General features: G+C 68.8%; 190 protein-coding genes, 27 pseudogenes and 1 riboswitch (2 of these 218 running past the window's edge). Of the genes and pseudogenes, 128 read left to right on the top strand and 89 right to left on the bottom strand.

The window, feature by feature from the left end:
- The 5 genes and pseudogenes from KIV56_RS06970 to KIV56_RS19575 all read left to right on the top strand — a co-directional run.
- A protein-coding gene (locus tag KIV56_RS06970) for an NAD(P)-dependent alcohol dehydrogenase (RefSeq protein WP_281535676.1) crosses the window boundary here: on the top strand, positions 1–436 show its end. 605 nt of this gene lie to the left of the window's left edge; 436 of the gene's 1,041 nt are visible here — the last part of the coding sequence; its start codon lies beyond the left edge, outside the window; its stop codon occupies positions 434–436.
- A 169-nt stretch (positions 437–605) separates the two neighbouring features.
- Positions 606–1,085 carry a hypothetical protein gene (locus tag KIV56_RS06965; RefSeq protein WP_281535675.1) on the top strand — a complete coding sequence of 160 codons (480 nt, stop codon included), beginning with the start codon at positions 606–608 and terminating at the stop codon, positions 1,083–1,085.
- Positions 1,082–2,647 carry a GMC family oxidoreductase gene (locus KIV56_RS06960; protein WP_281535674.1) on the top strand — a complete coding sequence of 522 codons (1,566 nt, stop codon included), beginning with the start codon at positions 1,082–1,084 and terminating at the stop codon, positions 2,645–2,647. Before KIV56_RS06965 ends, KIV56_RS06960 begins: the two co-directional genes overlap by 4 nt.
- A 52-nt stretch (positions 2,648–2,699) precedes the next feature.
- A pseudogene (locus tag KIV56_RS19580) lies at positions 2,700–2,984 on the top strand (YbhB/YbcL family Raf kinase inhibitor-like protein); the annotation flags it as partial.
- A gap of 121 nt (positions 2,985–3,105) precedes the next feature.
- Positions 3,106–3,246 (top strand): annotated as a pseudogene (locus tag KIV56_RS19575) (YbhB/YbcL family Raf kinase inhibitor-like protein); the annotation flags it as partial.
- 115 nt (positions 3,247–3,361) lie between these two features.
- On the opposite strand, the gene KIV56_RS06950 reads toward KIV56_RS19575, so the two are convergent.
- Entirely contained in the window at positions 3,362–4,231 is an 870-nt protein-coding gene (locus KIV56_RS06950; protein WP_281535673.1) for an IclR family transcriptional regulator, read from the bottom strand.
- A gap of 162 nt (positions 4,232–4,393) precedes the next feature.
- On the opposite strand from KIV56_RS06950, the gene KIV56_RS20285 reads away from it, so the two are divergent.
- Positions 4,394–5,650: a glycerol dehydrogenase gene (locus KIV56_RS20285; RefSeq protein ID WP_432432614.1), complete on the top strand. Its 1,257-nt coding sequence runs from the start codon at positions 4,394–4,396 to the stop codon at positions 5,648–5,650.
- Positions 5,651–5,786: 136 nt separating this feature from the next.
- Here the strand turns inward: KIV56_RS20285 and KIV56_RS06940 are convergent.
- Positions 5,787–6,994 (bottom strand): annotated as a pseudogene (locus KIV56_RS06940) (MFS transporter).
- 247 nt (positions 6,995–7,241) lie between these two features.
- Here KIV56_RS06940 and KIV56_RS06935 point away from each other — a divergent pair.
- From KIV56_RS06935 to KIV56_RS06895, 9 genes and pseudogenes are all read left to right on the top strand, one after another.
- Positions 7,242–8,136: pseudogene (locus tag KIV56_RS06935) on the top strand (sulfurtransferase).
- A 102-nt stretch (positions 8,137–8,238) separates the two neighbouring features.
- Complete coding sequence (locus KIV56_RS06930) at positions 8,239–9,237, top strand: siderophore-interacting protein (protein WP_281535672.1); 999 nt, start codon at positions 8,239–8,241, stop codon at positions 9,235–9,237.
- A 188-nt stretch (positions 9,238–9,425) separates the two neighbouring features.
- Positions 9,426–10,385 carry a FecCD family ABC transporter permease gene (locus KIV56_RS06925; protein WP_281535671.1) on the top strand — a complete coding sequence of 320 codons (960 nt, stop codon included), beginning with the start codon at positions 9,426–9,428 and terminating at the stop codon, positions 10,383–10,385.
- A complete protein-coding gene (locus KIV56_RS06920) occupies positions 10,382–11,548 on the top strand; it encodes a FecCD family ABC transporter permease (protein ID WP_281535670.1) in 1,167 nt (388 codons plus the stop codon). Before KIV56_RS06925 ends, KIV56_RS06920 begins: the two co-directional genes overlap by 4 nt.
- Before the next feature lie 162 nt (positions 11,549–11,710).
- The gene (locus KIV56_RS06915) at positions 11,711–12,565 is read left to right on the top strand and encodes an ABC transporter ATP-binding protein (protein ID WP_281535669.1); all 855 of its coding nucleotides are present in this window, start codon (positions 11,711–11,713) and stop codon (positions 12,563–12,565) included.
- Positions 12,566–12,632: 67 nt separating this feature from the next.
- A complete protein-coding gene (locus KIV56_RS06910; RefSeq protein ID WP_281535668.1) occupies positions 12,633–13,655 on the top strand; it encodes an iron-siderophore ABC transporter substrate-binding protein in 1,023 nt (340 codons plus the stop codon).
- Between the two features lie 297 nt (positions 13,656–13,952).
- Positions 13,953–14,762 (top strand): transporter substrate-binding domain-containing protein, encoded by an 810-nt coding sequence (locus KIV56_RS06905; RefSeq protein ID WP_281535667.1) that lies wholly within the window; start codon positions 13,953–13,955, stop codon positions 14,760–14,762.
- 198 nt (positions 14,763–14,960) lie between these two features.
- Positions 14,961–15,881 carry an amino acid ABC transporter permease gene (locus KIV56_RS06900; RefSeq protein ID WP_281536096.1) on the top strand — a complete coding sequence of 307 codons (921 nt, stop codon included), beginning with the start codon at positions 14,961–14,963 and terminating at the stop codon, positions 15,879–15,881.
- A gap of 50 nt (positions 15,882–15,931) precedes the next feature.
- Positions 15,932–16,684: an amino acid ABC transporter ATP-binding protein gene (locus KIV56_RS06895; RefSeq protein ID WP_134449397.1), complete on the top strand. Its 753-nt coding sequence runs from the start codon at positions 15,932–15,934 to the stop codon at positions 16,682–16,684.
- Between the two features lie 29 nt (positions 16,685–16,713).
- Here KIV56_RS06895 and hrpA read toward each other — a convergent pair.
- Positions 16,714–20,657, bottom strand: a pseudogene (hrpA, locus tag KIV56_RS06890) (ATP-dependent RNA helicase HrpA).
- Between the two features lie 86 nt (positions 20,658–20,743).
- Between hrpA and KIV56_RS06885 the strand changes: the two are divergent.
- From KIV56_RS06885 to KIV56_RS06875, 3 genes are read left to right on the top strand one after another with little or no spacing between them, the layout of a single operon-like run.
- Positions 20,744–21,496, top strand: a complete 753-nt coding sequence (locus KIV56_RS06885; protein ID WP_281535666.1) for a helix-turn-helix transcriptional regulator — start codon at positions 20,744–20,746, stop codon at positions 21,494–21,496.
- Between the two features lie 28 nt (positions 21,497–21,524).
- Positions 21,525–21,854, top strand: coding sequence for a DUF2249 domain-containing protein (locus KIV56_RS06880; RefSeq protein WP_348648492.1), 330 nt, complete (start codon positions 21,525–21,527; stop codon positions 21,852–21,854).
- Between the two features lie 48 nt (positions 21,855–21,902).
- Complete coding sequence (locus KIV56_RS06875) at positions 21,903–22,736, top strand: aldo/keto reductase (RefSeq protein WP_281535665.1); 834 nt, start codon at positions 21,903–21,905, stop codon at positions 22,734–22,736.
- Positions 22,737–22,743: 7 nt separating this feature from the next.
- Here KIV56_RS06875 and KIV56_RS06870 read toward each other — a convergent pair whose 3' ends face one another.
- Genes KIV56_RS06870 through KIV56_RS06860 form a run of 3 tightly spaced genes read right to left on the bottom strand, consistent with a single transcriptional unit; the run spans position 22,744 to position 26,383 of the window.
- A complete protein-coding gene (locus KIV56_RS06870; protein ID WP_281535664.1) occupies positions 22,744–24,237 on the bottom strand; it encodes an aldehyde dehydrogenase family protein in 1,494 nt (497 codons plus the stop codon).
- A 49-nt stretch (positions 24,238–24,286) separates the two neighbouring features.
- Positions 24,287–25,270, bottom strand: a complete 984-nt coding sequence (locus KIV56_RS06865; protein WP_281535663.1) for a PDR/VanB family oxidoreductase — start codon at positions 25,268–25,270, stop codon at positions 24,287–24,289.
- 15 nt (positions 25,271–25,285) lie between these two features.
- A complete protein-coding gene (locus tag KIV56_RS06860) occupies positions 25,286–26,383 on the bottom strand; it encodes an aromatic ring-hydroxylating oxygenase subunit alpha (RefSeq protein ID WP_281535662.1) in 1,098 nt (365 codons plus the stop codon).
- A 118-nt stretch (positions 26,384–26,501) separates the two neighbouring features.
- On the opposite strand from KIV56_RS06860, the gene KIV56_RS06855 reads away from it, so the two are divergent.
- Both KIV56_RS06855 and pnuC read left to right on the top strand, forming a co-directional pair.
- Positions 26,502–27,164: a PadR family transcriptional regulator gene (locus KIV56_RS06855; RefSeq protein ID WP_281535661.1), complete on the top strand. Its 663-nt coding sequence runs from the start codon at positions 26,502–26,504 to the stop codon at positions 27,162–27,164.
- Positions 27,161–27,841: a nicotinamide riboside transporter PnuC gene (pnuC, locus tag KIV56_RS06850; RefSeq protein WP_281535660.1), complete on the top strand. Its 681-nt coding sequence runs from the start codon at positions 27,161–27,163 to the stop codon at positions 27,839–27,841. Before KIV56_RS06855 ends, pnuC begins: the two co-directional genes overlap by 4 nt.
- A 115-nt stretch (positions 27,842–27,956) precedes the next feature.
- Here pnuC and KIV56_RS06845 read toward each other — a convergent pair whose 3' ends face one another.
- Positions 27,957–28,616, bottom strand: coding sequence for a hypothetical protein (locus KIV56_RS06845; protein ID WP_281535659.1), 660 nt, complete (start codon positions 28,614–28,616; stop codon positions 27,957–27,959).
- Between the two features lie 569 nt (positions 28,617–29,185).
- Positions 29,186–30,142, bottom strand: coding sequence for a hypothetical protein (locus KIV56_RS06840; protein WP_281535658.1), 957 nt, complete (start codon positions 30,140–30,142; stop codon positions 29,186–29,188).
- 105 nt (positions 30,143–30,247) lie between these two features.
- Between KIV56_RS06840 and KIV56_RS06835 the strand changes: the two genes are divergently transcribed.
- The 4 genes from KIV56_RS06835 (at position 30,248) to KIV56_RS06820 (ending at position 35,112) form a co-directional block, all read left to right on the top strand.
- On the top strand, positions 30,248–31,603 hold the full coding sequence (locus KIV56_RS06835; RefSeq protein ID WP_281535657.1) for a DUF255 domain-containing protein: 1,356 nt from the start codon (positions 30,248–30,250) through the stop codon (positions 31,601–31,603).
- Positions 31,567–32,115: a hypothetical protein gene (locus tag KIV56_RS06830; protein ID WP_281535656.1), complete on the top strand. Its 549-nt coding sequence runs from the start codon at positions 31,567–31,569 to the stop codon at positions 32,113–32,115. The genes KIV56_RS06835 and KIV56_RS06830 overlap by 37 nt, the downstream gene beginning before the upstream one ends.
- Positions 32,116–32,557: 442 nt before the next feature.
- Positions 32,558–32,986 carry a DUF1761 domain-containing protein gene (locus KIV56_RS06825; RefSeq protein WP_281536093.1) on the top strand — a complete coding sequence of 143 codons (429 nt, stop codon included), beginning with the start codon at positions 32,558–32,560 and terminating at the stop codon, positions 32,984–32,986.
- A gap of 341 nt (positions 32,987–33,327) precedes the next feature.
- Positions 33,328–35,112 carry a stealth family protein gene (locus KIV56_RS06820; protein ID WP_281535655.1) on the top strand — a complete coding sequence of 595 codons (1,785 nt, stop codon included), beginning with the start codon at positions 33,328–33,330 and terminating at the stop codon, positions 35,110–35,112.
- Here the strand turns inward: KIV56_RS06820 and KIV56_RS06815 are convergent.
- The gene (locus KIV56_RS06815) at positions 35,042–35,980 is read right to left on the bottom strand and encodes a phosphodiesterase (protein WP_281535654.1); all 939 of its coding nucleotides are present in this window, start codon (positions 35,978–35,980) and stop codon (positions 35,042–35,044) included. The genes KIV56_RS06820 and KIV56_RS06815 overlap by 71 nt on opposite strands.
- A gap of 174 nt (positions 35,981–36,154) precedes the next feature.
- Entirely contained in the window at positions 36,155–36,601 is a 447-nt protein-coding gene (locus KIV56_RS06810; RefSeq protein WP_281535653.1) for an Hsp20/alpha crystallin family protein, read from the bottom strand.
- 257 nt (positions 36,602–36,858) lie between these two features.
- Between KIV56_RS06810 and KIV56_RS06805 the strand changes: the two genes are divergently transcribed.
- Positions 36,859–37,776 (top strand): NADP-dependent oxidoreductase, encoded by a 918-nt coding sequence (locus KIV56_RS06805; protein WP_281535652.1) that lies wholly within the window; start codon positions 36,859–36,861, stop codon positions 37,774–37,776.
- A gap of 132 nt (positions 37,777–37,908) precedes the next feature.
- Here the strand turns inward: KIV56_RS06805 and KIV56_RS06800 are convergent, their stop codons facing one another.
- Complete coding sequence (locus tag KIV56_RS06800) at positions 37,909–38,145, bottom strand: hypothetical protein (protein WP_281535651.1); 237 nt, start codon at positions 38,143–38,145, stop codon at positions 37,909–37,911.
- 252 nt (positions 38,146–38,397) lie between these two features.
- On the opposite strand from KIV56_RS06800, the gene KIV56_RS06795 reads away from it, so the two are divergent.
- The gene (locus KIV56_RS06795) at positions 38,398–39,327 is read left to right on the top strand and encodes a phosphatase PAP2 family protein (RefSeq protein WP_281535650.1); all 930 of its coding nucleotides are present in this window, start codon (positions 38,398–38,400) and stop codon (positions 39,325–39,327) included.
- Between the two features lie 67 nt (positions 39,328–39,394).
- Here the strand turns inward: KIV56_RS06795 and KIV56_RS06790 are convergent, their stop codons facing one another.
- Entirely contained in the window at positions 39,395–39,589 is a 195-nt protein-coding gene (locus KIV56_RS06790; protein WP_281535649.1) for a hypothetical protein, read from the bottom strand.
- Between the two features lie 216 nt (positions 39,590–39,805).
- Entirely contained in the window at positions 39,806–41,551 is a 1,746-nt protein-coding gene (locus tag KIV56_RS06785) for a pyruvate dehydrogenase (protein ID WP_281535648.1), read from the bottom strand.
- Between the two features lie 221 nt (positions 41,552–41,772).
- On the opposite strand from KIV56_RS06785, the gene KIV56_RS06780 reads away from it, so the two are divergent.
- Both KIV56_RS06780 and KIV56_RS06775 read left to right on the top strand, forming a co-directional pair.
- On the top strand, positions 41,773–42,930 hold the full coding sequence (locus KIV56_RS06780) for a type III polyketide synthase (RefSeq protein WP_432432613.1): 1,158 nt from the start codon (positions 41,773–41,775) through the stop codon (positions 42,928–42,930).
- Positions 42,927–43,067 carry a hypothetical protein gene (locus KIV56_RS06775; protein ID WP_281535647.1) on the top strand — a complete coding sequence of 47 codons (141 nt, stop codon included), beginning with the start codon at positions 42,927–42,929 and terminating at the stop codon, positions 43,065–43,067. The genes KIV56_RS06780 and KIV56_RS06775 overlap by 4 nt, the downstream gene beginning before the upstream one ends.
- 130 nt (positions 43,068–43,197) lie before the next feature.
- Here KIV56_RS06775 and KIV56_RS19560 read toward each other — a convergent pair whose 3' ends face one another.
- Positions 43,198–43,362: a hypothetical protein gene (locus KIV56_RS19560; protein WP_348648491.1), complete on the bottom strand. Its 165-nt coding sequence runs from the start codon at positions 43,360–43,362 to the stop codon at positions 43,198–43,200.
- Between the two features lie 26 nt (positions 43,363–43,388).
- On the opposite strand from KIV56_RS19560, the gene KIV56_RS19555 reads away from it, so the two are divergent.
- Positions 43,389–43,940, top strand: coding sequence for a methyltransferase domain-containing protein (locus KIV56_RS19555; protein WP_348648490.1), 552 nt, complete (start codon positions 43,389–43,391; stop codon positions 43,938–43,940).
- Positions 43,903–45,222, top strand: coding sequence for an FAD-dependent oxidoreductase (locus KIV56_RS06765; RefSeq protein WP_281535646.1), 1,320 nt, complete (start codon positions 43,903–43,905; stop codon positions 45,220–45,222). The genes KIV56_RS19555 and KIV56_RS06765 overlap by 38 nt, the downstream gene beginning before the upstream one ends.
- Before the next feature lie 159 nt (positions 45,223–45,381).
- On the opposite strand, the gene KIV56_RS19550 is transcribed toward KIV56_RS06765, so the two are convergent.
- From KIV56_RS19550 to KIV56_RS06745, 6 genes and pseudogenes are all read right to left on the bottom strand, one after another.
- Positions 45,382–45,570, bottom strand: a complete 189-nt coding sequence (locus KIV56_RS19550; RefSeq protein WP_348648489.1) for a hypothetical protein — start codon at positions 45,568–45,570, stop codon at positions 45,382–45,384.
- Positions 45,571–45,685: 115 nt separating this feature from the next.
- Positions 45,686–46,087: pseudogene (locus KIV56_RS20280) on the bottom strand (amylo-alpha-1,6-glucosidase); the annotation flags it as partial.
- Positions 46,088–46,785: 698 nt separating this feature from the next.
- A pseudogene (locus KIV56_RS20275) lies at positions 46,786–47,499 on the bottom strand (glycogen debranching N-terminal domain-containing protein); the annotation flags it as partial.
- 73 nt (positions 47,500–47,572) lie between these two features.
- Positions 47,573–48,374: pseudogene (locus KIV56_RS06755) on the bottom strand (carbohydrate ABC transporter permease).
- 108 nt (positions 48,375–48,482) lie between these two features.
- Positions 48,483–49,678, bottom strand: a pseudogene (locus tag KIV56_RS06750) (carbohydrate ABC transporter permease).
- A 6-nt stretch (positions 49,679–49,684) separates the two neighbouring features.
- Positions 49,685–50,949 (bottom strand): annotated as a pseudogene (locus KIV56_RS06745) (sugar ABC transporter substrate-binding protein).
- Between the two features lie 187 nt (positions 50,950–51,136).
- Between KIV56_RS06745 and KIV56_RS19545 the strand changes: the two are divergent.
- From KIV56_RS19545 to KIV56_RS06720, 7 genes and pseudogenes are all read left to right on the top strand, one after another.
- Positions 51,137–51,226: pseudogene (locus KIV56_RS19545) on the top strand (LacI family DNA-binding transcriptional regulator); the annotation flags it as partial.
- A gap of 61 nt (positions 51,227–51,287) precedes the next feature.
- Positions 51,288–52,217: a substrate-binding domain-containing protein gene (locus tag KIV56_RS06740; protein WP_281535645.1), complete on the top strand. Its 930-nt coding sequence runs from the start codon at positions 51,288–51,290 to the stop codon at positions 52,215–52,217.
- Positions 52,218–52,329: 112 nt separating this feature from the next.
- The gene (locus KIV56_RS06735; RefSeq protein ID WP_281535644.1) at positions 52,330–53,163 is read left to right on the top strand and encodes an SDR family NAD(P)-dependent oxidoreductase; all 834 of its coding nucleotides are present in this window, start codon (positions 52,330–52,332) and stop codon (positions 53,161–53,163) included.
- Between the two features lie 79 nt (positions 53,164–53,242).
- Positions 53,243–54,706 carry a DUF7059 domain-containing protein gene (locus KIV56_RS06730; protein ID WP_432432612.1) on the top strand — a complete coding sequence of 488 codons (1,464 nt, stop codon included), beginning with the start codon at positions 53,243–53,245 and terminating at the stop codon, positions 54,704–54,706.
- Between the two features lie 121 nt (positions 54,707–54,827).
- A complete protein-coding gene (locus KIV56_RS20270) occupies positions 54,828–55,103 on the top strand; it encodes a hypothetical protein (protein ID WP_432432611.1) in 276 nt (91 codons plus the stop codon).
- Between the two features lie 95 nt (positions 55,104–55,198).
- On the top strand, positions 55,199–56,677 hold the full coding sequence (locus KIV56_RS06725; protein WP_348648487.1) for a flavin monoamine oxidase family protein: 1,479 nt from the start codon (positions 55,199–55,201) through the stop codon (positions 56,675–56,677).
- A 387-nt stretch (positions 56,678–57,064) separates the two neighbouring features.
- Positions 57,065–57,328, top strand: a complete 264-nt coding sequence (locus KIV56_RS06720) for a hypothetical protein (protein WP_281535642.1) — start codon at positions 57,065–57,067, stop codon at positions 57,326–57,328.
- 123 nt (positions 57,329–57,451) lie between these two features.
- Here KIV56_RS06720 and KIV56_RS06715 read toward each other — a convergent pair whose 3' ends face one another.
- The gene (locus KIV56_RS06715) at positions 57,452–58,249 is read right to left on the bottom strand and encodes a Pr6Pr family membrane protein (RefSeq protein WP_281535641.1); all 798 of its coding nucleotides are present in this window, start codon (positions 58,247–58,249) and stop codon (positions 57,452–57,454) included.
- Positions 58,250–58,275: 26 nt separating this feature from the next.
- Entirely contained in the window at positions 58,276–58,542 is a 267-nt protein-coding gene (locus KIV56_RS06710) for an acylphosphatase (RefSeq protein WP_281535640.1), read from the bottom strand.
- Positions 58,543–59,116: 574 nt separating this feature from the next.
- On the opposite strand from KIV56_RS06710, the gene KIV56_RS06705 reads away from it, so the two are divergent.
- The 3 genes from KIV56_RS06705 (at position 59,117) to KIV56_RS06695 (ending at position 61,417) form a co-directional block, all read left to right on the top strand.
- The gene (locus KIV56_RS06705; protein WP_281535639.1) at positions 59,117–59,320 is read left to right on the top strand and encodes a hypothetical protein; all 204 of its coding nucleotides are present in this window, start codon (positions 59,117–59,119) and stop codon (positions 59,318–59,320) included.
- Between the two features lie 297 nt (positions 59,321–59,617).
- On the top strand, positions 59,618–60,460 hold the full coding sequence (locus KIV56_RS06700) for an alpha/beta hydrolase (protein WP_281535638.1): 843 nt from the start codon (positions 59,618–59,620) through the stop codon (positions 60,458–60,460).
- A gap of 93 nt (positions 60,461–60,553) precedes the next feature.
- Complete coding sequence (locus tag KIV56_RS06695) at positions 60,554–61,417, top strand: nuclease-related domain-containing protein (RefSeq protein WP_281535637.1); 864 nt, start codon at positions 60,554–60,556, stop codon at positions 61,415–61,417.
- A 94-nt stretch (positions 61,418–61,511) separates the two neighbouring features.
- Here KIV56_RS06695 and KIV56_RS06690 read toward each other — a convergent pair whose 3' ends face one another.
- Positions 61,512–61,865: a hypothetical protein gene (locus KIV56_RS06690; protein WP_281535636.1), complete on the bottom strand. Its 354-nt coding sequence runs from the start codon at positions 61,863–61,865 to the stop codon at positions 61,512–61,514.
- Between the two features lie 27 nt (positions 61,866–61,892).
- A complete protein-coding gene (locus tag KIV56_RS06685) occupies positions 61,893–62,702 on the bottom strand; it encodes a hypothetical protein (RefSeq protein ID WP_281535635.1) in 810 nt (269 codons plus the stop codon).
- Positions 62,703–63,138: 436 nt separating this feature from the next.
- Here KIV56_RS06685 and KIV56_RS06680 point away from each other — a divergent pair, with 436 nt between their 5' ends.
- Entirely contained in the window at positions 63,139–63,618 is a 480-nt protein-coding gene (locus KIV56_RS06680; RefSeq protein ID WP_281535634.1) for a hypothetical protein, read from the top strand.
- Between the two features lie 143 nt (positions 63,619–63,761).
- Here KIV56_RS06680 and KIV56_RS06675 read toward each other — a convergent pair whose 3' ends face one another.
- Positions 63,762–65,225 (bottom strand): J domain-containing protein, encoded by a 1,464-nt coding sequence (locus KIV56_RS06675; protein ID WP_281535633.1) that lies wholly within the window; start codon positions 65,223–65,225, stop codon positions 63,762–63,764.
- Positions 65,222–65,734 carry a hypothetical protein gene (locus KIV56_RS06670; RefSeq protein ID WP_281535632.1) on the bottom strand — a complete coding sequence of 171 codons (513 nt, stop codon included), beginning with the start codon at positions 65,732–65,734 and terminating at the stop codon, positions 65,222–65,224. Before KIV56_RS06670 ends, KIV56_RS06675 begins: the two co-directional genes overlap by 4 nt.
- A gap of 158 nt (positions 65,735–65,892) precedes the next feature.
- On the opposite strand from KIV56_RS06670, the gene KIV56_RS06665 reads away from it, so the two are divergent.
- The gene (locus KIV56_RS06665) at positions 65,893–66,582 is read left to right on the top strand and encodes a hypothetical protein (protein WP_281535631.1); all 690 of its coding nucleotides are present in this window, start codon (positions 65,893–65,895) and stop codon (positions 66,580–66,582) included.
- Between the two features lie 134 nt (positions 66,583–66,716).
- Here KIV56_RS06665 and KIV56_RS06660 read toward each other — a convergent pair whose 3' ends face one another.
- A complete protein-coding gene (locus KIV56_RS06660; RefSeq protein WP_281535630.1) occupies positions 66,717–67,370 on the bottom strand; it encodes an ice-binding family protein in 654 nt (217 codons plus the stop codon).
- A 572-nt stretch (positions 67,371–67,942) separates the two neighbouring features.
- Here KIV56_RS06660 and ppsA point away from each other — a divergent pair.
- Positions 67,943–70,333 carry a phosphoenolpyruvate synthase gene (gene ppsA, locus KIV56_RS06655; protein ID WP_281535629.1) on the top strand — a complete coding sequence of 797 codons (2,391 nt, stop codon included), beginning with the start codon at positions 67,943–67,945 and terminating at the stop codon, positions 70,331–70,333.
- A gap of 24 nt (positions 70,334–70,357) precedes the next feature.
- Here the strand turns inward: ppsA and KIV56_RS06650 are convergent, their stop codons facing one another.
- The 3 genes from KIV56_RS06650 to KIV56_RS06640 form a co-directional block, all read right to left on the bottom strand.
- A complete protein-coding gene (locus KIV56_RS06650) occupies positions 70,358–70,705 on the bottom strand; it encodes a hypothetical protein (RefSeq protein ID WP_281535628.1) in 348 nt (115 codons plus the stop codon).
- A gap of 84 nt (positions 70,706–70,789) precedes the next feature.
- Positions 70,790–71,008, bottom strand: a complete 219-nt coding sequence (locus KIV56_RS06645; RefSeq protein ID WP_281535627.1) for a hypothetical protein — start codon at positions 71,006–71,008, stop codon at positions 70,790–70,792.
- A gap of 3 nt (positions 71,009–71,011) precedes the next feature.
- On the bottom strand, positions 71,012–71,293 hold the full coding sequence (locus tag KIV56_RS06640) for a glutaredoxin family protein (protein ID WP_281535626.1): 282 nt from the start codon (positions 71,291–71,293) through the stop codon (positions 71,012–71,014).
- A gap of 163 nt (positions 71,294–71,456) precedes the next feature.
- Between KIV56_RS06640 and KIV56_RS06635 the strand changes: the two genes are divergently transcribed.
- The gene (locus KIV56_RS06635; protein ID WP_281535625.1) at positions 71,457–72,794 is read left to right on the top strand and encodes a hypothetical protein; all 1,338 of its coding nucleotides are present in this window, start codon (positions 71,457–71,459) and stop codon (positions 72,792–72,794) included.
- Complete coding sequence (locus tag KIV56_RS06630; RefSeq protein WP_281536091.1) at positions 72,676–73,143, top strand: GGDEF domain-containing protein; 468 nt, start codon at positions 72,676–72,678, stop codon at positions 73,141–73,143. The genes KIV56_RS06635 and KIV56_RS06630 overlap by 119 nt, the downstream gene beginning before the upstream one ends.
- Before the next feature lie 139 nt (positions 73,144–73,282).
- On the opposite strand, the gene KIV56_RS06625 is transcribed toward KIV56_RS06630, so the two are convergent.
- Positions 73,283–77,671: a DUF3320 domain-containing protein gene (locus KIV56_RS06625; protein ID WP_281535624.1), complete on the bottom strand. Its 4,389-nt coding sequence runs from the start codon at positions 77,669–77,671 to the stop codon at positions 73,283–73,285.
- On the opposite strand from KIV56_RS06625, the gene KIV56_RS06620 reads away from it, so the two are divergent.
- Positions 77,670–77,831, top strand: coding sequence for a hypothetical protein (locus KIV56_RS06620; protein ID WP_281535623.1), 162 nt, complete (start codon positions 77,670–77,672; stop codon positions 77,829–77,831). The genes KIV56_RS06625 and KIV56_RS06620 overlap by 2 nt on opposite strands.
- A gap of 318 nt (positions 77,832–78,149) precedes the next feature.
- On the opposite strand, the pseudogene KIV56_RS20265 reads toward KIV56_RS06620, so the two are convergent.
- Positions 78,150–78,869 (bottom strand): annotated as a pseudogene (locus KIV56_RS20265) (DUF4011 domain-containing protein); the annotation flags it as partial.
- On the opposite strand from KIV56_RS20265, the gene KIV56_RS06605 reads away from it, so the two are divergent.
- The 8 genes from KIV56_RS06605 (at position 78,837) to KIV56_RS06570 (ending at position 91,687) form a co-directional block, all read left to right on the top strand.
- On the top strand, positions 78,837–79,706 hold the full coding sequence (locus tag KIV56_RS06605) for a hypothetical protein (RefSeq protein WP_281535620.1): 870 nt from the start codon (positions 78,837–78,839) through the stop codon (positions 79,704–79,706). The pseudogene KIV56_RS20265 and the gene KIV56_RS06605 sit on opposite strands and share 33 nt — an antisense overlap.
- Positions 79,707–81,026: 1,320 nt before the next feature.
- Positions 81,027–82,364, top strand: a complete 1,338-nt coding sequence (gene dcm, locus KIV56_RS06600; RefSeq protein WP_281535619.1) for a DNA (cytosine-5-)-methyltransferase — start codon at positions 81,027–81,029, stop codon at positions 82,362–82,364.
- An 832-nt stretch (positions 82,365–83,196) separates the two neighbouring features.
- Positions 83,197–85,059 carry a DUF262 domain-containing protein gene (locus tag KIV56_RS06595; RefSeq protein ID WP_281535618.1) on the top strand — a complete coding sequence of 621 codons (1,863 nt, stop codon included), beginning with the start codon at positions 83,197–83,199 and terminating at the stop codon, positions 85,057–85,059.
- A 314-nt stretch (positions 85,060–85,373) separates the two neighbouring features.
- Complete coding sequence (locus KIV56_RS06590; protein WP_281535617.1) at positions 85,374–86,918, top strand: Z1 domain-containing protein; 1,545 nt, start codon at positions 85,374–85,376, stop codon at positions 86,916–86,918.
- Between the two features lie 1,028 nt (positions 86,919–87,946).
- The gene (locus tag KIV56_RS06585) at positions 87,947–89,008 is read left to right on the top strand and encodes a PD-(D/E)XK motif protein (protein WP_281535616.1); all 1,062 of its coding nucleotides are present in this window, start codon (positions 87,947–87,949) and stop codon (positions 89,006–89,008) included.
- A gap of 289 nt (positions 89,009–89,297) precedes the next feature.
- The gene (locus tag KIV56_RS06580; protein ID WP_281535615.1) at positions 89,298–90,290 is read left to right on the top strand and encodes an HNH endonuclease; all 993 of its coding nucleotides are present in this window, start codon (positions 89,298–89,300) and stop codon (positions 90,288–90,290) included.
- A 120-nt stretch (positions 90,291–90,410) separates the two neighbouring features.
- Positions 90,411–91,160, top strand: coding sequence for a VWA domain-containing protein (locus KIV56_RS06575; protein WP_281535614.1), 750 nt, complete (start codon positions 90,411–90,413; stop codon positions 91,158–91,160).
- 17 nt (positions 91,161–91,177) lie between these two features.
- Positions 91,178–91,687, top strand: a complete 510-nt coding sequence (locus KIV56_RS06570) for a hypothetical protein (RefSeq protein ID WP_281535613.1) — start codon at positions 91,178–91,180, stop codon at positions 91,685–91,687.
- 19 nt (positions 91,688–91,706) lie between these two features.
- Here the strand turns inward: KIV56_RS06570 and KIV56_RS06565 are convergent, their stop codons facing one another.
- Entirely contained in the window at positions 91,707–92,081 is a 375-nt protein-coding gene (locus KIV56_RS06565; protein ID WP_281535612.1) for a YccF domain-containing protein, read from the bottom strand.
- 137 nt (positions 92,082–92,218) lie between these two features.
- On the opposite strand from KIV56_RS06565, the gene KIV56_RS06560 reads away from it, so the two are divergent.
- Together KIV56_RS06560 and KIV56_RS06555 are read left to right on the top strand one after the other, a co-directional pair.
- Positions 92,219–92,809 (top strand): hypothetical protein, encoded by a 591-nt coding sequence (locus KIV56_RS06560; protein ID WP_281535611.1) that lies wholly within the window; start codon positions 92,219–92,221, stop codon positions 92,807–92,809.
- A 72-nt stretch (positions 92,810–92,881) separates the two neighbouring features.
- The gene (locus KIV56_RS06555; protein ID WP_281535610.1) at positions 92,882–94,357 is read left to right on the top strand and encodes an MFS transporter; all 1,476 of its coding nucleotides are present in this window, start codon (positions 92,882–92,884) and stop codon (positions 94,355–94,357) included.
- Positions 94,358–94,467: 110 nt separating this feature from the next.
- On the opposite strand, the gene KIV56_RS06550 is transcribed toward KIV56_RS06555, so the two are convergent.
- Both KIV56_RS06550 and KIV56_RS06545 read right to left on the bottom strand, forming a co-directional pair.
- Positions 94,468–95,115, bottom strand: coding sequence for a hypothetical protein (locus KIV56_RS06550; RefSeq protein WP_281535609.1), 648 nt, complete (start codon positions 95,113–95,115; stop codon positions 94,468–94,470).
- A 26-nt stretch (positions 95,116–95,141) separates the two neighbouring features.
- Positions 95,142–95,257: riboswitch (SAM riboswitch) on the bottom strand.
- Positions 95,258–95,338: 81 nt separating this feature from the next.
- Entirely contained in the window at positions 95,339–95,821 is a 483-nt protein-coding gene (locus KIV56_RS06545) for a VOC family protein (RefSeq protein ID WP_281535608.1), read from the bottom strand.
- Between the two features lie 102 nt (positions 95,822–95,923).
- Here KIV56_RS06545 and KIV56_RS06540 point away from each other — a divergent pair, with 102 nt between their 5' ends.
- Positions 95,924–96,910 (top strand): helix-turn-helix transcriptional regulator, encoded by a 987-nt coding sequence (locus KIV56_RS06540; RefSeq protein ID WP_281535607.1) that lies wholly within the window; start codon positions 95,924–95,926, stop codon positions 96,908–96,910.
- Positions 96,911–96,958: 48 nt separating this feature from the next.
- Here KIV56_RS06540 and KIV56_RS06535 read toward each other — a convergent pair whose 3' ends face one another.
- Positions 96,959–97,129 carry a hypothetical protein gene (locus KIV56_RS06535; protein ID WP_281535606.1) on the bottom strand — a complete coding sequence of 57 codons (171 nt, stop codon included), beginning with the start codon at positions 97,127–97,129 and terminating at the stop codon, positions 96,959–96,961.
- A gap of 521 nt (positions 97,130–97,650) precedes the next feature.
- Between KIV56_RS06535 and KIV56_RS06530 the strand changes: the two genes are divergently transcribed.
- Both KIV56_RS06530 and KIV56_RS06525 read left to right on the top strand, forming a co-directional pair.
- A complete protein-coding gene (locus KIV56_RS06530) occupies positions 97,651–97,899 on the top strand; it encodes a type II toxin-antitoxin system Phd/YefM family antitoxin (protein WP_281535605.1) in 249 nt (82 codons plus the stop codon).
- Positions 97,896–98,153: a type II toxin-antitoxin system RelE family toxin gene (locus KIV56_RS06525; RefSeq protein WP_281535604.1), complete on the top strand. Its 258-nt coding sequence runs from the start codon at positions 97,896–97,898 to the stop codon at positions 98,151–98,153. The genes KIV56_RS06530 and KIV56_RS06525 overlap by 4 nt, the downstream gene beginning before the upstream one ends.
- A gap of 77 nt (positions 98,154–98,230) precedes the next feature.
- On the opposite strand, the gene KIV56_RS06520 is transcribed toward KIV56_RS06525, so the two are convergent.
- Positions 98,231–99,097, bottom strand: a complete 867-nt coding sequence (locus KIV56_RS06520; protein ID WP_281535603.1) for a DUF429 domain-containing protein — start codon at positions 99,095–99,097, stop codon at positions 98,231–98,233.
- A gap of 106 nt (positions 99,098–99,203) precedes the next feature.
- Here KIV56_RS06520 and KIV56_RS06515 point away from each other — a divergent pair, with 106 nt between their 5' ends.
- Entirely contained in the window at positions 99,204–99,614 is a 411-nt protein-coding gene (locus tag KIV56_RS06515; protein ID WP_281535602.1) for a DUF2256 and DUF3253 domain-containing protein, read from the top strand.
- A 52-nt stretch (positions 99,615–99,666) separates the two neighbouring features.
- On the opposite strand, the gene KIV56_RS06510 is transcribed toward KIV56_RS06515, so the two are convergent.
- Both KIV56_RS06510 and KIV56_RS06505 read right to left on the bottom strand, forming a co-directional pair.
- Positions 99,667–100,257 carry a TetR/AcrR family transcriptional regulator gene (locus tag KIV56_RS06510; RefSeq protein WP_281535601.1) on the bottom strand — a complete coding sequence of 197 codons (591 nt, stop codon included), beginning with the start codon at positions 100,255–100,257 and terminating at the stop codon, positions 99,667–99,669.
- Entirely contained in the window at positions 100,250–100,390 is a 141-nt protein-coding gene (locus tag KIV56_RS06505) for a hypothetical protein (RefSeq protein ID WP_281535600.1), read from the bottom strand. The genes KIV56_RS06510 and KIV56_RS06505 overlap by 8 nt, the downstream gene beginning before the upstream one ends.
- 212 nt (positions 100,391–100,602) lie before the next feature.
- On the opposite strand from KIV56_RS06505, the gene KIV56_RS06500 reads away from it, so the two are divergent.
- A complete protein-coding gene (locus KIV56_RS06500) occupies positions 100,603–101,367 on the top strand; it encodes an alpha/beta fold hydrolase (protein WP_281535599.1) in 765 nt (254 codons plus the stop codon).
- Here KIV56_RS06500 and KIV56_RS19540 read toward each other — a convergent pair.
- Complete coding sequence (locus KIV56_RS19540; RefSeq protein WP_348648486.1) at positions 101,364–101,939, bottom strand: DUF1801 domain-containing protein; 576 nt, start codon at positions 101,937–101,939, stop codon at positions 101,364–101,366. The two genes, KIV56_RS06500 and KIV56_RS19540, sit on opposite strands and share 4 nt — an antisense overlap.
- A 452-nt stretch (positions 101,940–102,391) precedes the next feature.
- Between KIV56_RS19540 and KIV56_RS06490 the strand changes: the two genes are divergently transcribed.
- Positions 102,392–102,607 (top strand): dodecin, encoded by a 216-nt coding sequence (locus KIV56_RS06490; protein WP_432432610.1) that lies wholly within the window; start codon positions 102,392–102,394, stop codon positions 102,605–102,607.
- A 12-nt stretch (positions 102,608–102,619) separates the two neighbouring features.
- A pseudogene (locus KIV56_RS06485) lies at positions 102,620–102,959 on the top strand (YciI family protein).
- Positions 102,960–103,082: 123 nt separating this feature from the next.
- On the opposite strand, the gene KIV56_RS06480 reads toward KIV56_RS06485, so the two are convergent.
- Together KIV56_RS06480 and KIV56_RS06475 are read right to left on the bottom strand one after the other, a co-directional pair.
- Positions 103,083–104,450 carry an MFS transporter gene (locus tag KIV56_RS06480; protein WP_281535598.1) on the bottom strand — a complete coding sequence of 456 codons (1,368 nt, stop codon included), beginning with the start codon at positions 104,448–104,450 and terminating at the stop codon, positions 103,083–103,085.
- 52 nt (positions 104,451–104,502) lie between these two features.
- A pseudogene (locus KIV56_RS06475) lies at positions 104,503–105,451 on the bottom strand (nucleoside hydrolase).
- Positions 105,452–105,655: 204 nt separating this feature from the next.
- Here KIV56_RS06475 and KIV56_RS06470 point away from each other — a divergent pair.
- Both KIV56_RS06470 and KIV56_RS06465 read left to right on the top strand, forming a co-directional pair.
- The gene (locus KIV56_RS06470) at positions 105,656–106,711 is read left to right on the top strand and encodes a LacI family DNA-binding transcriptional regulator (RefSeq protein WP_281535597.1); all 1,056 of its coding nucleotides are present in this window, start codon (positions 105,656–105,658) and stop codon (positions 106,709–106,711) included.
- A 352-nt stretch (positions 106,712–107,063) separates the two neighbouring features.
- Positions 107,064–107,414, top strand: a complete 351-nt coding sequence (locus KIV56_RS06465) for a PadR family transcriptional regulator (RefSeq protein ID WP_134445969.1) — start codon at positions 107,064–107,066, stop codon at positions 107,412–107,414.
- Between the two features lie 13 nt (positions 107,415–107,427).
- Here the strand turns inward: KIV56_RS06465 and KIV56_RS06460 are convergent, their stop codons facing one another.
- Entirely contained in the window at positions 107,428–107,736 is a 309-nt protein-coding gene (locus tag KIV56_RS06460) for a hypothetical protein (RefSeq protein WP_281535596.1), read from the bottom strand.
- 53 nt (positions 107,737–107,789) lie between these two features.
- On the opposite strand from KIV56_RS06460, the gene KIV56_RS06455 reads away from it, so the two are divergent.
- Genes KIV56_RS06455 through KIV56_RS06440 form a run of 4 tightly spaced genes read left to right on the top strand, consistent with a single transcriptional unit; the run spans position 107,790 to position 110,516 of the window.
- Positions 107,790–108,479: a DUF1648 domain-containing protein gene (locus tag KIV56_RS06455; RefSeq protein ID WP_281535595.1), complete on the top strand. Its 690-nt coding sequence runs from the start codon at positions 107,790–107,792 to the stop codon at positions 108,477–108,479.
- Positions 108,476–108,832 carry a PLD nuclease N-terminal domain-containing protein gene (locus KIV56_RS06450; RefSeq protein WP_281535594.1) on the top strand — a complete coding sequence of 119 codons (357 nt, stop codon included), beginning with the start codon at positions 108,476–108,478 and terminating at the stop codon, positions 108,830–108,832. The genes KIV56_RS06455 and KIV56_RS06450 overlap by 4 nt, the downstream gene beginning before the upstream one ends.
- Entirely contained in the window at positions 108,829–109,758 is a 930-nt protein-coding gene (locus KIV56_RS06445) for an ABC transporter ATP-binding protein (protein ID WP_281535593.1), read from the top strand. Before KIV56_RS06450 ends, KIV56_RS06445 begins: the two co-directional genes overlap by 4 nt.
- On the top strand, positions 109,755–110,516 hold the full coding sequence (locus KIV56_RS06440; protein ID WP_281535592.1) for an ABC transporter permease: 762 nt from the start codon (positions 109,755–109,757) through the stop codon (positions 110,514–110,516). The genes KIV56_RS06445 and KIV56_RS06440 overlap by 4 nt, the downstream gene beginning before the upstream one ends.
- A 589-nt stretch (positions 110,517–111,105) precedes the next feature.
- Here the strand turns inward: KIV56_RS06440 and KIV56_RS06435 are convergent.
- Positions 111,106–112,110 (bottom strand): DMT family transporter, encoded by a 1,005-nt coding sequence (locus tag KIV56_RS06435; RefSeq protein ID WP_281535591.1) that lies wholly within the window; start codon positions 112,108–112,110, stop codon positions 111,106–111,108.
- Positions 112,111–112,301: 191 nt separating this feature from the next.
- Here KIV56_RS06435 and KIV56_RS06430 point away from each other — a divergent pair, with 191 nt between their 5' ends.
- A complete protein-coding gene (locus tag KIV56_RS06430; protein ID WP_281535590.1) occupies positions 112,302–112,862 on the top strand; it encodes a CGNR zinc finger domain-containing protein in 561 nt (186 codons plus the stop codon).
- A 105-nt stretch (positions 112,863–112,967) separates the two neighbouring features.
- Here the strand turns inward: KIV56_RS06430 and KIV56_RS06425 are convergent, their stop codons facing one another.
- Positions 112,968–113,615 (bottom strand): RES domain-containing protein, encoded by a 648-nt coding sequence (locus tag KIV56_RS06425; protein ID WP_281535589.1) that lies wholly within the window; start codon positions 113,613–113,615, stop codon positions 112,968–112,970.
- Complete coding sequence (locus KIV56_RS06420) at positions 113,612–114,208, bottom strand: hypothetical protein (protein WP_281535588.1); 597 nt, start codon at positions 114,206–114,208, stop codon at positions 113,612–113,614. Before KIV56_RS06420 ends, KIV56_RS06425 begins: the two co-directional genes overlap by 4 nt.
- Before the next feature lie 183 nt (positions 114,209–114,391).
- Between KIV56_RS06420 and KIV56_RS06415 the strand changes: the two genes are divergently transcribed.
- The 16 genes and pseudogenes from KIV56_RS06415 (at position 114,392) to KIV56_RS06340 (ending at position 133,067) form a co-directional block, all read left to right on the top strand.
- A complete protein-coding gene (locus KIV56_RS06415) occupies positions 114,392–116,245 on the top strand; it encodes a TIGR02677 family protein (RefSeq protein ID WP_281535587.1) in 1,854 nt (617 codons plus the stop codon).
- A complete protein-coding gene (locus KIV56_RS06410) occupies positions 116,242–117,408 on the top strand; it encodes a TIGR02678 family protein (protein WP_281535586.1) in 1,167 nt (388 codons plus the stop codon). The genes KIV56_RS06415 and KIV56_RS06410 overlap by 4 nt, the downstream gene beginning before the upstream one ends.
- Positions 117,405–118,094: a hypothetical protein gene (locus KIV56_RS06405; RefSeq protein WP_281535585.1), complete on the top strand. Its 690-nt coding sequence runs from the start codon at positions 117,405–117,407 to the stop codon at positions 118,092–118,094. The genes KIV56_RS06410 and KIV56_RS06405 overlap by 4 nt, the downstream gene beginning before the upstream one ends.
- Positions 118,095–118,123: 29 nt before the next feature.
- The gene (locus KIV56_RS06400; protein WP_281535584.1) at positions 118,124–121,672 is read left to right on the top strand and encodes a TIGR02680 family protein; all 3,549 of its coding nucleotides are present in this window, start codon (positions 118,124–118,126) and stop codon (positions 121,670–121,672) included.
- Entirely contained in the window at positions 121,669–123,030 is a 1,362-nt protein-coding gene (locus KIV56_RS06395; protein ID WP_281535583.1) for a TIGR02679 family protein, read from the top strand. Before KIV56_RS06400 ends, KIV56_RS06395 begins: the two co-directional genes overlap by 4 nt.
- Positions 123,031–123,217: 187 nt before the next feature.
- Entirely contained in the window at positions 123,218–123,670 is a 453-nt protein-coding gene (locus KIV56_RS06390; RefSeq protein ID WP_281535582.1) for a helix-turn-helix domain-containing protein, read from the top strand.
- Between the two features lie 104 nt (positions 123,671–123,774).
- On the top strand, positions 123,775–124,119 hold the full coding sequence (locus KIV56_RS06385; RefSeq protein ID WP_281535581.1) for a HepT-like ribonuclease domain-containing protein: 345 nt from the start codon (positions 123,775–123,777) through the stop codon (positions 124,117–124,119).
- Positions 124,120–124,495: 376 nt separating this feature from the next.
- Positions 124,496–124,819, top strand: coding sequence for a hypothetical protein (locus KIV56_RS06380; RefSeq protein WP_281535580.1), 324 nt, complete (start codon positions 124,496–124,498; stop codon positions 124,817–124,819).
- Positions 124,820–125,044: 225 nt separating this feature from the next.
- Positions 125,045–126,586 carry an MDR family MFS transporter gene (locus tag KIV56_RS06375; RefSeq protein WP_281535579.1) on the top strand — a complete coding sequence of 514 codons (1,542 nt, stop codon included), beginning with the start codon at positions 125,045–125,047 and terminating at the stop codon, positions 126,584–126,586.
- A 144-nt stretch (positions 126,587–126,730) separates the two neighbouring features.
- Positions 126,731–127,675: pseudogene (locus tag KIV56_RS06370) on the top strand (ABC transporter ATP-binding protein).
- A 3-nt stretch (positions 127,676–127,678) separates the two neighbouring features.
- Positions 127,679–128,233 (top strand): hypothetical protein, encoded by a 555-nt coding sequence (locus KIV56_RS19535; RefSeq protein ID WP_348648485.1) that lies wholly within the window; start codon positions 127,679–127,681, stop codon positions 128,231–128,233.
- A gap of 20 nt (positions 128,234–128,253) precedes the next feature.
- Positions 128,254–128,901: an ABC transporter permease gene (locus tag KIV56_RS19530; RefSeq protein WP_348648547.1), complete on the top strand. Its 648-nt coding sequence runs from the start codon at positions 128,254–128,256 to the stop codon at positions 128,899–128,901.
- A 177-nt stretch (positions 128,902–129,078) separates the two neighbouring features.
- Positions 129,079–130,223, top strand: a pseudogene (locus KIV56_RS06360) (ABC transporter substrate-binding protein).
- Complete coding sequence (locus tag KIV56_RS06350) at positions 130,213–131,073, top strand: ABC transporter permease (RefSeq protein WP_281536090.1); 861 nt, start codon at positions 130,213–130,215, stop codon at positions 131,071–131,073. Before KIV56_RS06360 ends, KIV56_RS06350 begins: the two are co-directional and overlap by 11 nt.
- Positions 131,061–131,915 (top strand): ABC transporter permease, encoded by an 855-nt coding sequence (locus KIV56_RS06345; protein ID WP_281535576.1) that lies wholly within the window; start codon positions 131,061–131,063, stop codon positions 131,913–131,915. Before KIV56_RS06350 ends, KIV56_RS06345 begins: the two co-directional genes overlap by 13 nt.
- 83 nt (positions 131,916–131,998) lie before the next feature.
- Positions 131,999–133,067: pseudogene (locus KIV56_RS06340) on the top strand (ABC transporter ATP-binding protein).
- A 91-nt stretch (positions 133,068–133,158) separates the two neighbouring features.
- On the opposite strand, the gene KIV56_RS06335 reads toward KIV56_RS06340, so the two are convergent.
- Positions 133,159–133,410 carry a DUF4242 domain-containing protein gene (locus KIV56_RS06335; protein WP_281535575.1) on the bottom strand — a complete coding sequence of 84 codons (252 nt, stop codon included), beginning with the start codon at positions 133,408–133,410 and terminating at the stop codon, positions 133,159–133,161.
- 199 nt (positions 133,411–133,609) lie between these two features.
- On the opposite strand from KIV56_RS06335, the gene KIV56_RS06330 reads away from it, so the two are divergent.
- Together KIV56_RS06330 and KIV56_RS06325 are read left to right on the top strand one after the other, a co-directional pair.
- A complete protein-coding gene (locus tag KIV56_RS06330) occupies positions 133,610–135,319 on the top strand; it encodes an AfsR/SARP family transcriptional regulator (protein WP_281535574.1) in 1,710 nt (569 codons plus the stop codon).
- Between the two features lie 58 nt (positions 135,320–135,377).
- The gene (locus KIV56_RS06325) at positions 135,378–135,596 is read left to right on the top strand and encodes a hypothetical protein (RefSeq protein WP_281535573.1); all 219 of its coding nucleotides are present in this window, start codon (positions 135,378–135,380) and stop codon (positions 135,594–135,596) included.
- On the opposite strand, the gene KIV56_RS06320 is transcribed toward KIV56_RS06325, so the two are convergent.
- From KIV56_RS06320 to KIV56_RS06310, 3 genes are all read right to left on the bottom strand, one after another.
- Positions 135,597–136,502, bottom strand: a complete 906-nt coding sequence (locus tag KIV56_RS06320) for a diacylglycerol/lipid kinase family protein (protein ID WP_281535572.1) — start codon at positions 136,500–136,502, stop codon at positions 135,597–135,599.
- A 137-nt stretch (positions 136,503–136,639) separates the two neighbouring features.
- Positions 136,640–138,583 (bottom strand): DUF2207 family protein, encoded by a 1,944-nt coding sequence (locus KIV56_RS06315; RefSeq protein WP_281535571.1) that lies wholly within the window; start codon positions 138,581–138,583, stop codon positions 136,640–136,642.
- Positions 138,584–138,742: 159 nt separating this feature from the next.
- Positions 138,743–139,648, bottom strand: a complete 906-nt coding sequence (locus KIV56_RS06310) for a hypothetical protein (protein WP_281535570.1) — start codon at positions 139,646–139,648, stop codon at positions 138,743–138,745.
- A 369-nt stretch (positions 139,649–140,017) separates the two neighbouring features.
- Here KIV56_RS06310 and kduI point away from each other — a divergent pair, with 369 nt between their 5' ends.
- Genes kduI through KIV56_RS06295 form a run of 3 tightly spaced genes read left to right on the top strand, consistent with a single transcriptional unit; the run spans position 140,018 to position 142,550 of the window.
- A complete protein-coding gene (gene kduI / locus KIV56_RS06305) occupies positions 140,018–140,866 on the top strand; it encodes a 5-dehydro-4-deoxy-D-glucuronate isomerase (protein WP_281535569.1) in 849 nt (282 codons plus the stop codon).
- Positions 140,866–141,786, top strand: a complete 921-nt coding sequence (locus KIV56_RS06300) for an IclR family transcriptional regulator (protein WP_281535568.1) — start codon at positions 140,866–140,868, stop codon at positions 141,784–141,786. Before kduI ends, KIV56_RS06300 begins: the two co-directional genes overlap by 1 nt.
- Entirely contained in the window at positions 141,783–142,550 is a 768-nt protein-coding gene (locus tag KIV56_RS06295; protein WP_281535567.1) for an SDR family NAD(P)-dependent oxidoreductase, read from the top strand. The genes KIV56_RS06300 and KIV56_RS06295 overlap by 4 nt, the downstream gene beginning before the upstream one ends.
- A 155-nt stretch (positions 142,551–142,705) precedes the next feature.
- Here the strand turns inward: KIV56_RS06295 and KIV56_RS06290 are convergent, their stop codons facing one another.
- Entirely contained in the window at positions 142,706–143,728 is a 1,023-nt protein-coding gene (locus tag KIV56_RS06290; protein WP_281535566.1) for a LacI family DNA-binding transcriptional regulator, read from the bottom strand.
- Positions 143,729–143,895: 167 nt separating this feature from the next.
- On the opposite strand from KIV56_RS06290, the pseudogene KIV56_RS19525 reads away from it, so the two are divergent.
- The 7 genes and pseudogenes from KIV56_RS19525 to KIV56_RS19515 form a co-directional block, all read left to right on the top strand.
- Positions 143,896–144,558 (top strand): annotated as a pseudogene (locus KIV56_RS19525) (beta-galactosidase); the annotation flags it as partial.
- Between the two features lie 103 nt (positions 144,559–144,661).
- Positions 144,662–145,933: a beta-galactosidase gene (locus tag KIV56_RS19520; protein ID WP_348648484.1), complete on the top strand. Its 1,272-nt coding sequence runs from the start codon at positions 144,662–144,664 to the stop codon at positions 145,931–145,933.
- Between the two features lie 104 nt (positions 145,934–146,037).
- A pseudogene (locus KIV56_RS06280) lies at positions 146,038–146,899 on the top strand (carbohydrate ABC transporter permease).
- A 122-nt stretch (positions 146,900–147,021) separates the two neighbouring features.
- Positions 147,022–147,828, top strand: coding sequence for a carbohydrate ABC transporter permease (locus tag KIV56_RS06275; protein ID WP_134446013.1), 807 nt, complete (start codon positions 147,022–147,024; stop codon positions 147,826–147,828).
- 87 nt (positions 147,829–147,915) lie between these two features.
- The gene (locus KIV56_RS06270; RefSeq protein ID WP_432432609.1) at positions 147,916–149,244 is read left to right on the top strand and encodes an ABC transporter substrate-binding protein; all 1,329 of its coding nucleotides are present in this window, start codon (positions 147,916–147,918) and stop codon (positions 149,242–149,244) included.
- Positions 149,245–149,356: 112 nt separating this feature from the next.
- Positions 149,357–151,117, top strand: a pseudogene (locus KIV56_RS06265) (alpha-galactosidase); the annotation flags it as partial.
- A 76-nt stretch (positions 151,118–151,193) separates the two neighbouring features.
- The gene (locus KIV56_RS19515) at positions 151,194–151,571 is read left to right on the top strand and encodes a GH36 C-terminal domain-containing protein (RefSeq protein ID WP_348648546.1); all 378 of its coding nucleotides are present in this window, start codon (positions 151,194–151,196) and stop codon (positions 151,569–151,571) included.
- 123 nt (positions 151,572–151,694) lie between these two features.
- On the opposite strand, the gene KIV56_RS06260 is transcribed toward KIV56_RS19515, so the two are convergent.
- From KIV56_RS06260 to KIV56_RS06250, 3 genes are all read right to left on the bottom strand, one after another.
- Entirely contained in the window at positions 151,695–152,615 is a 921-nt protein-coding gene (locus KIV56_RS06260) for a GmrSD restriction endonuclease domain-containing protein (protein ID WP_281535564.1), read from the bottom strand.
- Between the two features lie 559 nt (positions 152,616–153,174).
- Positions 153,175–153,747, bottom strand: a complete 573-nt coding sequence (locus tag KIV56_RS06255) for a nucleoside/nucleotide kinase family protein (RefSeq protein ID WP_281535563.1) — start codon at positions 153,745–153,747, stop codon at positions 153,175–153,177.
- Positions 153,748–154,104: 357 nt separating this feature from the next.
- Positions 154,105–155,445: a transcriptional regulator gene (locus KIV56_RS06250; protein WP_281535562.1), complete on the bottom strand. Its 1,341-nt coding sequence runs from the start codon at positions 155,443–155,445 to the stop codon at positions 154,105–154,107.
- 168 nt (positions 155,446–155,613) lie between these two features.
- On the opposite strand from KIV56_RS06250, the pseudogene KIV56_RS06245 reads away from it, so the two are divergent.
- Positions 155,614–157,435, top strand: a pseudogene (locus KIV56_RS06245) (NAD(P)-binding domain-containing protein).
- A gap of 137 nt (positions 157,436–157,572) precedes the next feature.
- On the opposite strand, the gene KIV56_RS06240 reads toward KIV56_RS06245, so the two are convergent.
- The 11 genes and pseudogenes from KIV56_RS06240 to KIV56_RS20255 form a co-directional block, all read right to left on the bottom strand.
- Positions 157,573–157,803: a lipoyl domain-containing protein gene (locus tag KIV56_RS06240; RefSeq protein ID WP_281535561.1), complete on the bottom strand. Its 231-nt coding sequence runs from the start codon at positions 157,801–157,803 to the stop codon at positions 157,573–157,575.
- Positions 157,804–157,806: 3 nt separating this feature from the next.
- Positions 157,807–158,478 carry an alpha-ketoacid dehydrogenase subunit beta gene (locus KIV56_RS06235; RefSeq protein WP_348648483.1) on the bottom strand — a complete coding sequence of 224 codons (672 nt, stop codon included), beginning with the start codon at positions 158,476–158,478 and terminating at the stop codon, positions 157,807–157,809.
- Positions 158,469–158,870 (bottom strand): hypothetical protein, encoded by a 402-nt coding sequence (locus KIV56_RS06230; protein ID WP_348648482.1) that lies wholly within the window; start codon positions 158,868–158,870, stop codon positions 158,469–158,471. The genes KIV56_RS06235 and KIV56_RS06230 overlap by 10 nt, the downstream gene beginning before the upstream one ends.
- On the bottom strand, positions 158,867–159,874 hold the full coding sequence (locus KIV56_RS06225; RefSeq protein ID WP_281535560.1) for a thiamine pyrophosphate-dependent dehydrogenase E1 component subunit alpha: 1,008 nt from the start codon (positions 159,872–159,874) through the stop codon (positions 158,867–158,869). The genes KIV56_RS06230 and KIV56_RS06225 overlap by 4 nt, the downstream gene beginning before the upstream one ends.
- 103 nt (positions 159,875–159,977) lie before the next feature.
- Complete coding sequence (locus tag KIV56_RS06220; RefSeq protein WP_281535559.1) at positions 159,978–160,421, bottom strand: hypothetical protein; 444 nt, start codon at positions 160,419–160,421, stop codon at positions 159,978–159,980.
- Positions 160,357–160,722, bottom strand: coding sequence for a hypothetical protein (locus KIV56_RS06215; protein ID WP_281535558.1), 366 nt, complete (start codon positions 160,720–160,722; stop codon positions 160,357–160,359). The genes KIV56_RS06220 and KIV56_RS06215 overlap by 65 nt, the downstream gene beginning before the upstream one ends.
- Positions 160,723–160,810: 88 nt before the next feature.
- Positions 160,811–161,787, bottom strand: a pseudogene (locus KIV56_RS06210) (NAD(P)H-quinone oxidoreductase).
- Positions 161,788–161,836: 49 nt separating this feature from the next.
- Positions 161,837–162,262 (bottom strand): hypothetical protein, encoded by a 426-nt coding sequence (locus KIV56_RS06205; RefSeq protein ID WP_281535557.1) that lies wholly within the window; start codon positions 162,260–162,262, stop codon positions 161,837–161,839.
- A gap of 216 nt (positions 162,263–162,478) precedes the next feature.
- The gene (locus tag KIV56_RS06200; RefSeq protein WP_281535556.1) at positions 162,479–163,306 is read right to left on the bottom strand and encodes a DUF4190 domain-containing protein; all 828 of its coding nucleotides are present in this window, start codon (positions 163,304–163,306) and stop codon (positions 162,479–162,481) included.
- Positions 163,307–163,453: 147 nt separating this feature from the next.
- Positions 163,454–163,819: a neutral zinc metallopeptidase gene (locus tag KIV56_RS20260; RefSeq protein WP_432432633.1), complete on the bottom strand. Its 366-nt coding sequence runs from the start codon at positions 163,817–163,819 to the stop codon at positions 163,454–163,456.
- A pseudogene (locus KIV56_RS20255) lies at positions 163,761–164,303 on the bottom strand (neutral zinc metallopeptidase); the annotation flags it as partial. The gene KIV56_RS20260 and the pseudogene KIV56_RS20255, both read right to left, overlap by 59 nt.
- Before the next feature lie 300 nt (positions 164,304–164,603).
- Between KIV56_RS20255 and KIV56_RS06190 the strand changes: the two are divergent.
- Positions 164,604–169,459, top strand: a pseudogene (locus KIV56_RS06190) (NAD-glutamate dehydrogenase).
- Between the two features lie 98 nt (positions 169,460–169,557).
- Here the strand turns inward: KIV56_RS06190 and KIV56_RS06185 are convergent.
- A complete protein-coding gene (locus KIV56_RS06185) occupies positions 169,558–170,226 on the bottom strand; it encodes an IclR family transcriptional regulator (RefSeq protein ID WP_281535554.1) in 669 nt (222 codons plus the stop codon).
- A gap of 386 nt (positions 170,227–170,612) precedes the next feature.
- Between KIV56_RS06185 and KIV56_RS06180 the strand changes: the two genes are divergently transcribed.
- The 8 genes and pseudogenes from KIV56_RS06180 to KIV56_RS06145 all read left to right on the top strand — a co-directional run bounded on the left by KIV56_RS06180 (position 170,613) and on the right by KIV56_RS06145 (position 179,340).
- A complete protein-coding gene (locus KIV56_RS06180) occupies positions 170,613–172,931 on the top strand; it encodes a tagaturonate reductase (RefSeq protein WP_281535553.1) in 2,319 nt (772 codons plus the stop codon).
- A gap of 65 nt (positions 172,932–172,996) precedes the next feature.
- Entirely contained in the window at positions 172,997–174,394 is a 1,398-nt protein-coding gene (gene uxaC, locus KIV56_RS06175; protein ID WP_281535552.1) for a glucuronate isomerase, read from the top strand.
- 130 nt (positions 174,395–174,524) lie between these two features.
- The gene (locus KIV56_RS06170; RefSeq protein ID WP_281535551.1) at positions 174,525–174,980 is read left to right on the top strand and encodes an MFS transporter; all 456 of its coding nucleotides are present in this window, start codon (positions 174,525–174,527) and stop codon (positions 174,978–174,980) included.
- Between the two features lie 13 nt (positions 174,981–174,993).
- A pseudogene (locus KIV56_RS06165) lies at positions 174,994–175,986 on the top strand (glycoside-pentoside-hexuronide (GPH):cation symporter); the annotation flags it as partial.
- A gap of 51 nt (positions 175,987–176,037) precedes the next feature.
- Complete coding sequence (locus tag KIV56_RS06160; protein WP_281535550.1) at positions 176,038–177,585, top strand: UxaA family hydrolase; 1,548 nt, start codon at positions 176,038–176,040, stop codon at positions 177,583–177,585.
- Positions 177,585–178,478 (top strand): PfkB family carbohydrate kinase, encoded by an 894-nt coding sequence (locus KIV56_RS06155; RefSeq protein ID WP_281535549.1) that lies wholly within the window; start codon positions 177,585–177,587, stop codon positions 178,476–178,478. Before KIV56_RS06160 ends, KIV56_RS06155 begins: the two co-directional genes overlap by 1 nt.
- Entirely contained in the window at positions 178,367–178,684 is a 318-nt protein-coding gene (locus KIV56_RS06150; protein ID WP_281536088.1) for a PfkB family carbohydrate kinase, read from the top strand. The genes KIV56_RS06155 and KIV56_RS06150 overlap by 112 nt, the downstream gene beginning before the upstream one ends.
- Positions 178,681–179,340: a bifunctional 4-hydroxy-2-oxoglutarate aldolase/2-dehydro-3-deoxy-phosphogluconate aldolase gene (locus KIV56_RS06145; protein WP_281535548.1), complete on the top strand. Its 660-nt coding sequence runs from the start codon at positions 178,681–178,683 to the stop codon at positions 179,338–179,340. Before KIV56_RS06150 ends, KIV56_RS06145 begins: the two co-directional genes overlap by 4 nt.
- Positions 179,341–179,441: 101 nt before the next feature.
- Here KIV56_RS06145 and KIV56_RS06140 read toward each other — a convergent pair whose 3' ends face one another.
- Complete coding sequence (locus KIV56_RS06140; RefSeq protein ID WP_281535547.1) at positions 179,442–180,041, bottom strand: histidine phosphatase family protein; 600 nt, start codon at positions 180,039–180,041, stop codon at positions 179,442–179,444.
- 296 nt (positions 180,042–180,337) lie between these two features.
- Here KIV56_RS06140 and KIV56_RS06135 point away from each other — a divergent pair, with 296 nt between their 5' ends.
- The 5 genes from KIV56_RS06135 (at position 180,338) to KIV56_RS06115 (ending at position 186,671) form a co-directional block, all read left to right on the top strand.
- A complete protein-coding gene (locus KIV56_RS06135) occupies positions 180,338–181,150 on the top strand; it encodes a hypothetical protein (protein WP_281535546.1) in 813 nt (270 codons plus the stop codon).
- Positions 181,151–181,466: 316 nt separating this feature from the next.
- Positions 181,467–182,504, top strand: a complete 1,038-nt coding sequence (locus KIV56_RS06130) for a hypothetical protein (RefSeq protein ID WP_281535545.1) — start codon at positions 181,467–181,469, stop codon at positions 182,502–182,504.
- Positions 182,505–182,555: 51 nt separating this feature from the next.
- A complete protein-coding gene (locus KIV56_RS06125; protein WP_281535544.1) occupies positions 182,556–182,978 on the top strand; it encodes a DUF7715 family protein in 423 nt (140 codons plus the stop codon).
- Between the two features lie 115 nt (positions 182,979–183,093).
- A complete protein-coding gene (locus KIV56_RS06120) occupies positions 183,094–184,113 on the top strand; it encodes an LLM class flavin-dependent oxidoreductase (protein WP_281535543.1) in 1,020 nt (339 codons plus the stop codon).
- 137 nt (positions 184,114–184,250) lie between these two features.
- Complete coding sequence (locus KIV56_RS06115) at positions 184,251–186,671, top strand: HAD-IC family P-type ATPase (RefSeq protein ID WP_281535542.1); 2,421 nt, start codon at positions 184,251–184,253, stop codon at positions 186,669–186,671.
- On the opposite strand, the gene KIV56_RS06110 is transcribed toward KIV56_RS06115, so the two are convergent.
- Positions 186,653–187,051 (bottom strand): DUF7144 family membrane protein, encoded by a 399-nt coding sequence (locus KIV56_RS06110; RefSeq protein ID WP_281535541.1) that lies wholly within the window; start codon positions 187,049–187,051, stop codon positions 186,653–186,655. The genes KIV56_RS06115 and KIV56_RS06110 overlap by 19 nt on opposite strands.
- An 869-nt stretch (positions 187,052–187,920) precedes the next feature.
- Between KIV56_RS06110 and KIV56_RS06105 the strand changes: the two genes are divergently transcribed.
- Positions 187,921–188,736 carry an endonuclease/exonuclease/phosphatase family protein gene (locus tag KIV56_RS06105; protein ID WP_348648481.1) on the top strand — a complete coding sequence of 272 codons (816 nt, stop codon included), beginning with the start codon at positions 187,921–187,923 and terminating at the stop codon, positions 188,734–188,736.
- A 31-nt stretch (positions 188,737–188,767) separates the two neighbouring features.
- On the opposite strand, the gene KIV56_RS06100 is transcribed toward KIV56_RS06105, so the two are convergent.
- Together KIV56_RS06100 and KIV56_RS06095 are read right to left on the bottom strand one after the other, a co-directional pair.
- Positions 188,768–189,565: a potassium channel family protein gene (locus KIV56_RS06100; protein ID WP_281535540.1), complete on the bottom strand. Its 798-nt coding sequence runs from the start codon at positions 189,563–189,565 to the stop codon at positions 188,768–188,770.
- A gap of 47 nt (positions 189,566–189,612) precedes the next feature.
- On the bottom strand, positions 189,613–190,071 hold the full coding sequence (locus tag KIV56_RS06095) for a GyrI-like domain-containing protein (RefSeq protein WP_281535539.1): 459 nt from the start codon (positions 190,069–190,071) through the stop codon (positions 189,613–189,615).
- Between the two features lie 122 nt (positions 190,072–190,193).
- Here KIV56_RS06095 and KIV56_RS20250 point away from each other — a divergent pair, with 122 nt between their 5' ends.
- The 3 genes from KIV56_RS20250 to KIV56_RS06085 all read left to right on the top strand — a co-directional run bounded on the left by KIV56_RS20250 (position 190,194) and on the right by KIV56_RS06085 (position 191,680).
- Positions 190,194–190,415 (top strand): VOC family protein, encoded by a 222-nt coding sequence (locus KIV56_RS20250; protein ID WP_432432608.1) that lies wholly within the window; start codon positions 190,194–190,196, stop codon positions 190,413–190,415.
- Positions 190,315–190,623 (top strand): VOC family protein, encoded by a 309-nt coding sequence (locus tag KIV56_RS06090; RefSeq protein ID WP_281535538.1) that lies wholly within the window; start codon positions 190,315–190,317, stop codon positions 190,621–190,623. Before KIV56_RS20250 ends, KIV56_RS06090 begins: the two co-directional genes overlap by 101 nt.
- Before the next feature lie 121 nt (positions 190,624–190,744).
- A complete protein-coding gene (locus tag KIV56_RS06085; RefSeq protein ID WP_281535537.1) occupies positions 190,745–191,680 on the top strand; it encodes a DarT ssDNA thymidine ADP-ribosyltransferase family protein in 936 nt (311 codons plus the stop codon).
- A 4-nt stretch (positions 191,681–191,684) separates the two neighbouring features.
- Here the strand turns inward: KIV56_RS06085 and KIV56_RS06080 are convergent, their stop codons facing one another.
- The 4 genes from KIV56_RS06080 to KIV56_RS06065 all read right to left on the bottom strand — a co-directional run bounded on the left by KIV56_RS06080 (position 191,685) and on the right by KIV56_RS06065 (position 197,638).
- The gene (locus KIV56_RS06080; RefSeq protein WP_281535536.1) at positions 191,685–192,266 is read right to left on the bottom strand and encodes an MOSC domain-containing protein; all 582 of its coding nucleotides are present in this window, start codon (positions 192,264–192,266) and stop codon (positions 191,685–191,687) included.
- 24 nt (positions 192,267–192,290) lie between these two features.
- Entirely contained in the window at positions 192,291–193,067 is a 777-nt protein-coding gene (locus KIV56_RS06075; RefSeq protein WP_281535535.1) for an AMIN-like domain-containing (lipo)protein, read from the bottom strand.
- 23 nt (positions 193,068–193,090) lie between these two features.
- Entirely contained in the window at positions 193,091–194,944 is a 1,854-nt protein-coding gene (locus KIV56_RS06070; protein ID WP_281535534.1) for a putative bifunctional diguanylate cyclase/phosphodiesterase, read from the bottom strand.
- 426 nt (positions 194,945–195,370) lie between these two features.
- Complete coding sequence (locus tag KIV56_RS06065) at positions 195,371–197,638, bottom strand: putative bifunctional diguanylate cyclase/phosphodiesterase (RefSeq protein ID WP_281535533.1); 2,268 nt, start codon at positions 197,636–197,638, stop codon at positions 195,371–195,373.
- A gap of 349 nt (positions 197,639–197,987) precedes the next feature.
- Here KIV56_RS06065 and KIV56_RS06060 point away from each other — a divergent pair, with 349 nt between their 5' ends.
- Positions 197,988–198,332 carry a hypothetical protein gene (locus KIV56_RS06060; protein WP_281535532.1) on the top strand — a complete coding sequence of 115 codons (345 nt, stop codon included), beginning with the start codon at positions 197,988–197,990 and terminating at the stop codon, positions 198,330–198,332.
- A 36-nt stretch (positions 198,333–198,368) separates the two neighbouring features.
- On the opposite strand, the gene KIV56_RS06055 is transcribed toward KIV56_RS06060, so the two are convergent.
- Together KIV56_RS06055 and KIV56_RS06050 are read right to left on the bottom strand one after the other, a co-directional pair.
- The gene (locus KIV56_RS06055; RefSeq protein ID WP_281535531.1) at positions 198,369–201,584 is read right to left on the bottom strand and encodes a DEAD/DEAH box helicase; all 3,216 of its coding nucleotides are present in this window, start codon (positions 201,582–201,584) and stop codon (positions 198,369–198,371) included.
- Between the two features lie 151 nt (positions 201,585–201,735).
- On the bottom strand, positions 201,736–203,964 hold the full coding sequence (locus KIV56_RS06050) for a S9 family peptidase (protein WP_281535530.1): 2,229 nt from the start codon (positions 203,962–203,964) through the stop codon (positions 201,736–201,738).
- 87 nt (positions 203,965–204,051) lie between these two features.
- On the opposite strand from KIV56_RS06050, the pseudogene KIV56_RS06045 reads away from it, so the two are divergent.
- Positions 204,052–204,663 (top strand): annotated as a pseudogene (locus KIV56_RS06045) (HAD-IA family hydrolase); the annotation flags it as partial.
- A gap of 238 nt (positions 204,664–204,901) precedes the next feature.
- Here the strand turns inward: KIV56_RS06045 and KIV56_RS06040 are convergent.
- Positions 204,902–205,300, bottom strand: coding sequence for a VOC family protein (locus KIV56_RS06040; RefSeq protein WP_281535529.1), 399 nt, complete (start codon positions 205,298–205,300; stop codon positions 204,902–204,904).
- Positions 205,301–205,413: 113 nt separating this feature from the next.
- Here KIV56_RS06040 and KIV56_RS06035 point away from each other — a divergent pair, with 113 nt between their 5' ends.
- The 3 genes from KIV56_RS06035 (at position 205,414) to KIV56_RS06025 (ending at position 209,429) form a co-directional block, all read left to right on the top strand.
- On the top strand, positions 205,414–206,730 hold the full coding sequence (locus tag KIV56_RS06035; protein WP_281535528.1) for an LCP family protein: 1,317 nt from the start codon (positions 205,414–205,416) through the stop codon (positions 206,728–206,730).
- Between the two features lie 201 nt (positions 206,731–206,931).
- The gene (locus KIV56_RS06030) at positions 206,932–207,744 is read left to right on the top strand and encodes a TspO/MBR family protein (protein ID WP_281535527.1); all 813 of its coding nucleotides are present in this window, start codon (positions 206,932–206,934) and stop codon (positions 207,742–207,744) included.
- Positions 207,741–209,429, top strand: a complete 1,689-nt coding sequence (locus KIV56_RS06025; protein WP_281535526.1) for a DHA2 family efflux MFS transporter permease subunit — start codon at positions 207,741–207,743, stop codon at positions 209,427–209,429. The genes KIV56_RS06030 and KIV56_RS06025 overlap by 4 nt, the downstream gene beginning before the upstream one ends.
- A gap of 48 nt (positions 209,430–209,477) precedes the next feature.
- Here KIV56_RS06025 and KIV56_RS06020 read toward each other — a convergent pair whose 3' ends face one another.
- Positions 209,478–210,407, bottom strand: coding sequence for an FHA domain-containing protein (locus tag KIV56_RS06020; protein ID WP_281535525.1), 930 nt, complete (start codon positions 210,405–210,407; stop codon positions 209,478–209,480).
- A 2-nt stretch (positions 210,408–210,409) separates the two neighbouring features.
- On the bottom strand, positions 210,410–210,685 hold the full coding sequence (locus tag KIV56_RS06015) for a hypothetical protein (protein ID WP_416173000.1): 276 nt from the start codon (positions 210,683–210,685) through the stop codon (positions 210,410–210,412).
- 390 nt (positions 210,686–211,075) lie between these two features.
- Between KIV56_RS06015 and KIV56_RS06010 the strand changes: the two genes are divergently transcribed.
- The gene (locus KIV56_RS06010; protein WP_348648480.1) at positions 211,076–214,459 is read left to right on the top strand and encodes a TM0106 family RecB-like putative nuclease; all 3,384 of its coding nucleotides are present in this window, start codon (positions 211,076–211,078) and stop codon (positions 214,457–214,459) included.
- Positions 214,460–214,599: 140 nt separating this feature from the next.
- On the opposite strand, the gene KIV56_RS06005 is transcribed toward KIV56_RS06010, so the two are convergent.
- The 6 genes and pseudogenes from KIV56_RS06005 to KIV56_RS19505 all read right to left on the bottom strand — a co-directional run bounded on the left by KIV56_RS06005 (position 214,600) and on the right by KIV56_RS19505 (position 220,518).
- The gene (locus KIV56_RS06005; RefSeq protein WP_281535524.1) at positions 214,600–214,878 is read right to left on the bottom strand and encodes an HPr family phosphocarrier protein; all 279 of its coding nucleotides are present in this window, start codon (positions 214,876–214,878) and stop codon (positions 214,600–214,602) included.
- 90 nt (positions 214,879–214,968) lie between these two features.
- Positions 214,969–216,657, bottom strand: coding sequence for a phosphoenolpyruvate--protein phosphotransferase (gene ptsP, locus KIV56_RS06000; protein ID WP_281535523.1), 1,689 nt, complete (start codon positions 216,655–216,657; stop codon positions 214,969–214,971).
- A 119-nt stretch (positions 216,658–216,776) separates the two neighbouring features.
- A complete protein-coding gene (locus tag KIV56_RS05995) occupies positions 216,777–218,768 on the bottom strand; it encodes a PTS fructose transporter subunit IIABC (protein WP_281535522.1) in 1,992 nt (663 codons plus the stop codon).
- Positions 218,765–219,732 (bottom strand): annotated as a pseudogene (locus KIV56_RS05990) (1-phosphofructokinase family hexose kinase). The gene KIV56_RS05995 and the pseudogene KIV56_RS05990 overlap by 4 nt, the downstream one beginning before the upstream one ends.
- Positions 219,729–220,133, bottom strand: coding sequence for a DeoR/GlpR family DNA-binding transcription regulator (locus tag KIV56_RS19510; RefSeq protein ID WP_348648544.1), 405 nt, complete (start codon positions 220,131–220,133; stop codon positions 219,729–219,731). The pseudogene KIV56_RS05990 and the gene KIV56_RS19510 overlap by 4 nt, the downstream one beginning before the upstream one ends.
- On the bottom strand, positions 220,090–220,518 hold the full coding sequence (locus tag KIV56_RS19505; RefSeq protein WP_348648479.1) for a DeoR/GlpR family DNA-binding transcription regulator: 429 nt from the start codon (positions 220,516–220,518) through the stop codon (positions 220,090–220,092). Before KIV56_RS19505 ends, KIV56_RS19510 begins: the two co-directional genes overlap by 44 nt.
- Positions 220,519–220,698: 180 nt before the next feature.
- On the opposite strand from KIV56_RS19505, the gene KIV56_RS05980 reads away from it, so the two are divergent.
- From KIV56_RS05980 to KIV56_RS05965, 4 genes are all read left to right on the top strand, one after another.
- Complete coding sequence (locus KIV56_RS05980) at positions 220,699–221,892, top strand: exonuclease SbcCD subunit D (RefSeq protein ID WP_281536086.1); 1,194 nt, start codon at positions 220,699–220,701, stop codon at positions 221,890–221,892.
- 25 nt (positions 221,893–221,917) lie between these two features.
- Positions 221,918–224,959 (top strand): AAA family ATPase, encoded by a 3,042-nt coding sequence (locus KIV56_RS05975; RefSeq protein ID WP_281535521.1) that lies wholly within the window; start codon positions 221,918–221,920, stop codon positions 224,957–224,959.
- Between the two features lie 152 nt (positions 224,960–225,111).
- Positions 225,112–226,518: a S1C family serine protease gene (locus tag KIV56_RS05970; protein WP_281535520.1), complete on the top strand. Its 1,407-nt coding sequence runs from the start codon at positions 225,112–225,114 to the stop codon at positions 226,516–226,518.
- Positions 226,519–226,658: 140 nt separating this feature from the next.
- The gene (locus KIV56_RS05965) at positions 226,659–227,027 is read left to right on the top strand and encodes a DUF2834 domain-containing protein (protein WP_281535519.1); all 369 of its coding nucleotides are present in this window, start codon (positions 226,659–226,661) and stop codon (positions 227,025–227,027) included.
- Here the strand turns inward: KIV56_RS05965 and KIV56_RS05960 are convergent.
- Genes KIV56_RS05960 through KIV56_RS05945 form a run of 4 tightly spaced genes read right to left on the bottom strand, consistent with a single transcriptional unit; the run spans position 226,933 to position 230,095 of the window.
- Positions 226,933–227,670: a Pr6Pr family membrane protein gene (locus tag KIV56_RS05960; protein WP_281535518.1), complete on the bottom strand. Its 738-nt coding sequence runs from the start codon at positions 227,668–227,670 to the stop codon at positions 226,933–226,935. The two genes, KIV56_RS05965 and KIV56_RS05960, sit on opposite strands and share 95 nt — an antisense overlap.
- A 53-nt stretch (positions 227,671–227,723) precedes the next feature.
- Positions 227,724–228,605, bottom strand: coding sequence for an amino acid ABC transporter ATP-binding protein (locus KIV56_RS05955; RefSeq protein ID WP_281535517.1), 882 nt, complete (start codon positions 228,603–228,605; stop codon positions 227,724–227,726).
- Entirely contained in the window at positions 228,592–229,260 is a 669-nt protein-coding gene (locus KIV56_RS05950) for an amino acid ABC transporter permease (protein ID WP_281535516.1), read from the bottom strand. Before KIV56_RS05950 ends, KIV56_RS05955 begins: the two co-directional genes overlap by 14 nt.
- 7 nt (positions 229,261–229,267) lie before the next feature.
- Positions 229,268–230,095: an amino acid ABC transporter substrate-binding protein gene (locus tag KIV56_RS05945; protein ID WP_281535515.1), complete on the bottom strand. Its 828-nt coding sequence runs from the start codon at positions 230,093–230,095 to the stop codon at positions 229,268–229,270.
- A 301-nt stretch (positions 230,096–230,396) separates the two neighbouring features.
- Here KIV56_RS05945 and KIV56_RS05940 point away from each other — a divergent pair, with 301 nt between their 5' ends.
- A protein-coding gene (locus KIV56_RS05940) for a hypothetical protein (RefSeq protein WP_281535514.1) crosses the window boundary here: on the top strand, positions 230,397–230,686 show its 5' portion. It continues 583 nt past the right edge of the window; the window shows 290 of its 873 coding nt (coding positions 1–290); it begins with the start codon at positions 230,397–230,399; its stop codon lies beyond the right edge, outside the window.

Below are 230,686 nucleotides of genomic sequence, written 5' to 3'. Positions count from 1 at the left end.
CGAGGCGGCCCTCGAGCTCGCCGGTCAGATCGGCGCCCATCACACCGTGCTCGCGACGAGCGATGCGGCGGTGGAGAAGGCCGTCGCCGAGATCACCGGCGGTGGCGCGCACATCGTCTTCGACTTCGTCGGCGAACGCGGGGCGGAACTGCTCGCCCCGAAGCTGCTCCGGAACCGCGGTTCGCACTACGTGATCGGCTACGGCGGCACGGTCAGCCTGCCGACGATCGAGATCATCTCGCGCGAGATCAACGTGATCGGCAACCTTGTCGGCACGTACACCGACCTGGTCGAACTGATGACCCTCACCGCGCAGGGCAAGGTGACCCTGCATACCGCCGTCTACCCGCTCGAGGCCGCCAACGACGCGATCGCCGACCTCGAGAGCGGCCGCCTGGTCGGCCGCGGCATCCTCGTGCCCGGTCGCACCATGTGAGGCCCTCGCGCCGCCGTCGTGCGGTCGCGCGCTCCACTCACCCCGATCCCGACCCGCCCCGATCCATCCCGATCCATCCGAAGGAGACCACCAGTGACGTTCCTCGAAACCTCGGAAACCCCGAGCGCCTTCCTCGACTCCCCCGCGGGCACGCGTCTTGCTCGTGCGCGTGATCCGGGTCGCATTCCCGCACGCGCAGCTGCCGGATACCGCGTACGAGAAGACCGCAGACGCCCTGATCGCGCTCGCTGAGAAATCGCCCCGGCACTTCCTCGCCCTGTCGTCCGGCCTCGCGAGCCTCGACACCCTTCCGGCCGGCGCCTTCCTCGACCTCAATGCGATGGATGCCACGGCTCGCCTGCGCGCGATCGAGCACACCGAATTCTTCGCCTTCGTCCGCGCCAACACCGTGCTGACCCTGTACAACCTCCCGGAGGTCTGGGAGGCGCTCGGCTATGAGGGCGCGTCCTTCGACAAGGGCGGCTACCTCACCCGCGGCTTCAACGACCTCGACTGGCTCCCGGAGCCGCGGATCGAGGAATACACCGGCGAGCTGAACCACGTCGAGATCGGCCCGCTCACCCGGCAGGTCGGTGCGGCGAGTGGGCCGGCGGAATCCGCTTCGACCAGGGACGAGGTGACGAAATGACCGCCATCGATCACGACGAGGAGGCCGTCGTCATCATCGGCTCCGGCGCGGGCGGTGGCACCCTCGCCTATGAGCTCACCGCCCGGGGGATCAAGGTCGTCGTGCTCGAGGCCGGCCCGCACATCACGAATGACGAATACGTCAACGACGAGTGGGCCGCGTTCTCCCAGATGGCCTGGCTCGATCCGCGCACGACGAGCGGTTCCTGGCGCATCGCGCGTGACTTCCCGAACCTGCCGGCCTGGATCGTCAAGGCGGTCGGCGGCAGCACCACCCACTGGTCCGGCGCGACGCCGCGGTTCCTCGCCCACGAATTCCAGGCTCGGAGCACGTACGGGGCGATCGACGGCGCGAACCTGCTCGACTGGCCGCTCACCCTCGCCGAACTGGCTCCGTACTACGACCGCGCCGAGATCGCGATGGGCTCGACGCACCGGCACGGTCGCGCCGCGCTGCCCGCCAACAACAACTACAAGGTGTTCGCGAACGGCGCCGCCCGGGTCGGCTACAACTTCTACGCGACCGGTCCGTACGCGACGAACGCCGAGCCGTACGACGGGCGCCCGGCATCCGTGCAGGACGGCTTCAACTTCCAGGGCGACAAGTCCGGCGCGAAGTGGAGCACCCTCGTGCGCGAGATCCCCCGGGCGGGGGCGACCGGTCACCTCGACCTGCGCCCGCTCAGCCAGGCCGTGCAGATCACCCACGACCAGACCGGGCGCGCCGACGCCGTGCTCTACCTCGATGCGGCCGGCGGTCTGCACCGGCAGCGCGCACGGATCGTGTGCGTCGCCGGGAATTCGATCGAGACGCCGCGACTGCTGCTGCTCAGTGCGAGCTCGCTGTTCCCGGACGGTCTCGCCAACTCCTCCGGCCAGGTCGGCCGCAACTACATGCGGCACACCACCGGCTCCGTCTACGCCCAGTTCCCCGACCCGGTTCACTCCTATCGCGGCGAGACCATGGCCGGGATCATCGCGGACGAGGCGCGCCACGACGAGCGCCGCGGCTTCGCCGGCAGGTACTACCTCGAAACCCTCTCGCTCGGGCCTGCATTCCTCGCAGCCTTCGCGGACCCGGGTTCGTGGGGGCGCGACTTCACCTCGATCCTCGACGGCTACGCCCACACTGCCGGTCTCTGGATCGTCGGTGAGGACATGCCGCAGGAGACCAACCGGATCACCCTCAACGGCTCGGTCACGGATGCCGCAGGCCTGCCGGTCGCGAACGTGAACTTCGACGACCACCCGAACGACGTCGCCATGCGCGACCACGGCTACCGCCAGGCCGAGCTGCTCTACGACGCGGTCGGGTCGATCTCGGCGCACCGCACCCCGCCCTATCCGTCCACGCACAACCTCGGCACGAGCCGGATGAGTGCGCGACCGGAGGACGGCGTGGTGAACAAGTTCGGGCGTGCCCACGATGTGCCGAACCTGTTCGTGAGCGACGGTTCTGTCTTCACGACCGGCGCCGCGGCGAACCCCACCCTCACGATCGTGGCCCTCGCCATCCGGCAGGCCGACCACATCGCCGAACAGCTCGCCAACCGGTCCCTCTGACCGGCGCCTGCCACCGACCCGTCCCCACGCCCCGACAAGGAGAGTGCGCACCATGACCCACGACCAGATGATGAGAACCCCATACGACCAGATCGGCGAGGTGCCGACCTTCACCCTCGAATCCACCGACGTGAAGAACGGCGAGGAACTCGCCCCGCCGCAACGCAGCGGGATCTTCGGCGCCGGCGGAAGCGACACGTCCCCAGAACTGCACTGGAGCGGGTTCCCGGCAGGGACCAGGAGCTTCGCGGTCACGGTGTACGACCCGCTCGCCCCGACGGGGAGCGGATTCTGGCACTGGGCCGTCGCCGACATCCCCGCGACGACGACAAGCCTGCCCACCGGGGCGGGGGAGGAGAACAGCACGACCCTGCCGCCCGGCGCCTGGCAGGCTCACGAACGATGCCAGTCTCCGGCGCTACCTCGGTGCGGCCCCGCCGGCCGGCCACGGGCGGCACAACTACTACATCGCCGTGCACGCCCTCGACGTCGACACCATCGGCATTCCGGAGACGTCGACGCCCGCGTTCCTCACCTTCAACCTCGGCGGGCACACCCTCGCCCGCGCCGTGATCACCCCCTGGTGGGAGGCCCGCTAACCGCTCGCCCCGCCCTAACCAATTCGACGGAGTTTTCGAGTTTCTGGCGCGTGGGAGCCCGATCTAAGCGCTCTCCGGACAAAATCTCCGTCGAATTGGTTAGGTGAGCGGATGCTCAGCGCCGGACGCTGCCGGAGCGGAAGTACCGCGAGAGTCCGGCGGCGGTCCCGCGCAGCATCCGCTCGAGGTCGCGTTCGCGGGTCGCGATCGTGGCGGCCCTGGCCGAGATCGCGACCGAGCCGACGAGCAGGCCGGCGGAGTTGCGCACGCCGACGGCGGCGCACGTCATGCCAGGGACGAACTCCTCGTGTTCCCAGGCCACGTGCGACCGGGAGATCGACTCGAGCTGGCGCTCCAGTTCTCCGCGCTCGGTGATGGTCGCCGGGGTGAGCCGTAACAACCCATGAGCATCGAGGTACTGGTCGCGCTGCTCGCCGCTCATGCCGCTGAGCATGATCTTGCCGAACGCGGTCGCATGCGCGGCCTCGTGGAAACCGAAGCTCAACGGGGTGAGGCGCGGGGCGGCCGGGGAATCCACGATGTACGTGACGACGACATCCGCCCCCCGGTACACGGCGAAGTACGCGGCCGCCCGGGCGCTGCGGTGCAGGCGGGCGATCTCGGTGCGCACCTCGGTGGGCACCCCGATCTGGCGATGCAGCGAGACGCCGAGCTGGTGCAGTTTGTAGCCGAGTTCGAACTTGCGCTCCCGGCGGATGTGCACGAGGTAGTCGCTCTGCACGAGCGTCTGCATGAGCCGGTACACGGTCGGCAGCGGGTAGCCGAGGCTCGCCGAGACCTCCTTCGCCGTGGCCCCGCCGCGCTCGGCGACGATCTCGAGGATCGCGAGCGTCTTCTGGATCGAGGCGACCCCGCCGGGGGCGGGTGGCGCGGGCAGGGCCGTGACGTTGGAGGTCAGGGGCGGCTGCGCGAGCGTCCGGGGCGACGACGGCTGGGACAGGGGAAGAGCATCCGTGATCTTCATGCGGCCATTGTCGGTCGGGCGCGGTCCCGGCACAATCGCACGGCGCCTGAGAAGATCCCGGGTACGGCGAGCAGCTTCTCACATGGTGACAGGGCCCCTGACCGACCGTGACCGGCGAATTTAGGCTGGCGGCATCCGCATCGATTGAAAAAGGAGATCGCCATGGCCGCCTCCAGCGCCATTCGCACCATCATCAGCCCCGGCCGCTACGTCCAGGGGAAGGGGGCGCTGTCCCGGCTCGGCGAATTCCTCGCGCCGCTCGGGAAGACCCCGCTCCTCGTCTCAGACGACGTCGTCTGGGGGATCGTCGGACAGCGCGCCACGGACTCGCTCCGCGCCGCCCAGCTGCCCGTCACCCGGGAACGCTTCGGCGGCATCCCCACGGCCGCGGAGGTCACCCGCCTCGTCGGCGTGATCGACAGGACCGGCGCCGACGTCATCGTCGCCCTCGGCGGCGGCAGCACCATGGACGCCGTGAAGGCCGCGGGGTTCCTGGCCGGCATCCGCTGGGTCACGGTGCCCTCCGTCGCTTCGACGGATGCCCCCACCTCGGCCCTCTCCGTGATCTACACCGCGGACGGCGCGTTCGAGGAGTACCGCTTCTTCCCGAAGAACCCGGACCTCGTGCTGATGGACACCCAGCTCGTGGCGGATGCCCCCGCCGCGTTCCTGGCCGCGGGCGTCGGCGATGCCCTCGCGACCTGGCTCGAGGCCCGGGCCACGAGGCAGTCGCACGCGAACACGATGGCCGGCGGCCTGCCGACTCTCGCGGGCACCGCGCTCGCCGAGCTGTCCTGGGGCGTGATCTGGGACAACGCGCTCCCCGCCCTCGACGCCGTGCGCGACCATCAGGTCACCCCGGCCGTCGAGAAGCTCGTCGAGGCCAACACGTTGCTGTCGGGGCTCGGGTTCGAGTCCGGCGGGCTGGCCGCCGCCCACGCGATCCACAACGGCCTGACCGCGGCGCACCAGACCCATGGCCTCGCCCACGGGCAGAAGGTCAACATCGGCTCGGTCACGCAGGCTCGTGCTCGAGGGCGCCCCGACCCAGGAGATCCGCGACTTCATCGAGTTCACGACCCGGGTCGGGCTGCCGAACACCCTGACCGAGGTCGGCCTCAGCGTCGACGACGAGGACGACCTGCGCCGCGTCGCCGAAGCGGCGACGGTGCCAGGGGAGACCATCCACAACATGCCGTTCCCGATCACCCCCGACGAGCTGGTCAGCGCGCTCAAGTCGATCGAGCGGTTCTCCCGCACCGTGCGGAGCGAGGCGCACCTGCCCGCGCCTGTGCAGTACGTCGCCCACGAGGTCGACACGCACTAGTCCGCAGGTCTCCGGCAGCGGATGCCGCGGCATCCGCTGCCCGGACCCGCGCCCTCGATGTCGCCCGCGAGAGTACACTTTTGGCCCTTTAAACTGCGGGTTTAAAGGGCCAAGAGTGTACTCTCGCGGCACTCTGCCGGTACTCTGCCGGCACCATACCGGCACTCTTGCGACCCCTCGCGGGCGGGCGCCGGCGCGAGGGTCCTGGCGCAGTCGCGGCGGTGCGGGCTAGGAGACCTGGATCTGGATCGGCGCGGTGTCGGGGATCGGGCCGGCGTCGCGGCCGCGCAGGTCGGGGTGCCAGCGGCGTCCGAGCGCGGGAATCAGGGTGCCGAGCGCCGCGAAACCGGCGGCGACGAGGATGGCCGAACCGGCGCCGTTGTGGTCGATCATGAAGCCGGCCGTCGCCGACCCGAGCGCCGCGCCCATCAGCTGGCCGGTGCCGACCCAGCCGTACGCCTCGGCGGTGTCACTGAACTTGACGCTCGCGGAGACGATCCCGAACAGTACGGCGAAGGCCGGCGCGATGCCGATGCCCGCGAGGAGCAGGGTGGCGGCGAGCCACCAGAAGCTGAGTCCCAGGGTCGCGAGGGACAGGCCGATCGTGACGATCAGCATCCGCCCGGCGAGGGCCCACGGACCGATCGGCGCGTGGCCGAGCGCGAGGCCGCCCACGAGCGAGCCGATCGCGAAGATGCCGAGCACCCAGCCGGAGTCCGCGCTGCCGTGGCCGAAAGCCGCGACGACGCCGGCCTCGACGGCGGAGCACGCCGCGACGAGCATGAAGCCGACGACGGTGCTGAGGAGCACCGGGGGACGCTTGAGCACGGCGCCGAGCTTGCGGCGGCTGCGCGGGATCCGCACCCGGCCGACCTCCGGTAGCACGACGAACCAGATGCCGCCGCCGACCAGGAACGCGGCGGCGAGCAGGATGCCGGCGACCGAGCTGATCTGGATCGCGACGAACGTGGCGATGACCGGTCCGAGCACCCAGATGATCTCCTGGGCGGATGCGTCGAGCGAGAACAGGGGGTGAGCTGGCGGGAGTTGACGATCTTCGGGTAGATCGTGCGCACGGCCGGCTGGATCGGCGGTGTCGTCAACCCCGCGACGAGGCCGATCACCATCAGGCCCCAGATCGGCAGGACCAGCAGCGCCATCACGACGATGGCGCTCGCGCAGATCGCGATCGTGGCGATGATGACCGGGCGCATGCCCCACCGGCCCATGAGGCGGCTCGTGAGGGGACCTGCGATCGCCTGGCCGATGCTCATCGCACCGAGCACGAGGCCGGCGGAGCCGTAGGAGTCGTAGACGCGCTTGATGTGGATCAGGAACGCGAGCGAGAGCATCCCGAACGGGAAGCGGGCGGTCAGCTGCGCGGCGATCAGACGGGCAACCCCGGGCGTCTTCAGTAGGGTCCAGTAGCTGCTCACTCGTTCAAGTCTACGGGCGAGGCCCGGTGCGGGACGAGAGTCGGGCCGCCGCCACGCAATCCGTCGCCACCCCGCGCCGAATTGCATCGCGCGCGCGGCCGTTTTCGCAACGAACGTGTACGGGACGCAATTCCGTGCCGACGACGGTGCCACGGGGCGAGTCCCGGGCGGTGAGTGGCCCGCGCCCTGACCGAGGGCGTCGGCGGATGCGGGTGCCCGTGCCGCGCACACCCGGTACCGTGGTTTCGTGAACACTTTGATCTCCGCCGAAGACCTGGCCAGCCTGCTCGAGACGCGTGACGACATCCGTGTGCTCGACGTCCGGTGGGCGCTCCTCGGGCCGAGCGGACGCGACGAATACGCCGCCGGACACCTGCCGGGCGCGGTCTACGTCGACCTCGAGACCGAGCTCGCCCGGCCAGGGGCGCCAGAGGACGGGCGGCACCCGCTCCCCGCGATCGAGGACCTGCAGGCGGCCGTGCGCCGCTGGGGAATCCACGACGACGACACCGTCGTGGTCTACGACGACCTGAGCCTGATGTCCGCGGCGCGGGCATGGTGGCTGCTGTTGCGGCACGCCGGGCACCGAAACGTGCTCCTGCTCGACGGTGCGCTCGCCGCCTGGCGCAGGGCGGGCTTGCCGCTCGTCGCCGGGGAGCAGCCTGACCCGCCGATCGGCACCGCACACCTCAGCTACGGTTCGCTCGGCACGATCGACGCCGACACCGCCGCTGCCATCGCGCACACCGGCATCCTCCTTGACGCGCGTGCCGGCGCCCGGTACCGGGGTGAGACGGAGCCGGTCGACCCGCGCGCCGGCCACATCCCCGGAGCGGTGAGCGCCCCGACGACGGACACCCTCGCCGACGACGGCCGCTTCCTGCCCGCCGACCAGGCTCCGCGCGCAGTTCGAGTCCCTCGGCGTGCGACCGATGCGACCGATCGGGGTCTACTGCGGATCGGGCGTCACCGCCGCCCACGAGATCGCCGCGCTCACGATCGCCGGGTTTGTCCCCTACCTGTATCCCGGATCCTGGTCGCAGTGGTCAAACCTCCCGGACCGCCCCGTGGAAACCGGGGACGGCCCGCACGGCGGGTCCGGTGGGTCCGCAGGGGCCGGCGGGGCCAGCATCGGGCTGTAGCCGGCCGAGCCGGCTCGCGGCGGCATCCGCTCGTCGTCGTGACCGGTGTGCTCACACCGAATTCACACGGCACGCGGAGCCCGGGGATGCAATACTTAGGTAATGCTTACCTTACCCAGCACCGAGGTGACCGGCGAGGACCTGCTCCCTGACGCACGCCCCGGCTACCGGCCCTACCGGGCGACGGTCGCGGGTATCCGGCGCCTGAGCCCGCATTTCGTGCGGGTGACCTTCACCGGCCCCGAATTCGAGCACTTCGGCACGGCCGGACTTGACCAGCGGATCAAGCTCGTCCTGCCGATCCCCGGCGTCGGCCTGGCCGATTTCGGCGCGGACGAGCAGCATGACCCTGCCTCGACCGGCACGGGCTGGTACGACCGCTGGCGGGCCCTTCCCGAGGCGGAGCGCAACCCGTTCCGCAGCTACACCGTGCGCTCGGTGCGCCCGCACCTCCGCGAACTCGACGTCGACTTCGTCTCCCACGGTCCGGCGGATGCCGCCGGTTCCGGCCCCGGCCCGGCCTCGCGCTGGCTCGCCGCGGCCCAGATCGGCGAGCACGTCGTCATCGTCGGGCCGGACTCCCGCAGCCGTGACGCAGGCCTCGGCCTCGACTGGCGCCCCGGCGATGCCACCTACCTGCTCCTCGCGGGCGACGAGACCGCGGTCCCCGCGATCTGCGGGATCCTCGACAGCCTGCGGCCCGGGCGCACGGCGCACGCCTTCCTCGAGGTGCCGGATGCCGCGGACCAGCTCGACGTCCGGGTCCCGGACGGGTGCTCGGTCACCTGGCTTCCGCGCTGCGCCGCCCCGCACGGCGAACGCCTCGACGCCGCCGTGCGCACCTGGGCCACCGGTCACCGGGGACCAGAGGTCCCGACCGGAACCGGCGTGACCGCGGCAGAGCTCGAGATCGACGTCGACCGCGACACCCTGTGGGACACCCCGGACACACCCTCGGGCGCCGGCTTCTACGCCTGGCTCGCCGGAGAGGCCGGCGCGATCAAGCGCCTCCGCCGGTTCCTCGTGAGCGAGACCGGCGTCGACCGCCGCCGCGTCTCCTTCATGGGCTACTGGCGCCTCGGCAAAGCCGAGCCCCAGTGAGCCGTCTGGCACACTCCTCCGAGTTCCCGGCCGCGAACAGCCCGGCCCTGAACCGCCCTGCCCCGAACCAATTCGACGGAGTTTTTGCCCAAAACACACGGGAGAGCGCTCTTTCGGGCCCGAAACCCGAAAAACTCCGTCGAATCGGTTCGGGTCGGCGGTCGACGGCGGGGCTCCTCGCCGCGGCCGTGCTCCTCGCCCTCGTGATCATCGCCTCCCTCGTGGTCGGCGCGCGGGACGTGTCATTCGGCACCGTCCTCGACGCCCTGTTCCGGCCGGATCCCGCCGTGACCGACCAGCTCGTGGTGCTCGACCTGCGCATCCCGCGCACAGTCGTCGGCCTGCTCGCGGGCCTCGCTCTCGGTATCGCCGGCGCGCTCATGCAGGGCGTCACCCGCAATCCCCTCGCCGACCCCGGCCTGCTCGGCGTCAACGCGGGCGCCTCCCTCTTCGTCGTCGGCGGCATCGCCCTGTTCGGGGTCACCAGCGCGCTCGGCTACGTGTGGTTCGCCTTCGTCGGGGCCGCGGTCGCGGCATCCGTCGTCTACGTCATCGGTTCGCTCGGACGCGGGGGAGCGACGCCCGTCAAGCTGACCCTCGCCGGCACCGCGCTCACCGCGGCGCTCACCTCGCTGATCACCATCGTGCTGCTCAGCGACCCGGCGACCTTCGACCGCTACCGGTTCTGGTCGGCGGGCTCCCTCTCCGCCCGCGGCCTCGACACGGCCCTGCAGCTCGCGCCGTTCATCCTCGTCGGAGCCGTGCTGGCGGCAACGGCCGGGCGGATGCTCAACGCGCTCGCCCTCGGAGACGACCTCGCCCGCGGCCTCGGCCAGAACGTCGTGGCCGCACGAATCGTCTGCTTCGTGGCCGTCGTGCTGCTCTGCGGCTCGGCGACCGCGCTCGCCGGCCCGATCGTCTTCGTCGGCCTCGCGGTGCCGCACCTCGCCCGCTGGTTCGCCGGCCCCGACTACCGCTGGACCCTCGCTCTCTCCGCGCTGCGCTGCTCGGCCCTGCTCCTGCTCGCCGACGTGATCGGCCGTGTGATCGCCCGCCCCGGCGAGGTCGAGGCCGGCCTCGTCGTCGCGTTCCTCGGCGCCCCCGTGCTGATCGCGCTCGTGCGCGGCACCAAGGCGGTCGGACTGTGACCCCGCGCACACCGCACGCTGCACCGGCCGACCTCGCCGAGGGTCGCCGTTCCCGCCCGGAATCCCCGGTGCACCGGGTCGTCCCGGCAGAAGCGGCGACTCTCGCGGCGGCGCGGGGTGCACGGCGCCGCCGGGAGCGTCGGATCGCGATCGTCCTCGCCGCCGCGCTGCTCGTCGTCGCCGCGCTGAGCCTCTCCGTCGGCTCCTATTCCGTCGCGGTGCCCGACCTGCTCCGCACCCTCGCCGGCCAGGGCACGGGAGCCGAGAACTTCATCGTGCTGACGCTGCGCCTGCCCCGGCTCGTGCTCGGGCTCCTGACCGGCATCGCCTTCGCGCTCTCGGGCGCCCTGTTCCAGACCGTGCTGCGCAATCCGCTCGCGAGCCCCGACATCGTCGGCGTCACCGGCGGGGCGAGCGCCGCCGCGGTGCTCGGGATGCTCGTGCTCGGCTTCGGCAGTCTGGCCACCGCCTTCGCGGCCTTCGGCGGTGCGATCCTCGTCGCGACCATCATCTACCTGCTGGCCTGGCGCGGCCGCGGCGGAGGTACGAGCGGCGTCGCCGGCTACCGCTTCGTGCTCATCGGCGTCGGCGTCGCGTTCATGGTGCAGGGCCTGCTCGGCTACCTGCTCAGCCGTGCCGAGCTTCGCAACGCCCAGGATGCCCTCACCTGGCTCGTCGGCAGCGTGAGCGGTGCCGCGTGGCCAGAGATCGCCGTCGTCGCGGTCGGGCTCGCCGTGCTCCTGCCCATCGTGCGGATGCTCGCGCCGCGTCTCCGCGCGCTGCAACTCGGCGACGACCTGGCCACGAGCCTCGGTGTCGGCGCCGAGCGCAACCGGCTCGGACTCCTCGCCGTCGCCGTCGCCCTCGCCGCGCTCGCGACGGCCATGGTCGGCCCGCTCGCGTTCGTCGCGTTCGTGTCCGCGCCGATCGCCCGCCGCCTCGTCGGCACCGGCGGGCTCGGCCTCGTGCCGTCGGCCCTGGTCGGCGCCCTGATCGTCAGTGGCGCCGACTTCGCCGCCCAGCACCTGCTCCCGGGCGGACTCCAGCTCCCGGCCGGGGTCGTCACCGGCGCCATCGGGGCGCCCTACCTGCTCTGGCTGCTCGCGACCGGAGCCGCAGGCGGCAGCGGCAGCTCGCGCGACAGCACCGAAGGAACCCGATGACCCACTCCAACCCGAACACGCCCGACCCGCGGCCTAACCGATTCGACGGAGTTTTTCGGCTTTTTGGCCCGAAACGGCCCTCTCACGGACGTTTCGGGCAAAAACTCCGTCGAATTGGTTCAGGGCCGGAAGCTCGGACGGACGCAGCATCCGTCGACCCAGTTGACCGCGCCGACCGCACGCACCACGAGCCTGCGCACCGTCGCCCTCGGCCTCGGCTACGATGGCGTCCCAATCGTCACCGACCTCGACCTCGAGATCGCCGTCGGACGCATCACGGTCATCGTCGGCGCGAACGCCTCGGGCAAGTCCACGCTCCTCCGCGGACTCGCCCGCCTGCTCGCCCCGCAATCCGGCGTGGTTCTCCTCGACGGCATCGACATCACGAAGATTCCGGGCAAGCGGGTCGCGACCGCGCTCGGCCTCCTGCCGCAACAGCCGCTCGCGCCGGAGGGCATCACCGTCGGCGAACTCGTCGGTCGCGGCCGGCATCCGCACCAGGGCTGGTTCCGCGGCACCACGGCCGCGGACGACGCCATCGTCGCCGACGCCCTCGTGCGCACCGGAACCCTGGACCTCGCCGCGCGCCGGCTCGAGGAGCTCTCCGGCGGCCAGCGCCAGCGGGTCTGGATCGCGATGGCCCTCGCCCAGGACACCGACATCCTGTTGCTCGACGAACCGACGAGCTTCCTCGACGTCGCCCACCAGATCGAGGTCCTCGACCTTCTCCTCGAACTCAACCGCACCCGGGGCACCACGATCGTGATGGTCCTCCACGACCTCAACCTCGCGGCCCGGTACGCCGACGAGATGCTCGTGATGCGCTCAGGCGGCATCATCGCCGCCGGGCCGCCCGCGAAGACCCTGACCGTCGACGTCGTCCGCTCCGCCTTCGGGCTCGACGCCCTCGTCATCCCCGACCCCGTCTGCGGTTCACCGCTCGTCGTGCCGATCGGAAGATTCCATCCCGCACCGACCCCGGCATCCGCTATATTAGGTAAGGCTAACCTAAGCTAGTTGAAGTGAGCTAGACCGAACCGCGTCACACAGCACCTCATCGACAACTGAGAAACCGGAGTTTCCCGTGCACCGTCCCCCCATCCGCGCGCTCGTCGCTGTGGCCGCCCTCGTCGCCCTGACCCTGACCGGCTGTTCCGCGCCCGCGCCCCAGGCGACGGATGCCGCGGCGGGCGACTCCGCTGCCGCATCGTTCCCCGTCACGATCGAGAACGCCTTCGGGTCCACCGTGATCCCGAAGCAACCGACCCGGGTCGTGACCTGGGGCTTGGGGAGTGCGGATGATGCGATCGCCCTCGGCGTCATTCCCGTCGCGATGCCGTTCCAGGCCTACGCGGGTGACGCCCAGGGGGTGCTGCCCTGGATCTCCGAAGCGCTCACGAAGACCGGAACGCCCACGCCGACCGTGCTGCCGGACTCCACTGAGCCGCCGTACGAGGACATCGCCAAGGCCGCACCCGACGTGATCCTCGCCGCGTATTCCGGCATCACCGCCGAGCAGTACGCGCTGCTCAGCAAGATCGCCCCCGTGGTCGGCTACCCCGACCAGCCCTGGGCGACCGATTGGCGCGAGCTCATCACGATCACCGGAACCGCGCTCGGCAAGACCGCCGAAGCGACCACCCTTCTCGCAGACATCGACGGGAAGATCGCCGCGGCCGCGGCTGCCCACCCCGAATTCACGGGAAAGTCGATCTCCCTCACGAGTGACAGCGGCGGAACGTTCTACGTCTACAAGAAGGAAGACCCCCGGGTCGCCTTCACCCTCGACCTCGGCTTCGTGAACGCACCCGCCGTCGACGCCCTCGCGACCGACGAGGCGAGCTTCTACTACACGCTCAGCCACGAACAGCTCGACAAGCTCACGAGCGACGTGCTCGTGAACTTCGGGACGACGCAGGAGGAATCGGATGCGTTCCTCTCCGCCGGCTATGCCCGGGCCATGCCGCAGGTGCAGCGCGGCTCCGTCGCCTCCCCGGTCGGCGCGGCATTCATCTCGTCCGTCTCCCCGCCGACGGGACTCTCGCTGACCTGGGGCCTCGACGACTACGTGACCATGCTCTCGACCGCGGCCAAGGCCGTCGAATAACGTCCGTCGCCCCGCTGAGTTGCGGACAAAACACTTTCGGCGACACGGCGAGGGGCCGCAACTCGGTGCTGGGTCCGTGAGCGATGGCGCGGTCGCACCGGGCGAAATCTGCCCGAAACACGCCAACGGCCATACTTGATCGAGACACGTCCCCCTCACGCTCGCTTTAGCTAGTCCAAAACGTGACCTGCGCACAGAATCCGCGTGGGCATCCTGTTATATGCTCACCTCTGTCGCTCACCGTTTACGGACTCAATGACGAACCCCTGACACCGACAAACAAAGAAGGTTCCGCATATGCGCGCTCGATACCTACTCCCCGCCGTCGCCGCCGCGGCCGCACTGATGCTCACCGGCTGCGTCGACAACTCGACGCCTACCACGGGCTCGACCAGCAGCGCCTCGGCCGCAGCGATCACCAAGGACGACGCGGCCGCCGCACTCGTTCCCGCCAAGATCGCCTCCTCCGGCAAGCTCATCGTCGGCAGCGACCCGACATACGCCCCGAACGAGTTCAAGGACGAAGCAGGCAAGCCGATCGGCTGGGGAATCGAGATCGCGAGCGCGATCGCGACCAAGCTCGGGCTGACGGCCGAATTCCAGGTCGCCAAGTTCGACAACATCATCCCCTCCGTCGCCGGCGGCAAGGCCGACCTGGGCGAGTCCTCGTTCACGGACACCGCCGAGCGCGAGAAGCAGGTCGACTTCGTCAACTACTACACCGCCGGCATCCAGTGGGCCTCGGCCAAGGACAAGACCGTCGACCCGGACAACGCCTGCGGCATGAAGGTCGCCGTGCAGGCTACGACGTATGAAGACACCGACGAGGTTCCCGCCAAGAGCGACGCGTGTGTCGCGGCGGGCAAGCCGGCGATCGACAAACTCAAGTTCGACACCCAGGATGCCGCGACGAACGCGGTCGTGCTCGGCCAGGCCGACGCGCTCAGCGCCGACTCTCCCGTCACCCTCTACGCGATCGCCCAGACCAAGGGCAAGCTGCAGGCTCGCGGGCAAGACCTTCGACGTCGCACCGTACGGCATGGTCGTCGCCAAGGGCTCCGACCTCGGCAAGGCCGTCCAGGCCGCGCTGCAGTCCATGGTCGATGACGGCAGCTACAAGGCCATCCTCGACACGTGGGGAGTCGCCGACGGCGGCATCGACAAGATCACGATCAACGCAGCCGCGAACGGCTAGCCGATGAGCACGCCGAATCTGAACGGCCGGGGGCGCGGCTCGCCTCGTCCCCGGCCGATCCGGCCGCCCCGGTTCCGATCAAGGCCATCCGGCTGCGTCACCCGTGGCGGATGGTCTTCGCGATCATCCTGATCGTGGTGTTCGCCCTCGCCATCGTGGACGCGGCCTTCCGCCCCGCGTACGACTGGCCCACGGTCGCGAAGTACCTCTTCGACCGGCGCATCTCCCAGGCCGCGCTCGTGACCCTCGAACTCACCGTCTACTCGATGGTGATCGCGATCGTCCTCGGCGTGATCCTCGCGGTGATGCGGCTGTCGCCCAACCCGGTCGTGAAGAGCCTCGCGTGGTTCTATCTCTGGGTCTTCCGCGGCACTCCGGTCTACGTGCAGCTGACCATCTGGGGCCTGATCTCGCTGATCTACTCGAGCATCGACATCGGGATCCCGTTCATGCACCCGTGGGTGTCGTTCGAGACGAACGCCGCGCTCAGCACATTCGCCCTCGCGGTCATCGGCCTCTCGCTCAACGAAGCCGCGTACATGGCCGAGATCGTCCGCGCCGGACTCCTCGCCGTCGACCGCGGCCAGGAAGAGGCCGCGACGGCGCTCGGCATGAGCTGGTCGCAGACGATGACCCGGGTCATCCTGCCGCAGTCGATGCGGGTGATCATCCCGCCGACCGGCAACGAGGTCATCTCGATGCTCAAGACGACCTCGCTCGTCACGGCGGTGCCGTTCAGCTTCGACCTGTTCGCCCGCTCTCGGGACATCTCCGCCGAGACCTTCAATCCGATCCCGCTGCTCATCGTCGCGTCGATCTGGTACCTGTTCTTCACCTCGATCCTGATGGTGGGCCAGTACTTCCTCGAGAAGCGATTCGCCCGCGGCATCGGTGACCGTCAGCCGGACAAGAAGGGCGGCGGTTCCAACCCCGACCCGACCACGGGTGTCACGATCGTGCCCGGCTCCGAGCAGGCGCCGGCGACCCGCACGACCCGAGAACCCGGAACCGGCCAGGGAGGCCCCTCGTGAGCGACATGACCACGCCGGGCGCGGCATCCGCTGACCGCGGTTACGTGCCGATGGTGCTCGCCGAGCAGGTCTCGAAGAGCTTCGGCTCGCACGAGGTGCTCAAGAGTATCTCCCTCGAGGTCAAACGCGGCGAGGTGATGTGCCTCGTCGGGCCGAGCGGGTCGGGCAAGTCCACGTTCCTGCGCTGCATCAACCACCTCGAGGTGCTCTCCGCCGGGCGGCTGAGTGTCGACGGCGAGCTGATCGGCTACCGCGAGACCAACGGCAAGCTCTACGAGATGGCGCCCAAGGAAGCGGCGAAGCAGCGCAGGGACATCGGCATGGTGTTCCAGCGCTTCAACCTGTTCCCGCACATGACCGCGCTTCAGAACGTGATGGAGGCCCCGCTGCGGGTCAAGGGACTACCCAAGGCGCAGGCCGAGCGCACCGCGCGCGACCTGCTCGCCCGGGTGGGACTCGCCGAACGCGCGGACTATTACCCCGCGCACCTGTCCGGCGGCCAGCAGCAGCGGGTCGCGATCGCCCGTGCCCTTGCGATGGAGCCCAAGCTGATGCTCTTCGACGAGCCCACGAGCGCGCTCGACCCCGAACTCGTCGGAGAAGTGCTCGACGTGATGAAGGGCCTCGCTAAGGAGGGCATGACCATGATCGTGGTCACCCACGAGATGGGTTTCGCCCGCGAGGTCGGGGACTCGCTCGTGTTCATGGACGGCGGCGTCGTCGTCGAGTCCGGAGACCCCGAGCTCGTGCTCAGCAACCCTCAGCACCGCCGCACCCAGGCATTCCTGTCGAAGGTGCTGTAACCACCAGCTGACCCCGGCGGATGTCGGGGTCAGCTGGTCAGGACCTTGTGGATCCGCTGCAGCGACACCGACTCCGCGGCCTTGAGCTCCTGCGCGAACAGGCTGATCCGCAGGCTCCTCGATCATCCAGCGTGCGCGCACGAGGTTTGCCGCCATGCCGGGGGCCAGCGGAATCCGGCCGCCTGCTGCTTCGTAGCGGGCCGTAGCCGACTGGCTTTCGTTCATCCAGACCCGGTCGCGGCTGGGGTTGTCGCCGAGTTTCACGATCCGTGAGCTGATGCCGCCGAGGTAGCGGGGCAGGTGGCGCAACTGGGCGAGGCCCGTCGCACTCACGAAGCCGGGGTAGATCAGCCCGGCCAGCTGGGCGCGGGCATCCGTCAGCGCGGGCAGCAACGCCATGCTCGTCGAGGCCTTGAGCGCCTTGTCGGCCGCGCGCGACGCCGTGAGGATGCGGGCGACGAGCCCGACGGCCTCGAACATCGAGTCCATCAGCACCCCGGAGACCCGGTCCCGGATCGTGTCGAACTCGGCCTTCATGAAGACCTGCCCGGTCGGGTTCACCCGGAACAGCACCTCGTCGACGCACGCCGCGAGGCAGTCGTCGAACAGCGCCTGGGTGGTGCGGTACGGGCTCGTCGCGAGGCTGAGCTTCTCCGCCCCGGTCAGGTGCTGCTGCACATAGGCGACCGGCGACGGGGTGGCGAGCAGCAACAGCCGGCGCACCCCGCCGGGGAGCGTGCTCGCCTGCTCGGCGGCCGTGCTCATCATCCGGATCGCGACCGAGCTGCCCTCGTCGACGAGAGTCGGGTAGCCGCGAATGGTGTTGTCGCCCTGCTTGGTGTCGATGAACCGGGGAAGTTCGGCGAAATCCCAGGTCGTGAGCCCGCCGCGCTCGATCGCGTTGACGGGCGTGGCAGCGGATGCCGCGGCGACGCTCTCGCGGGCCCGGGAGCCGAGCCTGCGCTGCAGCTCGCCGAGGTCCTTGCCGGAGGCCATCGCCTGGCCGCGGTCGTCGACGACGCGGAACGTCATGCGGAGGTGGGCGGGGATCCGCGCGATCTCGAAGTCGCCCGCGTTCACCGGCACGTAGGTGAGCCGCTGGATCAGGCCCGCGAGGATCTCGGTGAACGGGGTGGCCTCGGGTTCGAAGCCCGCGCCGGAGCCGGCGCCGAAGCCCGAGCCGAGTCGGGCGCCGATGCTCGTGCCGGCTGCGCCGGCGATGTCGCTCGTGGTTCTGGCCTCTCCCGGCGCCGGCGGCAGCTCGGTGAGCAGCCGGGCCGCCCAGTCGGCGGCGGGCACGACGTTGCGGCGGATGCTCTTGGGCAGTGACTTGATCAGCGCGGTCACCAGGTCCGCGCGCAGGCCGGGCACCTGCCAGTCGAAGCCGGAGGGAGACAACCGGGCCAGGAGGGCGAGCGGGATCAGCACGGCGACACCATCGTCATCCGCCCCGGGCTCGAAGCGGTAACTGAGGTGGAAACGCTGGTCGCCCTGGTGCCAGGTCGGCGGGAACACGGCCTCGTCGATCTCCGGGGTGGCCTCGTCGGGAACGAGCGCCTCCGCGGTCATCGTCAGCAGGTCGGGGGTTTCGGCGCGCGCCTTGCGCCACCAGGTCTCGAAGGTGCGGGTCGAGCAGACCTCGGCAGGAATGCGCCGCTGGTAGAACTCGAAGACGGCCTCGTCGTCGAAGAGGATGTCGCGGCGCCGGGTGCGCTCCTCGAGCTCGGCGAGTTCCTTCCGCAGCTTCGTGTTCGCGCGGTCGAACGCGGTGACGCGCTGGTCGACGCGGTCGAGGTCCCACTCGCCGTCGACGAGGGCGTGCCGGATGAAGAGTTCGCGCGCGTAGGCCGGGTCGACCCGGGAGAACTGGATGCGGCGGCGCGGCACGATCGGCACCCCGTAGAGGGTGACCCGCTCGTAGGCGACGACGGAGCCCTGCTTCTTCTCCCAGTGCGGCTCGGAGAAGCTGCGCTTGCAGAGGTCGCCGGCGAGCGGTTCGGCCCAGGCCGGGTCGACGACGGCATTCATTCGGGCGAAGAGCCGGCTGGTCTCCACGAGTTCCGCGCTCATCACGGCGTTCGGCTGCTTCTTCGCGAGCGACGAGCCGGGGAAGATCACGAAGCGCTGCTGGCGGGCGCCGATGTAGTCCTTCTTCGCGACGTCCTTGAGGCCAATGTGCGAGAGCAGCCCGGCGAGCAGGGAGCGGTGGATGCCGTCGGGGTTCACGGCCGGGTCGCCGATGTGCAGGCCGAGTGGCTTGGCGAGCTGGCGGAGCCTGCTTGTAGACGTCCTGCCACTCGCGCACCCGCAGGTAGTTCAGGAACTCGTTCTTGCAGAGCCTGCGGAAGGCGCTCGAGCCGAGCTCCTTCTGCTTCGTCTCGAGGTAGTTCCACAGGTTCAGCAGGCCGAGGAAGTCGCTCGTCGGGTCCGCGAACCGGGCGTGCTGCTGGTCGGCCTGTGCGCGCCGCTCGAGCGGCCGCTCCCGCGGGTCCTGGATGGTGAGGCCGGCGACGATCGCCATCACCTCGCGGCTGGTGCCCTGGGTCTTCGACTCGATGACCATCCGCCCGAACCGGGGATCGATCGGCAGCTTCGCGAGCTGCTGGCCGATCCGGGTGAGCTTGGACACCCCGCCGCTCGCGTTGCTCACCCCACTGCCCGGCGCAACGGCGCCGAGCTCGGCGAGCAGGTCGAGGCCGTCCTTGATGCCGCGGGAATCGGGCGGGGTGAGGAACGGGAACGCGGCGATGTCGCCGAGGCCGAGGGAGATCATCTGCAGGATCACGGCGGCGAGGTTGGTGCGCAGCACCTCGGGCTCGGTGAACTCCGGGCGGCGACCGAAGTCCTCCTCCGAGTACAGCCGGATCGCGATGCCGTCGCTCGTGCGCCCGCTGCGGCCGGAACGCTGGTTCGCGGAGGCCTGGCTGATCGCCTCGATCGGCAGCCGCTGCACCTTCGAGCGCACGCTGTACCGGCTGATCCTCGCGGTGCCGGCGTCGATGACGTAGCGGATGCCCGGAACGGTCAGGCTGGTCTCGGCCACGTTCGTCGCGAGCACGATCCGGCGCCGCACCCCGGACACGGTCGAGGGCTGGAAGACCTTGTGCTGGTCGGCGGAGGAGAGCCGGCCGTAGAGGGGCAGCACCTCGGTCGGGCTCGTGCGGTCGCCGCTCGCGAACTTGCCCTGCAGGGCATCCGCTGCGTCGCGGATCTCGGTCTCGCCGCTCAGGAAGACGAGCACGTCGCCGTTCGACTCCCGCTCGAGCTCGTCGAGCGCCGCCGAGATCCCCTCGATGTAGTCGCGGTCGACGGGCGGCGTCGCCGAGGCCTGGTCTTCGTCGTCGTCATCGGCCATCGCCTCGGCGACGAGCGGGCGGTAGCGGATCTCGACCGGGTAGGTGCGGCCGGAGACCTCGATGATCGGGGCGGGGGTGCCGTCGGCGGCCGCGAAGTGCTCGGCGAAACTCTGCGGGTCGATCGTCGCGGAGGTGATGATGACCTTGAGGTCGGGGCGCTGCGGCAGCAGTTGGCGCAGGTAGCCGAGCAGGAAGTCGATGTTGAGGCTGCGCTCGTGGGCCTCGTCGATGATGATCGTGTCGTACTTGCGCAGCATCCGGTCGCGGTGCATCTCGTTGAGCAGGATGCCGTCGGTCATGAGCTTGATCTTGGTTTCCGGACCGACCTGGTCGGTGAAGCGCACCTGGTAGCCGACGACCTGGCCGACCTCCTGGCCGAGCTCCTCGGCGATGCGCTCGGCGATCGTGCGGGCGGCGAGCCTGCGCGGCTGGGTGTGGCCGATGCTCGTGCGCCCGAGTTCGAGGCAGATCTTGGGGATCTGAGTGGTCTTGCCGGAGCCGGTCGCGCCGGCGATGATGACGACCTGGTTGTCGCGGATGGCGCGCGAGATGTCCTCACGGCGTTGGCTGACGGGGAGTTCGGGCGGGAAGGTGATGACAAGGGGAATCATGAGCATTCCATCGTAAGACTTCCGGGTGACCGGTGCGCGCGGGCGGGTCCTCCCGGCCTGGCTCTTTAACCGGAGACTGTTACGCTCAAACCATGGTAGACGGACAGGGAATCGGCGACCGGCACGCGGCCCTCGCCTCGGATGCGCGCCGCCGGGTGCTCGAGTTGATCGCGGGTGCCCGCGAGCCCGTCGACGCCGCCGCCGTCGCCGCGAGCATCGGCCTGCACGTGACGACCGCGCGCTTCCATCTCGACCAGCTCGAGGGTGCCGGGCTGATCCGCCGTGCCGTCGACCGGACCGGTATCCGCGGGCGTCCGCGCATCCTCTTCACCGTGAATCCCGCCGTGCGCGAAGACGGCGTGCAGCGGCTGCTCAGCCATGCCCTCGTCGGCGCCCTCGCCGAGGACGACGACGGCGGCCGGGCACGGGCGATCCGCGCCGGCGAGCGCTGGTCGGCCGCCTTCGACCTCGAGGCGCGCGAGAGCGAACCGGGCACAGGGGCGGCCGGGGGAGCGAGCGACGTCGGGCCGCTCGTGCACATCCTCGACGGCCTCGGCTTCGACCCGATCGCCCAATCGCCTGATGCGTCACCCGACCAGCCGAAATCGTCGAGCGAGACGGATGCCCGCGACGGAATGGTCGTCGAGCTCCGGGCCTGCCCCTTCCGCGACGAAGCCAGGCACACGCCCGCGGTGGTGTGCTCGCTGCACCTCGGCCTGATCCGGGGCATCGCCCGCTCCGGCGGGCACGACCCGGACGACGTCGAGCCTGCGCCCCTTCGTCCGCCCCGAGCTGTGCGAGGTGCGCCTCCGCGGCGACTGGGCGCCCGTCGACCCGCTCGCTAATTAAAGCGGAATATATTAGGTTTAAATCATGGTTGACATGATCCCCCTTCTTCCCGCATCCGCATCCGCACCCCGGCCCGCGGCCCACGACGAGCCCGCCGGCCACACCTGCACCTGCGGGGCGGCCGAGGCCGCGGGGTACCCCGAACTGGACGCCCGGCAGCTGCCGCACGTGATCCGGCACGCCGCGATCTTCGGCGCGCTGGACGCTGTCCTCCCCGGCGGCGGCCTGGTCCTCGTCGCTCCCCACGACCCGTTGCCCCTCCTCGCCCAGCTCGAAGAGCGCCACCCGGGCCGGTTCACGGTGAGCTACCTCTCCCGCGAGCCCGAGGCGTGGAAGCTCCAGCTCACCCGCTGAAGTACCGCAGGTCAGGTTCCGTCCGGTTCCGGCGTTTAGGGTGGGCCCATGACGACTTCTGTGCCCACCCTGACCCTCAACGACGGCCACACCATTCCTCAACTCGGCTTCGGCGTGTTCAAGGTCGATCCGGACGAAACGACCCGCATCGTCTCCGACGCCCTCGAGGTCGGCTACCGCCACCTCGACACGGCCGCGATCTACGGGAACGAAGCCGGAGTCGGGGCCGCGATCGCGGCATCCGCCGTGCCTCGCTCCGAGCTCTTCGTCACGACGAAGCTGTGGAACAGCGAACAGGGCACCCAGAGTGCCTTCGACGCGTTCGAGGCCAGCCTCGAGAAGCTCGGCCTCGACTACGTCGACCTCTACCTGATCCACTGGCCGACGCCGGCGAAGGACCGCTACGTCGAGAGCTGGAAGGCGCTCGAGCAGATCCGCGCCTCCGGCCGGGCGCGCTCGATCGGCGTCTCGAACTTCCTCGTGCCGCACCTCGAACGCCTCCTCGCCGAGACGGATGTCGTTCCGGCGGTCAACCAGATCGAACTGCACCCCGCGCACCAGCAGTCCGAGGTCGCCGCGTTCGCGCGCGACCACGGGATTCAGATTGAGGCGTGGGGTCCCCTCGGCCAGGGCAAATACCCGCTCCTGGCGGAGCCCGTCGTCGTCGTCGCGGCCGAGGCGCACGGCAAGAGTCCGGCCCAGGTCGTCATCCGCTGGCACCTGCAGACCGGCAACATCCTGTTCCCGAAGTCGAACCGGCGCGCGCGGATGATCGAGAACCTCGACGTTTTCGACTTCGAGCTCAGCCACACCGAACTCGCCACGATCTCCGCGCTCGAGCGCTCCGGCCGGGTCGGCTCGCACCCCAACGACGTGAACTAGGCTCCACTCAGAACGGGTAGCTGCCCGGCGTGCGGCGCAGCGTTATCCAGCGCGTCTCCGTGAAGGCGTCGATGTTGGCCTCCGCACCGCCCTGCCGCGAACCCGTGCCGGACGAGCCGACTCCGCCGAACGGTGTGTTCGCCTCGTCGTTGACCGTCTGGTCGTTGATGTGCACGATGCCGGACGGGATCCGCTGGGCCAGTTCGAGGCCACGCATGGCGTCTGCGGTCACGATGCCGAGCGAGAGCCCGTATTCGGTCGCCGAAGCGATGCTCACGGCCTCGTCCTCAGTGCTGAACCGCGCCACGGATGCGACCGGGCCGAACACCTCCTCGCAGAAGGCGGGGGCATCCAGCGGCGAGTCCGCCAGCACGGTGGGCCGGTAGAACAGCCCGTCGTAGCTGCCGCCGGCCCTCAGTTTGGCGCCGGAATCGATCGAGCTCGTGACCAGGCGGTGGATGCGGTCGCGCTGGTTCTCGTCGATGATCGGGCCGAGGTGCACGTGCTCGGTGGCGGGGTTGCCCACGGCAAGGGAGTCAGCCTTCGCGGCGAGCTTCTCGACGTACTCGTCGAAGATGCTCTCGTGCACGATGTGCCGCCCGACCGTCATGCAGATCTGGCCCTGATGCAGGAACGATCCCCAGGCCGCGAGGTTGACGGCCTTGTCGACGTCGGCGTCGGCGAGTACCACGAACGCGGAATTTCCGCCCAGTTCGAGGTGTGCGCGCTTGAGATGCTTTCCCGCGAGCTCGCCGACGGCGCGACCGGCCCTGGTCGACCCCGTGAACGCGATCACCCGCACGTTCGGGTCGGTGACGATGGCCTCGCCGACATCGGCGCCGCCGGTCACCAGCTGCAGGAGTCCGGCGGGCAGGCCGGCCTCCTCGAAGATGCGCACCATCATCACGCCGCCGGTCACGGCGGTGCGCGGGTCCGGCTTGAGCACGACCGCATTGCCCAGCGCGAGCGCCGGCGCCACCGCGCGGATGCCGAGGATGATCGGCACGTTGAACGGCGAAACGACGCCGACGACGCCGACGGGCACCCTCTGGGCGATCGAGATCCTCGGCTCCTCGCTCGAGAGCACGTGTCCGAGCGGATGCGACGGCAACGACGCCGCCTCGTAGCATTCCTGCGCGCCGACGTGGAGGGCGAAGCCGGCAAGCCCGGGAACCGCGCCGACCTCCCGCACGTTCCAGTCCATGATCTCGTCGGCGTGTTCCTCCAGGAGCGCGGCGGCCCGGCGCAGCACGGCGGCGCGCACCGGGTGCGCGGTCGCGGCCCAGGCCTTCTGCGCCACGGCCGCGCCCGCGGCGGCCCTGGCCACGTCGGCGGGGGTGGCGATCCCGATCCGGCCGATCTCGTCGCCGGTCGCCGGCTCAATGACCGGGAGGTCGCCGCCTGACCCGGCGACCCATTCACCGTTGATGTAGATCTTCCCCGCCCACGCCGCGGGGTCGAGGAACGGGGTCGTCGCGGTCTCATTCACGGTGAGTGTCATGGGCGGTTCTCCTTCAGGGTGATTGCGGTTGGGTTGGGGGTGCGGAGGATCAGGAAATGTCGATTGTCACGATGGCGATGCCGCCGGGCGGGGCGACGGCCCGGGACACGCAGCAGCACATCGTGCCGCGGGAGTCCTTTTGGCGCTCGCTGTAGAAGACGTCGCGGTGGTCGATGTCTCCATCGAGGTCGAGCACGCGCACTTCGCAGAGTCCGCACTCACCCTTGCGGCAGTCGAACATCAGGTCCACTTCAGCGGCCTCGAGCGCCTCGAGCATGGTCTCGGTCGCCCGGACGGTGACCTCGGCGCCGATCCGCGGGATGCGCACGACGAAGTCCTCGGGGGCGAACCAGCCGCTGTTTCCGAAGGTCTCGAACCGGAGGTCGGGGTAGGGAAGCTCGCGTTCGATCCAGGCCCGGCGCACGGCATCCATCAGCCTGATCGGACCGCACAGGTAGAGTTCGGTGCCCGGTTCGACCCCGCCGACGAGCTCGGTGACGTCGAGCGGGTTGCCTTCGTCGGTGATGTGGAGTCTCAGTCGGTCGCCGTGCGCGTTCTGCAATTGTTCGAGGTAGGCCAGCGCCGGCCGGCTGCGCCCGGCGTAGACGAGCGTGTAGTCGGCGCCGACCGACCGGAGCACGCTCGCCATGCCCATGACCGCCGTGATGCCGATGCCGCCGGCCAGCAGCACGTAGTGCGCGGCTCCGACGCGGAGGGGGAAGTCGACGATCGGCTGGGTGATCTCGATGGTGTCGCCGGGCCGGAGTGCGTGCATCGCGCGCGCGCCGCCGCGGGACCGCGGCGAGTCGAGCACGCTGATCGCCAGGGTCCGGCCGTCGGGGCCGTCGTCGACGACGGAGTATGACCGGCGGTCTGGAACCCCGCCGATCGGCACGCGCACGTCGATGTGCGCGCCGGCGTCGACCTTGGCCGGGTGGTCGGGCGCGAGCACGATCCGGCGGATGTCGTCGGTGAGGGCGGTCGAGTCGACGACCGTGGCGTGCTGCCAGACCGCCGCGTGGGACGTTGCCATCGTCGTTGCCGCCGCTCAGCCGGCAGCGACTGGCGCGACGGGGGCGGGAAGGCGTCCCTCGGCCGCGAGCTGACGTTCGATCAGCCGCCGCACCCACATCCCGCCCGCGTCGATGTTCAGGCTGTAGAACTCGTAGTCGGGATTGGCGTCGATCGCGGCCTGCTGGGCGACGAGCATGTTCTCGTCCTCCCTGAAGACGCCGGAGACCCCATCGCGCAGTTGGGTGGTGATCACCTGGCTTTCGAGCCGATAGTTGCGCATGAACGCCCAGAAGTAGAGGGAGGAACGGTCGGTGACGGGCGAGATCGTGTTCATCACATAGCCGTTGACGCCCTGGCTTCGATCGCCCTGAGGCGCCCCGGTGCCGGCCCGTGCGACACCGACGTCGATGTTGATCGTGGTCGGCGATTCGAAGTGGATGATCTGCCAGCGGTCGACCTTCCCCTCGAAGTCGGGAAACTTGTCGCGCATGTTCTTCAGCCAGAACGGGGGAGCGTCGATACCGAGCATCCAGCGTTCCACGGTGACGGTCCGTTCGTCATGGTGCACCGTGAACTCGGATTCGCTCAGCGCCTCCTGGCCGATCGACGAACTGTGCACGAATTCCTCGTGGGTCAGGTCCATCAGGTTGTCGAGCACCAGCTGGTAGTTACAGTCCACCGAGATCGTCAGGCCGTCTCCGGCCCAGTCCGGGTCATCCATCTGGTGCATGTCGGGCACGAGCTTCGGGTCGGCCAGGGCTGCGTCGCCGAGCCACACCCAGACGTAGCGGTACCGTTCCACCACGGGGAAGGACGCGACCGTGGCGCTCGGGTTGATGGTCTCCTGCGCCGGCATCGAGACGCAGCGGCCCGCCGAATTATAGAGGATGCCGTGGTACGGGCAGCGGATGCCGTCCCGGCCCTCCAGCTTGCCCATCGAGAGCGGCGCCAGCCGGTGCCAGCATGCGTCGGCAAGGGCGACGGCGTCACCGTCCTCGGTCCGGTACAGCGCGAGCGGACGGTTCGCGACGGTTCGCGCGAGCGGCTTGCGATTGACCTCATGGTCCCAGGCCGCGACGTACCAGGCGTTGAGCGGGTGGCCGAGGACCTTGTCGACGGTCGTTTCCTTCATTGGGACTCCTTCGTCCGGACATCATGCACCTGGTATTGCATCGCAATGTCAATGGAGGGCAACAATACCTATGTCGATAGTGAAACCACAAGACCCTTTCAGGGACCAGAATCAAACCATGAGCCTGCGCTACGCCCTCCTCGCGCTCCTGACGGCGCAGCCTATGACAGGCTACGATCTCGCCAAGTCCTTCCACAGCTCGGTCGGGCACGTCTGGAGCGCCCCGGACTCGCAGATCTACCCGGAACTGCGCCGGATGGAAACCGGGGGACTGATCGAGGCGACGGCAGTGGCGCGGAGTACCCAGGCGACGCAGGCGACGAAGCGGATCTACCACATCACCGCACTGGGTGAGCAGGCGTTCCGTGCGTGGATGGCCGAACCGGTCGAGTACCTGCGGGAGCGAGACCCGGCGCACCTGCGAGCGGCGTACTTCGAGTGGGCCGACCCGGACTCGGTCCGGGAACAGCTCCGGGCGCACGTGCGGCACTGGGGCGGGTTGCGCGAGCAGTGGCAGGGCCAGTTCGCCGCGATCCGGGACCGCACGCATCCGATCTTCGTCCAGAGACTGTTGATCAGCCCGGAGTCCGAGCGGCCGCGCATCGCGGCGTACAAGCTCTTCGCCTACGAGGGGCTCATCGCCCGGGCCGAGCAGGAAATCGGGTGGGCCGAGCGCGGGCTGCGCCTGGCCGACGAGCTTGAGCCGAAGCCGCCCGAAGGCGTTCGCGGTAAGTTGGGAGAAGGCGGAGGGACCAGCCCCGGCGAGGAAGTTGACCTGTGAATCCGATTGAGTGGCTGTTCGACGCGCAACTTCACATCGGCACCCAGACCATCCTGTGGCGGGAGATCATCGGCAACCTGTTCGGCATCCTGAGCGCGGTCGGCGGCATGCGCCGCAAGATCTGGGCCTGGCCGATCGGCATCGCCGGCAACGCCCTGCTCTTCACCGTGTTCATGGGCGTCCTGTTCGCCACCCCGAACCCGGTGAACCTGCTCGGCCAGGCCGGCCGGCAGGTCATGTTCATCATCGTGTCGATCTACGGATGGATCCAGTGGTCGCGGAGCCGCAACTCCACCGTGCACGCCGCGGTCGTGCCGCACTGGGCGAGCAACCGCACCCGGATCCTGCTCGGTCTCGGCCTGGTCGCAGGCACCCTCGTACTAACCCCGATCTTCCGCGCCCTGGGGTCCTTCGAGCCGGTCTGGGCGGATGCCTGGATCTTCACCGGCTCCCTGCTCGCGACCTACGGCATGGCCAAGGGCTGGACGGAGTTCTGGCTGATCTGGGTCGCGGTCGACATCGTCGGCGTGCCGCTCCTGGTCAGCGCCGGCTACTACGCCTCGGCGATCCTGTACGTGTTCTACGGGGCGTTCACCATCACGGGCTTCTTCATCTGGATGCGGGTGCAACGCCGGCGCAGGGACTTCGTCGAGAAGGAGCTCACCGGCACGGTCTGATTCGCCCGCGCGACGCGCCTCGCGCCGTCGACCACGGTCGGGTGTCGCCGGTTCCGCCCAGACGACCCGGTACACCGGCGATACTCGGCCGGTGCGGCGACACTCGGCTTCCGGGCTACCCGTCTGCGCTGCGGTGCGGGCCGCTCGATGAGCTCATTCCGTCTGCGGTCCAATCGACGCTGACGTCGATCAGCTGGTCGTGGGTGACCGATGCGGCGAGGGGGTCTGCGCTGTCGAGCGTGCCCATGACCGTGGCGTTGAGGTGTAACCCGCTCCCGGTGAGTTCGTCGAGCGTGGTGCACGCGCTCGTGCCGGTGAGGTCGGCGTTGCGGAGGATCAGGCAGTATTGGTCGTCCCGGAGCCGTGCCGCGAAGACGCTGTACGGCAGTCCGGTTTCGAGGACCGGTCCGAAAAGGCTGTGCACCGAGGTGTACTCGCCGCCGAGGGCGGGCGTGGTGTCGTCGGGCACGAATTCGGGCTGGTCGAAGACCCCGAGCAGGTTTCCGGCGGATGCGGTGGGCCCGGCCGTCTCGGTGGCTCCCGCCGTCGGGGTAGTGCCTCCCGAGGCATCCGTTGCGCCGGCCAGACCGCTCGCCTGCACAGCGAGCAGTGCGAGCACCCCGGCTGCCGCGCCCGCCGCAAGGAGCAGCGCGGTCCCACGCGGTCCCCGGAGTCGTTGTGGAGCCGGGCTCTCCGGACCGGCGCCGATCTCGATTTCCGTCGCGTCGCCGACCCCCGTCCCCGCGAGAGCGGAAAAAGTGCCCCTATCGGGCACCGATAAGGGCTTTTTCCCGCTCTCGCGGAAGGACAGGGACCGGTTTCGGCGGCAGTGATGGGCGCGGGGTACTGCTCGAGGAGCTCGTCGAGGTCGGCGGCGTCCTGCTCGAGCGCCAGCTGCAGGGCCGCGAGCCGCTGTTCGTCCCCGGGGGCGGACTCGGCTGAGCGGGCACGGGAGTACACGGCCGCCTGCAGCGTCGGGAGCTCGGCGGCGGGGTCCAGTCGGCCGGCCGGCGTCTCTGTGAGCGGATGCGCGCGCCACCAGAGGGCGTCGAGCACGTCGTGGCGACCCAGGTAGGCGCGGCGCAGGACCGCGCCGAGCGCGGCATCCGCCTGGGCAGCCTCGCGCAGGTTCCCAGCGTGCTGCTGCTGTTGGGACCGCTGCTGATCGGACTCTGCGCTGCTCTCGAATACCATTTCCGGCCCCCCGACGGTTGTGACACTCACCCTAGCGAGTGCACCGCCGCAACACTGTTGCCGGTGCGGACAACTGTGGCCGGGGGACTGGCCACACCTGTCGGGACTGGCCACAGTTACTGCCGGCCAGGAAGCCAGGAGACCGGGAGATCAGTCGGTGGGGTGCGGGGCGGTCTCGCTCGACACGACGCCGTCGGTGCTGACCCGGATCGTGACGTCCGCGAGGGCGCCCGCCGGTTCGAGGGAATCCTTGCCGAGGGTGAAGGGATTGACGGGCACGGTCGCCGTGAGCGCGAGGCCGCGGCGGGCGAGTTCGGCGAGGCCGACGCATGCGCTCGCGCCCTGCTGGCCCTGGGTGCGCAGAATGACGCAATAGAGCTCGTCGCCGCGCCGCGCGGCGACGTACACGAATGAGCTGGTCTCGCGCTCGACGAACATCGCGTGGATCGAATCCCGCCGGAAGTCCGGACCGAGGTCGATCGTGGTCTGGTCGGGGATCGGCGGCTGGTCGAAGAGCGCGAGCAACCCGGGCGAAGCGGATGCCGCCGGCTCGGTGCCCGGGCCGCTCGCCGGGCCGCCATGGGGAAGCACGACCGAGGCCATGGCGACGGCGATCCCGCCGACGAGGACTCCGGCCGCGACGAGGAGCGCGCTGCGGCGCAGGGTCCGCGTGCGGAGGGCGCGGGGGGCTCGTACGGTCGCGTCGGCGGCGCCCGGGCTGCCAGGAACGCCCGGCGCAGGCGGTGTGCCGGGAGCCGGGCGGGGGAGAGCGCCGCCGGAGCGGACGGCGTCGCGGAACAGCACCAGCACCGCGTCGAGGTCGCTCTCGTCCTGTCGCAGCTGGGCCGTGAGTGCATGGAGCCGGCGCTCGCTCTCCACGGCAGAGCCGGTCGGGCCCGGGCGTGCGTAGACGGCCGACTGTAACCGGGGCAGCTCGGCGGCGGGATCCGGTCGACCGCCCGGGGTCACTGCGAGCGGGTGGGCCCGCCACCACAGGGCGTCGAGCACGTCGTGCCTGCCCCGGTAGGCCGCGCGGAGAGCAGAGGCGAGGGCGGCATCCGCTGAGGCCTCGGCGTGTAGCCGAAGGGCCACCGACTCCGATGTCATCCCGCAACTCCCAGCTTCCAACCGTCGAGGTGTGTCCACTGTAACCAGTCGGGCGCGGCACCACCGGCTCAGTTCACGGTTGCGGGGTCAGGGCACAATGGGATCATGCCGAATCGTCTCGCCGATGCGATCAGCCCATACCTCCGCTCACACGCCGACAACCCGGTCGATTGGCACGGCTGGGGCGAAGAGGCCTTCGCCGAGGCCAGGGCACGCGACCTGCCGCTGCTCGTGTCGATCGGATATTCGACCTGTCACTGGTGTCACGTGATGGCGCGAGAGAGTTTCAGCGACCCCGACCTCGCCGCCTACCTCAACGCGCACTTCGTGAGCATCAAGGTCGACCGGGAGGAACACCCAGAGGTCGACGCGACTTATCTCGCCGCGGCAAGCGCCTTCGTCGACGGGCTCGGCTGGCCGCTCAATGTCTTCGTCAACCCCGAGGGGCGCGCCTTCTACGCGGGCACCTACTTTCCGCCGATCGCCGTTCCCGGCCGTCCGGCGTTCCGCCAGGTCCTGGAAGCCGTCACGGATGCCTGGACCGCCCGCCGCGCCGAGGTCACCGAGACCGGTGCTCTCGTCGCAGACGCCCTCGCCGCGGCCGCCCGGCAGCAGGAGGTCGCCGATGCCGCCGTCGCCGACGCTGCGGTCGACGGTGTCGACGTTGATGGTGATGGTGATGGCCTGCGGAGCCTGCTGCCGCAGGGCGGCGTGCTGGACGGCATCGTCGCGGCCCTCGCCGCGACGGAGGACACCCGCCACGGCGGCTTTGGCGGCGCGCCGAAATTTCCCGTCGCCCCGGCCCTGGGGTTCCTGCTCGGCCGGCCGGCCGGCCGCGACCTCGCCCTGCGCACCCTCAAGCGGATGGGCGCCTCCCCGCTGCGGGACTCCGTGGAGGGTGGATTCTTCCGCTACGCCGTCAACGGGGACTGGAGCGAGCCGCACTTCGAGCGCATGCTCTACGACAACGCCCAGCTCCTCGAGCTCTACACCCAGGCCTGGAAGCTGACCGGCGAGCAGTGGGCGCGCACGGTCGCCGAGGGCGTCGCCGGCTTCCTCCTTTCCGTGATGCAACTGCCCGACGGCGGCTTCGCGAGCGCCCAGGATTCCGAGAGCGGTCGGTCGCCGGACGCCGCGTCGAGGGCGGCTACTACGCCCTCGACATCGACGCCCGGCGCACGCAGCCCCGCCCCGCCCTTGACGAGAAGGTGCTCACCGGCTGGAACGGCCTGGCGATCGCCGCGATCGCCCGGGCCGGTTTCGCCTTCGACGAGCCCCGGTACACGGATGCCGCGGCCCGCGCCGCCGACTACCTGCTGTCCCGGCATCTCACCGTGCCACCCGCCGGTGACCCGCCGGCGCTCGTGCGCGCCTCCATCGCCGGCCGGATCTCGACGGCGCGGGCGACGCTGGAGGACTTCGGGATGTTCGCACGGGGACTCCTCGAACTGGCACTCGTGACGGGCGAGGAACGCTATGCGTCCGCGGCGCGCCTGCTGGTGGACAGCACGCTAGCGCCGACCACTGACACGGCGGAGACCACGGAAACGGTGACGACGGGCACGGCGACGACAGGCATCGCCGTGCCCGACACGGCGGCGACGACAGACCCGGCCCCGACACGGTTCCGGGTCCCGGCCGGCTCCGATCCCGTGCTGGTCAGCCAGGGACTCGCCCTCGAGGTCGATCCTTCCGAGGGCGCCTACCCCTCCGGACGGTCGGCCGCCGCAGGCGCCGCGCAGCTGCTGTACCTGCTGACCGAATCGGAGAAGTACCGGGACGCGGCCGTCACGGCGGTCGTTCCGTTCGTCGCCCGCGCCGCCGAACGGCCGCTCGCCTTCGGCGCCGTGCTTCAGGCTCTGCTCTGCACTGCCCGCTCCCGCGGAACAGCTCGTGATCGTGTCGCCAGACAGCGGGCCTCTGGCAACGTCGCCAGACGAGGGTGCACTCGACGAGCGCAGACCGCCCGGTGAACTGCTCGGCGAGCTCGCTGATCTCGGCGGGCCGGATCACGTCGGTCAGCTGGGCGGCCTGGGCGGCGCCGTCGACCCCGACGAACCCGGTGAGCCCGACTTCTCCACCGCGCCGTCCTTCTTCGATGTACCCGCTGCCGTGAGCGTGACGGCACTCGTCGACCGCGCGAGGCAGCGGTCGCACGGGGTCGTGGCATCCGTCACGGCGAACCAGGCCCGGGCGCTCGCCGCAGCCGGATTCGACCTCTTCGCCGGCCGCGCGCCACTCCGCGAGCTGCCGACCGCCTACCTCTGCCAGGACTTCGTCTGCCGGGCGCCGGTGACCGACCCCGCGGAGCTAACGATCGGGGAGACATCCGCCGAGATCGCTCCGGACGGCCTCGCTTCCCCTAACATCGAGGCAGTCCCTCCGCCACCGGCGGAATCAGCGAGAGGATCCCACATGGTTCCCGAGATCAACATCTGGGCCGTACTGCTCGCCACCGCATCGAGCATGGCCGTCGGGTCGGTCTGGTACTCGCGCCGGGTCTTCGGTGCGTACTGGATGCGCACGGTCGGCCATGACGAGGAAAGCATGCGAGCGAACGCGGTCGCGCCCATCGTCATCACCGTGCTCGTCAGTTTCGTGACCGCGTGGGTGCTCGCCGGCGCGATCGCCATCACGCAGAACTTCTACGGCGGCAGCTTCCTCGCCAATGCGCTGCTGACCGCGCTGATCCTCTGGGCCGGCTTCACCGCCGCCCGGATGATCACCCACGACGTCTTCGACCGGCGCCCCGCCGGGCTCACGGTGCTCAACCTCGCGCACGAGCTCGTCACCCTCGTTTTGATGGCCCTCATCATCGGCCTGATCGGCATCAGCGCCCGCTGACTCGCCTCCGGGAGTCGCCTCCGAATGGTCGCGCGCCACAATCGCCGCTTCGCGCCAGGCGTGCCTGGCGCGAAACGGCGCATCTGGCGCGCGAAGCCGCGTCGGGTAAGCGTGCCTGGCGCGAAACGGCGCATCTGGCGCGCATGGTCGTGCGGCGGTACCGAGGGAGCCGCCGGCACGGGTCTCCGGGCAACGTAGACTGGGAGGAACGCTACCGCTTGCTGTCGGCTGTCGGCTCCCGGCGCAGACCGGGTCGCGGCCGCCGGCACGCACCGGACGCACTCTCCCCGGCAACACACGGTTGCCTCGTGGATGAGTGTTCCCACATCCCGAGGAGGACCATGGTTACCGTCGATCGTTCAGCCGCAGAGCAGTCGGTCATCCCGGCCGGCCCCGGCGTTCCGGTGCTCTCGCTGAGCGCGGAACCCGAACTGGTGCTGTTGTCCCCGGACGCCCGCACCCGCCGTTTCGACCGCGACGACGTCGTCGTGCGCAAGGGCGAAATCGCCCTCATCAACGGCCACTTCACCCCGCACGAGTCCATGGTCAGGGACCTGCTCGCCGTCGCGCACGCCCTCGACACCGCCGGCATCGACTTCCTGCTCGTCCGCGGCGACCACGACCGCCCGGTGCTCGCCGTCGACCGCAAACGCCGCAAGCACATCACCCGCGCGCTCGCCGAGGCGTTCTCCAACGACCCCTTCTACGCCAAGCCCCTCGACGGGCACCTCACCCAGCCCCTCCTCCTCGCCGACGGCGCCCTCACCACGCTGCGCAAGTCATCCGTCTTCCGGGTCTACCGTCCGCGCATCGAACCGATCGGTCGCCTCCGGTACGGCGCCGAGACCGCGTTCCAGTTCGAACTCTGGTTCTTCGGCGAAGACGAGATCGTCGCCCCGGTCGAGAATTCCCTGATGCGCAAGCGGATGCCGCGTGGCGAGGCCCGCGAGACCACCATCACCCTGTTCGGGCGCACCTGGCGCACCTTGCAGCACATGTTCGACGATCTCGCGAGCGACGTCAGCTTCGACATCGACATGGTCTTCTCCTGGGTCGACGGCTCCTCGAGCGACTTCCAGCGCGAACGCGCCAAGCGGATGAAGGCCTACGTCGTCGGCAGCGGCGACGAGTCCGACGCCCGGTTCCGCCAGATCGACGAACTCAAGTACGCCCTGCGCAGCGTCTACATGTTCGCACCCTGGGTGCGCCGTATCTTCATCGCCACGGACTCGCCCGCGCCCGAGTGGCTCGCCGAGCACCCGCGCGTCACGATCATGAACAGCGAAGACTTCTTCCCGGACCCGAGCGTGCTGCCGACGCACAACTCGCACGCCGTCGAGAGCCAGCTGCACCACATCCCCGGGCTCGCCGAGCACTTCCTGTACTCCAACGACGACATGTTCTTCGGCCGTCCGATCGGACCGGAACTGTTCTTCTCGCCCGGCGGCGTCACCAAGTTCATCGAGGCATCCACCCGGATCGGCCTCGGCGAGAACGACCCGAGCCGCAGCGGGTTCGAGAACGCCGCCCGGGTCAACCGGGCGCTGCTGCGCGAACGCTTCGGCAAGGTCACGACCCGGCACCTCGAGCACACGGCCGTACCGATGCGCAAGAGCGTGCTGAACGAGCTCGAGGCCGAGTTCCCCGAGGACTTCGCCCGCACGGCGGCGAGCCAGTTCCGCTCGGCGACCGACATCTCCGTGACGAACTCGCTCTACCACTACTACGCGCTGACCACCGGGCGCGCCGTCGAGCAGACCCAGGCCAGGTCGCTCTACATCGAGACGACGCTCAAGCTCGCCCTGCGTCAGATGAACAAGCTCCGCAAGCGCCGCGACCAGGACATGTTCTGCCTCAACGACGGCAGCTTCCCCGAGATCTCGGACGACGTGCGCCGCGCAGCCGTGACCGAGTTCCTCGAGCAGTACTTCCCGATCGTCGCGCCGTGGGAGCGCGAGGCGCAGGACTCGGCGAGCGTCACGCCCGCCGCAGCGGCTGCGACCGCTGTCAACGGCGGCGTCGGTGACGTCGGCGGTGCGCCGCGAACCGGACCGTTTAGCGCAGAACCGGGATCGGCGTGGTCATCGGCGGCTCGCGGAGCGCTGGCAGAGTACCCGCGTCCATGATCGTGATGCCCGACGCGGCGAGGCGTCGGGCGCTCTCCTCCGGGTCGATGTAGTCGAGCGGAGCATAGCTGCCGAGCGGCACGACCGAGTGCAGCACGGTGTCCGGGTAGACGTGCACGAGGTTGAACGACCGGGCGCCGTCGCGGCCACGGGTGCCGCCGACGGGCACGTTGAGGTCCTGTGTGTAGCACGTGGCCGAGGCCACCGACACCGGGATGCCGGCGAACATCGCGGTCGAGGAATAGTGCAGGTGCCCGGCGAGGATGCTGCGGACATCCGTGCCGCGGAGCACCTTGGCCAGGCGCGACTGGCCGCGGAGTTCGACCGAGACGGCGAGGTCGAGCACACTCGGCACGGGCGGGTGATGCATCGCGAGGATGGTGCCGTCCGGCGCGGGAACGCTCAGCTCGGTGGTGAGCCAGGCGAGCTGGGCGTCGGTCACGGTGCCGAAGTGCTGGGAGGGGACCGAGGTGTCGAGCGTGATGATGCGGAGGCCGCCGATGTAGTCGACGCGGTCGATGGGAGCCGTCGACGAGGGCTGGCCGAGAAGCTCAGCACGGAAAGCCGAGCGGTCGTCGTGGTTGCCCATCACCCAGATGACGCGGGCGCCGAGCCGAGCGGCGGCCGGTTCGACGATGCTGCGAACCAGGGCATAAGCATCCGCTTCACCCTTGTCGGCCAGGTCGCCGGTGATGACGATGGCGTCGGGGCGGCCAGAGGATGCTTCGACCTCGGCGAAGAGTTCGGCGAGGTGCTGGGCGCTGTCGACCCGGTCGTACAGTCGGCCGCCATCGGCCAGGAGGTGCGTGTCACTGAGGTGGAGCAGGAAATAGTCCGGCCTGGGGTATTCGGCCGTTCGCAGGTTCAAATGAACTTTCCATTCGTCGGGACTGTGAGCACTCATCGTCGAGTCGACTGACTCTACCCTGAATAGTCGACCAGTCGTTCTTGAACGCCCGGTGTATTCCAGACGAACATGCCTGCGGACCCGGAGTTTATTCTCCGGGTCCGCAGAGGGCGGTGCTTGATCATGCCGGGCGCGTCAGCCTGTGTGCTCGCCTTCCTTGACCTGCAGAACTCGCTCGCCCTGGTCTCCCGAGCTCGTCACGGCGATCTTGCGCGGCTTGGCGGCCTCGCTCACCGGGATCGTCACGCTCAGTACGCCGTTGTTGTACGTCGCGCCGATGCGGTCGACGTCGATGCCCTGCCCGAGGTTGAGCTGGCGAAGGAACGAGCCGGCCATGCGCTCGCGGGTCAGCCACTTGACGTTCTCGTGGTTCGCCATCGTGCGCTCGCCCCGGATCGTGAGCAGCTGGCCGTCGACGTCGATGTCCACCGAACCCGGGTCGATGCCGGGCATGTCGGCGTTCAGCACGTAGTGATCACCCTCCCGGAAGAGGTCCATCGGCATGACCCGGGGTCCCCGGTTGTCGATGAGGGCCGATGCCATGCGGTCGAGTTCGCGGAACGGATCGTAATTCATTGCCATGGTGTGTCCTTCCCTTGGTCCGGCTCCGGGGGTGCTCATCCGTCCGGCGTCGCCCCGGAAGTCCGGACGATTCTCAATTGACCTTCAATAGTTGAGTCGATGTGGCTCAACTATTGACAATGTATTCCCGGAACCGGTGTCCCGCAACGCCTCGGAGCCGGCCGGCCCTGGCCGTTCGCGGGCGGCGAAAACCGGTCGGGTGACGCCGCCGCGTTCGAGGGGTGCCGGGGCGTGCGCGCCCTGAATAGGCTGGGCACATGGCTCGTTTCGTGCGCTTCTCCGAATTCGGCGGCCCGGAAGTTCTGCGGGTGATCACCGGCGACGCGCCTGCCGCCGGTCGGGGCCAGGTGCGCGTGCGGGTGCACGCCGCGGGGCTCAATCCCGTTGACTGGAAGATCCTGCGCGGCGGCCCGGCCGCCGGCGCATACAGCGTCGCCCTGCCGAGCGGCAACGGCAACGACTTCTCCGGCGTCATCGACGAACTCGGTGCCGACGTGACGAGCTGGGCTGTCGGCGACGCCGTTCTCGGCGGCGCGCGCATGGTCGCCCAGGCGGACTGGATCGTCGTTGACGCGTCCGCGATCATCCGCAAACCGGATGCCCTCGGGTTCCTCCCCGCCGGAGCGCTCGATATCGCCGGTCGCACCGCGGCGGCCTCGGTGCGCTCCCTGGCGCTGACCCGCGAGGACACCGTGCTCGTGAGCGCCGCCTCCGGGGGAGTGGGGGTTCTCGCTGCCCAGCTCGCCGTGCGCACCGGCGCGACCGTGGTCGGAACCGCGAGTCCCGCCAACCACGACTTCCTCCGCGGTCTCGGCGTGATCCCGGTCGCCTACGGCACGGGACTCGTCGATCGGGTGCGGGCGCTCGTGCCCCGGGTGACCGCCGTGCTCGACAACAACGGTCCCGCGACGATCGACGCGGGCCTCGAACTCGGCGTGCCCGGCACCCGCATCAACACGATCGCGGCGCGCGGCTACCGGGCGGATGCCGGCATCACCGGAGTCGGAGGCCAGGCGGCCCGTCCCGGCGACCTGGCCGCCCTCGCCAACCGGGTCGCGAGCGGGGACGTGGTGCTGCCGATCGACCGGGTTTTCCCGCTCGACGAGGTCGCGGACGCCTATCGGTACCTGATGGGTGGGCACGTGCGCGGCAAGGTCGTGCTCGGTCTGGTCTGAGCCCTCCGGTTCGTGAAGCCTGCGGTTCCTGGGCCCTCCGGTTCGTGAGGCCTGCGCTGTCCGGGCCCGGCGCATCCGCTGCCCGGCGTGCCTGCACCCTGTGCCTCGGCCGGCTCGCGCCCGGTCGGAGCGTCAGGGGTGGGTCAGACCCTCGGCCGCACCGGGGAGGGTGGGCCGGGTGACGGTGTCCTGTTCGTAGGGTTCGGTGGGCCGGCCTTCGGCGTTCGTTGCCCGGCGGCGCTCCTCTTCGAAGTCTCCCTCGAGCCCGCTGAAGCCCTCCACGTCGGCCGGTCCCTTCGCCGGGGACTTGCTCGCGCGCGCTGGGTGGTCTTTGTCGGCGACGTGCCGACCGTGATGTGCAGCAAACATGCCAGTCACCGTACGCCGCGTGCGCGCTGCGTCAAGGGGTAGCGCGTCGCGGCGGCCGGTGCCGCGCTGGTACGGCGGCCGGCCCGGCACGGTGTACCTTCTACATCACAGCAGTTGAATTCTGCTCAGAAGGACCTCGGCGGCGTTCGGCCCCGGGGTCCTTTGCCTTGCCGGCTGCGTGGTCGTGTGCCGGTCATGTGCCGGTCGTGTGCCGCGTGTCTGCGGCCGCGCCCACGGTCTGTCCAGCCGGGCATGCGAAGCTGGAGTGTGCGCTCCCTTTCGACAACAGGATTCCTGCGATACCTCGGCGGCGCGATCATCGCGTCAGCCGTCTTCGTCGCGCTATACCTCTTCTTCGTGCGGACCCTGCACGGCCAGACCATGGACCAGCTCGCCTATGACGGCTCGATCTTCGGCAGGCGCAGCGTCACGGTCGTGACCCAGCAGGTGCTCGACCAGGTTCCGACCGTGTCGGTCGTGGCCGGCGCCGTCATCACCGGGATCATCACGGCCGTGCGCCGCGATCTCCGTACGCTCGTCGTGGCCATCGTCGTCTCCCTGGGGGCCGTCGTCACGACCCAGGTCCTCAAGGACATGCTGTTGACCCGTCCCGATCTCGGAGTCGACGGCTACGCCGGCAATTCGTTCCCGTCCGGGCACACGACGGTTGCAGCGGCATCCGCCCTCGCCGTGTTTCTCGTCTCGAGCCCGCGGACCCGCTGGCTGGCCGCCCTGCTCGGCTCGGGGTTCGCAGCCGTCGCGGGAGTGTCGACGCTCGCGAACGGCTGGCACCGGCCGAGCGACGTCATCGCCGGGCTCCTGGTCGTCGCGGTCTGGGGCTGCGCGGGCGGCATCGCGCTCGGAGGGTGGGGTGCATCAGCGCGCCGCCCACGAGCCGGCCGGGCGGCGCGCCGATTCGCGGCGGGGAATGCCGACCCGGACGCGGGGACCGGCGCCCTGGCCCCGACCCGCGGAACGCCGGCGATCGGCTACCGCACCCAGCTCTGGTTCGTCGTGCCGTTCTGCCTGGTCGCGGCGGCGGCGTTCCTCGTGACGTTCTTCGGCGCCTCAGGCCCGAACAGCGAGGCCGTGATCGCCTACGTCGGCGGGGTCGCGGCGATCTGCGCGGCCGGGTCCCTCGTCGCGTTCGTCGCCACCCACCTCTTCGACCGCCTCCCCTGACCCACGGCCCGACGGCATCCGGCGCGAAAGCCCCAGCGAGGCCGAGCGGATGCTGCCGTGCCCGCGCTCAGGCGCCGATCAGGACGAGCACGTGATAGACGACGTAGACCGGCCAGACGATCGCCTGGAGCAGGCCAAGGATCACGCCCCAGAACGTGCCGCTCGAGATCGAGACGAAGTAGATCGCCGCACCGATGTAAGCCAGGAAGAGGACGAAGCCCCAGGGCCCGTCCCGCACGATCACCCGTCCACGTCCGTCCATGACTATCAGGCTCCTCCGAATCCACACGCCCGGCGACTGCCCTTTGGGCCTCAGGTTAGCCCGAGTACCGTCGGCCCGACACGGTCGGCCGCGCCGGTTTCGGCAGGGCGCGCCCGCCGTTGCGGGTGCGGTCTGCGGACGTGGGCGCGGGCGCGAGTCGCGAGCGGCGGCATCCGCCGACCGGCCCCGAGAGCGGGACGGGCCCCGTGTGTGCGACTAGAGCTTGTGGATGTTCGTCCGGGCCAGCTGCACGGCTTCGCCGACGCCGCCGTTCAGCACGACGCGGGAGAGCGCGAGCGCGAAGCCGCGGACCTGCGCGCCGGTGATCGTCGGCGGCATGCTGAGAGCGAGCGGGTCCGTGACGAGGTCGACGAGCGCGGGCCCGTCGTGCTCGAAAGCGCGCTGCAGGGCGCCGCGAATCTCGGCGGGATCCTCGACCCGCTGGCCGTAGATGCCCAAGGCGTTCGCGACGGCGGCGTAGTCGACGGCCGGAACGTCGACGCCGAAGTCGGGGTATCCGTCGACGAGCATCTCGAGCTTGACCATGCCGAGGGTCGAGTTGTTGAACACGACGATCTTCACCGGCAGGTTCTGCGCGGCGACGGTGACGAGTTCGCCGAGGAGCATCGAGAGCCCGCCGTCGCCGGAGAGTGTGACGACCTGGCGCCCCGGGTTGCTCGCCTGGGCGCCGATCGCCTGGGGGAGCGCGTTCGCCATCGATCCGTGGAGGAGTGAGGCGAGCATCCGCCTGCGCCCGTTCGGGTTGATGTAGCGCGCGGCCCAGACGTTGCACATGCCGGTGTCTGCGATGAAGACGGCGTCGGCGGCGGCGACCTCGTCGAGGATCGAGGCCGCGTACTCGGGGTGGATCGGCGTGCGCTTCTCGACGTTGCGTGGGTTGCCGTCGACCTTGGTCATGAGCTGCTCGTGGTGCTTGAGGGTCTTCTCGAGGAACCGCCGGTCGGCGGTGCGGGTGATCAACGGCCTGACCGCGGCGATCGTTGCGGCGACATCGCCGTGCACGGGAACGGTGACGTTCGTGCGCCGGCCGATGTGTTCCGCACAGATGTCCACCTGCGCGATGACGACATCCGTTCCGTCGGGCAGGAATTGCGAATACGGGAAGTCGGTGCCGAGCAGGATGAGCAGGTCGGCATCGTGCATGCCGTCGTGCGCGGCGCCGTAGCCGATCAGGCCGGTCATGCCCACGTCGAAGGGGTTGTCGTACTGGATCCATTCCTTGCCGCGGAGGGAATGCCCCATCGGAGCAGCGAGCAGGTCGGCGAAGGCGACGACCTCGTCGTGGGCTCCGGCGACGCCGATCCCGGCGAAGATCGCGATCTGGCGTGCGTTGTTGATGGCGTCGGCGAGGCGCTGCACGTCGGCCGACGACGGCACGAGCGTGCCGGGCTTGGTCAGGGTGAGCGTCGGTGCCGTGCCGACGGCGGGCAGCTCGGCGATGTCACCGGGAAGGGTGACGACGGCGACGCCGCCGAGGCCGATCGCGTGGCGCATCGCCATGCTCACGACCCGGGGGGCCTGGCCGGCCGAACTGACGAGTTCGCAGTAATTGGAGCATTCGACGAAGAGTCGGTCGGGGTGGGTCTCCTGGAAGAAGGAGCTGCCGATCTGGGCGCTCGGGATGTGGCTAGCGATCGCGAGCACGGGGGCTCCCGAACGGTGGGCGTCGTAGAGGCCGTTGATGAGGTGCAGGTTGCCGGGACCGCAGCTTCCGGCACAGACGGCGAGTTCACCGGTGAGTTGCGCTTCGGCGCTGGCCGCGAAGGCCGCGGCCTCCTCATTGCGCACGTGCACCCAGTCGATGCCGCCCTTGACTGATCCGCCGCTGCGCCGCACCGCGTCGACGATGGGGTTGAGGCTGTCGCCGACGATGCCGTAAATGCGGCGCACCCCGGCCTCGATGAGCTGGGCGATGATCTGGTCTGCGACGGTCGTGGCCACGGGACTCCCTCGGATTGGCGGGCGGGTGGCCCGCGGTTGGCGACGTGCGTCCCCGTTGGCCCACGCCACATTCCAGCCTAGGCATCACTCCGCGACACCGAACCGCGCCCAGTGGATTCACTGCCGGCACCCAGTTTCGGCGCGGGTCCATCCGCCGGCTGGTGTCGGAGCCCGCGAAAATGGGGGGTGTGCCTCGCAGGGCCGCGTGTAACACTGGGGCTATGTCCGTCACTCTTCGAGCGTTGCAGACCGTTGTTCCATCCACCGTGCTGATCCAGGAGGAGGTGCGCGACGTGTTCGCGGCCCAGCCGGGACTGAGCAGGCTCGGGAAGAGGCTCGTGACGGCATCCTTCAACCTGTCCGGGATCGAGCGCCGCCACACCGTCATCGAGGAGTTGACCCTCGACTCGGAGAAGCCAGACCCGCAGTTCTTCGACGCGGCGACCCAGACCCTCCTGGTGCCAAGCACACGTGTACGCAACGAGCTCTACATCACGGAAGCAACCAAGCTCTTCGTCGAGGCGGGGCGGCGCGCGCTGGCTGCGTGCCCGGGTGTCGAGGCCGCCGATGTGACGCACGTAGTGACCGTCTCCTGCACGGGCTTCTACGCGCCCGGCCCCGACTATATGCTCGTGCGGGAATTGGGCCTGAAGCCGACCACGCAGAGGTATCACCTGGGGTTCATGGGCTGTTACGCGTCGATGCCCGCGCTGCGGACCGCCAAGCAGTTCGTCGAGGCCGACCCGAACGCCGTGGTGCTCGTCGTGAGTGCCGAGCTGTGTTCGCTGCACCTGCGCACGTCGGACGACCCCGACACGATCGTTGCCTCCTCCCTGTTCTCGGATGGTGCGGCCGCCGGAATCGTGAGTTCACGCGCACCGGCTCCGGGCGAGAACGCCTTGAGCCTCGACCTCTTCGAGACCGTGATCACGCCGGTCGGCGAGGGCGACATGGCCTGGAAGATCGGCGACGAGGGCTTCGAGATGGTGCTCAGCACCTATGTTCCGCACATCATCGACGAGCACATCGAGGGTGCGCTCGCGCCGCTCTTCGCGAAGGACCCCGGTCTGGCGGCAGCCATCGCCGCCCTCGGTGAGACGATGCCGATCGAGGAATTTGCGTCTGAGGTCGCGGAGCCTGGCCGAGGTCGCCGAAGTCGCCGAAATTGCTTCATCCGGGTCGGTTGCCACGCTCACCGCTCCCGCCATCGTGGTCACCGCGGCCGAGGCCGCGCGGGCGCCACTCAGCACGGCGATCGCGCACTGGGCGATCCACCCGGGCGGGCGCAGCATCCTCGACAAGACCGAGGCCAAGCTCGGGCTCAGCGAGGCGCGCAGTCGTGCCGTCGCGGGAGACTCTGCGGGACTACGGAAACATGAGCAGCGCGACGATCCTCTTCGTGCTGAAGGCGATCCTGGACGCCCCGACGACCGCGGACGGCGAGCGCCTCTGCGCCATGGCCTTCGGACCGGGGCTCACGGTCGAGTCCGGCCTGATGACCGTGGTGCGCGGCTGACGCGGCCCGCGCGAGTGCCGTTGTTGCCTGCGTTGCCGTTCCTCCGACGTCGGGCGAGCGACGCGGTCGAGCTCATGGACGATCCCGACTGCGACCCCGAGGTCCTGAGCCGCACGTACGACTATTTCCGCTACGTGAATGCCGCAGTCTCCGGCTGGCGCGGGGTGTACCGCCGGGAGATCCGGCCGCTCCTCTCGACGAGCAGGGAGAGCACGCTGCTCGACATCGGGTCGGGCGGCGGCGACGTCGCCCGGGCACTCGCGCGCTGGGCGGCGCGCGACGGCCTCCTCCTCACGGTGACCGCGATCGACCCGGATGCCCGTGCCCACTCCTTCGCGACCGCCCAGCCGCCGCAGCCCCAGCTGCACTTCCGGCGGGCGCTCAGCCGACCTCGCCGAGGAGGGCGCGCGCTTCGATGTCGTGGTGTCCAACCATGTGCTGCATCACCTGACCGGGGACCAGCTCGGCGGCCTGCTCGCCGACTGTCAACGGCTCGCGGAGCCCGGCGGCCGTGTCCTGCTCGGGGACATCGAACGCAGCACCTTCGCCTATCTCGGCTTCGGCCTCGGCACCTGGCCGCTCTTCCGCGACTCGTACATCCGCACGGACGGCCTCACCTCGATCCGCCGCAGCTTCACCGCGCCGGAACTGCGCGCGGTCGTGCCGCCGGGCTGGGACGTCGTGCGCGAGCATCCGTCTCGCCTGCTGCTGCGCTGGAACGGCCGGAGCGCGCCCGCTGCGCCGTTACGCGCCAATCGTGCCGGAGCCTGTGACGGATGCCGCGCCACTTCCGCCGCTTCGCGCCAGGCGTGCCTGGCGCGAAACGGCGCAACTGGTGCGCGACCCGAGGGCTGCCGTTCCGGTCGAGAGTGACCCCTCTGCCGGGCACTCTGGACCGGAACGGGGACTCTCGCCGGCCGACGGCGCCGCGGACGCGGAGGCGAGCGACGGGCAGCGGATGCGGGACGTCATCGTGGTCGGCGGCGGTCCGGTCGGGATCCTGCTTGCGGGGCTTCTCGCTGTGCGCGGCCTTGACGTCGAGGTGCTCGAGCGGCGTGCGACACCGTCGCGGCGGTCGCGAGCGATCGGCATCCACCCGCCGTCGATGCGCGCCCTCGACGAGCTCGGTCTCGCGGACGCCGTCGTCGAACGTGCGGTGCGGATCCGCGGCGGCGAGGTGCGCTGCGACGGGCGCGCTCTCGGGCGGCTGACGTTCCGCGAGGCGGCCGGGCGGCATCCGTTCGTCGTCTCACTGCCGCAGTACGAGACCGAGGCGCTGCTGCGTGCCCGGTTCGACGAGCTCAGCCCCGGCCGGTATCGGTCGGGTGTCACGGTCACGGATGTCCGCGACCGCGGCGACCGCGTCGAGGTCGAGGTCGAGGACACCGGAACGCCCTTGGCATTCACCGACGGAGGGGACGCCTCCGGATCGGCGAGCGACTCCCGGCCCGCACGTTCCGTTCTCGAGGCCCGCTACGTTGTGGCCGCGGACGGCGCCCGCAGCCTGGTCCGCGCGCTCGCGGGCATCCGTGGGGTTGAGCGCGGCGGTGGCGACACCTACCTGATGAGCGACTACCCGGCGGGCGAGCGGGCATCCGAGCAGGCGGTGCTGTACTTCGAGCGCGGCGGCGTCGTCGAGTCGTTCCCGCTCCCCGGCGGGCGGCGGCGCTGGGTCGCGATGACGTCGTCCCTGCAACCGGATGCCTCGAGCCGCGACCTCGCCGAGATCGTCCAGTCCCGCACGGGCGTGGTCCTGCCCTCGTCCGGGGCGTCGGTGAGTGCGTTCTCGGTGCAGCAGCGGCTGGCCGAACGTTTCGTCAGTGGACGGATCGTGCTTGTCGGCGACGCTGCGCACCAGATCAGCCCGATCGGCGGGCAGGGCATGAACCTCGGCTGGCTCGACGGGCTCCTGCTCGCGCCGACCCTCGCGCGCGCCATCGAGGAACCGGATGCCGCGGCATCCGCGCTCGCGGACTACGACCGTCGCCGACGCCGCAGCGCCCGGATAGCCGCCCGGCAGGCCGGCTTCAACATGATGATGGGCCGGCCGGCCACGGGCCTGCGCCTGCGCGTGCGCAACGGTCTCGCGCGCACCCTCGCCGTGCCGCCGGCGAGTGCCGTGCTCGCGAGCGCCTTCACGATGCGCTGGCTCTAGCCCGCACCGCACCAGCCTGCACCGCCCCAGCCCATGCCAGCCTGCACCACCCGGCACGAGCCCGACGAGGCATAACTTCTGCACATTCTGCGGCCGACCGGCCGGCGGCTGCCCCGGAATTCCGCGGCAGCCGCCGGTGCCGGCCGGAATGTGCAGGAGTTATGCCCGGGGCTGGCGGGGGAGGATCGTGACCGCGCCCAGGAGGGCCGGGGTTATCGGGGTCGAGGCGACTGTGCCGGTCTCGCGGTCGGGGGCGAGGCCGAGAACGGTCCCGAGCACGGAGATCGCCGCCGCCGCAGACCAGGCCTGCGGCCGGCACGCCGCGGGGTAGGGCACCGGCGCCGACACGGCCGAGGACGAGTCCCCGGAGTGGAGCCTCGGGCATCCGGTAACCGAAGGATTCGGCGGCCGCGAGCAGGCCGTCGATCAGGATGCCGGCCTCGGCGCCGAACCCGGCGCGGCCGAGCCCGGAGATGGCGATCGCGGTGTCGTGCGTCCAGACCGAGCCGCCGTGGTAGCTCAGCGGCCAGTAGCCGGTCGAGTCGGTCGACATCGTCCGCAGGCCGAAACCGGAGTTGAGTTCGGGCGAGACGAGGCGGGCGGCGACGAGCGCCGATTCCTCGGCGTTGAGCAGGCCCGTGCCGAGCAGGTGGCCGATGTTGCTCGTGACCGTGTCCACCGGACGCTTGTGCGCGTCGAGGGCGACCGCTGGGTAGCGCCCCTCGGGAGAGTCGATCCAGAAGGATGCCCGGAACCGGTCCTGCAGGTTCGTCGCCCAGGTGCGCCACTCGTCCGCGCCGGGGCGACCGAAAGCCTCGAGCAGCTCGGCTCCGCCGATCGCCGCCTGGTACGCGTACGCCTGCACTCCTCGCAGAGCGCGATCGGCCCCTCGGCGAGGGTGCCGTCGCGCCACTGGATGGAGTCGCCGGAGTCCTTCCAGCCCTGGTTGGCGAGGCCGTGCCCGGTCTCGTCGACGTAGGAGAGGAACCCGTCATCGTGGCTGTCGCCGGAATCGCGCATCCAGCCGAGCGCCGCCTCGAGGTGGGGCAGCAAGTCCGCGACCTCGGCGTCGGGGAGGCCCCAGTGCCAGGCGTCGTTCAGCAGGCAGATCCAGAGCGGCGTGGCGTCGACCGTGCCGTAGTAGAGCGGCGGCAGGTTCAGGCTTTCACCGGGCATCGAGAACGCGCCCGGCCTCAGCTCGTGCATGATCTTGCCCGGCTGCTCGGCCGTCTCGGGGTCCGAGACGGTGCCCTGCAGGCTCGCGAGCAGACGAAGTGTCGAGCCGGCGATGTCGGTGCCGAGCGGCAGCAGGAACCGCGCCGCCCACAGCGAGTCGCGCCCGAACAGAGTGAAGAACCACGGCGCCCCCGCGGCGAGGAAGGGCTCATCCGGCTGCGCCGTCGTCGCCATCCGCAGCCCGCTGAGGTCGTCGAGGGCGCGCTGCACCCAGCGGCCGAGCCGGGCGTCGCCCGAGTGCACGGTCACGCCGTCCCATTCGGGCAGGCCGCCGGCCGCCTGGACCACGGTTGCCGAGTGTTCGACGTCGACGGTCCATTCCACGGTCGCGGTGCCGTGCGCGGGCACCTCGACCGCCCAGCTCGCCGCGACGATCGGTGCGGCGGCATCCGCGTCGGCTCGGTGCGCCCCGCCCGCGGCCGACCAGGGTGTCTGGGCGAGCGTTGCGTCGCTGCCGAACCGCAGCAGGGCGGTCACGCTCGGGGTCGACAGGCGGATGCCGTCGGCCAGGGTCTCGAGATCGACGACGGGAGTCTCCGGCAGGTCCGCCGTGGGGAACGCACGCCGGCTCTCGGGGTCGGCGAGCCCCGCCTTGACGGTCTGCATGTCCGAGAAGTCGGGGTGCACCCGCAGGGCGATCGTGGTCGAGACCGTGTGGTCGAGGCCGGAACGGATCGTGATGCGCTCCCGCATCCGCCCGGCGGTCACGGTGCGCGTCACTTCGAGCCGCAGCCGCGGATCGGCAGTGGCGTCGTCGAGGTGCCGCAGCAGCGACGTGAAGGTCACTTCTCCCGAACCGCGCCCGGCCTGGGCTATCGCCTCGCCGCGTTCCCCGCCGACCGAGACGTCCCACTCCGAGAGCACCCGGGTGTCCGCGTGGTACAGGCCGTGGATCGGCAGTTCGGTGCGCCCGTTGGGAAGCGACCACGCCTGGGTGGGGGCGGCGAGGATGATGGTCGAATCGTGGAGCAGGGGCTGGACCGGATGGCCGATGACGGACTGGGGGGACACGGGCGTCGAGATCAGGGACTGGGAATGCATAAGGAAGGAACGACTCCTGGATTGAAGCGGATGTCCACAGGGGGACGGGGAAGGGTGGCCGGCCGGCCGGAGATTACTCCTTGACGGCGCCGTCGGTGGTGTTCATGATCCGTTTCTGGAAGATGAAGAACATCACCGCGACCGGGATCGTCATGATCGCCGCGGCGGCGAGCTTGAGCGGATACTGGGTGCCCTGGCTGAGCTCCCCGGAGGCGAGCGACGCGACGCCCTTGGTGAGCGTCGTCAGCTCGGGCGACTGAGTCGCGACGATGAAGTGCGAGAGTTCGTTCCACGAGCCCTGGGAAGGACAGGATGACGATCGTGATCAGGGCGGGTCTCGCCATGGGCAGCACGATCGACCAGAACACCCGGAAGGTGCCTGCCCCGTCGATGCGGGCCTGTTCCTCGACGCTCGCGGGGATCGATTCGAAGAAGTTCTTCATGATGAAGACGCCGGCGGCGTCGGTGAGGAGCGGCACGATCATGCCGACGTATGTGTCGTAGATGCCGATCTGGTTGATCACGAGGAACTTCGGGATCAGGAGCACGACGCCGGGCACGCTCATGACGGCGATCAGGCCGGCGAAGATGACCGTCCGGCCGCGGAACTGCAACCGGGCGAGGGCGTAGCCGGCGAGCGAGTTGAAGAACACCCGCCCGAGCGTCACGAAGATCGTGACGATGGCGGAGTTCTTGAACCAGACCGGGAAGTCCGAGTTGAGGAAGAGTTTTTCGTACGCCGCGGTCGACCAGGTCTGCGGGAGCAGCGAGATGGGATTGCTCGCCGCCTCGACGTCTGTCTTGAACGAGGTCGCGACCTGTACCAGGAACGGGGCGATGTAGATGATCGCGAGCACGGTGAGGATCGCGTACATCAGCGACCGGCCCGCGACGGCGCGGGTGGGGAGCCTGCGGCCTGCTCAGTGAGCGCAGCCGACGCGAGGGCGACGGCGGGGTGGGTGTCTTCGTCGAGACCGTGGCGGTCATCGGGTGCCTCCGGTCGTGTCGGGCGCGTGGGAATCGGGGTCGGAACCGGAGCCGGGCGAACCTGCGCCTGGCCCGGTCAGGGCGGATGCTGCGACGACGGTCGCGGTCGCACCGTTCGCGACCGACAGGTACGGCCGCATCCGCCTGTTCGAGACGGACCGTTCCCGCAGCACCCAGCGCTGGAAGAGGGTGAAGAACACGATGATCACGAAGAGGATGAACGCGATCGCGGCGCCCTGGCCCCAGGCCTGGTTGTTGAATGCCGACTGGTAGGAGAGGAAGGCGGGCGTGAGGGTGGTCTTGCCGGGTGCACCCTTGGTGCCGGTGTAGATCTGGTCGAAGACCTGCCAGCTGCCGATGAGCCCGAGGGTGAGCACGGTGAACAGGGTCGGGCGCAGCTGGGGGAGTGTGACCTTCCAGAAGCGCTGCCAGCCGTTGGCGCCGTCCATCATCGCGGCCTCGGTGACCTCGCCGCTGAGGTTCTGCAGCGCGGCGATGAAGAGCAGCATGAACGTGCCGCTCGTGGTGAACACGGCCATCAGGATGAACGCCGTCATGGCGACAGAGGGGCCGGCCAGCCAGTCCCACCAGGAGACGCCGAGGAAGGATCCGTCCGTGAGGGCGGCGGGGCCCTGGGTCACCCCGAAGAGCCTGCAGGAAGTTGTGCAGGATGCCGCTCGGGTCGTTGAACCAGTTCGGCCCGTTGATGCCGATGAACGAGAGCAGCTTGTTGACCGCGCCCGTCGAGCCTGAACAGGAACAGCCAGAGCACGGTGATCGCCACCGAACTCGTCACCGAGGGAAAGTAGAACGAGGTGCGGAAGAAGCCGCGGCCGCGGAGGATCTGCCGGTTGACGAGCACGGCGAGGAGGAGGGAGAGGGCGGTCTGGACCGGGACGACGAGCACGACGTACCACGCGTTGTTGCGCAGTGCCGTGCCGAAGTCCTGTTCGGCCAGACCGCCCCCGTTCAGCAGGGTGGAGTAGTTGTCAAAGCCGACGAACTTCACGTTGCCGCCGAAGGGGCTGCCGCGGCCTCCCCAGTCGGAGAAGCTGACCCAGAGTGCCATGAGCACAGGGACGACGAGGAACATCCCGAGCAGGATGATCATCGGGGCGGTGAAGAGCCACCCCGAGGCGGCCTCGCCGCCCCGGATTCCGGAGCGGCGAGACGTGCGTGCGGGCTTCGACATGTCGAACTACTTCAGCAGCGCTTCGAGGTTCTTCTGGGCTGCGTCGAGGATCTGCTGGGGATCGCCCGTCTTGAGGGACTCGAGCTTGGAGTTCAGCTCGGTCACGACATCCGCTGAGCCCTTCGCGGTCGGCGTGCCGACGGCGTAGTCAGCGCCGTTGAGGAACGGGACGAGCACCGGGTTGGCGGCCTTCCAGTCGGATGCGGCGGACTTGATCGACGGCATCGGGCCGAAGGCCTTGGAGAAGGCCAGCTGGGAGTCCTTGCTGGTCAGCTGCTCGACGAGCTTGAGTGCTGCGGCCTGGTTGGGGCTGTCCGTGGCGATGCCCCAGCAGTTGGTGAACTGCATGGTGCCCTTGCCTGCGGGGCCGGCCGGGAGTTCGGCGACCGTGTACTTCACGCTCGGGTAGTCGCTCGACATGGCGCCGGTGATCCAGTTGCCCTCGATCGTCATGGCCGCAAGCTGCTTGCCGAAGGCCTCGCCGCCCCAGCCCGCTCCCACGTCCTTGGCGTACTTCAGCACGCCGTCGTTCAGGAGCTTCTTGACCTCGGTGAGACCGGCGACGGCCTCTGCACTGTTCGCGGTGGCCTTGGAGCCTGTCCTCGTTCATGAGGTTGCCGCCGGCCTGCGCCATGAAGGCGCCGGCACGGGCGTATTCGCCGCCGATGGCGAGTCCCACCTGGTCGGGCGTGGTCAGCTTCTTGGCGACGGTTTCGAGCTGGTCCCAGGTCGTGGGGATGTCGGCGTCGGTGAGTCCGGCCTTCGCCCAGGCGTCCGTGTTGATCACGAGGCCCAGCGTGGAGAAGTCCTTCGGGGCGCAGTAGAACTGGCCGTCGTAGGTGAAGGACTTCACGAGGCTCGGGTAGAAGTCGTCTTTGTTGGCGAGGCTGTCGCCGTAGGCGAGCAGGGAACCGTTCGACGCGTAGCCGGCGAGGGCATCCGTCGACAGGTAGAAGACGTCGGCCGGCTTCTTGGCCGCGAAGCCCTGGGCGAGCTGCTGGTTGAGGTCGCTCGCGACGGAGACGGTGGCCTTCGTGCCGCTCGAGGACGCCCAGGATGCGACGGCCGTGTTGACGGCCTTCGTCTCGGCGTCGCCGCTCGAACCGATCAGGACGGTGAGGCTCTTGCTCGAGTCGCTCGTGAGAGCGGCCGCCGAGCCGGTCGAGCCGGACGTGGTGCCGCCGAAGCTCGAGCCTGCAGCCCGTGAGGGCAAGCGCTCCAGCCATGGTCAGGCCGGCCCCGATCATCCAGCGGGAAGTGCGTCGTTGCATTTTCTTCTCCTAAAGTCGCGCCGCAGTGCGCGTTTGCTTGTGTGAGAACGACGATAGCCGGTTTCATTTGATCGATCAAACTTTTTCTTTGATCGATCCAATTTTGTGATCCAATCCACGCGCTAGTCTGTTTTTATCGTTCCACGCACGAAGCCTGTGCTCGTGGCGCAACCGGGAGGGAGGCATCATGGGTGAGTTCCCCACCGTGACCGACGTGGCACGCGTGGCCGGGGTGTCCCGGCAGACCGTCTCCAATGTGATGAACACCCCGGGGATCGTGAAGCCGGACACGCGCGCCCGGGTCGAGGCGGCCATCACTGCGCTCGGCTACCGCCCGCATGCTTCGGCCAGGCGGCTGCGCACCCGGCGCAGGCTCGACGATCGGCATCCGCCTCGACCCGATGATCGACGGCATCTCCGGCTCGGTGCTCGACCGGTTCCTGCACGCCCTGACCGAGCAGGCCGACGCCCGCGGGCTGCGCGTGCTCCTGTTCACCGCGACGAGCCCCGAGGACGAGATCGACCAGTTCCGCCGCCTGAACGACGGGGCGGATGTCGACGGTTTCGTGTTGACGTCGACGACCGCCGACGACCCGCGCACCGCCTGGCTGCTCGAACAGGGCATCTCGTTCGTGACGTTCGGCCGGCCCTGGCAGGGGAGCGATTTCACTGACCCGAGCCATCTCTGGGTCGATGTCGACGGTCACGCGGGCCTTTACGCTGCGACGCGGGCCCAGCAGGACGCGGGCGCGCGGCGGATCGCCTACATCGGCTGGCCGAGCCCGTCCGGAACCGGGGACGACCGCCGCCGCGGCTGGCACGAGGCCATGCTCGAGCGGGGTGACGTCTCCGCGGAGGAGCTCGCCTGCCTCGAGGTGATCACGACCGACGGGGTCGACCAGGGTGCGGCGGCCATGCAGCAGCTCGCTCGCACGGCCGGCGGCATCGACGCGGTGCTGTGTGCGAGCGACGCGCTCGCCCTCGGGGCGATGATCGCCAACCCGACCCGGGTGCCGGTCACGGGGTATGACAACACGCCCATCGCGGCGGCCATCGGGCTCTCGAGCGTCGACCAGCCCGTCGACGAGGTCGCGGCAGGCGTGCTCGAGTTGCTCACCGGCGAATTCGAGGGGCGGGTGTCCCACGCGCCCGATTCCACTTCGCCGCGCTACCGGATGGTCACCCCGCGGCTTGTCACCCGGCAGTTCGAGGCCATTCCCCGGGATTCCGTGCCCGTGAACGCCCTCGTCGGCGAGGCCTCGCGCTGAGTTGCGGAGAAGACACCTTCGCGCGGCCGGGGAACGTGTTTTGTCCGCAACTCAATCCGATCCGGCCGCACACACCGCCCGGCATTCCCCGCGGCGGCGCTAGCATGACGCCATGACCCTGCCGATCGTCGACCCGCCCCTCCCCACGCTCGTGCCGACCGGCATCCCCGCTGCCTGGAACCTCAGCGGCCGCACCGCCCTCATCACCGGGGCGGGAAGTCCGAGCGGCATCGGCTTCGCCGCCGCACGGATGCTGGGCGAGCTCGGCGCCCGGGTTGTGGTCACCGCCACGACGGAGCGCGCCCACGACCGCGCCCGCGAACTCGTCCGTCTCGGAATCCCGGCGACGGGTATCGTGTGCACCCTCGACACGGAGGCCGGTGCCGCCGTGCTCGCCGCCGGGCTTGCCGCGTCCCGGCTGACCCCCACGATCCTGGTGAACAACGCCGGCATGATCGCCGTCGGGGACCCCGAGATGCTGCAGGGCGATATCACCAGCACCCCGGCCGACGAGTGGGAGCGGAGCCTCGCGATCAACCTCTCGACGGCCTTCCATGCCACCCGCACCGTGATCGAGTTCATGCGGGAGGCCGGATGGGGGCGCATCGTCACCGTCTCGAGCGTGACCGGCCCGGTGATGGCGGCCCGCGGCGATCTCGCATACGCAACGGCCAAGGCGGGCCTCGCCGGCCTGACGCGCGCGCTCGCCGTGGACGAGGCCTGGCTCGGCATCACCGCGAACGCGGTTGCTCCCGGCTGGATCGAGACCGGTTCCCAGCTGCCGAGCGAGGCCACCGAAGGCGCGCTCGTCCCGGCCGGACGCAGCGGAACGGCCGCTGAGGTCGCATCCGCCATTGCGTGGCTGGCTTCACCCGGTGCGTCGTACGTCACCGGCCAGACGATCGTCGTCGACGGGGGCAACAGCGTGGCGGAGGAGCGGCGCTGACGGGCACAGTGCCGATGACCGTGCGGCGCCGGTCGGCCACGGAGCCCAGACGAACGGCGCAGTGCAGTTGAATGGGGGAGTGATCCCTGCACCGAATCCCGCCGCCCTCCCCGCTCAGAGCCTCGTCCTCATTCCCCTCCTCCGGGCAGACCTCGAGGCGGCGCACTATTCCGTCGCGACCCTGAGCGGACTCTGGGGCCCCGAAGCGGATGCCGCGCTCCGTCGCAACCAGCGGGTCCCCGCCCTGCGGGCCCTCGCGGCCCTCCGTGGCAGGCTCGGTCGCGACGAACCCTCGGCGACCCTCGCGCAGCTCTTCGTGCTCGGACTTCCGGTGACCCGCGGCGCCCTGTCGGCGGCGCTCCCGAGCCTCGGTGCTGCCGGTGCCGTCACGCTCGGGCTCGTCGCCCGGGTCGGCGACGACGACGAGCGCGGCGACGACGCCACTGCCGAAGTCCTCTTCGACGATGCACCCACCGTCGAGAACACCCTGCTCCGCCCGCTCGTCGAACTCCGCCCGTACAGCTTCGTGGACGCCCACGGGGCCGGCAGCTGGTGGATCACCTCCGACCTGGGCGAGCTCGTACTCGGCCACGCGCTCGGCGAGAGCCATGTGCTCGGCGTCGGTGGGGCATCCCTCACCCTGAGCGGACTGCTGCTGCCGAACCAGGTCGACACCGCGCTCGACCTCGGCACCGGCTGCGGGATCCAGGCCCTGCACGCCTCCCGCCACGCCCGTCACGTCGTCGCGACCGACATCTCCGTGCGTGCGCTCGAGTTCGCCGCCCTCAACGCGGCCCTCAACGGCGTGACGAACATCGAATTCCGGCTCGGCAGCCTGTTCGAACCGGTCGCGGGGGAGCGCTTCGACCACATCATCTCCAACCCGCCCTTCGTGATCACCCCGCGTGCAGAGGGCGTGCCGAGCTACGAGTACCGAGACGGCGGCCTCGTCGGCGACGCCCTCGTCGAGTCCGTCGTGCGCGGAGCCGCCGGGCACCTCACCCCGACCGGCGTCGCCCAGCTCCTCGGCAACTGGGAGTACCGCGCCGGCCAGGACGCCTTCGACCGTCTCGCCGGCTGGCTCGAGCCCGCCCCTGCCCCCGTCGACCCGAACCAATTCGACGGAGATTTTGCCGAAAAGACACCGGGGAAGCCGTTTTCGGCCCCTGCTGAGGGCACATCTCCGTCGAATTCGTCAGGGGCCGCGCCGGCACTCGACGCCTGGATCATCGAGCGCGAGGTGCAGTCGCCCGAGCTCTACGCCGAGACGTGGATTCGTGACGGGGGCACCCGGCCGGGTACGGCCGACTTCGACCGCCTCTACGATGCCTGGCTCGACGACTTCGCGGCCCGGGGCGTGACGCAGGTGGGCTTCGGGTACCTGCTGCTCCGCCGCCCGGACGCCGACCGGCCCGCGTCGATACCCCGGCTGCGGCGCCCTCGAACGCCTGCACGGCGGCCTCGGCCACAACCCCGACGGAATCGGCAGCCACCTCGCCGCCTGCCTCGCCGCCCACGACTGGCACGCGGCCCTCCCGGATGACGACCTGGTCTACGCGACCCTGACCGTTGCCTCCGACGTCACCGAAGAGCGCCACTTCTGGCCAGGCCAGGAAGACCCGACCCTGCTCACCCTGCACCAGGGCAGCGGATTCGGCCGGTCGGTGTCGCTCGACACCGCGCTCGCCGCGCTGATCGGGGCCTGCGACGGCGAACTCGCGGTCGGCGCGATCGCCGGCGCGCTCGCCGAGCCTGCTCGAGGTCTCCGAGCGCGACCTCACCGCCGAACTCCTCCCGCGCGTGCGCGAACTCCTCGACGACGGCTTCCTGCTCCCGCCCGAACTCCGCGCCTGACCGCAGACCCGACGCCCGCGCCCGTTTCCGCAGCCTGCGCTCGCGCCCGCGCCGGTTTCCGCACGCCGCGCCCGAAACGGCTGTAGCGGCCCGCCGAAACCGGCGCGGCGGCGGCACACGACCGTCGGAACCGACCCCTGCGGTAGTTTGGAAGGTACCGGCTTCGTTCGGAGAGGAGGACGTGAGTGACACCCGACGCGCGGAACGCCATGAAACGTCGCACCTTCCTCATCGGCGTCACCGGTCTCTCGACCCTCGTTCTCACCGCGTGCGTGTCCCCGGCCCCGCGGCCGAGCGCATCCGCCACCCCCCCACGTCGGCCCCCGGACCGACGCCCACCGTCTCGCCCGTGCCGAAACCCGCGCAGATGCGTCGCACCTCATGGTCGGCGGACCCCTTCGCCCGCGGTTCGTACAGCTTCGCCGCCGTCGACTCCACGCCCGAGCAGCGCACCGCGCTCGCCCAGCCCGTGCTCGACCGGGTCTTCTTCGCCGGTGAGGCGACCTCGACCGACGCTCCCGGAACCGTGCAGGGCGGTCGCGACAGCGGCCTCCGCGCGGCCCGCGAGATCATTGCCGTCGCAAAGCCCGGCGAACGCATCGCCGTGATCGGCGCGGGCATCGCCGGGCTCAGCGCCGCGCGCATCCTCAAGGACGCCGGCTTCGACGTCGTCCTCGTTGAGGCCCGCGACCGCATCGGCGGCCGCATCGACACCGTCAGCGACAAGAAGTGGCCCTTCCCGGTCGAACTCGGCCCCTCCTTCGTGAGCCACAGTGGCACCACGTCCCTCGACGAGGAGTTCACCCGCCTCGGCATCGCGACCGCCCCCTTCCCGACCGCGAGCGAGACCCGCACCGACGCCGGAATCGTCGTCGCGGTGCCCGACACCGGCGAGAAGGCCGTCGCAACCGCGCTCGCCTGGGCCACGAACCAGGCCAGCGACATGTCCGTGCACGGGGCGCTCGATGGCTCGGGCGCGAGCACATTGTCCACAACGGATGCCGCCAACGGCGTTTCCGACGCCGACTGGCTCGCGTTCCGGGTCGCGACCGTTCTCGATATCGACGCGGGTGCATCCATTGACCAGCAGTCGGGCTGGTACACGAGCGCGGACGCCGGCGCGAACGACGAGCGGATCGTGCTCGGCGGGTATGCCGGCCTGCTGACCAAGGCGGCCGAGGGGATCGACCTTCTCGACTCGAGCGTCGTGACCAAACTTGCATACAGGGACACCGGGGTGAGCCTGCGCCTGGGCACGGGGGAGTCGCTCTCCGCCGACCGGGTCATCGTCACGGTTCCGCTCGGGGTGCTCAAGTCCGGGGTGCTCGAATTCGACCCCGCACTGCCGTTCGCACACCGTGGTGCGATCGCCGACATCGGCATGGGCACCCTCGACAAGGTCTGGCTGCAGTTCGACGAGCCGTTCTGGAGCACGACGGCCCCGCTCTGGACCACGGTCGGCGGGGACGAGGACTTCCGGGTCTGGATCAACATGATGCCCCTCACCGGGGAACCCGTGCTGGTCGGACTCGTCGCCGGGGACACGGCGCTCCGGCTCGCGGGGGTCGACGACTCCACGGTGCTCGCCGCCGCACTGCGCGGGCTGACGCCGTTCTACGTACCCCCGACGCCGAGCCCGACCCCGACGCCCGCCGGATAGCACCGCCCGCGTAGCTCGCGCTGCGGCCACGAACCGACGCCTCAGGAACCCCGCTTCGGGCCCGGAACAAACCCATAAAGTCAATCCCGAGTATTTCTCATCAAACGGTGTAGACTTTGCCCAATGTCTAGTCGCTGAAAATCTCCGGGGCGTGCCGGGATTTCATGCAGGTGCGGTCCGCCGTTGTGCAGCTCCCCCAAGGTTTAGTCGTTCCCGGGTAGACGTTGCCGATGGCCGCCTCTCGGGCGGGTTGCGTACAGCGGTGGTTATGCCCAACAATGTACACATTTCGTGCCGTCGGCCACTCCAGTGCGGTCGCCGCTCGGGTGCCCCGGCCACAGTCGCGACTTCTCGTCCCCTGTTTGACCGCGTGATTGATCGTGCCTCATGGAAACACTGCTGGACCAAGAGCTGGACAGCCTGCTCGACTTCGATTCCGACCTTGCCTGCGAGGGTTCCCACCATGGCCGCGGCCTGAGTGGTCACCAGCCGACCGCGCCGGGTGCATACATGGTCATCTCGCCGTGCTGCGGCCCGAAGGTCGTGCAGTGCTCTCCGCGGGTGATCGCGATGCAGCACTCCGGTGTGCTCTACTGCGGCGCCTGCCGCAGCGAACACCTCACCGTCGAATACACCTTCATCCCGCTCTAACCCGCCCCGCACGCGTGACCGCGCTCGTCCCGCACCCGGCATCACTCCTGCACATTCCGGCCGCCGACCTCGGCACCCCCGGAGACACGGGCGACTTTCCGGCCCGCCAGAAATTTGCAGGAGTTATGCCGTGGGGAGGGGCGGGAGTGGGGGCGTGAGGCCCCGCCAGCCGCGGGACGACCACGTCAGCAGTGCTGCGATCCCGGTGAAGAGCGCGACGGCGACGATGCAGTACAGCACGGTTTCGAGGGGGCCGCTGACCTGCTTCGGGTCGAGGAAGAAGTAGGGATACCAGCGCACGAGGGCGCCCCGGATCAGGGTGAACGCGCCCCAGACGCTCGGGACCAGCATGACCCAGGCGAGCGTCGTCCACGGGAGCCGGGCCTTGCCGGTATCGGTGAGCCAGTCGACGAGCGCGATCCCGGGGATCCAGAAGTGCAGCAGCTGCGTCGACCACGGCACCTCCATCGTGTAGGCCCGCGACGAGGACTGGATCACGATGGCGAGGAACACGATGCCCGAGACGATCATGTAGGTCGTGACGAGCAGCCGGATCCAGTCGAGCCAGGGCGGGTCGACCTCCCGGCGCAGGGCGACGATCCCCGCGGCGATGAAGACGCCCACCGCGGCGATGGCACTCTGCACGGTGAAATAGCTGAAGTAATTGTAGACAATGAAGCTCTTGAACCCGAGGATGTAGCCGAAGTACCCCAGCAGCGCGAGCACCTCGGCGCCGGCCAGCACGAGCCGCAGAATCCCGACGATCTGCCGCCGCGGGGAGCGACCCGGCGAGAGATCCGCGTTGCGCCGCGCGGAGCGCCTCAGGGAGAGCCGCGCTTTGTCCGGGCGCGCCGGGAGAACCGCGGCGAGCGACCCGGTCGGGTCGTCGGTGCGGGCGGGACGATCTGCACGCGCGCACATGCTTCCACGCTACGCCAGCGGTCAGGTCACTCGATCCGAAAGCCGTCGTCGCCGCGATCCGGCAGGTCCTCCACGTGTACGGTGTCGACCTGCGCAGAGGGCGGCCCGCGTCGCAGCCAGTCGAGCATCCGGTCGACGGATGCCGCCGGCCCCTCCACCTGCACCTCGACCGAGCCATCCCTGTGGTTGCGCACGAATCCCGCCAGCCCGAGGCGCCGCGCCTCGACCTGCGCGTAGTACCGGAACCCCACCGCCTGCACGATCCCGCGCACCACCGCCTGTTTGCGAACCATCCCCCCAGTGTGCTCCGATCGGCCGTTCCCGGCACCGTCCCTTTCGTGAGGTGTCGCACATCGAGGTCGTGAGGTGTCGCACATCGAGGTTCCAGCGCCCCACGAAGGTCGATTTGCGACACCTCACGGGGCTACGCTCGGCGCTCCCTTCGAGGAAGGACTCATGGTTCGCGAGCGTCCCGATCTGGGGGGACGCTGAATTGCGTCCCGCTTGCTACGTTGGGAGCGCCGAGCCGCCCGAGACCGGCCCGGGGAGTCACGTGAGCTGGACAACCGTACGGATCTCGCACGCACTCATCACGCTGGCGCTGACGGCGCCCGCGTTGGCCGCGCCCGCGATGACCGCCCACGCGTTGGCCGCCCACGCTTTGGCCGCGCACGCACTGACCGCGCCCGCCGCCGACCCGCCGTACGCCCTGCCCGCCCAACCGCTCTTCGTCTTCGCGGCGTATTTCGCGGTCGTGCTGCTGAGCGTCGTCCTGCCGTTTGCGGGGTCCTTCGTGGTTTTCGAGGTCCTTCAGGCTCTGGGTGGCCCGGCGTCGCGGCCGCGCGGGAGCCCGACCTGCGGACGCTCTTGCTCACCACATTTTTCGCGGTGGCGCTCGGAGCCATCGGCGTGTTGCTGCTGCGATTCGGCCTGAGCGGCGTGCCGCCCGAGTCCGGCATGTCCGCGAGCCTCGGCGGGTTCTCCCAACGACTCCTGATCGTTTTCGCCCCGCTGGCCGTCGTCGTCCTGGTGCTCCGCGCCGTGATCGCCCGCCGCCGCCCGCCGAGCTGACTGCCGTCGCTGACCGCCGTCGCTGACTCCCGCCCGCCGAGCTGACCGCCGTCGCCGAACGCCGTCGCTGACTGCCGCCCGCGACCGGAGGACGGCGGCCATCGTCGCCGGTTGCCGCCAAGCTGACCGCCAAGCTGACCGCCGAGACGACCGTCTCTGATCGCCGAGCCGGCGCATCCGCTGCACGACGCGCCCGCGGATGCCTGCGGCCTAGACGACCGCGACGGGTGCGGTTATCGTGCCCAGATCACCCGGCATCCGCCGCGTGAACTCGCCAGAACCCGAAACGGAGTTGACATGGACGCACTGACCGCACCGGAACGAGCCGAGGTCGACCGAGCGAACGAGTCGGGCCTGCGTCCAGTCGTGTTCGTGCACGGCCTGTGGCTGCTCTCGAGCAGCTGGGACCGCTGGCGCGGCCGCTTCGAGGCAGCCGGCTACACGACGATCGCCCCCGGCTGGCCCGACGACCCCGAGAGCATCGAGGAAGCCAAGCGCGACCCCGAGGTCTTCGCCCACAAGATGATCGCCCAGGTCACCGACCACTACCTCGACGCCATCAACGACCTCGAGATCACACCCGCGATCGTCGGGCACTCCTTCGGCGGGCTGATCGCCCAGCGCCTGGCCGGTGAGGGTGTCTCCGCGGCAACCGTGGCAATCGACTCCGCACCGTTCCGGGGCGTGTTGCCGCTGCCGGCATCCGCCCTCAAGTCGGCGTCGCCGGTGTTGCTCAACCCGGCCAACGCCGGCCGGGCCGTCTCGCTCACCTTCGAGCAGTTCAGCTACGGCTGGGCCAACGCCCTCGACACCGACGAGGCCCGAGCGCTCTACGACACGTACCATGTCGCCGCATCGGGCGTGCCGCTGTTCCAGGCTGCGACCGCCAACCTCAACCCGTTCACCGAGGCGCGGGTCGACACGAAGAACCCCGAGCGCGGACCGCTGCTCATCATCGCGGGGGACAACGACAACACCGTGCCGCTTGCGATCTCGAACGCGATCTACAAGCAGCAGAAAAAGAACCCGGGGCTGACCGAGATCGTCGAGGTGCCGAATCGCGGCCATTCGCTCACGATCGACCACGGCTGGGAGGAGGTCGCCGACCTCGCCATCGACTTCGTCCAGAAGCACGACTAGAGCGGGCTCACCCTAGAGCGGGGGTCAGCTGCACAAACGGGGTGGGGCAGCGGATGCCGCGGCTCGCTAGTATCAGTCCGGGGGAGCAATCATATGGTCGACAAAAGCACAATCGATCCGGGCAGCATTGACGACGGTCGCGTTGAGAACGAGGGCATGCGCCGCCGGTTCGCCGCTCAGGCCATCATCGACAAACTGCTCCGCCAGCAGGGCGCGCACCCGCATCGCACCCGTCTCGCCCGCTTCCTCGGCAGGTCCCCGCTCGGCGGCAATGCCCTCGGCTGGTACCGCGGCGCGCAGGGCGAACTCGCCGTCGGCGCACTGCTCGCCCAGTTGCCGCCGGAGTGGGCCGTCTTCCACGGGCTTCCCGTCGGAGTGAACGGCTGGGACATCGACCACGTCGTCGTCGGTCCCGGCGGCGTCGTCACCATCAATACCAAGCAACACCGCGGCTTGCCGGTGCGGGTCGTCGGCGACGACGTCACCGTCGGGGACCGGGCTGTGCCCTACCTCGAACACGCCGCCTTCGAGGGCGAACGGATTGACACGCTCCTGCGGGCCTACCTCGACTTCGCCGTCCCGATCCACCCCGTGCTCGCCTTCGTCGGGCCGAAGGGCGTCGCCCGCGGCGGCCCGGAGAACGCGGTCACCGTGCTCGACGCCGCCGACCTCGTATCGTGGCTCACGGCCCTCCCGCGCGTGCTCGCACCGCTCGAACGGTTCCAGGTGATCGCCCTGCTCGACGACCCCGCGAGCTGGGCGGAAACCGTACCGGTCGGCACGGGCGACGGCCTGATGGAGCGTTTCACCGTGCTCGACAACCAGATGCGCTCGGCACGGCTGCAGCGTCTCGTGCTCGCCCCCCTCGAGGTCGTCGTCGGGCTCGGACTCTCCATCTACCTGGTGTCGAACCTCGGCATCGTCCTGGTCAGCGCTTTTTCTGGCGTCGGTCGCTGACTCGGCACCTCCGCGGGTCCGCACCCTGCATCGGAGACCGGCTCGCCGCCCGCGCCGCCCCCAGTTCGCGGTGCATCCTGCGTCACACCGCGTGTCACAGGTAGGCAACCCGCACACAATGCTTCATATACACCCCATAACTTAACGAATGGAGCAATCCGTCTAGAATACTGGCGTAGCCTTGTTCCCACGGCCTATCCACGGGCCCGGGGAGGAGTAAGCCGTGTATACCCGCGTTGAGAGTAGCTCCGCGGTGCAGCAGCTTGCGATCGGCCTTCACGACCCCGCCCGTGATCGACCCTGGGTCGTCGTCTCCTCGCCGTTCGGAACGGCCGTCCCCGAGATCGGCATCGACCAGCTCGCCACCCAGATCGGCGACGTCGCGCGCGTTTTCCTCGTGCAGACCGGTGAACTCACCCGGCAGCTCGGCGACCTGCTCCCCGCCCAATTCCAGGTCTATGGCAGCGCCGGACGGTCATACCCGACCGGGCCGAACCCCTTCGCCGACCTCGCGAGGTCCCGCCTGCGCTTCACGCACGGCGACCCCCAGCACGCGACAGACCAACTCGTCACGGATGCCCTCGCACACGCCCACCACGCCGGTCTCTTCGCGCTCGCCCCGGCATCCGTCATCACCGTCACCGGCACCGTCAAGGGGTTCATGCTGCACGGTTCCCGCGCTCTCGTCGAGCTCGACGGCGGCGGCATGGCGACCATCTGGCAGGAACTCACCTACCCGCCGGTGCCCCTGGACTGGACCCTCTCCCCGGGTCAGCGCATCCAGGGCGCCCTCGACGCCCCGACCCACCGGCTGAACGTCGAGCTCAAACCGCCGACCACCGAGGTGATCGCCCGTCGTTACCCGCACGGGAGCGTCACCCTCGCCCTGGTACAGAAGGTCAGCTCGCAGAAGGCCGTGCTCGCCCTGCACCCGCACCTCTCGTTCACGATCACACGTGCCGACATCTCGGCCAACCCGCGCGACCTCGTCGACACCCTGCTGTCCGAGGGCGACGTCGTCGCGGCGCGGGTCATGCACCTGCCGAGTGGCGCCCTGCACCTCGTGCTCAGTGACGTCGACGACGACGAGCCGGTGTTGCCGCCGCTCGCCGCCGTGCTCAACGGGCCGCCCTGGCTGCGCGAGAACCGACCGCTGCTCCCACTCGTCGAGGACGACGACACGGGAAGCGGCGACGACCTCGTCTTCGACCCGGCCATGTCCGCGAAGGGCCTTGCCGGGTTCGTTCGCGCGGCCGGCGCCGCCCTCTCCCAGGACGACCTGCACGGCGAGGTCGGTCCGGACGCTCTCGCCGGTGCTAACGCCGTGCGGCCCTCGCCCGCCGACCTCGCCGCTCCCCGGCCGATCGTGCCGCGGCCGTTCCCCGGGCCCGGCCGCGTGCACGCCGTGCGCCGGCCCACGCCCGCAACCGCCGGTTTGCCCGGCGCGATCCCGTTCCGCGTCGGCCCGACTCCGGCGCCGTGCGCGCCGACGTCGGTGTCTGCCCTGCAGTCCACCCAGCTCTCCCTCGCCGAGGCGAAGGCGAAGATCACCCGGCTCGAGGCGCAACTCGTCGAGGCCGGAAGCACGGAGTCCGACCTGGCCCGCCTGCGCGAGCAGGCCCGCTCCGCGCAGCTGCAGGCTCCGCGACGCGCTCGTCGAACTCGGCACTCTGCGCCACACCGTCGCCGAACTCCGCGACGAGCAGCGCACCCAGAAGCGGATGCTGCGCGAGTCCCGCCGCACCGTCGTCGCCCCCGTCGCGAACAGCGAGTACGAGTCCCGCCGCGCCCTCTGGGAGGACGCCACCAGCTGGGTCCGCCACGAGATCGCCCTCGCCTGGGTCGACCGGGTCCCGGAATCCGACCGCGAGGAATGGCCGCTTCCGCACAGCTACGGCCTGTCCGACCGGTTCGCGGATTCCCTGAGCGGGCTCGACGACGGCCAGCTCGCGAAGGCGTTCAAGGCATCCGTCGACGTGCTCACCGGACGGGTCAAGACCCTGCAGGGCCGCCACCTGCACGCGCTGCGGCAGGGTGCCGGGCCTGCCGACCCGCACCTGCTGCGCTGGGACGGCGCCCGTTGCATGCGCGTGTCGATCGAGCAGAACACGCCCGCCGCGCGCCGGATGCACTTCTGGCAGAAGCCCGACGGCAGCGTCGAGCTGATCCGCGTCGTCACCCACGACGACATGGAAGCCTAGCCAGTCCCTCCCGATCGCCTCGGGTACCCTCGGGTCGCCCGAGTGTCGTCGTCACGCTCAGTTACGGAGAAAACACCTTCGCAAGCGCCGCGAGGGTGTTTTCTCCGCGATCGAGTCGCCGCGAGTGGATGCGCCCGGCCGGGTCAGCCGGCCCGGCGCGGGGGAGTCGGCGGGAGCGTGTTCTCCACATAGGGGATCCAGGACTGCGCGTCTCGGGCGAGCACAAAATCGGCGAACGACATCGGGATCGCCTGGGGGTCGGCGCCCGCGAGTCCGGCGGCGCCGACGGGTGCGGCCGCGGGCATCGATCCGGTCGGGGTGCCGCCCGCGGGCACGAAGCCCGGCGGGACAAAGGAGGCCGGTCGTTTGCGGCGCTCCTCGTGCGCCGGAGTTCGAGGCGACTGGTGCGGCTGGGCGGGGGGACGCTGCTGCGGCTGCGCTGTCGGCTGCGCGGGCTGCTGCGGCGCGACGGACGGCTGCGGCGCCTGCTCGCCCGGTGCGCGAACGTCGCCCTCCGCTGCCGACCCGGTGCTGTGCCGCGGCCGAGCCGGGGGAGTCCCGACGCCAGGGGCGCCCGGATCGTGCTGCGGGCTGGCCCGGTAGAACGTGTCGGGGTGCGGGCTGTGGCGGTCGTCCGGGAAGGTATCGGCGTTCCGGGGGTCGCGTCGGTCCGCCGGCGGACGGCGGCGGTCGTTCGGGTACGGCAGGCCGACCCTGCCCGGGTCACGGCGATCGACGAAAGCCCTGCGTCGATCGATCGGCACCGGCAGCGGCGCCCCGTACTGCGGGTTCGGGCGTGCGGCCGGGTTCTGCGGGTCCTGGGCCGGCGGATGCTGCTGCACCGGCGGGTACTGGAAGCTCGCCGGATCGAGCGGGTTCGACGCTGTCCCCGGCGCCTGACGCGGGAGCCTGCTGTCGCGCGGATCCATCGGCGTGCGCCGGACCGGCGAGGGCGGCGGCGGCACGGGCCCGCGGCGGATGTACGGGTCGTCCGGTCCGCGGGTGGTCCAGCCGGCACGCGGGCCGAACTGGGCCTGCGGGTTCTCGGCCGGGCGCTGCTGCTGGTACGGCTGCTGCACCTCGCGGGCCTCGCCGCCGCGCGGGTCTCCCGCCGGGGCAGGATTCGCTCCGGGAACGCCGGGAACGCCGGGAACGCCGGGTGCGGTAGGTCCGGATGTCGCAAACGAGCCGGTGGTCGTGGATGCCCGCGACGGCGTGGCCGATCCGGTGGATCCGGCCCTGCCGCTCGGAGGCTTAGCTGGGCCGGAAGGGCCGGAAGGGCCGGAAGGTCCGGCCGGGCCGGTGGGCGGGGCCGCGCTGCTCGCGGGGCCCGGAGCCGCGGCCTGCCGGGTCGCAGCGGATGCGCGCGGCGGGGTCGCGGCATCCGTGCGCCTGGCGGCCACCCGGTCGAGTTCGCCGTAGAGCACGTCGCGCGCGGCGGACATTCGCACGAATTCACTGGTCGCGGCCGTGATGGTCTCCGCGGAGGCCCCGGCGAGGAGGTCGGGGTGGTGCGCCCGCGCCTGCTTGCGGAACTGCTTGTCGATCTCGACGCGGCTCGCGCCCGCCGGTACGTTCAGGAGCTCGGCGGCGATCTCCGGGGTCATGACAGCGGGCCGAACGAGCGCAGGTACTTGTTGTACGCCAGGCGCTGCAGGGTGTGCTTGTACTGGGGCGCGAGGGCGCGCACCCGGTCGAGCAGGCCGTCGTCGATCTCCTTGAGCCGCGAGCCCGCGCGGATCGTCAGGATCGGACCCGCGACGATCGCCGCGACGAAGACGAGGAAGAGGGCATTGTGGGTGGCCGCGAGGCCGAGCACGGTCAGGAGCAGGCCGCCGACGAGGACTCCGACGCCGATCCAGAGGGACCGTTTCGCCGGGGCGAGGTTCTCCTCAGCGAAGCGCGCCCAGCCTTCTTCCGAGCGGGTCCAGAACACCCAGCCCGGGGGTGCGGGGGAGCATTCCGGCACCGGAGTCCAGCCGGCGGGCGGCTCCCAGCCCTGGTTGCCAGCGATCCAGTCGAGGGTCGGCGTCGGCCACCGCGGCGGGCGCTGGAACTCCAGCGGCAACGGATCGGGAAGCGGGGGGCGTCGGCCATAGACCCAGATTAGTGGCATCGCGGTCCGCTTCGTCCCCCGAATGGGTGGTCTCCCGGGGAACACGAACCGAGAACAATGAAGAATAAGTCCCCCAAAAGGGGACACGGATGCCCTCCGTATGCCACTATGTGTTCAGCATATTCATGCAGACGGCTACCCGACCCGAAAGTTCCACCATGTCCCGCTGGTTTACCCGAATTGCTGCCGTCACCGGTGTCGCCGTTCTGTCCCTTACTCTCACCTCGTGCACGAGCATCGCCGCGCTCATCGGCTTCGCGCCGATCGACCCGGCCAGCCAGGTCTCGGCCACGGCCGTGCCCACGGCCACCAAGGCTCCCCTCGTCTTCGACTCCGTGTTCACCGACATGGGCTCGATCCACCCGACCATCCAGCTGGCGCCCCAGCTCGAACTCCAGCTCGACATGTGGACCGAGCAGAAGACGCACGAGTGGTACACGGACAGCGACAAGCGTTTCTCCTTCGTGATCAGTGTCTTCGACCGTTCACAGGCGCCGGAGGCCGCGTTCGGCACGAAGCGCCACGTCTACATGTCCAACGTCACGGTCACTGCGACGACCACCACGACGAGCGGTGCGAGCGCCACGCCGTTTGTGCTCAACGTGAACCCGATCGCCGCAACCCTCGACCCCGAGGCCCTCACCGGCCCCGGAGGACTGCTCGTCACCTCGCCGAAGGGCGGCTTCCAGCTCGAGTCCAACCCCATCGGGGTGCTGACACCGGACACCTACGGCCTGACCCTCGACTTCGCGATGACCATCGCCGGTGAGTCCACCGCTGGCGGCGGCGCGACCGTCACCCAGATCGTGCACCAGGCGATCCCGGTCGCCATCTTCAAGCGCATGTAACAACCGCACTGAGAAGTGCCGGCGCCGCAGGCGCAGGAAAGGCCCGGAACGGCGAGATCGCCGCTCCGGGCCTTTCTGTTGTGTGCCCGCCCAAGAAATGACGGGCTCAGCGCAGCGGATGCCGCGGTGTATATCTACCGGGTGGGCTCGGTGACCGTGTTCTTCTGCAGGGTGACCGCGGTCTGCGACAGCAGACGGCCATCGACCGTCGCGCCGGTCTTCAGGGCGATGAGGGACTTGCCGAGGACGGTGCCCTCGAAGTGCGCGGTCGTGCCGACCGCGACGGAGCCGGCGGCCTGCCAGAACACGTTCTTCGCGAGCGCGCCACCGGTGAGGGTGACCCGGGTGGCGGAGGCCTGGGTGATGTTGCCCGCGATCTGGAAGATGAACACGTCGGTCGGGCCGCCGTCGAGGGTGACGTCGCTCGTGATCGTCACGCCGGTGTTCCACTTATAGAGCCCGGGTGCGAGGGTGAGGCCGCCGATCTCGCCCGCGCCCAGGTCGACCGCGTCGGGCAGGGTGCGCCCGGCGGCATCGGTGTACGCGGTGCCCATGTCGCCGACGGCGGTCGTGAGCAGGTTCGGGGCGGTGATCTCGCAGGCGGGGCCCGCGGCATCCACGGAGTAGACCAGGCCGGTCACCTCCGGGCAGCTGAGGTGGATGGCCGCACCGGTGATCGGGCTCGCGCCGACATTGCCCGTGATGGCCGAGGCGTAGACATCCGTCACGCCCGTCTTGGAGAGGATAGCGAAGGTGCCGGCGAGGCCGAGCGCGACGGGTGCGCGCACGGAGCCGACCGGGACGGCGGCGGAGGCGGAGCCTGGCCCCGGTGGTGGTGGCGCCGACCGTGCCGACGGCCGCGAGGGCGATCGCGACGAGGAGGACGGGCAGCCACTTCCGGGCCGGTCTGGGGGTGCTGGTGCTGGTGGGTGTCTGGTCGAATGCGGTCATGGTGATTCCCTTTGTTCCCGTGAACGCGGATCCGCGACGCGGAGCCGGGGCAGGGCCGTCGCGCGCGGCGGCCCCCGGAGCTCCATCCGGGTTACGCTCGCTGGCGGAAGTGTGCCGGGAATGCACCTCTCCAGCCACCGGGGCAGACGGGTACCGCACCTGGAACAGGTGCCCTCAGCGGCTGGAATCCAACGATCGAATCTGTCTAACCCCCAGACTAGGGCCATAATCCGGTGGCCCTGAACCGGGGGAGCCTTCCGGGTGAATTCCGGAGGAACACCCGGTGCCGTGCCTGCCAGGTCGCGGGCACTAGCAGCGGCCCTGGCGCAGCAGTAGGTTGCCGAGAGCGGATGCCGTCGGCGCCACGGGACGCCGGGTCGCGGTGTTCGAACTCGCGGTGGGAGTCATCATGTCAGAACGTCATGTGGTCTGGTTCGAAGAGATCGGCCTCGCCGACATCCCCCAGGTCGGTGGCAAGAACGCCTCCCTCGGCGAAATGGTCGGCTCGCTCGCCGGCCAGGGTGTGCGGGTGCCCGACGGGTTTGCAACGACGGCGGATGCGTACCGCGCGTTCATCACGGAGAACGGGATCGAGTCCGCCCTGCGTTCTGCCCTCGACAGGTACCACGCCGGCGAGGCCACGCTGCGGGCTACCGGAGAGACCCTGCGCGAGCTGTTCCTGAACGGGGAATTCCCCGAGGATACGGCCGCGGGCATCCGCTCGGCCTACCGGGAACTGTCTGAGCGTTCCGGGCAGCAGAACCTTGCCGTGGCCGTGCGGAGCAGCGCGACCGCTGAAGACCTTCCGGACGCGAGCTTCGCCGGGCAGCAGGAGACGTTCCTGAACGTGACCGGGGAGCGGGACCTGCTCGTCGCCTGCCGCCGCTGCTATGCGAGCCTCTTCACCGACCGGGCGATCAGCTACCGGGAGGTCAAAGGATTCGACCACCTCGACGTGGCCCTGTCGATCGGGGTGCAGCGGATGATCCGCTCCGATGTGGGCGGGTCCGGCGTCATGTTCTCGATCGACACCGACACCGGCTTCCCCGGGGCCGCCGTGATCAGCGCGGCCTGGGGGCTCGGCGAGACGGTCGTGCAGGGTGCCGTCGACCCGGACAAGTACCTCGTGTTCAAGGCGCTGCTCGCCGACCCCGCCCTGACCCCGATCATCGAGAAGACCCTCGGCGCCAAGGCGACCAAGATGATCTACGCCGCCGGAGGCAGCGCCCGCACCCGCGTGATCGACACCCCGCTCCGGGAGCGGGACGCGTTCGTGCTGAGCGACGGCGAGATCGTGCAGCTCGCCCGGTGGGCCGTGATCGTCGAGGACCACTACGGACGGCCGATGGACATGGAGTGGGCCAGGGACGGCATCAGCCACGAGCTCTACATGGTGCAGGCACGCCCCGAGACGGTGCAGTCGCAGGCGAGCGGCACCGTCTTCACCGTGAGCCGGCTGCTCGAGAGCGGGCCGCTGATCGTCTCCGGCGTCGCGATCGGCGACAGCATCGCGACCGGGACCGCGTGCGTGATCCGGGACCCGGCCGACATCGACAACTTCATCGACGGCGCGATCCTCGTCACCGAGATGACCGACCCCGACTGGGTGCCGATCATGACCCGGGCGTCCGGGATCGTGACCGACCACGGCGGCCCGACCAGCCACGCCGCGATCGTCAGCCGGGAGCTGGGCGTGCCCGCGGTGGTCGGCACCGGCACCGGCACCGACCTGATCAAGAACGGATCCTCGATCACGCTCTCCTGCGCCGAGGGCGACGAGGGCTTCGTCTACGACGGCACCCTCGCCTTCGAGACCGAGGAGGTGGACCTCGGCACGGTGCCGTCGACCCGCACGAAGCTGATGGTGAACATCGCGAGTCCCGCCGCCGCGTTCGAGTGGTGGCGGTTGCCGGCCGCGGGCGTCGGCCTGGCCCGGATGGAATTCATCATCAACAACCTGATCACGATCCACCCGATGGCGCTCGTGCACCCGGAGCGGGTCACCGACCGTGCCTCGCTCCGGCGCATCCACGAACGCACCCGCGGCTTCGCCGACCCGCAGGAGTACTTCGTGCAGACCCTCGCGCTCGGCATCGCGAAGCTCACCGCCCCGTACTACCCCGACCCGGTGATCGTGCGGATGAGCGACTTCAAGACCAACGAGTACGCGCACCTGCTCGGCGGCGGCGCCTTCGAGCACACCGAGGAGAACCCGATGATCGGGTTCCGCGGCGCCTCCCGCTACTACGACGACCGCTACCGTGAGGGCTTCGCGCTCGAGTGCCGGGCGATCAAGCGGGTGCGCGAGGAGATCGGCTTCACCGACGTGATCGTGATGGTGCCGTTCTGCCGCACCGTGGCCGAGGCCGACAAGGTGCTCGCGGTGATGGCCGAGAACGGGCTCGCCCGCGGCGAGAACGGTTTGCAGGTGTACATGATGTGCGAGATCCCCGCCAACGTGATCCTCGCCGAGGAGTTCGCGACCCGGTTCGACGGCTTCTCGATCGGGTCGAACGACCTCACCCAGCTTGTGCTCGGCGTCGACCGGGACGCCGGCGACCTCGCCGGCCTCTTCGACGAGCGCGACGACGCGGTCAAGCGGATGATCAGCGAAGCCATTCGCAAGGCCCACGCCGCCGGGATCAAGATCGGCATCTGCGGGCAGGCGCCGAGCAACTACCCGGACTTCGCGGCGTTCCTGGTGCGCGAGGGCATCGACTCGATCTCGCTCAACCCGGACAGCTTCCTGAAGACGGCGGGCATCGTCGCCGAGGCCGAGGGGTTGCTCGACACCGTGTGACGGCCGCGCTCCGGCGGTGCGGCGTCAGCCCCTGCGGTCGTCGTACTGCTCGAGCACGGCCTGCTCGTATTCGTACTCGGCCGCCTCGGCCGCGGCGCGGGCCTTGGCGACCCGCTGGCTGATCGCATGCTCGGACTTCTCCAGCCGGCGAGCCTCGAGCGGGCTCGCGTTCTCGAGCAGGTCCTGAAGCGTGTCCGGGTCGAGGTGCATGGCCTCGATCGCATCGGCCTCCGACCGGGAGACCGCCGCCTTGCTTCGCAGCAGGCGCACCCGCGCATCCTTTGCGTCCTGCCGCTTGGCCGCCTCGGCGTTCGCAATGTCTTCGTCGCTGCCGAAGCGCTCGATGCGCTTGTCCTGGCCTGTGTCACCCATGATGCCTCCCCGTTTCCGTGGCATCGTAGCGCGGCAGTGCCGCGGAGGAAACGGCCCCGATCGGGTGGTGCCGGATCGCTGGCGTCAGCGGCGCTGGTTGCCGCGGCCGCTGGTCCAGAGCCAGCGTGCCCTGGCGGTGGCGATGCCCCCGGCGGCGAGCGCGACGATCGCGACCGGAACCGCCACGCCGACAAAGGCGTTGTGGTTGATCGCGTTGAAGTAAAGGGTGCCGAGCGCGATCGCGCAGCAGACGAAACCGGCGATCCCGCACATCTGGAAGGTCCAGTCCTTGAGGCTGCGCACGGCTCAGGCCTCCAGGGAGAACTGGGCGAGTCTCGTGCGCAGGTCGGCGTCACTCGGCTCGACGAGGTGGCTCGCGTCGGGGAACACGATCACGGGGATCCGGGTGCGTCCACTGATCGCGTGGGCGCGGTCGGCGCCGTCCGCGACGGCCTCGAGGTCGACGTAGTCATAGTCGAGGTCCAGGCCGTCGAGCACCTTCTTCGAGCGGCGGCAGTCGCTGCACCACTCCGCGCCGTACAGGGTGATGCGGGCGTCGAGGGGCGCGGATGCTGTTGCTGCGGTCATGGGCTGATCTTACGTGGCCGCGCTGGGCATCCGTGTGTCCGGAGTGCGGGCGGGTGTGACGAGCGGTTCAGGAGTGAACCCCTTCGGGGGCCTTTTTTCCGGCCCAATCGGGTCTTCTGCGGTGTTAGGTTCGAATCAGTGACAGACAGTCGGGGGGCTGAAGGTGGACTCAAAGGCGGCAGCACCAGGTGTGCGTGCGGCTTCGGCAGCGCCCATTCGCGACGCCACGCCGCCACCCGCCACGCCCACGGTCGCCGAGCTACTGACCTTGTGCGAACGGTCGCGCGCCGACGGCCGGCATCTCGAAGGCGCCGCCGAGGCCGAACAGGTGCTTGCGACCGCGGACATCACGGCCGCCGAGCAGGGTCGGGCCCGCGAGCTCTTGTCGCTGCACCGGTTGCGGCTCGGCGAAGTGGAGGCAGCCGTTCAGAACGGGCTGCTCGCGCTCGAATACCTGACCCGCGCGGGCGAGCTCTTGCGGCAATCCCAGATGCACTGCACCCTCGCGCTCGCCTTCCACGAGACGGGCCTGAACGAGCCCGCGCTGCGGCACGTGCTCGGGGCCCTCGCCTCCTCCCGGGCGAGCGGCAGCCCGCTCGCCGAGTTCTGGGCGCTCAGCCGCTCGTCGATGGTGCATGTGGGAACCGGGGACTCGCTGCGGGCCCTCGAGCTGGGTCGGCAGGCGCTCGACCTGTCCCGGCTGCTCGAGGACGATGAGGCACAGTTCGCCGGGCTCAACAACCTCGGCGACACCTGCCTCGAACTCGCGCGCACCCAGGCCGCCCTCGGCCTCGAGGCGACGGATGCGCTCGGCGAGGCCCTCGACAACGTGCAGCAGGCCGCGGCGTTCGCCCACAGCCAGGGACACAGCTTCTGGGAGACGATCGCGCGCACGAACCTCGGCAGCATCCTGATCGAGCTGGGCCGGTACGCCGAGGCGCGCGAACAGATCGGCCTCTCCCAGAGTCTGGCGACGGCCAATGGCTACCGGAACCTGGAACTCGACAACGGGACCCAGCTGGCCGAGATCACGCGCTTCGAGGGCCGCGTCGACGAGGCGATCCTGATGATGGTCGACCAGCTGGCCGACAGCACCGTCGAGGAGGACCCGGCCAGGCTCACCCGGCTGCACCGGGGCCTCGTGGAGATGTGCAAGGAGATCGGTGAATTCGAGCGGGCACTCGCCCACGCCGAGAAGCTGCACGAGCCTGACGCTCCGCCTCACCCGGCAGACGGCCGGGCTGCAGTCCCGGATGCTGATCAACACTCTCGAGATCGAACAGGCCCGCCACGAGACCGAGCGGTCGCAGCTCGAGGCGCAGGTGTTGCGCATCCGTGCGGAAAAGCTCGACCAACAGGCCCACACCGACCCGCTCACCCTGCTGCCGAACCGGCGCGCGCTCGACCGGCAACTGCCCGCGCTGATGCGCCGCGCGCACGACCGCGCGCAGCCGCTCTGCGCGGCGATGGTCGACCTCGACCACTTCAAACGGGTCAATGACGCGCACGGGCACGCCGTGGGCGACCGGGTGCTGGCCGCGATGGGAACGATCCTGACGGACGCCATCCGCGACAGCGACCTCGCGGTACGGCTCGGCGGCGAGGAATTCCTGCTCGTCTTCGGCGACGCAACCCCGGCCGACGCCGCGAAGGCCTGCGAGCGCCTGCTCGTCGCCGTGAGCGGCTTCCGCTGGGACGACGTCGCCCCCGGGCTGACCTGCACGGTAAGCATCGGCCTGGCCGTGCGAAACACCGGCGAACGCACCCCGCACTGGCTCGCGCGCGCCGACACGGCCCTCTACGCGGCCAAGCGTGCCGGCCGCAACCGCGTCGAGTCCGCGCCGCACTAGTCGCGCGCGCCCGGCCCCGCCCGCCCGCACCCCGTGAGGTGTCGCACATCGATGTTCCCGAGCAGGCGGAAGGTCGATATGCGACATCTCACGGAGCCGCGTGTGCTCCTTGGGGCTGCGCGGCCGGTGTGCGGGTGGGCTATCCGGGGAGGAGGAGGCCGGCGGGGGTGCGGGTCAGGCGGCCTGTGTCGAGGGCGAGGGCGAGCGCCGCGTCGAGACGGATGCCGACGCTCGCGGTGAGACGTCGCCCGCCGAAGAAGGCGAGGGCCTCACGCCGGAGTCCGGCCTCGTCGATCCCGGCGGCGGCCTCGGCCGCGAGGCGCATGGCGTTCGCGATCTCGACGAGCGGAACGTGCTCGAGAGCCCGAGTGACCCCGGGCGGGGTGCGCCGGGCGCCCGGCCAGTCGGTCGGGTCGACCGCGACCGGCCAATAGAACGGCTCATCGGCGCCGAGCGACAGATCCGAGGGCACACACCGCACGATCGACGCCGCGCGCGCCTGGGTCACCCGGTCGAGGCCGAACGCTCCCGCGACGAGCTTGATCAGCCGGGCGCTGTGGATCGGCCCCTCGGTCTCGACCGCGGCGCTGATCGCTGACCGCACCTGCGCCGTGGCCGCGGCCCTCGGCAGGGCGTCGAGCACCGTGACCGGCCCGAGCAATCCGGGAGACCACTCGGCGTACTCCTGCACCAACGGGCTCGTCGCCGCACTGGTGCTGGCCAGGCCTCGACCGGATGCCGCGACGACGGCGGATGTGTTGGCTCCCGCCGGCTCGCCTTGCTCGGTCGGATCCGTTACCGATTCGGTCGCCGTTCGAGCAGCCGTGGCTGTGGACGCGGAGGCACGGGAGGTTCGCGCGGCAGCGGTGGTCGGCTCCGCGAGTGCAACCGAACCCGCAGCTGAAGGCGAACCGGCAGCCGCGGGGGCAGCACTCTCGGCGACCGATGCAGCGGCGGTCTTGACCGCAGCGCCGAGCCGGACGATCGTCTCGTCGCGGTGGTGCAGCCACTCGGGCATCCAGACCCGCTCGACGCCCGGCCAGCGCATGATGCCCTGCAGCACGTCCACGGGTAGGCCGTCCCGGTCGGAGACCGTGCGCCGGGCGCGCCAGTTCGGCCCGTCAAGCAGCACGGCCACAAGAGGTCGAGCAGGGTCGGCTGCCGAGGCAAGGCTGAGGTCCACCCGGAAGTCGGAGAGCCCAACGTCGGTCTGCACGACGTGCCCCGCGGCGCGAAGCGCGGCCGCGATGTCGTCGCGGTGCCGGTCCACGGTCGACGTCCGGCGGACATCCGTGCTGAGCGCCTCGGCGCCCGCGCCCGCCATCTCGAGGTACGCCTTGAGGTGCTTGATGCCGACCGAACTGGTGTCCTGCGCGCGCAGCACCGCCGGGTCGAAGCTCGCATAGAGCACCACTTGCCGCCGCGCGCGGGTGATCGCCACGTTGAGGCGGCGCTCGCCGCCCGCCCGGGAGAGCGGCCCGAAGTTGAGTGGCACGACACCCTTCTCGTTCGCGCTGAACGCGATCGAGAAGAGGATGCTGTCGCGTTCGTCGCCCTGCACATTCTCGAGGTTCTTGACGAAGAGGCCATCGATCTCGTCCAGGGCGAGGGCGATGCGTTCGTCGTCGCTGTCGCGGAGCAGGTTCTCGATGAGGTTGCGCTGCTGGGCGTTGAAGGTGATCACGCCGACCGAGGGGGAGACCTCCGGCGAGGCTGCGAAGCGGCGCTCGATGTCGTCGACGATCGCGCGGGCCTCGACGGGGTTGGTGCGGAGCGCCGTGCCGCGCCCGGAGCGCTCGAACTGGCCCGTCACACGCACGAGGGAGACGCCGTGGTCGCTGAGAACGCTCGCAGCGGGCGCCGGGAACGACGACAGCCGGCTCTCGTAGTAATAGTGGTTGCTGAACGCGATGAGCGACTCGTCCTGGCTGCGGTAGTGCCACGAGAGCCATTTGCTCGGCACCCGTGCCTGCACGCACTCGGTGAGGATCGACTCCTCGTCCGCGACTGCGCCGAGCACCCCGTCGTCGCCGTCGAGGCCCGCGTCGCCCTCGTCGTCGATGTTCGCGCTCGCCTCGGCGAAGCTCGTCGGCGGCATCTGCTTGCTGTCGCCTACGACGACCACGGATGCCGCCCGCCCCATCGCACCGATCGCATCCGCCACCCGGATCTGCGAGGCCTCGTCGAACACGACGATGTCGAACAGGGCCGCGTGCGCGGGGAAGAACCGGGCGACGGATTCCGGGCTCATCAGGGTGCACGGCATTACCTGGGTGATCAGGTCGCCGTAGTTCTCGAGCAGCGCGCGCACGCTCATGCCGCCGCGCTGCCGGTCGAGCTGGCGGCGCAGGCCACCGACCTGTCCCGAGGCGAGGTTCGTGTCGAAGCGGCGCAGGCCGAGCACCTCGGCCGGGATGGCCCGGGGGAGTTCGCCGCGCACCGCCCGGGTGCTCGCCGTGAACCGGGTGATCGTCTTGCTGTGCGCCACGAGGTTGAAGTCGCCGAGGGCGGTGGCGTCCTCACGTTCGGCGATCGAGGCGAGGGCGAGGCCCTTGTCGAAGGCGAGCGCGGCATCCTCGGCCGGGATGCTGCCGGCCAGCAGCGCGGAGCGGGCGTCGGCGAGCCCGTGGCGGCGCAGCGGCTCGAGGTGGCGCACGAGCGCGAGCCAGCGTTCGAGCACGACGGGCTGGGCGGAGTCGACCGAGCGCGCGGCCCGGGTCGCCCACCAGCGGGCCACGAAGCCGAGGTCGCCGGCCCAGCGGGATCGGTCGGCGGGCTGCACGTCGGCGGCGGTGTCGAGGGCCTGCCAGGCCGCGGCGAGGGCGGTGAGCGGCTCCCGGCCTTCGCCGAGCGGTGTCGAGGCGTAGTAGGCGCGCAGGTCGGCGGTGTGGGTGCGGGCATCTGCGGCCGGCGGGGCGGCAACTGTTGCCGCTGCGGACAACTGTGCCTCGGAGACCGGCAACAGTTGTCCGAAGTGGCCACTAGCAGCGCCGGCGGCAGTCGTGGGTGCCGGCCGGTTGAGCGCGTCGCCGATCCAGCCGAGCCAGGCCAGGCCGGTGGCGAGGTCCTCGGCGTCGGCCGGCACGAACGGGTTCCAGGCTGCGTCGACGAGCGGCACCGGCAGGGTGAGTGCGGCGTTCCGCAGCCCCTGCGCCTCGGCGTGCGCGGCGGCGAGGGCGGCGGTCAGCGTCGAGAGCGTCTTCAGCGGCACGGCCTTTTCCGGGGCGGATGCCGCGTCGCCGGTCAGCGTGTCGGCGAACTGCGCGAGCACCGCCCGGCGCTTCTTCGTGCGGCCGAAGAACCCGGCGGCATCCGCGGCGAGGGCCGCCGCGTGGATCCCGGGCACGTCCCGCCCGAGCACGGTCGGCGCCACCCGGGTCAGCCAGTCCGGACGCGACGCCCGCAGCGCCGCGAGGTGCTGCTCGAGGCCAGCGATGAAGGCGCGCCACTCGGGGGTGTGCAGGGTGTCGACCACGCTGACCGGGTGGCGGGGTGCGGCGGCGAGGTCGCGCCATTCCCCGGCGAGGGCGGCCGACGGCATCCGGTTCAGGGTGTCGAGGTCGAAGCCGGCGGCCTGGGCCGCGACGAGGGCGTCGTCGAAGGAGCGGCCGGTGGCGTGGATCGCGGCCGTGCGCAGGGCGATGGCGATGCCGGTCGATGGCGACGCGCCCGCGGCCAGGGACTCGGCACCGGGGCGGAAGTCGCGCCGGTCGGACCGACGGTTTCGGTCGAGGCGCCAATGGCTGTGGAGCCCGCGCCGGCAGCGCCCGTTCCGCCAGCCGACGTGCCTGCGGACACCAGGCCCACCGCGCGGGCCGCGCGCACGGCCTCGGCGGCGGACTCGGCCGTGCCCGATCCCGCACCGGCTCCGCGTCCGAGCCGTTCGTCGACGAAGCCCCAGGGGTGCGCGGCGCTCGGCCGGGCCAGGTCGGACACCTCGGGCAGCTGCCGCAGCACGTGCCGCAGCTCGTCGAACACGGGGGCGGGCGACCCGCCCACGAGGGTGCCGGGGATGGCGAGCGGCTCGACCGAGGCATCCGCCGCGAGGGCGTGGGTGCGGGCGGAGTAGAGCGACAGGCCGGCCGCGTTGGCCTCGTGCAGCCGGTCGGCGTAGCGGGCGAGGGTGCCGCGGCTGGCGGCGGCGGCCTCGCGGTTCGCGGCGAGGGCGGGCAGGTCGGGGTCGATGCGCAGGCTCGAGGGCCGCCTTGATCTGGGCGCGCACCGCGGCGGGGCGGGCGGCCTTGTCGTGTAGGTCGAGGGAGAAGTCGCCGAGTCCGACGCTCTCGAGGCGCTTCTTCACGACGTCGAGGGCGGCACGCTTTTCGGCGACGAACAGCACCCGTTTGCCGTCGGCGAGGGCGCGGGCGAGCAGGTTGGTGATGGTCTGCGACTTGCCCGTTCCGGGCGGGCCTTCGAGCACGAAGGTTCGGCCGGCCGTGGCCTCGGCGACCGCCTCGAGCTGGGAGGAGTCCGCCGGCACCGGCACCGAACCGCCGAGCGCGTCGAGGTCGACGGGCGATACGGGCATGGCGCCGGCCCCGGGCGAGCCGGCGGATGCGGCACGTGCGGGCGACCCCGCAGACGCGCCGGAGCCCGCCGGCGACACCGCGAACGGAGACGCGGCCGGCTGCGCCAGGCTCCACGCCCCGCCGCCCCCGGCGCCTGCCGCGGCGATCGGGTCGGCATAGGCATCCAGTGGCGTGTTGATGAGGTGCGCGACGAGGCTGTTCTGCGACAGGGCCTCCCAGTTCTCGTCGAGGTCCTTCCAGAGCCGGAACTTCGCGAACTGCAGAATGGACAGGCTCCACGGTCTCCTCGACCCGGAACGGCAACCCGGCCGCCGCGATCGCCTCGCGCACCGCGGTGAACGCGGCGCCGAGGTCGATGCCCGAGGCGTCCTCCCCGGGGGTCGCGAGCCCGGCGATCTCGAGCCCGAAGCTCGCCCGCAGCTTCTCGAGCAGGCAGTAGTTCGGCGTGGACGCCCCGGCCTCGTCGATCGTCAGCCGGTACGAGCTGCCGCGGCTCGCGCTCGTCATGTTCACCGGGATCAGCACAAGCGGCGACCGCAGTTCCCGGTCGTTGAACCGCCAGTGCAGCATCCCGAACGTGAGGTAGAGGTTGTTCGCGCCGGTCTCCTCCACGATCGTGCGGGCCTTGTTGGCGAGGTAGCGCAGCTTGCTCGTGTACGACGCCTCCGTGATGTCCACGAACGCGCCCTTCTTCTCGGCGAGCATCAGCTCGCGCGTCTGCTCGGGCAGGTCCTTCCCGAAGCGGATGCCACGGGCCCGGTCCACGTTCGGCACCGCGTCGCTCGGCACGAGGGTGATCGGCGCGCCGGCGTTGATGGCGTCCTCGAGGCGGGCGACGGCCGGCCCGGGCACGAAGAGCGGGTAGCCGGACCGGTCGGTGTAGTTGATCAGCTTGTTGCGCAGGCTCAGGTCGAGCAGCGCGTTCTTCCACTGGGTGACCCGCGGTGGCACCGGGGTCGCCTCGGGAGCGGTCGAGACGGCTGAACCGTCCCGCGCATAGTACGGAGCAATCACCGGCCCGGCCGCCGCTTGGTAAACCGTCACGGTGACGGCGCCGTCGGGCCCGACCGAGCGGCTCGGCAGCGGCCAGATCCGGGACTGCCGGGCGGTGCGCACGTCGGTCACGCCCAGGAACTTCTCCAGTCCCGCGGCGAGGTACTGCGTGTGCGGGCTCCGCCGCGCCTCCGCGAACGACATCGAGGTGGACCCGCCCGTGGCACCGGTCGTTTCGATGAGCCCGATCGACTCGAGGTCGACGAGGTTGACGATGTCGGCGACATCCGTGTGGGCGACCGCGCCGAGCGCCGAGTCGACCCGCCAGTAGCCGAGGAAGACGTGCCCCTCGAGGAGCCAGAGCGTGGAGTTGAGCCCGGCCTGTTCGAGGGCGGAGGCGAGGGTGACGGTGGTGTCAAGGCACGTGCCGAGCCGCCCCTCGAGCACCTCGGCGGGCGTGCGCACCTTCTGCCCGGTCGTGCCCCAGCTCGCCGGCGGCATGGCGTAGCGGATGTCCCGGGCCCGCATCGCGTCGAAGATCGCCTCGACCGTGGCATCGACCCGCTCGGGGCTCTCGGACTGGTACCCGCTGAGCGCGGAGTCGCCGGTGCGCTGCTGCAGCAGGTCGCTCGCCTCGACGAGCAGCGGCGCGATGACGGCGGCGTTCGGCTGCACGTGCGCGGCGAGGAGTTCGAGGCCGAGGTGCAGGGGGTGGCGATCCACTGGCTGGACGCGAGGATCTGCACCGCCGCGCTCGTCTCGGCGAGCAGGGTGCCGGCGGCGTCGCGCAGGGTGGCGCGGATCGAGCCCGGCCGTTGCTCCTCCACCGCGAGCATGAGCGCCGGGTCGAGCACGAGCTCGACGGTGCGGAGGGTGGTGCTCTGCCCCGCGCCGAGGTCGACGATGGTGATCTGCGGGGCGCCGAGCGACCCGGCGGCGCTCGTGACCTCGACCTCGAGGGTCGCCGCACGCTGCTCGCCGCCGAGGTTCTCGATCACGATCTCGTCGACGACCGGCACCCGGCAATGCGCCACGGCATAGGAGAGGAATGGCACCGAGCTGATGCCGATGCGGGCGGATGTCGCGGCTGCGGCGGCCGGGGCACCTGCGGTCACGGCCGCAGCGGCAGCACCCTCGGTCTCAGCCTCGGCATCAGAGTCAATCTGGTCCACGGATTCCCCTTCGTGCGGCGACATGTCACGGCGACCCGGACAGCCGCCGGATCACGTCGAAGCGCTGTCCCCGATTGTAGGGGGTGGGTCTGACACTGCCGTCGCCGGGCGGAGTTGCCCAGCGAGGTGGCCCACTCCAGCAGATATCGCTGTCCGGCCCCGAGTCTCGCAGTCCCAGCAATTGCCGACGGCCTTCCCGTGAGGCGCTCAAGTCTCTCGGTGTGTCATAACTCCTGCAAATTCGTGTGGCGCTGGGAAGATGCTCCCGGAAACATGCGGTTCCTGCCGGCCTGCCGCAGAATTTGCAGGAGTTATGAAGATCCGAACTATGACCCGAGGGGTGGCGGATGTCGCCTTTCGCGCTTCCCAGCGGGACCAGCGGTCCGCCCCGGACATTGCGCCCCGTCAACAAATGCATCGACAGTGCTGGAGGGCTGACCATTCTGCCGTTCGTGGCGCCGATTCAACGCGGCGTCGAGGTTTGCGAGCGCGCTTTGCTTCGTGGCCCTGGCCCACGCACGCGAGGTAGCGCCTCACCCTCGCCGGGGTCAACGATGACCACCGGCGGGGAGCCGAGAGATCCCTTGGCAATGGCGACTTCGACCTCGAGCCTGACCCCGCGGTGCTCGCCGCCGAGGTCCTCGTCCGTGATCTTGTCGAGGCTCCGTAGTCCGCAGCCCGGAGCGCGATTGCGCAGGAGAGAACGGCGCCGAGTGATATCCCAATGCGGCTGGATGTTGCGGGCGCCGCATCCGGATTGGCCGGAGGCACAGCGTCCGCGACGGTGGTTAGACCAATGCCGAACTGATCTACACATTTCCCATCCTCCGCTGGTGCGCCGCCGCGTCGGAGCGACAAGTGTCCCGAGAGATCCGGTCGACGGCGTCGCGCCGGACGCGACGCTACATGCGAAACCGTCGGCGAGCGCGCCTCTCTTTTTTGGTGTGAGAAGAATCGGCCTTGGCAGCACAACTGACAGTTGCGCCGTTGCACGAGCGCCGGAAGGATACGAACGCAACTACTACGCTGAAGCTGGTCCTCTCGGAGCCCAGCAGCCCAATAAACGGCGGCAAAAATACCCGGATGCTTCACCGGCCGGTGGAGCCTGTACCTGTGATGTCACCGGTATGCATCAGAATGACTTGAGCCAAGATCGACAGCAGGGGGCATCATGAACAGGGCTAAATACGTGGAGACGACGGCCCCAATCGGCGAAACTTCTACCTTCCGCTTCGTAGATCTATTTGCAGGATTGGGTGGCTTTCATCGCGCCTTGACCGAAGTCGGCGGTGCGTGCGTATTCGCCAGTGAGTGGGTCGAGGGTCTGCAAGATCTATATGAGCGTAACTATGGGCTGCGGCCACACGGGGACATCACGAGCATCAGCGCGGATCTTGTTCCTGAGCACGAATTCCTTGCGGCGGGTTTCCCGTGCCAGCCCTTTTCCAAAGCGGGAGAGCAACTCGGATTCGAGCATACGGAACAAGGGCGCCTCTTCTTCAACGTCCTGGACATCCTGAAGGCGAAACGACCGCGAAAGTTCATCCTTGAAAACGTGCCAAACCTGTTGAAGCATGATGCAGGACAAACGTTCGCGCGGATGAGAGGTGAGCTTGAGGATCTGGGGTACGCCATCCGGGCTGACAGACTATCGCCTCATCAATTCGGTGTCCCTCAGATTCGCGAGAGACTCTACATCGTCGGTTCACTTGACTCAATGGATTCGTTCGCGTGGCCGAAACCCACTGGAGCACAAACCAATATCAGTACCGTTCTGGATGCCAATCCTGCTGAAGCGAGGGCGATTCCTCACCTACTTCTTCGCTGCCTTGAGATGTGGGATGACTTCCTCACTTCAAGTCCGGAGTCCGTTGAACTTCCTTCATTTCCTCTTTGGTCTATGGAATGGGGTGCTGACTATCCGTATGAGACAACTACCCCTCTGGAATTGTTGGCTGCAGGTGGTCCAGAGGCGCTCTATCCATTCAAGGGATCATTTGGTATCTCATTCGACGGCATGACGGAGACTGAGATTCTCAGGAATTTACCGAGCCATGCCAAGCGACCAGGGACGGCATATCCGCGCTGGAAGGTTGCATTTCTTCGTCAGAATAGGGCGTTCTATGACAACAATCGGAAGTGGATCGATCCCTGGCTTCCACGCGCGATGGCTTTTCCGAGCAGCTTCCAGAAATTCGAATGGAACGCCAAGGGCGAGGAACGAACCGTATGGAAGTACATTCTTCAGCAGAGAGCATCGGGGATTCGCCTGAAGAGAGTCCACTCGGCTCCCACCCTGGTGGCCATGACGGTGACTCAGGTCCCAATAATCGCGTGGGAACGGAGATTCATGACGCAGCGCGAATGCGCGCGCCTGCAGAGCCTGGGTTCGATTGAACTTCCATCTCAAACCGGCGCGTCCTATAAAGCATTGGGCAATGCCGTGAATGCACATGTCGTGCGACTGATCGCTGAATCGTTACTCGCTTCAAGCGGAGCACGCGGTTCCGCGACCTTGGCGGCGTAGTCCACGGTAAGGCACACTTTATGGGACAAATCAAGCCTGAACGAGCGTGCCGCAAAACAAGCACGCAAGCTACTCTTCCGTGGCGGTATTCGACCTATTCTTCGTGTCGAGCCATGTCGTACCGTCTCACGTCGCAAGCATCGAGCGCAGGAACCTACATAACCAATTTCATGATTTACCTGGATTTTTGGCCAACGTTTGAGCCATGTGAGCGCGCGTGTGCAACTCGACCATGAATACGGCGCTTAGTCTCACGGCAAAGCGGGAAATGGCTACATTTCGCATATGCGGCGGGGCAACGCAGCACTTCTGTGCCAATGGCCAGTCCGCTACCCTTCGGCGACGTACTGGATTGCGTGCCGGGGCGACGATTTTACGAGTTCAAGTTCGCATCGCACCTCGCCAAAAGTGGGCGCGTCCAGCGGCAGGCGCGGCCGCGCGAAAATCTGAACCGCAAAGTCGAGTCGTGGTAGCTCATTCTTACCGTGATCCAACCGACCGTTGAGGCGAGTTTCATGAGCAGTCGGATCATGCGGCTATGGTTAGCTCTAGTAGATTGAGTTGGGGAGTTAAAGTACTGGTGGGGCGTCGAACTTGTGTTACGCGGTGTCTCTGTCAGTCCCGCACGATTTGCCTCAGCGGTGAGTAGCGGCGGAGCGCTAGGCAGACCTCACACTCAGTGAACTATTGAAAAGTAATCGCCATGCGTGCATGGCTTGCGGCGATGCGGTGAATCCGCGGGTTTGACGGAAGTAGCGTTCGCTATTCGACGTCATTTTGACTAGAAGTCAGACCACTGCACCGAGACACCGTGGAACTCAGACTCAGTTTCGTGAGAAAGGTCAATTTGCCAATGCTAGTCAGTCTTGACGAGGCCGAGGAAGACTCCCGTGCACAACTGCAGGACAGGATTGCAGAATCACTTGCAGAAATGTCAGAGGCTGCAGATGTGCCGACAGGCGTGAACCCAAGCAACGCCCAGTTCGACGCAAGCGATGTCGACTTCGGCTCCGACGCTTGGATGTCGCGCCTGGCGGATGTCCAGGGCTGGCTTGAATTCGACCGCGACCTCCCAACATCTGACGCCGCCTTGTTCGTTGAGAACCTCCTATTGGCCCTCGGGTTCGAAGGTGAGGCCGATGGCATCGACACGACGAGGACCGCATTTCAACTCACAGAGACCGCTCTCGAACGTCTGAGCGAGCGTGCTGAACTGGCGATCCGACTCCAGCAAAGATACCTATCCGACCTCGAGGCCGAGGGAGGCAGCCAGGCGTCTGCGACCACATCCTGGAAGGAAGCCTGGGCTACCGAGGAGGATAGCGCCGAAGCAACTGTTCCCGAACCAATGACAGCCAAGGCTGACGTATGGCCCATCTTCCAATTGACAAGGAAGAAGCTAAACCTCACACCTTCGTACCAGCGCGGCGATGTGTGGCGTACCAGTGACCGTCAGGCCCTGATTGAGTCCGTACTGCGCGGTATCCCGCTGCCTTCGATCATTTTGCTCCGCACCGGGGGAACAACTCCACACGACGTCGTAGACGGCAAGCAGCGGCTCACGGCTATCTTGCGTTTCGTAGGCCAGCATCCGACCGCACTTATGAAGGTGACCGAAGCAGACGCCAAGTATCCGGATGCAGATTTCAAAACGCTTTTCAAGTCCGACTACCCGAGGTTTCGCAAGGCATGGAAGCAGATTTTCGGTGAACCATTGACGGCGAAGCTTGAGGACGACAACTATTTCCCGTTCAAGCTCCGTACCGACAACAAGGGCGGCCTCGTCGGTCCCGACTTGGAGGCGCTGCGCGGCAAGTACTTTACGGAGATTCGCGGCAACACGATTCGCGTTGCCGACCAGGAAGTGACGGTCGAGGAACTGTTCGAGGGTGCACCTGACTACAAGGTGCCAGTGATCGAGTACACCAAAGCGAGCCCACCGCAGATTCATGAGGTATTCAAGCTCTATAACAAGCAGGGGATGCATCTAAACGCCGAGGAAATACGCAATGCGATCTACCACGACATCGAACTCACGCGCGCGATTCTTGTCGCCGCAGGCGACGCCAGTTCACGGAGCAACATCGCGGACATCGCGCCATCGTTGGTAAACGTCCCAGGCATTCACGAGCTCGGAAAGACTCTGAAGGACTATGGATTTGGCGACGCCCGGTATCGCAGGACGAAAGTTCTGGGCTGGGTGACATCCTTGCTGCTCAGCGACACCGGGGGTAAGGATCTCGCATCGACGGCACGCCACATTGACCTCCTGCTAGGTCGTGTTCAGGACGACCGCTCACATCCTCTGCGCAACCCAGCAAAGATCGCGGACCTCTTCGGCCTGATTGCCCGGGCAGTGGAACTTCACGCGGCGCACGACGAACTCTGGTCGGACAAGTTTAAGGATGGGAAAAAGGGTGCCAAGTGGCAGGAACTTCAACTCGTGGGCTCCCTGGTCGGGATCACAATCGCAGTGGTCGGTGCCCCCGACGACATTGAGCAACGCATAGACGCCTCCGCTGAAGCCATCCGCGCGGCAAGTGCGACGAAATGGTCAAGAATTGAAAAGACCCAGACGCGAACTCAATGGGATTACATCGCGAGGATCGCCCAGGGTATCGCCGAGGAGCCTGGGCGTCGACGTCACGACCGTGTCGGCAGAGATTGGCGAGCGCTTCGGGTCGTCAGGGGTTGAGTCGCTATTGGGTTCAATTCTCGTCAAGGTCGCGTAGCAGCAGCGAAATGACTGGTCAGGGGACGACAACAGAAAGGGTGTACTTCGGTCCGCACCCTCAATCCACAACGCCGAGCGGTTCCTGGTGGGGTCGCTACGCTACGAAGCTAAAACGCCTCACGGTCACTTCGCGCGACGCACTAGAGGTCGACTGCAAATACGTCTTAGATCGCGGCATTTTCGGCGCTGGTATGCCCGCGGCGGCGGCGTGGCCTGCCAATAGAGTAAGAACAGGCCTGGTGATGGGCTCGGTGCAGTCAGGTAAGACTGCGTCGATGCTCGGCGTCACAGCCCTCGCTCTTGACCAAGGTGTCGATATCGTGATCATTCTCGCGGGCACGCGTTTGTCGCTCTGGCGTCAGACATATGAACGTCTGTCAGAGCAGCTGGATGGGGGACCAGATAGTGCGCAAAAAGCAGGAAGCCGCATCCTATGTCCCCGCCCAGAGGTTGCCCTGTCCGAGGGGTCAACATCCCTTCAGGAGACATACCGGATTTCATCCGCGCAGGTCAGGAGGAAGCTCAACGCAAAGCAGCCAATCATCGTCGTTGCCATGAAGCAGACCAATCACCTCCACGCACTCGGGAGTTCCTTGCGAGGCAGCGTTTTCGACGAAGTGAGGACGCTCTCGCGTCCAGTGCACATGCTCGTGCTCGATGACGAGGCAGATGATGGCTCGGTTCTAGATGCGGCTGTGGAAGCTGGCCAGGACCCGATCGCGGGCAATCTGAAGCAGATTCCCAGAGCCATAGCCGACCTCTGGGACCCCCGCTCGACGAGTGCGCCGTCGAACCTGTTCGCTTCCTATGTTGGGTACACCGCTACGCCACAGGCCAACTTGCTGCAGGAGGACCATAACCCATTGGCTCCGCGCGACTTCGTCATCTCCCTTCGAACGCCGCTCGACGTCGGATGTCCTATTGATCTCAGCAACGTGGATGCGCCCAGGTCGTCGTCCTATCCCGAACCAGTTGGGCTTGACAGCTTCTACACGGGTGGCGAGGTGTTCTACCGCAGGGGTGCGTCGGCGGACCTCTGCGTGGAGCTCGCCGGCCAGGACGATGACGAACTTGCAGAGTCCGTCCGTGCTTTCCTAGTGGCCGGCGCCATCAGGCTTCACCGAGCGACTGCCGGAACGATGGGGCCCCGCTCTCTCTCCGAGGTTGAATTCGACAGTATGGAGGAGGCTCTAGCGGCCGCTCCTGAGCCTCAATCGATGCTTGTCCACCCGTCGGCCGAAATCGAACACCACTTCAAGGGCGCCGAGGACATCCTGCTTTGGGCGGGCGCACCGGACCGCGCAACAGCTCGGCTTCTCCTAGAAACGGGGGATGCGCGCTTGCCAACCAGTCTTATCGAGAAGATGGCAAACGAAGAGCCATCGTGGTCTGCTTGGGCCGACCGTTACCGCCATTCGTTGGACCAAATCAATACTGAGTTCAACGTAATGAATCCCCGCATGGTGCCGGACTGGGGAGTCATCAAGCAGTTGCTGGTCAGCGAGATCATCCCAGGGACGCGAGTTTCGGTGGTCAACAGCAACCCGGCCGCTGACGACCGCCCCATGTACAAACCAACTTTCAACGAGACCACGGGCAGGTGGAGAGCCGCTCGGGACATCTCCACCGTTTTCGTGTCCGGCAACGTCATGTCTCGTGGGCTGACTTTGGAGGGTATGACAACCGCGCTGTTCCAGCGAGGATCCTCGAACCCGCTCGCGGACACACAGATGCAGATGCAGCGCTGGTTCGGGTACAGGGGAACTCACATCGAACTGTGTCGCTTGTTTGCTTCAGGCTCCTCAACTCGACCTCTTTAGGGCATATCACGACATCGATGAAGCCATCCGCGTTGCAGTAGCCGAAGCGATGAAGGGCGCGGCACCCGCCCCCGTCGTGCTACACGGCCTTCAGTTCCTCGCCACGGGTAAAATTGCAAACCTGAGCCGCAAGCCACTCTGCCCCAGTTCCAAGCCCTTCGTGACACTCCTCAACGACGGCTCGGCGCCCGACCCGAATGCCAATCTAATTGGCGACCTCTTTGGGCGGGGGGCGTCTTCCGAATTGGTCGTGGGTCGGACGGTGAGAGGGCGCGTGCTGAACGAGTCGCTGTCGCTCACAGAGGCCGCGGACCTTCTGAACCGCCTCGAGTTCGACTCCTACCATCCCGGTTCTGATAACCAACTGGGAGAATTCTGGTCGCAGTTGCAGGCACGCGTCTCGGCGCTGCAGCAGTTGCCAAGCGGTGCGCTTCTCTATAGCCCTCCGAAGCCATTGGCGGGACCGCCGTCGCCTGTCCGGCAAAATTGCCCGTACGGAATTTCTGCATACTTGCGCCTTTGGAGCGCGTGTCTTACGAGGCCCGTTCGGGGTCTTTTCGTGACCGGTGCCCCAGCTGATCTTTGGTCGATGGCGAGTCTCGCTGAGAAGCTCGTACAACAGCCAAGGTTCTCGGTGGGAATCCGTTACGGAGCGGGTGCCGTGATTAGTAATGGCCCACTCGCAAACCTAGAATTTGGGATCCCCGCGACAGCGAAGAGAGTCGGCAACGATGGGGAGCTCGAGACCGCGTGGGGAACCAACGACCCAACCGCGGGCCCGACCGACTATCGTGGCGACCAGTTTTTCGACTACTACGGTCGAGGGGAGCGGGTCCCGCTAGTGACGAATGGCGCCCCCTGGCGTCCGCCGGGATCACACGGTCAGATTTTGTTTTACGTGAACCAACTGCCTGGCCAGCCCTATCCGGCCGTGACTGTGGGTGTATGCATACCAGCCGGTGGCCCGGAGCAGTTTGCGGCGACACGCGCTGGATCGCGCATTGCTGTTTGAGAAGGAGACAAGAACGATGACAAGCTATGAATCGGTTCCTGAACTGATTTTGGACGTTTCAAGTGCCGTTACAGACGAACTCCGCGATATCACGTGGGTCACTGATGCCCAGGTGGTCGGAGTGTCGAGAGACCACGGCGGTCGAGTGGAAGTGTTTCTCGTCGGAGTCGAACTGAGACCTACTTCGAAAACCGTAGGGGATGCAATTGAGTTCCGCACATGGCACCGCGAAGGCGCAGCCTCTTTCGAAGCGAACAGGCTACTCCTCCCCGCACTGGGCCATTTCGACCAGGTCGCGGCCTTTATCTGCACCGAACTATTGCGCAACGGCGCGGATACGGTGCTCAGTCTTGCTTTCACCAAGACGGAGCCCATCGTCGAACTGGCCATTGAGCGGTTGCGCATGTCGAATGAGGTAGTCCTCGGCCTGGCAGGCGAGCTTCTCATGCTCGACGCACTGTGCCGCCGCGCCGATGACGAGAATGTGGCACAGGCCGTCGAATCGTGGGACGGCTGGAGGAAATCATCGCGTGACTTTGTGTGGGGATCGACAGGTGTCGAGGTAAAGACCACGACTAGGAGCACGTCCTCCCACCTCGTTCAGGGGGTGCACCAAGTGGAACTTAACGATGGCGAGGACGGCGGCGTGCCTGAGGACCGACTGTACCTCGTGAGCATCGGCCTGCAGGCTACTGCCACTGGCGGCAACTCGTTCTCGATTCCTCAACTTGTGGTTCGGATCATCGAGCGCATGGAGGCAACGGGATGCGGCGGAGATGTGCTCAAATTCCTCTCCCGCACCTCGGAGTACGGTGTGGAGTCCGGCGGCGGCTACGACCACAATACGATGTCAGAGGACCCCATTTATGGCACATCCTTCCAGACAAGTTTCTTCCGCGCCTACGATATGTCCGACGAGGCAGTCGAGATTTTGCGTCGGGACGATATCGCTGTTCGACACCATGTTGACGTCAGTTCGGTTCGATTCCGCATAGATCTGCCAGTCACGGCGAGAACCGACAATCCCGTTTCGGGCGCGAATCAAGTGGCTGAGGCTGTCTTCGGTAGCCCTGCATAGTGCTGTCACTTTTGAATCGAGCCTGCGAGAACGCTCAGACAACCGGCTTCCTGAGGAGTTCCACACCTCATTTAGATGCATCGGATAGTTTTCGATGGAGACCTGCAGAATCTTGCCGACATCCCAGTGACCTGCTTCGGTACTCGGCTGGCAGAAATGCAGCCGCGTCGATTGCCGGAACGCCGGCCCCTTGGGCATGGCCCGCCTGGGGCGCGAAAGTGAAAATCGCCTGTTCTACGCCGAAGGACGTGGTGGTAGTTGAAATCTCAGAGATTAGAGATGCATTCCGTTGCTCGAACTAAATGACTACCTGGACCTGACCGTCGCAACGGCTGGTGCTCAGTGGCGTGGTCTATTACAAAGGGAGTACGTTTCTGCGGGCAAGAAACAGGAGGATTTCACCCCTCTGGAGACGCTGCTTTGTTTTGGTCTTGGTCTGATTGGTAGCCAGGCCAAGTCTGGAAATATCAATATCCCTGAGTCCTCACCAGCTGCGATTAAGCTGGCTGAACTTTTCAAACGATCGACTGGCAGCCTTGCTCTCAAGCTTGCAAACCTAGACGGTCGGCGCGCGCACCGGGCAAAACACGAACAACAACTTTGGATAAGGCTCACTGAGGATCGATTCCAGTTCGAAGTCCTTTACGCGCTGATCCTTACTGCGGGTCGTTCGGTTGGCCTCGACGCGGAAAAGCTCCCAGACTTTCTCGGCTTCGAGGACAATCGCCTGCGGCTCGTCACGGAAGCGGATACCGTCAGCGATAGTGAACTCCTTGTGTCTGTGCGGGGTCACCGCGTCACGCTGCCAGGCAGCGACGAGATTGACATACGCGACACGGAACGCGCACTGCTTGGGACTGCTCGAGTCGGCCAACAACAGTTTGCGCGGAAAGTGCTGACAAACTCGGGCTTTGCATGCGTGTTCTGCGGCTTAAGCACTCGTGCGGCAGGACTTCCGTCCTCCCGCATGCTGGTGGCGTCCCACATCAAGCCGTGGAGCGAGAGCGCCGGAGAAGAGCGGGTCGATCCTCGCAACGGACTTGCCGCTTGCCCGACGCATGATGCTGCGTTCGAGGCCCACCTATTCTCAGTGGATACAAACGGAACTATCGTACGGTCGCCGGCACTCGATCGAGCCATCGCTAACGATGCGTCTTGGCAACGCAATTTCGGTCAGAACGGCCTCGCCCCGAAGTTGATTTTGCCTTCATTCGCGACCACACCCTCAGCACGCTATACGGATTGGCACTACTCGCAATTTTCAGTCGAGTTCTTGTACTAACCATATTGGCCACTGAGTCCTTTTCAGTATCGCGGTGCGTAGAAGTGCATCGGAAAATGGAATGTCAGCTAGATCGACAAGTAGACGTCTCACCCGAACTCTGCGGCGCTGACGAGGCCCGTGCGCGAGTGGCGTAGTCGTGTCAGTGGTTGCCGCGATGCTCAGGGTGTTCCCGCCGGGAACGACATTGTTGAAGGGAGCACCAAGACTGATCCGATTTACGCCGCCATGCTGTTGGTTATCGATCGGAGCGGATCGATGTGGGGCATCCGTGACGACATGGTCGGCGGGCTGACCGCCATGCTTGCCGAGCAGGCCGGCGAGCCGGGCCGGCTTACCGTGGATATCGTCACTTTTGACACCGAGATCGAGCGGCAGTGCTCGCTCGCCGACCCGGCGGAGGTGACAGTCGTGCTGGAGCCGCGCGGGGCGACGGCGCTGTTCGACGCCATCGGCCAGTCGGTAGCCGACTTCGGGCGGGTGCTCGCGGCGATGCCCGAAGAGGCCCGGCCCGACACGGTGCAGGTCGTCGTGGTCACCGACGGGGAGGAGAACTCCAGCGTCGAGTTCGACGTGGGTGCGGTGCGCGCCCTCGTCACCCGGCAGAAGGAGCAGTTCAGTTGGGACTTCGTCTTCCTCGGTGCCAACCAGGACGCGGTGTTCGCGGGGGAGCGTCTCGGCTTCGACGCCGGCAGCTCGATGACCTTCGCGCCCGGCGCGGAAGCGGTGTCGCTGATGAGCGTGTCCGTGAGCCGTTACGTGAAGGACGTGCGAGGCAAGCGCAAGCGCGGCTTCGACGCCGAGGAGCGTCTGGGATCAATGAGCGCCGAACCGACTGCGCCTGACGCGGATGGCGTGGCAGCGGAATGATGCCCCAGACTGAGGCCGTGGACTTCTGGACGCGGCTGGGACTCGAAGGCGCGGGCTTCAGAGGCTTTGCGCCCTTCAAAAACCTGACGAAGGCGAGCGTGCCAGCTGGGCCGGGCGTGTATGTGGTCCTTCGTCCGAACGATGCCTCGCCGGAATTCCGCGAAACCAGCACTGCCGGTTGGTTCAAGGACAGAAACCCGTCTGTGTCGAGAGCAAGGCTTGTGGAGGCGTGGCTCGACGACGCATCCGTGCTCTACATCGGGAAAGCCAGCGCGGGGGCTACTGGAAAGAGGGGCTTATTCAAACGGCTGACCGAGTATCGGCGACTCGGCGCCGGGGAGAAGATCGGCCATTGGGGCGGTAGGTACGTGTGGCAGCTGGCCGGGAGCGGGGAGCATCTCGTTGCGTGGAAGCTGACCGGGGAGGAAGACCCGGAAGTTGTCGAGGCGGGTCTCATCGACGAGTTCGTGGCGACATTTGGCTCGCGGCCGTTTGCGAATCGCAAGCTGGGCAGAAGCCACACGTAGAACCGCTGAGGGGGAACACCTACGGCAGGTCGACGATCTCCTTGCCGAGCGGCAGAAGCGCGACCGGGATCAGCTTGAAGTTGGCGATTCCCATCGGGATACCGATGATCGTGATGCAGAGCGCGATGCCGGTGGTGAGGTGGGTGAGGGCGATCCACCAGCCGACCAGCACCACCCAGAGCACGTTGCCGAGGAAGGACCCGAGACCGGCGTTCGGCGTGGAGACGACCGTCTTGCCGAACGGCCAGAGCGCGTAGACGCCGATGCGGGCGGCGGCGATTCCCCAGGGGATGGTGACGATGAGCACGAACATGATGAGCGCGGCCAGCATGTAGCCGAGGAACAGCCAGAAGCCCGAGAGCACGAACCAGATGATGTTCAGGAGAGTCCTCATGATGGTGTCCAGTCTCTCAGGTCGCGCGTCTCATGTGCCGGAGAGCTCGACTGTTTCGGGGTCTGCGGCGCGCGAGCGTGCCGGCGGCCAGGCCGCGCCCGGCCAGCGCTCGGTGACCGATGCGCCAGACTGGCGAGATGGACTGGACACGACTCGGGCTCGAAAACGCAGGCTTCACGGGCTTCGTGCCGTTCGCTGATCTGGCGGCTTCGGCGCTGCCCGCAGCGCCGGGCGTCTACCTGGTCCTCCGCGCCGACGATCGCAGCCCGGACTTCCTCGAGACGATCCCGGCCGGGAGATTCAAGGAACGAAACCCGACCGTGTCGAACGCGCTCCTGGCGGAGGCGTGGCTCGACGCGGCATCCGTGCTCTATATCGGGAAGGCCGGTGCCGGGGCGAAGGGCAAGCGGGGTCTGCGGAAGCGGCTGACCGAGTACCGGCGACACGGCGCCGGCGAGAAGGTGGGGCACTGGGGCGGCCGGTACGTGTGGCAGCTCGCCGGCAGCGCGGAGCCTGCTCGTCGCCTGGCTGGAGACGGGAGGCGAGGACCCCGAGGAGGTCGAGGCCGCTCTCATCGACCACTTCGTGCTCACGTTCGGTGCTCGCCCCTTCGCGAATCGCAAGCTCGGTACGGCGAGGCGGAAGGTCGGGCCGGTGGGGCGTCACCGCTGACGCGTCGAGTTGTCATATCGGAACATGGCTCGCTAGTGTGGCTGCACCGGAAGTAAAACCGCGGGGCTCTGCCCGCGCTCATACGTTGCTCATGGAGCAGCCACTTCTCCCCACGTGGAGAGATGGATATGAGCAACCAGAATGAGCTACCGAACCCGACCGATGATTCTCGAGTCTCATCGGATCGCCACCGCCCGCAGACCTTCAAGGCCGCCGCCGTGGCGCTCGCCGGGTTGTCCGCGGTGTTCCTGTTCGAGATGCTCGACAACTCGATCCTCAACGTCGCGCTCCCCACCATCGGGCGCGAACTGGACGCGTCGACCACCGCACTGCAGTGGGTCACGGGCGCGTATGCGGTCGTCTTCGGCGGGCTGATGCTGCTGTTCAGCGCCATCGCCGACCGGTTCGGCCGCCGACGGGTGATGCTGATCGGCCTGGCGGTGCTGGGTCTCGCGAGTCTGGCCACCGCCCTCGTCACGACGACCGAACAGCTCATCGCCGTGCGGGTCGCCATGGGCATCGCCGCCGCCATGACCACCCCGGGCTCCATGGCCCTGGCGTTCCGGCTCTTCGACGATGAGAACCTGCGCGTCCGGGCGATCACCCTCATCTCCACGGTCGGGCTGGTGGGTCTGGCGGTCGGCCCGACCGTCGGCGGCTTCATCCTCGCCGTCGCTCCATGGCAGGTGCTGTTGCTGATCAACGCTCCCATTGCTGTGCTCGCGTTCATCGGCATCCGGATCGGCATCGCCCAGGACCTTCCGGCCGAACTCCACCGCGACCCGCTGGACATCGCGGGGGCCCTTCTCGGCACCGCCACCATCGTCTTGGCGCTCGTGGCCCCGACACTGTTCGTGGGAGAGGGCGCCGGTTCCTGGACCCCCTGGGCGGCAACATCCGGTGCCGTGATCGCTGCGATCCTTTTCGTCGTCCGCGAGCGAACAGCCCGGTACCCCCTTCTGGACCTGAAGCTCATTGCTCTGCCCCTCGTCTCCAGCGGACTCGCCTACAAAGCCGCCTCGGGCCTCGCGATCTCCGGCCTCAGCTACATGGTGACCCTGCAGCTCCAGTTCGCCTGGGGATGGCCGCCGGCGCTGGCCGCGATCGGCATGCTTCCCCAGGTCGTCGTGCTGCTCGGCGGCGGCCGCCTCGTCGGTCCATTCGTCAGCAAGTTCGGGATGGATCGCGCAGCCTGGATGAGCGCGGCAGCGGTCGTGCTCGGCCTCGCCGTCTTCGCGGCAGGGAGTCGCTTCGGCTATGTCTGGGTCGCCCTCTCCCTCGTGCTCGTCGCAGCCGGGATGCGGGTGGTTGGCGTGGTCGCCGGCACGAACGTCATGCGTGGCCTGCCGAAGAACCGCACCACGATCGGCGCCGCCCTTGTCGACACGTCGAGCCAGGTCGCCACCGGGGTCGGGATCGCGGTGACCGGCACCATCCTCGCGGCGCTCTTCACCGGCGACATCTCGGCACCGACCTGGAGCGCGGACCAGGCGGCCGCGTTCCAAACCGGCGTCACCGTCGCAGGCGTCACCCTCACGGTCGTGGCGGCCGCACTCGTGCTGGTCGGAATGGCCCGGAGCCGCCCGACTCGCGACCCGCACTGAACGCATCCTTGGCCACTCGCCACAGGTCGCCGCCTCCTCCAATGACGTGCCCGACGATGACGGCACCGTTGGGCCCTTCGACCGGCCGAACTGTGCAGCGCCGTCCGGATTCAGGACGGCGACGGGTAGAGCAGTTGCCGGACGGCGGCCCGCGGGGTCAGGCCGGAGCGGACCAGGGCGAGCCACGGCGCCCAGTCGCTCGCCTCGATCAGCACGTGAACGAAGCTGCGCGAGGTGGCCGCCACCGTGACGAGCGGATGCGGCCGCATCACCGGTTTCGCTCTCAGCTGACGCCGGCGCCGGGCGGTGCCGAGCTTCGGTGCCGCGTCCGGCACGAGGAGCTCGGCGTGCAGGGCCTGCCGCAACCGGAAGTAGTGCTCGGGAGTGAAGCCTGCGTCTTCGAAGCCCAGCGCCACGCGCACCGTTTCCCCGTTCCCGTATTCCCGCCAGCGAGGCTCCACCTTCAGTTCGCCTAGGGCCCGGGGCGCCGAGCCGAGGAGCACGTGGCCCCAGTCGGCGCGACGTTCCTTCGGGATCTGGTGCCAGGTGCGCGTCCCGCGACCGACCGAGCGGATGCCGCCGGTCTCCCGCAGGCTCTCGGCGTAGGCCTCGGAGGCGGCGACCTCGCGGCCGTGCTTGACCTCGGCCCTCCACTCGCCGTAGCCCGAGTTCTGGGCAGCGGGGCGTTTCGCTTCGCGGTCGGCGCGGCGGGCGGCGAGATCGATCACATTGTCGGTCGGGTGGTCCTGCTGAGGCATGGCTGCCCCCCCCGGAGGGCCGTGCCTCCATCGACTTGCCCGCAGGCGGATGCCGGTGGGCCGGTTCTTCCCCTGGGGCACCCTGTCGATGGACGGGGTTGCCGGACAACCAGCCAGGTACTGAAAGTTGTCGCTCGTGAACCTGAGCCGACTGTATCGGCTGCGGCCGACATCCGTGCGCTGCGGCACGGACCTGACCGCGCCGCAGCTGCTCTACCGGCGGTTACGCGGTGTACACGGCGGCCACGTCGAGGATCCAGGTCACGCCGAAGGCGTCGGTGAGCATGCCGAATCCGGGGCTCCAGGCGGATGCCGCGAGCGGCTCCACGATAGAGGCCCCGGTCGAGAGCGCGGCCCAGTAGCCCTGGATTTCGTCGAGGGTGTCGCCGCGGACCGAGACGAAGAACGGCTGGTCGGTGAGGGTGACGCCGTTATCGCGGCGGGTCGAGCCGGTCGAGCTCGCCGCGGTGTCCGAGTCGGCCGTGCCGCCCGCCTCGCCGGGGATGTCGTACGCCATCACCCGGAAGCCCTGCTCGGTCTCAACCTGCCCGAAGACGACGTTCGCGGCGCCGGGCGCGTCCTGGGGCATCCCGAAGTCGCCGTAGGTCGCGACGGTGAGCTGACCGCCGAAGACGGACTGGTAGAACTCGAGAGCGGCGCGGGCCTCGCCGTGGAAGTTGAGGTGCGTGGTGGTCGTGATGCTCATGTCTGCTCCTAGTGAGAACGGTGCCGGGCTTGTCCCCGACAACGGTCACTCTGGCATCCGTCTAGGACAGTTTCGGTCCTCAACTCAAACTACGATCGGGGAATGACGACGACCACCGTGCGGCTGCTGAATCTGCTGTCGCTGCTGCAGACCCGGCGCGACTGGCCCGGCGCCCTGCTCGCCGAACGTCTGGACATCAGCCACCGCACAGTGCGCCGCGACGTCGACCGCCTCCGCGAACTGGGCTACCGCATCCAGGCGACCATGGGCCCCGACGGCGGTTACCGGCTCGACGCCGGAAGTGAGCTGCCGCCGCTCCTCTTCGACGACGACCAGGTCGTCGCGCTCGCTGTGGCCCTCCAGACGGCCACCGTCACCGGAGCGGGGATCGAGGAGGCGGCCCTGCGGGCGCTCACCACGGTGCGGCAGGTGATGCCGTCCCGGCTGCGCCACCGACTGGACGCCCTCGACTTCACGGCCGTCCCGCGCCCGGGTGACGGTCCCGCCGTTCAGGCATCAGCGGATGTCCTCCTCGCCCTCTCCGCGGCGGTCCACGCCCGCGAAGTGTTGCGGTTCGACTACGCGAGCGCGGAGCCGGGCGCCGCCGCCACCGAGCCGAGGCCGCCGCGTCGGGTCGAGCCGCACCACCTCGTCACCTCCCACGGCCGCTGGTACCTCGTCGCCTGGGATCTCGACCGCGACGACTGGCGGATCTTCCGCGCAGACCGCATCACCCCGCGCACCCCGACGGGTCCCCGCTTCGGCCCGCGCGAGCTCCCGGGCCGCGACGCCAAGGGCTACGTCTCGGCCCGCTTCAAGGGATCAGTCGAGGTGAACGCGTGGCCGTGCGCCGGTACGGTCGTGCTGCACCTCGCCGCTCGCGCCGTGCTCCCGTTCGCGGGCGACGGCGTGGTCGAGGCTCTCGGCCCCGACAGGTGTCGGTATACCTCGGGATCCTGGTCCTGGGTCGCCCTCGCCGCTTCGCTCAGCCGATTCGACGCCGCCATCGACGTGGTCGGCCCGCCGGAACTGGCGGATGCCTTCGCGCGGCTCGCCGCACGGAACGCGGCCACCTCCCGCAGCGAGTAGCCCTGCCGCTACCGGCGGTCTAGTGCGTCGACGAACCTCCCGGCAGGTTCACGCTTTGGTGTGCCGACGTCGGCGCTGCACCAGCGTGACACTGGCGGTCAGACCGAGGGCGATCACGGCCAGGGCGAACACCCACAGTCCCGCGTATGTGGACGCGGCGACCCAATCGGGTGCGTAGATCGGGTCGAGCCCCTGCTCCTCGCGCACGCGATACTTCACGCCTTCTATCACCGTGAGCACGATCGCCGAGAGAAGCCCGACGCTACCCAGAACCGTGAAACTAATCCACACTCGTTTCATCACACGACTCCCTTGCAAATTTGCCTCTGGTCAGGTAAATGACGGATCAGGGGTTCATGCTACTGCCCTGGGGAGGGCGTTGTCGATGAGGACAACGGCGATGGCCGCGGCGGTGGCGAAGGCCTCGGCGTCTAGGACTCGGCCGCGGGCCGAGGCGCCGTCCTCGTGCTCCGCTTCGGGACGACCGCGCTGGCGCCCGCGCCCGTTTCAGCACGCCGCGCCCGAAACGGCGGGTGCGGCTCGCCGAAACCGGCGCGGACGTGGAGTTGAGGGGGTGCGGGCTGCCGAAACCGGCGCGGGCGTGCGGTCAAACGGGCGCGGGCTGTCGAAACCGGCGCGGGCGCGGGGCAAGCCGAGTCGCGGCATCCTTGGCAGGAAGGTCCATACAAACGCCGCACAACCACATGTACATCGCGCTCACGCCGATGTACATTTGAGGCATGTCGAAGTCAAGCGTCACCGACGCCAGGGCGCGCCTGCCCGAGTTGATCGCCCAGGCCAGTTCTGAGGCCGTCTTCCTGGAGCGTCGCGGAAAGGTCGCTGCTGTGCTGGTCAGCCCCGAGCAGTATGCGCGCATGCAGGAAGCGCTTGAGGATGCTGAGGACGTCGCCGCGTTTGACGCGGCGATGGCCGAGGAGGGGGACAACATTCCCTGGGAGCAGGTCAAAGCCGACCTCGGCTGGACGTGAGCAAATACCGGATCGAATTGCGTCCGGCAGCGGTCAAAACTTTGCGTCGCATTGATCCGCAGGATCGTGCTCGGGTGCAGGGAGCCATCGCCCTGCTGGGCGAAGACCCCCGCCCGCCCGGTGCTCGAGCACTGCAAGGACGGGACGGCTATCGGGTGCGGGTAGGCGACTATCGGATTATCTACACCATTCGTAACGACATCCTTGTGGTGGTCGTGGTCACCGTCGGGCATCGGCCGGACGTCTACCAGTAGCCTACGATTGTTGCGCTCGCGGGTTCGGGGCGCTGACGGCACGGACTCCCGGGAAGTGCGGCATCCGCTGGGGGTCGCTAGTCCAGCTGGGCGCCGGCTCTTGAACGCTTGGGTCGGGTCACCCGCCCGCCGGGGCGTTGCTCGGGGCGAGCCGGCGCGATGATGACCGGGATGCGCCCCTCGGCGTCCGGGGAGTCGGTCGCCCCGAGCACCTGGCAGCGTTCGGTGCCGAACTGGGCCCAGAGGGCAGCGGTCCACGCGCAGAGGGTGGCGTCGAGGAGGTCCTCGCGGTGCTTGTATGCGGCGTCCTTCAGGGGAGACGGTTCCTCGAGCAGGGCCGCGGTGGTCGGGTGGGAACGGAGGTCGAGAGCCGGGCGGATGCCGGTGAGGCGCAGCATCCGCTGGAGGAGGTCGTCGCATTCGGCGGCGCGGAAATCGCGCCGGGCTGCAGGGGTCGGCAGCGCCGGGTTGAAGCGTTTGTAGCGCGGGCGCTCCAGCCCGTAGCCGAGTTCGGGCGCGCCGACCAGGGTTGTGTACGGGTAGCACTCGAAGAACTGGACCTCGTCGGGAAGGGTCGGCCTGCTGCCGTCGGTGTAGCGGAATCCGGCCTGCTCGAGGCGCGTGCGGAGGGTGACACCGCCGAGCCAGGGGAGGGCGAGGTTGGAGGGGTTGGCGTAGACCTGCCACTGGCTGTAGCGCTGGGCGACCTCGCGTTCGCATTCACGGATGCCGGTGGCATTCGCGACGACGAGGGGCGCGTCGATCGCGATCACGTCGCCGGGAGTCGAGCGCGTGATGACCCAGGCGGCGACGGCGTCGATGCCGCGGGCCCAGCCGGCGTCGAGCACGGTTCCGGACGCGTCGATCAGGGCCAGGCCGGTTTCGTTTGCGGCTTTGGTCGCTGTACCTTCGCCCCAGGCCAGGTCGACGCCGATGTAGTTCACTCTCGCGGAGGTTCCATGTTCATGAGGATCTTATTCTCGTCTCTGTCTCGTCCCATTCGGTCGTTTGCGATTCGCATAAGACCCTCGGTCCAGCAGGATGGAAGTCATGGCTCACCGACAGCGCAAACCGGCCGATTCCGACGCCGCCGGTGACCCGGCGGACAAGACGTGCGCGTCGTGCGGCCGGCGCATCGAGTGGCGCGCGAAGTGGGCGAACAACTGGGATTCGGTGAAATATTGCTCGGCCACCTGCCGCGGACACGGTGTCACCGCGACCGACGTCAGGCTCGAAGAGACCATCGCAACACTGCTCAGGGCGCGGGCGACGGATGCCACGATCTGCCCCTCTGAGGCGGCGAAGGCGGTCGGCGCCGAGGACTGGCGCGGGCTCATGGAACCGGCCCGACGCGCCGCACGCCGCATGGTCGCCCGCGGCGAACTGGAGATCACGCAGGGAGGGGTCGTGGTTGACCCGTCGACGGCGAAGGGTCCGATCCGGTTGCGGCGACCGCGTTAACGGCATCGAGCCAGTCGTCAGGGCCGGGCGACGGGACGGTCTGCGGGACGGTCTACCGGCTTGGCTGCGGGGTGGTGGTGTCGGTCCACTGGGTGAGGGCGACGATGAAGCCGTGGATCAGGCGTTCGAAGCTCCGGTTGATGTCTGCGCTCATGGCGAAGGACCCGCCGGTTTCGAACGAGATGAACCCGTGAAGGGTGGAGCGGAAGGCGCGGATCGCGTCGATCGCGTCGTCGCCCTCGAGGTGGTACGCCGTGAGCACGTCGCTGAGCAGCTGAACGATCGCGAGCGACACGGCTTCGTCCTCGAGGTCGCCCGGGGCGGGCATCCGGTTGGCGGCCTCATACCGGGCGGGGTGCTGCAGCGCCCACTGGCGGTAGGCGTGTGACATGGCCGAAATGGCGTCGGCACCGGAGCGACCGACGGAGGCCCGCGCGAGCACCTCGCCCATGTCGCGTTTCGCGTGCACGGCGATGTCGCGGTGGAGGCCGGCCATCGAGTCGATGTGCTTATAGAGGGACGGTTGCCGAACGCCGAGGCGCTGGGCCAGTGCGGCGAGGGTGAGCGAGTTGAGGCCGACTTCGTCGGCCATCACGGCCGCCTCCTCCGCCACCCGGTCGCGGGTGAGCCCGACCCTAGGCACGGGTCCGTGCTCCGGCCCTGGTGCTGATATGGGTGCTGATGCGGGTGCTGATCGCGGTGTTGATCCGGGCGCCGGCCGGGACGCCGACCTCGGCGGCGACGGGCCCTCGAACCCGCGCTGATGCTGTTTCCATGGGGCTAAGGATGACCTTCTTTTTGGCTAGTGTCAATAGCCAAACCGGCGCGGAGGCAACGCGTCCTGACCGGTCTGCGTGCAGCATCCGTCTTTTTGATTTGGCTATTGACACTAGCTAAAAGGGGATGCATAGTAGCTGCATGACCTCCTCAACTGACGCTTCGGCCGCAGCAACCCAGTACCTCGCCCGCCCCGAGGGGCGCATCGCCTATGACCTCCAGGGCGCCGGACCGCTTCTCGTGCTCGTGCCCGGCATGGGCGAGCCTGCGGTCCTCTTATCGATTCCTGGCCCCCGCGCTCGTCGCCGCCGGTTACACGGTTGCGACCACCGACCTCCGCGGGCACGGCGACAGCGACACTAGCTTCTCCGCCTACGGCGACATCGAAACCGCGAGCGACATCCAGGCCCTGATCACGCATCTCGGCCGGCCGGCGGTGATCGTCGGCAACTCCCTGGCCGCCGGGGCCGCCGTCATCGTCGCCGCGGAGCATCCCGCCCAGGTCGACGGCCTGGTCCTGGTCGGCCCCTTCGTGCGGAACCCGCCGACGAACGTGTTCACCCGTGGGCTGTTCCGGGTGATGATGGCCCCGCTCTGGATCGCACCCATGTGGAAGAGCTACATGCCCACCCTCTACGCCGGTCGCAAGCCCGACGACTTCGAGGAGTACCGCACGGCGGTCATCGCCAGCCTGAAGCGCAAGTCGTACGGCAAGGCCTTCTCGCTCACCACCCAGCAGACCACCCACGACCCCGCCGAGGCGAAGCTCGGCGCGGTGACCGCCCCCACGCTCGTCATCATGGGCGACAAGGACCCCGACTTCAAGGACCCGGCCGCCGAGGCGCGTTTCGTAGCGGATGCCCTCCACGGCTCCGTCGTGATGGTCGCCGACGCCGGCCACTACCCCCAGGCCCAGCAGCCGGACGTCACCGTGGCCGCCGTTCTCGGCTTCGTGAAGACCCTGGCCCGCGCCTAGGCCGGGCTCTCCCTGGCGGACTCATGGGCGGACTTGTGGGCGGGCTCATTCGCCGACTCAGTCGCCGACTCGTGGGCGGGCTCGGTGGCCGACTCGTGGGCGCGGTGCCCGTAGGTGCCGGACGTGACGACGCGGTACGAGTCGGCGATGATCGCCTCGAGCGCGGCCAGGTCGACCGTGGCGAGATCCTTGAGGTAGAGGCAGCCGACGCCGGTGGTGTGGCTCCCGAGGCGTTCGAGTTGCTCGGTGTAGGCGCCGACGCCGTTCGCGAGGTAGATCGTGGTGGCGGCCTTCCGCGGCGAGAAGCCGGCCGCGCACGCGTCGCCCTCGCGCCCGCTCGCGTACTGGTAGTGGTACTGCCCGTACCCGACGATGGACCGGAACCACATCCGTGGTTTCTCGCCGGTGATGCGGGACATGAGCTCGAGCAGGGTTTCGGCGTCGCGCCGCCGGGTGGGGTTCGGGACGGCGTCGATGAAGGCGCGCACGGCGGCCGCCGCTGCAGCTGAGTCGGTATCGCGGTCAGCGGATGCCTGTGCGTGCGACTTGGGGTCGCTGTCGGAGTCGCTCATTTCGCCTCCATTCTGCCGGGAGTCACCGGCGAAGGCCATCGCCGGTCCTGGTCGCGTTCGGCGAGATCGGGACGTCTTCGGCCGGCTGTCGGCGGACATCCGCTCGCGCCCGCGCCTGTTTCCGCAGGCCGCACCCGAAACGGCGGGCGCGGGCTGCGCAAACGGGCGTGGGCGTGGGGGAGAAGGGGCGCGGGCTGCGCAAACGGGCGCGGGCGTGGGGGAGAAGGGCCGAAGCCGGGGTGCTCGGTGCGCACGGTCGGAGATTTTCGCGACTCGCGGCATCCGCTGCCCGGAGGCACGGCGTGTCTCGAGAATCTCCGACTTTACGAGGCGGCTGCCGCCTGGGCCGGCGCTGGACCGTGGCCGTTGAAGGCTCGCCGATCCCGGTCTATGGTCGGAGCACCCGAGGCGAGGACGCCGCGGGTTGGGCACCATGGTGGAGGGATCAAGCGATGACGAATCACACGTACCGCGTCACGGAGATTGTCGGGACGTCGCCGGAGGGAACGGATGCGGCCATCCGGAGCGGACTCGAGCGGGCGACCCGCACGCTGCGCAACGTGGACTGGTTCGAGGTGGTGGAGACCCGCGGGCACGTCGAAGACGGCGTGATCCACCACTTCCCAGGTGACGCTCAAGGTCGGCTTCCGCCTGGACGACGCCGATGAGGTCGCCGATTCATGACCAAGTACCTCATCTCCTTCCCGAGCGACGCGATGGTGGTCACGGACGAGGAATTCCCGGTCGTCGTCGCCGACTCCCATGCCGTCGTCGCGGAGGCGAAGGCGGCCGGCGTCTGGGTGTTCGGCGGGGGGATCGACGAGGGCGTTGCTCCGGTGCTGGTCGCCGCAGACGGGTCGGCGAGCGCTGAGCTCTATCCGGGCTCCGACCTCACGGGCGGGTTCACCGTGCTGGAGCCTGCCCACGCGGGAGGACGCGGTCGACTGGGCGCGGCGGATTGCCGTGGCCTGCCGGTGCGCGCAGGAACTTCGCGAGTTCGGGTACGACCCGGAGAGCTAGGGGCACCAAGGGGATAGGCCAGCGGGAGTGGCGGCATCCGCCACCCGACACCCCTTCGGTCGTGCGGCCAACAGTCTGGCCTGCCGCGGCTCGCGGCAGGCCAGACAGACCGGCACGTCAGGACTAGACCTCTGCGCTGACGGGTTTCGGGATGAGGAACGACGCCCCGAAGGAGGCGAGGGTCAGGACGAAACCGACCGCAACGACGACGAAATATGACGTGCGCATATCAACGGAGGTGCTCAGCACGGCCAGGGTGGACGGAAGCACCAGAAAGCTGAGCCCGGCGCCGAGGTTGAAGGCTCCGGCGTTCATCCCAGGCAGGAACCCCGGGTTACCGGGTGGGGACAGAACCACGCCGAGCCCATTGAGCATGATGTTCGCGGTGCCGGCGTAGAGGATGCCCAGCAGTGCCGCACCGACGATCATCAGGGGAAGGCTGTTAAGGCCGCCGATCCCGATGACCGCCAGCGCGAGTGCACTGCCCAGCAGCCCGATGCGCAGCATCTTCGTATAACCGAATGTGGGCGCCAGCCGACCACTGAAGGGCCCGACCAGCCAGCCCAACAGGGCGTACGGGGTGAGGATGATCAGGGCCATCTGGGTGGGATTCACCGAGAATCCGGGAGCAGCAGCCTGCACATAGGCCGGCACAATTCCGTTGATGACCGCGAAGATCCCGGTCATTGCGAGCGTGGTGGTCAGCAGCGGCGCCCAGGTGGACCGGAGCCGCAGGTGAACGATCTGCACCATGGGCTGCTTGCTGTTCTTCTCGACCGACCAGAACGCTGCGAATGCGGCCGCAGCGACCGCGGTCAGTCCGATGGCCAAGATCAGGGTGCCCACCGAGAAGCTGCTGGCGAGTTTGGCGGCCTCGTTGAGGGCGGTGAGGATCGATCCGACGGCCAAAACGATGCAGAAGGCGCCGAGCCAGTCCATCCGGGTTCCGGCAGCAGGCCGGGACTCAACGGCGAGGAACAGCACCAGCAGGAGTGCCACAATCGAGAAGACAACCATCAGCCAGAAGATGCTGCGGAAGCCCAGGTGCTCAGCGAGATACCCGCCGGCGAAGGAGTCGATTCCAGCGATGCCACCGTTGACGGCAGCGACAAATCCCATCAGGGTTCCGTACTTGCGGGGGTTGGAGATGGCCGAGCGAAGCATGATCAGGCAGAGCGGCACTGTGGGTCCGCTGACGCCCTGGATGATTCGACCGACGAACAGCCATGTGACATCCGGTGCCATGGCCGCGACGGCGGACCCGACACCCATCATGAGCATCATGCCCAACAGGATCTTCTTGCGGCCGACGATATCGCTCAGTCTCGGCAGCACGAGAGAGAACAACGCGGCCGCGGTGAAGAACCAGGTCTGGGACAAGCCGATGGATGCTTGATCGGCGCCGAGCTCCTTGCCCATGGTGACCAAGGCCGGGCTCAGCATGCTGGCGTTGAGCTGGAATGCGACACAAGCCGCGAGAAGCGCCGTCATCAGCGCTGCTGTGTTGACCTTTTTGTGTGTTCGGTGGGGATCAATGTCGCGGTCATGATTCAACGTCTCCAATGCGGATCAGGGCATCTGCAATCAGGTTCCAGAATCGTGCGTGGTCGAGAGTGACGGCCACTGATGTCGTGCAGTCCGCCGGTGCCGGAGCCCGGAAGTCGGCAACGGTCATGCCCAGGGTGAGGGTGCCGTTCAGCTCGATGTCCACAGGTACCTTCACGGTCGAGACAATGCTTGGGTCGATGACGTAGGCCACTGCGCACGGGTCGTGCACCGGGGGTGAGTCAAAGCCTTGGACGTCCCGGTAGGTTTCGCCGAAGAAATCGAGCAGTTCGCCAACGAAACGGGCCGGTCCGGTGTTGATGGCGGCAATCTGTTCCCTGACCGCCGGTGTGGCCAACGCCTGGTGTGTCAGGTCCAACCCGACCATCACGACGGGCCACTTTTCATTGAAGACAATGTGTGCGGCCTCGGGGTCGATGATGATATTGAATTCGGCGACGGCGCTCCAGTTGCCGACATGGTAGCCGCCGCCCATCAGCACGACCTCTTTGACTCGTTCCACTATCCGGGGTTCTTTGCGCGCCGCCAGTGCAATATTGGTGAGGCCGCCCGTCGGGACAAGCGTGACCGTTCCGGGTTCGTTGGTCATGATGATGTCGATGATCAGGTCGACGGCATGCCGCTTGTCCAGGATCAGGGTCGGCTCCGGCAGGACCGGTCCGTCCAGGCCCGATTCACCATGGATGGACGGGGCGTTCTCACTCTGCCGCATGAGCGGGCGAGCGGAGCCGGCCGCGAACGGGACATCCGTGATGCCGGCGACACGGGCAACCGCCAGCGCGTTGCGGGTCACTTTCTCGAGCGTTTGGTTCCCGACAACAGTCGTGACGGCCAGCAGGCTCAATTTCCGGGCTGCCGTGCGCCAACAAGATGGCGATCGCGTCATCGTGGCCTGGGTCGCAGTCCAGAATGATCTTCTTAGGCATGGTGCTCCACTTCATTGGGGACGTTGCCCACCCATGGGATGTGGCGGCTGCAGCGTGCTCTCCCGAAGCATGCGCCTAGTCAATGCATAAGTCAAACGCTTAACGTGTGGTTGGGTTAAACGGTTAATGTCCAGATATCAAACGCTTGACGGCATCCGGCGATTTTCGCGGCAGGCTGGGGGCGCGGAGGGTTACAGTTGGCTCATGGCCATCCATGGCACGAGTGAGACGCCCGCTCGTTTCCCGCGCGCGACAGCATCCATGGTCGCCAGCAGGGCGAGCGTGTCTGTCGCCACGGTGTCCCTGGTCGCCAGCGGCAAGACCGACGGCCGGGTGTCAGCGGACACGGTGATCCGAGTCCAGCAGGCCATCGCCGATCTGCACTACGTGGTCAACCGGGTCGCCAGCTCTCTGGCGACAGGGTCGAGCAATTTCGTCATCCTGGTTGCACCGGACATCTCCAACCCGTTCTTTGCCAGGGTCATTGCCGGGGTGCGGGAGGCCTTAGGTTCGTCGTACCAGCTGCTGCTGTCCGTCACGGACTCCGGCCAGATGCCCCAGCTCGAGAGTGTGCGGGAGTTGCTTGCTTTTCGTCCGGCCGGGCTGCTCGTTGACGCACCGAGCGCGCGCCTGATGCAGAGCCTGGTCGTCGATGAACCGATCGTGTTCCTCGATGCACCCGGCGCAGACGCCGGTGCTCCGGCCGTCAATCTCGACGTCGTGCGGGGGGCGGAGGCGTTGGCTGTGCATCTTGCAGAGCGCGGTCATCGCACGGTCGCCTACCTGGACAGCGTCACTGCCGCCTCGACCTTCGCTCTGCGTCGTCGTGCGTTCTTGGCCAAGGCCCAGGAATGCGGGATGAGCCCCATCGAGACGCCGCGAGCTAGAAGCACCATCGACGTAGGGTCGGCAGCCACCGAATTCGCGAAAGTGTGGCCGGCCTGGCAGCGGGCGGGAGTCACTGCCGTCGTCTGCGCGACCGACACCCACGCGTACGGCGTTCTCCAGGTGGCTCACTCGCTGGGAGTGCGTGTGCCGGAGCAACTGGCCGTCTCAGGTTTCGACGACCTGCCTTTTTCCGCGATGAGTCACCCAAGCCTGACCACCGTCGAACTCCCTGCCCGGAAACTCGGCCGGGCGGCGGCCGACCTGCTCGTTGCGTTGATCGAAGGCCGGGCCCCCGATTCCGGGCCGCCACTCATGCCTAGCCGACTGATCATCAGGGACTCCACCGGTGGGTTCGTGAATGGTGCCGCGTAGAGGGGCGCAGCCGCGCTGACGCGGCTTGGCTCGCTCCCTATGCCCGATCCCGTCCGCGGTCGGACGACGGCCTGGAAACGGGTGAGGGTTGCCGTGGCCGGTGGACCTCTTCCTCGTGATTGCAGAAGTGCAGCATCCGCGGGTCTTGGTCCCGCCCGCCGCCGTGCCCGTTTCGGCACGCCGCGCCCGGAACGGCGGGAGCGGGCTGCGGAAACCGGCGCGGGCGCGGAGGAGAGGTGGTGCGTGCGAGGGCTCCATGAACTCGCCCGCCGCGCGCCGGTAACGTGTGTTACCTTGTAGTTGGCATAACAAGCAACCGGGTGTGACACGGTACAGGATACGAGGCGGGACCATGGCGATCGAGGGTGAGGCGATTCCGTCTCAGTTGCGCAAGGGCGTGGTCGAGCTGGCCGTGCTCGCGCTGCTCCACCGGGGCGAGGCCTACGGCGCCGAGATCGTCGACCGGCTCGTGCAGTACCCGGGCCTCGCCATCAGCGCCGGCACCGCGTACCCGCTGCTGAACCGGCTGAAGAAGACCGGCCTGATCACCTCCGAGTGGCAGGAATCGCCCGTCGGTCCGCCGCGCAAGTACTACCGGCTGTCGCCCGCCGGCGAGCGAGCCTTCGTTGCGATGACGAAGGTCTGGACCGCGATGAGCGCCGACATGACCGACCTTCTGGGAAAGGACGCGACCCATGCATGACGCCTCGGAACCGCTACCCGGCGACGCCGTCCCGCCTGCCGGGGCGAATGCGCTGCTCGACGACTACTTCGACCGTCTGCGCGGCGCCGCGGCGCGGCTGCGCATCGACATCGACGCGGACGCGCTCGCCGACCTGCTGGCGCACGTCGAGCATCGCCTCGACGGGACTGATCGCAGCGACGACACGGTGCTCCGGGTGCTGGCCGAGCTCGGAGAGCCCGAAGCGCTCGCGCGCGCCTATACGACCGACGATACCGACTCCGACGTCGACGGCGACGGCGACTTCGGCACCGACCGTGGTTTTGACTCCGGCGTCGACCACGACGGGGGCACGGATGCCGCCGCTCGCGGCCCCCGGGACCTCACCTCCGGGGAGTGCCGCGCACCCACCGGGCGGGCCGGTTCCTCGGCGTGCCGTATGACACCCGGCAGCCGACATCGAAGCGCTTTGCGAGCCGGTCGTGGGACCCCACCGACCCGAGCATCCTCGTGCCGAAGGCGCTCGGCATCGGCTGGACGGTCAACTTCGCAGCGCTCGCCGTGCGGGCCCACCTGATCCGGCTGGACGACGAGGACGAGCCGTTCGCCGAAGCACCTGCCTGGGTGGTTACGGCGACGCTCGCCGCACCGATCCTCGCCGGGATCGCGTTCGCCACCCTCGCGGCCGTCAGCTGGGCCGGCCTGCCCGATACCGTCCCCTCGCACTGGGGAATCACCGGCGAACCGGACGGCTACTCGAGCCGCACCGCCAACCTCCTGCTCCTCAGCGGATTCGTGCTGCTGCCGCTGCTCGCCGCAGCCTGGGTGCACCTGGCCCGGCGTGCGGCGGGGAGCCGCGTCGCCGCATCCGCCGGGGGCTTCGCGCTCGCTCTCGTCGCGCTCGCCTGCCTGGCGCAGACCGTCTTCGCGGTGCAGGGAGGCGCCGGCATGTGGCCGACCTGGATCGGACTGTTCCTCGCCCTCGTGCTGCCGTTGGGGTTGCTCGTGGGCGTTTCCCGGAGCGGTCGCGCCGCCGAACAGCGCCGCGACTTCGCCTCGGCCTCGAAGAAGGGTTCCGTGTCATGAACATGCCTCTGTCGTCACTCCCCGGGTGGGCGTGGATCGTCATCGCGGCGATGGCGGTCGTGCAGGTCACCCTGGACGTCATCGCCCTGGTCGACCTGTACCGGCGGCCCGCCGACCGGGTGCTCACCGGCAACAAGTGGGTGTGGCTGGCCGTGATCCTGCTCGCCAACCTGCTCGGCGCCATCCTCTACCTGGTCGTGGCCCGGAAGCCGGCCCCGCTCGACGCGGCCGTGTCGGCGCCCCGGCCGCCGTCGACCAGCCCCGACGCCGTCGCCGACTCCTTGTACGGGTCACGCAACGACGCCGACGGGCAGCCGGGCACCGAGCCACGGAGTGAAGCCGGCCCGCGATGAGCCTCGCGATCCGCACCAGCGGCCTGACCAAGACCTACGGCGAGCACCGCGCGCTCGACAACGTGGACCTCGAGGTCGAGGAGGGCTCGATCTTCGGCTTTCTCGGCCCGAACGGAGCCGGCAAGACGACGCTGCTCCGGATGCTGACCGGGCTCGCCCGACCCACGAGCGGCGTCGTGCAGATCCTCGGGCACGACGTCACGGCGGTCGACGACTCGATCCGCGCCCGGATCGGCTTCCTCCCCGACGTACCCGGCTTCTACGACTGGATGACCGCCGAGGAATTCCTCCGTTTCGTCGGCCGGCTCTTCTCGATCGACAGGCGCACCCTGGATGAACGCATCGGCATGCTTCTCGGCCTCTCCGGGCTGACCGACGTGACCACCGCGATCGGCGGCTACTCCCGCGGCATGAAGCAGCGGCTCGGGGTCGCCCAGGCGCTCATCAACGCGCCCCAGCTGCTGCTCCTCGACGAGCCGACGAGCGCCCTCGACCCGATGGGACGCCGCGATGTGCTCGACATGCTCACTTCACTGCGCGGGCGCACCACCGTATTCTTCTCGACGCATATCCTCGCCGACGTCGAGCGGGTCTGCGACACCGTCGCCATTCTCGACCGCGGCCGCGTCGTTGCCCACGGGCCGATCCAGGAGCTCACGTCCCGGTACGCCGAACGCAAGGTGATCCTCGAGGTCACGGATGCCGCGGCCGACCTCGCGCAGGACATCTCCCGCGAGCCGTGGGCGACATCCGTTGCCGTGGGCCCGACCGGCGCCCTCGAAATCACCGTCACCGACATGGACGCGGCCCGCCGATCCATCCCGGTGCTCGTCGCCATCCGGCACACCGGTCTGTGCCGCATGGATGCCGGAGAGCTGGGCCTCGAGGACGTCTTCGTCAGCCTGGTCGGAGGGGGAAACCGATGAGGGGATTCGCGGCGTTCGCGCGCAAGGAGGTCCTCGAGATCGTGCGGACCTGGCGGCTCTGGGTGCTCCCCGGCATCGTGCTGTTCTTCGCGCTGACCGGGCCGTTGATGGCCCGGTTCACGCCGGAGATCCTGCGCGCGGTCGCCTCCGACCAGCTCGGGCAGTTCACGCTCCCGGACCCGACGTATGCGGATGCCTACACGGGGTGGATCAAGAACCTGTCCCAGATCGTGCTCTTCGCGCTGATTATCGTCTACGGCGGCATCGTGTCTTCTGAACGGCGGAGCGGCACCGCGGTGCTCGTGCTGACGAAACCGGTGTCGCGTGGCGCGTTCATCCTCGCGAAGGCGACCGTGCACTCGGCGTTCCTCGCGGTGCTCGTGGTCGCGGGAACGCTCGTGACCTGGGGCGGCACGGCGATCGTCTTCGGGGAGGCACCCGGCGGGGCGCTCTGGTCGGCGTCGCTCGCGTGGCTGGTGTTCGGCATCCTGTTCGTCGCCCTGATGACTCTGCTCTCCGTGGTGATCAGTCCCACGGCCGGGGCGGCCGGCGCCGGGCTGGGCGCATATGCGCTCGTGTCGATCGCCGCACTGTGGACGCCGCTCGGCACCTATTCACCGGCGGCGCTGACCGGCGTGCCCACCTCGCTCGCGCTCGGGAAGTCGGTCGAAACGTTCTGGCCGGTGTGCACGGCGCTTCTGCTGGCCGCGACACTGGTCGCGCTCGCGGTCGCGGCCTTCCGGCGTCAGGAACTCTAGGTCTGCCGGACGGTGCCGCGCCCCTTTTGGTAGCTCGCGCCCGAAACGGCGGGTGCGGGCTGCGGAAACCGGCGCGGGCGCGGGGCGAACGGATGCGGCGCGGTACGTGCGCTGGATGCTGGCGGCGAAGGGCGGCATCCGCTCACGACCGCGCCCCTTTCGGCAGGACGCGCCCGAAACGGCGGGTGCGGGTTGCCAAAACCGGCGCGGGCACGGTGCGAAGAGGGCGCGGGCTGCCGAAACGGGCGCGGGGGAACGCGGCGCGGGCCGCCGAAGCCGGCAGTGCTGCGGCGATCGACTTGTCTACCGGCGTTGTCCGATCACGCCCGCGCCCCTTTCGGCATGGCGCGCCCGAAACGGCGGGTGCGGTGTGCCGAAACGGGCGCGGGCGTGGGGTGAAGTGGGTGCGGTCTGCCGAAACCGGCGCAGGCGTGCAGTCGGACGGGCGCGGTTTGCCGAAACCGTCGCAGGCGTGCAGTCCGACGGGCGCGGTTTGCCGAAACCGTCGCGGGCGTGGGGTGAACGTATGCGGCGCGGCACGTGCGTTGGATGCTCGCGGCGACGGGCGGCATCCGCTGGCAGGTGCCGGTCAGCCTCGGTATTCGTTGGCCGTCACCGGCTCGACGACCCCGGCGTCGGCCACGACCGGTACCGGGATGAGCGGTTCGAGCGTGGCGGGAACGGCGGTTTCGGAGCCGGCCGCACGCACGGCCGCGATGCCGCCGAGGATGAGCGCGCCGCCGAGGAGTTGGAGGGGTGTGAGCTGCTCGCCGAGCAGCAGCCAGGCGAACAGGGCCGCGAAGACGACCTCGAGCAGTGAGACGAAGGAGGCGAGCCGGGACCCGAGGGCTTCGGCTGAGGTGATCCCGGCGACGTAGGCGAGTGCGGTGCTGACGACCGCGACGATGACGAGCGGCACCCACCAGGGCAGGGCGGTGCCCGCGAGCGGCACCGGGCCGAACGTCGCGGAGAGGGGGAGAACGCCGGTGACGCCCAGCGCGCCGAGCACGAGGCCGCCGAGCACGAGTCCCGCGGCCGCAAACCCGACCGGGGGCAGCCCCTCGCTCGGGCGTGCGGCCATCACGAAGTAGATCGCGCAGCCGACCATGGCGCAGGCGGCGAAGGCGAGGCCGAGCGGGTCGACCGCGCGAATCGCGCCGGGGCCGACCACGAGCACGAGCCCGCCGACGGCGAACAGCGACCCGACCAGAACCAGGGCGTGGGGGATGCGCCGGGTCATCGCCCACACGACGCCGACCAGAAGCAGCGGCGCGAGAAGTTCGATGAGCGCGGCCGTCGCCACCGGAATGGTCTGGATCGCGGCGAAGTAGAAGAACTGGGTGGCCGCGACGCCGGCGAGGGCCATCGCGAGCACGCGCCACCGTGCCCGCCACAGGGCGGGCCAGGATCCGCGCAGGGAGAGCAGGGCGAGCGGCAGCAGCACGAGCCCGCCGAGGAGCACGCGTGCGGTGACGGCGGCGCTCGGGGACCAGCCGGCCTCGAGCAGGGGCTTGATGAACGCGCCGGAGGTGCCGAAGGAGAGGGAGCCGATGACCGCCACGACGAGGCCCGCGGAGGGGGACGAGATCTTCATGGAACTCCTTCTGCTGCCTGTCATATGGGTAGCTTTCGCTGCCTGCGTCTGCCGTGCGCGCTCTGCTGCAGAGCTCTATTGCCGAGTGTTGCTGCCGAGCTTGACTGCCGCGCGCCAGCACCACGCGACGCGTTACGGTCTACTATTAATTATGACCATAACGTTAGGCGATGGTCGGGTTAGGAGTCAACATGCAGTTTGCCCATGACACCGTGGAGTCGCTCGAGTTCGCGGTCGACCTCGGCAATACCGATCCCGCGGCCTCCCGGAGCGGCACGGATGAGCTCGCGACCCTCGATCAGCTTGCGGACTTCCTCGCCGGGTATCCCTTCTCCGGCCGTATCGACGGCGACGAGCGCGAGCGGCTCGACGTGCTGCGCGCCCGCGACGAGGTGCGGCTCGTCTGGACCCGCGACCGCGACACCGCGGCGCTCCAGGTCAATGCCATGCTCGCCGAGGCCAGGGCCCTGCCGTACCTCGCCCGGCACGACGCGTCCGACTGGCACCTGCACGCGACCACGCCCGACGCCCCGCTCGGCGAACGCCTGCGCGTGGAAGCCTCGCTGGCCCTGATGGACGTGATCCGGATGGACGAGATGCATCGGCTGCGCACCTGCGAAGCGGATGACTGCGCCGGCCTGATCCTCGACCTCTCGCGCAACGGGTCCAAGCGCTTCTGCAGTGCGCGCTGCGGCAGCCGGATGAACATGATCGCGTTCCGAAAGCGGAAGGGCGCGGACCCGCAGGGCTGAACCGGGTCTCGCGGGACGTTATGTCGGAGATTTTCGCGACTCGCGGCATCCGCTGCCCGGATACGCGGCGTGTCGCGAGAATCTCCGACGGTGCGCCGCGGCACTCTAGGTCACGCCGGGCGGAAGGCTCACGCTCAAACCTGCGGCGGATGCGGGCGGCGAGTATACGGAGAAGCCGCTCGATTCAGAGGCGGCGACCCCGTCGACGACTGCATAAGTTGGCCACGATCGTGGCCCGGCAGCTCCGAACACGGCCCAGGCATCAGGCGAGTAGCCGGTGCTGAATCGTGCGGGGTACCGTATGCCGTCGAAGCCGAGCGACTCGAACAGGGCCGCCCACTGTTGCGGAACGCCGTAGCTGTCCATCGTGCTCAACTCACGGGTGACACCGAACGTGGCGGCGTCCGCCGCGGCCACGTCGGCACACTTCTTGCCCGCGCTGAGGTCGAGCTCAGTGACCTGGAATTCCTCGGCGGCCCAGCGGGGCACCATGCCGGATGCAGCGTAGCTGGGTCCCAAACGCTCGCGGACAGCAACGGCCACGGTGTCGGCGAGATAACAGGTGCCGAGTGGTGGGGCCAGATCGAAGCGACCCCCGCCCGGGCCGCCGGGCGCCGACGCGAAGAACCAGGCTCCACGCCCGATCGGGTGGGAGCGGTATTTCCGTTCGGCTCCCCGAGTATGTACTGCCGGGAAGCCGGTGAAGTCGCGGCCCGGAAGGGGATTGGCCTGAAAAGTCGCCTCCCGGCTCACGGCGCAAGCCGAGCGGCATCGTTTCGCGCGGCGTCGAGAACCGGTCCCAGCTCGTTCGACTTCAACAGGTCCGCCGCAGAGCGACCGCCGAATCGGGGTGTCTTCACGTTGAGCCAGAGCGCCTGCGACCATTCGTCACGTGCGGCGGGGAGCAATGCGTCGATCACTGGCCTCAGGTGGGGAAGGGGTTCACCGCCGGGGCCGAACTGCCATGCCGGGAACAGGAGCGACTTCGCATCCGCCGTCTGTACTGCGAGCAGCACGCCCTGGTTCCTCAGCTTGTGGACGTGCTGGCGGCTGACGCCCTTCCACTTAGCGATCGCCGAGGCCTCATAGAAGGGACCGATCTTCTCCTGCCAGATGCTTGTCCCGGGGATCGTGGCGACCATGCGTTCCGCCACGGTGCGAGCGTTACCGGCGACGGATGCTTCGAGACGGTCGGGAAGACGTTTCGCAATCTCGGTCAGAAGCTCGGCCTGGTAGTCGGTGAGCATCAGCGTGCGGGAGTGGCGCTCCCCGGGGGGTGTCTGCGCTTCGGCGTCGGGTGTCATCGTGAGCCCTCCCGGTGAGTCGTCGGCTGTCATCTCTGTCAACCAAGCCTAGCTTCGGTGTCATCTCTGTCAACCGACTCTCGTGAGGTGAAATCGCCGACTTGTCTCGCCCGGGGCGGCGGCGCGACTGTTGAAGTCGGTGGAATGCTGCATGATGAATGGGGGTCCGTCGTGCGCACCGCGCGGCGTGTCGAGTCGTTCTGAACCGTGTCGAGTCCAGGGGAGGTGAGCATCGTTTCTGCCGAGGTCCAGTTTTCCGAGTCGTTCAGCGTGTTCAGCCACCTCAACGCGCAGAACAGCGAGATCTACCGCCGCGTGCTCGGCACCTTCGTGACGGCCAAGGAGCGGTTCCAGGTGCATCTGCGCCCCGACGACGTGCTCGGCCAGCTGCGTCGCGATGCTGCAGTGGATGCCGCGGAACCGACCCCGGGCGCAGCCGCCAATCCGGCCGCGGGTGCGACCAGTGCGACCGTCCCTGTGCCAGAAGACCTGTCGATCGAGGCCGTCACCGCGGCCCTCGACTCACTCGTCGGCTGGGGCAACCTCCTCGCGTCGCCCGACACCGGCCGCGTCGTGCAGGTCGAGGACTTCTACCGCAAGCGCCATCTGTTCCAGCTGAGCCAGGCGGGCGAGGCCGCCGAACGCGCCCTCGAACGGTTCGAAGAGACCCTCGGCCGCCGCGGCGCCCTGCAGAGCGTTGCCCTCGAGGACATCGCGGTCACCCTGCACGAATTCGTGACGCTGATCGGCGCCGAAACCCCGGACCTCGGCAAGCTGCACCAGACCCTCGCCGCGCTCACCCTGCGCTTCACCGAACTCGCCGACAACGCGAGCGCGTTCATGGCCTCGCTCCAGCGCACGATCGACCTCACCGACACCGACGAGGCGGCCTTCGTCGCCTACAAGTCGCGACTCGTCGACTATCTCGAACGCTTCATCCAGGATCTCACCGTTCGCGGCCCGCAGATCGCGACCCTGCTCGCCCGCGCCGACAGCGCGGCGGTCGACCGCGCCCTCCGCGCGCTCGCCGAACGAGAGGCAAGCGACGCCCTCGTGCAGGTCCCCGATCCCGGAGATGCCGAGCATCCCGTCGGGCCCGATGCCCTCGCCGAGTCGGCGCGTCACTACGCCGTCTGGGCGAACCGCTGGGAAGGGCTGCGGTCTTGGTTCCTCTCGAGCCACGGCAGGGACAGCCAGGCGAAACTGCTGCGGATGGCCGCGCTCGCCGCGATCCCGGCCCTGCTCGACGCCGTGCGCGCCGTCAACGCGAGGCGCTCGGGCCGCTCCGACCGGTCCACCGACTACCTGCGCCTCGCCCAGTGGTTCCAGGAGGCGCCCGACGACGACCGTCACCGGCTCGCCCGGGCCGCCTTCGGCCTCTACTCGGCCCGGCACCTCACGGTCGACTCCGCGACCTGGGCGCACTGGAGCGACAACGCCGCGCTCGTCGGAGCGCCCTGGGCGGATGCCCCCGCGATCGAAATCTCTCCGCAATTGCGCCGGACGGGCAGTTACGAGCGCAAGGGTCGGCCGAACCAGGTCATCGACCGCTCGGCGTCCCGGGCGCTGATCGCGCTGCAGGTGCGCGAACAAGCCGAGCAGATCGCCGCGGCGCGAAAGCGTCTCGCGACCGATGGCACGGTCGAACTGAGCGCGCTCGCCGGGCTCGACAGCACCGCCTTCGGCCTCTTCCTCACCCTGCTCGGCGACGCGCTCGTCGCGCGTCCGCCCGAGGGCGGGCCGATCCGCACCGCCTCGACCGACGGCACCATGAGCATCGAGCTGACCGAGCTGCCGGATGCCGGTTTCGTCGCCCTCGAGACCGAGCGCGGCACGCTCTGGGGTCCCGACCACCTCGTGCGTATCACCGACCTGATGGAGGAAGACGAGGACCGGCCGGCCGGCGCACACGCCGCTGATGCCGCCGATGCCGAGGCCGAAAGCTCAACTCACGGGCGCGCCGACGCGGAGGAAGCCGGCGACGTTCAGGCTGGGTCTCCGGCGCACGCGTCGCACTCGCGCGCCGATGCCGACTCGGATGCTGATGCAGACGTCGACGTGTTTGTGGAGGTGTCATGAGCGTCTCGGCGGTCGACGACCGGCAGCGGGCGGCCCGAATGCTGCTGCGCACGCCCCTGATCCGCTCGACTGAAGAGGAGCGCTACCGGCTCGTGCGGCGGCACGCGGGTGACCTCGCGGAGTGGTTTGACGTCCATGCCGGCTGGACGCTACACGTCGACAGCGAGGTGGTGCGGCTCGACCGGGAACCGGCGTCGGTGACGGATGCGACGCATCCGTTCGCCGCCCGCCGCGGCGGGGTGCCGTTCTCGCGCCGCCGCTACGTGCTACTGATGCTCAGCCTGTCGGTGCTCGAGCGCAGCGACAGCCAGATCGCACTCGGCCGCCTCGCCGAGCAGGTTCTCGTGGTTGCGACGGCACCCGAACTCGTCGCGGCCGGCTTCGTCTTCGAACTCGGCAGCCGCGAGGAACGGAGCGACCTCGTCGCGGCCGTGCAGCTGCTGCTCGAATGGGGCGTACTCGCCCGGGTCGCCGGCGACGAGGCGGACTTCGTCCAGAACACCGGCGACGCGCTCTACGACGTATCCCGCCGGGTGCTCTCCCAGCTCCTCGTCACCCGGCGCGGCCCGTCGACGATCGGCGCCACCACGCTCGCCGAGCGGACCTCGGCCATGCGCGACCGCGGCACTGCTCCGACCGCCGACCTCCGCAACCTACGCCTGCGGCACAGCCTCACCCGTCGCCTGCTCGACGACCCCGTGCTCTACCTCGACGAGCTCGACGACGACGAGACCGCCTACTTGCGCGGCCAGCGCGCCGCGATCTGCCGGCGCATCACCGAGTTCACGGGGCTCGTCGCCGAGATCCGACTCGAGGGCATCGCCATGGTCGACTTTGACGACGACCTCAGCGACGTGCGGATGCCCGAAAAGGGCACCGAAGGACACGTCACCCTGCTCCTGGCCGAGTTCCTGGCTCGCTGCGGGGAATCCGATCTCCTGGTCGACGACCTCGTCGTGCACGTGCGCGCCCTCGCCCCCGACTATGCCAAGTTCTGGCGGAAGGGCGCGGCGGACGACGCGGCCGACCTCGTCGAGACCGCTCTCGGCCGCCTCCTGGCCCTTCGGCTCGTCGCCCGGGACGGGGAAAGCATCCGTGTACTGCCCGCCCTGGCCCGATACGCCCTCGCTGCACCGACAATCATGGGAGCTCGACAGTCGTGACCCTGGACACAGTTGCACCATTCCGTTCCGACCCGCGGCCAGTGCCGACGAGCGTGCGCTGGCAGCCGCAGCGACTGGGTCTCGTCGACCTCTTCTACTACGACAACGAGGAGTTCCCGTTCGTCGACGGCCGGCTGCTGCTGCGCGGCAACAACGGCGCGGGCAAGTCCAAGGTGCTCGCACTGACCCTGCCGTTCCTTCTCGACGGCGACCTCTCGCCCCAGAGGGTCGAACCCGACGGCGACCGGCAGAAGCGCATGGAGTGGAATCTGCTGCTCGGCGACGAGCACCCGAACGGTGAACGCCTCGGTTACAGCTGGCTCGAGTTCGGCCGCATCGACGAGGCGGGCCGGGCGCAGTACGTGACGATCGGCGCGGGACTCAAGGCGGCGCGCGGCCGCGGTATCACCCGGCATTGGTTCTTCGTGACCGAGCAACGCGTGGGGGAAACCCTCGACCTCATTGACGCGAGCCGGCTCGCGCTCGGGCGTGACCGCCTCGCCGAGGCCCTCGGCGACCGCGGGCGGGTTTACGACACCAAGGGCGAGTACCGGCAGGCTGTCGACGCGAAGCTCTTCGGCCTCGGCGAGCGGCGCTACGCCGAACTGATCGAGCCTGCTGCTGCAGATTCGCGCGCCGCAGGCTCTCCAAGAAACCGAGCGAGGCCGCCCTGTCCGAGGCGCTGACCCGCGCGCTGACCCCGGTCAGCGACGACGTGATCAAGTCCGTCGCCGACGGAATGCGCTCACTCGACGAGGAACGCGACGAGGTGCAGCAACTTGCCGCCGCCCAGAAGGCGGTGCACGGGTTCCTGCAGCACTACCGAGCCTATGCGCAGGTGATGCTCAAGCGGCAGGCTGTCGGCCCCCGCCGCGAGCAGTCCGACTTCGACAAGTACGGGCGGGCGGTCCTCGAGGTGACCGCGGAGCTCGACCGGCTCCGGGAGTCCCTCGACGCCAACGCCGCGGCCACCACGGAGCGGCGCACCAAGCAGGGGACTCGCGAGGCCGAGCAGGAAGCGCTGCGCGACAGCGTGCATGCCAAGAGCGAGCGACTGCTCAAGCTGGCGGATGCCGCGGCGACCGCAGCCGGGGAACGTGCGGCACTTGCGGAGGCTGGCCTCCAGCGCGCGGATGCCGCCTTCACTCGCGCCGATGCGGAGGCGACGGACGCCCGGTCCGAATTCGTGGCGGGCGCGACCGGCTTCCGTGAGGCCAGCGTTTTGGCGGTCGCTGCGGCCGTGGGTGCCGGGATCGAGCACGACTCGGCGGGGCTCGGGCTCGTACCGGACGAGTCCGGCTGGCCGGTCGCGCGCGGTGGACGGCGTGCCGACGCATCCGGCGGCTTCGACGGCTTCGAGGCGGCCCTCCAGCGCGAGCGTACCGCGACCGCTGACCGCGTGTCCCGACTACGTGAATCCCTAGACCGGGTCTCTGCGCTGATCACAGTGCTGGAGCAGGCCGAAGGGCACCTCGGCGCGGCGGACCTGCGCGAAGCCGAGACCGAGACCCGGCTGGCGGAGGCGACCGACGAACGCACCGTGGCGGATGCCGCGGTCGAGGCCGCCGTCGATGCTTACGTCTCCGAGGTCGAGATCGTGCTGGCCGGACTCACTGAGCTCGCCGTTCCCGATGACGCGTTCGGCGCCTTCGCCGATTGGGTGCGACTGCGCACGGGCGAGAACCCCGCGAGCACTGCGCTGCGCAGGGACGCCCAGCGGCTGCAGGCCGAGCTGGAACGGCAGCGCGCTGACCTCCGGCACCGGCTCGGCGACCTCGCGATCAGGCGCGAGGCTCTCCGCACCGAGATTTCCGGGCTCGAGCAGGGCGACTCGGTCGAGCCGACCCTGCCGCACACCCGCACCGCCGCGCCCGAGGGGTCCCTTCCGCTCTGGCGCGCGGTGAGCTTCACAGACGAGGTCAGCGCGGAGCAGCGGGCCGGGCTCGAGGCCGCTCTTGAGGGCAGCGGGCTGCTCACTTCGCTCGTGCTGCCTGACGGGGACCTGCGCCTGCCCGGCAATGGGCAGTTACTGTTGCGCGGGGCGCGTGCAACGGCATCCGTCGGAACGCTTGCGTCGGTACTCGTCGCTGAGCCGCCCGCGGGGTCGGCCGTGACCGCGGAGACGATCGAGGCGGTGTTGCGAGGCATCAGCCTCGGCGGGGACACAACCGACGGCGGCGCTGATCCCGACTTCGACAACGGAGCCGATTCTGACTCCCGCTCCGACGGCACTTCTTCCTCGGCGATCGGCTTCGGCGACGACTCGCCCGCGGTATGGGTGAGCCTCACCGGCCGGTACCGCCTGGGTTCGGCGTTCGGCGCCTGGTCCGTCGACACGGCCCGGTTCATCGGAGAGAGTGCACGCGAAGCGGCCCGCGCCCACCGGCTGCGCGAGGCGCGAGTCGAACTCGACACGATCTCCGCGGAGCACCAGGGCCTGGCCAAGGCCCTCGACGGGATCGCCGCCCGGTCCACCGTCATCGAACACGAGCAGGCGGCGGTGCCGCATCCGACCGCGCTCGAGACAGCCGATCGGGCCTCGGAGCGTGCCGCCGACCACGTCGCCCAGCGCACGAGCGAACGCGAGGAGGCCCGCTTTCGCTCGGCCGTGGCCCGCCGCGAGCTCGCCGAGGCGGAGGCTGACCTCGCCGCGGATGCCGCCACGCTGCACCTCCCCACCCAGCCGGAGGCGATCCGCGGTCTCGGCTCCGCCCTGTCGAACTATGAAGGAAGGGTCGTGAGCCTCTGGCACGCGGCCGAGCGCTGGGCATCCGCCGGGCGTCGGATCGGGCGAGCCGAAGACCTGCTCGCCGCCGCCAGCGACGACCACGACCGGACCCTGGCCGAGGTCGAGTCCGCCGCCGGCGAACGTACCCGCAGCCGCAGCTACCTTGAGACCCTGCGCGGGCAGCTCGGCGCCGACGTGCAGGGTTACCGGGACCGGGTCGCCGCCGTGGTCGCCGAGCTGAAGTCGATCAGTGCCGAGCTGCGCCGCCTGGGCGAGAGCGCTCGCCGGGACGGCGAGAAGAAGGCCGGTCTCGGGGAGCGGCTCCGCGGCATCCGTGCGGACCAGGACCGCGTGGCCGCGAACCGGGTCGCCGCCGTCGCCGCACTGCAGCGCACGACCGCGCTCGGCCTTGTGCAAGTGGCTGACCTCGCCGCGCTGGCCGTCGTCGAACCGGATGCCGGGGGAGACACCGACTGGACCGTGACCCGCGGGGTGCAGCTCGCCCGCGCGATCGAGGCTGCGCTGCCCGAGGTCGACGCCTCCGACGAGAAGTACAGCCGGCTGCAGTCGCAGGTGTTCACCGAGTTCGCCGACCTGCAACGCTCGCTCGGCCGGCACGGGCACGAGGCAGCCTACTATCCGAACGACGACGGGGTGCGCGTGGTCGTGACCTTCCGCGGACGGGAGATGCTGCTCGTGGAACTCGGCGAGCAGCTCGGAGAGCAGATCGAGCAGCACCTGCGGCTGTTGAGCGCGAAGGAGCGCGAGATCATCCAGTCACACCTCGTGACCGAGGTCGGCGCGCAACTGTCCGAGCTGATCGGAGACGCCGACCGGCAGATCGTTCAGCTCAACGAGGAACTCCGTGCCAGGCCCACCACGACGGGCATGATCCTGCGGGTGCTCTGGAAACCGCGCCCGGACGGGCCGGCCGGGCTGACCGAGGCCCGGCGCCTGCTCGCGACGACGGCGGATGTCTGGGACGAATCCGATCGGGCCGCGCTCGGAGGCTTCCTGCAGGCCCGGATCGCGGAAGTGCGTGACGCCGACGAGGCCGGCAACTGGTACGACCACCTCGGCGAGGCGCTCGACTACCGCCGCTGGCACCGCTTCACGGTCGAGCGGCAGCAGGGCGGCGCCTGGAAGTCGGCGACCGGCCCGGCGTCGGGCGGCGAGCGGGTGCTCGCCGCGAGCATCCCGCTGTTCGCGGCGGCGTCCTCGCACTATCGCACCGCGACCAACCCACACGCCCCGCGGATGATCATGCTCGACGAGGCCTTCGCCGGCGTCGACGACAACTCGCGCGCGAGCTGCCTCGGTCTGCTCGCCGAGTTCGACCTCGACGTCGTGATGACGAGCGAACGCGAGTGGGGCTGCTACGCGGAAGTTCCCGGGCTCGGCATCTCGCAGCTGACCCGTTTCGAAGGCACCGACGCCGTGCACGTGCAGCGCTGGCAGTGGGACGGGAAACGGCGCACCGTCGTCGTCGACGTCGGTGTCGCCGCCGCTGAGGCTGAGGCGGGAGGGCTCTGGTGAGCGAATATGTGGATGGCGGCGGGACCGGGGTCGACTCCGGAGGCGAGGTCAGCGCGGAGGCCGTTGCACGCATCCATCGTCTGCTCGGCACTCCAGAGACGGCGTGGCTGCTGACGCGCATGCGCTCCCGACTCGAGCAGACCGGCACGCTCGTGGGCGTCGTCACGAAGCAGAACGCGAGCGCGACCGAGCGGATGGCGGCGGCCCGGCTCGTCGGTCGGCCCGTGCGCTCGGGGTCGTCGGCTTCGGTGTCGCTCGACCAGCTCGACACCCTGCTGCGGAGGGACGCGTGGCCCGCGGGGCTGGCCTCGGCGGTCACCGAACTCGTCGGGCCGATCGTTGGCCCCGAGGTCCGGCGCGCGGAACGGGCGAGCTGGCAACAGGTCGCCGACACCCTGCGCGTGATCGCCGTCGAACGGCCCGAACTCGCGGGCTGGGTGGACGGCGTGAACCGATCGGGCGCGCTGCGGCGAGTGACGGCATCCGCTTCGGCCGCCCACATGATGACCCTCCAGCTCGGTGTGCTCGCCCGCGCCCTGCCTGCGGAGGGGGAGGCTCTCGGCGTGCTCGCGGCGCGCCTGTTCGGGGACGCGCATGCGCTCGACCCGAAGAGTCCACTCGGGCCGATCGCGGTCGGGCTCGCGGCGGCCGCGTCCGGGCAACCCGCCGGGAACGGATCACGGTGGCGGCGGGACGCGTGGCAGCAGTCGGGTGTTGTCGTGGACGAGCTGTCCTCGACCGTGCTCGCGCTCGGGCTTCCCGGCGGCGTGATATCTCCGACGGCCCGCGCCCTAGCGGCGCTCGCCGAGTCCGGCCAGCCCGTCGTATTGACGTACCGGCAGCTTGCCGTGGATGACATCGGCCGGGCCCCGGCGCTGGTCTCGGTGTGCGAGAACCCTGCGGTGATCGCGGCCGCGGCCGACCGGTACGGTGCTGGTGCTGGTGCTGGTGCTGGTGCTGGTGCTGGTGCTGGTGCTGGTGCTGGTGCTGGTGCTGGTGCTGGTGGCGGTTTCGTACCGATCGTGTGTGTGAACGGGCAACCGGGGGCTGCGGTGCTGCGGTTACTCACGCAACTCGTCGAAGGCGGTTCGCGGCTCCGGTACCACGGTGACTTCGATGCGGGCGGCGTCACGATCGCGCGCACGGTCGCTCGCAGCGTGCCGTGGACTCCGTGGCGATACGGCGAAGCCGACTACCGCGCCGCGTGCGAGTCGAGCCTCGCGACCTCGGAGTTCACCGGAAGCGTCGGCGACACTCCCTGGGACAGTGCTCTCTCCGGCGCGATGGAGGAGTTGCGCTTGCGCGTCGAAGAGGAGTCGGTCCTCGAGGACCTACTCGCAGACCTGAAGCTCGACTAGTCCGGCCATCGTGGTGGCGCCCGCGCTGGTTTGCGCAGGCCGCGCCCGAAACGGCGGGCGCGGTGTGCCGAAACCGGCGCGGGCGTGAGGGCAAGGGGGCGCGGGCTGCCGAAAGGGGCGCGGGCGTGAGTGACGGTGACGGGAGCGGGCCCGCGGAGGTCCTATAGCTGCGAGCTATACTCCGTGCATGAACACAGCGGAGAGCATCCTCGAGGCACGCACGCGCGCCGGACTCTCGCAGAGCCAGCTCGCCGTGCGCGCCGGCGTGCCGCAGCCGAATCTCTCCGCTTATGAGTCCGGTCGGGTGCAGCCGCGCCCCGAAACCCTCGCCCGTATCCTGGCCGCGACTGCCGAGCGACCATCGGTCGTGCTTCAGCGGGGCCGCGAGCGCGTGATCGAGCTGGCCGCACGCCGCCGCGCCGGCAATGTGCGGGTCTTCGGGAGCATCGCCCGGGGCACGGATGCCGTCGGCAGCGACATCGACCTTCTCGTCGCATTCGCGCCCGAGGCCTCAATCCTCGACGCGGCGGGCCTGGTCCTCGACCTTGAACACTTTCTCGGCGTGCAGGTGGACGTGATGAGCGACCGGGCCGAGGGCACCATCCGCGACCGTGCCGTCGCCGAGGCGGTGCCCCTGTGACGGAGGTGCCAACGGGCGCAAACGCCGAGGTCGGAGCCTGATGGGGGTGGAGCGGCTGCCAACGGAATCCCCGTGAGCCATGGTGCCGCCGAAGGCGCGACGCGATGACCCACGAATTCGACCGAACGGATGCGCTGCTCGCGGACATCCGCGACCTTGTGCGTCACGCGCGCCTCATCACCGCCCGCGGCAGGGACGTCTTCTTCGACCGGGTGGACCGCACCCAGCAGCTCGCGGCCAAGGCGATCGTGATCGACCTACAGACCGCGGTCGAGCGGCTTCCGGACGCATACCGGGACAAGCACCCGGAAGTCGCCTGGGCGGAGTTGCGTGCGATGCGGAACTATCTCGCCCATGACTACGCGAACACGGACTATCAGATCGTCTGGAACGCGCTCGTCACGGACTTTCCCCGGCTTCTTCGGCAGCTGGGCCTTACCGAGGGCTGAGGTCGCGAGTTCAGGTCACGTTGCCCGATTCCCTTGCGCGATCGTGCGGGCGACGGGTACCGTGGCAGCTACGCCACACGACGAGAGGAGCCGTCCCATGATTCAGTCAAACATTCCCGCAGTGAACTGCCTCGCCGTCGGCCTCGTCGGCGTCTTCACCGCCTGACCGGCGCGAGTTTCCGCCACCGGTTCTGCGGTGGTGATGCCCTCGATGCCCGCTCGCAGCCCGCGCTTTCTGCGCCCCGGGACCAGTCCCGTTTCCTGACGTCTCATACCCGACGACGTCCGTTCTTGCGCCGCTTCGGCGGCCCCGCCGGTGCACCAGATAGATGCCTCCGCATCCGTTCCGGGCACCGCCACAGTGAGGCTCACTCTCATGACCACAACGCTGTCGACCACTGCCGGTCGCCACGACCGCCCGCTGCCTTCGCAGCCCGAACCGGACCCGCACTCCGGGTCCGAATCCGCGTCACCATCCACACCGACGGACCGTCACCTGCGTCCCCTCGGCCGGGTCGATCGGCTGGCGCTGCACCTCGGCGTCGCCCTGATCCGATGGGGACGTCGGCCGCGCGTGCAGCGGCCGGTCGCCGCCGTCGACTGGGAGGCCGTCCGCCTCGTCCGCGAGGAACGCGAGCGGGCGCTCGAGCGTCAGCACGCGGACCTGCTCCGCTACCGGATGACCACGCCCTACCGATGAGGGGGGTGCGAGGCCGACCGGGCCTCGCACCCTCTCGACGCAACGTCGGAGATTTTCGCGACTCGCGGCAGCCGCTGCCCGGAAGCACGGCGTGGCGCGAAAATCTCCGACTTTGCGACTGACGGAGTTCCGCTTCACCGGAACAATCGGGCGGTGTCGGTGGTTTGAGTTTCAATAGCCGCACCGCCCCACCATCTTGACCGCACTTCTCGACGGGACCTTCACATGGCTGAAATCGCCACCGCCACCAGCACACACGAGAACACGACCGACACGACCGAGGGCACGACAGGCACGGATGCTGCGGCTAACGCTGCCGCGGCCGCCCTCGGCGTTCGCAACCGCCTCGTCATCACCCTGCTCCTCATCTCGACGTTCGTCGTGATCCTGAACGAGACGATCATGGGCGTCGCCCTGCCGCGGCTGATGGAGGACCTCAAGATCTCCGCGAGCGCGGCCCAGTGGCTCACGAGCGCGTTCATGCTCACGATGGCGGTGGTGATTCCGATCACCGGGTTCCTGCTGCAGCGCTACAACACCCGGCCTGTGTTCATCGCCGCGATGACCCTGTTCAGCACCGGCACCCTGATCGCCGCGCTCGCGCCCGGCTTCACCGTGCTGCTCGTCGCCCGCGTGGTGCAGGCGACCGGAACGGCGATCATGTTCCCGCTGCTGCTCACGACCGTGATGACCCTCGTGCCCGCGGCGCACCTCGGCCGGATGATGGGCAACATCTCCATCGTGATCTCGGTCGCACCGGCGATCGGCCCGACCATTTCCGGCGCGATCCTGAGCGTGCTCGACTGGCGCTGGATGTTCATCCTCGTGCTGCCGATCGCGCTGACCGCGCTCGTCGTCGGCGGCATCCTGATGAAGAACGTGACGACACCGATCAAGACCCCGATCGACGTGTTCTCGGTGGTCCTCTCCGCGCTCGGCTTCGGTGGGCTGGTCTATGGGCTGAGCAACCTGGGCGCGGCGGGCGGCGGCATCGCCTCGGTGTCCGGCTGGCTGCCGCTCGCCGTGGGCGCGCTCGGCCTCACGACGTTCATCCTGCGTCAGCTGTCGCTGCAGAAGCGGAACCGTGCGCTCCTCGACCTGCGCACCTTCCGCTCGCGCACCTTCACGTTCGCCATCGTGATGATGGCGATCAGCATGATGGCCCTGTTCGGCACCATCATCCTGCTGCCGATCTACATTCAGACCGTGCTCGGCCTCGACACGCTCACCACCGGGCTGATGCTGCTGCCCGGGGGGCTCGTGATGGGCCTGCTCGCGCCGCTCGTGGGACGGCTCTACGACCGGTCGGGCCCCACCCGGCTCCTCGTCACTGGCTCGGTGATCGTGAGCGCGGTGTTCTGGGGGATGACCCTGCTGAACGAGCACAGCGCGCCATGGATGGTCGTCGCTGCGCACGTGACCCTGAGTCTCGGCCTCGCCCTGCTCTTCACCCCGCTGTTCACCGCGGGGCTGGCGGCTGTGCGCCCCGAGCTCTACTCGCACGGCAGCGCCATGGTCGGCACAATTCAGCAACTCGCCGGCGCGTTCGGCACCGCCCTGTTCGTGACGGTGATGGCCTCCGTCGCCGCGTCGCAGCTGGCCCCCGGTGTGACCGCGGTGACCGCAACGAGCGCAGGGATCCACGCGGCCTTCCTCTGCGGCGCCGTGATCTCCCTGTTCGCGATCCCGGCCGCGTTCTTCATCCGCCGCACGCCCGCGGTCGAGGGTGCGGATGCCGGTGCGCCCGCCGGAGTCCCCGCGCACTGACCCGCACAGGCTCATCCGGTGTAGCGTCGTGATAACGAAATTGGGGGTCTTTTCGGCATGGCGTCTTCACTGCTCACTTCACTCGATAAGCCCGATCAGCAGGCTGTTTCGCGAAAGGATTCGCGGTCCGATGGCGAGCCGCTCGTGCACATCAGCAACTTCCCGGATGGACTTCGGCCGCTCGACCGTAATTCGGGACCTGTCCTTCGACATCAACCGGGGCGAGACCTTCGGGTTCCTCGGGTCCAACGGATCCGGTAAGACCACCACCATCCGTGCGCTGCTCGGGATCTACCAGCCCACCGCCGGCCTGCTGCACATCAACGGGAAGCCGTTCAGCCCCGAAGACGGCGCCACCCTCGGCTACCTGCCCGAGGAACGCGGCCTGTACAAGAAGGAATCCGTCATCGACGTGATGACCTATTTCGGGCGCCTCAAGGGACTCAGCCGGTCGAACGCGCACTCCTGGTCGCTGCAGTATCTCGAACGGGTCGCGCTGGCCGACAAGGCCAAGGTGCGGCTCGACAAGCTCTCGGGCGGCCAGCAGCAGAAGGTGCAGGCTCGGCGTCACGATCATGAATGACCCGGAGCCTGCTCATCCTCGACGAGCCCACCAAGGGCTTCGACCCCGTCAACCGCAAACTGCTGATGGATATCATCGAAGACCAGAAGCGAGCCGGCGCCACCGTGCTGATGGTCACGCACCAGATGGAAGAGGTCGAACGCCTCTGCGACCGGATCGTGCTCCTGAAGAACGGTGAGGCCGAGGCCTACGGCACCGTCGAGGACGTGCAGGACCAGTACGGCGGAACCGTGGTCCGGGTCCGCTACACCGGTGAGATCCCCGAGTCGCCGCACTACACGGTCACCTTGCGGGAGAGCAGCTACGCCGAACTGACCGTGACCGGCCCGATCGACGAGGCCGTCATCCTGCGTGAGCTGATGGATGCCGAGGTGAGCGTTCGTGAGTTCACCGCCGGCCGCCCCTCGCTCGACGACATCTTCGTCGCCGTCTACGGTGACCAAAACGCCGCTGACCAGAACGCCGGCGCCGCTGCCGGTGGACGTAACGGAACGGCGGGGGAGTAGACCATGGCTCGGCACAATCTCGGCACGGTCGTCTCGTTCGAAGTGACGCGCACGCTCAAGAAGAAGCAGTTCTGGCTCACGACCCTGCTCGTGCCGGTGGTGATCGGCATCGTGATCGCGCTCATCGTGCTGTCGAACACCTCCACGGAGAGCAAGGTCGACTCGCAGAAAGACGCGACCCTTCGGTTCACCTATAGCGACGCATCCGGTTACATCGACCCGGCCATCGCCACCGCATTCGGCGGCACCCTCGCCGCCGACCCCGACCAGGCGATCGCCGACGTGAAGTCGGGCGCATCGGCCGCCCATTTCTCCTACCCGGCCCAGCCGACGAAGGAGGCCACCACGGTCTACGGCACCGACGTCGGCATCTTCGACAACGGCAAGTACTCCTCGGTGGCGACCCAGCTGATGGTCGCCAGCGCCCAGGCGAAGATCGGCGACCCGACGTTGACCGGGCTCGCGCGGGGCTCATTCCAGGTCGATGCGGTCACCTATAAGGACGGCGCGGTCTCCGGCGGAATCCTCGGTGCCGTCGCCCCCTGCTCTTCCTGCTGATCTTCTACGTCGTGATCGTGATGCTCGGCAATCAGATGCTCACGAGCACCCTGGAGGAGAAAGAGAACAGGGTCACCGAAATGATCCTGACCACCCTCAACCCGACGACCCTGATCATGGGCAAGATCATCTCCTTGTTCATCATCGGGATCGTGCAAATGCTCGTGTTCATCCTGCCGGTGCTGGTCGGCTATCTGTTCTTCCGCACCTCGCTGAGCCTGCCCGACGTCGACCTCTCCCAGCTCATCGTCAACCCCGGCCAGATGGTCGTCGGCGCGCTGCTCCTAATCGGCGGGTTCACCCTGTTCATGGGCACCCTCGTCGCGGCGGGGGCGATCATGCCCACCGCGAAGGAGGCCAGCCAGGTCTTCGGCATCGTGATGGCGCTCGTGTTCGTGCCCCTCTACGCGGTGTCGCTCGTAGTGTCGGACCCGCACGCGCTGATCGTGCAGCTCTTCACGTTCTTCCCATACTCCGCGCCGGTCACGGCGATGCTCCGAAATGGACTCGGGTCGCTCAGCCCGCTGGAGTCCGGCATCGTCATTGCGGAACTGTTCCTGCTCGGCGGAATCGTGCTCCGGCTCGCGGTGCAGTTGTTCCGCTACGGCTCGGTCGAATACACCAAGCGGGTCTCGCTGCGTACGGTGTTCGCCCGATCGCGGCGGTGAGAGCGGACGTCGTTCCGTGCAGACGGAATGGCGACGCCGAGCATTCATGAGCTGTTCAGGAGCGTTTCGCTGTCCCGTCAAGAGCGGCTTTTAGTCTCTCGGTGACCAGCACCGCGGTTACGAACGGCGCGCGCCAATGCGTGCGCGGCCTCTCGTTGCTGGTCAGACGGAGGAAAAATGGTCACCCCACGCACCCTGATCACGTCACTGGCCGCCACGGCAATGCTCGCAATCGGCCTGACCGGATGCTCCGGCACGGCCGCGAGCGGAACCGGAACCGGAGCCTCCACCACCGACGCCGCAACGGCCACCAGCCTCAGCGCCTTCGGCGATCTTCCGGCCCTTGAGAGCGCCGCCAAGGCGGAAGGCAACCTCAATGTCATCGCCCTCCCTCGTGACTGGGCGAACTACGGCGCCGTGCTCGACGCGTTCTCGAAGAAGTATCCCGAGATCGCGATCAACGAAGCCTCGCCGGACGGCTCGAGCGCCGAGGAAATCCAGGCGGCAGACACCCTCAAGGGACAGGACACCGCGCCGGACGTCTTCGACCTGGGCCTGGCCGTCGCCCTGTCGAGCACCGACCGGTTCGCCCCGTACAAGGTGGCCACCTGGTCCGATATCCCCGACGCGCTCAAGGAATCCACCGGGCTCTACACCGGCGACTACGGCGGATACCTGGCCGTGGGCTATGACCCCGACGCCGTCCCGGCGCCGACGCAACTGAGCGACCTGCTCGGTGCAGCGTACAAGGGCAAGGTCGCCATCAACGGCGACCCGACTCAGGCCGGGGCCGCGTTCGCCGCTGTCGGCATGGCGACCGTGCAGAACGGGGGCGCCGTCGACAACTTCCAGCCCGGAATCGACTTCTTCTCCAAGCTCAACGCCGCAGGCAACTTCGTCAAGATCGACCCGACGCCGGCCACGATCGCGTCCGGCGAGACCCCCGTCGTCTTCGACTGGGACTACCTCAATGTCGGTTACGGCACGAAGCTCGCCGGTCAGCGCAACTGGAAGGTCGTCGTGTTCCCGGGCACCGGCTACGCCGGGTACTACAACCAGGCCGTGAGCAAGGATGCCCCGCACCCGGCCGCCGCCCGGCTGTGGCAGGAGTTCCTCTACAGCGACGCAGGCCAGAACCTGTGGCTCGCCGGTGGGGCGCGCCCCGCGCGCGCGCCGAAGCGATGACGACCGCGGGCACCATCGATGCGGCGCTGTTGAGCGCCCTTCCGACGGCCCCCACGGAGACCGTGGTCCCGACCAAAGAGCAGAGCGCAGCCGCGGCTACCCTGCTGGGCGCGACCTGGGCGGCCGCTGTCCAGTAAGGTCCGCGCATCGGCAGCAGCCTTCGGGCTGCTGCCGTTCGCGGTCTACGTGCTCCTCTTCCTCGCCCTGCCGACCCTGATCGCCGTCGGAACCGGATTCTTCGACAAGTCCGGCAGGTTCACCCTGGCGACGATCGCGGCACTCGGTAACCCGGTGGTGCTCAACGCGTTCGGCAACTCCCTGTGGCTGTCCGCCCTGACCGCCGTCCTCGGGGCGGTGCTCGGCGCGATCGCGTGTTACGGGCTGCTCGGAGCGCGGCCGGACGGTGCCCTCCGCACGGTGGTCGATTCGCTCAGCGGAGTCCTTGCCCAGTTCGGCGGCGTCATGCTGGCCTTCGCGTTCATCGCCACCATCGGCATCCAGGGCATGGTCACGCTCATCCTGCGCGACACCTTCGGCGTGGACATCTTCGCGGGCGGTGTCTGGCTCTACGAACTGCCCGGGCTGGTGCTGCCGTACCTCTATTTTCAGATTCCGCTGATGATCATCACGTTCATGCCCGCTCTTCAGGCGCTCAAACCGACCTGGGCTGAGGCCAACGCCACCCTGGGCGGGAGCACCCTCTCCTACTGGCTGAGGATCGCCGGCCCGGTTCTCGCGCCCTCGTTCCTCGGCAGCCTCCTGCTGTTGTTCGCAAACGCGTTCTCGTCGTATGCGACCGCTGCGGCGCTCACGAGCCAGGGTTCCCAGATCGTTCCCCTGCAGATCCGGTCGGCGCTGACCAGTGAGACGGTGCTCGGCCGGGAGAACCTGGCCGGTGCGCTCGCGCTCGGGATGGTTGTGGTGATGGTGATCGTGATGGCCGGATATTCGGCTCTGCAATCGAGGGCCGCCCGGTGGCAGCGGTGACCGGCCCGATCGTGCGGGACGGCGTCGCGCACGCCCCCTCACGCGTCGTGCGCGCCCTGATCCTGGGTGTGATCGGTTTCCTCTTCATCATTCCGTTCGTGGCCATGGTCGAGTTCACCCTGCGCAAGGGACTGGCCGGCGGCCACGACTTCTCCCGCTGGATCGCCCTGTTCCAGGGCGGTCTCACCGGGCCGTACCGCCAGGTGCCCGTCGCCGTCGGCAATTCGGTCGGCCTGGCCGTCGGAACGGTGCTGATCGTGCTCCTGCTGCTCGTGCCTACGATGCTGCTGGTGCACATCCGTTTTCCCCGGCTGCGACGCCTGCTGGAGTTCGTCTGCATCCTGCCGATCAGCATCCCGGCGATCGTGCTCGTCGTCGGACTGGCGCCGGTCTACTCGGCGCTCTCCCGGCTCGTCGGCAGCGGAGTCTGGACCCTGTCCCTCGCCTACGGCATCATCGTGCTGCCGTACGCCTACCGGGCGATCCAGGCCAACCTCGACGCCGTCGACGTGCGCACGCTGAGCGAGGCGGCCCGCACCCTGGGAGCAGGCTGGGGGAGTGTGCTGTTCCGCGTGCTTCTGCCGAACCTGCGTCGTGGCCTGCTGGCCGGCGCGTTCATCGCGGTCGCCGTGGTCCTCGGCGAATTCACCATCGCGTCGTTGCTCAGCCGGGTGAACCTGCAGACCGCGCTCGTCGTGGTCAGCAAGGCCGACCCGTACACGGCCGTGATCCTGTCCCTGCTTTCCCTGATCCTCGCGTTCCTGCTGCTCCTGCTCATCGGCCGACTGGGCGCCGAACGCACCCGCTCGCCACGACACCGCCCCATCGGAGGCCGGCAATGACCCGCAACACGAGCAACACCCCGCTGGACACGCCGACCGGGGGCACGGCGCCGGCTCCTGCCGGGCGTGCTGCCGTGACGGGGGTGGAAGCCGCGAGCGCACCGCCGGCGCGGCACGGAGCCGTCGTCGAATTCTCGGGCGTCACCAAGAACTTCGGGGGACACCGGGCCCTCGCCGGATTCGACCTGACCCTGCAGGCCGGTGAGTTCGTGGCGCTGCTCGGCCCGAGTGGAAGCGGCAAGACCACGGCGCTCCGGGCGCTCGCGGGCCTCGAATCGACGGATGCCGGCATCATCACGGTCGACGGGGTCGACGTGTCCACCCTCCCGACGAGCCGGCGCGATATGGGGATGGTCTTTCAGGCCTACTCCTTGTTCCCGCATCTGAGCGCGGGCGAGAACGTCGAATTCGGTCTGCGGATGCGCGGGGTCGCCGCCGCGGCCCGCCGCCGGCGGGCCGCGGATGCTCTCGGCCTCGTCGGCCTCGCGGACCACTACGACCGGTTCGCCCACCAGCTGTCCGGCGGTCAGCAGCAGCGGGTCGCGCTGGCCCGCGCCCTCGTCACCGAACCGCGGGTGCTCCTTCTCGACGAGCCGCTCTCCGCTCTCGACGCCAAGGTGCGGGTGGCCCTGCGTGAGGAGATCCGGCGGATCCAGACCGAGTTGGGCATCACAACCCTGTTCGTGACGCACGATCAGGATGAGGCGCTCGCGATCGCCGACCGGGTCGCTGTCTTGCGCGACGGCCGGATCGAGCAGGTCGGGACGCCCGAAGACCTCTACTCCCGGCCGGCGTCGCCGTTCATCGCCGATTTCGTCGGCCTGAGCAACCAGCTGACCGGAATGGTGCGCAACGGATTCGCGGAGCCTGTACGGAACCCGGCTGCCCCTCCTCGACCCGTCGCAGGCGGACGGGACCGTCCTCGTCGCGGTGCGGCCGGAAGACCTCGAGCTCTCCGCGGACGGGGTGGAGGGCGTCGTCACCGCCTCGAGCTTCCACGGGTCGCTTCGCCGCACCCGGGTGCGGTTCGCCGACGGCGCCGAGGTCTCGGTGCAGCACGGCGTGCGGGTGCATACCGCTCCCGGCGACGCCGTGCGGGTGCGTTTCACCGGCGCCCCGGTCTCGGTCGAAGCGGCCGCGAACCCGGGGTAGCGTGGGCGGCGGCGACGACGCGGCATCCGTTGCGGTCGGTCATGTCGCCTCTCATCGCACTCTCCCTCGGCATTCGCGAGCTCCGCGGGCTCTAGACGTGCTCGCTCACCGGGAAGACCGCATCGGCCACGAGACCGTGTGCCTCCCGGTGAACAGTGTTGGCGGCCTCGGCGTCTGGCGCTTCGACCAGGCAGAAGATCTTGCCGGCGTCTTCGGCGACCCAGTACCGCAGGTACTTCACGCCGTGGGCGTCCTGCTCGGCGAGATCCGCCCGGTGCGCCCCGGCGACGGCCTCGGCCGTGACTCCGCCATCGATGGTGTGAACGTCCATGTACAGCGACATTGTTTGGTTTCCTTTCGTGTGGCCTCGACGTTTTCGAGGTTCTGGATACCATTGAGCATCTTCAGCGTTTGACGGAGCGTTTGACTGTTTCCCGGATGTGAAACTCATGAGTTTTGTCGTGCAACTCCTCGGTCATCAGGCCATCGATGACGGCGGTGAGCGATCTCCCGCCTTTCGCAGCCGGAAAAGCTGGGCGCTGTTGGCCTACCTCCTTTCGACCGAACGGCCGCCGTCGCGCAGGCAACTCGCCGCCCTGCTGTTCGGCGAGGCGGACGACCCGCTGCGGGCGTTGCGGTGGAGCATCGCCGAAATTCGCCGTGCGCTCGGCCCGGACGGGTCCATCGTGGGCGACCCGGTGGTCCTGCGGATGCCCCCGCACGCCACGGTCGATGTCAGCGTCGTGACGCGCGGCGAGTGGGCCGCGGCAGTGAGGTTGCCGGGCCTGGGCCTGGAGTTCTTGGAAGGCGCGACGTTCCGGGACGCGGCGCCCTTCGAGACCTGGCTGCTGTCGGAACGCCGCCGGCTCGCAGCGGCCGCCGAGGCCATTCTGCACGAGGCGGCCCTGGGGATGATGTCCCGAGGGGACCTGAAGCCGGCCATTGGATGCGCAGTGCGGTTGATCGGAATGAACCCCCTCGACGAGAACCACCAGTCCCTTCTGATCCGGCTCTACCGGCTGACCGGCGACGATGAGGCCGCGCGGCGACAGTTCGACGCCTGCGCCGAGCTGTTCGTCGCCGAGCTGGGAGTGGACCCGGGTACGGCCGTTCAGGCGGCGCTGCGGACACGGCGGGTGCACGTTGACGGCACGGCGGACGCCGCATCCATTGCCGCAACGGTCGAGGCCGGCCGCTCAGCGGTCGGCGCGGGAGCGGTCGAGGCCGGGGTGCAGACCCTGCGGCGCGGCGTGGCCCTCGCGGACACCGGCTCGTCCGGCCGGCTGAAGATCCTCGCGCGCCTCGCCCTCGCCGAGGCTCTGGTGCACTCGCTGCGCGGCCAGGACGAGGAAGGCCTGGCCGCACTGCACGCCGCGGACGAGGTGGCCAGGGAGTTGCACGATCCGGGCCTTGCCGCCGAGGCTCGCGCCGAGATCGGCTACGTCGACTTCCTGCGGGCACGCTACGACCGGGCAGACGTGTGGCTGACGGATGCGCGCAGGCTCGGCAGGAATTCGCTCGCGCTGGCCGCGAAGGCCGACATGTACCGGGGGGCGGTCGAGAGCGATCGTGGTGACTATCCCGCCGCGCGGAGGCATCTCAGCCGAGCCGTGGACGCCGCGCGCTCCGCGGGCGAAGTCCGGCTGGAGTCCTTCGCGCTGGCCATGCTCGGCCGGTTCCACGTGCTCCGCCACGATTTCGACGCGGCTGCCGACAGCCTCGATCTCGCGCTCGAGCTGTGCGAGCGAAGCCACTGGCTCGCGTTCGTGCCGTGGCCGCAGGCACTTCGTGGTGAGGTCGAACTGGGTCGAACGGAACCGGAGCTCGCCGCTGCGTTCTTCGACCAGGCCTTCGCCAGGGCCTGTCAGCTGGGCGATCCGTGCTGGGAGGGCATATCGGCCAGAGGACGCGCCCTCGCGGCGGAGGCGACCGGCGAATCCGACCGGGCGTTCGAGATCCTCGCCGACGCGCGCATCCGCTCGAACCGGCTCGCCGACCCCTACGTCTGGCTGGACGCGCACATCCTGGACGCCCAGTGCTCCCTCGGGCTGCGTCACGGGCATCCCGAGACCGCGTCCTGGGTCGCGGCGCTGGGCGCGCTGGCCTCGCGTACGGGGATGAAGGAGTTCGTGGTGCGGTCCCTGCTCCACGCGGAGGCCCTCGGCGACGACAATGCCGGACGCGCGGCGCGGCTTCTCGGCGCCGAGATCGACAATCCGGCCCTTGCCGCACTGCTGAGCGTCGGCGGATAGTCGTTTCCCGGCCTCCGAGTCGGAGAAGTGCAGGGAACGCGCTCGGCGGTTTCGCCGGGTGCGCATCACCGGCGCTCCGGTCACCGTCGCAGCGGCCGCGAACCCGGTGCAGGCCGGGTCCCGGCCGCAACGGCTACGCGGTCGGGGCGGGCACTCGCACCGTGAGGCCGCCCGGAGAGACCCAGGTCTTGAACGCGATGGCCGAACCGAATTCGTCGCCATCGAGCTCGATTCTGGCCGGTGCAGGCGCACGACGAGCTCGGTCCCGGTCGCGTAGTTAAAGGGCGTCGACGTCCTTGGTCCTCAACCGGCGCCCCAGCGGGGTGCGGCTGAGCACTCCGTTCTCCCAGATCACCTTGGACAGGATCTGCACCCAGCCGAGGACCCCCTTCGGCTTGAGCACGACGATGTCGAAGTGCCCGTCGTCGACGACCGCGTCGGGCAGCAACACGATCTCGGCCGGAAGCAGGCCGCAATTACCGATCATGATCGTGTGCGCCCGCATGGACTGCGCGGGCTGCTTGTCGAGGCTGTACCGGAAGTGCAGGTCGTTCCGGTCCTGCCCCACGGCGACGACGGCCTTCACGTAGGCCAGCCAGCCGACCTTCGCCTTGAGGTCGTCGTCGGTGTTGGCGAGCATCTTGGCGTCGAGACCGAGACCGGCCATCACCAGGTACGCGTGTCGGTCGACCGTGCCGTCGCCGCGCCGGATGTCGATCATGCCCACGTCGATGGCGCGGTCGACCCCGGTGAACGCCGAGCGGATCGACCCTGCGGCATCGTCGAGGGCGAGTTTCAGGTTGCGGGCGAGCAGGTTCCCGGTGCCCGAGGGCAGCAGGACGAGCGCGCGGTCGGTGCCGTGCACGACCTCGGCGACCGCGCGCACGGTGCCGTCGCCGCCCGCCACGATGATGACGGATGCGCCCGCCTCGATCGCCTGCCGGGCCGCGCCCTGTCCCGGGTCGTCTTTCGAGGTCTCGAACCAGAGTGTCTCCGGCCAGCCGGCGGCGGACTCTTCGGTGGCGACGGAGGCCTTGAGCGCGGGAAGGTCGACCTTGATCGGGTTGTAGACGACCGCGGCCAGGCCGGTCCGGGTGGCCGCGTCGGCGTCGGATCCTCGCAGGAACGTGCCGGGCGCGTCGGTGCCGCGCTCGTTCGGGGTGGTCAGGTCGGTGCTCGTCATGGTGTCCTCCGGGTTGGGCGCGGGGGCTCGGTCCCGCGCGGCTCGGCGGCCACTCTCAAGCGACATCCGTCATTGGTAGGACGGTGTCGCAGCTCATTCGTCACGCCGATCGACAGAATTTCCTTACCTTCGCATGTTCAGGGGGTGCGGTCAAGGTCCCGCGGGAGCCACCAGCCGCGGGGCAGCGCGCCGGCCGACGCGAGGTCGAGCTCGCGTCGCCAGCCACGCTCCAGGCCGAACAGGATGGCGTAGGCGAGCAGCGGGTCCGTGAGGTCGGCGACCTCGACGGATGCCCGGCGCTGGGTGTACAGCGCGCCGGAGGGGCTCTGCAGGAAGTTGATCCGGAGTTGCTCGGCGACCCGGATGTATTCCCGCAGGCCGAGCAGGTGCTCCCGGGCGAGGGCGCCCTTCCGGGTCAGCGGGTAGCGGGTCACGGCAAGAGCGAAGGCGCTGAAAGTGACGGCGGCGCTCGCCACGCTCACCCAGAACAGCAACCAGGCCTGCGATTCGATGCCGTCGTAGGCGAGTTGGCGGGAGAGACCCCACTGCAGGGCGGTCGTGGCGATGACGCCCCAGGTCAGCAGGTCCCTGACGAAACCGTTCGGCACCCGTCGGTAGGCCTCGGCGAGCGACCGGCGCCAGCCGCGCAGGCTCAGTTGCCGGAATGCCGGTCGCAGCAGTCCGCCGCGCACGTCAAGGCGAACGGGTCGCATCGAGCGTTTGGCGGGACGTCTCTTCGTGCTGATGATGCGGGCGTCGCCGAAGACGGCGTTGAGCAGGTCCTTGTCGGCGTCGGTCAGGGCCGTCTCATGCACGTATTCGAACTCGTACCAGTGCCGGCCGGCGGGGGAGTTCGCGCCGTCGTTGCCGCCGTCGACCCTGCCGTCGGTCACGGGACTCACCCGGAGCAGTCGCACGTTTCCGCGCACGGCCAGGTCGAGCAGGGAGGCCACGATGGACCGGCGGCTCCGGCCCAGGATGTGTGAGGCGAGCATGAGGTCGACGCCCGCCTGGGGCGTGCTCTCGGCAATGACGATGCCGCGACCTGAGGCATTCCGCCACACCGTGGCCCGGGCGAGGAGCCCGAGCAGGAGCAGCCCGACGCCCACCAGGATCGGCAGGAACGGCGCGAGCAGGCGCATCCACTCGAGGAGCGAGCGGTCGGAGGGCACGAAAGTGCCGTCGGCGAAGTGGAACTCCACCCAGACCGTGCCGAACGGCGGCAGAGTAGACAACACCCGGTTGTGGAAGACCGCCTGCCCGGGCTGGGCGAGGGGATCGTCGTCGGCGACCCGGTCGAATGAGGCGGTGCTGCCCAGGATCGCCCAGGCGACGCCCCAGGTCGGTTCTCCGGTCAAGTGCGCCGCGAGCGCTGTGTCCATGCGCACGGTCACGTCGATGCCGCCGATGCCCTGCAGCCAGCGTTCGCCGGTCACGCTCCAGTTCAGGCTGTCCTCGAACGCGGTGTTCTGGGCGTCCTGGACATGATCGGTCAGCTCGGTCTGTACATAACGGATCAGGAACCGGTGGTCGCCGACGAGTCGGGCGCCGGTGTCGGTGGAGATCTTCCAGGTGTCGCCGCTGCGGGTGACCGTGAACGGAACGGCGGTGCCCCCGGCATCCGTCACCGAGGTCACCGTGGTGTGCACGGTGTGGCCGCGGCTTTCGGCGACCAGGTAACGGGTGATGCCGGTGGCCGTGGAGTCGGAGCCGAAGATTCCATCGACGGTCTCGAGCACGGTCGCCCGCGAGTGGCCCTGCGCGTCGGCGTCGAGCGTGTAGTCGACGGAGAGGTTGCGGATCAGGAACTCGTCTGCGGAGGTCTTGGCCGGGTGCAGGTACTGGTCGAGGGTGTCGGGCGGGGTGAGATCCTTGCCGAGCAGCATGGCCAGCCCGGCCAGGGTGAGGAGCAGGCACACCGTGCGGAGGATCAGCCGCTTGCGGCCGATGCCGATCGCGTCCGCCCAACGATCGAGGCGTTCCAGGCGCCGGCCGAATGCGGCGACGAAACCGGATGCTGCCGGTGTCGCCGGTTCCACCGGGCTGGCGTCGTGCGCTGGGCTGGAGCTGGAGTCGGCCATCCCGCCAGCCTAGGGGGCGGTTCGGTGCGCGGCTGTCGCGCTCGCGACCGCTCTGGACCGCGGTGTTCGTGACTGGCGTGGGTGCGGCCCGTCCCGGACGTACCCGCGCTGCCGGGTGTGGCGGGGGAGTGCACCAGTGGCGCGACGTGGCGGCCGGTGTCAGAGGCAGGCGAAGACGGTCAGGCGCCACTGTCTCGTCTCGAAGGCAATCCGGACAATGTATGAATACGCGAAGTCGTAGTCGAAGGTATACGAGGTGCCGCCCTCGACCATGATGTCGTCGAAGGCCTCGCCCTGGCACATGGGTCGGTAGTTGGCGTTGTTCTGGACAACGGGAGGGTCCAGGAAGGTGGGGTGGGGCAGGAACTTGATGTCCGGGTAGCTGGGCGTCGTGCCGCCGGTGCTGCCGGTTCCGCTCGACCCGGAACTCCCGGAGGCACCGGAATTCCGGGAGGCGGTCGCTGCGGCGACCCGTGCGGCTTCAGCGGCGGCGGCTTCGGCCGCGGCTTGGGCTGCGGCCACGGCGGCCGCCTGATTTGCCGTCAGTGCGGCATTCGCGACGACGACCGCGGTGAAGGCCTTCGGCAGTTCCCCGTGGGTGATGGCCGCGGCGCGCAGTGCGCGAACGGCCGTGGTGACAGCATCCCGGGAGTTCTGATCGGCAGCGGTCTGCACGCCGACGGCGGTCTCCGCTGCGGTGGCTTCCGCATCCGCGATGGCCTGGAGCCGTCGTACGACGACGGAGCGAGCTTCGGCGATCGCCCGGGGGTAACCGGCGTGCGCGGCCAAGCTCAGCCGGTCCCGGGCGACGTTCACTTGAGCGACGAGGGTCGGGTCGACGACACCGGCCAGGCCCGTATCGAAGTCATCCAACGGGAGAACGAAAAGGGCGACTTCGGTGCGCAGCGCCGCCAGTTCACTCACGGCTCGCGCGGCCGTCGCCGCGAGGGTCGCACGCCTCGCGTCCTCGGCGACGACCCGATCGTGTTCGGCCGAAGCCAGCGGGATGCCGATCCCGGCGGTAAGGAGGGTCGCGAGACCGATGGCGATTGTCACAGCGAGCACGGTTCGCTGCTTCCGGGACCGCACCGGGAGCCGCACCGCGGATCCGTCGGCAGGGGAGGTCGAGTCAGGCCCGTCCGCGCCACCCGGTGCGGGGCTGGGCCGATCCCCGCCGGCTGCGGTCGTGTCGGCTCCTGTTCCGGTGCCCATGCGGTCCTCGCTTCATCGGTGATCGGGGGACGTCGGTTGGGCATCCACGGGATACACCAGCGCACCTCTCGTCAGGCTATCGGGTGGCCGCGCGGCAGCCGGATCCCCCATTCGAGGCTCGTCACACCAGTCCGACGGTCGCTGTCGGTTTGACCGAGGGCGCATCAGCGCTCAGAATGGAACTAAGTTCCATTTTGGGGCCGTGAAGCGCAAGGAGTCTCCGTGCAGATCCGCAATGCCACCAGCCCGACCGAAGTTCAGGGAATGACGACCGCCGAACTGCGCGAACGCTTCCTCGTCACCGACCTCTTCGTCGACGACGAACTGCGGGCCGTCTACTCGCACGAAGACCGCGTCATCCTGGTCGGGGTCAGCCCGGTCACGTCCCCGCTCACGCTCGAGAGCTTCCCCGAACTGCGCACCGACCACTTCTTCGAGCGCCGCGAGGCCGGGGTCGTCAACGTCGGCGGATCCGGAACCGTTGTCGTCGATGGCGTGCCGTTCGACCTCGGACACGGATCGTGCCTGTACATCGGGCGCGGGGCATCCGTCGTCGAATTCATCTCGGACAGCGCGAGCGCCGCGCCCGAGACCGAAGACGCCGCCCGCTTCTATGTCTTCTCCGCTCCGGCGCACACCGCGTACCCGACCACTCTCGTGCCCGCCGGAACCGGCATCGTGCGCGAGCTCGGCGACCAGTCCACGTCGAACCGTCGCACGCTCAACCAGTACATCCACGAGAACGGCGTGCGCAGCTGCCAGGTCGTGATGGGCGTGACGAGCCTGCACGAGGGCAGCATGTGGAACACCATGCCGGCGCACACCCACGACCGTCGCATGGAGGCCTACCTCTATTTCGACCTGCCCGAGGCCGCCCGCGTCGTGCACCTGATGGGCGAGCCGACCGAAACCCGCCACCTGATCGTCGCCAACCGCCAGGCGACCATCGCGCCGAGCTGGTCGATCCACTCTGGCGTCGGCACCTCGAACTACTCCTTCATCTGGGCCATGGCCGGCGAGAACCAGTCCTTCGACGACATGGACGCCGTGGACATCACGGCCGTTTCCTGATGACCGCTGACCTGGCCGGCGAGCGGATGCCGTCGGCCCCCGCCGCCGTCCGGGTCGCCTCGGACGTTGCGCCCGTTCTGCCCTCGTCAACGCCGGCGGACGCCGGGCACGCCGCCGCGCACCTCGCCGCGCACCCCGCCGCCCCGGCCGGCGCCGCCGAGCGCACCCTCCTTGTGCTCGAGGCCGCCCTCGAGCATCCGAGATTCTCGGACGTCGTCGCCGCGACCGGCCTGCCCAAGGCCACCGTGCACCGCCTGCTCGCGACCCTCGTGACCCAGCGATTCCTCGCCACCGACCCGGCCGGCAGCTACCTGCCGGGCCCGGCGCTCCTCGCGATCGCCGGCCGGGCGCTCGCCGGCATCGACATCTCCGCGATCGCCCAACCCTTCGTCGACGACCTCGTCGCCACCGTGGACTGCACCGTCCACATCGGCTACCTCTCCGGCGACTCGATCGTCTACGTGATGCGCAGCGACTCCCGCAAACCGTACACAATGCCGTCCCGCGTCGGCCACGCCGCCCCGCTGCACACCACCGGCATCGGCAAGGTCATCCTCGCGAGCTATCCCGATGGCACCGTCGACCGCATCATCGCAAGCGCCGGCCTCGCCCGGGTGACGGATGCCTCGATCACCGACCCGGACGCCTTCCGCCGCGAGATCGCCGACGTGCGCTCGCGCGGCACCGCCCGCGACCGCGGCGAGAACGTGCCCGGAATCGCCTGCATCGCGGCGCCCCTCTTCGACCACACCGGAACCGTTCGCTACGGTCTCAGCGTGTCCACGCTCTCGATCGAGCACACCGACGCCCAGATCGAGGCGATGTCCGGGCCCCTGCTGCAGGCCGCTGCCGCGATCTCCAACGCCCTCGGCTACCAGGGAAGCGCATTCGCGACCACAACGTTAGGAAACAACTCATGAGTGTCCTGAATCTCTTCGACCTCAGCGGCAAGACCGCCGTCGTCACCGGCGCGAGCCGCGGCATCGGTTTCGCCATGGCCGTCGCCCTCGCCGAGGCCGGGGCGGACATCGTCGGCGTCTCGTCGAGGATGCCCGAACACGGCAGCGCGATCGAGACCGCGGTCACCGCTCTCGGGCGCCGGTTCACCGCACTGCACGCCGACTTCGCCGACCGGGCCGCAGTGACCGCCCTCGCCGCCGAGATCACGGCGCTCGGCCCGGTCGACGTGCTCGTCAACAACGCCGGCACCATCGCCCGCGCGCCCGCCGCCGAGCACCTCGACGAGATGTGGGACCGCGTGATCGCCGTCAACCTCTCGAGCCAGTTCGTGCTCAGCCGGGAGATCGGCCGCACCATGATCGCGCAGGGACACGGCAAGATCATCTTCACCGCCTCGCTGCTGAGCTTCCAGGGTGGGCTCAACGTGCCCGGGTACACGGCCTCGAAGTCCGCGATCGCCGGACTCACCAAGGCCCTCTCCAACGAGTGGGCGCCGCTCGGCGTCAACGTCAACGCCATCGCCCCCGGGTACTTCGCGACCGACAACACCCAGGCCCTCCAGGACGATGCCGGCCGGTCCGACGCCATCCTCGAACGGATCCCCGCCGCCCGCTGGGGCACCCCCGCCGACCTCGCCGGAGCGACGGTCTTCCTCGCATCCGCCGCCTCGGACTACGTGAACGGCATCGTCCTCCCCGTCGACGGCGGCTGGCTCGGCCGCTAGCAGCCACACCCCCGCTCCCGCTCCCGCTCCCGCTCCACGAACCAGGCCACGACCTCCCGCGAGAGTACACTTTTGGCCCTTTAAACCCGTGGTTTAAAGGGCCAAAAACGTACTCTCGCGAGGGAGAGCGACGGGTGCGGGGCGGGGCAGACGGGTCAGGCGGAGTCGCGCCAGACGATCGGGGTGGTGAGCAGGATGCCGCCGAGCTCGGGTTCTTCGCCGCGCAGCTGGGCGAGCACCGACTCCGCGGCCCGCTCGCCGAGGCCCGCGGCCGGCTGGTGCACGGTCGAGAGCAGCGGCTGGCAACGCAACGCCCAGGCGCTGTCGTCGAAGCCGACGACGCCGACGTCTCCTGGAACGCTGCGACCCGCCTCGCGGAGCGCCTCGAGTGCGCCCGCCGCAACGGCATCGGATGCCGCGAACACCCCGTCGAGATGGGGCTCGGCGGCGAGCAGCGCACGCATGCCCTTGACGCCATCGGCATACGCGTAGAACGGCACCCGGGCGACGAGGGCCGGGTCGAACAGGGGGCCGAGGGCATCCGTGAAACCGGCGAGACGGTCGGCACCGGAGTCGCGGTCGAGGGCGGAAGCGATCATGCCGACGCGCGTGCGCCCGGTGGCGAGCAGACGGTCCGTGATCGCGCGCGCCGAGCTCCGGTTGTCGATGCCGACGAACGGCAGTTGCCGCAGGTCCGGCGGATGCCCGACAAACGCCGACGGCAGTCCCAGCTTCTCGATAATGCGCGTGATCGGGTCATTCTTGCGAGCCGACACGACGATGACCCCGTCGACGAAGCCGCCGCTGAGGTACCGGGCGACCCGGTCGGTGTCCCGCTCGGAGTCGATGATGAGGCAGACCATCTGGAAGTCGGCGAGGGACAGCGCGGCGTTGGCCCCGAGCAGGATCTCGCCGATATTGGGGTCTTCCAGGAAGAGCGAGTGTGGCTCGTGCACGATGAAACCGATCGCCTGCGAGCGCTGCATGACGAGGTTGCGGGCGGCGGTGTTCGGCACGTAGCCGACCTTCTCGATGGCGGCCTCGATCGCGATCCGCGCCTCGGCGGACACGTAGGGCTCGTCGTTCACGACCCGGCTCACGGTGCCGCGCGAGACCCCGGCCTCGAGGGCGACATCGTGGATCGTGGCACGTCTGCGCCGCCCCGGATTGGTCACCATTCGATAACTGTATCGCCCGTTTCGCGAAATGGTCCTTGACACGGATCGCGATCCGTACTTACTCTGTGTACGTTCACAGATCACCGGTACGGCCTTTTTTTCCGCCGGCTCTGTGCACGTTCACAGACCATCCGGCGGATGCCGGTGCCAATGACGTCAGGGAGCCGATGAACGCGCGAGCAGCAGTCCAGAACGAGGCGGCCCCTGCGGTCCCGTTCGCCCACGACGGCCTCGCATACGGGTGCGACTACAACCCCGAGCAGTGGGGCCCCGAAACGTGGGCCGAGGACATGCGGCTGATGCGCGAGGCCGGCGTCGACCTCGTCGCGATCAACATCTTCGGCTGGTCCCACATTGAGCCGCGGCCGGGGGAGTACGACTTCGCCAACCTCGACACGATCATCGACTTGCTGCACGCGAACGGCATCCGGGTCAACCTCGGCACCGGCACTTCCTCGCCGCCGCCGTGGCTCACCACGCTGCACCCGGAGATCCTCCCGGAGACCGAGGACGGCAGCATCCGTTACCCCGGCGGTCGCCAGGCCTGGTGCCCGAGCTCGCCGGTGTTCCGCGAGCGTGCCCTCGCCCTCGTCGAGAAGGTCGCCGAACGCTACGGCCGGCACCCTGCGATCGCACTCTGGCACGTCTCCAACGAACTCGGCTGCCACAACGCGCTCTGCTACGACGAAGACAGCACGGTCGCCTTCCGGCGCTGGCTCCAGGCGCGCTACGGCACCATCGCCGCGCTCAACGCGGCCTGGGGCACCTCATTCTGGAGCCAGCAGTACGGCGAATGGTCGGAGATCCTCACACCGCGCCTCACCCTCTCGAGCCGCAACCCCGGCCAGGTTCTCGACTTCCACCGGTTCAGGCTCCGACGAACTGCTCGACTACTACCACAGCGAACGCGACATCATCCGCCGCCACAGCGCGGTGCCGGTCACCACCAACTTCATGGTCACCGCGCACATCCGCAACCTCGACTACTGGCAGTGGGCCCCCGAGGTCGACGTGATCGCCAACGACCACTACCTCGACCACCGCCTCGGCGACCCCGTCACCGAGCTCTCCTTCGCCGCAGACCTCACCCGCGGGCTCGCCGGCGGGGCACCCTGGCTGCTGATGGAGCAGGCGACCGGCGCCGTGAACTGGCAGCCTCACAACCTCGCCAAGGCTCCGGGGGAGCTGACCCGGAACTCGCTGACCCATGTCGCTCGCGGCGCGGACGCGGTCTGCTTCTTCCAATGGCGGGCCTCGCTGCAGGGCTCGGAGAAATTCCACTCCGCGCTCGTTCCCCACGCCGGCACCGACACCGAACTCTGGCGCGAGGTCGTCGCGCTCGGTGCCACACTCGACCGGCTCGTCGACGTCGCCGGCACCCGGGTCGTTGCCGACGCCGCGATCATCTTCAGCTGGGAGGCGTGGTGGGCCGGTGACGGTGAGTCCCGGCCCTCGCACTCCGTGGAGTACCTCGGCCAGATGCACGCCGCGTACACGGCGTTGCACCGGCTCGGCGTGACCGTCGACGTGGTCGCCCCGGATGCAGACCTGGGCCGGTACCGGCTCGTCGTCGTGCCCACGCTCTACCTGGTGAACGACGCGGATGCCGCGAACCTCAGCGACTACGTCGCGAACGGCGGTCACGCGGTCGTGACCTTCTTCAGCGGCATCGTCGACGAGGACGACCGGGTGCGCCCGGGCGGCTACCCCGGAGCGTTCCGCGAGCTGCTCGGCATCCGCGTGGAGGAATTCTCCCCGCTCTTGCCTGGCCGCCAGGTCGGCCTCGACTCCGGTGCGGCCGCCGGGCTCTGGACCGAGCGGCTGCACCTCGACGGCGCAACCGCGGTCGCCCGGTATCTCGACGGCCCCCTGCCGGGCTTCCCTGCGATCACCCGCAACAGCTTCGGCCGCGGCACCGCCTGGTACCTGGCCACCGCCCTCGACTCCGACGCCCTGCGTGAGGTGATGCGCACGGCCACCCAGGCCGCGCACGTCACCGCGCTCGGCCCGGAATCGGACGGCTCGATCGAGGTCGTGCGTCGCGCCGATGCGACGCACAGCTACCTCTTCATCATCAACCACGGCCACAGCACGATCGAGATCGCAGCCAGCGGGCGCGAACTCGTCACCGACGTCGCCGTCGACCGCATTGTGCGCGTACCGGCCGGCGCCGTGCGCGTCATCAGAGAGGACACGGCAGCATGAGCGCTTCCACCGCCCGATTCACGGATGCCCCGGGCGGCGACGCCCGCACGGCCCGCCGGCTCGCGAGACAGCCCGGCACCCGCCCGCGGCCCGCGAGGCCCCGCGTGCAGCACAAGCGCGCGATCCTGATCTTCGTGCTCCCGTTCGGCGTCCTGTTCGCCCTGTTCTACCTCGTGCCGATCGGCTACGCGATCTACGAGTCCCTGCTCGTGATCAAGCGGGAGGGCACCTTCGGCGCGGCCAGTGAGGTCTTCGGCGGCTTCAGCCAGTACGTGCTGGTCTTCCAGAACGGCCCGTTCTGGCAGTCCGTCGGCCGGGTGCTCGCCTTCGGCGCCGTGCAGGTGCCGATCATGCTCGGACTCGCGCTGCTGTTCGCGCTGCTGCTCGACTCCCCGCTCGTGCGCGGCAAGAAGTTCTTCAGGCTCGCCTTCTTCGTGCCATACGCTGTCCCCGGTGTCATCGCCGCGATCATGTGGGGCTACCTCTACTCCCCGAACCTGTCGCCGTTCAGCGCGGTCACCCAGAACGTCAACTTCCTCTCCGCCGACCTCGTGCTCTGGGCGATCGCGAACGTCGTCACCTGGGTCTACGTCGGCTACAACATGCTGATCATCTACTCGGCGCTCCTGGCCATCCCGGCCGAGCTCTACGAGGCCGCCCGCCTCGACGGCGCCGGGCAGCTGCGCATCGCCTGGTCGGTGAAGATCCCGCTGATCATGCCCGCGATCGTGCTCACCGCGATCTTCTCCATCATCGGCACCCTGCAACTCCTCGCCGAGCCGCAGGTGTTCCGGAGCTTCAGGCTCCGCCGTGACGAGCACGTTCACCCCGAACCTCACCGTGTACACGACCTCGTCGATCCCCAACGTCAACCTCGCGGCCGCGTTCTCGGTGGTGCTGGCCCTGGCCACCTTCGTGCTCTCGTTCACGTTCCTCAAGTTCACCCAGCGGAAGGAAGCCAAGTGAGCACCCTGGTCCCCACCCCCGAGACGTCCACCGGTGCCGGCGGCCCGGCCCGCGGCATCCGCCCCTCGACCGCGAAGCCGCCCCGTGCCCAGCGCGAGAGCCCGTTCGCCCGGGCCAGCGCCATGATCGTGATGGGCGTCTTCACGCTCTACTTCCTGGTGCCGGTCTGGTGGCTGCTCGTCGCCGCCACGAAGGACCGCGCCCAGTTCACCGGCACGAACCCGCTCTGGTTCGCGGACTTCTCCCTGTTCCAGAACATCGGCGCCCTGGTCAGCTACCGCGACGGCGTCTACCTCAAATGGATGCTCAACAGCGCGCTGTACGCCGGGCTCGGCGCCCTGGTCGGAACGATCATCGCCGGCATGTGCGGCTACGCCCTCGCCAAGTACCGGTTCCCCGGACGCGAACTCATCTTCAACGTCGTGCTCGGCGGGGTGCTCGTTCCCGCAACGGCCCTGGCGCTGCCGCTGTTCCTGATCTTCAGCCAGATCAGCCTCACCAACACGTTCTGGTCGGTGTTCCTGCCGAGCCTCGTCAGCCCGTTCGGGGTTTACCTCGCCCGCATCTACGCCTCGGCGAGCGTGCCGGACGAACTGATCGAGGCCGCGCGCCTCGACGGGGCCGGCGAGGTGCGCACCTTCTTCACCGTTTCGGTGCGGATGATGGTGCCCGCCCTGGTCACCGTGTTCCTCTTCCAGTTCGTCGCGATCTGGAACAACTTCTTCCTGCCGCTGATCATGCTGCGCGACGAGACGCTGTTCCCGGTCACTCTCGGGCTCTACGGCTGGAACTCGCAGGTCAACCAGATCCCCGTGCTGCGCGACTACGTGCTCATCGGCGCGCTGCTGTCGATCATCCCGCTCATCATCATCTTCCTGCTCCTTCAACGCTTCTGGCGGAACGGCCTCAGCGCCGGCTCGGTCAAGTAGCCCCCCCACTTCACCTCCGCATCACCCACAGCACCACCCGCCCGGAACGCCGGACGGTTCCTTTCCCAAGAGAAAAGAAGAAGACACATGCGAATGAAGAAAAGAGCGGTCGCCGTTGCCCTGCTCGCCGCAGCTTCGGTTGCCCTGACCGGCTGCTCCGCCTCGACCACTAGCTCCGACACCGCTGCCGCAGCCTGCGCACCGTCCACCGGCAAGGTCGACCTCACCTTCACCACCTGGGTCCCCGGCATGGATGACGCCGTGGCGGTCTGGAACAAGGCGAACCCCGACATCCAGGTGAAGGTGCAGACCGGCCCGAACGGTAACGGCGGCACCTACCAGAACTTCTTCAACCAGCTCAAGGCCGGCAACGCGCCCGACCTCGGCCAGATCGAGTACGACGCGCTCCCGAACTTCCGGGTACAGGACGGCCTGACCGACCTCGCCGCCTGCGCCGGCGTGCTCGATGCGAAGAAGGACTTCGTCGACTGGACCTGGGGACAGGTCAACTTCGGCGAGGACAAGTCCGTGTACGCGATCCCGCAGGACGCCGGCCCCATGGCCATGTTCTACCGCGCCGACCTGTTCAAGGCGAACAACATCGCCATCCCGACCACCTGGGCCGAGTACACCGCCGCCGCAGAGAAGATCCGCGCGACCGGCGGCTACATCACCAACTTCTCCCAGAGCGACATCAACCAGTTCGCCGGACTCGTCTGGCAGGCCGGCGGCACTTGGTTCAAGAACGACGGTACCAACTGGACCGTCAACCTGACCGACCCGACCACCGCCAAGGTGGCCGCATACTGGCAGGACCTGATCGACCGGGACCTCGTCTCGACCAACCCGCCGTGGACCGACGAGTGGAACAACGCCTACAACACCGGCAGTGACTGGACCTGGAACTCCGCAGCCTGGGGCGCAAACTCCATCGCGAGCGGTGCCCCCGACACGGCCGGCAAGTGGGCCGTCGCCGAGTCCCCGCAGTGGGCTGCCGGCGACAAGGCCAGCGGCAACTGGGGCGGATCCTCGACCGCCGTCTTCAAGGGATCGAAGCACCCCTATGAGGCCGCGAAGTTCGCGCTCTGGCTGAACACCTCCGATGAGGCGCTCACCCTGCTGAACAAGTCCGCCAACCTGTACCCGGCGGCCAAGTCCGGCCTCGAACTGCCCGCGCTCAAGGCCGGAGTCGACTTCTACGGTGGCCAGGCCATCTACGACGTCTTCTCGAAGGCATCCTCGCAGGTCTCGCCCGACTTCACCTGGGGCCCGACCATGACGCAGACGTACAACGACGTCTCGGACGGATTCAAGGCTGCGGTCACCAAGAAGGGCACCCTGATCGATGCCCTGAAGACCGGGCAGACGGCTACGATTGCGGCCATGACGGCGCAGTCGATCCCCGTCAACAAGTAGGGGAGCCTGCGGGTCGTGCGGGTCAGCTGACGCGCACGGCCCGCACCACTCGCTCGACCCGTTTGGCCCGTCCGATCCGTTCACGCCGAGTGAGCAGTTAGCAGCGAACTTCGTGATTCACACTCCCCAGGCGGATGCTCCGACCGGGCTGTTCCACCTCCGTGCCGCGGGCACCAGCCTTGTGCTGGACGCCCGCGGCACGGCCGTTCCCGTGATCGTGCATTGGGGTGCCGACCTCGGGGAATTGAACGGGGCCGAACTGGCCGTTCTCGCCGACGCCGCGGTTCCCGCGGTCTCGCCGAGTTCGATCGACGTGCCCCTGCGGCTCTCGCTGCTGCCGACGCTCGCCGAGGGGTGGAGCGGCCGGCCCGGGGTGACCGGGTTCCGGCGGGGCACTGCAGCGCGCGGTCGGCCGGCCGAGCTCGCGCTGCGGCTCGACGCGGTGCAGAGCCAGGGTGCACGAATGCTCCGCATCGACACGGCGGATGCCGGGGCATCCGTCTCGGTGTCGACGGACCTCGAACTCACAGTCGAGGGGGTGCTGCGTGTGCGGCACACCCTGACCAACACGGGCGACACCGACTTCGAACTCGGCTCGCTCGACGTGACCCTGCCCGTGCCCGACCGGGCCGGGGAACTCCTCGATTTCACCGGGCTGTGGAGCCACGAACGCCGCCCGCAGCGCACGACGCTCGCGCACGGTATCTGGAGCCGCGAGAGCCGACACGGCCGGCCCGGCCACGACGACCCGTTCCTCTCGGTCGCGGGGGTGCCCGGGTTCGGGTTCCGTCGCGGCGAGGTGTGGGCGGTGCACCTGGCGTGGAGCGGCGACAAGCGGGTCTGGGCGGAACGCTCCGCCCTCGGCGCCGCAACCCTCGGGACCGGCGAGTTGCTCGCCCCCGGGGAACTGGCCCTGCCCGCCGGGGCCGCCTACACCTCACCCTGGACGATTGCCGCCTACTCGGCGGCCGGGCTGGACGGACTGTCGGCGCGGCTGCATCCGTGGATTCGGTCCTGGGCGACGCCTGCCGCGGACGCGACAGCGCGAACCCTGCGCCCGGTCGTGCTCAACACCTGGGAGGCCGTGTACTTCGACCACGACCTGCCCACGCTCACCCGGCTGGTCGAGGCCGCCGCACAGGTCGGGGTCGAGCGGTTCGTGCTCGACGATGGCTGGTTCACCGGACGCACCGATGACAGGCGCGCGCTCGGCGACTGGTTCGTCGACCCCGTGACCTGGCCGGGCGGCCTGCATCCGCTCGTCGAGCGGGTGCACGCGGCCGGCCTCTCCTTCGGGCTCTGGGTCGAACCGGAAATGGTGAGCCTCGACTCCGAGCTTGCGCACGCGCATCCGGACTGGGTGCTCGGTGCGGCCGGTGCGCTCGAATGGCGGTTCCAGCGGGTGCTCGACCTGGGCAATCCGGATGCCTTCGCGTACGTGCTCGCCCGGCTCACGGCCCTCCTCGACGAGTACCCGATCGCCTATCTGAAGTGGGATCACAACCGGGACCTGCTCGGCGGCTCGGCGCACCGGCAGACGTCGGCGGTCTACCGGCTGCTCGGCATGCTGCGCGCCGCGCACCCGGGCCTGGAGATCGAGTCCTGCGCCTCGGGCGGGGCGCGGATCGACCTGGGCATCCTGCCACTCGTCGACCGGGTCTGGACCAGCGACACCAACGACCCGCTCGAGCGGCAGCAGATCCAGCGATACACCGGCGTGCTCGTGCCGCCGGAATACCTCGGCGGGCACCTCGGCGCCGCGACCGCGCACACCACGGGCCGCACCGCGTCGCTCGGCTTCCGGCTCGCGACCGCGCTCTTCGGCAGCGCCGGCATCGAGTGGGACCTCACCCGGGCTTCGGCCGGTGAGCTCGAGGTCATCGCCGGGTGGATCGCGGAGTACACACGGCTGCGCCCGCTGTTGCACTCCGGTGCCGTCGTTCACGCTGATGCATCGGACCCCGCGCTCGAGCCTGCACGGCGTCGTGGCCGCGGACGGGGCATCCGCTGTGTTCGCCTACGTCGCGCTCGCCGCGCCGCGGACCGCGTTGCCTGCGCCGCTGCGGTTTCCCGGGCTCGACCCCGCCGCGCACTACACGGTGCGGCCTTTGACGATCGGCGGGCCCGTGGACCCCGGCGCTGGGAGTTCCGGTGCGGGGGAGGCCGGCGTGCCGTCGGTCGCGCCGCGGGTGATACAGGATGCCGCCCCGGCGTGGCTGCGGCGCGGCTCGGTGACCCTGAGCGGAGCCGTGCTCACCGAGGTCGGACTGCCCGCCCCGCTCCTCGCCCCCGAGCAGGCGGCCCTCTACGAGCTCACCCGCCTCTGAGTCGCCCACCTGAGACGTTCAGCTCAGCTCAGCTCAGCTCAGTTCAGTTCAGTTCTTGGTCACGGCGTCTGGCGAGGCCTAACTCCTGCAAATTCCGGGTGGACACGAGAGAGGTGGGCGGGGCTACTCGCAGCCGACCCCGTCTTTGTCGCGGTCGAACTTGGACTGCCAGCCCGGGTCGCCAGGGTGGATCGGTGCGGCACCGGCGGCCCTGACGGCCGTGCAGTTCTCGTAATAGACATCGGACGGCGCGGCGGGCGCCGGCGCCGGGGCGGCGGGTGCCGGGGCGGCCGGGGCGGGCTCGGGAGCAGGGGCGGCGGGAGTGGGCGCCGCCGGCACCGGGGCGACGACGACGGGTGCGGGCGCTGGCGCGAATCCGGACGTGAGAGCCGGCTCGGTCGGGCAGGTGTCGAGGATGCGCGTCATCGCATCCCGTTCGGCCTGCGTCACCCAGAGGCCGTAGGTTGCCTTGACCGAGATCTGCCGCGCGACGTAGTGGCACCGGTATGCCTTGTTCGCGGGCAGCCAGGTCGCGGTGTCGCCGTCGCTCTTCTGCTCGTTGGAGCGTCCGTCGACCGCGAGCAGGTTGAGGGGATCGTTCGCGAGCGAGACGCGCTGCGCCTGGCTGAGCTGCTGCGCGCCGGTCTGCCAGGCGTTTGCGAGCGGCACCACGTGGTCGATCTGCACGAGGGCGGATGTCGCCGCTCCCCGCACGAAGGAAATCGTCGCGTTCGTGTACGGGGAGACGATCGTGCCGGACATCACCTTGCACGTTCCCGACTTGACGACGCTCGTGAGGTCGCGGCCGAGAACGTCATTGCGGGTGTCGCAGCCGTTGCGGTCGACGTCGAGCCAGGCGGTGCCGAAGTCGCCGACCCGGTCGTAGCCGGTCTTGGGCGCCTTGCCCTTGACGGCGAGAGTCGCGAGCAGGGTGACGGCGAGGGTGTTGGTCGCCGAGGTGTCGGTGATCGCGACCGTCGCAGCATCGGAGGCTGCGGTGACGCTCGTGGGGTCGGCCGGCGATTCCTCGGTGAACGCCGCCACCGGTGTGGCCGTGGCCGTTGCCTTCGCGATCGAACTCGAGCCTGCTGGGTGTCGCGCTCGCCGTTGCGCTCGCCGCGGACGTGTCGGCGAGCCGCCCTGCGGGGTGTGTCGCAGCCTGGACGCCGCCGCCCACCAGTGTGAGCACGAGGCTTGCAGCGAGCGCAATCGCCGCCACCTTGCGTGAGGGCAGCGCAGCCCAGGAGCCACGACCGGAGACGACAGAATAGAGGGCCGTCACGAGCCCGATCAGCCCGGCCATCACGAGGAGGGTGCCGAACCCTCCGATCGAAGCCAGCAGCAGGACGAATACGACGATTCCGCCGGCGATCCAGCTCAGCGGCTTCAACGAACCGACGAACCGCTTGATCTTCGCTTCGAGGGTGGCGGGCTTCTGTGGTGCGGGCGTCATGGCGGCCTTCCGGGTCACCTGAGCCTAGGCGTAACCGGAGGCTCGCCCCCACACCCACTCCGGGGCGTCGCGAATACCGGTCAGTCGACGAGGCGCAGGATCAGGTCCGCCCGCTCGCGAGTGCGGTTGATGAGGTCTGCATTGGCCTGGTCACTTCCGCCGGCGAACGCCGCGGCATCCGCCGGGTCGCGCCCGAAGCGCACGTGCCGGCCGATCAGTCGCGGCAGCCGCACGGCGTCTGGCGTGTCCACGAACCAGACGGTGTCGAGTTCGCCGCGCAGGCTCGAGCCAGACCGGGGCATCGGTGAGTAGGTAGTTTCCCTCGGTGATGACCACCGGCACGCTGCGCGGTATGGCGATGGATGCCGCGATCGGCTCCTCGAGGCCGCGGCGGAACGAGGGGGCGTAGACGACGTCCTCGTCGCGGGCGCGGAGCCGGCGGAGGAGCGACAGGTACGAGCCGGGATCGAAGGTGTCGATCGCGCCGCGGTGTTCGGCGAGCGGCGTGCCGCGGATCAGGTCGGTCGCGAGGTGGAAGCCGTCCATCGGCACGATCACGGCGGTCTCGGCCCCGAGCCGCTCGACGAGCGCGGCCGCGAGCGTGGACTTGCCCGAGCCGGGCGCGCCGCAGAGCCCCAGCATGATGCGCGGCGCCACTTTGGCGGACCCGGCGAGAACCCGGCGCACGCGCGCCGCGAGTTCATCGACCGTGGTGTCGATCACGGGCGGGATCTTTGGGTCGAGCGACTCACCGGAGGGACGGGAGAAACGGGAGGAACCCGGCTCGCGGGAGGCGTCGGACGTCACCGCCACTGCGCCGCGACGTGCGGTGCGTGCTCCCGATGGATAGTCCGGCGGTCCCTGACCTCCCGTGCCATGCCTCACCTCTTCTGCTTCCACTGTCGTACCGGGGTGCATTCACTCAGGTCGGAATTCACCGGCCACATTGAGCACCCCTCCCGGCAACGATTGTAGGAGCAGAGTGCGGCAACGCGCCAGACGCGATGTGCCCGAGGGCCGCGCGGGCCGAGTTCGTGGATCGCCGTGACGTTCGCGCGGGAGGTGCCTCGATCATCGTTGTCAGGGGAGCCCGAACTCGCGGTCCAGGCGCTCCGATCGCGCTCGGAAAGCAAGGTATCCGGCATCCTGCTGACCGAGCAGCCGCCCCAGCGCCTGGACGGCGTCCTCATCGGTGGAGCCCATGTCGGTGACGCACCAGCGCTTGATCAGCTCAGCGCTGCCGCTCGCCCGGGCCGCGGCCCCGACCGCATCGCTGAGCTCAATCCGGAGCGACTCGATAGCGAAGGCCCCGGAGCGGCTGAGCAGCGGGGCCGAGTAGGCATCCAGCGCCTCCGCGAGCTGCCCGTTGCGTAACAAGCGCAGCACCCGGCTCACGTCCGAGGTGCCGTGGACGGCATCCGTCAGCCGATAGGGACTGGACTCCACCAGGCCCGCTACGGCCGCCCGGATGCGGTGCATCTCGATGCGGATCGTTGACGCGGCTCCGGTCTCACCGTGCACCTCGTAGGCCAGTTCCTCGGCGCTCCAGCCGCGGGTCCGCGAGTCGAGCAAGGCGAGGATCTCGGCCCGGCGGAGCGACAGTGGCACCCGGCGGCCGCCGGCGAAGACTACCGCGGGGTTGTCGCCCAGGAGCTCGAGTGCCATGCCGGTCTGGTGCCGGTCGACGGTTCTGCCCACTGCGGCGTCGGGGCCGCTGCTCGTCGCGGTGCCCGGGCGGGCCTTCAACATTTCCTCCGCGAGCCGCACTCCGGTCTTGACCATCCGCATGCTGTCGACCGTGACGGTGTCGAGTGGCCCCGACACGTTCAGCACACCCAGCAGATCGCCGGTGCGCGGGTCGCGGAGGGGCGACGCCGTGCACGCCCAGTCGTGGTGCGTGCGCACGAGGTGTTCGGCCGAGAAGAGCTGCGCGGCCCGCCCGCTGACAACGACCTCGCTGATCGCGTTGGTGCCGATCCCCGACTCGGACCAGTCCGCGCCCTCGACGAACTCCAGCCCGTCGGCCTGCCGCAGCACGGCCGGGCTGCCGACCCGCCACAGGATCTCACCCTGCGCATTGGTCAACACCAGAAGGTGCCGCCCGGAGGCGGTCTCGTCTGCGAGCAGCTCGCTGAGCGCGGGGATCACTACCGCCAGGGCATGTGCGCGGCGCAGTGAGACGACATCCGACACCTCGTGCAGGTGTCGTGGCAGGTGCGCGTCAGGATCGATCCCGACCGCCAGGGCACGCTGCCAGGAGGCCCAGAGGCCCGGGTCGACGTTCGGCCGGGCTGCACCGGACAGGGCCAGGTCGTGGGCCCGCCGCAGGAGCGCCGCGTATTCGCCGGGCGCGGAGAAGCGCAGGTCGGGCGGCACGGGCGGGGGACGGAAGCCGCCGGATCCCTGCTGGCTGTGAGGCATCCGCTGCTCCTTGGGTTGACTCGACCACTGACAGTCGCAGTGGGTGTAACGCCTGTGTAACCCCCGCGGGTTTCTACTGGAGCGTGAGGTCACGCCCGGATCAGTATGGGGAAACACTAGTGCTCCACACTTGGGCTGACCTCACTCAGCGCACACAAAGGAGTGACTATGCCTGAATCACCACGATCCGCATCACCGAATCCTGAGTCAGCGAACGAGGTCGTCGACCGCTGGCTCGCCGCCCTGGACGCCGCACTGCAATCCCGGGACATCGAAGCCGCGGTGTCCCTCTTCGAAGAGGACAGCTACTGGCGGGACTTCGTGTCGTTCACCTGGAACCTCAAGACCTTCGAGGGCAAGGACGACATCCGGCGCATGCTGGAGGCCCAGCTCGAGCACGTACGGCCCTCCGGCTGGGCACGCGCCGAAGACGCGACCGGTGACGCCGCCGCCAGCGAGGCCTGGGTGAACTTCGAGACCGGCCAGGCCCGCGGCTACGCGCACCTGCGGCTGCGGAACGGCGCCTGCTGGACCCTGCTCACCACCATGCAGGAGCTCAAGGGGTTCGAGGAGAAGAAGGGCGCCAACCGCGAGCAGGGCGTGACACACGAAATCCTGAAGGGGCGGCAGTCCTGGTTGGAGAAGAAGACCGCCAGTGAGGCCTCCCTGGGCTACGACGAGCAGCCGTACTGTGTCATCGTCGGCGGCGGCCAGGGCGGCATCGGCCTGGCCGCACGGATGCGCCGGCTCGGCGTTCCCACGATCGTGATCGAGAAGAACGCGCGCCCCGGTGACTCGTGGCGCAACCGCTACAAGTCCCTGCACCTGCACGACCCGGTCTGGTACGACCACATGCCCTACTTGAAGTTCCCGGAGGACTGGCCCGTCTTCGCATCCAAGGACAAGATCGGGGACTGGCTGGAGCACTACACCCGCATCATGGAACTCAACTACTGGTCGAGCACGGAATGCACCAAGGCCGCCTTCGACGAAGCCGCTCAGGAGTGGATCGTCGAGGTGGTGCGCGAAGGGCAGAAGGTCACCCTGCGGCCCAAGCAGCTGATCTTCGCCCTGGGCGTGTCCGGGTATCCGAACACCCCGGTCTTCGAGGGGGCCGAGACGTTCCTCGGCCAGCAGCACCACTCGTCCAAGCATGCGGGCGGCGGGGACTGGGCAGGCAAGAAGGCCGTCGTGATCGGCTCCAACAACTCCGCCCACGACATCTGCGCCGACCTGTGGGAGACCGGGGCAGAGGTGACGATGGTGCAGCGCTCCTCCACGCACATCGCCCGCAGCGACGCCCTGATGGACCTGGCGCTCGGCGACCTCTACTCGGAACGGGCGCTGGCCAACGGGGTGACCACCGAGAAGGCCGACCTGCTCTTCGCGTCCCTGCCGTACCGCATTCTCCCGACGGCGCAGATTCCCGTCTACGAGGAGATGGCTCGGCGTGACGCCGACTTCTACGCGAAGCTCACTGCGGTCGGCTTCGACCTGGATTTCGGCACCGACGGCTCCGGCCTGTTCCTCAAGTACCTCCGCCGCGGCTCCGGATACTACATCGACGTGGGTGCGTCCCAGCTGCTCATCGACGGCCGGGTCAAGGTCAAGTCGGGACAGATCGCGAGCATCACGAGCGACTCCGTGGTGCTCGCCGACGGCACCGCGCTGGAGGCCGACCTGATCGTCTACGCCACCGGCTACGGGTCGATGAACGGATGGCTGGCCGACCTGATTTCACCCGAGGTCGCCGACACGGTGGGCCGGTGCTGGGGCTATGGATCCGACACGCCCAAGGACCCGGGACCGTGGGAAGGCGAATTGCGCAACATGTGGAAGCCCACCAACGTGGAGCAGGCTCTGGATCCATGGCGGCAACCTGCACCAGAGCCGGCACTACTCCCACTATCTGGCGCTGCAGATCAAGGCCCGGATGGAGGGCCTGGACACCCCGGTGTACGAACTGCAGGAGTCCCACTTCACGCACTGACTCCTGATTGATCGTCGGGGTTCACCGGCCGTGCGGATTCGTTTCCGGTGGGCGTTGCCATTGCGGCAACGCCCACCTCGTCCTCGCGGCCGTCGTCGCGGTGTGCGGCTTCCTCGCCTGACTCGGATACCGGCGGCCTAGTCGATTCGGGCGATCACACTCCCTTGCGCGACCTCGTCTTCTTCCTGCGCGAGCAGGGTGATCGTGCCGGTCGTCTCGGGGTAGACCTCGGCGTCCACCTTGTCCATGGCCACCTCGGCGATGAGGGTGCTCGGGCTCACCGGGTCGCCCGAGTCGACGAACCACGTGACGATCACGCCCGTCGCACCCTCGGCATCCGACATCTTCGGAAAGAGCACATCGCTCACGCGTCATCCCTGTCGGCCATCGCGGCCCGCACGGCCGCCTCGATCCGCGCGGGGGTGGGCAGCACCGCGTACTCGAGCCTGGCTCGCATACGGAAGCGGTACGTCGGGCACGCACACCCGCGAGACGTGCCGAAGCAGCTCGGGCGCACGCTCGGCGACGGAGGCGATCACCTCGCCGGATAGCCCGAACGACTGGTAGTCCTCATCGACCACGATCAGCCGGCCGGTTCGGCGCACCGACTCGACGATTGCGTCCCGGTCGAGCGGCACCAGGCTGCGCAGGTCGATGACCTCCACGCTGATGCCCTCGACCGCGAGCTTCTCGGCCACATCGAGGGCGTGGTGCACCGACAGCGCGAGGGTCACGATCGTCACGTCCGAGCCCGCGCGGGCACAGCGCGCCACTCCGATCGGCACCTCGTAGGGCTCCTCGGGCACCGCGCCGATCGAGCGCCGGTTCTTCTTCATCCAGCCGAGCCCCATCACGCCCTTGTGGAAGACGAACACCACGGGGTCGTCCGAGCGGATGGCCGCCGTCATGAGTCCCTTCGCGTCGTACGGGTTCGACGGCACCACGACCTTCATCCCCGGCAGGTGCGCGAAGGTTCCCCAGAGCGTCTGGGAGTGCTGCGCCCCGTCGGAGTAGCCGCCGCCCGCCGCCATCATCAGGACCATCGGCACCCGGACGTGCCCCCGGATTCGAAGTGGATCTTCGCCATGTGGTTGTAGATCTGGTCCATGCAGACGCCGAAGAAGTCGGCGAACATCAGCTCGACGATCGGCCGCATCCCCTCGACCGCCGCTCCGATGCCGGTGCCAATGAACGCGGTCTCCGAGATGGGTGTGTCGATGATGCGGGTCGGGCCGAACTCGTCGATCAGGCCGGTCGTCGACGAGAAGATGCCGCCGTACGGGCCCACATCCTCGCCCATCACGAATACCGAGTCGTCGAGTCGCATCTGCTGGGCGATCGCCTCCTGCATGGCCTTGGCCGTCGAGAGCTTGCGGATGCCCGGCTCCGGCTCTACGGGAAGCGGCGGCACTGCAGTGTCGAGTGTGTCGGTCATGAGCGTGCTCCTTCGGCGAAAACGTAGTCGAGCGCCTCGGCGGGGTTCGGCAGCGGCGACTCCTTGGCGAAGTCGATCGCGTCTTCGACGAGCGCGGTGGCGGATGCCTGCATCGCCGAGTAGTCCGCCTCCGTGATGATCCCCGCCGCGGTGAGGGCATGCCGGTATGTGGGCAGGGGGTCCCGGCCGGGCACCCCCTCGAGGTCGGTGCGGTAGCCCTGGGCGTCGCCCTCGAAGTGTCCCCAGAGTCGCAGGGTGTGCACCTCGATCAGGGAGGGCCCATCGCCGGCCCTGGCCCGCGCGATCGCCTCCCCGGCTGCCTCGTACACGCCCTCGACCGAGTTCTCCTCGACCCGGATCCCCGGTATCCCGTATGCGGCGCCGCGCACGGCGTTCGAGCTCACCGAGGTCGACTGCGCCCGTGGCACCGAGATCCCCCACTCGTTGTCTTCGACCACGAACACCACGGGCAGTTTCCAGAGCGCCGCGAGATTGAGGGACTCGTGGAAGGCGCCCTGGTTCGCCGCGCCCTCTCCGGTGACCGCGACGGCCACCCTGTCGGTGCCGCGCCGCTGGAACGCGAAGGCCTGGCCGAGCGCGGGCGGCAACCCCTCGGCGATGATGCCGGAGCACGAAAAGTGCGTCACCGGGTCGAAGAGGTGCATGTGCCCGCCGCGCCCGTGGCCGAGTCCGGTCTCGCGGCCGAAGATCTCGGCCGTCATCTCGCGCAGGCGCACGCCCTTGGCGATCGCCACATGGTGCGGCCGGTGCGTCGCAGTGAGGGCATCCTCTCTGGTGAGGTGCGGGCCGAGTCCGGCGGCGACCGGCTCCTGCCCTGCCGACAGGTGCATCTCGCCCGGAACGAGGCCCTTGCCGATGTCGAAGCCGGGCCCCTTGTCGGCGTGGTATTCCCGGAGGATCGCCTCCTCGTAGACGCGAATCAGAACCATGGTGTTGAGCATCTCGCGACGCAGATCGTCGGTCAGTTCGGGATAGGACGGCATTGCTTCTCCTCACGACTCGCGCGCGGGCGAGGCGGATGCCGCGGTGCACGCTGATGAGGCCCACGGTACGACCGCGCCGGCCACCCCCGATAGGGCCTTGATTTCAGCTGGCGAAGGGGGACACGACCGGCGCCCCGGTCAGCTCGGACTCCGGGCCCGGCGGAGCGAGCTGCGCACTGAGCGTGGTGCCGCGCTCGCCGAAACATCCCTCCGCGCAGAACTGGTGGATCAGGTTCCACCAGCGCAGCAGGGCACGCGCGGCCTCGTCGCTGATCTCCCTCCGGCCGGTCAGACCCTCGAGCGGGGAGGTGAGGATCTCGGCGAGCGTGGGACGGTGGCTGAGGATGGCGAATTCGAAGCGATTCCAGGAATCCAGGGGTGCCTCCCAATAGTCGTCGACCTCGGCGAGCCGGTCGACGACGGAGAACTGATGAGCGGGACCGTAGCAGTCGAGGACATCGACGAGCGGGTGCCAGAGCCGGTCAGTCCGATGGTCGTCCAGAAGCAGCGCGGAGTAGTCGCGGTGTCGCGCAACGAGGGCGCTCACGGCCAGGGCGTCCTCGAGGCTCGCGTCGAGGCTCCACGAGCGTCTCACCCCAGCCAAGGATCCGCAACGGTGGTGGCCAGCGACCTTCGTCCCGCAAGCTGCCGAGGCCCAGCAGGAGCTTCATCGCCCGCTCGACGCCGATCGACGCCAGCACGAAGACCGAATCGGCGCTCGCCGCGATGTGCCGGATGTCCTGGATGGAACGGTGCCCGTCGCGCAGGAGATTCTGAATGGAATGGGCTTCGACCTGCAGGGCGACCCCCTGGGCCGCCGTGAGGCCATCCCTGATGTGAAGTTCCATGCTGCGCCTCCGTCGCCCGGCACCGGCTCCGTTCTAGATGCCGATTTTACGAGCCGCGCCGCCGACACGCCAGACGAAACTTCCGGGCTCAGGGCACGAGCACGATCTTGCCGATGTGGGCGGATGCCTCCATCCGGCGATGCGCGGACGCCGCGTCGCTGAACGGGTACCGGCTGTCGACCACGGGACGGAAGGCTCCGGATTCGAGCCAGGGCCAGGCATCCGTGCGGAGGGCCGCGATGATCGCGGCCTTCTCGGCGAACGGCCGGGCGCGCAGGGTCGTGCCCCAGTAGCGGCCGCGCTTCTGCATGAGGTACATCGGGTTGAACACGGCATCCTGGCCGCTCTGGTTGGCGATGACCATGATGCGCCCGTCGAGGGCGAGCGCCGCGATATTGCGCGCTGCGTAGGAGCCGCCCATGATGTCGAGGATCACGTCGGCGCCGTGCCCCTCGGTGGCGCGGTCGATCTCGGCGGTGAAGTCCTGGCTGCGATAGTCGATCAGGATGTCGGCGCCGAGTTCGCGGCACACCGCGAGCTTCTCGGGGAGCCTGCCGTGACCGCGACGCGCGCGCCGGCGAGCCGGGCCAGCTGGATCGCGGTCGTGCCGATTCCGCTTGCTCCGCCGTGGACGAGCAGCGTCTCGCCGCTCTGCAGCCCGGCCGCCAGGAACACGTTCGACCAGACCGTGGCGAGTGCCTCGGGCAGTGCGGCCGCGTCGACGAGATCGATCGCTTCGGGCACGGGCAGGGCGAGCTCCTCGTGCACGACGGCCTCAGCCGCGTAGCCGCCGCCCGCGAGCAGCGCACAGACCCGTTCGCCGACGGCGAAGAGCGTGGCCGCGCTGCCGACCTCGGTCACGATTCCCGACACCTCAAGGCCCGGCCAGGCCGGGGCCCCGGCGGGTGAGGGGTAGTAGCCCTGCCGTTGGGAGACATCCGCTCGGTTGACGCCGGCGGCGGCTACCCGAATGCGGATGTCCCTGGGCCCGACCTCCAGGTCGGCCACGGTCGAAAGGGTGAGGGCGTCGGGCCCTCCGGGTACGGGTACCAGAATTGCGCGCATGCCCTCATCCTACGAGCGGCCGCTGACACGTTGCCGGTGCGCCCCGGTCCTACTCGGTGTCGGATGTTCGGGCCCCGCTACGCCCCTCGCCGTGGCCCTCGCCACGTCCGGCGCCCTGCCGGGCCCAGGTCTCCTCGTTGTAGTCGAGCACCAGGTGCGCGGGCGGAGGACCCTGCAGCATCTCGGGCGTGAGCCCGTGGAACTCGATCATCTTGTCCCGGAACCACACGTCGTGGGGGTCCTGGGAGGTGGCGAAGTCGCGGAACATCCGGGCGAGGTCGTCGGCCTCGTGATAGAGCGCGACGAAGTCGCCCTGCGGGGTCGACATGAGCGAGGCGACCTCGCGGCGCAGGCCCATCCGACGGCGGGACCGCTCGTGCTCCTCGCGGCGCGCGCCGCTCATCTCCGCGGCGAAGGCCTGCCAGGCCTCGGTCTTGCCGGGCAGGATCGGGGCAAACCACGTGATGTATTCCATGACATTTTCTCCTTTGAAGTAATGACATGCGGCAGGAGCCGAGCGGGCCGAAGCCGCGAATGGATCATTCCACGGGAGAGCGTAGTCTCCTCGTCGCGCGCCGCAACCGCGTTTTCGGGCGACCCGACAAACGCCCTCAACACCTCGGTTACGGAGAAAGCACCCTCGTCGCGTGGGCGAGGGTGCTTTCTCCGTAACCGAACAGCGCGGGCGGGCCTACTGTGCTGCCGAGTAGAACTTCTCGTCGCTGAACGACTGCGAGATGACCCAGGTGCCGGTCGCGGCATCCGCTGTCGGGATGGCGATCACGACATTGCCGGTCGCCGTTCCGGCGGGGTAGAGCTCGTGGATGTCGGACAGCGGCGCGGGGCCGACGACCGAGCTGTCGTTTTCACTGTGCGTGGTTCCGGCGGCGGACACGAAGGACACGTCGAGGTCCATCCACGGGGTGCCGGTCTTGGCGCCCTGATAGGTGACCGTGATCGGCACCATGGCGTACTGCATGCCGGCGGGTGCGGCGTCGTTGAATTGGTTCTCAGCCGCGATGATCGCGTCGGCGTTCAGGGTCGGGGCGCCGAGGGTGATCTCATACTCCGGCTGGCCGTCTGCGGTCGTCGCGATGGTCGTGCCGATCGGTGCCGGGTTGGTGCGGGTTCCGACATCGCCCTCGTTCGAGGGAACCTCGGTGGGGTCGGTCAGGCTGTCGCCGGAGGTGTCGCTCGACGAGCCCGACTTCAGGCCCTGGGCGTCATGGACGGCGGCGACGAAGCCGACCGTGTACACGATCGCCAGCACGATCGACAGCAGAAGGGCCACACCGGATGCCGCGATCCCGCCCTTCGCGAGCCCCTTCGGCTTGCCCTTTCTGGTCACGGCGATGATGCCGAAGACGAGTCCGGCGATCGCCGCGAATCCGGACACGTAGTTGATGATCGGAATGAACGCGCCCACGAAGGCGACGGCGCCGACGATCAGGGACACCAGGCCGAAGGTGTTCTTGGCGGGGGCGAGCGGCGCGGGACCGCCCGGTCCTACCGGACCCACCGGGGGTACCGGAGGTGCGGGCGGGAGATTGCTTCCACCGAATTCTGGGGGTGAACTCACTGTTTGCTGAGAATCGGACATACGTCCAGCCTTGCAGCGTCCCCCCTATATTCAACGACTCCGGTCTACCCCCATTAAGGGGTGAGGTCAGTACGTGTCATTGAGCCAGCCGTCGCACGATCCTTCGTCGCCGCCGTCGTACCCTTCCAGGAAGGCCTGGTTGCGCTGCTCGGGGGTGCCGTGGTGCTGCGGGTTGTCGAACGCGTAGTCGCCGAGGTCGAGAGTCGTCTGGCTGGCCTCCGTGATGTCGCCCGGGTCGAGGATCCCCTCGTCTTCCGCCGACTTCGCCCAGACCCCCGCCCAGCAGTCGGCGTGCAGCTCGATCTTGTAGACCGGGTAGATCGAGCCGGCGGTGCTGAAGATGCCGATCTCGTTCTGCAGGCTCGTGCGCGTACTCGTGCGCGACGACGTAGGCCACCGAGAAGTCGCCCGTCTTATGGGTCTTGGTGCCATCGGTGTTCGCGTACAGGGTGCCGTCCCAGATCTTCTGGGCGAGACTCTGCGAGACGGTGATCTTGTCGTCGTACAGGCAGTAGTACGCGCTCATGTCATCGGAGAAGCCCGGCGCACACAGTGACGGAACGACCTCGCCCGCCGCGGGGAAAGCGTAGGTCACGAAGGGCGCCGGGCGGCCGTCGTCCTTCCACACGCCGGTCCAATAGGCGTCCACGTCGCTGAGCACCGACACGAGGAAGTCCTTCATCGTGCCGGTCGACCCCACGATATTGGCGGTCGGCACACCCCCGGTCCGCGGCGTCCCCGAGGTCGTCGTCGTCGTGATGCCGGAGGGTGACGTGCCGACGGCGACCCGCGCCGCGCCGCCCGGTATCGGGCTCGGAGCCGTACTCTGGCCGGCGGATGCCGGGGAGAGCCCGCCGCCGGGATCCGCGGCGACCGCGGTCACCGCGCCTCCTCCGGCACAGACGAGGACCGACATCAGGGCGATGGCACGCAGAGCAGACGCGAGTTTCATGGTGGTGGACTCCCTTGTGGAGTGCGTGTGTTGTGTTTTCAGAGGCGACCGGAGGGACATCATCCGATTCGCGGCGTGGAGCCCGAATGGCAACTGTCGCGAGTATAGGCAGACTCATAGCCGCCCGATAGGTCAGCCCGCAGGTCATCGCTCACGAGGTGCGGAGTCGATGTGCGGACATCGGGGAACGAAACTACGATGGGGGTCCAAGCGGTCCTCGTTCAACAGCGAGCGGGATCAGAAGTGAATGGGTGCCTTTTGTCAATGTCGTCAAAATCGTCGTCCGAAATGTCTACCGGGTCCTCGACCGAGGCCTTCGTCGCCGACTACTACGAGCACCTCGGTGATGATGCCCGGGAGTACGATCCGGCCACGCTGCGCGCGCGGGCGGAGAGCCACTGGCAGGTCGCCCTCACGAGGCCGGCGAAGACCGCGAACGTCGAGATCCTCACCGAAGCCGATCGCAGCATCCTCTATATCGTCACCGACGACATGCCGTTCCTCGTCGACTCGGTCAACGCCGAATTGGTGCGCCAGCACGCGGCCATCCACCTGGTCGTGCACCCCCTGCTCGTCGTCACCCGCAACCGGGAGACCCACGAGCTCGTCGGAGCCACCCGGATGCCCGTCAACGCGGGCGTCTCAAGCGGCGACACGTCCGCGATGCCCGACATCTCCCACCTGCTCGGTACCGAGGACGACTCGCCGCATCTCGAGTCGTGGATCGCGATCGAGATCGACCGCGCGAGCGTCGAGGCCCGCGAGCGCCTGATCGAGGGGATCGCGCGAGTGCTCCACGACGTGCGGGCCGCCGTGGACGACTGGCCGGCGATGCGCTCGAAGTCCGTTCAGATCGCCGACGCACTCGGGAGGTTGCCGCACGCCGAGGGCATCCCGGACGTGGAGCAGGCCAGGGACCTGCTGCACTGGCTCGACCAGGACAACTTCACCTTCCTCGGCTACCGCGAATACGACCTCGAGTCCATCGACGGCGAGGACGTTCTCACCATCCGACCCGACAGCGGTCTCGGCCTGTTGCGCGCGGTGAAGGACGGTCACGAGATCCAGCACCTGACGGATGCCGGGCGCACGATGGCCCGCGAACGGCGCGCCCTCGTGATCACCAAGGCCAACTCCCGGTCAAGCGTGCACCGCCCCGCCTATTTCGACTACATCGGTATCAAGAGCTTCGACGCCGACGGCAACGTCAACGGGGAACAGCGTTTCATCGGCCTCTTCGCCGTGAGCGCGTACACGAGCTCCGTGCGTGACGTCCCGATCCTCCGCGAGAAGATCGACGCCGTCATGAACGAGGTCGGCTTCCCGCCCGGGTCGCACAGCGACAAGGACCTGCTCGGCATCCTCGAGACCTACCCGCGCGACGAGCTCTTCCAGATCGACGTGCCCACCCTCGTCGCCACGGCCGTCGCCATCCAGCGACTGCAGGAACGCCGGCGCACCCGGCTCTTCCTCCGCCCTGACTCATTCGGCCGCTTCATGTCCGCCCTCGTCTACTTCCCGCGCGACCGGTACACGACGGCGGTACGGCTCCGGATCGAGAAGGAACTGACCGAGACCTTCGACGCGGAGTCCCTCGACTTCGAGGCCCGGATGACGGAGTCCACCCTCGCCCGCCTGTTCTACCGGATCCGCCTGCCGAAGACGGCCACGGTCGGAACGAACGACGACGTCGCCGCGCTCGCCGCGGCCCTCGAACCACGCCTCGCCATGGCCGTGCGTTCCTGGGCCGAGGGGATCACCGAGCAGCTGCACGAGCCCAGGCTCGCGCACCTCTGGGCGGAGGCGTTCCCTCCGAGCTACCAGGTCGACTACGAGGTCGAGGACGCCCTCGTCGACATCAGCAGGTTCGAGGCCTACGCCGCGGGACTGAAGACCGCGGCCGCGCGGGATGCCGCGGCATCCGTGACGGGGTCGCCCCGCCCGAGCGTGCACGTCTACCTCTCGCCGAACGCCGCCGACCGGCCCGCCGAAGACGCCCGGGTGAAGCTCTACATGATGGAGTCGCAGAGCCTCAGCCAGATCCTGCCGTACTTCCAGAACCTCGGCATCGAGGTGCTCGACGAGGTGCCCTTCGAGATCAGGACCTCCGACGGGCGCGAATTCTTCCTCTACGACCTCGGCCTGCGCTACCCGTCAGGCGTCGACCCGGTCGGCACCGGAGACCTGCTCGCCGACTCCTTCGGCGCAGCGGTCAGCGGTGCCATCGAGTCAGACGGCCTCGACCGCCTGGTCCTGCGCGAGGGCATGCCCTGGCGCCGCGTCGTCATCCTCCGCAGTTACGCCAAGTACCTGCGCCAGATGGGCAACACCAACTCCTACGACTTCGTCGGAGACACGCTCCTCGCCAACCCCGCCGTCTCGGGCGGGCTCGTCGACCTCTTCGAGGCCCGGTTCGACCCCGCGCGGGACGAGACCGAACGTATCCGTCGCACCGAGGAGGTGCGCGCGCAGTTCCGCCGCGGCCATCGAACAGGTCGCCACCCTCGACGCGGACCGGGTGCTCCGGGTGCTCCTGAACCTCATCGAGGCGACGCTGCGCACGAACTACTTCCAGAACAAGCCCTACCTGAGCATCAAGCTCGATCCGAGCCGCATCGAGGCGCTGCCGTTCCCGAAGCCGATGTTCGAGATCTGGGTGTACTCGCCGCGCGTCGAGGGCGTGCACCTGCGCTTCGGCACGGTCGCCCGCGGCGGGCTGCGCTGGTCGGACCGGCGCGAAGACTTCCGCACCGAGGTGCTCGGGCTCGTCAAGGCGCAGACCGTCAAGAACGCCGTGATCGTGCCGACCGGCGCCAAGGGCGGGTTCTTCGCGAAGAAGCTGCCGGACCCCACGGTCAACCGGGCCGCGTGGCTCGCCGAAGGCATCGACGCCTATAAGACCTTCATTCGGGGCATGCTCGACCTGACCGACAACCTCGTGCTGACGGATGCCGGCGAGCAGGTCGTTCCCCCGGCGAATGTCGTGCGCCATGACGACAACGACTCCTACCTCGTCGTCGCCGCCGACAAGGGCACGGCGACGTTCTCCGACATCGCCAACGGCCTCTCCGCCGACTACGGCTTCTGGCTCGGCGACGCCTTCGCCTCCGGCGGGTCGATCGGGTACGACCACAAGGCCATGGGCATCACGGCCCGCGGGGCGTGGGAGTCGGTCAAGCGCCACTTCGGTGAACTCGACCTCGACACCCAGAACGAGGAATTCACCGTCGTCGGGATCGGCGACATGTCCGGCGACGTCTTCGGCAACGGGATGCTGCTCTCCGAGCACATCAAGCTGGTCGCGGCCTTCGACCACCGGCACGTGTTCCTCGACCCGAACCCCGACCCGGCCGTGTCCTTCGCCGAACGGCGCCGGCTCTTCGAACTGCCCCGGTCCTCCTGGGCGGACTACGATTCGAGCCTGATCAGCGCCGGCGGCGGGGTCTTCCCGCGGCAGGCCAAGGTGGTCCCGATCTCGGCAGAGGTGCGCGCCGTACTCGGACTGCCCGAGAACGTGACGCACCTGAGCCCGCCGGAGCCTGCTCCGCGCGATCCTCACGGCCCCCGCCGACCTCCTCTACAACGGCGGCATCGGCACCTACGTCAAGGCGAGCACCGAAACCGCGGCGCAGGTCGGCGACAAGGCCAACGACGCCATCCGCGTCGACGGCCGCGACCTCCGCGTCAAGGTCGTCGGCGAGGGCGGCAACCTCGGCCTCACCCAGCGCGGCCGAATCGAGGCCGCACTGGCCGGCGTGCTGCTCAACACCGACGCGATCGACAACTCCGCCGGTGTCGACTGCTCCGACCACGAGGTCAACATCAAGATCTTCGTCGACCGGATGGTCGCGGCCGGCAAGCTCAGCGCCGCGGAACGCCCCGAGTTCCTCGCCGCGATGACGGATGAGGTCGGCCGGCTGGTCCTGGAGGACAACGTCGACCAGAACATCCTGCTGCTGAACGACCGGGTCAAGGTCGCGAGCTGGAGCCCGAGCTACGAACGCCTGATGGACTCGCTCGAGGCATCCGGTGACCTGAACCGCGAGCTCGAGGCGCTGCCGACCACCGTGGAACTGCACGAGCGGATCGACCGGGGTCAGGGCCTGACCTCGCCAGAGCTCTCGGTGCTCGCCGCCTACGCCAAGATCGAGCTCGCGACCGCACTGCGCGACAGCGACCTCGCGGAGGACCCCTGGTTCCGCGGCACCCTGCGCCGGTACTTCCCCCGCCAGCTTGCCGAACGCTTCGACGCCGAGCTCGACACGCATCCGTTGCGCCGGGAGATCATCGCGACCGTCGTCGCGAACGACATGATCAACCTCGGGGGAGTGACCTTCGCCTTCCGTGCGATGGAGGAGACCAGCGCGACCCCGGCGGCGATCGCCCGGGCGTTCGCCGCGCTCCGGGAGATCTTCGAGCTCGAGGCCATGGTCGCCGAGCTGAGCGCCCTGCCCAAGTCGTTCCCGACGGCGCACTGGACGGCGATCCACCTCGACATCCGCCGGCTGCTCGACCGGGCCGTGCGCTGGCAGGTCAACCACGGCGGTTCGCAATCGGTCGCCGAGGTCGTGGCGCAGTACAAGCCGCAGATCGCGCTCGTCCGTGCGCACCTCGGTGACTACGTGCGCGGCGCCGACCAGACCCGGCTCGGGTCGCTGCTCACCAAGGCGGAGGAGTGGGGCCTGCCCTCCGGCCTCGGCCACCGCTGGACCCAGCTCTTCGAGGCCTTCGCCCTGCTCGACGTCGTGAAGATCGCGGCGCAGTCCGGCGAACAGCTCGGGGACGTCGCCTCCGTCTACTACACGGTTTACGACCGGTTCGGCGTGGACAACCTGCTTGAGCGCATCACCGCGCTGCCGCGCACGGACCGCTGGCAGGCCCTCGCCCGCGCGGCCCTGCGCGACGACCTCTACTCGACGGTCGCCGACATCACCACGGCCGTGCTCGAGGCGACGGATGCGGGAAAAGCGGAACACCGTCTCCTCGCCTGGGAGGAACTCAACGCCGAAAAGCTTGCCCGCTCACGCAGCGTGTTCGACGAGGTCAACGCCCTCGGCCAGGACGACATGGCGTCGCTCTCGGTGGCGATGCGACTGCTGCGCTCGATCGTGCGGCGGTAGGCCGCGCGCCCGCGCAGGTTTCGGCAGGCCGCGCCCGCCTTTTTGGTAGCGGCCTGCCGAAGCCGGCGCGCGCGTGAGCGGTCCCGGACGAGGATGAGCTAGACGAGCGACATGATGTCGCGCGCCGCGGTGAGGAGAAGGGGGGCGTACGACTCGAGCTTCGCCTGCGTCACCAGAGGTGCGATTGTGGTGATGCCGATTCCGCCCAGCAGATTGTGCCGGGTGTCGAAAACGGGCGTCGCCATGCAGCGGATGTGCTCCTCGTTCTCCTCGTCGTCGATCGAGAAGCCGCGATTGCGTACAAGCTCACCGTCGGCGAGCAAGCGGTTGACGTCCGTGATGGTGTTGTCCGTGCGCCGCGGAAGCCCGGTGTTCACCGCGTAGCGTCGTACCTCGCTCTCGGGCAGGTAGGCCAGGACGGACTTGCCGATCGCGGTCGAGTGCAACGGGATCTGGGCGCCGACGCGGGACGCCATCCGGATCGGCTGCGCGGTGTCCTCGATCTTCTCAACATAGGTGGCCCAGTCGCCGGTGCGCAGGGCGAAGTGGATGGTGCTGTGCACGTCCTGCTGCAGGCGCTGCAGCCGGGTGCGCACGCGGTCCGAATCCTCCGTGCTGGCAGTCAGGCGCAGGCCGAGCAGCCGAAGTGCGCGTCCGGGGGTGTACGCGCCGTCCGACGTGCGGCTGACGTAGCCGTCGTCCACGAGTTCGGATAGGAGACGGAACACGCTCGTCTTCGACAGGCCGGTCTCCTTTAACCAGGTCACTCAGGCGGTGCGTTTCGCCGGGGTTCGACACGGCTTCGAGCACGCGCAGCAGTTTGCGCGCTGCGCTGTCCTTCGCGGGCTCGCCGGCCTCGCCCGAAGTGTGAGATTCGTCGATCAAAGTCGCTGACATTTTGTCCTCCTGCGGCCAAAGATTGTGCATTGTGCACCATGAGAGGGCAGTTCTGCCCGATGGAACTCAATACGGCAACTCTACCGTGAAAGCAGTTGTTACTCAGCTGTCAACCGGTGCTAGTGTTTCATCTGACGGACACGCGTTCTGCTGAGCGGAACAACTCACGGGCTCCGCCACACTTTCGCCTCACGTTTATCGCCTCAAAGAGGAGTACGTATGACAACCCAGCAGGCTCGCACAGGGTATCCGTCTGGTGGACGGCCACGGCGGCCTCGCCGCCGTCGAGGTCACCACACCCGCGGGCAGTGGCGCCTCAACCACGGCCCTCATCTACCTGCACGGCGCGCACGTCGCCGAGTGGACTCCCGCAGGCGGCAAGCCGGTCCTCTGGATGAGCAGGTTCGGCGTCTTCTCCGAGACCGACCCGCTTCGCGGCGGCGTTCCGCTCTGCTTCCCCTGGTTCGGCCCGAACGGCACGGATGCCTCCGCTCCCAACCACGGCTGGGCTCGCCTCTCCACCTGGTCGCTCGTCGACTCCCGTACCCTGGATGCCGCCACCGAGCTCGTCTTCGAGCTGACTCAGGACAGCGTCGGCGTTCCCGCCGGATTCCACCCCTTCACCGCGCACTACACGGTGACCGTCGGCGTCGAGCTCGGCCTCGAGCTGACCGTCCGCAACGACGGTGCCACCCCGTTCGCGTTCGAGGAAGCGTTCCACACCTACTTCGCCGTCGGCGACGTCACGACGAGCACCCTCACCGGTCTCGAGACGTTCGACTACACGGACCGGTCGACCAAGCCGGCCACCGAGGGCTCCTCGCTCCTGCCGCTCGGCTTCACCGGCGAGGAAATCGATCGCCTCTACCCGATGCCCGAGGCGCTGGAACTCAGCGACCCGGCGAACGACCGCATCATCCGCGCCGTGTCGCAGGGCGCCGCGCAGACGGTCGTCTGGAACGCCGGCCGCATCAAGGCCGCAGCCATCGCCGACTACGGCACCGACGAGTGGACCGAAACCGCCTGCGCAGAGACGTGCAACGTCGGCGCCCACTTCATCACTCTCGACCCCGGGGCGACGTCGACCATGCAGGTCACCGTCACCTCCACTACTACCGAACGGAACACGAAGACCATGCAGAGACTCTCCAAGAGTGTTGTTCCCGCGATCGCGGAACTGCCCACCAAGGCCATCCAGTTCGGCGAGGGCAACTTCCTCCGCGCGTTCGTCGACTGGCAGCTGCAGCAGATGAACAACCAGGGTCTCTTCAACGGTGGCGTGAAGATCGTCCAGCCCATCGAAGGCGGCCGCGTCGCCTCCCTCGAGGAGCAGGACAACCTCTACACGGTCCTCCTCGAAGGCCTCCAGGACGGCAAGGACGTGCAGAGCCACGAGGTCATCACCGTGGTCACCGGAACCGTCAACCCGTACGTCGACAACCAGAAGTACCTCGACCTCGCGGGCGACGACAACATCGAGTTCATCTTCTCCAACACGACCGAGGCCGGCATCGCGTTCGACGACCGCGACCGTCTTGACGACAAGCCCCAGCACAGCTTCCCCGGCAAGCTCACCGCCCTCCTGTTCGAGCGTTTTTCGCTCGGCAAGAAGGGCTTCCAGATCATCCCGTGCGAGCTCATCGAACACAACGGCGACAAGCTCAAGGAATCCGTCCTCGCGACCGCCGCGCTCTGGGAGCTCGACGCCGCGTTCGTCCAGTGGGTCAACACGGACAACACCTTCTACTCCAGCCTCGTCGACCGGATCGTTCCCGGCTACCCGGCCGACCGCGCCGCCGAACTCGCCGAGGAATTCGGCTACGACGACCAGTCGATCGTCAAGGCCGAGCCGTTCCTGCTCTGGGTCATCGAAGGACCGCAGTCGCTGACGGAGTCCCTCCCGCTCGCGAAGGCCGGCCTCAACGTGACCGTCACCGACGACATGACGCCGTACCGCGAACGCAAGGTGTTCCTGCTGAACGCCCCGCACACCACGATGGCCTCGATCGCCCGCCTCGCCGGCGTCGAGACCGTGCGCGACGTGATGATCGACCCCGAGTTCTCCCAGTTCGTGAACGCGGAAATGTACGAAGAGATCATCCCGGTCATCGACCTGCCGCACGACGAACTCGCCGCGTACGCCGAGTCCGTCAAGGAACGCTTCGAGAACCGCTTCATGCACCACGAGCTCGCCTCGATCGCGCTCAACAGCATCTCGAAGTACAAGTCCCGCCTGCTGCCGATCCTGGTCAACTTCCACGAGAAGGTCGGCACCTTCCCTCCCCGCGTCACCCTGGCCCTCTCCGCACTGCTGCTGACTTACAGCGGCGACGTGGCGGTCACCGTCGTCCCCGTCGACAGCGACGAGGTGCTCGCCACCTTCCACGCCGCATACGCGACGGCCACGACGACCGGCAGCAACGTGACGGCCGACTACGTCGAAGCGATCCTCGGCGATGACTCGCTCTGGGGCCGCGACCTCACCGAACTGCCCGGCCTTGTCGCCGAGGTCACCACCGGCCTCGACAACCTGCGCACCCTCGGTGCCCGCGCGACCATCGCGCTCCTGGCCTGATCGGCCGAAGCACACCCACCGACTGATCCACCGCAACGACTGCACGGAACAAAGGACTGTTTCTGATGTTTTTGAATGACGATTTCCTGCTCACCACGCCGATGGCGAAGAAGCTCTTCCACAATCACGCGAAGAACATGCCGATTGTCGACTACCACTGCCACCTGAGCCCCCAGGAGATCCTCGAAGACGGCAACTTCGCGACGATCACCGAAGCCTGGCTCGGCGGCAACAACTACGGCGACCACTACAAGTGGCGCCTGATGCGCACCAACGGGGTCCCCGAGAGCCTCATCACGGGAGACGGCGCCGACTTCGACAAGTTCTACGCCTGGGCGGGCACCCTCGAGAAGGCGCTCGGCAACCCGCTCTACGTCTGGGCTCACCTCGAACTCAAGCGCTTCTTCGGCATCGACACCGTGATCAGCCGGGCAACGGCCCGCGAGATCTACGACGCGGCCAACGTGCTGCTCGCGACGCCGGCGTTCTCCCGCCGCAACCTGATCCGGGGCATGAACGTGAAGGTCGTCGTCACGACGGACGACCCCGCAGACGACCTGCACGTCCATGAGCTGCTCAAGGCGGAGAGCGCGTTCACCGTGCTGCCGGCGTTCCGCCCGGACAAGACCCTGAACATCGACCAGGCCGGGTACGCGGCGTACATCGCCACCCTCGGCACGGCGGCGGGCGTCACCATCACCGCATTCGCGGACATCGTCGAGGCCCTCTCGAAGCGCGTCGACTTCTTCCACACCATGGGCGGACGCCTGTCCGACCACGCCCTCGACATCGTCGTCTACGAAGAGGCCACCCCGGCCGAACTCGACGCGATCGTCACGAACGCCCTCGCCGGCGGCACCCTGACCGCGACCGAGATCGCGCAGTACCGCACGGCTCTGCTCAAGGCCCTGATGCGCATCTACAGCGCCAAGGACTGGACGATGCAGTACCACCTCCACGCGATGCGCAACATCAACGACCCGGGCTTCGCCCGCATGGGCGCAGACACCGGCTACGACGCGATCAACGACCGCAACATCGCCGAGCCGCTCGCCAAGCTCTTCAACGCGATGGAATCCGAGGATGCGGTTCCCCGCACCATCATCTTCTCGCTGAACCCGAACGACTACCTGCCGCTGATCACCCTGATGGCGTGCTACCAGAAGGACGTCGTCCAGAAGCTCCAGCTCGGCAATGCCTGGTGGCACAACGACACCCGCAACGGCATGCGCCTGCAGCTGTCGACCTTCGCGGAGGAGAGCCTGCTCTCCAACTTCGTCGGAATGCTCACGGACTCCCGGAGCTTCCTCTCCTACCCGCGCCACGAGTACTTCCGCCGCATCCTCTGCGAACTGATCGGCGAATGGGTCGAACTCGGCGAAGTTCCCGACGACGAGGCCATCCTCGGCCAGATGGTCGAAGACATCTCGTACAACAACGCGAACACCTACTTCGGGTTCTAGCCCGTTCGGCCCCGAGCAGGCACCGAGGACACACGACCCGCCCGGGGCATCCACCCGCACAGTACCTCAGCACGAACAGCACGAACCAGCACGAACCCATTAGATCCAGCACATAGGAGTGAACCGCATTATGAGTACAACCACCAAGGGCCTGCCCGGCGCCATGGGAGCCACCGGCCCCGAAGGCTCCGCCGGCGTCACCGTCATTGATCGCATCTCCCGCAAGGAGAAGGTCGCCTATGGCTTCGGCGACTTCGGCAACGGCTTCATGTTCGACCTCGGACAGTCGTACCTGACGAAGTTCTGGATCGACACCGCCGGCATCGCGCCCGCCGTCGTCGCTCTCATCTTTACGCTCAGCAAACTGTTCGATGCCTGCATGGACCCGCTCGCGGCCGCATTCATCGACAGCCGCCGCTTCGGCAAGCGCGGAAAATTCCGCCCCGTCATGATGGTCTCCTCCATCCTGCTCGCCGTCATGACCGTCGTCACCTTCACGATGCCCGACGTGGACATGGGCTGGAAGATCGCCTTCGCCGCCGGCACGTACGCGGTCTGGGGGATCATCTACTCCTTCCACCAATGACCCGTACGGCTCCCTCGCCTCGGTCATGACCCGCGATATCAAGGACCGCGCTGAGCTCGCGACCAGCCGCCAGGCCGGTTCGCTCGGCGCCCAGTGGATCTGTGGCTTCGCGTTCATCCCGATGATGATGATCTTCGGTGGCATGACCGCCCAGAACTTCATGTTCGCCTCGATGGTCATGGCCATCGTCGGCGTCGTGTCCTTCTACATCTGCTACCGCGGCACCAAGGAGCGCGTGTACGTCAACCGTGCCGTCGGCTTCGAGAAGAACGGCATGAAGGACTACGCCAAGGCGATCTTCACCAACAAGCCGCTCCTCGCCCTCGTGCTCATGACGCTCTTCACCATCTCCTCGATGAACGTCAACAACATGATGATGATCTTCTTCGCCCAGTACAACCTCGGCAACATCGCCCTCCAGGCCGTGCTCAACCTCGTCATGATCGGTGCCTCCATCGTCGGCATCATGTTCATCCCGAAGATGGTCGCCAAGTGGGGCAAGAAGAAGACGGCCATGGCCGGATTCATCGTCTCCATCGTCGCCAACGGCCTGAACTTCATCATTCCGACCAACCTGTGGACGTTCATGATCCTCGTCACCATCGGCTACGCCGCACTGGCCATCCCGAACGGCGTCACCTGGGCCTTCGTCTCCGACACGATCGACTACGGAGAATGGCACACCGGTGTCCGCAAGGAGACCATGACCTACGCCGCCTTCAACTTCTCCCGCAAGGTCGCCCAGTCCCTCGCCGCCCTCGTCGGCGCCGGCATGCTCGCCATCACGGGCTACGTCGCCAAGGCCACCTCGCAGTCCCCGGAGACACTCTTCGGCATCAAGGCCGTCATGACGATCTACCCGGCCATCGCACTCACCATCGCCGCCGTGATCATCTACTTCCTGTACAGCCTGAGCGACGACAAGTACCACGCCATTGCCATCGACCTCGAAGAGGGCCGCTGGGAACAGGGCATCATCGGCGAAGAAATCGCCGCCAAGGCCTGATCCGGCCAGCAGTACCCTCCCCGACCGCTTCCCAGCGAGAGAAAAGATCTCATGAGCCACATCAACAGCATTGCGACCGGCACATCCGTGCTCGTCATGGCGGAAGGCGACGATGTCGCCGTTGCCCTCCGGGACCTCGTTCCCGGTGAAGCCATCACCCTGGGCGACAGCGTTCTGAATGTGCTCGGGGCCGTCCCAAGCGGCCACAAGATCGCACTCGGATCGGTTGCGGTCGGGGACCAGGTCCACAAGTACGGCCAGTCGATCGGCACCGCAACGGCGCCGATCGTGCGCGGCGAACACGTGCACAGCCAGAACCTCGGAATGGACCTCGGTGCCCGCGTGCACGAGTTCGGTACCGTGCACACCGAGCTGCCCGCCCCGGTGGGAGCGCGTCGGACCTTCGACGGCTACCGCCGGGCGGACGGGCGCGCAGGCACACGCAACTACATCGCGATCCTCACGACGGTCAACTGCTCCGGCACGACCGCCAAACTGATCGCGGACCGCTTCCGCGGCGACCTGCTCGACCGCTTCCCGCACGTCGACGGCGTCATCGCCCTGACCCACCAGAGCGGCTGCGGCCTCGTCCTCGAGAGCGAGGGCGCGCAGATGCTCGTCCGCACCCTCAACGGCTACGCCGCCCACCCGAACATCTCCGGTGTGCTCGTGCTCAGCCTCGGCTGCGAAATGACCCCGGCCGACGTCATCCTCGGCCAGGGCGAGCTCCCGGCAGACACCCTCGTCACGACCCTCTCCATCCAGGAGACCGGCGGCATGCGCGCCACCGTCGCGGCCGGCGTCGAGGCCATCCTCGAGATGGCGGAAAAGCTCGACGAACGCCGCCGCGAGCCCATCGACATCTCTGAACTCGTCCTCGGCCTCAACTGCGGCGGCTCGGACGGCTACTCGGGCATCACCGCGAACCCGGCCCTCGGCTGGGCGTCCGACGTCCTCGTCGCCAACGGCGCGACATCCGTTCTCGCCGAGACACCCGAGATCTACGGCGCCGAGCACCTGCTCACCGCCCGCGCCACGACCCGCGAGGTCGGCCTCAAGCTGATCGACCGGATCAACTGGTGGGAAAAGTACATCGTCACCGGCGGCGGAACCATGGACAACAACCCCTCTCCCGGGAACAAGGCCGGCGGCATCACCACCATCCTGGAGAAGTCGCTCGGCGCCGTCGCCAAGGCCGGCCGCGCCGACCTCGCAGCGGTCTACGAATACGCAGAGCCGATGACCACCCGCGGCCTCGGCTTCATGGACACCCCCGGCTACGACCCGGTGTCCGTCACCGGCCTCGTCGCCGGCGGAGCGACGGTCGTCGTCTTCACGACCGGCCGCGGTTCGGTCTTCGGCTGCAAGCCGACCCCGAGCATCAAGGTCGGCACCAACACCGCGCTGTTCGTGCGCCAGGGTGACGACGTCGACATCAACGCCGGACGGATCGCCGACGGCACCGCCCGCGTCGAAGAGGTCGGCGCCGAGATCCTCGACATGATCATCGCCGTCGCCTCCGGCAAGCAGACCACGAGCGAAGAGTTCAACGTCGGCCAGGAAGAGTTCGTGCCGTGGCACATCGGAGCGGTGACCTGATGACCGACGAACAGGCGGGCGCCCAGGCGCTGCAGGAGGAGCCTGGCAACCCGGCCACCTCCGGCGTCGACCAGGGTGAACCTCAGGTGGTCTGCTTCGGCGAGACCATGGGCATGTTCACCCCCACGTCGACGACATCCCTCGACATCGCGGAGGGCTTCCACCTCGGCGTCGGCGGGGCGGAGTCCAACATGGCCGCGCACCTCGCCGAGCTCGGCCACCACGTGGCCTGGGCCGGCAACGTCGGCCAGGACCCGATCGGCACCAAGGTCATCACGACGCTCGACTGCGGGGGAGTGGACACCCGCTGGGTGCACCGCACCCCGGCAAGCCCGACCGGCCTGTACCTCAAGGAGCCGGACACCGGCTCCGGCGCGCATGTCTTCTACTACCGTGCGGGTTCCGCAGCCTCCGAGCTGGGCGTGGCGGATGCCGCAGCCTGGCCCCTGCAGTCCGCCCACTTGATCCACACGAGCGGAATCACGCCCTCGCTGTCGCCGAGCCTGCTCCGCCCTCGTGGAACACGTGCTCGACCACGCGGCGGAGTGGGGCACCTCGGTGTCCTTCGACGTCAACTACCGGTCCAAGCTCTGGCCCGTGAGCGTGGCCGGACCCCGGCTGCGCGAACTCGCCGGCAAGGCAACGGTCGTCCTCGTTGGACTCGACGAAGCCGCCACCATCTGGGGCTGCGTCACCTCGGACGACGTACGCGCCCTGCTGCCCGACGTGCCATACCTCGTCGTCAAGGACGGAGCCTGTCGACGCAACGGAGTTCGCGCTTCTGCCCGACGGCACCCGCCGCACGACGGTCGTCCCTGCCCGCAAGGTCGAGGTCGTCGAGCCGGTCGGAGCCGGGGACGCCTTCGCCGCCGGTTACCTGTCCGCGCTCATGAACGGGGAGTCGTCCGAAGTCCGCCTGAACCACGGGCACGCGCTCGCCGCCTGGGCGCTCGGCAGCCGCGAGGACTTCCGGCCCGGCCACGGGCTGTTCGCGGCAACGCCGGCGACCGCCGCCGAATCCGCGATGGCCGGCGGGAACGCCTCCGCCACCCACGACTCACAATCCGATCTCACCGATCTTAGGAGACTGTCCGCATGACCAGCACAACCGCCCTTCCCACCACTGAGTGGTTCCCCGGAGACTTCTTCCGCATCCCCGTCCTCGCCGTTCTGCGTGGTCTCTCGCTGACCGAATCCGTGCGCCTCTCCGAGCGCGCCTGGGATGCCGGAGTCCAGCATGTCGAGATCCCGATCCAGACCGCTGACGCGGTCCCCGTCCTGAAGGCCGTCGCCGAAGCGGCCGCCGGGCGCGGCCTCGTCGTCGGCGCCGGCACCGTCACCAACCTCGAACAGCTCGACGCCGCCGAAAAGGTCGGCGTCGCCTTCACCGTCTCCCCGGGCTTCAGCCCGGAGATCGTCGCGGAGAGCGTTCGCCGCGGCATCCCACATCTTCCGGGGGTGGCCACTGCGACCGAGATCCTCCAGGCTCGTGCGCTCGGCCTCCGCTGGGTCAAGGTCTTCCCGGCCTCGATCCTCGGCCCGAACTGGGCGAAGTCCATGAAGGGCCCGTACCCCGACATGAACTTCATCGCCACCGGCGGAGTCACCGCGCTCAACGCGCCCGACTTCCTCTCCTCCGGAGTGAGCGTCGTCGGCCTGAGCTCGTCCTTCGCGGACGACGCCCAGCTCGAGCTCGTGCGCGGCCTCATCGCCGCCAGCGCAGCATCCGTTCTGACGGGTGCCGGCCGGAAGTAAGACTCAGCGAGACCGAGTCGCACAAAGACTGCGGCGTCCAGGACGTGCTTCGGCCCCTGGGCGCCGCGTTTGCGCTTTAAGCCCGGCCCGAGCCTCTGCGGCTAGAGAACGGGGTCCATCGAGTTCAGGTGGCAGGCGTCGTTCCACATCTGCAGCACGCGGTTGTCGCGTTCCCAGCCGAGGGTGGACACCGTCGCGGTGCCGAGGCTGAAGTGCTTGCCCGCTGAGGCAGGCAGGCCCATCCAGCGGGCCGTCATGATGCGCAGGAAATGCCCGTGCGCGAACACGGCGACGGGACCCGGAGCCGCGAGGCACTGCGCGATCGCGAGGTCGGCCCGCTCGCCGACCTCGTCGGCGGACTCGCCGCCGGTCATCGGGTGCGTCCACACGGACCAGTCCGGAATCTCCCGGCGGATGGCTTCGGTCGTGCGCCCCTCGAACACGCCGTAGTCCCATTCGAGGACGTCTTGGGACGCCATGCCCTGGGCGGCATATCCTGCGCGTTCCATGGTCTCCCAGGCCCGCTGCAGAGGGCTGGACAACACCGTCGGGAAAGCCTCGCCGTCGAGCATCTCGCCGAGCGCATCCGCCTGCTGCCTGCCGAGGTCGGTGAGCGGTATATCGGTGCGACCGGTGTGCCGGCCGGAGATGCTCCACTCGGTCTGCCCGTGCCGGATCAGGACGATGTCACGCGCGGTCATGATGAATCCTCGTGATTCTCAACTTCGTGGAGTCTGCACCTTCATGAAATATCGACCGGAATGAACCCGTCGATTCTTCGAGTTTAGACAGGCTCGTCGCGGAGCCTGACGGGGCGAGCGCGCGGAACGCGCCCCGATACCCATGACATTCGGAGGAAAAAGTGAGGGTTTGTGCAGGATTCCCGGCCACTATGGCCGATTCGCCTGCGCAGCATCCGAGCGCGCGGGCCCAAGACCAGTGAGCGCTGGCCCACGAACCCCTATTCGTGCGCCCGTGCTCACGACACCGGGACTCTATGACATCGCATTCGACACTCACCCGCCGCTCTCCGCACTCTCGCCGGATCATCGCCATTTCCCTGGCCTCCGCCGTTGCCGTAGCCCTCGTCACCGGAGGGTCATACGCCCTCCAGGCCGCGAACGCTGCCCAGGATCGCGTGACCGCCACCGCCGCCCTCTCCGAGAGCACCGGCCGCCAGCACGACCAACTGGGCGTGTACGACTCCATCGCCACGGTGCACGCGAAAGACGCCGCCGCCGCCGCGCTCGATAGGGCCAACGCGGTGCTCGCTGCCGCCAAGGACAAGGTCGACGCGACCACCCTGAGCGACGTCGCGAGCTCTCTCGCGAGCTACGAGGTCCTGCCCATCGACGAGGTCGAGTCGCTGACCCAGCGCACGGCCGCCATCTCGACGAGCGTCGCAGCCGCGGCAGCAGAGGCAGACCGGGTCGCCGCCGAGCAGGCGGCCGCCGCAGCCGCAGCGGCCGAGGCGCAGCGGCTGCAGGCCCTCGCCGCAGCGAACACGCCCGCAGGCGCGAAGAACGTGGCCCAGAGCCTGGCCGCCTCGAAGTACGGCTGGGGCGACGGACAGTTCAGCTGCCTCGTGCAGTTGTGGCAGAAGGAGTCCGGCTGGTCGTACACGGCGCACAATCCGAGTGGAGCGACCGGCATCCCGCAGGCGCTTCCCGGGAGCAAGATGGCCTCGGCCGGCTCTGACTGGGCCACGAACGCCGCCACGCAGGTCGCCTGGGGACTCGGCTACATCGCCGGCTCCTACGGAACACCCTGCGCCGCGTGGGCACACTCCGAGGCGTACAACTACTACTGAGTGCGCCCTGATCGGGAGCAGTCATTCCGTCGATTCGGGTGCCCGCGGCTGGAAATCGGCCGCCCTGTTCCTGAGAAAAACTCAGAAACGCTGAGTTTCCCTCGATTGCGCGGGAGGGCCTGACGTTCCGTGGCCCTCCCGCACCGCGGAACGCGGTGATCGGGTGCTCCCTTGCACGACTTATGGAGGTTTTGGTCGGGACTTTGCCAGAAAGCCTCTGCACCATGGCCAATTCGCCCGCGCCGCCACCGAGAGCGTAGGCCTGACACCGAGCGGATCCGGCAGCTTTTCGCACCGGTCCTCGATTGCAGGAAACATGAACTCATCTTCGCCAGCACCTGATTCGCCCGCAGATTCGGCTCCCGTCGACACTCGGGCTTCCCGCAGGAAGCACCCCAGGGCACGTCGCCCGAAACGGATCACCCTCGTCACGGCCGCCATGGCGATCGCCGCGATCGTGGCCGGGAGCGGCTTCGCGGCCAGCGCGGCCGCCGAGGCAGCCACCGCCGCGCGGAACCGGATGGCCGAAACGGCCGACGTTTCAACGGCGACGGGCCGGCAGCACGACCAGCTCACCGTGTACACCTCGATCGCAACGGTGCACGCCCAGGACGCCGCATCCGCTGCCCTGGCCGACGCCAACCAGGTCGTCGCCGCGGCCGTGAACAAGGTGGATGCCTCCACGTTGACCGCAGCGGCGAGTTCGCTGGCCAGTTTCCAGGTCCTGCCCATCGACCAGGTCGAGTCGCTGACCGCCCGGACCAAGGCCGAGACGAGCACCGTGCAGGCCGCCGTCGCGGAAGTCGACCGTGTTGCGGCCGAAAAGGCCGCGGCTCAGGCGGCCGCCGCTGCAGCAGCCCAGGCCGCCGCGGAAGCCCAGGCCGCCGAGGCGGCGAGGGCTGCCCAGGCCGCTGCAGCCGCCGCGGCCGCCGCAGCGCCGCAACCGGCAGCAGCATCGTCGTCGGGGGACAACAGCCCGGCCGGCGCGCGCGCGACGGCGAGTGCGATGGCCTCCTCCCGGTACGGATGGGGCAGCGGGGAATTCAGCTGCCTCAGCCAGCTGTGGGACAGGGAATCCGGGTGGAACTACAAGGCGTACAACAGGCTCCAGCGGGGCAACCGGCATCCCGCAGGCGTTGCCGGGAAGCAAGATGGCCTCTGCGGGGTCGGACTGGGCCTCGAACGCGGCGACGCAGATCAGCTGGGGCCTCGGCTACATCAAGTCGGCATACGGCAGCCCCTGTGCGGCGTGGGCGCACTCCGAGTCCTTCGGCTACTACTGAGCGTCGGGTGCCGACCCGCTCGTGAACCGTCCCACCGCTCCACCCCTTCGGATGTCGGTGGCCCCTGTTAGCGTCGTTCCATCCACTCCCTGAGGCTCGTGCCGAGACCGAGGAGGACGGGAATGAAGGTTTTGGTGGCCACCGGGGCGACGCAGGGTGCCCGCGCCAGCGACTCGAACGGCTGTATCGAGGGTGAGCTCGTGTGGATGCTCGAGCCGTGCCCGTACAGCCGCTGGGCGCCATACGGGGACTGTGGCTGCGGGCGTTCGTTCAGCGGGATGAACTCGCTGCAGGCCACGACGACGGCACGGGTATCCGACGTGCCCGGCCTCACGAGGGACTACTACGAGCAGGCCCTGCGCGCGTGTTTCGACGCGCACGGCTGGTGCGTCTGCTGCCAGGCGAGGCCCGTGCCTGAACTCGTGGACGAACTCATCACCCTCGCGACGATCCTTGACGAGGGCACCGTTGTGGAACGCCGCCTCGACAGGCTCTCCGTGCGGCGAGTGCCCCGGGTGAAGCGGCGCGGGAACGAACGCGCATAGCGGGCCCGGCCCGGCCCGGCCCGGTCCGGCCCGGTCCGTTCCGGTCCGGTTCAGGGAACGGCGGTGCGGCGAGGCCGCCGGGAATACCCGGCGGCCCGTCCGCGCTGCACCGGGCATGAAGCACATCGGATTCCTCTCGTTCGGCCACCACCAGGCGGTGCGGGGTTCCCTCGCCCGCACCGCGCGAGACGCGCTGCTGCAGACGGTGGAGCTCGCGGTCGCCGCCGAGGAACTCGGCGTCGACGGCGCGTACGTGCGCGTGCACCACTTCGCCCGGCAGTTCGCCTCGCCGTTTCCGCTGCTCGCGGCGATGGCGGCGCGCACGAGCCGGATCGAACTCGGCACGGGCGTCATCGACATGCGCTACGAGAACCCGCTGTACATGGCGGAGGAAGCGGCGATCACCGACCTGATCAGCAACGGGCGTCTCCAGCTCGGCATCAGTCGCGGGTCGCCCGAAACCGCGCAGCGCGGCTACGAGAACTGCGGCTATGTTCCCGCCGACGGGCAGACCGACGCGGACGTCGCCCGCGAGCACACGTCCATCTTCCGTGCCGCAATCATCGGGGCCGGGATCGCGACCCCGAACCCGCAGATGTCGGCCGGCACCGGCCTGTTGCCGATCCAGCCGCAGGCTCCGGGACTGGGCGAGCGGATCTGGTGGGGCTCCGGCACGCGGGCGACCGCGAAATGGGTGGGCGAGCAGGGCATGAACCTGATGAGCTCGACCCTTCTCACCGAAGACACCGGTGTCCCGTTCGGTGATCTGCAGGCGGAGCAGATCGCGATCTACCGTGAAGCCTGGGCGGCCGCGGGGCACCCCGGCACGCCGCGGGTATCGGTGAGCCGCAGCATCCTGCCGCTTGTCACCGACGAGGACCGCGCCTACTTCGGTCGCCCGGGCAGCCGGGAATCCGAGGACCAGGTCGGCTACCTCGACGGTGGTCTCGCCCGCTTCGGCAAGAGCTACGTCGGTGAGCCTGACCAGATCGTCGCCGAGCTGGCGACGGATGCCGCGGTGAAGGACGCCGACACCGTGCTCGTGACGATCCCCAACCAGCTCGGAGTCGCCTACAACGCGCGCCTCCTCGAGAGCATCGTCACCCACGTCGCCCCGGGCCTCGGCTGGCGCTGAGCCTCGTGAGACGCGCGGACGACCGGCGCGAGAAAGTTCGCCGTTCCGGCTAGCGCGAACGTGGCCCCGGTCGTACCGTATTCGCACCGGGTCGTGCGGCCCGGTATCGGGGCCCTGCGGCCCGGAGAGGACACGGGGTGCCGGACACCGGGCTGACCGCGGCAGAGGTCGCCGAGCGCGTCGCGGCCGGGCGTACCAACGCCTTCGTGCAGGACACCAGCCGCAGTGTGTGGAGCATCCTGCGCGCCAATGTGCTCACCCTCTTCAACGGCATCATCCTGGCCTGCTTCCTCGTGCTTCTGGCGATCGGCCGCTGGCAGGATGCCCTGTTCGGCTTCAGCGCGATCGCGAACGCGATCATCGGCACGGTCCAGGAGTACCGGGCCAAGCGGGCCCTCGACCGCCTGGCCCTCCTCAACGCCCCGAACGCGCGGGTGCTTCGCGACAGCATCGAGCAGGAGATCGACGTCGCCGCGGTCGTGATGGACGATACCCTCGTGCTGCGCGCCGGCGACCAGGTCGCTGCCGACGGGATCGTGTCCGGCTCGCGCGGACTGCAGATCGACGAGTCGATGCTGACCGGGGAATCGGATGCGGTCGAAAAGGTTCCCGGCGACCGGGCGCTCTCCGGATCGATCGTCGTGGCGGGGGAAGGGCTTGCCGCCGTCGACCGGGTCGGGGCTGAGTCGTTCGCGAATTCCCTCGCCGCCGAGGCGAAGCGGTTCTCCCTCGTCGCGTCGGAAATCCGCACCTCGATCAACCGCGTGCTGAAGTGGGTGGCGTGGATCATCGGTCCGATCGCCCTGCTGGTGCTCAACGCGCAGATGGTCGCGCAGGGCGGCTGGGAGGAAGCGTCCGCAGGCGGGGCGTGGCGGGACGCGGCGACCGCCACGATCGCCGCGGTCGTCGCGATGGTGCCCCTCGGCCTTGTGCTCATGACGAGCATCACCTTCGCCGTCGGCGCCGTGAAGCTCGCCCGGCAACAGGTGCTCGTGCAGGAACTGCCCGCCGTCGAGGGACTCGCCCGGGTGGACATCATCTGTCTCGACAAAACCGGAACCCTGACCCAGGGCGACATCGTTTTCGACGACGCGCATCCGTTGACCCCGGTCGTCGGGTGGGAGGGCGTCCTGGCCTGGTACGGGGCACAGCACGATGCCAACGCGACCGCACGGAGCCTGGCCGGCCGCTTCACCGATCCGATCCAGGAGGAGCCCGTCGATCGGGTGCCGTTCTCCTCCGCCCGCAAATGGAGCGCGGTCGTGTTCGGCGACGGCATGTGGATCCTGGGCGGCCCCGAGATGGTCTTCCCGGCCGCCGACCCCGGAGGCGACCCCGGCAGCGGTCCCGGCGGTGGTCCCGGGACCGGCGCCCTCCGCACGGTGGCGACCCGGGCCCGCGACCTGGCCGCCACCGGCCGGCGCACCCTCGTGCTCGCCCACGGCACGCCGACAGACGATGAGACCGTGCCGGGCGACGCCGTCCCTGTCGTGTTGCTCACCTTCCGGGAGAACATCCGGCCAGACGCCTACGACACCCTCGCCTACTTCGCGGCGCAGGACGTCGGAGTGCGGATCATCTCCGGTGACAACCCGCACACCGTCGCGGCCATCGCCCGCGACGTCGGCCTGGAGGCGCCGGACGGCTTCGACGCTCGCGGGCTGCCCGACCGGGACGAGGATCTCCTCGGGATCCTGGACCGGTACATCGTGTTCGGGCGGGTCACGCCAGACCAGAAGAAGCGGATCGTGGTTGTGCTGAAGTCGGCAGGGCACACCGTCGCCATGACCGGAGACGGCGTGAACGACGCCCTTGCCATCAAGGAGGCCGATATCGGCATAGCCATGAATTCGGGCGCGGCCGCGACCAAGGCGGTCGCCCGGCTTGTGCTGCTCGACGGCCGGTTCTCGCACCTGCCGAGCGTCGTCGCGGAGGGACGCCAGGTGATCGCGAACATCGAACGCGTCTCGATGCTCTTCCTCACCAAGACCGCGTACGCGACCTTCCTCGCGATCACCTTCGGGATCCTGCTGCTGCCGTTCCCGTTCCTGCCACGGCAGCTGTCCGTCACCGACGGGCTCACCATCGGCATCCCGGCGTTCTTCCTCGCCCTGCTCCCGAACGCGCAACGCTACGTGCCGGGCTTCCTCCGCCGCTCGCTGACCTTTGCGATTCCTGCTGGGGTCGCCGTGACCTTCGGCCTGGCCGCATACTCCAAGCTCGCCGCGAACCTCGAGATCCCCGAGGCCGAGATCCGCAGCGGCTCCACGCTCATCCTGACCATCATCGGCCTCTGGATCCTCGTGGTCCTGTCCCGCCCCGTGACCCGGTTCAAAGGCCTCGTCATCGGCGCGATGATGGTCGGGCTCGTGCTCGTGTACTCGGTGCCGATCAGCCGCAGCTTCCTGCAGCTCGTCAACCCCACCCTGCCCACGGCGCTGCTCATACTCGCGACCTCCGTCGTGTGCATCGCGCTCATCGAGATCGTGCGATTCGCGCACCGGCGCATCGCCCGTCGCGACGCGGAACGGGCCCTCGCTCAGCGCACCGCGAAGTAGCGGCGCCCAGCCCCCGTCCACAACGGCAGGACCACGCACACGACGACGAGCCCCTGGATCGCGACGCCAGACCAGTCCCCATCATCCGCGACGATCAGGTCGGCGACCATGAGCGCGAGGGCCAGCACGACCACGACCGTCGCACTCAACCGCGAGACCCGGCTCCCGCGCGAGACCCCGGAAGCGAGAGCGACGACGAACAGGCCGAACAGGATCATGCCGGCCCCCGTCAGCGTCACGGCAAAGGCAACCCCATCAGCGGCCACATCGGGCACGTACCGCAGGAAGATGGTCAGGATGCCGAGGACGATCTGCGCGATCCCGCCGATGTACATCAGCACCACGGCGAAAGTCACCGCGCCCGGCCGCTTCACGGTCATAGATCTGGCCTCCTCGGACTCGCCCGTCGTCGCGACCAAACTACCGACGCACGGCACCATTGTGCAATGACCCCACCCGACACTCCTCTCAGCCTGAATCGACCGCTGAGTTGCGGAGAAAACACCTTCCCGGTGCGCATCGGGGTGCTTTCTCCGCAACTGAAACTCGGCCGGGGCATCCGCCACCGGGACTGTGGATAATTCGCGCGCAATCTCAGCGAAAAAGGCATCCTCGAGGGATGATTGCGCGAATTCCCCTCCCCTCTCCCTTCGATGAGAACCCGTTCACCGTGGGTGCGGCTCGCCTGGCTGGGGTCGGTCGGTCGCGCCTGGCCGGCAACGATCTGGGGAAGGCGCTGTGGGGAGTCCGCCTCCCTCCCGGGGCCGTCACAGATCTCGACACGCTGTGCGAGGCATTGACCATACGGATGCCGCCACACGCCTTCTTCACACACGCGACCGCCGCGCGTTTGATGAGGCTTCCGCTGCCGCCGCGCCTCGATTCCGCGCTGCCGCTGCACGTCGGAGTGGCAGTACCAGGGGGATCAGCACCGCACGGATCGGACTCAATGGCGGAGGGACATCCGCCGGGTGGGAGGTCTCGAGGACAATGGCTGGCAGATGCTGCAGTACACGGACGACGACCTGCACTCAGCGATCGCGCTCGTTGCTCGACTCGAACGACGCTTGCGCAGCCGCGGCTGGACCGGGGTAAGGCGTTCGCGCTCCTGAGCCGCTCATAAACGCTCCCTGGTCGCTGAGTTTCGGAGAAAACACCTTCCCGGGAGCAAAGAAGGTGTTTTCTCCGCAACTCAGGCAGGCGCATTAGGCTTGAATAACCATCACGAGTCGGAAGCCAGGTCAGAGACGTGCGGGTCATCAGCTACAACCTTCGGAAGAACCGGGCGGTCGGCGAACTCGCCGCGCTCTCCGTCACCTACGAGCCGGACGTGCTCTGCCTCCAGGAAGCGGACACCCTCGAGCTGCCCGACGACATCGGCACGCTCCACCTCGCAGACTCGACCCTGACCAACCGGCTCGGCCTCGCGATCTACTACCGCCAGGACCGGTTCGAGGCCGTGACTACGCAGGCCTTCGCGCTCAAGAAATCCCTGCACGACATGGTCCTGCGCCCGGCGCACGAGCGCCTGATCGGCACCCGCCTGATCGACAGGCAGGTCGAACGCGAACTCGTCGTCGCGTCGTTCCACGCCGCGCCCCTGACCGCGCGTAATTCCCTCCGCCGCAACCAGATCCGCTCGGCGCACGAGGAACTCAACCGGCTCGGCCCCGGCCTGCCGACGCTCATGGTCGGCGACTACAACTACCCGATCTTCAAGGGCAACCTCGGCGACAAGGTCACGGAGTCCGGCTACGACCTCACCCTGAGTGACACCCGCACGTACACGCGCTACAAGTTCTTCCGGGGCCACTTCGACCTCGCCACCTCGGTCGGCCTGACCATCGAGAACGTCGAGACGCTCCCGCGCGGGACGTCCGACCATATGCCGATCATGGTCACGTCGTCCTACACCGAGGAACCGCCGACGCAGACGCTCCGGCAGAGTGCCCGGAAGAGCATTCGCGAGACGGATGCCGCCCGCTCGGCGTCGAAGACCGCGACGCAGATCGCGACCGCGGCCGAGATCAGCACGGCGCCGCCGCGCGCCGACTTCGACATCTGAGCAATCCGGGAAATCTGGGTCGGCCGAAGCGTCAGTCCGCGGTCGGCGGAGCCGGGAGCGGCTGCCCGGCCAGGCGCGCGACGAGGGCTTTGAGCTCGCCGATCTCGATGGTGAGGGCGTCGAGCTTATCCTCGTTCACGCCGAGCTCGACCTTGATCGCTTCCTCGGCCTCGCGGCCCGCGCTTGCGAACCAGGACGCGATGTACGCGGTGATGGTGCCGATCAGCGCGATCCCGGTGACGACAAGGCCGACCGCGACGAGACGCCCGTCGGTCGTGACGGGGAAGTGGTCGCCGAACCCGACGGTGGCCATGGTGATGAACGACCACCACCAGCCGTCCCACACCGTGAGAATGTTGGCGCCGGTCGCGTTCCGTTCCGCGTCGGTCACCGCGAGGCCCGCGATGAACCAGACCGACACCGCAGTGATTCCCACATAGGTCATCACCCGGTTCTTGAGCACCTTGCTCAGCCGGCGGGTGGACAGGATCACGATCGAAACCACTCGCAGGGCCCGCAACGGCCGGAACAACGGGAGGGCGACCGCGAGCAGGTCGAGGATATGGGTGCGCACGAACGCGCGGCGGTCCTCCGCGAGGCTCACCCGCACGACGAAGTCGACCGCGAAGGCCGCCCAGGTCCCGATCTCGATCCACTCGAGGAACAGGTGCCAGCCCGGACTGATCTCCGGCGCTATGATCGGCGTCGCATACGCGATCAGGAACGCGATTCCGAGGGCGAGCAGGGGAGTGTCTGTCGCGCGTTCCCAGCGGGAGCTTCGTGTCATCGCCTTCTCCTGGCTCGTCATGGTCACAGGTCGCGTGCTCATGCTAGAGGGCGAATGTTGCGCCCGCGTTTCGAAAACGCGTGGCTCGCTCAGGCGAGCGGGAACACGATCCGGGTGCGCCACTGAGCAGGGTCGGGTTCCGTGTCGGGACCGACCAGGTATTCCTCCCACATGTCCCCGGCGACGGCGAGCTTCTGCTCGGTGATCCAGTCCGTGACGGCCGTATACGTCGCGGGCAGGGTCTCGTACGGGCCCACGTGGAACGTCTCGACCGCTGGACCGGACGGAAGGTGCACGACTTCGACCGCCCTGGTCGCGCTGACGTCGTCGACAACGGGGAATCCGGCGGTCACGTCGACCGCTGCATCCGTCGGGGCTCCGTGATAGAGCGCGATCGGCGGCCCGCTCGGGTGGGATCCCAGCCTGCCGAGTTCGGCCGCGGCGGTCTGGAAGGCGCGCTCGAAGTATTCGGTCAACCTGCTCATCGGGATCACCTCATGGACTCCGAGGAGCGTGCGGGGTTCAAGGGTGATCTGTTCGGCCTTCATCTGACTCTCCTGGTCCGTGCCCCGGGCCCCGGACGAGCCCGATGGGGCCCAGAGTAGACCGCAGCCTGCTCCGTCGTAAGGGTGCATAGTAGTCGCGAAGACCCCGACCCCGAGGAGGGACCATGCCCGGCAAGATTGGCAACATCGTTTTCGACTGCGAGCATCCGCGCGAGCTCTCGCATTTCTGGGCGGACGTGCTCGGCTATCCCCGCGCCGAGTGGCCGCCGGAGCCTGCGCGAACTCGTGCTCACGAGCGACCTCACCGAGGCCGACCTCGAGACGCGCAGCATCGCCGGCGACCCGGAGGGCAAACTTCCGCGGTTGTTCTTCCAACGGGTCCCTGAGGGCAAAACCGTCAAGAACAGGGTGCACCTCGACATCAACGCGGTACCGGGACGGGCGCCGAGCCGGGAGGAGGTCGACGCGGAGCGGGATCGGATCGTCGCGCTGGGGGCATCCGTGCTCCGGGTGGTTGACGAGTCGTGGGGGCCGTTCCCGGAATATCACGTCATCATGGCCGATCCGGAGGGAAACGAATTCTGCGTCCAATAACCCGCATCCGGGCCGATCCCGGTAACCGCTCGGGGCAAAATGACCGTAGCGTTGAGTCGTAATCTTCGAACACGGGTATTCGAAGAATGTGGGGGACACGAACACGAGAGGTTTTCTGGCTTTGAGCAACGAATGCATCCACGGACTCGAGGGTGGCCTGTGCGCCATCTGTTTCCCGAAACCGATTCCGGAGGCTGTACCCGCGGCACCCGCTGTGCGCGCGAGCCGGGCCAAGTCCGCCCCGTCGCCCGCCCGCCCGAAGAAAGCCTCGAAGCCGCCGTCGCTCCGAAGCGCCCCGGCGAGCGCCGCCTCCGGCGCGACGAGCGTGACCCGTCCCCGCCCCTCGACCAGGGCGAAGTCTTCGATCGGACCGAAATCCGCGCCCGACAACGTCGGCGAACAGCGCATCTACCACCTGACCCACATCCGCAACCTCGCCGGCATCCTCTCGAGCGGCGGCCTCCTCGCCGACGCGAGCGAGGCCTGGGCCGTGCGACCGGCCGTCGACATCTCGTCGGCTCCGAATCGCGAGAAGCGCCGCAGCACCCTGATCGCCGGCACCGAGAACACGACCGTCGCGCACTTCGTGCCGTTCTTCCTTTCCCCGAACGCGACCATCTGGGACAACATCCTCACGAACACCGGGGACCCGCGCCTGTCCAGGGATGCCCCGTACGCCGAGAACTTCGACTTCGTGATCCTCGTCAGCACCGTCAAGAAGATCGTCGAGGCCCAGTCCGGGCCGGGCGAGTCCTCCCTCGGTGTCATCGCCGTCACCGACGGCGACGCAGCAGGCACGCTGACCCGTGTCGGTGCGACGCCGGAAACGAGCGACCGGGTGCTCCGCCGGCTGCGTGCCGAGAAGGACGCGGCCGCGCTCCTCGAGGCCGAGCTCCTGGTCGAAGAGACCTTCCCGTTCGAGCTCGTCACCATCGTCGCCGTCGCAAACGACAAGGTCCGTGATGTCGTGCGCGGCATTCTCGCAGAGTCCGGTCACCGCCCGAAGGTCGCCGTGTACCCGCCGTGGTTCCACGCCTCGGAACCGGTCATCGCCTAGACCGTCAGACGACGTCGAGGGGGACCCGTTCCCCCTCGGGCAGTTCGATCCGGATGGTGTCGCCGGCCTCGACCGTGCCTCCGGACGCGACCACGCTCATCACCCCGGCCTTGCGCGTGATGCGGCCGTCGGCATCCGTGTCGATGAGTTGTTTCATCAGCCCGCCCTGGTACCCGTTGATCAGCGAGCAGGGGTTGCGCAGGCCGGTCAGTGCGACGACGGCGTCAGCGCCGAGGTGCAGCCGGGTGCCGCGGGGGAGGGCGGTGAGGTCGATCCCTCTCGTCGTCACGTTCTCGCCGTGCTCGCCGGGCCGCACGGTGAAACCGCGGTGGGCGAGCTCGTCGAAGAGCTCGGCGGGGATCAGGTGCACCTGGGTGAGGTTCGGCGCCGTCGGGTCCTTCTTCACGTGGTAGCGATGCCGCACGGTGACGCCCGCGTGGGCGTCGCCCTCGACGCCGAGCCCTTCGAGCAGGCGGATGCGCGACGCGGCCGGCTTGCTGAACCGGTGCGCGTCATCGAGGCTGACCGACACGACCGCCGCGGCGTGGTCAGGCTGCGGGTGCTGTTCGAGCGGGGAAGTCACCATGAGACGATTCTGGCATGCCGCTCGTCAGCGCCAGGGGCTTGCGTCGACCTGCACGGCCACGACGTAGAGGTGGCGGCCCTGTTCGATCCGTTCGACCTCGTACACCCGCACGGCGGTGTTCACGGTGCTCAGCACCGGATGCCCGACCCCGATCCCGTAGCTGACGGTGCCCTCGAAGTCCCCGGCCGGGACGTACCGGGTGATGGCAGACAGGCCCACCGCAGCGGGCGGCGCTTCGAGCACACTCGAACTGCCGTCCTCGGTGTGGGCTTGCGCGAGGCGGAACACCAGGCGCAGGATGCTGGCGGTCCCGTCCATCGGAATCGGCAGGCCGCTGGCGTCCCCCGTCAGCGTCGGAACGTATTCGAGCTCATAGCCCGGGAAGCCGCCCTCGAACCGGAAGCTCAACTGGTCGTACGGCGGCGACGCGAACGGATGCGCCCCCGCGCCGATCGAGGTCAGTGACGGCAGCGGGGGACTCGGCGGCGGGGCGATCGGAACCGCGGTGTCATGACCGATCGTTGCCGGTTGCCCGGGTCCGGGCCACGCCCAGCCGTAACTGACCCGGGCGGAGAGTACCTGATCTCCGGGCCGCGGGGTCGCCGTCGAGTCGTCGGGAGGCGGCGTGGCCTGGTCCGTTCCGGGAGCTGACGGGGAGGCGGTGGGGGAGTCGGTGGGGGTGGAAGCGGACGTCGACGTTGGGCCCGACGTCGGGCTGGGGAACCACGGCGCGCAGCCGACCAGAACCATGCTGAACGCGAGTACGACGGCCAGTCCGAGCTTTCGTTGGGAGCAGAACATGCGGCTCCTCTCCACTCCTCGTTCTACTCCCGGGTCTGCTCCGCGACAAGGCGGGCGGCCAGCCAGGCCTCGAACTCGGCGGCGGGCAGCGGCTCGCTGAGCACGCGGCCCTGGGCGGAGTCGCAGCCGAACCGCACCAGGGCGTCGTACGCCTCGTCATTGTCCACACCCTCCGCGACCATCCGCAGTCCGAGGCTGTGGGCGAGGGCGACCGCGGAATTGACGAGGGTCGACGAACGATCGTCGTGTCCCATCGCCACAATGAAGGATTCGTCCAGGCGGAGTTCGTCGATGGCGAGGTCGCGCAGCAGGGCGAGGGAACTGTAGCCCGTCCCGAAGTCGTCGACAGACATCCGCACGCCCTGGCTCCGCAACCGGTTGAGCACCGCGCGCGCCCGGGACTGGTCGGCGAGCAGGAACTCCTCGCTGATCTCGAGGGTGAGAACGAACGCGGGCAACCCCCGATTCGCGATCATGGCGCCGAGGTGTTCGGGGAGGCCGGCGTCGATGAGCGCGGCAGGGGGAAGCCGGATCGCGACGCCGAGGTCGAGCCCGTGGTCCCGCCAGGCGACCACCTGGTCGAGCGCCTGCACAAGCATGGTCTCCGACATCGCCCTCACGAGCCCGGCGTCCTCGATGAGATCGACGAAATCGGCGGGCTGCAACAGGCCGCGCACCGGGTGGTTCCAGCGGACCACCGCCTCGGCGGCATGGACCTCTGACGTGTCGAGGTCGATGCGGGGCTGGTAGTGCAGTGCCAGTTGGTCCTCGGCGAGGGCCTCCCGCAATTCCTGAAGGGTGCGCAGGCGCACCTCGCTGTGCTGGTCATCGTCGGACTGGTAGACGTGATGCCCGCTGCCGCAGGACTTCGCCACATACATCGCCGTGTCGGCCTTGCGCATCAAGGCGCTCAGGTCGCGGCCATGACTCGGGTACAGTGCGATGCCGATGCTGACACTCGTCTGCAGTGAAATCCCCTCGAGCGTGAAGGGCACCGCAAGCGCCGCACGCAACCGATCGGCGAGAGCGGATGCCTCCCCATCCCTGTTGCGTGCGACGAGGATCGCGAACTCATCGCCGCCGAGCCGCGCCAGCAGGTCGAGCGGTCCGAGCTCGCGCGCCAACCGCACGCCCACCTGAACAAGGAGTCGATCGCCGGCATCGTGACCGAGGCTGTCGTTGACCTCCTTGAACCGGTCCAGGTCGAGGAGGAGGAGCGCGCTGCCCTGCTTCCGGTCGGACGCGAGCCGCGCCGCGACGTCGGAATACATGGCCCGGCGATTCGGCAGCCCGGTCAGGTCGTCTGTGCGTGAGAGGTGGTTGAGTCCCCGCTCCCGCGAGATCATCGGGATGACCGCGAGAGCCACGGTGACGCCGGCGAGACCGATCGCGAGCGCCGAGATGTGGACCTGGGTCGCGTAGATGAGGATCCCGAGCCCAGCGGCCGTCGCGATCGCCGGAACGACGAACGCCATCACACCGTTCGGCTCCCGCGTCGGCCCGGTCACGGGGTACGACGCCCGGTCCACCCAGACGGCGATGAGCACGATCCCGATCGTCCAGCTGACGTCGAGCAGGGTGCCGAGGGCGTAGCCGCCGTCCTGGAGCGCGAAGACCACGTCTGCGCCCGTGAAGAGCACGAGGCCGGCGATGAGGGCGACCCAGGCGCGCCCGGCATGACGGCCATACAGCGCAGCAACGCCCGCGATGGCCGCGATCAACAGAAGGTCGAGCAACGGGTATGCGAGGCTGATGACCGTTTCGAGGGACAACGGCTCGGCTGACGCAGAGACGAGCACCGGGTTGAGGATGACGGCCATGAACGCGGCGACACTGACCGAGCCGACGGCACTGTTCAGGAAGGCCGCCCAGGGCACCCTGCGGAGCCTGCCGCCGGGCAGTGACGAAGAGGGAGGAGACGATGAGGCCGTAGAAGGCCAGATAGAACACGTCGGCGAGCGAGGGGGAGCCGGGATCCCCGAAGAACTGGGTGAACACGGTGAAGGTGATGTCGCCGAGGACGTTGCACGTGACCGCGGCGGCGGCGAGTGTCACTTCCCGCCGCACGAAGCCGGCCCGGCGGACGGCGGCCCAACAGACCACGACGGCCGCCAGACCAACGAGCTCGGCGACGCCGAAGTCGACGACGACGCTGTAACCGCTGCCCTTGCCGATGAGCATCACGACGTAGAGTGCGAGCGGGACGCCCATGATCCACAGCGGTCGGCTCGACGGCTGCCCGGCCGAGAGCTCCGGATCCTGGCTCGGCGCCTTCAGGGTGCGCGCCCCTCCGCGCAGGATCGTCACGTGGCGACCGGCTCCGCGACCGACCGGCGGTCAGCGTGCCATCGGTCGAAGGCATCCGCCGGGATCGGCCGGGAGATGAAGTACCCCTGGGCCTGGTCGCAGCCGAAACCGGCGAGGGCCTCGTAGGTGGCGGCGTTCTCGACGCCCTCCGCGACCATGCGCAGCCCGAGGCCGTGCGCGAGCTCGATCGAGGACTTCACGAGCGCCGCGGCGCGCGGGTCGTCCTTGAGCGGGAAGACGAAGGACTGGTCGAGCTTGAGTTCGTCGATGGGCAGGTCGCGGAGATAGGCGAGTGAGCTGTAGCCGGTGCCGAAGTCGTCGATCGAAATGCGGATGTCATTCGCGCGGAGCCTGGCCAGAATGTCCCTGGCCCGGTCCCGGTCGCTCATCAGGAAGTCTTCGGTGATCTCCAGTTCGAGCACCGAGCCAGGCAGGCCGCGTTCCGCGAGGAGAGTGTCGATCCGTTCGGGAAGCTCGGCGTCGACGAGGGAACTCGCCGACAGGTTCACGGCGATCGAGAGGGGCAGGTCCCCGGTCCACGCGGCGGTCCAGACCTTCGCCTGGTCGAGCGCGACAGCGAGCACCCGCTGGGTCAGCGCGTGCATGAGCCCGGCCTCTTCGATGAGCACGAGGAACTGGTCGGGGAAGAGCAGTCCGCGGGTGGGGTGCTGCCAGCGCACGAGAGCCTCGACGCCGGCGACGCTCCCTGAGGCGAGGTCGATTTTGGGCTGGTAATGCACGATGAGCTGGTCGTCCTCGAGAGCGAGCCGCAGTTCGGAGAGGGTGCGCAGGCGCAGGTCACCGTGGCTGTCGTCGTTGCTGCGGTAGACGTGGTGGCCGCTTCTGGTCGATTTCGCCTTGTACATGGCCATGTCGGCCTTGCGCATCAGTCCGGTCAGGTCGCTGCCCTGCTCCGGGTAAAGCGCGATGCCCACGCTCACCCCGGTCTGCAGGGCGATTCCCTCGAGGATGAACGGCACGGCGAGTGCTGCGCGCACCCGGATCGCGAAGTCGACGGCTTCGGCATGGCCGACGTCGTCGAGAAGGATCGCGAACTCGTCGCCGCCGAGCCGGGCGAGCAGGTCTTGTTCGCCCAGTTGCTCTGACAGGCGGATGCCGGCCTGCACGAGCAGACGATCGCCGGCGTTGTGCCCGAGGCTGTCGTTGACCTCCTTGAACCTGTCGAGGTCGAGGAGGAGAAGGGCGCGGCGACGCCGGGGCTCCCGGGTGATCCGGGCGGTGACGTCGCCGTACAGGGCGCGCCGGTTCGGCAGCCCGGTGAGGTCGTCGGTCCTGGCCTGACGCCGCAGCACGATCTGCCGGGACACGAGCGGGAGGGAGGCGAGGGCGAGGGCGGTCGCGGCCAGCGCGATGGCGACGCCGGTCACAGGCACCTGGCTCGCGAGGATCAGCACCCCGAGGCCCGCGCCCGTCGAGACGATCGGAACGGCGACGGCAGCGACGCTGTCCTGGGCGTGGCCGTGCGTCTCGGTCTCGCGCGACGAGGCATCGATCCAGACGGCGACGAGCCCGAGCCCGATCGCCCAGCCCGCGTCGAGGGAGGTGCCCATGACGTAGGCATCTCCGATACGGAGGTAGACGATCTCGGTCGCGGAGAAGATCATCAGCCCGAGCACGAGCAGCATCCACCGCCGTCGGGGATCCGGTCCCTGCGTCGCCGCGGTTCCGGCGATCACGAGCACGAGCATCGCGTTGAACAGCGGGTAGGTCACGACGACGGCGGTCGCGCCTGCCTCAATGGTCGTCCCTGCGGAAGCGAGGATCGGCGTGAGGAGAGCCGCGAGCACCGAACCGGCACCAAGGATTCCGATCGCACCTTCGAGGAGGACCGGCCAGCCCGGAGCGCGGCGCTGCCGGCGCGCAAGGACCACGATTGCCGTGACGATCAGGAGATAGAAGAAGAAGTATCCGATGTCGGGCAGGGCCTGCGACTGCCTGGAATCATCGGGCCGGAAGTAAGCGTAGCTGTCTGCCGCCACCACGATCGTGATGGCGCTCGCCGAGAAGACGATCTCGAGGCGGTCGAAGCCGGCGCGAAAGACGGCCGTCCACGCCACGGCGACGAGGCTCAGCTTCGTGATGATCGCGAGCCACACATCGACGAAGGGGCTGAACTCCGAGCCCTGCGAGACGAGCGCGACCGTGTAGGCGGAGAGCAGGAGGCACGTGAACCAGACAAGCCAATTGCCTGATGAGGCCACATACCGAACGAACGTGCCGAGGCGGCGAGCCAGCGTTGTCATTGTACCGGTGCCCCTCCGCCTGCGTCTGCCCAGCATATCAGCGGGGAGGTCCCGGAAATCCGCTGCGAACACCCGAACGAGGGGCAGGCTTCCGGGCTGCCGCGGACGCGGGGAGGAGCAGAATGGCAGTGCAGGCAAGACCGAAGCACAGGAGGCGGACCGTGGTGGTTCTCGTGGGGTATTCGAGCAAGTACGGTGCCACGGAGGGGATCGCCGAGCGCATCGCGCGGAAGCTGCGCGAGGCAGGGCGCGACGCCGAAGCGAAGCCCGTCTCGGCCGTGGAGAATCCCGACCGGTACACCGCGTTCGTGATCGGCAGGCTCCGCGTACATGGGCTCGTGGCGGAAAGATGCCGTCGACTTCGTTCGCGGCAACCTCGAGCCTGCTCACCTCCCGCCCGCTCTGGTTGTTCAGCAGCGGCCCGCTCGGTACCGCGACCAGGAACGCCGAAGGGCGCGAACTGATCCTCGAGGCCGAGCCGAAGCAGTTCGACGAGTTCGTGGCCGCGCTCGAACCGCAGGGAACCAAGGTGTTCTTCGGGGCGCTCAACCCGGAGGCGCTGCGCCGCCGCGACCGGCTCGTGCGAATGATCCCGGCCGGCCGGGACCTGCTCCCGGAGGGTGATTTCCGCGACTGGGTCGCGATCGATGCCTGGGCCGCGTCGATTGCCGCCGAGCTGCCGGCGTCCGCTTAGGTCGCACGCGAGCCGCAGGCTGGCGGCCGGCGGGGCTCAGGGCGCGAGGAGCGCCCGGATGTCGGCCGCGGTGAAGTCGTCGCCGGCATCCGTTGCCACCGCCGCACCCTCCAGGCCGGCACCGTCCAGGCCGGCACCGTCCAGGCCGGCACCGTCGAGGCCGGCACCGTCGAGAACGGAGCCGACGAGCAGGGCCTTGCGCTCCTTGAGCGCCATCACCTTGTCCTCGATGGTGTCCGCGGCGACGAGCCGGTAGACCATGACCGTGCGGGTCTGGCCGATGCGGTGGGTGCGGTCGATCGCCTGCGTCTCCGTCGCCGGGTTCCACCACGGGTCGAGCAGGAACACGTAGTCCGCCTCGGTCAGGGTGAGGCCGAAGCCGCCGGCCTTGAGGCTGATCAGGAACACGGGCGCCGTGCCGGTTTTGAACCGGTCGATGACCTCGGAGCGCTTCAGGGTCGAACCGTCGAGGTAACAGTACGGGGTGCCCTGGGCGTCGAGCCGTGCGGCGGCCTTGCCGAGGAACGAGGTGAACTGGCTGAACACGAGCGCCCGGTGGCCCTCGGCGACGACGTCGTCGAGCTGGTCGAAGAGCGCGTCGAGCTTGCTCGAGGGCACGTCCGCGTAGGTGTCGCCGAGCAGGGAGGGGTCGAGGCTCAGCATTCGCAGCAGTGTCAGGGACCGGAACACGATGAACCGGTTTGCGTCAAGGTCCTCGATCAGGCCGAAGAGCTTCTGTCGTTCGCGCTGCAGGAAAGTGTCGTAGAGCGCCCGGTGCCGCGGGTTCAGTTCGATGCGGAGCACCTGCTCCTGTTTCTCCGGAAGTTCCCGGGCGACGACGTCTTTGGTGCGGCGCATGATCAGGGGGCGGATGCGGCGGCGCAGCCGATCGATGAGCGCCGGGTTCCCGGGCTGCCCGCCGTCGGTTGTGGTGCCTGCAGGTCGCACGCCGTGTTCGTCGCGGTTCTCGATCGGGCGGACGTACTCCTCGCTGAACCGGCGGGCGGAGGGGAAGAGCCCGGGTGCGACGATCGCGAACAAGGACCAGAGCTCGAGCAGCCGGTTCTCCATCGGCGTCCCGGTGATGGCGAGTTTGAAGGGCGCGTCGAGGTCGCGGGCGCAGGCGTGCAGCCGGGACGCGTGGTTCTTCAGGAACTGGGCCTCGTCGAGGATCAGCCCGGCCCAGCCCTGGGCGCGGTACGCCGCGAAGTCGAGACGGAAGAGTGTATAGGAGGTGACGATCACGTCGTGGTGCAGGGCCGCATCCGCGAGCGTTGTGCCGCCGCGACCGAGGACGGTCGACTGCGTGGTCTCGACGCCGTGCACGCGGAGGCCGGGGGTGAAGCGGGCGGCCTCGGCAATCCAGTTGGAGACGACGGAGGTCGGAGCGACCACGAGGAAGGGGCGATGCGGTCGGGCGGGCGCCGGGCCGCGTTCTGGCCCGGGTTCGGTTTCGGGGTCGGGTTCGCGCGTCGCGTGCTCGATCAGGGTCAGTGCCTGCAACGTCTTGCCGAGGCCCATGTCGTCGGCGAGGATGCCGCCGAGGCGATGCTTCCAGAGGAACGCGAGCCAGGCGAAACCCTCGAGCTGGTACGGGCGCAGGGTCGCGGTCACTCCCGCGGGTACCGGCACGGGCGCGAGGAGACCGCGGCCGTCGCCGTCGTCGACCGCGCGGGTTCGTTCGAGCAGTCCGGACACCGCGGACCGCCAGGCCGCGGCCTGCTCGGTGTGTTCGGCGAGATCCTCGAACTCGGCCCAGAGCTGGGCCTGGTAGCGGCTGATCCGCAGGCCGGTCTCCCACTCGGTGAGGCTGCGGGCCTCGTCGATCAGCGTCCGCAGCCGCTCGAACGCGGGCTGGCGCAGCGAGAGATAGGTGTTGTCGATCATCAGCAGCTTCGGCTTGCCGAGGGCGAGCGCCTTGAACAGGGGTCCGAAGGGTACCGTGCGGCCGTCGATCGTGACGATCACGCCCAGGTCGAACCAGTCCCGCTGGTTCGTCTCGACCGTCGTGATGGTCAGTTCGGGCGTCTCGGTGAGCTCGCGGTAGCCCTGTTCCGCGCCGATGCGGTCGATCCGCAGCCCTCGCAACTCCTCGAGCCGCGGGAGGTCCTCGGCGGTGAACTCGGCCGCGTCGAGACCGCGCAGCGTGTCCGGGGGCGAGCCGGGTGCGGTGCCCGGCTGAGTTGCGGACAAAACACCCTCGCGGCGCTCGGGAAGGTGATTTGTCCGCAACTCGACGGCCGCGAGGAGAGCGGCCTCCGCGGCCACGTCCCGGCCGGCGAGGTCGGATCCCAAGCCGGGGCCGGCGCCGAGCGGCACGCGCGTCACGGCCCGGCCCTCGCGGTGCTCCCAGTCCCAGGCGAGGCTCAGTGCCTGCTTCGGGAGGAAGCGCACAGTGAGCACCAGGACGGGCGCGGCGGCCTCCGGGAAGCGCACCGAGGCATCCGTGCTCGTCAGCGGGAGCGCATGACGGAGGCTCGGGTAGTAGTCGGCGAGGAACTCGTCCGTCTCGGACGCGGGCACGACCACGCTGGCCGGCACCCCGAGCAGGCGGCTCTGTTCCGGGCTGAGCTGCCCGCGGGTGGGGGCGAGGAGGAATGACAGGGCGAGGGCGGAGGCCCTGGGCGGGGACTTCGCCGGGGCCGTGGTCGATGAGGTGGGGGGCGTCTGCGCATAGACGTAGACGCCGTGGTTGCCGATCGCGCCGGCCTGGGCGGGCGACTGTGCCTCGCCGTCGATCGTGAGCGTCGTGGTGAGGCGCAGTCCGGGCGGGCTCTCGGCAGGAGTCGTTTCCCCGGTTGCGGGCGGGGTGTGCGTGACGTTGAGTCCGACAACGGCGTCCGTCGCCACGGAGACGGTCGCGCCCTTCTTCGTGCCGACGAGAGCGATCCCGAGCCGGCGCGCCTCGCCGAGGTGGGCCCAGAGCAGGGAGCTTTCGAAGTCGTCGAGGTAGAGCCAGTCGGCCTCCTGGTTCGTGTACACACCGCGCACCGCGCGGTTCAGCGCCCAGAGCTCGCTGAGCCAGCGCTTGTGCTCGGGGTTGAGGGAGAGCCGGTTCACGTGGAAGGACAACTGGTTCCAGGTCACGTTGCCGCGCACCCAGTTGCCACGCGGGTTCAGGACGACCGGGCGCACGCCGAGCCTGAGCGCGCCGTGGCCGCCGCGGAGACTCGTGACCGTCTGCGCGGTGGGCCCGCGCCAGCGTTCGTCGGTGCGCGGGGTCAGCTCGCGGAGCTCGAACTGGAGTCCCATCGCGGTCGGGGTGGCCGTCGAGCCTGTCGCGGCGCTCCCCGCGGATCCCGCGGGCGGTCCCGCGGGAGGCTCAGCGCGCGTCCGCCAGCCCGGAGCCGGTGCGGGGGGCCCGGTCTGCGACATTCCCCCATGTTCTCACGCTGCCGCAGGCTCAGGGCAGCGGGTACGCCCCGGCCGCATCGAGGATCCACGCGTTGTCGAAGGCGATTTCCCGCCAGCGGGCGTAGCGGCCGGACACCCCGCCGTGGCCGGCGGACATCTCGGTCTTGAGCAGCACATCCGCCCCGACCTCGCGCAGGTGTGCGACCCACTTCGCCGGTTCCACGTAGAGCACGCGGGTGTCGTTGAGGCTCGTGACCGCGAGGATCCGCGGGTAGTGCGTGTCCCGTACGTTCTCGACCGGTGAGTAGGACTTGATGTACGCGTAGACCTCCGGGTCGTGCAGCGGGTCTCCCCACTCGTCCCACTCGATGACCGTGAGCGGCAGCGAGGGGTCGAGGATCGAGGTGAGCGGGTCGACGAACGGTACGCCGGAGAGGATGCCGGAGAACAGCTCGGGGGCGAGGTTCGCGACGGCGCCCATCAGCAGGCCGCCGGCGCTGCGGCCTTCGGCGACGAGCCGGTCGGGCGCGGTCATGCCGGTGTCGATCAGATGCCTGGCGCAGTCGATGAAGTCGGTGAAGCTGTTGCGCTTCTCGAGTTCCTTGCCGTGCTCGTACCAGAGTCGGCCGAGCTCGCCGCCACCGCGCACGTGCGCGATCGCGTAGACCAGTCCGCGGTCGAGCAGGCTGAGCCGGGAGATGCTGAAAGTCGGGTCGATGCTGATCTCGTAGGACCCATAGCCGTAGAGCAGGGTCGGCGCGGGTTCGCCGGGGGTCACCAGGTCGCTCCGGTACACGAGCGAGATCGGCACGCGGGTGCCGTCAGCGGCCGTCGCCCACTCGCGGCGCTGCTCGTACCGTGCCGGGTCGTACGCGCCGCGCACGGCCTGCTGCTTGAGCAGGCGGCGCTCGCCCGTCGCGACGACGAGGTCGTACACCGTCGACGGGGTGACGAAGCTCGTGTAGCCGAACCGGATCGTCGGCTGCTCCCACTCGGGGTTCGCCCCGGTGCCCGCGGTGAAGAGCGGTTCGTCGAAGGCGAGCTCGGTGAATGCGAGGGGGCCGGCAACGCCGGCGGGGGCATCGGTACCCGCCGTGGCAGCGGATGCCTCGGCCTCCGTCCCGAGGGACGCGATCGCGATCTGGGTCAACCCGTCGCGTCGGTACTCGGCGATGACGAAGTCGCGAAATGCGTCGACGCCCTCGAGGCGGACGGATTCGTCGTGCGGCAGCAGCATCCGCCGGGGGCCGTCCGGGTCTGCCGCTGCGACGTCGACGAGTTCGAAGTTGACGGCGTGGTCGTTGTGCACGATGAGGAGCCGGTCCTCCCCGGCGAGGACGGCGTGCTCCACGTCGTACTCGACGCCGTCGCGGCGCGCCCAGACGATCGCGAAGTCACCGGTGGGATCGCCCGTGTCGAGCAGCCGCGTCTCGGTCGTCACGCTCGAGCCGGCCTCGATCAGGAGGTATTTGCGACTGCGGGTGAGCCCGATGCCGACCCAGAACCGGTCGTCGGGTTCGTGGAAGACCTGCGCGTCGCTCGCAGGGTCTGTGCCGACCTCGTGCCGCCAGACCGTGTCGGGGCGCCAGGCGTCGTCGACGGTCGTGTAGAAGAGGTAGCGGCCGCTCGGTTCGAACAGGGCGTCTTCGCCGGTTTCGGTGATCTCGTCGGCGAAATTCTCGCCCGTCGTGAGGTCGCGCACCCGGATCGTGTACCGCTCGTCGCCCTCGGTGTCGACGGCGTACAGCAGCCGGGTGGCGTCCGCGCTCACGTCGAAGCTGCCGAGTGCGTAGAAGTCGTGCCCGGCCGCCTCGGCGTTGTCGTCGAGGAGCACCTGCTCACCGGGCAGGCCTGCCCGGCCGACGACGGATGCTGCGGCGGGCGTTTCCTCGGCGCCGGGCGTTCCAGCCTCGGCTTCGGGGTCCAGGACCGGCGGCGCCCAGTCGTCCGGGCCCGAGATCGGTGCCCGGCAGTGGATGCCGTATTCCTGGCCCTCGACCGTGCGGGTGTAATACCACCACTGGCCTTCCCGCACGGGCACGCTGAGGTCGGTCTCGCGGGTGCGGGCCTTGATCTCGCTGAAAAGCTGTTCCCGAAGCGGAGCGAGCGCCCTGGTGCGGGCATCCGTGTAGACGTTTTCGGCCTCGAGGTGGGCGAGGACCTCCGGGCTTTCCTTGTCGCGCAGCCACTCGTAGTCGTCGACGAAGAGGTCGTTGTGGTGCAGGCGTTCGACGGGCTTCTTCGCGGCTAGGGGAGGTCCGAGGGGAGCAGTAGTCATGGTCTTCAGCGTAGCGAGACCGGACCTGAGGGAGAATTGGGGGAGTACCGAAGCCGGCTATCGCGGCTTCACGGAAGGAAACAGCACATGGAGCAGGGCCTCACCAACGCCGCGAGCATGACGAAGAGCAGCACGAGCAGCAGCACGGATGGTGATGCCGGGCACGTTCTCCTCGGCCGCGTTTTCGATGCCGTCCTCTTCGACATGGACGGCACCCTCGTCGACTCGACGAAGGCCGTGGACCGGGCCTGGCGGCGCTGGGGAGCCGAAGCGGGCCTCGGCCCCTCCTTCAACGGAGCCGAACACGGCGTGCCCGCCCGGCAGATGGTGGCCAGGCTCGTCCCCGCGGACAAGATCGAGTGGTCGATCGCCCGGGTGCTCGAACTCGAACTCGACGACCTCGACGGCATCGAGATCCTGCCAGGGGCGGCGGAACTCATGCAGAGCCTGCCGGAGGGCCGCCGCGCCATCGTGACCTCGTGCGCCCGCTCGTTGTGCCTCGGCCGGCTCGGTTCGGCCGGCTTCCCCGTTCCCGCGACCGTCGTGACGATCGACGACACCCCGCGCGGCAAGCCGTTCCCGGAGCCGTTCCTCAAGGCGGCAGAGTTGCTCGGCGCCGACCCGAGCCGCTGCGTCGTCGTCGAAGACGCCCCCGCCGGGCTCGAAGCCGGCCGGGCGGCCGGATGCCTGACAATCGGTGTCGCCGGAACGCACACCATGGACCAGCTCGACGCCGACCTCGTCGTGCCGAGCCTCGACCGCCTGCGGATCAGCGTCCGCGACAACGGCATCGTCTTCGAGCTCCTCCCCCCGAGTAGCCGCACCCGCGATCCCCTGAACCAGCTCGGTGGTCTCGCTGAGGTGTCGCATATCGAGGTTCCCGCAGCCCGGGAACGTCGATATGCGACACCTCAGCCGACCACAGCAGGGCGTTCGGTCAGAGGGGGGTCAGCCCTGGTAGATCTCGAGGGGCAGCCCGTCGGGGTCCCTGAAGAAGAACATCGCCTTGTGCGTGTTCGGGTCGACGCGCAGGCTCCTCGCAGTCGACGCCCTTGCCGAGGAGTTCGGTGCGCGCACCGGGAACGTCGTCGACCTCGAACGCGAGGTGGCGCAGGCCCAGCGCTTCCGGTCCGCTGCGCCGGGGCGGAGTGTCCGGGAACGAGAACAACTCGAGGATGTACTCGCCGTTCAGGGCGAGCTTGCCCATCCAGGAGTCGCGCTCGGCCCTGAAATACTCCGCTTCGAGCGTGCAGCCCACGACGTCGAGGTAGAACCTCTTCGAGCGCTCGTAGTCGCTCGCGATGATGGCGATGTGGTGCACCCGGTTGATCAGCATGCTCCCAGCCTGACACAGCCGTTTCTGTGAGTCTCATAGCCCGAGTCCAGAAAACATCCGGGACCGGCAACTATCGTGAAGATTCTGACCATGGATCGCAATTAGGGGTTTTGTTGACGAATCACAGGCCCGAGGGTCGCGCGGACGCCCGCAGGCACGCCAGGGCGGCCACACTCATCCGTCACCGGCGCCGACCGAGTCGCAGCCACACGACGCTCGCCCTGATCAAGGCCCTCGCGATCGCGCTCGCGGTCGTCCTCGTGAGCGGGGCATCCGTTGCGGCCATCGCGGTCAGCCAGTTCGCAACTAAGGTTTCGGCCAACGCGGTCGACATCTCCAACGGGGCGACCGACCTCCCCGCGATGCCCCAGCTCGGCTCCTTCGAGGGCGGCTTCAACGTTCTGGTCGTCGGAGTGGACAACTCCCTCACCCAGTCGGCGGCCTATGGGGAACGCACCGGCACCCTCAACGACGTCAACATCCTGCTGCACGTCTCCGCCGACCATAAGAGCGCGGTCGTGATCAGCATTCCCCGTGACCTCGTCGTCAGCCAGCCTGCCTGCACGGACCCCGACACCGGGAAGGTGTCGAAGTCCGTTTCGTCCACGGCCATGAACGCGTCCTTCGGCAGGGGTGGCCTCGGCTGCGTCGTCTCGACCGTTTCTGCGCTGACCGGGCTGACCATTCCATACGCGGGACTGATCTCCTTCGAGGGCACGGTCGCGATGGCCGACGCCGTCGGTGGCGTCCCGATCTGCCTCAACGATGCGATCAAGGACCCGTACACGGGACTCGACCTCCCCGCGGGAACGAGCGTCGTTTCCGGAACCCAGGCCCTGTCCTACCTGCGCAGCCGCCACGGCGTCGGCGACGGCAGCGACCTGTCCCGGATCTCCTCGCAGCAGGCCTACATGTCCTCGCTCATGCGCGTGATGAAGAGCAGCGCGACGCTCACCGACGTGTCGAAGCTGTCCGCACTCGCGAAGGCGGCAGGGACGAACCTGAAGCTCTCCACGTCGCTCGCCAATATCCCGACCATGGTCAGCATGGCGCTCGCCCTGAAGGACATCGACCTGAACCAGCTCGTGTTCGTGCAGTACCCCTCGGCGACAGACCCGGACAACCTTGCGAAGCTCGTGCCCTCGACGGCGCTCGCCAAGAAACTGTTCGCTGCGGTGACGGCTGACCAGTCCTTCACCCTCGACGCCGAATCCCTCGGCAACAGCGCCGAACTCGACCCCACGTCGTCGCCCGTCGCGACGCCCGCCGCCACGGCGACCCCGACGCCCACCCCCTCTGCTTCGGCGACCGGTGCCGCGACGGGCACACCGACACCCGCGGCGACGGATCCAGCGGCGCCCGTCCAAATCGCCGGCCTGCGCGGCCAGACAGCGAGCCAGCAGACCTGCTCGATCGCCTACAACTACTGATCCGGGGTACGTCGCGTTCCGCGGGGCGTACTCTCGATCGCGCACGATACTGGTCCAGGGGCCCGTCGAGGCTCCGCTGGGCGAGCTCCGGCTGGTCGTGAGAAACCGGCCAGGAGTCAGCGGTTCCCACGCGCACTGTCCTTTCGCGCTCCCTGGTGCTAACGTCATCTTGTTCAGTTGACTTATATCTAGGAGAGTGAGATGAATTCTCGAGATCTCCGGCGGCAGGTCCTCGTCGTGATCGGCGCGATCGTCGCCCTCGTCGGATCCTTCATCGGGTCGGGCGCAGCGGGCGGCACGCCCATCCAGGATGCCGCCGGCGGCGCGCTTGCGGCCGACGCGACCCTGATCGCGCCTGCGGTGCCCGCGTTCGCGATCTGGACGCCGATCTACCTCGGCCTGGTCGGATACGCCATCTGGCAGTGCCTGCCGGCGCAGCGGAGCGATCCCCGGCAACGTCTGCTCGGATACCCGATCCTCGCCTCGCTGATCCTGAACGCAGCGTGGATTCTGAGCATCCAGTTCGACCAGCTCTGGCTCAGCGTTCCCGTCATCGTGGCTCTGCTCGCGGTGCTCGTCTGGACCTTCCGGCTCACCCTGGCCTCACGCCCGAAGAACATCGTCGAAACGATCCTCGTCGACGGGACCATGGGCCTCTACCTCGGCTGGGTCTGTGTCGCGACCGCTGCGAACGTGACCGCCGTGCTCGTCGCCGCCGGTTTCACGGGCTTCGGGCTCGACCCCGACCTGTGGGCGGTCGCCGTCATCGCGGTCGCCGCGGTTGTCGGTGGGTTGCTCGCGATCGACGGTCACGGCCGGCTCGCCCCGGCTGCCTCCCTCGCCTGGGGACTCGGCTGGCTCGCCGTCGCGCGACTGGGCGGCGCCCCGCTCTCCATGCCCGCGGGTGTCGCGGCACTCGCCGCCGTGGTGCTTGTGATCGCCGTCACCGTCGGTGCGCGCCTGCGCATGGCCGAACTCCCCGTATCCCCACCGACCCGAACGGTAGTCGCATGACCGACCAGCACCCAGCCACCTCCACGTCACCCGCCGCCCGCACCGAGTCTCCGCGCCGCCGCTGGGCCGGCCTCGTCTTCATCAGCGTCGCCGTCGCCCTCATCATCGTCGACTCGACGATCATCAACGTCGCGATCCCCTCGATCGTGCGGGACCTCGCGATCACCTCGACCCAGGTGCAGTGGGTCCAGGAAAGCTACACCCTCGTCTTCGCCGCCCTCCTGCTCGTCTTCGGCACGCTGGCGGACCGGTACGGCCGGCGTCGGATCCTGCTCCTCGGCGTCGTGATCTTCGCCGCCGCATCCGTTCTCGCCTCGGCGGCCCAATCGGGCGACCTGCTGATCGGAGCCCGCCTGATCCAGGGCATCGGCGGCGCCATGGTGCTTCCGACCACGCTGTCGCTGATCAACGCGAACTTCCGCGGGCGGGACCGCGGCATCGCCTTCGCTATCTGGGGCTCCACGATCGGCGGCATGGTCGCGGTCGGGCCGTTGCTCGGCGGCTGGTTGACCACGTACTTCTCCTGGCGATGGGCCTTCGGCATCAACGTTCCCCTCGGCGTGATCATCGTCATCGGCGTGCTCGTCTTCGTCTCCGAGTCGAAGGACGCCGGTGAACCTCGCCGGGTCGACGTCGTCGGCGCAGTGCTCTCGGTGATCACCAGCGCGACCCTCGTCTTCGGGCTCATCGAGGGCCGCAGTTACGGCTGGTGGCTCACCAACAAGCCGATGGTGATCGGCGGCTTCACCTGGCCGTATTCGATTTCACCGATCCCGATCGCCTTCGCGATCACCCTCCTCGCCGGCACGGCCTTCATCCTCTGGGGTCTCTCCCGCCAGCGCGCCGGAAAGACCACCCTGCTCGCGTTCTCACTGTTCCGGATCGCTTCCTTCCGCAACGGGAACATCGCGGCCCTGATCGTGTCGCTCGGCGAGTTCGGCATCATCCTGTCCCTGCCGCTCTGGTTGCAGAACGTGCTGGGCTATGACGCCCTGCAGACCGGGTTCGTGCTGCTCGCGCTCGCGATCGGTTCCTTCGTTGCGAGTGGTTTCGCGGGCGCGTACGGCAACCGGGTGTCCCCGGAAATGATCGTCCGGGTCGGAATCGTCCTGGAGATCGTCGGCGTCGCCGGCCTCGGCCTCGTGATCACCGCGGACGCGAGCTGGTTGTCGATCGTGCCGTTCCTGTTCGTGTACGGAATGGGCGTCGGCCTCGCGACCGCCCAGTTGACCGGGGTCGTGCTCAAGGACGTGCCGGTCGAGAAGAGCGGCCAGGGCTCAGGCACCTCCTCGACCGCGCGGCAGATCGGCTCCGCGCTCGGCATCGCGGTGCTCGGCACCGTGCTGTTCACCTCGGTCGGCTCCTCGCTGGACGCGAAGCTCGCGGACGTGCCCGGGTTGCCAGAGTCTGCGCGCACCCAGGTCGTCGACGCTGTCGTCGACAGCGCCGGTGCGGCGATCCCCGCCCTCGAAGCCCAGAGCCCTGCCGTGGCCGCGGCCGCGCGCGACGCCTTCAGCGAGGGCACCCGGTACTCCGCGTTTGCGGCGGCCGGCTTCCTCGTCATCGGGCTGCTCGCGACCCTGCGGCTCTCCGGAACCGCGCCGCACCGCGACGGACGTGAGCCCGAGGCGGATGCCGGCGCCCAGGCATCCGCCGCCGTCACCCCGGCGGACAAGCCGGTCTGACGACGAGGACGCCGGGACAGCGGCCGGCTGAACGCCGGGTCTGCGCGGCTAGGAGGCCGGCCGCCCTGGTGCGGCCGGCCGCGGCGTCGCCGTGGTCCGGCGAGCGGGCTGCGGCTTCTGGTACGCCAGTTCCCCGCCCACCCTGCCGCCGTACGGACGACCGTGATCGGCGAATTCCTCGCGGAAGAACGCCATCCGCCATGGCCCGAGTTCGATGCGCGCTCCGGTGCGGAGGATCCGTCCGCCCTCCGCCGAACGACTCCCGTCGATGCCCTGGGACTCCGTTCCCGGAGCGACGGGCCCGAGGAGAAACAGCACGTACTCGTCGTTCTGGTCATGCCGGATCTCGGCGTGGATGGGGGAGAGACCGTCGAGCCTCAGATCGGCGTCCGGACTCGATCCGATCGTCGTGGTCTCCGGCATGAGGTCGAACTGGCGGGGCGGCCTGCCGTCCCAGTTCTCCGACCCGACGACGAAGATCAGCCGGGGTCGTCCGGATCCGCGGGTGTAGTGCGTGGTCGTCACCGTTCGCCGGATGCGGCGGTCGAGCGTCGGCACCAGGGGAAAGAGGGTGGAGGGCGGCAGGGTCACGACCGGTGCGGCTTCCGCCCCGCTGGCACGCCTGCGACGGCGCAGCAGCGGCGCCAGCGCCGCCCGCGTACCGAGAGCGACATGCGCGGACCCGGTCAGGAGGCGCTGCAGCCGCTGGGCCGGGATCGCACCGAGCCGGACGACCAGCCCGTTCGGACCGCTCAGCGAGACCGAGAGCCCCCGTTCGGCCAGGTCGGCCGCGAGGGTGCGGACCTCCTTGAGAGTGATCGTCCTCGTCTGCAGGAAGAGCTCCGGCCGGCTCGCGAAGATCTCGACGTCGGTTCCCGCTGCAGTGATCGTTCCCTGCATCCGCTCGCCGCCCTGCTGACCGTTCGGCTCGGCAAGGGAGAAGGCGAGATCGATGTCCAGGCGGGTGGTCGTTGCCATGGTCAGTTGGCGATGGACTCGACGGCAGGACCTTCGCTGGTCGTGACGCGGAGGGTGCCGTTCAGCTTCCACGTCGCCCGCGGGGCGTCCGGTCCGATGTCCCGCGGGACTTCGACGGCCATGTCGATGAAGGTGTAGTTGATCACGGCGCTCTTGCCGGTCAGGTACGACCACATCTCCTTCCCGAGGTCGGTCCAGTCCTGGATGATGTGGCCGTCGGGGCCCGTCGCCGTACCGGTGGTGTCGTCGCTCGGGCTCGTGCTGGTGGTTTCGCTCACGGTGTGTCCTTTTCGAATTCGTCGGTGAGGTCACGGAGTCCGACGTCGAGGAAACCCTCCGGAGCCTCCCCGTGAGGTGAGCCCGGCCACGTCAGCACTGCCGTTGGGTCGAGGCTAATGGGCCGCTCCGCGCTGTGGGGGATTCCACAGCCGGCTCACAGCAGCCGCATGTCGGTGGCTTCGGTTAGCCTCGGGTCAGATCCTTTCGGGAGGCCGTCGTGTTCCTGCTTGACCCTGTCACCGTCGTGTACTCGGCGAGCGACCTGAGCGCGGCCGCGGTCTGCGAATGGGCCGCGCTGCGCCGGCTGGATGCCCGCCTCGGGCGGATCGACCCGGTACCGGACCCCGTTGACGCCATGCTCGCTCGCACGGCGGTACTCGGCGACGCCCATGAGCCTGCGGATGCTGAACCGGCTCCGTTCGTCCGGGCCCGTCGTCGAGATCGAGCGTCCCGCCCGCGCCGAGCGCGCTGCGATCCTCGAAGCCGCCCGGCTGAGCGCCGAGGCCCTCCGCGCCGGCGCCGGCGTCGTGTTCCAGGCCGCCTTCTTCGACGGGCGCTTCCTCGGGTACGCGGACTTCATCATCCGCTCGCCGGAGCCGAATGATGCGGCAGGAGGAGCCCCGGTGAGCCCGAGCTATGAGGTCTACGACACGAAACTGGCCCGATCGGCCAAGGTCACCGCGCTGCTGCAACTTGCGGCGTACAGCGACCAGTTGGAACGCCTCGGCATCCGCACCGGCGAGCGGGTTCACCTCTTGCTCGGCGACGGGCGCACCAGTTCGCACCGGCTGTCCGACATCCTGCCGGTGTACCGGGCCAGGCGGGCCCGACTCGAGGGCCTGATCGACGAACGCCTCGCAGACACCGCGCCGACCCCCTGGGGCGACCCCCGGTACGTCGCCTGCGGCCGCTGCGCGGTCTGTGAGGAACAGGTGCAACTGCATGGGGACGTGCTCCTGGTCGCCCAACTGCGCCTCTCGCAGCGTGCCCGCCTGCGCGCCGCGGGCATCAGGACGATCGAGGAGCTCGCCGCGTCGACGGGGCCCGTGGTCGGCATCACCGATTCGACACTCTCGACCCTGCGCGCACAGGCCCGGCTGCAACTCGACCCGCACCCCGGCCGACCGCTCGCCTGGCAGGTGACCAACCCGCCGGCGCTCGCCGCACTTCCACGGCCGAGCGCGGGGGACATCTTCTTCGACTTCGAGGGTGACCCCCTCTACCAGGAGGGTGCGGACGACGCCTCGGCCGGCACCGTGGTGTGGGGCCTCGACTACCTGTTCGGCCTCGTGGAACCCGACGACACCTTCCGCGCCTTCTGGGCGCACAGTCACGCCGAGGAACGCCAGGCCCTCATCGCCTTCCTCGCCTACGTGCAGGAACGACGGGAACGGCACCCCGACCTGCACATCTACCATTACGCCCCCTACGAGCGCACCCACCTGCTCAGTCTCGCCGCCCGGCACGGTGTCGGGGAGGACGCCGTCGACGACCTGCTCCGCAACCACGTGCTCGTCGACCTGTACCCGATCGTGCGGCAGGGCCTCCGGGTCGGCAGCCGCAGCTACTCGCTCAAAAAGCTCGAGCCGCTGTACATGGGGGAGGAGGCCAGGGAAGGCGTCGACAACGCCGCGGACTCGATCGCCGAGTACGCGCACGCGGGCGAGCTCCTCGCCGCCGGCCAGGCGGACGCCGCTGCGGCCGTCCTCGAGGACATCGCGCGGTACAACGCCTACGACTGCCGTTCGACGAGGCGGTTGCGGGACTGGCTACTCGACCGCTCCGCGGACGACGGCGCGTTCGGCGACGGTGCGGCCGGACGCCTCGGCTTCCGGGGTGATGCCGGCGAGCTCTCGATCGCGGTCCCCGAACGGGAACCCGACCCGGTCTACCTCGAACTGACCGCCCTGCTCGAACAGGTGCCGCCGTCCGGCCGCACGCGCGACGAGACCGCCCTCGCCCTCGCTGCCGCGGCGATCGACTACCACCGCCGTGAGCAGAAATCGTTCTGGTGGGACCACTTCTCCCGGCTCTCCTCGCCCCTCGAGGACTGGTCGGACACCATGGACGTCTTCTCTGTCGTGCGCGCCAGTGTCGAGATCGGCTGGCACCGCGAGGGCAGGCAGGTCCTCGACCGACGCCTGCTCCGGCTCGAGGGCACCCCGGCGCCGGGAAGCTCGATCAAGGCCGGGCAACAGCCGTTCCTCGTGTACGACCCGCCGTATCCGCCGATTCGACGGAGCGACGAGCCGGGCGCCCGCACCGCCCACAACAAGGCGACCATCGTGCAGGTGGGCGCCGACGGGGGTTTCGGCGGTGCCGCTGAAGACGGTGTCGCAGACGACGGTGTGCTCTTCGTCGAGGAGATCCTCGAACGCGACGCGCCCCACCACGACGCCCTCCCGGTCGCCCTCACTCCGGGAACCCCTCCGCCGCCCGGCAGCCAGGTCGGCGCCATCTCCCAGTGGGGCAGGGCCGTGCTGTCCGCGTGGCCGCTCCCGCTCGCGGATGCCGCGTTCGACATCCTGCGACGGGTGCCGCCCCGACTCCGAGCCGGCGATACCCTGCCTCTCGTCACCGCAGGGGACACCCGGGCCGCCATCCGTGACGCCGTGCTGGCCCTCGACCACTCGTACCTCGCCGTCCAGGGCCCGCCAGGAACCGGGAAGACCTTCGTCGGCTCGCGGGTGATCGCCGACCTCGTCGTCCGCCACGGCTGGCGGATCGGCGTCGTCGCGCAGTCGCACGCGGCGGTCGAGAACATGCTGCGCGCAGTGGTCGAGGCCGGTGCCGACGTCGGGCTCGGTCAGGACCGGGTCGGCAAGAAGCCCAAGACCGGCGAGGAACGCACCGCTACTCCCTGGCTCGCCCTCGATGCGAAGGGCCTCGCCGCGTTCACCGGCCGGCCGGGCGGCTGGGTGCTCGGCGGGACAGCGTGGGACTTCAGCAACGTCGAGCGGATCCCGCGAGGCTCGCTCGACCTGCTCGTGATCGACGAGGCCGGCCAGTACTCCCTCGCGAGCACGATCGCCGCGGCCGTTTCCGCAGAGCGACTGCTGCTCCTCGGCGACCCGCAACAGCTGCCGCAGGTGAGCCAGGGCACGCACCCCGAACCCGTGGACCTCTCCGCGCTCGGCTGGCTCACGGACGGGCACCGGGTGCTGCCCGCCGACCTCGGATACTTCCTCTCCACGAGCTGGCGGATGCACCCGGCCGTCTGTGCGCCCGTCTCGACGCTCTCCTACGAGGGCAAACTCCGTTCGCACCCCTCCGACCGGGCTCTCGCCGGGCTGGAACCCGGGCTGCATCCCGTTCCGGTGCGCCACGCCGACAACGCGACCTCGTCGATCGAAGAAGCGGATGTCGTCGTCGGGCTCGTGCGGGACGCCATCGGCCGGCCGTGGACATCCGCCGGGCGAACCGCCCCGCTCGGCGAGACGGACGTGATCGTGGTCGCTCCATACAACACCCAGGTCGCCCTGATCCGGGAACGTCTCCGGGCGGCCGGCTACTCTGCGGTGCCGGTCGGCACGGTCGACAAATTCCAGGGCAGGGAGGCTGCGGTCGCGATCGTCTCGCTCGCGGCGTCCTCTGCGGAGGAGGCGCCGCGCGGCCTCGATTTCCTGCTGCTCGCGAACCGGCTCAATGTCGCCATCTCGCGCGCCCAGTGGGCGGCGTGGCTTGTCTACTCGCCAGCGCTCACGGACTCGCTGCCCCGCAGCGTCGAGGCGCTCACCCAACTGAGCGCCTTCATCACCCTCGTAGACGTGTAGACGAACGACGGGCACCAACCGACGGGCACAAACCGACGGGCACAAACCGACGGGCACCAACCGACGGGCACCAACCGACGGGCACCAAAAAGAAGCACCCTCGGCGACCGAGGGTGCTTCCTTGTCCTGTCGGTGGAGTATTACTCGGCGTCGAGATCCGTTTCGAGGATCTTCACGAGGGCTTCGAGCGCCTCGTCGGCGCCTTCGCCTTCCGCACGCAGCACGACGACGTCGCCGTTGGCCGCGCCGAGGCTCATCAGGCTCAGGATGCTCGAGGCGTCCATGGCGTCTTCAGCAGGCTCGCCTTCCATCGCGATGGTGACCTCGATCGGCAGCTCGCCGACGGCGGCCGCAAAAATGGACGCGGGGCGGGCATGCAGGCCGACTCGGCTGGCAATGGTGGCTGTGCGTTCGGACATAGTTCCTCCTGATTGATACTCGGCGACGGTCGTGCTCGACGATACTGCGGGCTGACTGGAGTGGTGCGGGGTGTTGCTACGCGAGTGCGGTCACAGACCCAACTCTTCAAGTATGGGCAATCCGGCGCGCACGCGCTTACGGGCTTCTGTCGGATTCGGCGCGGAAACCGCGAGTACCGCGAGCTTCTTGGCGTCTTCGAGGGTGACCGACTTGAGCACTGCTCCGACCGCGGAGAGTGACCGGGAGGTCATCGAGAGGGTTGCGACACCGAGCCCGACGAGGACGACCGCGAGCACGGGATCGGCAGCTGCCTCGCCGCAGACGCCGACGGGCTTGTTGTTGCCCTCGGCGATGGAGCCTTCGACGGTCAGGCCGATCAGCTTCAGCACGGCGGGCTGCCACGGGGAGTTCAGCGCGGCGAGGGTGCCGAGCTGGCGGTCGGCGGCCATCGTGTACTGGGTGAGGTCATTCGTGCCGAGGCTGACGAAGTCGACCTCGCCGAGGATCCGGTCCGCCAGAAGGGCGGCGGAGGGAACCTCGACCATGACCCCGGGGATCTTGAGTCCGGCGGTCGCACACATCGCTGCGAACTCGGCGGCTTCCTCGGGAGTCGCGATCATCGGGGCCATCACCCAGACGATCGCGGGGGAACCTTCGGCGGCCTGGGCGATCGCGGTGAGCTGGCGGGCCAGCACGCCCGGCGTGGTCAGGTCGGTGCGGTAGCCGCGAACACCGAGCGAAGGGTTGGGCTCGCTCGTGTCGGTCAGGAACGGCAGCGGCTTGTCAGCACCGGCGTCGAGGGTGCGCACGACGACCTTCTGGCCGGGGAACGCGTCGAACACGCCCCGGTAGGCGATGACCTGTTCGTCGATCGTGGGCTCGGTCTCGCGCTCGAGGAAGCAGAACTCGGTGCGGAGGAGTCCGACGCCCTGGGCGCCTGCCTCTGCGGCCTTGACGGCGTCCTTGGCCCCGCCGACGTTGGCGAGCAGGGGGACGAGGTGGCCGTCCGCGGTGCGGCCGTTGCCGTCGAAGACGGCGAGGATCGCTGCGGCGGTCTTCCATGCTTCGACCGCGGCGGTTTCCTCGGAGCCTGGCTCCAGGGAAACGGTGCCGGCGGCGCCGTCGACGTAGATCTCGGTGCCTTCGGCGATGGTGTCGACACCGGGCGCCGCGACGACGGCGGGGAGGCCGAGGGCACGCGCGATGATCGCGGTGTGGGACTGCGGCCCGCCACCGGACGTGACGAGGGCGAGGATCTTCTCGGGGTCGAGGGTCGCTGTGTCTGCGGGGGCGAGGTCTTCGGCGACGAGAATGTAGGGCTCGTCGGCGAGGGGGATGCCCGGCGCGGGCACTCCGCGGAGCTCGGCCACGATCCGGGCGCGTACGTCGAGGACGTCCGTTGCCCGCTCCGCCATGTAACCGCCGAGGTTGATCAACATCTCGGCGACCGAGGCTCCGGACTCCCAGATTGCGCGTTCGGCGGATGTTCCGGTGTTAATGTGCTTGACCGCGGCCTTGATCAGCATGGGGTCTGTGGCCATCAGCGCGGTCGCTTCGAGAACGGCCTTGCTCGCGCCCGAGGCTCCTGCTGCACGGCTCTGCAGTTCACCCTGGACGGTCTTGGCCGCGGTGCGGAGGAGGGCAGTGGCGGCATCCGCTGACAGTGACGCAGCCAACCTTTCTCCGGCCGGGGGTTCACTGACCGGTTTGGGCATCTGCCGAATCGATCCGATGATCCGTCCGGGGCTGACGCCCACGCCGGAGAATTTCTGCTGCACGGTTTAACCTCAATTCTTGCGTGGGAATTGGTTGCCCACGGTAACGATATTACGCGGCGGCCGGTACGGATCGCGTATCGGCCGCCGCGTCTTCATGCGGTGATGGTACTACTTGCTGGTTATGCGGTGACGAGAACCGGGGCTTCCACTCCGGCGGTGACCTTCTTGGTGGTGTACCGCTTCAGGGCGATGACCGCGAGGCCGGCGACGACGGTGCCGATCGCGATGGCCAGGGCGAACAGCGCGAAGCTGTCGATCGCGAAGAAGACGAAGATGCCGCCGTGCGGGGCCTTGCTCGTGACACCCCAGGCCATCGACAGGGCGCCCGTGACACCGGCGCCGAGCATGCTCGCCGGGATCACACGAAGCGGGTCTGCCGCTGCGAACGGGATTGCACCCTCGGAGATGAAGGATGCACCGAGCAGCCAGGCCGCCTTGCCGTTCTCGCGTTCGATCGGGCTGAACAGCTTCTTGTCGAGCACGGTGGCCAGGGCCATCGCGAGCGGCGGAACCATTCCGGCGGCCATCACGGCGGCCATGATCTGCCACGGCGCCTGGTTGGCCAGGGTCGCGGTGCCGAGGCCGGCGACGGCGAAGGCATAGGCGACCTTGTTGACCGGGCCACCGAGGTCGAAGCCCATCATCAGTCCGAGGATCAGTCCGAGGACGATCGCCGCTGCGCCGCTCATGCCGGTGAGCCAGGTGTTCAGCGCCGCGGTGAGCCAGGCGATCGGACCACCCAGCACGAGGAACATCAACCCGGAGGCGACGATCGAGGCGATGAGCGGGATGATCACGACGGGCATCAGGCTACGGAGCCAGCGCGGAACGTTGAGCCGCGCGAAGCTGGCCGCTGCGACACCGGCGAGCAGGCCGCCGGCGATGCCGCCGAGGAACCCGGCGCCCATGAACCCTGCGACGGCACCGGCGACGAACCCGGGAGCGATACCCGGACGGTCGGCGATCGCAAAGGAGATGTACCCGGCGAGGGCCGGAACCAGGAAGCCCATCGACAGGGCGCCGATCTTGAAGAAGACCGCGCCGAGGTAGATCGGGAGGCCGCCGTCCGGCAGGTTGAAGAGGCTGTTCTGCAGGGTCACGACGTCGGCGATCTTGGTGATCTCGTAGCCACCGAGGAGGAAGCCGAGTGCGATCAGCAGGCCTCCACCGGCGACGAACGGGATCATGTAGCTGACACCGGTGAGAAGCGCGCGCTTGACCTTCTGGCCGAGGTGCTCGTTCTTCTCGTCGACCTCCGCTGCCCCTGCGGTCCCGCCGACGCGGCGGGCGTTCGGGTTCTCGGAGGCCGCGATGGCGTCCGCGATGAGTTTGGCCGGCTCGTCGATTCCGCGCTTGACCGGAACCTGGATGACGGGCTTGCCCGCGAAACGCTCGCGGCCGCGCACGTCGACGTCGACTGCGAAGATCACTGCGTCGGCGGCGGCGATGATCGCCGGGTCGAGCATGGTGAGGCCGGCAGAACCCTGCGTCTCGACCTGCATCTCGACGCCGGCCGCTTCCGCTGCTGCGGAGAGGGCCTCAGCGGCCATGTAGGTGTGCGCGATGCCGGTGGGGCAGGCCGTGACGGCGACGAGGCGCTTGACGCCGGTCGGGACGGATGCCGCGGGGGCGGCAATGCCGCCGCCGACGGCGACCGGAACGGGGGAGACGACGTTGGTGACGAGCTCGACGATTTCTGCGGGCGTCTTGGCGGCGCGCAGGGCGGCCGTGAACGCGGGCTTCATCAGCGAGCGGGACAGCTTCGCGAGGATCTTAAGGTGTTCCTGGTCCGCACCTGCCGGCGCGGCGATCAGGAAGACCAGGTCTGCGGGGCCGTCTCCTGCGCCGAAGTCGACCGGGGTCGACAGGCGCGCGAGCGCGAGGGTCGGCTCGGTAACGGCGGCGGAGCGGCAATGCGGGATGGCGAGGCCGCCCGGGATGCCGGTGGCCGTCTTCGCTTCGCGGGCGAGAGCATCCGCGTACAGGCTCTCGATCTCGGTGGCCCGGCCTGCGCCGACAACGAGCTCGGCGAGTCGCCGGATGACGCTCGAGGGAGCGGCTCCGAGGTTCTTATCCAGAGCGACGAGCTCCGGGGTGATCAGTGCACTCACTGGACATCCTCCTTTGGATGGGTCAGCTGCGTCACGGTGACGTCGCTGGGCTTTGTTTGGTTCAGTGCCGGAACGGTTGATCCGGGCAAAGATGCGGCTGCGGCCCCGTGGGCCGCCGCCTGACGGAGCGCGTCGGGGGCGCTTCCGCCGGCCAGGTCGCGGAGCAGGAAACCGGCCAGGGACGAGTCACCGGCTCCGACGGTGCTCACGGCGATCATGGGCGGAGTATGGGCGAGCCAGGACCCGTCCTTCGTCGTCAATACGGCCCCCTGGGCGCCGAGGGTCGCGAGGACCGCGCCGACACCACCGGCAATGAGCCGGGCGGATGCCGCGGCGACCATGGCGGGGTTGCCCTCGAGGGCCGCGGGGTCCGGGATGCCGGTGAGCTCGGCGAGTTCCTCGCCGTTCGGTTTGATCAGGTTAGGGCCGGCGCTCACAGCGGCTGCGAACGGGGCGCCGGAGGAGTCCACGGCGACCTTGGTGCCGCGGCGCCGTAGCGGGCGCGCAGCCGGCGGATGATGTCCGCATAGAAGTCGACGGGAGCGCCCGGCGGCAGCGAGCCCGCGAGCACGACCCAGCCGGCGCCATCCGCCCGGTCGAGCACGAGCTCGATCAGTTCGGTCTGCTGCGCGGGGGTCAGCACCGGACCGGGCACGTTGACCTTCGTCGTGGTGCCGTCCGGTTCCGTGATCGCGACATTGCTGCGGATGCTTGCGCCGATCGGCATGCCGAGGTGCGGGATGCCCGCATCGGACAGCGCGATGAGCACCGGGTCGAGGGCGTCGCCGGGCAGGATCGCGAGGCTCTCCACGCCGGAGGCCTCGAGGGCGCGGCAGATGTTGACACCTTTGCCCCCTGGCTCGACGTGGCTCGCCACGGCGCGCTGGACCTCGCCGCGGGCGAGAACGCCGTCGAGCGAGATCGTGCGATCCAGGCTCGGATTCGGGGTAAGCGTGATGATCACGCGATCACAACCTCTACGTCAGCCACGGCCAGGGCCGCGGAAAGTTCCGGTGATGGGAGGGCGTCCGTGATGAGGACGTCGATGTCGCCGAGGGCGGCGAACCGCACGAGGGTTTCCTCGTCAAGCTTGGTGGAATCGGCGAGCGCGACGACGAGCCGTGCCGACCGCACGATGGCGGTCTTCACGGACGATTCGACGAGGTCGGGGGTGCTGAGACCGAAGATGGCGTGTACGCCGTTGGCGCCGATGAAGGCGATGTCGGGGCGGAGTCCCTCGAGCTGGGCGATCGTGCTCTGGCCGACGACCGCGCGGGTCAGGCCGCGGACGCGACCGCCGAGGAGGTGGAGCTGGATCTCCTCATTGCCGGCCAGCTTGTACGCGATCGGCACGGCGTTCGTGATGACGAGGAGCCTGGTCGTCGGGGCCAGCGGAGGTCCAGTCGGCGAGGCGGTCGGCGAGGAGTTCTGTCGTGGTGCCGGCGTCGAGGATGATCGATCCGGACTGGCTGGTCGGGATCATGGCGAACGCGGCAGCGGCGATGCGCTCTTTCTCGTCGTGTCGCTGGGTCTGCCGTTCGGCCAGGCTCGGCTCGGAGAGGCTGAGGCGGTCCAGGGCCACGGCGCCGCCGTGGACTCGACGCAACTGCCGCGAACCTTCGAGCGTATCGAGGTCGCGGCGCACTGTTTCCGGGGTGATGTCGAAGCGAGTTGCGAGTTCATTGACGGTGACCCGGCTGGCGGTTGTGACGAGTTCGGCGATCAACGCCTGCCGTTCTTCCGCAAACATGATACCTCCTCGTCTTTGAGTGACCCCCCGCCACTGCGCGGCCCGATCGCTTCGATCAGGATGGTGTCCACGATATCTGTGTTTCTTTTTGTTTGTCAAGGAAAACACAGAAGAACAAAGATGGATGTTCGTGGGCGGGCCGACGGGGCCGTGTCGGTGCTGGGCGGTAGCGTGACGACCATGAGGATCCTGCACACGTCGGACTGGCACATCGGTCGCACGTTCCACACGCACTCGACCCTCGACCATCTCCGGATCGTGCTGGGCGCACTCGTCGATGTGGTCCGCGATCGATCAATCGACGTGGTCGTCGTCGCCGGCGACGTGTTCGATTCGGCGATGCCCTCTGCCGACAGCTACACCCTGCTCGCGACGGCCCTCCGCGAGATCCGGCGGGCCGGAGCGCAGGTCATCATGACGAGCGGCAACCACGACTCGGCCACCCGACTCGGGTTCCAGTCCGAGTGGGCCGGCCTTGCCGGCATCCATGTGATCACCCGGCCCGAACAGGTCGCCTCGCCGGTCACTCTCACCGACGAGCACGGTCCGGTGCATTTCTACGGCATCCCCTTCCTCGAACCGGCACTGATTCGGCATCACTATGCCAATCAAGCGCGCCCGGAACGAACGCTCAAGACCCACGTGCAGGTGCTCGCCTTCGCCATGGAGCAGATCCGGGCGGACCTCCTGGTTCGCGGCGGCCGCTCTGTCGTGCTCGCGCACTGTTTCGCGGCCGGCGTCGCGGCCACGCAGGAGTCGAGTGACGTCGAGAGGGACATCACCGCCGGCGGGCTCGACCTCGTGCCGGTCAGCGTGTTCGAGGGGCCGGACTATGTCGCCCTCGGGCACATCCACGGGCGGGCCAGGCTCGAAGACCGGGTCCGCTACTCGGGAGCGCCCCTGCACTATTCCTTTGCCGAGGCCGCCAAGCCCCGTGGCGCCTGGCAGATCGACCTCGGCCCTGACAGTCCGGGGAAGGGCGCAGAACTCGAGATCGAGTGGGTCGCCCTCCCGGTTCCCCGCAGGCTCAGCGTGCTCACCGGCGAACTCGAGGAACTCCTCACCGAAGACCGGTTCGCGGCATTCGACGGCGACTGGGTGTCGGCCGTGCTGACAGACCAGGTCCGTCCCCTCGACGCCATGCGCGCACTCCAGAAACGGTTCCCGTACTGCGTCACCCTCGAACACCGGCCGGCCGTCGTCATGGACACCGGAAGCGAGAGCTACGCCGAACGGATCAACCGACAGACCGATCCCGATATCGTCGCCGGCTTCCTGAGCTTCGTGCGCAATGGTGTCGGGCAGACGGAGTTCGAGCGGGACCTCGTCGCCGAAATTCTCGCGGCCGGGGAACTGAGGGAAGTCACCCAGTGAGCACCGGAACCACGAGGAGTACGACGTGAAGATCAAGCGCCTGAAGCTCGCCGGGTTCGGCCCGTTCAAGAACGAGCAGGTCGTCGACTTCGAGCACTTCGATGACGACGGTATCTTCCTGATCACGGGCAAGACCGGTGCGGGAAAGTCCAGCATCCTCGACGCAGTCTGCTTCGCCCTCTATGGCAGTGTTCCGCGCTACGAGGGCACGGAGTCGCAGTTGCGCAGCGACCACTGCGAACCCGGTGACCCCACCTACGTCGAGCTCGAGTTCGGCCTGAACGGGCACGACTATCGCATCTTCCGCACTCCCAAGTACCTCAAGGCCAAGAAGCGCGGCACCGGCACGACGCTGTCCGCACCCGACGCCCGGCTCGACATCCGTGACCCCGATACGGACGACGCCGGTGCCGTCGGTGCCGCCGGTGCCGTCGGTACTGCCGGTGCCGAGGGCGGCTGGCGGGGTATCGCCGCGCGCCCCGTCGACGTCGGGAATGAGCTCGCCCGCATCCTGCCGCTCAAACAGGACCAGTTCCTGCAGGTGATCCTGCTCGCTCAAAACCGGTTCCAACGCTTCCTGCTCGCCAAGACCGACGATCGCCGCGAGGTCCTGCGCACCCTCTTCGGCACCAGCAGGTTCCAGAGCCTGGAGACCGAACTCATCACCCGTCGCAAGGCCCTCGACGACGAACTCACCGGAGTGCGCGTGCGGCTCGACGCACTCGCGGAGGCTGCGGCCCGGCACCGGCCCGCAGCCGCCGCGTCGGGCACCGCGGCACGGGACCTGGCCTGGTTCGACGCGGCCACCGCCGAACTCGAGCAGGCACTCGCCGTCGCCGTCGCCGCAGCCTCCGCCGCGGACGCCGCACTGGCCGACGCGACCGCAGCGCTTCGCGCCCAGGACGAGATGCGCGCCCGCCAGGACCGCAGGGACACCGCCGCCGCCGGCCTGGCCGTGCTCGACGAGCGCAGCGCCGTTGTCGACGCCGACCGTGAACGCCTCGCCGCCGCGCACCGCGCAGGCCGGGTGTTGCCCCAGATCGAGGCCGAGTCCGCTGCCCTCGACGCTGCCCTTGAAGCGGCTCGGTCAGAGGTGGCGGCTCGGGAGACCTGGCTCACGGTCCACGGTTCCGACGTGGATGACCAGAACGACGACCAGGATGCCGTGCCGGTCTCTGCCACCATCGACCTGCTCCTCGAACAGCTCGGGTCCCTGAACGATGTCCTCGCGGCCGAAGAAGAACTGCCGGCCATCAACGCCGGGATCGGGTCCGCAGAGGCCGGGCTCTCCGAGGTCCAGGCCACCCTCGACGGGCTCCAGGCCCGGATCGACGCCGCGCCCGCCCTCCTCGACGACCTCGACCGGGACCTCGCCGTGCTCGCTCGCGACGCCGCCCGCGAACCGGAGTCCGTCGTTTCCCTCGCCCGCGCGGTGGCCGCCGAAGCCGCAGCCGCAGAAGCTGCCGCACTCGAGGCGGACCTCGACGCCGCACGCAGCAGGCATGCGGCCGCGGCCGCCGAGAACGCAGACGCCGCCGGGCACTACCGGGACCTCGTCGCCAAGCGGCTGGCCGATCACGCCGGCGAGCTCGCCGGCCGGCTCGTTCCCGGCGAACCCTGTGGGGTGTGCGGGTCCACGACGCATCCGCACCCCGCTGAGGCTCCTGGTGAGCCGGTCACCGACGCCGACATCGAGGCCGCCCTTGCCGACATGACCCGGGCCCAGGGCGACCTCGGGAGCAGCAACGAGGATGTCCTCACCCTCGGTGCGCGCGCCGCCGCCTCCCGCGCCGCCGCGGGCCCGGGAACAGAGGCCGATCGCGCGGCAACGCGTGCCGCCGCGCTCACCGCGGTCGAGAGCGCACGCACGGCGGCGGCACGGGAGACAGAACTCGGTGCCGAGCGGCTGCGGCTGCGCGCCGAGCTCGACCACGCGCGGGAGACCCTCGCCGGAGTCCGCTCCGGCAGGGACGACGCTGCGACCCGGCTCACCGAACTCCGTGGCCGCCGCATCGCGATCGAGGAACGCGTCAACCGGCAATCGGCGGGCTACGCCTCCGTCACCGAACGGGCGGAGAGCCTGCGCACCGAACTCCAGGCGGGCCGCACCCTCGAGACGGCCCGCGCGCTCAGCGGCGAACGGGATCGTGCCCTTGCCGCCGCCTCAGCAGCCGTCGCCGAGCGCCTCGCCGCCGAAGGGTTCGCCGACGAGGCGGAGGTCGTCACCGCACGACTCACGCCGGCCGAAATCGCGACGCGGGAGACCGGCATCCGTGCCCACGACGACCAGCTCGCCGCCGTGCGCGCCGTGCTGGCCGAACCGGAGCTCGCCGGCCTGCCCGGTGCCGCTCTCGACCTTGAACCGGCCAGGGCAGCCAGGACCGCCGCCGCCGAGGCCAGGGACGTTGCCTTCGCCGCGCAGGGTACCCTCGCCGTCCGCCAGGATGAACTGGCCGTCGTCGTCGCCGAGGCACGTGCCCTTGCCGCCACTTCCGCGACCCTCCTCGTGACCCAGGCCCAGGTGCGGGAGCTCGCCGCGGTCGTGCATGGCGAGGAACCGAACACCAAAAGGATGAAACTCGAAACCTACGTTCTCGCCGCGCAACTCGAGGAGATCATCCTCGCCGCGAACGGTCGGCTGCGGGACATGACCGGGGGCCGATACGTCCTCGAACACGACGATTCGCTGCAGTACCGCGGCACCCAGTCCGGACTCGGACTCGCGATCCTCGACCAGCACACCGGTCGGGCCCGGCCGACCCAGTCGCTTTCCGGCGGCGAGACCTTCCTCGCCTCCCTCGCCCTGGCTCTCGGACTCGCCGAGGTCGTCTCGCACCAGGCCGGAGGCATCGCACTCGACACCCTCTTCGTCGACGAGGGCTTCGGCTCGCTCGACAGCGAAACGCTCGAGACCGCGATGAGCACCCTCGACGGCCTGCGTGCCGGTGGCCGTACGATCGGCCTGATCAGCCACGTGGATTCGATGAAGGAACAGATCCCGGCGAAGCTCGAGGTCACCGTCACCGACCAGGGCTTCAGCGAGATCGCGAGCACAGTCCTCGTCTGACCGGCCCGGCCGGCCCGGAGGGGCTCACAGCCGATGGGCGGGACCCTCTTGGCCGACACCGCGGCGCCTCATAGAAATCCGATAGCTTTCGGGACTTGGGTGGGAACCAGTCGCGACGGTACGGCCGTCACCCGGAGGAAAAGGATCCCACAATGACTGGCACCGAACCGACTGGCACCGAACCGACTGGCACCGAACCCAGGGGCACGGAACCCACCGACATCAGCCCCGCCTCACCGGTCGTCAACCCGGCCTTCCACCGGCCGCGCTTCCGGGCCGGTGTGATCGTCTCGATGGGACTCGCCGCAGCTCTCGTCACAGCGACGACGGGCGCCGGCCTGTATTTCTCCTCGATGGCCGTCGCCCAGGTCGTCGCCGCAGCCGCGTCGAGCAGCTCGACGTCTGGCAGGAGCGGCTCAGGCTCGATTTCGGGGACGACCGGCTCATCGGGCACCTCGAGTTCCTCAGCCAGGCTCGGTACCTCCGGCCTGCGCCCCGGCGGCCCCTCCAACTACGGGTCCGGAACCGCATCCGCCACGACGGCCACCGCCCTCGACACCACTGCGGCGACGGCCGCGCAGTCGGTCGGCGTCGTCGTCATCGATACCGTCCTCACGTACCAGAGCGCGGAAGCGGCCGGCACCGGCATCGTGCTCACCTCGAGCGGTGAAATCCTCACCAACAACCACGTCATCGACGGCGCGACGAGCATCAGCGTGACGGTCGTCTCGACCGGCGTGAGCTATGTCGCGGATGTCGTCGGTACCGACGCCTCGCAGGACATCGCCGTGCTGAAACTCGAGAATGCCTCCGGGCTGGTCCCCGCGACGCTCGACACGACCTCCACGGTTGCGGCGGGGGACGCGGTGACCGGGGTCGGTAACGCGGGCGGAACGAGCACCCTCACCGCAGCGGCCGGCAGCGTCACGAGCGTCGGCCAGACCATCACAGCGTCGGGCGAGGACTCCACGGACGCCGAGACCCTGACCGGACTGATCCAGGTCGACGCGGACATCCAGTCCGGCGACTCTGGCGGGCCGCTCTACGACGCCGACGGTGAGGTCATCGGCATCGACACGGCGGCGTCCTCGGGGACGGCCGCGATCAGCGGCTTCGCGATCACGATCGACGCGGCCCTCGACGTCGTCACCCTGATCCACGCCGGCGTCGAAACCAGCACTGTCACGATCGGCTACCCGGCGTTCCTCGGCGTCGCGGTCGGTTCGAGCGCGACCGCGTCGACGGACACGGGGTCGGTCAACGGCCGCAGCTATCGCGGGAGCCTCGGCGCGGCATCCGGCACCACCGGCTCGACGGCAACGACCGGTGACTCGGCCCTGATCACCGCGGTCGTCGACGGCTCGGCCGCAGCGGCAGCCGGAATCGTCGCGGGAGACACCATCACCGCCGTCGACGGCACGACGATCGCCTCGGCCGCCGCGCTCACCTCGACCCTCGACGCGTACAACCCCGGCGACGCGGTCACGATCACCTGGACGGACACCGCCGGCGCAACCCACACCGCGTCCGCAACCCTCACCGCAGGCCCCGCCGACTGACCCGCCCGATTCGTCTCCCCGCGAGAGCGTAATTTTGGCCCTTTAAACCACCGGTTTAAAGGGCCAAAATTACGCTCTCGCGAGGTGGGTGGACGCGTCGACGTGACGGGATGGAGCGGGGACGGCGGCATACTGTCTGCATGACCCGGAACTGGACCCCCCTCGCACTCCTGTACCTCGGCCTGGGCGTCGCCGGCCTGATCGGTACCTGGACGTACAACATCCTCTCGATCAGCCAGGCGCGCGACTACGTCGGCGACTGGACCGGCAGCGGCCCCTCGGTGTCCTCGCTCACGGTCGATCTGCTCGTGACGGCCGTGGCCGGCAGCATCCTGATCATCGTCGAATCACGCCGGCTCGGCATGAAACGCGGCTGGCTCTACGTCGTCCTCGCGTTCGTCATGGCCTTCGCGTTCAGCTTCCCGCTGTTCCTCGCGATGCGCGAGCGTCATCTGGAGGCGACACGGATGCTGCCGGATCTTCCGCCGGAACAGCTGTCGAAGCCGTGACTCCCGTCGCCTGGCCCGCCCGGCTCACGGAGATCGCCGCGGCCGCGAGGCCCGCGATGACGACGGCGATTCCGAGCACGTACCCGCCGACGCTCCCATACCCGCCGGGGCCGGTCGGGTCGAGGAACGGGTAGGTGTAGAACCCGGTGGCGGCGCCGCGGATCACCGCGTAGACGACCCACACGATCGGATACAGCAGCGCGAATCCCAGGGCCTTCCAGGCGAGGGCCGGCCGACCGGGACCGAGGAGCCAATCCACCAGGATGAGGATCGGCGCCCAGACGTGCAGGACCTCGTTCGGCCAGGCGATCCCGGTGAACCCGTCCGACACCACGTTCCGCAGCAGTGCGTTGTAGACGACCGCGGTCACGATCGCATAGCAGAGCCCCGACATCCTGATCCGGGTGAAGAGCTCCGGGTCTGCCCGGTAGCGCAGGGCGAGGGAACCGCCCCAGAGCAGGATCAGCGCGTTGACCAGGCTCGACTGCACCGTGAAATACCCGAAGTACTCTGTCGGCACGAAGGCGTCGTGCACGGCCTGGTCGACGATCTGGGTGAGCACACTCCCGAGGAGGAGCACCCCGAGCGCGAGGCGGAAGACCCCGAAGAGCCGTCGGTGGGTGGTCGCCGCTGCTGTTTCCATGGCACCACGATATCGGCGCGGCCGGGCGGGGACGACGGGCCGGGCTGGCGCGTTCAGAACGGGTTGAGCAGACGGTGCAGGAACTGTCGGGTGCGTTCCTCGCGCGGGTCCCTGAGGACCTGCTTCGGGTCGCCGTGTTCGACGATCCTGCCGCCGTCGACGAAGGCGATCTCGCTCGCGACCTCCCTGGCGAACTCGAGTTCGTGGGTGACGATCACCATGGTCCAGCCCTCGATCGCGAGTTCCTTGATCAGGCGCAGCACGTCCCCGACCAGTTCAGGGTCGAGCGAGGACGTCGGCTCGTCGAAGAGAAGAAGCTGGGGCCGGAGTGCGAGCGCGCGCACGATCCCGACGCGCTGCTGCTGGCCGCCGGAGAGTTCGAACGGGTAGGCATCCGTCTTGTCGGCCAGGCCCACCCGGGTGAGGAGGGCGAGTGCCTCCGCGGTGACCTCAGCCTTCGGGCGGCGCTGGACGACGACCGGTCCCTCGAGCACGTTTTCGAGCACGGTCTTGTGCGGGAAGAGATTGTAGTTCTGGAACACCATTGCCGACCGGTCGCGCAGGGCGGCGAGCCTGCTTGTCGCGCGGGCCCCCGCTGCGCCGAAGTCGACCGTCATCTCGGTGCCCGTGCCGGCGGCTGCCGCGCCTGAAGCTGGGTCTGCTTCCGCGGGGGTGATCGTGATCGTGCCGCCGTCCGCGTTCTCGAGCCCGTTCAGGCAGCGCAGGATCGTGGTCTTCCCCGAGCCGGAGGGGCCGATCAGGGCGAGCACCCGGCCCCGGCCGACGGTGAGGTCGATCGATTCGAGTACGCGGGTCGTTCCGAAGCTCTTGCGCAGGCCGCGCACAGTCAGCAGGGCGGCGGATGCCGCAGGCGCGGTCCAATCGCCGGGCTGCGGTCCGGTCGGCGGGTCGAGCGGGGTGTCAGTGGGCGACATAGCGGTCCAATCGCTTTTCGAGCAGGCCCTGCACGGTCGAGAGCACGAGGCAGATCACCCAGTACACGAGCGCGGCCTCGAGGTAGAGCAGCATGAATTCCTGGCTGAACGCCGCGACCTTCTGGGCCTGTCGAAAGAGTTCGGTGACGAGGATCAGCGAGGCGAGGGAGGTGTCCTTGACGAGGCTGATGAAGGTGTTCGACAACGGGGGGACAGAGACGCGGGCGGCCTGCGGCAGGATGATCCGGGTCAGGGCCTTGCGGCGCGACATCCCGACCATCCACGCGGCTTCCCACTGGCCCTGGGGCACGGAGAGGATCGCGGCGCGAATGACCTCGGCCGCATACCCGCCGACATTGATCGAGAAGGCGATCACGGCGCTCGGCCACGGGTCGATCAGCAGGCCCAGCGAGGGCAGCCCGTAGAAGATCACGAAGAGCTGCACGAGGAGCGGGGTTCCCCGCACGATCGAGATGAACACCCGGGCGATCGCGGAAAGCCACCGCAGCCGGGACAGCCGCATCAGCGCGAGGGTGAGCGCGAGCACGAGGCCGAGCGCGAACGAGACGAGCGCGAGCGGAATCGTGCCCTGGATGGCGCCCATCAGGATCGGGCCCAGTGCACTGAGGGCGAGATCCCAGTTCGACTGAGTCATCTGCTGGTTACTTCGAGACGTCGGCCCCGAAGTACTTCTCCGAGATCGAGGTCAGCGTACCGTCAGCGGCAAGGTCGGCGAGGGCGGTGTCGACAGCGGCGGCGAGGGCGGTGCTACCGCCGGCGAACGCGAGGGCGCTCTCCGACTTGTCGGTCGTCGTCGCGGCGACTTTGAGGCCGGAGGCGTCGTTGTTCTTCTTGTAGTCGAGGAAGGTCAGGTTGTCGTTGATCGTGGCGTCGACCCGGCCCTGCTCGACGAGGGCGACCGACTGGGCCCAGCCCTCGACGGCCTGCACGTTGGCGCCGCTCTGGGTGGCGAGGGTGTTCCAGTTGCTCGTGAGCGACTGTGCCGTCGTCTTTCCGGAGAGGCTCTCGAACGAGGTGATCGACGTGTTGTCCGACTTCACGACGATCACACCCGTCGAGTAGGTGTACGGGGTGGAGAAGGTGTACTTGGCGGTGCGCTCAGGGGTGATCGAGACCTGGTTGGCGATCGCGTCGAACCGGCCGGCCTCGAGGCCGGCGAAGATACCGTCCCACTGGGTCTCCTGGAAGGTCGCGGTGACTCCGAGCTTGGCGGCGACGGCCTTGACGACGTCGACGTCGTAGCCGGTGATGTCTCCGGCGCCGTTCTCGTGGAACGAGAACGGGCGGTAGGTGCCCTCTGTCCCGACGGTGAGCGTTCCCGCTTTCTGCACCTTGGTGAGGGAATCGTCGGCGCTCGTCGCGCCGCTCGTGCTGCCGGCGGTGCCGCCCGCGGCGCGCGCGGTGAGCGACAGGGCGGCGAGGGTGACGATGGCTCCCGCGACGAGCGCGGAGGGGAACGTGAGCTTCATGGGAATGCCTAACGCGAATGCAGGGAATCGAACCGCCGGTTTGACGTTTCGGAAGGTGAGGGACCGGGGTGGCGGTCCTGCACCGGGGGAGTCTCCGGGCCGGGTGTGTTCACCGGGGACGTCCGAAGACTAACAAGGTGCGGGCGACCCCGACTATTCCCGTGACGCCCGAAGACGCCGCACCGGTCGTTCTTCGCTGGCGCAAACGAGGTGGCCGGAGGGCGCCGCCGCCTTGTCGGTCGAGTCGCCGGGACGTAGGCTGCGCGCATTCGATGTCATTGCTCCTGCCACGGAGGTCGCTGTGCTCACACCCGAACAGCATGATCGGTCCGCTGCTGTCCTGCTGGGGCTCGCCGCGGGGGACGCCCTCGCTTCCGGCGACGACTTCGAGTGGTCGGAGCGGACGGCGGCGGCCGTCGACATCGCGCTGCTCACGGCCGACGGCCGCGACCCCTCGGAGGCGGCCGTCCGGGAAGACCTCGGCGCAGACGGGGAACCGGAAGCCGCAGATCCGGCTGCCGCCACGCGCACCGCCGGCAGGCGCCTGCTCCGAACGGCACCGGTCGCCCTCGCCCTGCTCGACGACCCGGT

The sequence above is a fragment of the Cryobacterium breve genome (genome assembly GCF_027594785.1).
GTDB classification, from domain to species: Bacteria; Actinomycetota; Actinomycetes; order Actinomycetales; family Microbacteriaceae; genus Cryobacterium; species Cryobacterium breve_A.
The sequence above is the reverse complement of the archived record's forward strand: the minus strand, read 5'-3'. Positions and strand labels throughout refer to the sequence as shown.

Bases quoted from the DNA above. Each gene is read 5' to 3' on its own strand.
- KIV56_RS06620 (WP_281535623.1), top strand. From the start codon at position 77,670: ATGGCGCCGGCCCCGGGCGAGCCGGCGGATGCGGCACGTGCGGGCGAC.
- KIV56_RS20260 (WP_432432633.1), bottom strand. From the start codon at position 163,819: ATGGCACCAAGACCCATAAGACGGGCGACTTCTCGGTGGCCTACGTCG.
- KIV56_RS06835 (WP_281535657.1), top strand. From the start codon at position 30,248: ATGCCGAATCGTCTCGCCGATGCGATCAGCCCATACCTCCGCTCACAC.
- KIV56_RS06145 (WP_281535548.1), top strand. From the start codon at position 178,681: ATGACCAGCACAACCGCCCTTCCCACCACTGAGTGGTTCCCCGGAGAC.
- KIV56_RS06205 (WP_281535557.1), bottom strand. From the start codon at position 162,262: ATGGAATACATCACGTGGTTTGCCCCGATCCTGCCCGGCAAGACCGAG.
- KIV56_RS06095 (WP_281535539.1), bottom strand. From the start codon at position 190,071: ATGAAGGCCGAACAGATCACCCTTGAACCCCGCACGCTCCTCGGAGTC.
- KIV56_RS06025 (WP_281535526.1), top strand. From the start codon at position 207,741: ATGACCGACCAGCACCCAGCCACCTCCACGTCACCCGCCGCCCGCACC.
- KIV56_RS05950 (WP_281535516.1), bottom strand. From the start codon at position 229,260: ATGACTCAGTCGAACTGGGATCTCGCCCTCAGTGCACTGGGCCCGATC.
- KIV56_RS06860 (WP_281535662.1), bottom strand. From the start codon at position 26,383: ATGAAGGAAACGACCGTCGACAAGGTCCTCGGCCACCCGCTCAACGCC.
- KIV56_RS06680 (WP_281535634.1), top strand. From the start codon at position 63,139: ATGCTGCGCGAGTCCCGCCGCACCGTCGTCGCCCCCGTCGCGAACAGC.
- KIV56_RS06625 (WP_281535624.1), bottom strand. From the start codon at position 77,671: ATGCCCGTATCGCCCGTCGACCTCGACGCGCTCGGCGGTTCGGTGCCG.
- KIV56_RS06005 (WP_281535524.1), bottom strand. From the start codon at position 214,878: ATGTCCGAACGCACAGCCACCATTGCCAGCCGAGTCGGCCTGCATGCC.
- KIV56_RS06830 (WP_281535656.1), top strand. From the start codon at position 31,567: ATGTTCGCACGGGGACTCCTCGAACTGGCACTCGTGACGGGCGAGGAA.
- KIV56_RS06010 (WP_348648480.1), top strand. From the start codon at position 211,076: ATGAGCCTGCGGATGCTGAACCGGCTCCGTTCGTCCGGGCCCGTCGTC.
- KIV56_RS06780 (WP_432432613.1), top strand. From the start codon at position 41,773: ATGTCCGTCACTCTTCGAGCGTTGCAGACCGTTGTTCCATCCACCGTG.
- KIV56_RS06960 (WP_281535674.1), top strand. From the start codon at position 1,082: ATGACCGCCATCGATCACGACGAGGAGGCCGTCGTCATCATCGGCTCC.
- KIV56_RS06700 (WP_281535638.1), top strand. From the start codon at position 59,618: ATGGACGCACTGACCGCACCGGAACGAGCCGAGGTCGACCGAGCGAAC.
- KIV56_RS06550 (WP_281535609.1), bottom strand. From the start codon at position 95,115: ATGCCTCAGCAGGACCACCCGACCGACAATGTGATCGATCTCGCCGCC.
- KIV56_RS19530 (WP_348648547.1), top strand. From the start codon at position 128,254: ATGCTCGGCAATCAGATGCTCACGAGCACCCTGGAGGAGAAAGAGAAC.
- KIV56_RS06135 (WP_281535546.1), top strand. From the start codon at position 180,338: ATGACATCGCATTCGACACTCACCCGCCGCTCTCCGCACTCTCGCCGG.
- KIV56_RS06155 (WP_281535549.1), top strand. From the start codon at position 177,585: ATGACCGACGAACAGGCGGGCGCCCAGGCGCTGCAGGAGGAGCCTGGC.
- KIV56_RS06125 (WP_281535544.1), top strand. From the start codon at position 182,556: ATGAAGGTTTTGGTGGCCACCGGGGCGACGCAGGGTGCCCGCGCCAGC.
- KIV56_RS06865 (WP_281535663.1), bottom strand. From the start codon at position 25,270: ATGGCAACGTCCCACGCGGCGGTCTGGCAGCACGCCACGGTCGTCGAC.
- KIV56_RS06840 (WP_281535658.1), bottom strand. From the start codon at position 30,142: ATGACATCGGAGTCGGTGGCCCTTCGGCTACACGCCGAGGCCTCAGCG.
- KIV56_RS06665 (WP_281535631.1), top strand. From the start codon at position 65,893: ATGTCCCGCTGGTTTACCCGAATTGCTGCCGTCACCGGTGTCGCCGTT.
- KIV56_RS06060 (WP_281535532.1), top strand. From the start codon at position 197,988: ATGCCGTCGACTTCGTTCGCGGCAACCTCGAGCCTGCTCACCTCCCGC.
- KIV56_RS06140 (WP_281535547.1), bottom strand. From the start codon at position 180,041: ATGACCGCGCGTGACATCGTCCTGATCCGGCACGGGCAGACCGAGTGG.
- KIV56_RS06030 (WP_281535527.1), top strand. From the start codon at position 206,932: ATGAATTCTCGAGATCTCCGGCGGCAGGTCCTCGTCGTGATCGGCGCG.
- KIV56_RS06440 (WP_281535592.1), top strand. From the start codon at position 109,755: ATGAGGGGATTCGCGGCGTTCGCGCGCAAGGAGGTCCTCGAGATCGTG.
- KIV56_RS05965 (WP_281535519.1), top strand. From the start codon at position 226,659: ATGACCCGGAACTGGACCCCCCTCGCACTCCTGTACCTCGGCCTGGGC.
- KIV56_RS06435 (WP_281535591.1), bottom strand. From the start codon at position 112,110: ATGAAGATCTCGTCCCCCTCCGCGGGCCTCGTCGTGGCGGTCATCGGC.
- KIV56_RS06855 (WP_281535661.1), top strand. From the start codon at position 26,502: ATGAGCCTGCGCTACGCCCTCCTCGCGCTCCTGACGGCGCAGCCTATG.
- KIV56_RS06470 (WP_281535597.1), top strand. From the start codon at position 105,656: ATGGCCATCCATGGCACGAGTGAGACGCCCGCTCGTTTCCCGCGCGCG.
- KIV56_RS06640 (WP_281535626.1), bottom strand. From the start codon at position 71,293: ATGACCGCAGCAACAGCATCCGCGCCCCTCGACGCCCGCATCACCCTG.
- KIV56_RS20285 (WP_432432614.1), top strand. From the start codon at position 4,394: ATGGCCGCCTCCAGCGCCATTCGCACCATCATCAGCCCCGGCCGCTAC.
- KIV56_RS06895 (WP_134449397.1), top strand. From the start codon at position 15,932: ATGGTGCTCGCCGAGCAGGTCTCGAAGAGCTTCGGCTCGCACGAGGTG.
- KIV56_RS06805 (WP_281535652.1), top strand. From the start codon at position 36,859: ATGGCTCGTTTCGTGCGCTTCTCCGAATTCGGCGGCCCGGAAGTTCTG.
- KIV56_RS06465 (WP_134445969.1), top strand. From the start codon at position 107,064: ATGGCGATCGAGGGTGAGGCGATTCCGTCTCAGTTGCGCAAGGGCGTG.
- KIV56_RS06795 (WP_281535650.1), top strand. From the start codon at position 38,398: ATGCGAAGCTGGAGTGTGCGCTCCCTTTCGACAACAGGATTCCTGCGA.
- KIV56_RS05960 (WP_281535518.1), bottom strand. From the start codon at position 227,670: ATGGAAACAGCAGCGGCGACCACCCACCGACGGCTCTTCGGGGTCTTC.
- KIV56_RS06430 (WP_281535590.1), top strand. From the start codon at position 112,302: ATGCAGTTTGCCCATGACACCGTGGAGTCGCTCGAGTTCGCGGTCGAC.
- KIV56_RS06490 (WP_432432610.1), top strand. From the start codon at position 102,392: ATGACGAATCACACGTACCGCGTCACGGAGATTGTCGGGACGTCGCCG.
- KIV56_RS06250 (WP_281535562.1), bottom strand. From the start codon at position 155,445: ATGCCTCACAGCCAGCAGGGATCCGGCGGCTTCCGTCCCCCGCCCGTG.
- KIV56_RS05955 (WP_281535517.1), bottom strand. From the start codon at position 228,605: ATGTCGCCCACTGACACCCCGCTCGACCCGCCGACCGGACCGCAGCCC.
- KIV56_RS06870 (WP_281535664.1), bottom strand. From the start codon at position 24,237: ATGACACTCACCGTGAATGAGACCGCGACGACCCCGTTCCTCGACCCC.
- KIV56_RS06930 (WP_281535672.1), top strand. From the start codon at position 8,239: ATGCTTACCTTACCCAGCACCGAGGTGACCGGCGAGGACCTGCTCCCT.
- KIV56_RS06905 (WP_281535667.1), top strand. From the start codon at position 13,953: ATGCGCGCTCGATACCTACTCCCCGCCGTCGCCGCCGCGGCCGCACTG.
- KIV56_RS06720 (WP_281535642.1), top strand. From the start codon at position 57,065: ATGGAAACACTGCTGGACCAAGAGCTGGACAGCCTGCTCGACTTCGAT.
- KIV56_RS06120 (WP_281535543.1), top strand. From the start codon at position 183,094: ATGAAGCACATCGGATTCCTCTCGTTCGGCCACCACCAGGCGGTGCGG.
- KIV56_RS06040 (WP_281535529.1), bottom strand. From the start codon at position 205,300: ATGCTGATCAACCGGGTGCACCACATCGCCATCATCGCGAGCGACTAC.
- KIV56_RS06445 (WP_281535593.1), top strand. From the start codon at position 108,829: ATGAGCCTCGCGATCCGCACCAGCGGCCTGACCAAGACCTACGGCGAG.
- KIV56_RS06100 (WP_281535540.1), bottom strand. From the start codon at position 189,565: ATGAGCACGCGACCTGTGACCATGACGAGCCAGGAGAAGGCGATGACA.
- KIV56_RS19535 (WP_348648485.1), top strand. From the start codon at position 127,679: ATGGCTCGGCACAATCTCGGCACGGTCGTCTCGTTCGAAGTGACGCGC.
- KIV56_RS06880 (WP_348648492.1), top strand. From the start codon at position 21,525: ATGGTTGACATGATCCCCCTTCTTCCCGCATCCGCATCCGCACCCCGG.
- KIV56_RS06290 (WP_281535566.1), bottom strand. From the start codon at position 143,728: ATGGTGACCAATCCGGGGCGGCGCAGACGTGCCACGATCCACGATGTC.
- KIV56_RS06530 (WP_281535605.1), top strand. From the start codon at position 97,651: ATGTCGAAGTCAAGCGTCACCGACGCCAGGGCGCGCCTGCCCGAGTTG.
- KIV56_RS20250 (WP_432432608.1), top strand. From the start codon at position 190,194: ATGCCCGGCAAGATTGGCAACATCGTTTTCGACTGCGAGCATCCGCGC.
- KIV56_RS06710 (WP_281535640.1), bottom strand. From the start codon at position 58,542: ATGGTTCGCAAACAGGCGGTGGTGCGCGGGATCGTGCAGGCGGTGGGG.
- KIV56_RS06540 (WP_281535607.1), top strand. From the start codon at position 95,924: ATGACGACGACCACCGTGCGGCTGCTGAATCTGCTGTCGCTGCTGCAG.
- KIV56_RS06505 (WP_281535600.1), bottom strand. From the start codon at position 100,390: ATGGAAACAGCATCAGCGCGGGTTCGAGGGCCCGTCGCCGCCGAGGTC.
- KIV56_RS06560 (WP_281535611.1), top strand. From the start codon at position 92,219: ATGGACTGGACACGACTCGGGCTCGAAAACGCAGGCTTCACGGGCTTC.
- ppsA (WP_281535629.1), top strand. From the start codon at position 67,943: ATGTCAGAACGTCATGTGGTCTGGTTCGAAGAGATCGGCCTCGCCGAC.
- KIV56_RS06375 (WP_281535579.1), top strand. From the start codon at position 125,045: ATGGCTGAAATCGCCACCGCCACCAGCACACACGAGAACACGACCGAC.
- KIV56_RS06110 (WP_281535541.1), bottom strand. From the start codon at position 187,051: ATGACCGTGAAGCGGCCGGGCGCGGTGACTTTCGCCGTGGTGCTGATG.
- KIV56_RS06695 (WP_281535637.1), top strand. From the start codon at position 60,554: ATGGTCGACAAAAGCACAATCGATCCGGGCAGCATTGACGACGGTCGC.
- KIV56_RS06545 (WP_281535608.1), bottom strand. From the start codon at position 95,821: ATGAGCATCACGACCACCACGCACCTCAACTTCCACGGCGAGGCCCGC.
- KIV56_RS06020 (WP_281535525.1), bottom strand. From the start codon at position 210,407: ATGGCAACGACCACCCGCCTGGACATCGATCTCGCCTTCTCCCTTGCC.
- KIV56_RS06235 (WP_348648483.1), bottom strand. From the start codon at position 158,478: ATGGTCCTGATGATGGCGGCGGGCGGCGGCTACTCCGACGGGGCGCAG.
- KIV56_RS06320 (WP_281535572.1), bottom strand. From the start codon at position 136,502: ATGACGAGCACCGACCTGACCACCCCGAACGAGCGCGGCACCGACGCG.
- KIV56_RS06270 (WP_432432609.1), top strand. From the start codon at position 147,916: ATGCGAATGAAGAAAAGAGCGGTCGCCGTTGCCCTGCTCGCCGCAGCT.
- KIV56_RS19515 (WP_348648546.1), top strand. From the start codon at position 151,194: ATGCATCGGACCCCGCGCTCGAGCCTGCACGGCGTCGTGGCCGCGGAC.
- KIV56_RS06380 (WP_281535580.1), top strand. From the start codon at position 124,496: ATGACCACAACGCTGTCGACCACTGCCGGTCGCCACGACCGCCCGCTG.
- KIV56_RS06800 (WP_281535651.1), bottom strand. From the start codon at position 38,145: ATGTTTGCTGCACATCACGGTCGGCACGTCGCCGACAAAGACCACCCA.
- KIV56_RS06300 (WP_281535568.1), top strand. From the start codon at position 140,866: ATGACCGCTGACCTGGCCGGCGAGCGGATGCCGTCGGCCCCCGCCGCC.
- KIV56_RS06810 (WP_281535653.1), bottom strand. From the start codon at position 36,601: ATGGCAATGAATTACGATCCGTTCCGCGAACTCGACCGCATGGCATCG.
- KIV56_RS06735 (WP_281535644.1), top strand. From the start codon at position 52,330: ATGACCCTGCCGATCGTCGACCCGCCCCTCCCCACGCTCGTGCCGACC.
- KIV56_RS05945 (WP_281535515.1), bottom strand. From the start codon at position 230,095: ATGAAGCTCACGTTCCCCTCCGCGCTCGTCGCGGGAGCCATCGTCACC.
- KIV56_RS06670 (WP_281535632.1), bottom strand. From the start codon at position 65,734: ATGCCACTAATCTGGGTCTATGGCCGACGCCCCCCGCTTCCCGATCCG.
- KIV56_RS06450 (WP_281535594.1), top strand. From the start codon at position 108,476: ATGAACATGCCTCTGTCGTCACTCCCCGGGTGGGCGTGGATCGTCATC.
- uxaC (WP_281535552.1), top strand. From the start codon at position 172,997: ATGTTTTTGAATGACGATTTCCTGCTCACCACGCCGATGGCGAAGAAG.
- KIV56_RS06335 (WP_281535575.1), bottom strand. From the start codon at position 133,410: ATGTCGCTGTACATGGACGTTCACACCATCGATGGCGGAGTCACGGCC.
- KIV56_RS06480 (WP_281535598.1), bottom strand. From the start codon at position 104,450: ATGACGGCGCTTCTCGCGGCTTGTGTCGCATTCCAGCTCAACGCCAGC.
- KIV56_RS06295 (WP_281535567.1), top strand. From the start codon at position 141,783: ATGAGTGTCCTGAATCTCTTCGACCTCAGCGGCAAGACCGCCGTCGTC.
- KIV56_RS06130 (WP_281535545.1), top strand. From the start codon at position 181,467: ATGAACTCATCTTCGCCAGCACCTGATTCGCCCGCAGATTCGGCTCCC.
- KIV56_RS06160 (WP_281535550.1), top strand. From the start codon at position 176,038: ATGAGCCACATCAACAGCATTGCGACCGGCACATCCGTGCTCGTCATG.
- KIV56_RS06230 (WP_348648482.1), bottom strand. From the start codon at position 158,870: ATGACCGACACACTCGACACTGCAGTGCCGCCGCTTCCCGTAGAGCCG.
- KIV56_RS06410 (WP_281535586.1), top strand. From the start codon at position 116,242: ATGAGCGTCTCGGCGGTCGACGACCGGCAGCGGGCGGCCCGAATGCTG.
- KIV56_RS06740 (WP_281535645.1), top strand. From the start codon at position 51,288: ATGCTTCGGCCAGGCGGCTGCGCACCCGGCGCAGGCTCGACGATCGGC.
- KIV56_RS19540 (WP_348648486.1), bottom strand. From the start codon at position 101,939: ATGAGCGACTCCGACAGCGACCCCAAGTCGCACGCACAGGCATCCGCT.
- KIV56_RS06900 (WP_281536096.1), top strand. From the start codon at position 14,961: ATGGTCTTCGCGATCATCCTGATCGTGGTGTTCGCCCTCGCCATCGTG.
- KIV56_RS06585 (WP_281535616.1), top strand. From the start codon at position 87,947: ATGACAAGCTATGAATCGGTTCCTGAACTGATTTTGGACGTTTCAAGT.
- KIV56_RS06075 (WP_281535535.1), bottom strand. From the start codon at position 193,067: ATGTTCTGCTCCCAACGAAAGCTCGGACTGGCCGTCGTACTCGCGTTC.
- KIV56_RS06170 (WP_281535551.1), top strand. From the start codon at position 174,525: ATGAGTACAACCACCAAGGGCCTGCCCGGCGCCATGGGAGCCACCGGC.
- KIV56_RS06885 (WP_281535666.1), top strand. From the start codon at position 20,744: ATGGTAGACGGACAGGGAATCGGCGACCGGCACGCGGCCCTCGCCTCG.
- KIV56_RS06390 (WP_281535582.1), top strand. From the start codon at position 123,218: ATGAACACAGCGGAGAGCATCCTCGAGGCACGCACGCGCGCCGGACTC.
- KIV56_RS06385 (WP_281535581.1), top strand. From the start codon at position 123,775: ATGACCCACGAATTCGACCGAACGGATGCGCTGCTCGCGGACATCCGC.
- KIV56_RS06820 (WP_281535655.1), top strand. From the start codon at position 33,328: ATGGTTACCGTCGATCGTTCAGCCGCAGAGCAGTCGGTCATCCCGGCC.
- KIV56_RS06515 (WP_281535602.1), top strand. From the start codon at position 99,204: ATGGCTCACCGACAGCGCAAACCGGCCGATTCCGACGCCGCCGGTGAC.
- KIV56_RS06565 (WP_281535612.1), bottom strand. From the start codon at position 92,081: ATGAGGACTCTCCTGAACATCATCTGGTTCGTGCTCTCGGGCTTCTGG.
- KIV56_RS06675 (WP_281535633.1), bottom strand. From the start codon at position 65,225: ATGACCCCGGAGATCGCCGCCGAGCTCCTGAACGTACCGGCGGGCGCG.
- KIV56_RS06080 (WP_281535536.1), bottom strand. From the start codon at position 192,266: ATGGTGACTTCCCCGCTCGAACAGCACCCGCAGCCTGACCACGCCGCG.
- KIV56_RS06275 (WP_134446013.1), top strand. From the start codon at position 147,022: ATGATCGTGATGGGCGTCTTCACGCTCTACTTCCTGGTGCCGGTCTGG.
- KIV56_RS06790 (WP_281535649.1), bottom strand. From the start codon at position 39,589: ATGGACGGACGTGGACGGGTGATCGTGCGGGACGGGCCCTGGGGCTTC.
- KIV56_RS06050 (WP_281535530.1), bottom strand. From the start codon at position 203,964: ATGACTACTGCTCCCCTCGGACCTCCCCTAGCCGCGAAGAAGCCCGTC.
- KIV56_RS06215 (WP_281535558.1), bottom strand. From the start codon at position 160,722: ATGGAACTTCACATCAGGGATGGCCTCACGGCGGCCCAGGGGGTCGCC.
- KIV56_RS06715 (WP_281535641.1), bottom strand. From the start codon at position 58,249: ATGTGCGCGCGTGCAGATCGTCCCGCCCGCACCGACGACCCGACCGGG.
- KIV56_RS06590 (WP_281535617.1), top strand. From the start codon at position 85,374: ATGCTCGGCGTCACAGCCCTCGCTCTTGACCAAGGTGTCGATATCGTG.
- KIV56_RS06825 (WP_281536093.1), top strand. From the start codon at position 32,558: ATGGTTCCCGAGATCAACATCTGGGCCGTACTGCTCGCCACCGCATCG.
- KIV56_RS06775 (WP_281535647.1), top strand. From the start codon at position 42,927: ATGAGCAGCGCGACGATCCTCTTCGTGCTGAAGGCGATCCTGGACGCC.
- KIV56_RS05980 (WP_281536086.1), top strand. From the start codon at position 220,699: ATGAGGATCCTGCACACGTCGGACTGGCACATCGGTCGCACGTTCCAC.
- KIV56_RS06555 (WP_281535610.1), top strand. From the start codon at position 92,882: ATGAGCAACCAGAATGAGCTACCGAACCCGACCGATGATTCTCGAGTC.
- KIV56_RS06875 (WP_281535665.1), top strand. From the start codon at position 21,903: ATGACGACTTCTGTGCCCACCCTGACCCTCAACGACGGCCACACCATT.
- KIV56_RS06950 (WP_281535673.1), bottom strand. From the start codon at position 4,231: ATGAAGATCACGGATGCTCTTCCCCTGTCCCAGCCGTCGTCGCCCCGG.
- KIV56_RS06055 (WP_281535531.1), bottom strand. From the start codon at position 201,584: ATGGGACTCCAGTTCGAGCTCCGCGAGCTGACCCCGCGCACCGACGAA.
- KIV56_RS19505 (WP_348648479.1), bottom strand. From the start codon at position 220,518: ATGTTTGCGGAAGAACGGCAGGCGTTGATCGCCGAACTCGTCACAACC.
- KIV56_RS05970 (WP_281535520.1), top strand. From the start codon at position 225,112: ATGACTGGCACCGAACCGACTGGCACCGAACCGACTGGCACCGAACCC.
- KIV56_RS06065 (WP_281535533.1), bottom strand. From the start codon at position 197,638: ATGACAACGCTGGCTCGCCGCCTCGGCACGTTCGTTCGGTATGTGGCC.
- KIV56_RS06650 (WP_281535628.1), bottom strand. From the start codon at position 70,705: ATGGGTGACACAGGCCAGGACAAGCGCATCGAGCGCTTCGGCAGCGAC.
- KIV56_RS06225 (WP_281535560.1), bottom strand. From the start codon at position 159,874: ATGCCGTCCTATCCCGAACTGACCGACGATCTGCGTCGCGAGATGCTC.
- KIV56_RS06500 (WP_281535599.1), top strand. From the start codon at position 100,603: ATGACCTCCAGGGCGCCGGACCGCTTCTCGTGCTCGTGCCCGGCATGG.
- KIV56_RS06315 (WP_281535571.1), bottom strand. From the start codon at position 138,583: ATGGCCGACTCCAGCTCCAGCCCAGCGCACGACGCCAGCCCGGTGGAA.